The organism is Achromobacter sp. ACM05 (assembly GCF_019218915.1).
In the GTDB taxonomy this organism is placed as follows: domain Bacteria; phylum Pseudomonadota; class Gammaproteobacteria; order Burkholderiales; family Burkholderiaceae_B; genus Achromobacter; species Achromobacter animicus.
Genome location: NZ_JAHUWQ010000001.1, coordinates 1,598,805 through 1,827,143, shown reverse-complemented (window position 1 = coordinate 1,827,143; position 228,339 = coordinate 1,598,805). Strand labels below are relative to the sequence as shown.

General features: G+C 65.9%; 205 protein-coding genes, 1 tRNA gene, 2 pseudogenes and 2 riboswitches (2 of these 210 running past the window's edge). Of the genes and pseudogenes, 103 read left to right on the top strand and 105 right to left on the bottom strand.

Translation table 11 applies throughout. The features are described 5' to 3' along the window. Positions 1-1,309: the 5' portion of a PLP-dependent aminotransferase family protein gene (locus tag KW836_RS08310; protein WP_218342947.1), read on the bottom strand. It extends 188 nt beyond the left edge of the window; 1,309 of the gene's 1,497 nt are visible here — the first part of the coding sequence; the start codon lies at positions 1,307-1,309; the stop codon falls past the left edge of the window. Between the two features lie 152 nt (positions 1,310-1,461). On the opposite strand from KW836_RS08310, the gene KW836_RS08305 reads away from it, so the two are divergent. The 7 genes from KW836_RS08305 to KW836_RS08275 all read left to right on the top strand — a co-directional run bounded on the left by KW836_RS08305 (position 1,462) and on the right by KW836_RS08275 (position 9,669). Next, complete coding sequence (locus tag KW836_RS08305) at positions 1,462-3,750, top strand: molybdopterin-dependent oxidoreductase (protein WP_218342946.1); 2,289 nt, start codon at positions 1,462-1,464, stop codon at positions 3,748-3,750. Positions 3,751-3,867: 117 nt separating this feature from the next. Further along, positions 3,868-5,346, top strand: a complete 1,479-nt coding sequence (locus KW836_RS08300; RefSeq protein WP_218342945.1) for an ABC transporter substrate-binding protein — start codon at positions 3,868-3,870, stop codon at positions 5,344-5,346. Next, positions 5,333-6,280, top strand: coding sequence for an ABC transporter permease (locus KW836_RS08295; protein ID WP_254594196.1), 948 nt, complete (start codon positions 5,333-5,335; stop codon positions 6,278-6,280). The genes KW836_RS08300 and KW836_RS08295 overlap by 14 nt, the downstream gene beginning before the upstream one ends. Then, positions 6,277-7,206: an ABC transporter permease gene (locus tag KW836_RS08290; RefSeq protein ID WP_175122614.1), complete on the top strand. Its 930-nt coding sequence runs from the start codon at positions 6,277-6,279 to the stop codon at positions 7,204-7,206. The genes KW836_RS08295 and KW836_RS08290 overlap by 4 nt, the downstream gene beginning before the upstream one ends. Continuing rightward, positions 7,203-8,192: an ABC transporter ATP-binding protein gene (locus tag KW836_RS08285; protein ID WP_218342944.1), complete on the top strand. Its 990-nt coding sequence runs from the start codon at positions 7,203-7,205 to the stop codon at positions 8,190-8,192. Before KW836_RS08290 ends, KW836_RS08285 begins: the two co-directional genes overlap by 4 nt. Next, the gene (locus KW836_RS08280) at positions 8,189-9,184 is read left to right on the top strand and encodes an ABC transporter ATP-binding protein (protein ID WP_218342943.1); all 996 of its coding nucleotides are present in this window, start codon (positions 8,189-8,191) and stop codon (positions 9,182-9,184) included. Before KW836_RS08285 ends, KW836_RS08280 begins: the two co-directional genes overlap by 4 nt. Before the next feature lie 17 nt (positions 9,185-9,201). Next, positions 9,202-9,669 carry a ketosteroid isomerase gene (locus tag KW836_RS08275; protein ID WP_175122611.1) on the top strand — a complete coding sequence of 156 codons (468 nt, stop codon included), beginning with the start codon at positions 9,202-9,204 and terminating at the stop codon, positions 9,667-9,669. A 90-nt stretch (positions 9,670-9,759) separates the two neighbouring features. On the opposite strand, the gene KW836_RS08270 is transcribed toward KW836_RS08275, so the two are convergent. After that, positions 9,760-10,707 (bottom strand): alpha/beta hydrolase, encoded by a 948-nt coding sequence (locus KW836_RS08270; RefSeq protein ID WP_218342942.1) that lies wholly within the window; start codon positions 10,705-10,707, stop codon positions 9,760-9,762. Positions 10,708-10,954: 247 nt separating this feature from the next. Between KW836_RS08270 and KW836_RS08265 the strand changes: the two genes are divergently transcribed. Then, positions 10,955-12,505: a hypothetical protein gene (locus KW836_RS08265; RefSeq protein ID WP_218342941.1), complete on the top strand. Its 1,551-nt coding sequence runs from the start codon at positions 10,955-10,957 to the stop codon at positions 12,503-12,505. A gap of 26 nt (positions 12,506-12,531) precedes the next feature. Here the strand turns inward: KW836_RS08265 and KW836_RS08260 are convergent, their stop codons facing one another. Further along, a complete protein-coding gene (locus KW836_RS08260) occupies positions 12,532-13,515 on the bottom strand; it encodes a tripartite tricarboxylate transporter substrate binding protein (protein WP_218342940.1) in 984 nt (327 codons plus the stop codon). Positions 13,516-13,669: 154 nt separating this feature from the next. Beyond that, the gene (locus KW836_RS08255) at positions 13,670-14,542 is read right to left on the bottom strand and encodes a helix-turn-helix domain-containing protein (RefSeq protein WP_255595174.1); all 873 of its coding nucleotides are present in this window, start codon (positions 14,540-14,542) and stop codon (positions 13,670-13,672) included. 115 nt (positions 14,543-14,657) lie between these two features. Between KW836_RS08255 and KW836_RS08250 the strand changes: the two genes are divergently transcribed. After that, positions 14,658-15,887 carry an MFS transporter gene (locus tag KW836_RS08250; protein WP_218342938.1) on the top strand — a complete coding sequence of 410 codons (1,230 nt, stop codon included), beginning with the start codon at positions 14,658-14,660 and terminating at the stop codon, positions 15,885-15,887. Positions 15,888-15,962: 75 nt separating this feature from the next. Here KW836_RS08250 and KW836_RS08245 read toward each other — a convergent pair whose 3' ends face one another. Then, entirely contained in the window at positions 15,963-16,853 is an 891-nt protein-coding gene (locus tag KW836_RS08245) for a LysR family transcriptional regulator (protein WP_218342937.1), read from the bottom strand. Between the two features lie 150 nt (positions 16,854-17,003). On the opposite strand from KW836_RS08245, the gene KW836_RS08240 reads away from it, so the two are divergent. Next, positions 17,004-18,005, top strand: a complete 1,002-nt coding sequence (locus KW836_RS08240) for a tripartite tricarboxylate transporter substrate-binding protein (protein ID WP_218342936.1) — start codon at positions 17,004-17,006, stop codon at positions 18,003-18,005. A gap of 46 nt (positions 18,006-18,051) precedes the next feature. Beyond that, the gene (locus tag KW836_RS08235; RefSeq protein WP_218342935.1) at positions 18,052-18,999 is read left to right on the top strand and encodes an amidohydrolase; all 948 of its coding nucleotides are present in this window, start codon (positions 18,052-18,054) and stop codon (positions 18,997-18,999) included. A 92-nt stretch (positions 19,000-19,091) separates the two neighbouring features. Here the strand turns inward: KW836_RS08235 and KW836_RS08230 are convergent, their stop codons facing one another. Continuing rightward, the gene (locus KW836_RS08230) at positions 19,092-19,517 is read right to left on the bottom strand and encodes a helix-turn-helix domain-containing protein (protein WP_218342934.1); all 426 of its coding nucleotides are present in this window, start codon (positions 19,515-19,517) and stop codon (positions 19,092-19,094) included. 93 nt (positions 19,518-19,610) lie between these two features. Here KW836_RS08230 and KW836_RS08225 point away from each other — a divergent pair, with 93 nt between their 5' ends. Beyond that, positions 19,611-20,564 (top strand): aromatic alcohol reductase, encoded by a 954-nt coding sequence (locus tag KW836_RS08225; protein ID WP_218342933.1) that lies wholly within the window; start codon positions 19,611-19,613, stop codon positions 20,562-20,564. Positions 20,565-20,697: 133 nt separating this feature from the next. Here the strand turns inward: KW836_RS08225 and KW836_RS08220 are convergent, their stop codons facing one another. Together KW836_RS08220 and KW836_RS08215 are read right to left on the bottom strand one after the other, a co-directional pair. After that, positions 20,698-21,438 carry an SDR family NAD(P)-dependent oxidoreductase gene (locus KW836_RS08220; protein ID WP_370633011.1) on the bottom strand — a complete coding sequence of 247 codons (741 nt, stop codon included), beginning with the start codon at positions 21,436-21,438 and terminating at the stop codon, positions 20,698-20,700. A 79-nt stretch (positions 21,439-21,517) separates the two neighbouring features. Next, complete coding sequence (locus KW836_RS08215; protein ID WP_218342931.1) at positions 21,518-22,972, bottom strand: MFS transporter; 1,455 nt, start codon at positions 22,970-22,972, stop codon at positions 21,518-21,520. A 148-nt stretch (positions 22,973-23,120) separates the two neighbouring features. On the opposite strand from KW836_RS08215, the gene KW836_RS08210 reads away from it, so the two are divergent. Together KW836_RS08210 and KW836_RS28110 are read left to right on the top strand one after the other, a co-directional pair. Then, entirely contained in the window at positions 23,121-23,990 is an 870-nt protein-coding gene (locus KW836_RS08210; RefSeq protein WP_218342930.1) for a LysR family transcriptional regulator, read from the top strand. A gap of 72 nt (positions 23,991-24,062) precedes the next feature. Further along, positions 24,063-24,521 (top strand): hypothetical protein, encoded by a 459-nt coding sequence (locus tag KW836_RS28110; RefSeq protein WP_218342929.1) that lies wholly within the window; start codon positions 24,063-24,065, stop codon positions 24,519-24,521. Positions 24,522-24,738: 217 nt separating this feature from the next. Here KW836_RS28110 and KW836_RS08200 read toward each other — a convergent pair whose 3' ends face one another. The 3 genes from KW836_RS08200 to KW836_RS08190 are packed head-to-tail and all read right to left on the bottom strand — an operon-like array spanning position 24,739 to position 26,695. Continuing rightward, complete coding sequence (locus KW836_RS08200) at positions 24,739-25,341, bottom strand: VOC family protein (protein WP_218342928.1); 603 nt, start codon at positions 25,339-25,341, stop codon at positions 24,739-24,741. A gap of 54 nt (positions 25,342-25,395) precedes the next feature. Continuing rightward, a complete protein-coding gene (locus KW836_RS08195; RefSeq protein WP_218342927.1) occupies positions 25,396-26,256 on the bottom strand; it encodes a fumarylacetoacetate hydrolase family protein in 861 nt (286 codons plus the stop codon). A 16-nt stretch (positions 26,257-26,272) separates the two neighbouring features. Further along, positions 26,273-26,695 (bottom strand): nuclear transport factor 2 family protein, encoded by a 423-nt coding sequence (locus tag KW836_RS08190; RefSeq protein WP_218342926.1) that lies wholly within the window; start codon positions 26,693-26,695, stop codon positions 26,273-26,275. Between the two features lie 114 nt (positions 26,696-26,809). On the opposite strand from KW836_RS08190, the gene KW836_RS08185 reads away from it, so the two are divergent. Continuing rightward, positions 26,810-27,622: an IclR family transcriptional regulator gene (locus KW836_RS08185; protein WP_218342925.1), complete on the top strand. Its 813-nt coding sequence runs from the start codon at positions 26,810-26,812 to the stop codon at positions 27,620-27,622. A gap of 209 nt (positions 27,623-27,831) precedes the next feature. Further along, positions 27,832-28,815: a tripartite tricarboxylate transporter substrate binding protein gene (locus KW836_RS08180; RefSeq protein ID WP_218342924.1), complete on the top strand. Its 984-nt coding sequence runs from the start codon at positions 27,832-27,834 to the stop codon at positions 28,813-28,815. Positions 28,816-30,070: 1,255 nt separating this feature from the next. Here the strand turns inward: KW836_RS08180 and KW836_RS08175 are convergent. Together KW836_RS08175 and KW836_RS08170 are read right to left on the bottom strand one after the other, a co-directional pair. Further along, on the bottom strand, positions 30,071-30,934 hold the full coding sequence (locus KW836_RS08175; protein ID WP_218343294.1) for a class I SAM-dependent methyltransferase: 864 nt from the start codon (positions 30,932-30,934) through the stop codon (positions 30,071-30,073). A 95-nt stretch (positions 30,935-31,029) separates the two neighbouring features. Continuing rightward, positions 31,030-31,923 (bottom strand): NAD(P)/FAD-dependent oxidoreductase, encoded by an 894-nt coding sequence (locus tag KW836_RS08170; RefSeq protein WP_218342923.1) that lies wholly within the window; start codon positions 31,921-31,923, stop codon positions 31,030-31,032. Positions 31,924-32,103: 180 nt separating this feature from the next. Between KW836_RS08170 and KW836_RS08165 the strand changes: the two genes are divergently transcribed. Further along, positions 32,104-32,745, top strand: coding sequence for a TetR/AcrR family transcriptional regulator (locus KW836_RS08165; protein WP_367353132.1), 642 nt, complete (start codon positions 32,104-32,106; stop codon positions 32,743-32,745). 324 nt (positions 32,746-33,069) lie between these two features. Here KW836_RS08165 and KW836_RS08160 read toward each other — a convergent pair whose 3' ends face one another. Next, positions 33,070-33,213, bottom strand: a complete 144-nt coding sequence (locus KW836_RS08160) for a hypothetical protein (RefSeq protein WP_218342921.1) — start codon at positions 33,211-33,213, stop codon at positions 33,070-33,072. Positions 33,214-33,507: 294 nt separating this feature from the next. Here KW836_RS08160 and groES point away from each other — a divergent pair, with 294 nt between their 5' ends. The 3 genes and pseudogenes from groES to KW836_RS08145 form a co-directional block, all read left to right on the top strand. Next, positions 33,508-33,795 carry a co-chaperone GroES gene (gene groES, locus KW836_RS08155; RefSeq protein WP_006221616.1) on the top strand — a complete coding sequence of 96 codons (288 nt, stop codon included), beginning with the start codon at positions 33,508-33,510 and terminating at the stop codon, positions 33,793-33,795. A gap of 39 nt (positions 33,796-33,834) precedes the next feature. Continuing rightward, complete coding sequence (gene groL / locus KW836_RS08150; RefSeq protein ID WP_218342920.1) at positions 33,835-35,475, top strand: chaperonin GroEL; 1,641 nt, start codon at positions 33,835-33,837, stop codon at positions 35,473-35,475. Positions 35,476-35,717: 242 nt separating this feature from the next. Further along, positions 35,718-36,611: pseudogene (locus KW836_RS08145) on the top strand (YihY/virulence factor BrkB family protein); the annotation flags it as partial. A 291-nt stretch (positions 36,612-36,902) separates the two neighbouring features. Here KW836_RS08145 and KW836_RS08140 read toward each other — a convergent pair. After that, positions 36,903-37,388: a MarR family winged helix-turn-helix transcriptional regulator gene (locus KW836_RS08140; protein ID WP_218342919.1), complete on the bottom strand. Its 486-nt coding sequence runs from the start codon at positions 37,386-37,388 to the stop codon at positions 36,903-36,905. A 153-nt stretch (positions 37,389-37,541) separates the two neighbouring features. Here KW836_RS08140 and KW836_RS08135 point away from each other — a divergent pair, with 153 nt between their 5' ends. From KW836_RS08135 to KW836_RS08090, 10 genes are all read left to right on the top strand, one after another. Next, positions 37,542-38,999 (top strand): 2-hydroxymuconic semialdehyde dehydrogenase, encoded by a 1,458-nt coding sequence (locus KW836_RS08135; protein ID WP_218342918.1) that lies wholly within the window; start codon positions 37,542-37,544, stop codon positions 38,997-38,999. A gap of 23 nt (positions 39,000-39,022) precedes the next feature. Beyond that, positions 39,023-39,454: a RidA family protein gene (locus KW836_RS08130; RefSeq protein WP_175122587.1), complete on the top strand. Its 432-nt coding sequence runs from the start codon at positions 39,023-39,025 to the stop codon at positions 39,452-39,454. Positions 39,455-39,557: 103 nt separating this feature from the next. Then, positions 39,558-40,544 carry a LysR substrate-binding domain-containing protein gene (locus tag KW836_RS08125; protein ID WP_255595172.1) on the top strand — a complete coding sequence of 329 codons (987 nt, stop codon included), beginning with the start codon at positions 39,558-39,560 and terminating at the stop codon, positions 40,542-40,544. A 787-nt stretch (positions 40,545-41,331) separates the two neighbouring features. Next, the gene (locus KW836_RS08120; RefSeq protein ID WP_175122585.1) at positions 41,332-41,895 is read left to right on the top strand and encodes a 3-hydroxyanthranilate 3,4-dioxygenase; all 564 of its coding nucleotides are present in this window, start codon (positions 41,332-41,334) and stop codon (positions 41,893-41,895) included. Between the two features lies 1 nt (position 41,896). Beyond that, positions 41,897-42,904, top strand: a complete 1,008-nt coding sequence (locus KW836_RS08115) for an amidohydrolase family protein (protein WP_218342916.1) — start codon at positions 41,897-41,899, stop codon at positions 42,902-42,904. 127 nt (positions 42,905-43,031) lie between these two features. Further along, positions 43,032-44,207: an ABC transporter substrate-binding protein gene (locus KW836_RS08110; RefSeq protein ID WP_218342915.1), complete on the top strand. Its 1,176-nt coding sequence runs from the start codon at positions 43,032-43,034 to the stop codon at positions 44,205-44,207. 40 nt (positions 44,208-44,247) lie between these two features. Beyond that, a complete protein-coding gene (locus KW836_RS08105; RefSeq protein WP_175122582.1) occupies positions 44,248-45,168 on the top strand; it encodes a branched-chain amino acid ABC transporter permease in 921 nt (306 codons plus the stop codon). Between the two features lie 13 nt (positions 45,169-45,181). After that, a complete protein-coding gene (locus KW836_RS08100; protein ID WP_218342914.1) occupies positions 45,182-46,165 on the top strand; it encodes a branched-chain amino acid ABC transporter permease in 984 nt (327 codons plus the stop codon). Further along, on the top strand, positions 46,162-46,929 hold the full coding sequence (locus tag KW836_RS08095; protein ID WP_175184628.1) for an ABC transporter ATP-binding protein: 768 nt from the start codon (positions 46,162-46,164) through the stop codon (positions 46,927-46,929). Before KW836_RS08100 ends, KW836_RS08095 begins: the two co-directional genes overlap by 4 nt. Continuing rightward, positions 46,926-47,636, top strand: a complete 711-nt coding sequence (locus tag KW836_RS08090) for an ABC transporter ATP-binding protein (protein WP_218342913.1) — start codon at positions 46,926-46,928, stop codon at positions 47,634-47,636. Before KW836_RS08095 ends, KW836_RS08090 begins: the two co-directional genes overlap by 4 nt. Positions 47,637-47,659: 23 nt before the next feature. Here the strand turns inward: KW836_RS08090 and KW836_RS08085 are convergent, their stop codons facing one another. The 9 genes from KW836_RS08085 to KW836_RS08045 form a co-directional block, all read right to left on the bottom strand. After that, complete coding sequence (locus tag KW836_RS08085) at positions 47,660-48,715, bottom strand: Ldh family oxidoreductase (RefSeq protein WP_218342912.1); 1,056 nt, start codon at positions 48,713-48,715, stop codon at positions 47,660-47,662. Positions 48,716-48,724: 9 nt separating this feature from the next. Beyond that, entirely contained in the window at positions 48,725-50,245 is a 1,521-nt protein-coding gene (locus KW836_RS08080; RefSeq protein ID WP_218342911.1) for a mannitol dehydrogenase family protein, read from the bottom strand. A gap of 59 nt (positions 50,246-50,304) precedes the next feature. Continuing rightward, positions 50,305-51,840: a UxaA family hydrolase gene (locus KW836_RS08075; protein ID WP_175137541.1), complete on the bottom strand. Its 1,536-nt coding sequence runs from the start codon at positions 51,838-51,840 to the stop codon at positions 50,305-50,307. Positions 51,841-51,872: 32 nt separating this feature from the next. Continuing rightward, a complete protein-coding gene (locus KW836_RS08070) occupies positions 51,873-52,739 on the bottom strand; it encodes a fumarylacetoacetate hydrolase family protein (RefSeq protein ID WP_218342910.1) in 867 nt (288 codons plus the stop codon). A gap of 31 nt (positions 52,740-52,770) precedes the next feature. Then, positions 52,771-53,517 carry an SDR family oxidoreductase gene (locus tag KW836_RS08065; RefSeq protein WP_175122574.1) on the bottom strand — a complete coding sequence of 249 codons (747 nt, stop codon included), beginning with the start codon at positions 53,515-53,517 and terminating at the stop codon, positions 52,771-52,773. 12 nt (positions 53,518-53,529) lie between these two features. Continuing rightward, positions 53,530-54,939, bottom strand: a complete 1,410-nt coding sequence (locus KW836_RS08060; RefSeq protein WP_175122573.1) for a TRAP transporter large permease — start codon at positions 54,937-54,939, stop codon at positions 53,530-53,532. A 64-nt stretch (positions 54,940-55,003) separates the two neighbouring features. Beyond that, the gene (locus KW836_RS08055; RefSeq protein WP_175122572.1) at positions 55,004-55,630 is read right to left on the bottom strand and encodes a TRAP transporter small permease; all 627 of its coding nucleotides are present in this window, start codon (positions 55,628-55,630) and stop codon (positions 55,004-55,006) included. Between the two features lie 130 nt (positions 55,631-55,760). Then, positions 55,761-56,735 carry a sialic acid TRAP transporter substrate-binding protein SiaP gene (locus KW836_RS08050; protein WP_175122571.1) on the bottom strand — a complete coding sequence of 325 codons (975 nt, stop codon included), beginning with the start codon at positions 56,733-56,735 and terminating at the stop codon, positions 55,761-55,763. Between the two features lie 139 nt (positions 56,736-56,874). Continuing rightward, positions 56,875-57,588, bottom strand: a complete 714-nt coding sequence (locus KW836_RS08045; RefSeq protein ID WP_175122570.1) for a FadR/GntR family transcriptional regulator — start codon at positions 57,586-57,588, stop codon at positions 56,875-56,877. 173 nt (positions 57,589-57,761) lie between these two features. Between KW836_RS08045 and KW836_RS08040 the strand changes: the two genes are divergently transcribed. The 3 genes from KW836_RS08040 to pyrF are packed head-to-tail and all read left to right on the top strand — an operon-like array spanning position 57,762 to position 60,353. Further along, positions 57,762-58,160 (top strand): diacylglycerol kinase, encoded by a 399-nt coding sequence (locus KW836_RS08040; protein ID WP_056325453.1) that lies wholly within the window; start codon positions 57,762-57,764, stop codon positions 58,158-58,160. Positions 58,161-58,209: 49 nt separating this feature from the next. Continuing rightward, a complete protein-coding gene (locus KW836_RS08035) occupies positions 58,210-59,529 on the top strand; it encodes an NAD(P)/FAD-dependent oxidoreductase (protein WP_175137539.1) in 1,320 nt (439 codons plus the stop codon). 5 nt (positions 59,530-59,534) lie between these two features. After that, positions 59,535-60,353, top strand: a complete 819-nt coding sequence (pyrF, locus tag KW836_RS08030) for an orotidine-5'-phosphate decarboxylase (protein ID WP_175122568.1) — start codon at positions 59,535-59,537, stop codon at positions 60,351-60,353. 135 nt (positions 60,354-60,488) lie between these two features. Here the strand turns inward: pyrF and KW836_RS08025 are convergent, their stop codons facing one another. From KW836_RS08025 to ribBA, 6 genes are all read right to left on the bottom strand, one after another. Further along, positions 60,489-61,055, bottom strand: a complete 567-nt coding sequence (locus KW836_RS08025) for a CinA family protein (RefSeq protein ID WP_218342909.1) — start codon at positions 61,053-61,055, stop codon at positions 60,489-60,491. After that, on the bottom strand, positions 61,052-61,558 hold the full coding sequence (locus tag KW836_RS08020) for a phosphatidylglycerophosphatase A (RefSeq protein ID WP_056558833.1): 507 nt from the start codon (positions 61,556-61,558) through the stop codon (positions 61,052-61,054). Before KW836_RS08020 ends, KW836_RS08025 begins: the two co-directional genes overlap by 4 nt. Before the next feature lie 63 nt (positions 61,559-61,621). Then, entirely contained in the window at positions 61,622-62,587 is a 966-nt protein-coding gene (gene thiL, locus KW836_RS08015; protein WP_218342908.1) for a thiamine-phosphate kinase, read from the bottom strand. Between the two features lie 201 nt (positions 62,588-62,788). Continuing rightward, complete coding sequence (gene nusB, locus KW836_RS08010) at positions 62,789-63,298, bottom strand: transcription antitermination factor NusB (RefSeq protein WP_175122565.1); 510 nt, start codon at positions 63,296-63,298, stop codon at positions 62,789-62,791. After that, positions 63,267-63,797, bottom strand: a complete 531-nt coding sequence (gene ribH, locus KW836_RS08005) for a 6,7-dimethyl-8-ribityllumazine synthase (RefSeq protein WP_175122564.1) — start codon at positions 63,795-63,797, stop codon at positions 63,267-63,269. Before ribH ends, nusB begins: the two co-directional genes overlap by 32 nt. 10 nt (positions 63,798-63,807) lie before the next feature. Beyond that, positions 63,808-64,983, bottom strand: a complete 1,176-nt coding sequence (gene ribBA, locus KW836_RS08000) for a bifunctional 3,4-dihydroxy-2-butanone-4-phosphate synthase/GTP cyclohydrolase II (RefSeq protein ID WP_175137536.1) — start codon at positions 64,981-64,983, stop codon at positions 63,808-63,810. Between the two features lie 148 nt (positions 64,984-65,131). Here ribBA and KW836_RS07995 point away from each other — a divergent pair, with 148 nt between their 5' ends. The 9 genes from KW836_RS07995 to KW836_RS07955 all read left to right on the top strand — a co-directional run bounded on the left by KW836_RS07995 (position 65,132) and on the right by KW836_RS07955 (position 75,073). Beyond that, a complete protein-coding gene (locus KW836_RS07995; protein ID WP_175122562.1) occupies positions 65,132-65,950 on the top strand; it encodes an HAD-IIB family hydrolase in 819 nt (272 codons plus the stop codon). 20 nt (positions 65,951-65,970) lie between these two features. Next, the gene (locus KW836_RS07990) at positions 65,971-66,786 is read left to right on the top strand and encodes an IclR family transcriptional regulator (protein WP_105240545.1); all 816 of its coding nucleotides are present in this window, start codon (positions 65,971-65,973) and stop codon (positions 66,784-66,786) included. A gap of 147 nt (positions 66,787-66,933) precedes the next feature. After that, on the top strand, positions 66,934-67,932 hold the full coding sequence (phnD, locus tag KW836_RS07985; protein ID WP_056558855.1) for a phosphate/phosphite/phosphonate ABC transporter substrate-binding protein: 999 nt from the start codon (positions 66,934-66,936) through the stop codon (positions 67,930-67,932). 6 nt (positions 67,933-67,938) lie between these two features. Then, the gene (gene phnC / locus KW836_RS07980; RefSeq protein ID WP_175122561.1) at positions 67,939-68,709 is read left to right on the top strand and encodes a phosphonate ABC transporter ATP-binding protein; all 771 of its coding nucleotides are present in this window, start codon (positions 67,939-67,941) and stop codon (positions 68,707-68,709) included. After that, positions 68,706-69,593 (top strand): phosphonate ABC transporter, permease protein PhnE, encoded by an 888-nt coding sequence (gene phnE / locus KW836_RS07975; RefSeq protein WP_175122560.1) that lies wholly within the window; start codon positions 68,706-68,708, stop codon positions 69,591-69,593. Before phnC ends, phnE (KW836_RS07975) begins: the two co-directional genes overlap by 4 nt. After that, positions 69,590-70,414: a phosphonate ABC transporter, permease protein PhnE gene (phnE, locus tag KW836_RS07970; protein ID WP_175122559.1), complete on the top strand. Its 825-nt coding sequence runs from the start codon at positions 69,590-69,592 to the stop codon at positions 70,412-70,414. Before phnE (KW836_RS07975) ends, phnE (KW836_RS07970) begins: the two co-directional genes overlap by 4 nt. Before the next feature lie 285 nt (positions 70,415-70,699). Beyond that, positions 70,700-72,358, top strand: a complete 1,659-nt coding sequence (locus KW836_RS07965) for a CYTH and CHAD domain-containing protein (RefSeq protein WP_218342907.1) — start codon at positions 70,700-70,702, stop codon at positions 72,356-72,358. Between the two features lie 275 nt (positions 72,359-72,633). Beyond that, positions 72,634-72,831 carry a hypothetical protein gene (locus KW836_RS07960; protein WP_175137534.1) on the top strand — a complete coding sequence of 66 codons (198 nt, stop codon included), beginning with the start codon at positions 72,634-72,636 and terminating at the stop codon, positions 72,829-72,831. A 46-nt stretch (positions 72,832-72,877) separates the two neighbouring features. Continuing rightward, positions 72,878-75,073, top strand: a complete 2,196-nt coding sequence (locus KW836_RS07955) for a phosphocholine-specific phospholipase C (protein WP_218342906.1) — start codon at positions 72,878-72,880, stop codon at positions 75,071-75,073. Between the two features lie 231 nt (positions 75,074-75,304). Here the strand turns inward: KW836_RS07955 and ftsY are convergent, their stop codons facing one another. Next, entirely contained in the window at positions 75,305-76,336 is a 1,032-nt protein-coding gene (ftsY, locus tag KW836_RS07950) for a signal recognition particle-docking protein FtsY (RefSeq protein ID WP_218342905.1), read from the bottom strand. A 469-nt stretch (positions 76,337-76,805) separates the two neighbouring features. On the opposite strand from ftsY, the gene rsmD reads away from it, so the two are divergent. The 4 genes from rsmD (at position 76,806) to KW836_RS07930 (ending at position 79,517) form a co-directional block, all read left to right on the top strand. Beyond that, a complete protein-coding gene (rsmD, locus tag KW836_RS07945) occupies positions 76,806-77,411 on the top strand; it encodes a 16S rRNA (guanine(966)-N(2))-methyltransferase RsmD (RefSeq protein WP_175122810.1) in 606 nt (201 codons plus the stop codon). An 18-nt stretch (positions 77,412-77,429) separates the two neighbouring features. Beyond that, positions 77,430-77,933, top strand: coding sequence for a pantetheine-phosphate adenylyltransferase (gene coaD / locus KW836_RS07940; protein ID WP_056325406.1), 504 nt, complete (start codon positions 77,430-77,432; stop codon positions 77,931-77,933). A gap of 112 nt (positions 77,934-78,045) precedes the next feature. Beyond that, a complete protein-coding gene (locus tag KW836_RS07935) occupies positions 78,046-78,297 on the top strand; it encodes a YfhL family 4Fe-4S dicluster ferredoxin (protein WP_006391351.1) in 252 nt (83 codons plus the stop codon). After that, positions 78,294-79,517, top strand: a complete 1,224-nt coding sequence (locus tag KW836_RS07930; RefSeq protein WP_175122555.1) for a benzoate/H(+) symporter BenE family transporter — start codon at positions 78,294-78,296, stop codon at positions 79,515-79,517. Before KW836_RS07935 ends, KW836_RS07930 begins: the two co-directional genes overlap by 4 nt. 19 nt (positions 79,518-79,536) lie before the next feature. Here the strand turns inward: KW836_RS07930 and KW836_RS07925 are convergent, their stop codons facing one another. Together KW836_RS07925 and KW836_RS07920 are read right to left on the bottom strand one after the other, a co-directional pair. Continuing rightward, complete coding sequence (locus tag KW836_RS07925; protein WP_175122554.1) at positions 79,537-79,923, bottom strand: MOSC N-terminal beta barrel domain-containing protein; 387 nt, start codon at positions 79,921-79,923, stop codon at positions 79,537-79,539. Then, positions 79,920-82,418 (bottom strand): AsmA family protein, encoded by a 2,499-nt coding sequence (locus tag KW836_RS07920; protein ID WP_175122553.1) that lies wholly within the window; start codon positions 82,416-82,418, stop codon positions 79,920-79,922. The genes KW836_RS07925 and KW836_RS07920 overlap by 4 nt, the downstream gene beginning before the upstream one ends. A gap of 412 nt (positions 82,419-82,830) precedes the next feature. On the opposite strand from KW836_RS07920, the gene KW836_RS07915 reads away from it, so the two are divergent. From KW836_RS07915 to KW836_RS07900, 4 genes are all read left to right on the top strand, one after another. Further along, the gene (locus KW836_RS07915) at positions 82,831-84,429 is read left to right on the top strand and encodes an MDR family MFS transporter (protein WP_175122552.1); all 1,599 of its coding nucleotides are present in this window, start codon (positions 82,831-82,833) and stop codon (positions 84,427-84,429) included. 3 nt (positions 84,430-84,432) lie between these two features. After that, positions 84,433-84,876, top strand: coding sequence for a MarR family winged helix-turn-helix transcriptional regulator (locus KW836_RS07910; RefSeq protein ID WP_191577956.1), 444 nt, complete (start codon positions 84,433-84,435; stop codon positions 84,874-84,876). 456 nt (positions 84,877-85,332) lie between these two features. Continuing rightward, positions 85,333-86,388 carry a YhcG family protein gene (locus KW836_RS07905; protein ID WP_218343293.1) on the top strand — a complete coding sequence of 352 codons (1,056 nt, stop codon included), beginning with the start codon at positions 85,333-85,335 and terminating at the stop codon, positions 86,386-86,388. After that, a complete protein-coding gene (locus tag KW836_RS07900) occupies positions 86,372-86,542 on the top strand; it encodes a hypothetical protein (protein ID WP_218342904.1) in 171 nt (56 codons plus the stop codon). The genes KW836_RS07905 and KW836_RS07900 overlap by 17 nt, the downstream gene beginning before the upstream one ends. Before the next feature lie 103 nt (positions 86,543-86,645). Here the strand turns inward: KW836_RS07900 and ychF are convergent, their stop codons facing one another. The 8 genes from ychF to KW836_RS07860 all read right to left on the bottom strand — a co-directional run bounded on the left by ychF (position 86,646) and on the right by KW836_RS07860 (position 94,196). Next, complete coding sequence (gene ychF, locus KW836_RS07895; protein WP_175122546.1) at positions 86,646-87,737, bottom strand: redox-regulated ATPase YchF; 1,092 nt, start codon at positions 87,735-87,737, stop codon at positions 86,646-86,648. A gap of 261 nt (positions 87,738-87,998) precedes the next feature. Beyond that, the gene (locus KW836_RS07890; RefSeq protein WP_218342903.1) at positions 87,999-88,769 is read right to left on the bottom strand and encodes a type II CAAX prenyl endopeptidase Rce1 family protein; all 771 of its coding nucleotides are present in this window, start codon (positions 88,767-88,769) and stop codon (positions 87,999-88,001) included. Beyond that, positions 88,769-89,365: an aminoacyl-tRNA hydrolase gene (gene pth, locus KW836_RS07885; protein ID WP_175122544.1), complete on the bottom strand. Its 597-nt coding sequence runs from the start codon at positions 89,363-89,365 to the stop codon at positions 88,769-88,771. Before pth ends, KW836_RS07890 begins: the two co-directional genes overlap by 1 nt. A 99-nt stretch (positions 89,366-89,464) precedes the next feature. Further along, entirely contained in the window at positions 89,465-90,076 is a 612-nt protein-coding gene (locus tag KW836_RS07880) for a 50S ribosomal protein L25/general stress protein Ctc (protein ID WP_175122543.1), read from the bottom strand. Positions 90,077-90,225: 149 nt separating this feature from the next. Continuing rightward, complete coding sequence (locus KW836_RS07875) at positions 90,226-91,176, bottom strand: ribose-phosphate pyrophosphokinase (RefSeq protein ID WP_006227587.1); 951 nt, start codon at positions 91,174-91,176, stop codon at positions 90,226-90,228. A 180-nt stretch (positions 91,177-91,356) separates the two neighbouring features. Next, positions 91,357-91,433 (bottom strand) — tRNA-Gln (locus tag KW836_RS07870). Between the two features lies 1 nt (position 91,434). Beyond that, positions 91,435-92,406: a 4-(cytidine 5'-diphospho)-2-C-methyl-D-erythritol kinase gene (ispE, locus tag KW836_RS07865; RefSeq protein WP_218342902.1), complete on the bottom strand. Its 972-nt coding sequence runs from the start codon at positions 92,404-92,406 to the stop codon at positions 91,435-91,437. A gap of 191 nt (positions 92,407-92,597) precedes the next feature. After that, positions 92,598-94,196 carry a methyl-accepting chemotaxis protein gene (locus tag KW836_RS07860; protein ID WP_218342901.1) on the bottom strand — a complete coding sequence of 533 codons (1,599 nt, stop codon included), beginning with the start codon at positions 94,194-94,196 and terminating at the stop codon, positions 92,598-92,600. Between KW836_RS07860 and KW836_RS07855 the strand changes: the two genes are divergently transcribed. Beyond that, a complete protein-coding gene (locus KW836_RS07855; protein ID WP_218343320.1) occupies positions 94,114-94,347 on the top strand; it encodes a hypothetical protein in 234 nt (77 codons plus the stop codon). The two genes, KW836_RS07860 and KW836_RS07855, sit on opposite strands and share 83 nt — an antisense overlap. 68 nt (positions 94,348-94,415) lie before the next feature. On the opposite strand, the gene lolB is transcribed toward KW836_RS07855, so the two are convergent. Together lolB and KW836_RS07845 are read right to left on the bottom strand one after the other, a co-directional pair. Further along, positions 94,416-94,967, bottom strand: coding sequence for a lipoprotein insertase outer membrane protein LolB (gene lolB, locus KW836_RS07850; RefSeq protein ID WP_218343292.1), 552 nt, complete (start codon positions 94,965-94,967; stop codon positions 94,416-94,418). Positions 94,968-95,014: 47 nt separating this feature from the next. Then, positions 95,015-96,901, bottom strand: coding sequence for a lipopolysaccharide assembly protein LapB (locus tag KW836_RS07845; protein WP_175137523.1), 1,887 nt, complete (start codon positions 96,899-96,901; stop codon positions 95,015-95,017). On the opposite strand from KW836_RS07845, the gene mutM reads away from it, so the two are divergent. The 4 genes from mutM to KW836_RS07825 all read left to right on the top strand — a co-directional run bounded on the left by mutM (position 96,900) and on the right by KW836_RS07825 (position 100,817). After that, positions 96,900-97,727, top strand: coding sequence for a bifunctional DNA-formamidopyrimidine glycosylase/DNA-(apurinic or apyrimidinic site) lyase (mutM, locus tag KW836_RS07840; RefSeq protein ID WP_218342900.1), 828 nt, complete (start codon positions 96,900-96,902; stop codon positions 97,725-97,727). The two genes, KW836_RS07845 and mutM, sit on opposite strands and share 2 nt — an antisense overlap. A 140-nt stretch (positions 97,728-97,867) precedes the next feature. Further along, positions 97,868-98,821: an MBL fold metallo-hydrolase gene (locus tag KW836_RS07835; protein WP_218342899.1), complete on the top strand. Its 954-nt coding sequence runs from the start codon at positions 97,868-97,870 to the stop codon at positions 98,819-98,821. Between the two features lie 98 nt (positions 98,822-98,919). Further along, positions 98,920-100,599 (top strand): FAD-dependent oxidoreductase, encoded by a 1,680-nt coding sequence (locus KW836_RS07830; protein WP_218342898.1) that lies wholly within the window; start codon positions 98,920-98,922, stop codon positions 100,597-100,599. Between the two features lie 17 nt (positions 100,600-100,616). Then, a complete protein-coding gene (locus KW836_RS07825) occupies positions 100,617-100,817 on the top strand; it encodes a DUF2783 domain-containing protein (RefSeq protein ID WP_175122535.1) in 201 nt (66 codons plus the stop codon). 74 nt (positions 100,818-100,891) lie between these two features. Here the strand turns inward: KW836_RS07825 and KW836_RS07820 are convergent, their stop codons facing one another. After that, positions 100,892-101,800, bottom strand: coding sequence for a LysR family transcriptional regulator (locus KW836_RS07820; RefSeq protein ID WP_175122534.1), 909 nt, complete (start codon positions 101,798-101,800; stop codon positions 100,892-100,894). A 165-nt stretch (positions 101,801-101,965) separates the two neighbouring features. Between KW836_RS07820 and hmgA the strand changes: the two genes are divergently transcribed. Together hmgA and fahA are read left to right on the top strand one after the other, a co-directional pair. Beyond that, on the top strand, positions 101,966-103,264 hold the full coding sequence (gene hmgA / locus KW836_RS07815; RefSeq protein WP_175137519.1) for a homogentisate 1,2-dioxygenase: 1,299 nt from the start codon (positions 101,966-101,968) through the stop codon (positions 103,262-103,264). Positions 103,265-103,400: 136 nt separating this feature from the next. Next, the gene (gene fahA / locus KW836_RS07810; RefSeq protein WP_175184653.1) at positions 103,401-104,720 is read left to right on the top strand and encodes a fumarylacetoacetase; all 1,320 of its coding nucleotides are present in this window, start codon (positions 103,401-103,403) and stop codon (positions 104,718-104,720) included. Between the two features lie 58 nt (positions 104,721-104,778). Here the strand turns inward: fahA and KW836_RS07805 are convergent, their stop codons facing one another. The 3 genes from KW836_RS07805 to KW836_RS07795 all read right to left on the bottom strand — a co-directional run bounded on the left by KW836_RS07805 (position 104,779) and on the right by KW836_RS07795 (position 108,775). Then, complete coding sequence (locus KW836_RS07805; protein WP_370633010.1) at positions 104,779-105,753, bottom strand: acyltransferase; 975 nt, start codon at positions 105,751-105,753, stop codon at positions 104,779-104,781. Positions 105,754-105,946: 193 nt separating this feature from the next. Further along, positions 105,947-107,842, bottom strand: a complete 1,896-nt coding sequence (locus tag KW836_RS07800; RefSeq protein WP_218342896.1) for an LTA synthase family protein — start codon at positions 107,840-107,842, stop codon at positions 105,947-105,949. Between the two features lie 204 nt (positions 107,843-108,046). Then, positions 108,047-108,775 (bottom strand): FadR/GntR family transcriptional regulator, encoded by a 729-nt coding sequence (locus KW836_RS07795; RefSeq protein ID WP_175122529.1) that lies wholly within the window; start codon positions 108,773-108,775, stop codon positions 108,047-108,049. A gap of 129 nt (positions 108,776-108,904) precedes the next feature. Here KW836_RS07795 and KW836_RS07790 point away from each other — a divergent pair, with 129 nt between their 5' ends. From KW836_RS07790 to KW836_RS07770, 5 genes are all read left to right on the top strand, one after another. After that, on the top strand, positions 108,905-109,744 hold the full coding sequence (locus tag KW836_RS07790; protein WP_218342895.1) for an NAD(P)-dependent oxidoreductase: 840 nt from the start codon (positions 108,905-108,907) through the stop codon (positions 109,742-109,744). Between the two features lie 8 nt (positions 109,745-109,752). Then, positions 109,753-110,631 (top strand): SMP-30/gluconolactonase/LRE family protein, encoded by an 879-nt coding sequence (locus tag KW836_RS07785; RefSeq protein ID WP_218342894.1) that lies wholly within the window; start codon positions 109,753-109,755, stop codon positions 110,629-110,631. 111 nt (positions 110,632-110,742) lie between these two features. After that, positions 110,743-111,720 carry a TRAP transporter substrate-binding protein gene (locus KW836_RS07780; RefSeq protein ID WP_175122526.1) on the top strand — a complete coding sequence of 326 codons (978 nt, stop codon included), beginning with the start codon at positions 110,743-110,745 and terminating at the stop codon, positions 111,718-111,720. Positions 111,721-111,727: 7 nt separating this feature from the next. After that, the gene (locus KW836_RS07775) at positions 111,728-112,291 is read left to right on the top strand and encodes a TRAP transporter small permease (RefSeq protein WP_175122525.1); all 564 of its coding nucleotides are present in this window, start codon (positions 111,728-111,730) and stop codon (positions 112,289-112,291) included. Then, a complete protein-coding gene (locus tag KW836_RS07770; RefSeq protein ID WP_175122524.1) occupies positions 112,282-113,565 on the top strand; it encodes a TRAP transporter large permease in 1,284 nt (427 codons plus the stop codon). The genes KW836_RS07775 and KW836_RS07770 overlap by 10 nt, the downstream gene beginning before the upstream one ends. Here the strand turns inward: KW836_RS07770 and KW836_RS07765 are convergent. The 5 genes from KW836_RS07765 to KW836_RS07745 all read right to left on the bottom strand — a co-directional run bounded on the left by KW836_RS07765 (position 113,558) and on the right by KW836_RS07745 (position 118,625). Then, positions 113,558-114,319 (bottom strand): phosphatase PAP2 family protein, encoded by a 762-nt coding sequence (locus KW836_RS07765; protein WP_255595167.1) that lies wholly within the window; start codon positions 114,317-114,319, stop codon positions 113,558-113,560. The two genes, KW836_RS07770 and KW836_RS07765, sit on opposite strands and share 8 nt — an antisense overlap. Before the next feature lie 62 nt (positions 114,320-114,381). Continuing rightward, entirely contained in the window at positions 114,382-115,725 is a 1,344-nt protein-coding gene (locus KW836_RS07760) for a HAMP domain-containing sensor histidine kinase (RefSeq protein ID WP_218342893.1), read from the bottom strand. After that, a complete protein-coding gene (locus tag KW836_RS07755) occupies positions 115,722-116,435 on the bottom strand; it encodes a response regulator transcription factor (protein ID WP_175122522.1) in 714 nt (237 codons plus the stop codon). Before KW836_RS07755 ends, KW836_RS07760 begins: the two co-directional genes overlap by 4 nt. 20 nt (positions 116,436-116,455) lie before the next feature. Then, on the bottom strand, positions 116,456-117,871 hold the full coding sequence (locus KW836_RS07750) for an FAD-binding oxidoreductase (RefSeq protein ID WP_218342892.1): 1,416 nt from the start codon (positions 117,869-117,871) through the stop codon (positions 116,456-116,458). A 121-nt stretch (positions 117,872-117,992) separates the two neighbouring features. After that, complete coding sequence (locus KW836_RS07745; RefSeq protein WP_175122520.1) at positions 117,993-118,625, bottom strand: BPTD_3102 family carboxylase-like protein; 633 nt, start codon at positions 118,623-118,625, stop codon at positions 117,993-117,995. Positions 118,626-118,941: 316 nt separating this feature from the next. On the opposite strand from KW836_RS07745, the gene KW836_RS07740 reads away from it, so the two are divergent. Both KW836_RS07740 and pgi read left to right on the top strand, forming a co-directional pair. Next, positions 118,942-120,333, top strand: a complete 1,392-nt coding sequence (locus KW836_RS07740) for a phosphomannomutase/phosphoglucomutase (protein WP_175137792.1) — start codon at positions 118,942-118,944, stop codon at positions 120,331-120,333. A 7-nt stretch (positions 120,334-120,340) separates the two neighbouring features. Next, positions 120,341-121,888 (top strand): glucose-6-phosphate isomerase, encoded by a 1,548-nt coding sequence (gene pgi, locus KW836_RS07735; RefSeq protein WP_218342891.1) that lies wholly within the window; start codon positions 120,341-120,343, stop codon positions 121,886-121,888. Here the strand turns inward: pgi and KW836_RS07730 are convergent. The 10 genes from KW836_RS07730 to coq7 form a co-directional block, all read right to left on the bottom strand. After that, complete coding sequence (locus KW836_RS07730; protein ID WP_175122517.1) at positions 121,878-123,011, bottom strand: glycosyltransferase family 4 protein; 1,134 nt, start codon at positions 123,009-123,011, stop codon at positions 121,878-121,880. The two genes, pgi and KW836_RS07730, sit on opposite strands and share 11 nt — an antisense overlap. Further along, positions 123,008-124,165 (bottom strand): glycosyltransferase, encoded by a 1,158-nt coding sequence (locus KW836_RS07725; protein WP_218342890.1) that lies wholly within the window; start codon positions 124,163-124,165, stop codon positions 123,008-123,010. The genes KW836_RS07730 and KW836_RS07725 overlap by 4 nt, the downstream gene beginning before the upstream one ends. Further along, complete coding sequence (locus KW836_RS07720; protein ID WP_175122515.1) at positions 124,162-125,277, bottom strand: glycosyltransferase family 4 protein; 1,116 nt, start codon at positions 125,275-125,277, stop codon at positions 124,162-124,164. The genes KW836_RS07725 and KW836_RS07720 overlap by 4 nt, the downstream gene beginning before the upstream one ends. Before the next feature lie 3 nt (positions 125,278-125,280). Beyond that, positions 125,281-127,212: an asparagine synthase (glutamine-hydrolyzing) gene (gene asnB, locus KW836_RS07715; RefSeq protein ID WP_175137797.1), complete on the bottom strand. Its 1,932-nt coding sequence runs from the start codon at positions 127,210-127,212 to the stop codon at positions 125,281-125,283. A 44-nt stretch (positions 127,213-127,256) separates the two neighbouring features. Then, positions 127,257-128,399 (bottom strand): glycosyltransferase family 4 protein, encoded by a 1,143-nt coding sequence (locus tag KW836_RS07710; RefSeq protein ID WP_175122513.1) that lies wholly within the window; start codon positions 128,397-128,399, stop codon positions 127,257-127,259. Beyond that, the gene (gene murJ, locus KW836_RS07705) at positions 128,400-129,749 is read right to left on the bottom strand and encodes a murein biosynthesis integral membrane protein MurJ (protein ID WP_175122512.1); all 1,350 of its coding nucleotides are present in this window, start codon (positions 129,747-129,749) and stop codon (positions 128,400-128,402) included. After that, on the bottom strand, positions 129,746-130,771 hold the full coding sequence (locus KW836_RS07700) for an SDR family oxidoreductase (protein ID WP_175122511.1): 1,026 nt from the start codon (positions 130,769-130,771) through the stop codon (positions 129,746-129,748). The genes murJ and KW836_RS07700 overlap by 4 nt, the downstream gene beginning before the upstream one ends. A gap of 12 nt (positions 130,772-130,783) precedes the next feature. Further along, positions 130,784-132,061 (bottom strand): Vi polysaccharide biosynthesis UDP-N-acetylglucosamine C-6 dehydrogenase TviB, encoded by a 1,278-nt coding sequence (gene tviB, locus KW836_RS07695; protein WP_175122510.1) that lies wholly within the window; start codon positions 132,059-132,061, stop codon positions 130,784-130,786. 93 nt (positions 132,062-132,154) lie between these two features. Next, entirely contained in the window at positions 132,155-133,261 is a 1,107-nt protein-coding gene (locus KW836_RS07690; protein ID WP_175122509.1) for a glycosyltransferase, read from the bottom strand. Between the two features lie 780 nt (positions 133,262-134,041). Continuing rightward, the gene (coq7, locus tag KW836_RS07685) at positions 134,042-134,719 is read right to left on the bottom strand and encodes a 2-polyprenyl-3-methyl-6-methoxy-1,4-benzoquinone monooxygenase (protein ID WP_218342889.1); all 678 of its coding nucleotides are present in this window, start codon (positions 134,717-134,719) and stop codon (positions 134,042-134,044) included. Between the two features lie 123 nt (positions 134,720-134,842). On the opposite strand from coq7, the gene KW836_RS07680 reads away from it, so the two are divergent. From KW836_RS07680 to KW836_RS07665, 4 genes are all read left to right on the top strand, one after another. Beyond that, a complete protein-coding gene (locus KW836_RS07680; protein ID WP_218342888.1) occupies positions 134,843-135,286 on the top strand; it encodes an OsmC family protein in 444 nt (147 codons plus the stop codon). A gap of 114 nt (positions 135,287-135,400) precedes the next feature. Beyond that, positions 135,401-136,372, top strand: coding sequence for a thymidylate synthase (locus KW836_RS07675; protein WP_175122506.1), 972 nt, complete (start codon positions 135,401-135,403; stop codon positions 136,370-136,372). Between the two features lie 407 nt (positions 136,373-136,779). After that, the gene (locus KW836_RS07670; protein ID WP_218342887.1) at positions 136,780-138,843 is read left to right on the top strand and encodes a bifunctional diguanylate cyclase/phosphodiesterase; all 2,064 of its coding nucleotides are present in this window, start codon (positions 136,780-136,782) and stop codon (positions 138,841-138,843) included. A gap of 70 nt (positions 138,844-138,913) precedes the next feature. Then, positions 138,914-139,399 carry a dihydrofolate reductase gene (locus tag KW836_RS07665; RefSeq protein WP_175122504.1) on the top strand — a complete coding sequence of 162 codons (486 nt, stop codon included), beginning with the start codon at positions 138,914-138,916 and terminating at the stop codon, positions 139,397-139,399. A 70-nt stretch (positions 139,400-139,469) separates the two neighbouring features. On the opposite strand, the gene KW836_RS07660 is transcribed toward KW836_RS07665, so the two are convergent. Further along, on the bottom strand, positions 139,470-140,888 hold the full coding sequence (locus KW836_RS07660) for a PLP-dependent aminotransferase family protein (protein WP_175122503.1): 1,419 nt from the start codon (positions 140,886-140,888) through the stop codon (positions 139,470-139,472). 158 nt (positions 140,889-141,046) lie between these two features. On the opposite strand from KW836_RS07660, the gene KW836_RS07655 reads away from it, so the two are divergent. From KW836_RS07655 to KW836_RS07610, 10 genes are all read left to right on the top strand, one after another. Next, the gene (locus KW836_RS07655) at positions 141,047-142,372 is read left to right on the top strand and encodes an aspartate aminotransferase family protein (protein WP_218342886.1); all 1,326 of its coding nucleotides are present in this window, start codon (positions 141,047-141,049) and stop codon (positions 142,370-142,372) included. Positions 142,373-142,477: 105 nt separating this feature from the next. After that, positions 142,478-143,971: a CoA-acylating methylmalonate-semialdehyde dehydrogenase gene (locus KW836_RS07650; RefSeq protein WP_175137804.1), complete on the top strand. Its 1,494-nt coding sequence runs from the start codon at positions 142,478-142,480 to the stop codon at positions 143,969-143,971. A 230-nt stretch (positions 143,972-144,201) separates the two neighbouring features. Next, the gene (locus KW836_RS07645; RefSeq protein WP_218342885.1) at positions 144,202-145,713 is read left to right on the top strand and encodes a M81 family metallopeptidase; all 1,512 of its coding nucleotides are present in this window, start codon (positions 144,202-144,204) and stop codon (positions 145,711-145,713) included. A gap of 79 nt (positions 145,714-145,792) precedes the next feature. Then, on the top strand, positions 145,793-147,358 hold the full coding sequence (locus KW836_RS07640) for an ABC transporter substrate-binding protein (RefSeq protein ID WP_175122499.1): 1,566 nt from the start codon (positions 145,793-145,795) through the stop codon (positions 147,356-147,358). Positions 147,359-147,424: 66 nt separating this feature from the next. Then, positions 147,425-148,366, top strand: coding sequence for an ABC transporter permease (locus KW836_RS07635; protein ID WP_175122498.1), 942 nt, complete (start codon positions 147,425-147,427; stop codon positions 148,364-148,366). Between the two features lie 10 nt (positions 148,367-148,376). Continuing rightward, on the top strand, positions 148,377-149,282 hold the full coding sequence (locus tag KW836_RS07630) for an ABC transporter permease (RefSeq protein WP_218342884.1): 906 nt from the start codon (positions 148,377-148,379) through the stop codon (positions 149,280-149,282). A 5-nt stretch (positions 149,283-149,287) separates the two neighbouring features. Further along, complete coding sequence (locus KW836_RS07625; protein ID WP_175122496.1) at positions 149,288-150,985, top strand: ABC transporter ATP-binding protein; 1,698 nt, start codon at positions 149,288-149,290, stop codon at positions 150,983-150,985. 27 nt (positions 150,986-151,012) lie between these two features. After that, positions 151,013-152,422 carry an amidase gene (locus KW836_RS07620; RefSeq protein ID WP_175184663.1) on the top strand — a complete coding sequence of 470 codons (1,410 nt, stop codon included), beginning with the start codon at positions 151,013-151,015 and terminating at the stop codon, positions 152,420-152,422. A 29-nt stretch (positions 152,423-152,451) separates the two neighbouring features. Then, the gene (locus KW836_RS07615; RefSeq protein ID WP_218342883.1) at positions 152,452-153,927 is read left to right on the top strand and encodes a M81 family metallopeptidase; all 1,476 of its coding nucleotides are present in this window, start codon (positions 152,452-152,454) and stop codon (positions 153,925-153,927) included. Between the two features lie 229 nt (positions 153,928-154,156). After that, on the top strand, positions 154,157-156,112 hold the full coding sequence (locus tag KW836_RS07610; RefSeq protein ID WP_218342882.1) for a DUF945 family protein: 1,956 nt from the start codon (positions 154,157-154,159) through the stop codon (positions 156,110-156,112). A gap of 138 nt (positions 156,113-156,250) precedes the next feature. On the opposite strand, the gene gcvP is transcribed toward KW836_RS07610, so the two are convergent. From gcvP to KW836_RS07570, 8 genes are all read right to left on the bottom strand, one after another. Continuing rightward, complete coding sequence (gene gcvP / locus KW836_RS07605) at positions 156,251-159,124, bottom strand: aminomethyl-transferring glycine dehydrogenase (RefSeq protein WP_218342881.1); 2,874 nt, start codon at positions 159,122-159,124, stop codon at positions 156,251-156,253. 76 nt (positions 159,125-159,200) lie between these two features. Continuing rightward, on the bottom strand, positions 159,201-159,578 hold the full coding sequence (gcvH, locus tag KW836_RS07600) for a glycine cleavage system protein GcvH (protein WP_056559057.1): 378 nt from the start codon (positions 159,576-159,578) through the stop codon (positions 159,201-159,203). Positions 159,579-159,676: 98 nt separating this feature from the next. Next, the gene (gene gcvT, locus KW836_RS07595) at positions 159,677-160,777 is read right to left on the bottom strand and encodes a glycine cleavage system aminomethyltransferase GcvT (protein ID WP_218342880.1); all 1,101 of its coding nucleotides are present in this window, start codon (positions 160,775-160,777) and stop codon (positions 159,677-159,679) included. Positions 160,778-160,863: 86 nt separating this feature from the next. Then, positions 160,864-160,986, bottom strand: a riboswitch (glycine riboswitch). A gap of 45 nt (positions 160,987-161,031) precedes the next feature. Continuing rightward, a riboswitch (glycine riboswitch) is annotated at positions 161,032-161,133 on the bottom strand. A 65-nt stretch (positions 161,134-161,198) separates the two neighbouring features. Further along, positions 161,199-162,092 (bottom strand): ZIP family metal transporter, encoded by an 894-nt coding sequence (locus tag KW836_RS07590; RefSeq protein WP_056559064.1) that lies wholly within the window; start codon positions 162,090-162,092, stop codon positions 161,199-161,201. A 30-nt stretch (positions 162,093-162,122) separates the two neighbouring features. Beyond that, positions 162,123-162,737 (bottom strand): superoxide dismutase, encoded by a 615-nt coding sequence (locus KW836_RS07585; protein WP_175122490.1) that lies wholly within the window; start codon positions 162,735-162,737, stop codon positions 162,123-162,125. A gap of 201 nt (positions 162,738-162,938) precedes the next feature. Beyond that, a complete protein-coding gene (locus KW836_RS07580) occupies positions 162,939-164,141 on the bottom strand; it encodes an NAD(P)/FAD-dependent oxidoreductase (protein ID WP_218342879.1) in 1,203 nt (400 codons plus the stop codon). Positions 164,142-164,164: 23 nt separating this feature from the next. Next, the gene (locus KW836_RS07575) at positions 164,165-166,426 is read right to left on the bottom strand and encodes an arginine/lysine/ornithine decarboxylase (protein ID WP_062839975.1); all 2,262 of its coding nucleotides are present in this window, start codon (positions 166,424-166,426) and stop codon (positions 164,165-164,167) included. A 176-nt stretch (positions 166,427-166,602) separates the two neighbouring features. Further along, positions 166,603-167,055: a hypothetical protein gene (locus tag KW836_RS07570; protein ID WP_056566280.1), complete on the bottom strand. Its 453-nt coding sequence runs from the start codon at positions 167,053-167,055 to the stop codon at positions 166,603-166,605. Positions 167,056-167,162: 107 nt separating this feature from the next. Here KW836_RS07570 and KW836_RS07565 point away from each other — a divergent pair, with 107 nt between their 5' ends. Beyond that, complete coding sequence (locus KW836_RS07565; RefSeq protein WP_218342878.1) at positions 167,163-167,681, top strand: GNAT family N-acetyltransferase; 519 nt, start codon at positions 167,163-167,165, stop codon at positions 167,679-167,681. 9 nt (positions 167,682-167,690) lie between these two features. On the opposite strand, the gene KW836_RS07560 is transcribed toward KW836_RS07565, so the two are convergent. Further along, positions 167,691-168,932, bottom strand: a complete 1,242-nt coding sequence (locus KW836_RS07560) for a diguanylate cyclase (RefSeq protein ID WP_175184670.1) — start codon at positions 168,930-168,932, stop codon at positions 167,691-167,693. A 157-nt stretch (positions 168,933-169,089) separates the two neighbouring features. Here KW836_RS07560 and KW836_RS07555 point away from each other — a divergent pair, with 157 nt between their 5' ends. After that, positions 169,090-170,004: a GNAT family N-acetyltransferase gene (locus KW836_RS07555; protein WP_218342877.1), complete on the top strand. Its 915-nt coding sequence runs from the start codon at positions 169,090-169,092 to the stop codon at positions 170,002-170,004. Between the two features lie 4 nt (positions 170,005-170,008). Here KW836_RS07555 and dcd read toward each other — a convergent pair whose 3' ends face one another. The 4 genes from dcd to apbC all read right to left on the bottom strand — a co-directional run bounded on the left by dcd (position 170,009) and on the right by apbC (position 177,530). Continuing rightward, the gene (gene dcd / locus KW836_RS07550; protein ID WP_008166733.1) at positions 170,009-170,572 is read right to left on the bottom strand and encodes a dCTP deaminase; all 564 of its coding nucleotides are present in this window, start codon (positions 170,570-170,572) and stop codon (positions 170,009-170,011) included. 110 nt (positions 170,573-170,682) lie between these two features. Continuing rightward, positions 170,683-174,486 (bottom strand): translocation/assembly module TamB domain-containing protein, encoded by a 3,804-nt coding sequence (locus tag KW836_RS07545; protein ID WP_218343291.1) that lies wholly within the window; start codon positions 174,484-174,486, stop codon positions 170,683-170,685. Positions 174,487-174,542: 56 nt separating this feature from the next. Continuing rightward, positions 174,543-176,438: a BamA/TamA family outer membrane protein gene (locus tag KW836_RS07540; RefSeq protein ID WP_175122483.1), complete on the bottom strand. Its 1,896-nt coding sequence runs from the start codon at positions 176,436-176,438 to the stop codon at positions 174,543-174,545. 3 nt (positions 176,439-176,441) lie between these two features. Continuing rightward, positions 176,442-177,530: an iron-sulfur cluster carrier protein ApbC gene (apbC, locus tag KW836_RS07535; RefSeq protein ID WP_175122482.1), complete on the bottom strand. Its 1,089-nt coding sequence runs from the start codon at positions 177,528-177,530 to the stop codon at positions 176,442-176,444. Between the two features lie 102 nt (positions 177,531-177,632). Here apbC and KW836_RS07530 point away from each other — a divergent pair, with 102 nt between their 5' ends. Continuing rightward, the gene (locus tag KW836_RS07530; RefSeq protein WP_056325207.1) at positions 177,633-177,908 is read left to right on the top strand and encodes a hypothetical protein; all 276 of its coding nucleotides are present in this window, start codon (positions 177,633-177,635) and stop codon (positions 177,906-177,908) included. Between the two features lie 228 nt (positions 177,909-178,136). Then, positions 178,137-180,236, top strand: a pseudogene (metG, locus tag KW836_RS07525) (methionine--tRNA ligase); the annotation flags it as partial. 67 nt (positions 180,237-180,303) lie between these two features. On the opposite strand, the gene KW836_RS07520 reads toward metG, so the two are convergent. The 3 genes from KW836_RS07520 to KW836_RS07510 all read right to left on the bottom strand — a co-directional run bounded on the left by KW836_RS07520 (position 180,304) and on the right by KW836_RS07510 (position 182,529). Further along, on the bottom strand, positions 180,304-181,041 hold the full coding sequence (locus KW836_RS07520; protein ID WP_175184674.1) for a sulfurtransferase: 738 nt from the start codon (positions 181,039-181,041) through the stop codon (positions 180,304-180,306). Between the two features lie 126 nt (positions 181,042-181,167). After that, positions 181,168-181,965: an META and DUF4377 domain-containing protein gene (locus KW836_RS07515; protein WP_175184675.1), complete on the bottom strand. Its 798-nt coding sequence runs from the start codon at positions 181,963-181,965 to the stop codon at positions 181,168-181,170. Between the two features lie 33 nt (positions 181,966-181,998). Further along, the gene (locus tag KW836_RS07510) at positions 181,999-182,529 is read right to left on the bottom strand and encodes an META domain-containing protein (RefSeq protein ID WP_175122478.1); all 531 of its coding nucleotides are present in this window, start codon (positions 182,527-182,529) and stop codon (positions 181,999-182,001) included. A 306-nt stretch (positions 182,530-182,835) separates the two neighbouring features. On the opposite strand from KW836_RS07510, the gene KW836_RS07505 reads away from it, so the two are divergent. Next, the gene (locus KW836_RS07505; RefSeq protein ID WP_175122477.1) at positions 182,836-183,987 is read left to right on the top strand and encodes an acyltransferase; all 1,152 of its coding nucleotides are present in this window, start codon (positions 182,836-182,838) and stop codon (positions 183,985-183,987) included. On the opposite strand, the gene KW836_RS07500 is transcribed toward KW836_RS07505, so the two are convergent. Together KW836_RS07500 and KW836_RS07495 are read right to left on the bottom strand one after the other, a co-directional pair. Next, on the bottom strand, positions 183,968-184,366 hold the full coding sequence (locus KW836_RS07500; RefSeq protein ID WP_175137991.1) for a helix-turn-helix domain-containing protein: 399 nt from the start codon (positions 184,364-184,366) through the stop codon (positions 183,968-183,970). The two genes, KW836_RS07505 and KW836_RS07500, sit on opposite strands and share 20 nt — an antisense overlap. A gap of 175 nt (positions 184,367-184,541) precedes the next feature. Further along, positions 184,542-184,943 carry a hypothetical protein gene (locus KW836_RS07495; RefSeq protein WP_218342875.1) on the bottom strand — a complete coding sequence of 134 codons (402 nt, stop codon included), beginning with the start codon at positions 184,941-184,943 and terminating at the stop codon, positions 184,542-184,544. On the opposite strand from KW836_RS07495, the gene KW836_RS07490 reads away from it, so the two are divergent. Then, positions 184,933-185,748 (top strand): response regulator transcription factor, encoded by an 816-nt coding sequence (locus tag KW836_RS07490; protein ID WP_218342874.1) that lies wholly within the window; start codon positions 184,933-184,935, stop codon positions 185,746-185,748. The two genes, KW836_RS07495 and KW836_RS07490, sit on opposite strands and share 11 nt — an antisense overlap. Before the next feature lie 391 nt (positions 185,749-186,139). Then, complete coding sequence (gene kch / locus KW836_RS07485; RefSeq protein WP_218342873.1) at positions 186,140-187,351, top strand: voltage-gated potassium channel protein; 1,212 nt, start codon at positions 186,140-186,142, stop codon at positions 187,349-187,351. Here kch and KW836_RS07480 read toward each other — a convergent pair. Next, on the bottom strand, positions 187,328-188,932 hold the full coding sequence (locus KW836_RS07480) for an EAL domain-containing protein (protein WP_218342872.1): 1,605 nt from the start codon (positions 188,930-188,932) through the stop codon (positions 187,328-187,330). The genes kch and KW836_RS07480 overlap by 24 nt on opposite strands. Before the next feature lie 253 nt (positions 188,933-189,185). On the opposite strand from KW836_RS07480, the gene KW836_RS07475 reads away from it, so the two are divergent. From KW836_RS07475 to KW836_RS07465, 3 genes are read left to right on the top strand one after another with little or no spacing between them, the layout of a single operon-like run. Continuing rightward, positions 189,186-189,647 (top strand): hypothetical protein, encoded by a 462-nt coding sequence (locus tag KW836_RS07475; protein WP_370632988.1) that lies wholly within the window; start codon positions 189,186-189,188, stop codon positions 189,645-189,647. Further along, positions 189,637-190,383, top strand: a complete 747-nt coding sequence (phbB, locus tag KW836_RS07470) for an acetoacetyl-CoA reductase (protein WP_175122470.1) — start codon at positions 189,637-189,639, stop codon at positions 190,381-190,383. Before KW836_RS07475 ends, phbB begins: the two co-directional genes overlap by 11 nt. Positions 190,384-190,432: 49 nt before the next feature. After that, a complete protein-coding gene (locus tag KW836_RS07465) occupies positions 190,433-191,314 on the top strand; it encodes an EamA family transporter (protein WP_218342870.1) in 882 nt (293 codons plus the stop codon). Between the two features lie 43 nt (positions 191,315-191,357). Here the strand turns inward: KW836_RS07465 and KW836_RS07460 are convergent, their stop codons facing one another. The 7 genes from KW836_RS07460 to KW836_RS07430 form a co-directional block, all read right to left on the bottom strand. Then, positions 191,358-191,942: a WG repeat-containing protein gene (locus tag KW836_RS07460; RefSeq protein WP_218342869.1), complete on the bottom strand. Its 585-nt coding sequence runs from the start codon at positions 191,940-191,942 to the stop codon at positions 191,358-191,360. Between the two features lie 116 nt (positions 191,943-192,058). Further along, complete coding sequence (locus KW836_RS07455; RefSeq protein ID WP_175137827.1) at positions 192,059-193,036, bottom strand: tripartite tricarboxylate transporter substrate binding protein; 978 nt, start codon at positions 193,034-193,036, stop codon at positions 192,059-192,061. 74 nt (positions 193,037-193,110) lie between these two features. Then, a complete protein-coding gene (gene tcuB / locus KW836_RS07450) occupies positions 193,111-194,346 on the bottom strand; it encodes a tricarballylate utilization 4Fe-4S protein TcuB (RefSeq protein WP_370632987.1) in 1,236 nt (411 codons plus the stop codon). Continuing rightward, a complete protein-coding gene (gene tcuA / locus KW836_RS07445; RefSeq protein ID WP_218342868.1) occupies positions 194,333-195,748 on the bottom strand; it encodes an FAD-dependent tricarballylate dehydrogenase TcuA in 1,416 nt (471 codons plus the stop codon). The genes tcuB and tcuA overlap by 14 nt, the downstream gene beginning before the upstream one ends. 77 nt (positions 195,749-195,825) lie before the next feature. Then, positions 195,826-196,752: a LysR substrate-binding domain-containing protein gene (locus KW836_RS07440; RefSeq protein WP_175122465.1), complete on the bottom strand. Its 927-nt coding sequence runs from the start codon at positions 196,750-196,752 to the stop codon at positions 195,826-195,828. A gap of 3 nt (positions 196,753-196,755) precedes the next feature. Beyond that, positions 196,756-197,454, bottom strand: a complete 699-nt coding sequence (locus tag KW836_RS07435) for a glutathione binding-like protein (RefSeq protein ID WP_175122464.1) — start codon at positions 197,452-197,454, stop codon at positions 196,756-196,758. A gap of 42 nt (positions 197,455-197,496) precedes the next feature. Beyond that, positions 197,497-197,928, bottom strand: a complete 432-nt coding sequence (locus KW836_RS07430) for a hypothetical protein (RefSeq protein WP_218342867.1) — start codon at positions 197,926-197,928, stop codon at positions 197,497-197,499. 231 nt (positions 197,929-198,159) lie between these two features. On the opposite strand from KW836_RS07430, the gene KW836_RS07425 reads away from it, so the two are divergent. The 8 genes from KW836_RS07425 (at position 198,160) to KW836_RS07390 (ending at position 207,589) form a co-directional block, all read left to right on the top strand. Continuing rightward, a complete protein-coding gene (locus tag KW836_RS07425; protein WP_255595164.1) occupies positions 198,160-199,569 on the top strand; it encodes a hypothetical protein in 1,410 nt (469 codons plus the stop codon). A 56-nt stretch (positions 199,570-199,625) separates the two neighbouring features. Further along, the gene (locus tag KW836_RS07420; protein WP_175122021.1) at positions 199,626-199,790 is read left to right on the top strand and encodes a hypothetical protein; all 165 of its coding nucleotides are present in this window, start codon (positions 199,626-199,628) and stop codon (positions 199,788-199,790) included. A gap of 115 nt (positions 199,791-199,905) precedes the next feature. Beyond that, positions 199,906-201,126, top strand: coding sequence for a CaiB/BaiF CoA-transferase family protein (locus KW836_RS07415; protein ID WP_218342866.1), 1,221 nt, complete (start codon positions 199,906-199,908; stop codon positions 201,124-201,126). Between the two features lie 18 nt (positions 201,127-201,144). Continuing rightward, on the top strand, positions 201,145-201,942 hold the full coding sequence (locus KW836_RS07410) for an enoyl-CoA hydratase/isomerase family protein (RefSeq protein ID WP_218342865.1): 798 nt from the start codon (positions 201,145-201,147) through the stop codon (positions 201,940-201,942). 10 nt (positions 201,943-201,952) lie between these two features. Further along, entirely contained in the window at positions 201,953-203,176 is a 1,224-nt protein-coding gene (locus tag KW836_RS07405; protein ID WP_218342864.1) for a CaiB/BaiF CoA-transferase family protein, read from the top strand. Beyond that, the gene (locus KW836_RS07400; protein WP_218342863.1) at positions 203,173-205,536 is read left to right on the top strand and encodes an acyl-CoA dehydrogenase; all 2,364 of its coding nucleotides are present in this window, start codon (positions 203,173-203,175) and stop codon (positions 205,534-205,536) included. Before KW836_RS07405 ends, KW836_RS07400 begins: the two co-directional genes overlap by 4 nt. 46 nt (positions 205,537-205,582) lie before the next feature. Next, entirely contained in the window at positions 205,583-206,557 is a 975-nt protein-coding gene (locus KW836_RS07395) for a tripartite tricarboxylate transporter substrate binding protein (protein WP_218342862.1), read from the top strand. A 69-nt stretch (positions 206,558-206,626) separates the two neighbouring features. Further along, on the top strand, positions 206,627-207,589 hold the full coding sequence (locus tag KW836_RS07390; protein WP_175122457.1) for a LysR family transcriptional regulator: 963 nt from the start codon (positions 206,627-206,629) through the stop codon (positions 207,587-207,589). A gap of 22 nt (positions 207,590-207,611) precedes the next feature. Here the strand turns inward: KW836_RS07390 and KW836_RS07385 are convergent, their stop codons facing one another. The 8 genes from KW836_RS07385 to KW836_RS07350 all read right to left on the bottom strand — a co-directional run bounded on the left by KW836_RS07385 (position 207,612) and on the right by KW836_RS07350 (position 213,858). Beyond that, positions 207,612-208,535: an amidohydrolase gene (locus KW836_RS07385; RefSeq protein WP_218342861.1), complete on the bottom strand. Its 924-nt coding sequence runs from the start codon at positions 208,533-208,535 to the stop codon at positions 207,612-207,614. Further along, positions 208,532-209,143, bottom strand: a complete 612-nt coding sequence (locus tag KW836_RS07380; RefSeq protein WP_218343288.1) for a carboxymuconolactone decarboxylase family protein — start codon at positions 209,141-209,143, stop codon at positions 208,532-208,534. Before KW836_RS07380 ends, KW836_RS07385 begins: the two co-directional genes overlap by 4 nt. Before the next feature lie 13 nt (positions 209,144-209,156). Continuing rightward, positions 209,157-209,771, bottom strand: a complete 615-nt coding sequence (locus KW836_RS07375) for a glutathione S-transferase family protein (protein WP_218342860.1) — start codon at positions 209,769-209,771, stop codon at positions 209,157-209,159. 37 nt (positions 209,772-209,808) lie between these two features. Then, entirely contained in the window at positions 209,809-210,453 is a 645-nt protein-coding gene (locus KW836_RS07370) for a flavin reductase family protein (RefSeq protein ID WP_175122454.1), read from the bottom strand. A gap of 37 nt (positions 210,454-210,490) precedes the next feature. Continuing rightward, positions 210,491-211,450 carry a tripartite tricarboxylate transporter substrate binding protein gene (locus tag KW836_RS07365; RefSeq protein WP_175122803.1) on the bottom strand — a complete coding sequence of 320 codons (960 nt, stop codon included), beginning with the start codon at positions 211,448-211,450 and terminating at the stop codon, positions 210,491-210,493. Between the two features lie 54 nt (positions 211,451-211,504). Then, on the bottom strand, positions 211,505-212,485 hold the full coding sequence (locus KW836_RS07360) for a tripartite tricarboxylate transporter substrate binding protein (RefSeq protein WP_175184697.1): 981 nt from the start codon (positions 212,483-212,485) through the stop codon (positions 211,505-211,507). Positions 212,486-212,626: 141 nt separating this feature from the next. Further along, complete coding sequence (locus KW836_RS07355; protein ID WP_370633009.1) at positions 212,627-213,100, bottom strand: thioredoxin family protein; 474 nt, start codon at positions 213,098-213,100, stop codon at positions 212,627-212,629. Between the two features lie 71 nt (positions 213,101-213,171). Continuing rightward, complete coding sequence (locus KW836_RS07350) at positions 213,172-213,858, bottom strand: cytochrome c biogenesis CcdA family protein (RefSeq protein ID WP_175122451.1); 687 nt, start codon at positions 213,856-213,858, stop codon at positions 213,172-213,174. A 173-nt stretch (positions 213,859-214,031) separates the two neighbouring features. On the opposite strand from KW836_RS07350, the gene KW836_RS27830 reads away from it, so the two are divergent. From KW836_RS27830 to KW836_RS07340, 3 genes are all read left to right on the top strand, one after another. After that, a complete protein-coding gene (locus KW836_RS27830) occupies positions 214,032-214,163 on the top strand; it encodes a hypothetical protein (RefSeq protein ID WP_255595163.1) in 132 nt (43 codons plus the stop codon). A 68-nt stretch (positions 214,164-214,231) separates the two neighbouring features. Continuing rightward, positions 214,232-214,972: a response regulator gene (locus KW836_RS07345; protein ID WP_175122450.1), complete on the top strand. Its 741-nt coding sequence runs from the start codon at positions 214,232-214,234 to the stop codon at positions 214,970-214,972. Next, positions 214,969-216,294 (top strand): HAMP domain-containing sensor histidine kinase, encoded by a 1,326-nt coding sequence (locus tag KW836_RS07340; protein WP_218342858.1) that lies wholly within the window; start codon positions 214,969-214,971, stop codon positions 216,292-216,294. The genes KW836_RS07345 and KW836_RS07340 overlap by 4 nt, the downstream gene beginning before the upstream one ends. A gap of 9 nt (positions 216,295-216,303) precedes the next feature. Here the strand turns inward: KW836_RS07340 and KW836_RS07335 are convergent, their stop codons facing one another. Continuing rightward, positions 216,304-217,050 carry a 5'-methylthioadenosine/adenosylhomocysteine nucleosidase gene (locus KW836_RS07335; protein ID WP_175137841.1) on the bottom strand — a complete coding sequence of 249 codons (747 nt, stop codon included), beginning with the start codon at positions 217,048-217,050 and terminating at the stop codon, positions 216,304-216,306. 264 nt (positions 217,051-217,314) lie between these two features. Between KW836_RS07335 and KW836_RS07330 the strand changes: the two genes are divergently transcribed. Together KW836_RS07330 and KW836_RS07325 are read left to right on the top strand one after the other, a co-directional pair. Beyond that, on the top strand, positions 217,315-217,740 hold the full coding sequence (locus KW836_RS07330; RefSeq protein WP_175122447.1) for an organic hydroperoxide resistance protein: 426 nt from the start codon (positions 217,315-217,317) through the stop codon (positions 217,738-217,740). A gap of 317 nt (positions 217,741-218,057) precedes the next feature. Next, on the top strand, positions 218,058-219,095 hold the full coding sequence (locus KW836_RS07325; protein ID WP_175137842.1) for a DUF2235 domain-containing protein: 1,038 nt from the start codon (positions 218,058-218,060) through the stop codon (positions 219,093-219,095). A gap of 27 nt (positions 219,096-219,122) precedes the next feature. Here KW836_RS07325 and KW836_RS07320 read toward each other — a convergent pair whose 3' ends face one another. The 3 genes from KW836_RS07320 to KW836_RS07310 form a co-directional block, all read right to left on the bottom strand. Next, positions 219,123-219,404: a helix-turn-helix domain-containing protein gene (locus KW836_RS07320; protein WP_175137843.1), complete on the bottom strand. Its 282-nt coding sequence runs from the start codon at positions 219,402-219,404 to the stop codon at positions 219,123-219,125. Next, positions 219,401-219,739: a type II toxin-antitoxin system RelE/ParE family toxin gene (locus KW836_RS07315; RefSeq protein WP_255595162.1), complete on the bottom strand. Its 339-nt coding sequence runs from the start codon at positions 219,737-219,739 to the stop codon at positions 219,401-219,403. The genes KW836_RS07320 and KW836_RS07315 overlap by 4 nt, the downstream gene beginning before the upstream one ends. A 199-nt stretch (positions 219,740-219,938) precedes the next feature. Then, entirely contained in the window at positions 219,939-220,781 is an 843-nt protein-coding gene (locus KW836_RS07310) for an IclR family transcriptional regulator (protein ID WP_255595161.1), read from the bottom strand. Positions 220,782-220,941: 160 nt separating this feature from the next. Between KW836_RS07310 and KW836_RS07305 the strand changes: the two genes are divergently transcribed. Both KW836_RS07305 and KW836_RS07300 read left to right on the top strand, forming a co-directional pair. Beyond that, the gene (locus KW836_RS07305) at positions 220,942-221,931 is read left to right on the top strand and encodes a tripartite tricarboxylate transporter substrate binding protein (RefSeq protein WP_105240652.1); all 990 of its coding nucleotides are present in this window, start codon (positions 220,942-220,944) and stop codon (positions 221,929-221,931) included. A gap of 117 nt (positions 221,932-222,048) precedes the next feature. Continuing rightward, positions 222,049-224,400, top strand: coding sequence for a cytochrome P450/oxidoreductase (locus KW836_RS07300; protein ID WP_218342856.1), 2,352 nt, complete (start codon positions 222,049-222,051; stop codon positions 224,398-224,400). A 73-nt stretch (positions 224,401-224,473) separates the two neighbouring features. Here KW836_RS07300 and KW836_RS07295 read toward each other — a convergent pair whose 3' ends face one another. The 4 genes from KW836_RS07295 to KW836_RS07280 all read right to left on the bottom strand — a co-directional run. Then, positions 224,474-225,778 carry an ABC transporter substrate-binding protein gene (locus KW836_RS07295; protein WP_218342855.1) on the bottom strand — a complete coding sequence of 435 codons (1,305 nt, stop codon included), beginning with the start codon at positions 225,776-225,778 and terminating at the stop codon, positions 224,474-224,476. 37 nt (positions 225,779-225,815) lie between these two features. Then, complete coding sequence (locus KW836_RS07290; RefSeq protein WP_218342854.1) at positions 225,816-226,940, bottom strand: zinc-dependent alcohol dehydrogenase family protein; 1,125 nt, start codon at positions 226,938-226,940, stop codon at positions 225,816-225,818. An 86-nt stretch (positions 226,941-227,026) separates the two neighbouring features. After that, on the bottom strand, positions 227,027-227,779 hold the full coding sequence (locus KW836_RS07285; protein ID WP_175122441.1) for a glucose 1-dehydrogenase: 753 nt from the start codon (positions 227,777-227,779) through the stop codon (positions 227,027-227,029). Positions 227,780-227,806: 27 nt separating this feature from the next. Next, positions 227,807-228,339 carry the 3' end of an aldehyde dehydrogenase family protein gene (locus tag KW836_RS07280; RefSeq protein WP_218342853.1) on the bottom strand. It continues 904 nt past the right edge of the window, so 533 of the gene's 1,437 nt are visible here — the last part of the coding sequence; the start codon falls outside the window, past its right edge; its stop codon occupies positions 227,807-227,809.

The window sequence follows — 228,339 nt, the reverse complement described above, 5'->3', positions numbered from 1 at the left end:
CGAGCAGGCACGGGATCTGCAGGCCGCCGGGGGGACGCACTGCCTGCACGACGTGGCCCAGCCGCTTGACCAGCGACGCCAGCAGAACCTCGCGGCGCCCCGCGTACAGCTTGCGCATTGCCCGCACGTGCGAATGGTAATGACCGTCTTCCATGAAGCGGGCCAGTGTCAATTGCAGTATCTGCGGCGTGTGTCCGTCCATGATGCTGCGCGCCCGTGAAAAGGCGTCGACCAGTTCGGGCGGCAGCGCCATGTATCCCATCCTCAGGCCGGGAAACAGCGTCTTGCTGAACGTACCCAGGTACAAGGTGCGCTGATGCCGGTCCAGCCCCTGCACGCAAGCAGTCGGCAAACCGTCGTAATGGAATTCGCTGTCGTAGTCGTCCTCGATGATCCACTTGCCATGGTCGGCGGCCCAACCGATCAGATCCAGCCTGCGTTCCAGCGACAACGTCACGCCCGTCGGATACTGGTGCGACGGCGTCACATACACGCAACTGGCGCCGCTGCGGTCCGCGCGCAGTAGGTCCATGCGTATGCCCTGCGCGTCGACGTCTATCGGCACGATCCGCGTTTCGGCGGCCTCGAACGACTTGCGGGCGCCAAAGTAACCGGGGTTCTCCATCAGGATGGGCTTGTCGGCGTCGGCCAGCAGTTGCGCGCACAGGAAGAGCGCTTGCCGGGTGCTGCTGAGCACCAGGACCTGCTCGGGCACGACCTTGGCGCCACGCTCCAGATTCAGATAGGCAGCGATGGCGCGGCGCAGCGGTTCAGCGCCCTGCGGTTCGCCATGCAGCAGCACGTGGCTGCGGCTGTCCTTCATGACTTGGCGCTGCAGGCGTTCCCAGACGCCAGTGGGAAACGTGCGCGTCTCGGGCAGGCCGGTTGCGAACGCCTTGATGACCTGCTGGTCTGACACGCCGCCGCTATCCAGGATCGCCCGCCCGCGCCGGCTCAGCCCCGCACCCGGCTGCGCCGCGCCGGGCTTGCGCTCCAGCCTTGCCCGCTTGCGCGTCACGCCCCGCAGTTCGATTCCCACCGTCTCGGACACATAGCTGCCCGAGCCCTCGCGACGCACGATGTAGCCATCGCGATGCAGTTGCACGTAGGCGTTCTCGACGGTGTCGCGGGACACGCCCAGCGACTTGGCCAAGCTGCGCGTCGCGGGCAGCTTGACCCGCGGTCCCAGCGCGCCGTCCAGGATCAGCGCGCGCAGCGCCCGCTGGATGCGCTGATGCAGATCCAACCGCTGGAGCGCCGCCTCGTTCATTTGAATCTTGAGCGTATCCAGCTGGAATGTCGTTGCCATAAGGTTGTTGAACGGTCTGCTGATCGGCACGGAAATGGCCGGTCCTGACCGGCCATTCTAAGTCACTGCCGGGCGATGCCCGCGAAGGTGATGCATCGGGCCTGCACCCGCCGCAGTATGATTTCGACGATCAAGCACTCTGAGTTTTCCGCATGGCACGTACGCGTCACCCCTCGCTCGCGCATTGGGGCGCCTTCACGGCAATTACCGAAGCCGGCCGCCTGGTCGGCTGCGAGCCTTTTGAGCCGGATCCGGCGCCCTCGCCCATGCTGGATTCCATTCCCGAGATGGTGCATTCGCCACTGCGCGTGCGCCGTCCCGCGGTGCGGCGCGGCTGGCTTGAAGGCCGCCGCGACCGCGAGGGCGACGACTACATCGAAATTTCCTGGGACCGCGCGCTCGACCTCGTGTCGGGCGAGCTGGCGCGCGTGCGCGCCAAACATGGCGCTGCCGGAATATTTGGCGGCTCGTATGGCTGGTCCTCGGCCGGGCGGGTCCATCATGCGCGCAGCCTGATCCGGCGGTTCCTGTTCCTGGGCGGTGGCTGCGTCGATCAGATCGGCAACTACAGCTGGGGCGCCGCGCAGTTTCTACTGCCGTATGTCATCGGCACCACCTCTCCCGTCAGCGGCGATGTGACCGATTGGGACAGCGTGCTGGAACACACCCGGGTGCTGATCGCGTTTGGCGGCATTCCGGTCAAGAACAGCCAGGTGACGTCGGGCGGCGCAGGTCTGCACAACCTGCCGGGATGGTTGGGCGAGGCCCAGCGGCGCGGCATCAAGCTGGTGGTGGTCAGCCCCACCCGGGCCGACATTCCCGCCGAAATGGCGGCCGAGTGGCTGCCGATACGGCCCAATACCGACACCGCGTTGATGCTGGGCATGGCGCATACCCTGCTGACCCAGGACCATCACGACGAAGCATTTCTAGCCAGCCATTGCACCGGGTTCGAGCGCTGGGCCGCGTATTTGCGCGGCAATACCGATGGCCAGCCCAAGGACGCGGCGTGGGCCGCGGCGATTACCGGCATTCCGGCGACCCGCATTGCGGCGCTGGCACGCGAGGCCGCGCAGCAGCGCAGCCTGTTGACGGCTGCGTGGGCCTTGCAGCGTGCGCAGCATGGCGAGCAGCCGTATTGGGCATTGATCGGACTGGCGGCCATGCTCGGCCAGATCGGCCTGCCCGGCGGCGGCTTTGCCTTTGGCCATGCCTCGTTGAACGGCGTCGGCCAGCCGCGCCGTCAGGTGCCGGGGCCGGAGATTCCCGTGCCCAAGAACCCGTCGGGCTTGGCGATTCCGGTCGCGCGCATCGCGGACATGCTGCTGGCGCCGGGCACGGAATACGAATTCAATGGTGGGCGCCATGTGTACCCGGACGTGAAGCTGATCTACTGGGCCGGCGGCAATCCCTTCCATCACCATCAGGACCAGAATCGCTTGCGGCAGGCCTGGAACAAGCCCGAGACGGTGATCGTGCACGAGTCCCTCTGGACACCGTTGGCACGGCGCGCCGATATCGTGCTGCCCGCCACGACGGCGCTCGAGCGCGAAGATGTGGGCGGGTCGTCGCGCGATCCTTACGTGTTCGCCATGCATCGCGCCGTGGAGCCGCAAGGCGAGGCGCGCAATGATTTCGACATCTTTGCCGAGCTGGCGCGGCGCGCCGGCTTTGGCGAGGCGTTCACCGCGGGGCGCGATGTGCCCGGCTGGTGCCGGCATGTCTATGACGGCATGCGGGCGGGATGCCAGGCGCGGGGCGTGGAACTGCCTGACTTCGACACCTTCTGGGCGCGCGGGCATGCCGAAGTGCCGCCGCCCGAAACGCCCTACGTGCTGTTTGAGCGCTTCCGGCAGGACCCAGCCGGCAACCCGCTTTACACAAAGTCCGGGCGGATCGAGCTGTATTCCGAAGCGGTGGCCGGTTATGGCTATGACGATTGCCCCGGGTATCCGGCCTGGCTGCCGCCGACCGAATGGCTGGGCGCGCCGGCCGCCGAGCAATGGCCGCTGCATCTGCTGACCAATCAACCGCGCACGCGGCTGCACAGCCAACTGGATCCCGCCAGCCTGTCGCGCGCCGGCAAGGTGTCCGGCCATGAGCCCATTGCGATCAACCCGCTGGATGCGGCCGAGCGCGGCATCAGCGAAGGCGATGTGCTGCGGGTGTTCAACGACCGTGGCGCCTGTCTGGCGGGTGCGGTGCTGGACGACGGGCTGTCGCGCGGCGTGGTGATCATGGCGACGGGCGCCTGGTCGGATCCCGACGGCCCTCTGGACAGGCATGGCAATCCGAACGCACTGACCGCGGACATCGGAACCTCGCGGCTGACGCAGGGCCCCAGCGCCCAGACCGCCCTGGTGCAGGTGGAAAAGTATCTGGGCGAGCCGGTGCAGCATCGGGCCTGGGAACTGCCCGTGTTGCTGTCCGGGGCGGCGTAGTCCCGCAACCCGCCCCGCGACAGTCAAGTAATTCCGCGACATATCCTTAGAACGGCACGTTTGATTTTCTGACGGCAAACTTCGTTTTCCTTATTTACGATGGATCCGGAGTGCGCCATGCGCCTTAACCAGTTATTGGGTTTGCTGCTGTCTGCGTCGGTGCTGAGCGCCGCCCAGGCGGCTGATATCACGTTGGCGCTGGGCACCGAGCCCTCGACGCTGGATCCGCAGACGGCGCAGGACGGCTCCGAGCGCGCCGTGTCGCGCAACATCTTCGAAACCCTGCTGACCCGAACGCCCGCGGGCGAGCTGGTGCCGCAATTGGCGACAGCCCTGCCGCGTCAGATCGACGCGACGACCTGGGAGGTCACGCTGCGTCCGGACCTCAAGTTCAGCGACGGCAAGCCCCTGGATGCCGCTGCCGTGGCCGCCAGCATCAACCGCATCGTCGACCCCAAGACCGCCTCCCGCCAGCGTCCGTTCTTTCTTGGCATCAAGCAGGCCGAGGCCGTGGACGCCGTGACCGTCAAGGTGCACACCAACGGCGCCGATCCGGCGCTGCCCGCGCGTCTGTCCTGGCTGACCATCGTGTCGCCAGCCGCGGCCGCCGATGGCAGCCTGAGCCAGAAGCCGGTGGGCAGCGGCCCCTATGTGCTGACGGAATGGTCCAAGGGCAACCGCATCGTCCTCACCAAGAACCCGAATTACTGGAATCCCAAGGCCGTCGGCAATGTCGACCGCGCCACCTATCGCTTCGTCGCCGAACCCGGCACGCGCCTGTCCGGCCTGCGCGCCGGCGATTTCGACTTCATCACCAATCTGCTGCCGGAAGACACCAAGCGCGTGGCCAAGGCCGTGACGCTCAAGGGCACCGACCTGCCCTTTGTGTCGCTCAACGCCCTGAAAGGCCTGACGGCCGACGTGCGCGTGCGCCAGGCCTTGAACTACGCAGTGGACAAGGAAGCGCTGGCCAACGACCTCTATGGCGGCTACGCGTCTGTGTCGCACGGCCAATTGCTGGCGCCGGGCTGGTTTGGCTATGACGCCTCCATCAAGCCCTATCCGTACGATCCCAAGCGCGCAACCGAGCTGCTGAAAGCCGCCGGCGCCCATGGCAAAAGCATCGACCTCTACGCCCCCTCGGGCCGCTGGCTGAAAGACAAGGAACTGGCGGAAACCATTGCCGCCTACTGGGAGGCCGCGGGCCTGAAGGTCAACTTCCGTGTGCTGGCCTGGGCCGAATACCTGGACGCGCTGAACAAGAACCGCGTGCCGACCGAAGCGCAAATCAGCAGCAGCCATTCGAACCAGCTGCTGGACGCGGATCGCACGCTCAGCGCCTATTACGCCGAAGGCGGCGTCGCAGCCGCCAACGACAACGCCGAGCTGAAAAAGCTGATCGAAGACGCGCGCCAGGAAGCCGATCCCGCCAAGCGTCAGGCTTTGTATTCCAAGGCGCTGCAGATCGGCCGCGATCAGGCCTATCTCGTCTTCCTGCTCGATGGCGGCGAGATTTTCGGTTTGTCCAAGCGCGTGGATTTCTCGCCGCGCGTCGACGGCCTGATTCCGCTCAAGGACTTCCGTGTCACCGACTGATCAGGGCGGGCGCGGCTTGCCGCGCTTTTTGCTGGGCCGCTTTCTGCAAGGCTTGCTGGTCGTGTTGGGCGTGACGACGATCGTGTTCGTCGTCACGCGGCTTATCGGCGACCCGGTGCAGGCCATGCTGCCGGTCGATGCCTCGGCCGAAGACCGCGCCGTGCTGGCGCGCGCCTTGGGCATGGATGGGCCGATCTGGCTGCAGTACCTGCACTATCTGCGCGACATCGCCAGCTTTCAGTTCGGCGACTCGCTGTGGCAACACCGGCCGGCCGTGGACATCGTGCTGGAACGCCTGTCCGGCACCCTCACCTTGTGCCTGGGCGCGCTGACCGTCGCCGTGCTGCTGGGCGTGCCGCTGGCCATTGCCGCCGCCCTGAAGCCCGGGCAATGGGCGGATCGCATTTCGGTGTTCCTAAGCTTGAGCGGCCTGTCCCTGCCGCAGTTCTGGCTGGGCTTGCTGCTGATCCTGCTGTTTGCCGTGACCTTGAACTGGCTGCCCTCATCGGGTTCGGACACCGCGGCCAGCGCCGTGCTGCCCATCATGACGCTAGCGCTGCCGGCCTTGGGCCGCATCGCCATGATGTTGCGCTCGGCGCTGATCGATGAGCTCAATTCGCAATACGTGCGCACGGCGCGCGCCAAGGGATTGCGCTCGCGGCGCGTCGTGCTGGTGCATGCCTTGCGCAATGCCGCCGTGCCGACGGTTGCGCTGCTGGGCTGGGAATTCGCCGCCATGCTGGCCGGCCATACCGTCGTGGTCGAAACCGTGTTCGCCTGGCCGGGGCTGGGCCAGACGGCGGTGCAGGCCATCGAGCGCCAGGATCTGGTGCTGCTGCAGGCCGTGGTCTTCTTCATCGCCTTCCTGATCGTGATTCTGAATTTCTGCCTGGACATCGTGTACCGCGTGCTGGACCGGAGAATCGCGGTATGAGCGCACCTGTGTGGGAAGTGCCGGTGTCCGCACCGGCGGCACGTGGCTGGCGTGCCTTGTCGGATCGCCAGCGCGGCTGGATTCTGGCCGTGGTGCTGTTGCTGGCGCTGGCGGCCGTTGCCATCATCCTGCCGTGGCTGGCGCCTTATGACCCCGCCACGATCAAGCTGTCGGCACGCCTGCGTCCGCCGGCCTGGGAAGAACGCGGCAGCCTGGCGAATCTGCTGGGCACGGACAATCTGGGCCGCGATGTGCTGAGCCGGGTGCTGCACGGCGCGCGGCTGTCGATCTTCATCGGCGCCGCCGTGGTGGCGATCTCGGCCGGCGTGGGCGTGCTGGTGGGGCTGATTGCCGGTTTTGCCGGCGGGCGGGTGGACGCGGTGCTGATGCGCTGGGTCGATATCCACGTGGCCTTCCCCGGCTTGCTGCTGTCTTTGGTGATCCTCGTGATTCTGGGTCCCGGCCCGGGAACGGTGATTCTGGCCCTGGCCCTGAACGGCTGGATGGTCTACGCGCGGCAGATCCGCAGCGTGGTGCTGTCGGTGCGCCAGCTGCCCTATATCGAAAGCGCCGAAATGGCTGGCGCGCGGCCGGCGCGCATCCTGCTGCGCCATGTCCTGCCCAATCTGGCCGCGCCGCTGATCACCTTGATGGTGCTGGAGTTCGCGCGTGTCGTGCTGGCCGAGGCGGCCCTGTCGTTTCTGGGTGTTGGCGTGCAACCGCCGGGCGTATCGTGGGGCCTGGACGTGGCCAACGGCCGCAACTATCTGACCAGCGCGTGGTGGCTGGCGACCTTTCCGGGTCTATCCATCGCGCTGACCGTGTTGGGCGTCAACCTGGCGGCCAGCCGCCTGCGCCTGGCGCTGGACCCGCGGGAACGCGAAAAAGACTTTGCCCGCAAACTGCTGGCCAAGGAGGGGCGATGACAACGCAGCCTCTGTTGAGCGTGCGTGACCTGAGCGTTGAATTCCTGACCCGCCAGGGCAGTGTCAATGCGGTCGATCGCGTGTCCTTTGAACTGCATGCCGGCGAAACGCTGGCCTTGGTCGGCGAAAGCGGATCCGGCAAAAGCGCCTGCGCCTTGGCGTTGATGGGCCTGACCACCCTGCCCGGCCGGGTGGCCGGCGGCAGCGTGGTGTTTGACGGCCAGGATCTCCTGACCCTGCCGGAGCGCGCACTGGAAGACATCCGCGGCCGGCGCATCGCCATGGTGTTTCAAGATCCCATGAGCGCGCTGAATCCGCTCCTGACCATCGGCACACAGATCGACGAGGTGCTGGAGCGCCATACCGCGCTGGATGCCGCAGCGCGTCGTGCGCGCATCATCGGTCTGCTGGAGCAGGTCGGCATCCCCAAACCGGCCGAGCGCCTGGGGCGCCTGCCCCACGAGTTTTCCGGCGGCCAGCGGCAACGCATCCTGATCGCCATGGCGCTGGCCTGCGATCCGCAGATCCTGATTGCCGACGAGCCGACCACCGCGTCGGATGTCACGATCCAGGCGCAAATCCTGGAACTGTTGGCCGAATTGAAAGCCCGCCTGAAACTGGCGGTGCTGCTGGTGACGCACGATCTGGGCGTGGTGGCGCAAGTAGCCGACCGCGTGGCCGTGATGTATGCCGGCCGTCTGGTGGAGGTAGGCGATGCCGATGCCTTGTTCGAGCAGCCCGCCCATCCCTATACGGCGGGTCTGCTGCGCGCGACGCCGCGGCTGTCGGATAACCAGCCCCGCATGACGGCGATCGACGGCGTGCCGCCCGATCCGCGCGTGCGCCGAAGCTATTGCGACTTCGCGCCACGTTGCCCGGGCGCCGATGCGGCCTGCGCCGCGCGGCCGCCGTTGCAATCGCTGTCGCCCGGACGTCTGGCTGCCTGTGTGCGGCCGTTTGCACCGGTCTGGAAGGAGCTGGCATGACGGCGCCCCTGTTGCAGGTAGAGGATTTGCGTGTGCATTACCCGGTGCGCTCGGCGGGCTGGTTCAGCCGGCCCATGACCGCGCGCGCGGTCGATGGGGTGTCGCTGGAACTGGCGCGCGGTGAAACATTGGGCCTGGTAGGCGAATCCGGTTCGGGCAAGACCACCTTGGGCCGCGCGGTCCTGCGCCGCACGCCGTTGACGTCGGGGTCCATCCGGTTTCAGGGGAAAGACATCAGCACCGCTGGCACCGCGCAATTGCGCGAGCTGCGGCGGCACATGCAGCTCGTGTTCCAGGACCCGACCACCAGCTTGAATCCGCGTCACACCGTGTTTGATGCGATCGCCGAACCCTTGATCGTGCATGGCTGGTCAGCCGGACGGCGTGCGCTCGAAGCGCGCGTAGCCCAGTTGATCACGCAGGTCGGTCTGCCGGCCGATACGGCCAAGCGCTATCCGCATGCCTTCTCCGGCGGTCAGCGCCAGCGCGTCGGCATTGCCCGCGCGCTGGCGATCCAGCCCGAGCTGATCGTGGCCGATGAACCGGTGTCGGCGCTGGACGTGTCGGTGCGGGCGCAGATCATCAATCTGTTCCAGGACTTGCAGCAGGAGCTGGGACTATCCTTCCTGTTGATCGCGCACGATCTGGCGGTGGTGCGGCATATCTCGCATCGCATCGCCATCATGTATGCCGGCCAGATCGTCGAGACGGGACGTCGTGATGATGTCTATGACCGGCCGCTGCATCCCTATACACGCGGTTTGCTGGCTGCCGTACCCGAGCCGGAACGCCATCGCGATGGCCGTCGGACGTTTCCGGTGGCGCTGGGTGAACCGCCCAGCCCGATGTCCCCGCCATCAGGCTGTCGTTATCACCCGCGTTGCCCCCTGGCGGTTGAACGTTGCCGCCAGGAAGCGCCGCCGCTGATGGCCATGGCGGGCGAACACAAAGTGGCTTGCTGGTTTCCCGGCGCCGCCCCGATTTCCTCGTAATTTTTCATGGAGAAACCATGTCTGTTAAAGCTCTGACCCCTGTCGATCCGGCTGACGCCGACGCGGTGCGCGCCTGGTTCAAGGAACTGTCCGACCATGTCCAAGCCGTGGATTACGCAGCGGCGCGCCATTTGTTCGCGGAAGACTTTGTCGCGTTCGGCACGTACACCAACTTCGTGCATGGCCGCGATCATGCCGAGAAAAACCAGTGGCGCAACGTGTGGTTCAGCATCGACAAGTTCCTGTGGCGTCTGGACGACGTGCAGACCTTTGTGTCGCCGGACCGCCTGTTTGCCGTCGGTGCGGCGGTGTGGGACTCGATCGGCTATCACCCGGACGGCAAGACCTTCGACCGCCTGGGCCGCGCCACCGTGTCGTTCGCGCGTGAAAACGTTGGCGATCCGTGGGTGGCGACGCACACGCACATGTCGCTGTTCCGCGATACGCCCAGCGTGTCTCACGGAAACAAGCCCGTTCGGAGTTAAGCGGGACCGCCCCCCGATTCAGACGCCGCCCTCTCCGGCCTGATGCCGCGACGCCGTGGTCGTGGCATCAGGATCGGTCAACCAAGGCGCTCAGGCCAGCAGCAGACGCAACTGCCGCACCAGATCCGAGCGGGCCTCCTGCGCTTGCGGCAGGATGCGGGTCATGCTGATGAAGCTATGCGGCACGCCGGGGTAGATTTTCTGCCACGGCTGCGCGCCCGCCTCGCGCAACGCCTGCGCCAGGTCCTTGGTGTCGTCCAGCAAGGGATCAAGCTCTGCGGCTTGCAGGATGGCGGGCGGCAGACCCTGCACGCTGCCCAAGAGCGGCGCAACGCCAGGGTCCTGCAATTGCGCTTCATCGGCCACATACTGGCGCCAGAACCAATCCAGCTTGTCGGTCGACAACCCAAAGCGGCCATCGCCCAGTTCCTGCTGCGCAGGCGTATCACGGCGCGCCGACAGCATGCCGTAGATCAGCGCAATCGCGCGCAGCAGCGGCTCGCCCGCATCCCGCAGCCGTTGCGCCGCCGCCAGCGTCAGGTTGCCGCCAGCGGACTCTCCGCCCAGGCTCAAGCGTCCGGCATCCAGGCCCAGCGCTGCCGCATTGCCATGCAGCCAGCGCACCGCTCCCAAGACCTGATCGACCGCCACCGGGTATCGTGCTTCGGGCGCCAGCGCATACTCCAACCCGCCCGTCACGATGCCGGCCTCATTGGCAATCTCGCGTTTCCAGCGATCCAATGTTTCCAGATCGCCGTGCGCGAACCCGCCGCCGTGCAGATGCAGATACAGCGGCAGCGCCTTGCCCTCCGAGCCCGCGGGATAGTAAAGCCGCAACGTCGCCGGCACCGGCAGATGATCCAGCCGATGCTCCACCACCCGCCCGACCTCGGGCACGTCCCCAGCCAACCAGATCTGATAGCCGCGCGCCTGCCGGCGCACTTGATCCAGCGGGGTGGTCAGCACGTTGGGGGTGCCGACACCGGCTTCACGGCCCAAGGCCTGGGCGGCTTGTACTTCGGGTGACAGGGTGCTCATGATGCGTCCGATGCAATGAAGGAAGGCTGGCCAACGGCGGCGGCCAAAACCGCTCAGTATGGACACGCCGGGCTCAGGCGTCCAAATACGATTCAGACATATGCTTTTAACCTGCAGCGGAAGGCAGGTGTTCCCCCGAGCCTGCGATGGCGGCGCCTGCGCGACAGGGGCCAAGGTGCGCGATCCACGGGGACAGATCGCAACCGTATACTGCGCATTCTTTGAATGCCTATCGGAAGCCCCCCGCATGTCTTACACGCCCGGCGATATCTACGTCACGTTCAACCGCCGCCTGCAGGCCTACACCGCCTCGCAAATCACGCACGTGAAGGGTGACGGCGCGGACGCCGAGATCGCGGTGCTGAGCCTGGACTGGGTGGGCAGCGCGTTGCCCGGCGACGCCGACATCGCCGCGATGCGGCCGGCGCACTTCGACTTCTACTTCTGGCGCGACCGCGTGGACCATACGTGGATCAGCGGGCCGGTACCCACGCACGCCAAGCACGTGGGCTGGCGCGAGCCGCTCGTGACCGAGGAGTCACGCTCGTATTCCGGCGGCTGGTCCAGTGGCGACATGCTCTACAACCAGCGCCGCTGGAACGCGATCGACGCCGGCGTCCGTGCGCGATTCAAAGCGGCCGCCCACGCGGATACGCCCGATAACACCGTAGTGCTGGAGCAACCAGGCCGCACGATCACGCGCGCCATGCGCGGCCTGGACAGCGCGGCGCTGCTCGCCGCGCCGTCGCTCGCGACGTTCGACGACATGCCCTTGCTGATCAAGCTGCACGTGGATGCGCCCGTGCCCGGGCTGATCGAATGGGCCCGCACGAAGCCGATTCTCAGCGAACTGGAATACGCCAGTTTCGGCGAGCCGGTCGTCGACCTGCGCGGCACCTCGTTCGGGCGGGTCGCGATTGACGTGACCGGCGTGCGCAAACTCTATTTGAATGACGGGCTGAACACGCTGTCGCTGCGCGGTGAAGTGCATCCCGACCTGGTCGTGCACGCCGAAGACGACGGCATGTGGTTGCGGCTGGAACGCGAAAACGCCATCTGGTCCGGCGCCGGATTGACGCGCCTTGGAGCGATCTCGCTGCGCGGCATGAAGACGCTGGACTGCGCCGAGGTCGCGCGTATCTTTCCGCACCTGCACTCGCTGTATGTGTGGGGCGCCCCCGGCGTGACCACCGGCATCGAGCATCTGGCGGCCCTGCGCGAGCTGGCGATGATCCTGATCAACGACGTGTTCCCGCCTGCCGAGAGCCGCCTGCCCGGGCCGGACGCCTGGCCCAAGCTGCAATCGCTCTGGCTCACGAGCATGCCCGCTGAGATCCTGGCGCAGGCCAAGAAGGACTACAAGAATGCCGCAGCGGCGGGTCTGGATCTGGAAGTCAGCAAGCCCCGCAAGCCCGAATGGCTGGCCGCGAATCTGGACAATCCGTTTCGCGAATGGGACGGCAGCGAGCACATCACGGCCGCCCAGTCCAAGAAAGCCGCCGCGTTGTACCGCAAGACCCGCGCCGACGCTCTGAAGGCCGCCGCGACCCAGGCCGCGGATGCGCAAGCGCTGATGGCGACCCTGTCCGAGATCGTGCGGGCGTATACCGAAGGCTTCAACGCGCTCGACCGGCGCACCGGCTTCATCGAGACGGTGGAACGCGATCAGATCTACGTGGCGCTGATGGGCATCCTGGACGCCGTCCAGGCCAAGCTCATCGAGGACGCGGGTGAAGACGCGGCCGTGCTGGATCGCGATGCGCTGGATCGTGCGGTGGATGAGGTGCGGGACTTTTAAGTGCGGCACGCTCATCCTTGTGCTGTCTACTGTTCCTTCAACCCCAACGATTTCATCAGCGGCGCGAACAGCTTCTTCTCTTCCTGCACGCGCGCGGCATAATCGGCCGCGCTCAGCGGTATTGCTTCGGCGCCCGCATCCAGAAAGCGCTTCTGGATGTCCGGCCGCGCAAGCACCTTGTTGAGCTCAACGTTCATGCGCTCGACCACATCATCTCGGGTGCCAGAGGCGGCATATACGCCGAACAGGCTGTCCGCGAAAACCCCGTCGATGCCGACCTCGGAGAACGTTCGAATGTCGGGCGCCACGGCAGCGCGCTGCCGGCTTGCCACCGCCAGCACTTTCAACTTGCCCGCTTGCACCATGGGAAAGACCGTCGCCGGTCCAAACGCAAAGTCGATCTGGCCCGCTGCCAGGTCTTGTATCGCCGGCGCCACGCCGCGATACGGCGCATGGGTAGCTTGCATGCCCGTCGCCTGCTTGAGCAGTTCACCGGCCAGATGCGGCGTCGTGCCGTTGCCGGCAGAACCGTAATTGAGCGGATCGGGCCGCTTGCGCGCGTATTCCACGAACTCCTCGAGCGTGTTGACGCCGAGCGAGGACCGGACAAACAGGAACAATTGGCTGTTGGCCAGCAACCCAACCGGCCGCAAATCCTGCTGCGGATCGAACGGCATGTTGGCGAACATCAGCGGGTTGACCGACTCGGTCGTCGAGGGATTGAGCAGGAAGGTGTGGTTGTCCTTTCCATTGCGCGCCACCTCGGCGCCCGCCACGTTGCCGCCCGCACCGCCCCGATTCTCCACGATGACGGTCTGCTTGAAGGCCTCGGCCAAGTGCGGTTGCACGGTGCGCGCCAGCACATCGACCAGCCCGCCCGGCGCCAGTCCCACGACCAGGCGCACGGGTTTGGTGGGCCAGGCCTGAGACGGCGTCTGCGCATGGCTACCCGTCGTCCAGCCGGTCAGCGCCAGCATCATCACGGCCAGACAACGTCTACGCAGCAGCATGCGATTCTCCAGATGGGGCGTCACCCCGCAATGTCGCGCACGGTGCGTCACGTGCCGCACCACGGTGAGCCGCCTTCATGCCTTATCGGCGGCGGCCCTGCATCCGCCGCCCATTCTTCACAAAAGTTTAAGCATAAAGAATCCCGGAATAACCCTAATTCCCCGGGTACGAGCGAGGCGCCTCGTGGTCCTGCTGTTCACTGAATTCAACCTTCTGAGCGGATGTGGGCGCAATGTCACGGTATGGCGTGCGTGCTCGCATATACGCCATCGGGCTGCACTTCATCTCCGTGCGGAACGCAAAGATGAACGACGACGTGGAACCATAGCCGAGTTCCAAAGCAGTCCCCGTTACGTCGAGACCACTTTCCAATAGCTCGATGGCTCTGAACAACTTCAGCCGGCGCCGCCAGTCGCGCAGCGTCAACCCGGTTTCCGCAAGGAATTTTCTGGCCAGCGTCCGCCCGGACATCCCCAATTCCCTGCCCCAATCGTCCGGGCTCCTTTGATCGGCCGGCCGGTTGTACAAGGCTTCGCAAATGGTCAATAGCGGGCGGCTCGCCGGCCACGCCAGCACCAATGAAATCGGGGTGGCACGGCACAGTTGGTCGAGCACCAACCGATACACCCGGCCGAAGTATTCGTCTTCGTCCGAGCGCCCTTGAATTGCCGCCGCCTCAACGATCAACGCTTTCAACAACGCAGACACGCCAAAGACCGCCACCCCGTCCTCGGAAAGCGTTCCCCCGGGATGGTCGGCAAGCCACAAGCTGCGGTACTCGGCGCCGAGAAAGGAACCGACGCTATGGACAGTCCCGGACGGAATCCAGGCGGCCTGGTTTGGGGAGATGGCGAAAGAATGGTCGTCTGCCGTGACCATGAGGACGCCAGAGACGGCGTATACGACCTGGTGCCATTCATGCGTATGCGCGGCAAAGTAATCCCGCGCGCCAATGGACTGCACCCTCATGGTCATTGGCGCCGGCGGCCGGACGTCGGCGGGGGCCGTAATGGCTTTCCATTGCATGAGCGCGTTCATATGTCGCCGATTCTATATAACTTGGCAATCTGTCGATAGATCGCCTACGTAACTTTGCGTTGTAATGCCAGCTCACCTGGCCCGTCCCACGCCGTTCACCGCAATGACACAAAGTAGCGCCTCCCCTGGGCATGATCGCCCCGCCGTTCTGCCCGAGGGCGTTCAACAAGGCAATATCTGGCGACTGATCACCGCCCAAGCCCTGGCGGGCGCGAATTCGGTGGTGGTCTATGCAACCGGCTCCATCGTTGGCAACATGCTTGCCCCGACGCCCATGCTCGCGACCCTGCCGATTTCCATTTTTGTCGTCGGCATGGCGACATGCACGCTGCCGATGGGCGCCGTCGCCAGGCGTCACGGCCGGCGTGCGGCATTTCTGCTGGGCACCGGCGCTGGCGTGCTCACCGGCCTGCTGGCGATGCTGGCGGTCATGATCGGAAGTTTCTGGCTATTCAGCCTGGCCACGTTCTTCGGCGGTGTCTATGCGGCAGTGGTCCTGTCCTTCCGCTTCGCCGCCGCGGACGGCGTGGAGCCCAAGCGACGGGCGCGCGCGCTATCCCTGGTCATGGCGGGTGGCGTCGCCGCCGGGGTCGTCGGGCCACAACTCGTCACCTGGACGATGAACCTGTGGCCGCCGCACATGTTTGCCGCCACGTTTCTGGCGCAAGCGGCGGTTGCAGCGATTTCCGCGTTCATTCTTCTCGGCGTCAGATTGCCCGCGCCCACTGCCGCCGAGGTCGCGGGCGGACGCCCGCTTTCCGAGATTGCGCTGCAACCGCGGTTCATCGCCGCAGTGATCGCTGGCGCGGTCTCATACATGCTCATGAACTTCCTCATGACGGCCGCACCGCTGGCAATGCACATCTGCGGCCACTCCCAGGAGTCCGCCAACCTGGGACTGCAGTGGCATGTCATTGCCATGTACGCGCCCAGTTTCTTCACCGGCAGACTGATCTCCCGCTTTGGTGCGGGACGGATCGCAACCATGGGCCTCGTGTTGATTGGCGTGGCGGCTGCGGTAGGTCTCGGCGGTATCGACGTCATGCACTTCTGGTGGTCACTGATCCTGCTCGGCGTGGGATGGAACTTCGGGTTTCTGGGCGCATCCGCGCTGGTGCTGGAATGCCATCGGCCCGAGGAAAAGACACGCGTCCAGTCGCTGAACGACTTCATCGTCTTCGGCCTGATGGCCATCGGCTCCTTTTCATCGGGGGGCCTGCTGTCGGCTTTCGGCTGGAACACGGTGCTGTGGGTGTCATTCATTCCGCTGGCGCTGTCCGTCGCCGCCCTTGGCGTTGCCATGCGGAGAAAGGCCGTCGCACTGAGCCGGTGAAGCCACATGCCACAAGCGATTCGCGCCTGACTGGCGCGAGCTGACATTCGAACGCGGCCCCCGGTTGACGCCCGCCTACTCGGCGGCGAGCGACAGCTCATGCACTAATCCGGCCTCGAGCTGCCGCGCCACGCGCCCCAGCCCGCGGTTCAGCGGCCACACGATGTCCAGATCAAGCCCGCCTTCCACATCGACGGGCACGACACTCAGCCCGTGTCGCCGCGCATACAGGCCGCTCATGCTATCCAGGATGGCCACACCCAGGCCGCGTTCCGCGAAGGCGCAGGCGGCCGAGTACTGATTCACTTCGATCACCGGCAGAAACGGCAAGCGCTCCTGCTCGAACTGCCGCGCCGTCAGCGCCCCCACCTGCAAGTGCCGGCTGAGTGAGATGTAAGGGATGTCCGCCAGGTCGGCCAATGCGAGACGGTGGCGATCCGCCAGCGCGTGGCCTGCCGGCATCACGGCCTGCAGGCTCAGCCGCGCCAGCGTGCGCTGGCCCACGTTCGGCAGCGCCGCAGAACCGATCACGATGCCGATATCGATGCGCTGATCGGCCGCCAGCCCCGCCACGCCCAGCGTCATGTCCGTGCGCACGCTGACGCGCACACCGGGCTCGCGAGCCTGCAACCAGGCCATCGCGCCAGGCAGAATGCTCGCGCCCACCGCCGCCACCGCCCCGACGTCGAGCCGCGCATGCGCCCCGCCCCGCATGCTGGCCGCCACCCGTTCGGCGTTGTCCATCGCCGCCAAGGCATGGACGATCTCCGGCAGCAGCATGCGTGCCTCGGCGGTCAGTGCCAGCCGGCGCTTGTCGCGGCTGAACAGGGCAAAGCCCAGCTTGTCTTCCAACGACTTCAGCATCGCGCTCGCCGCCGGCTGCGACATACCGGTGGCGGCCGCCGCCAAGGTGACGGAGCCCGTGCGCCCCACCGCTTCGAAAAGCGCCATTTCGCGTTTGTTCATGTGAACCTCGGTGCTCATACACATTCATGTATGAAATGACTCAATTTATATATTTGACTATATCAACCGGCGCATCGGACACTGGCTCCAACATCACAACAGCCGGCGCGGCCTGGATGCGGCGCACGGCAATATAGCGAGGAGACACCGATGCAAACGAAACCTGGCGCACACCCACGCAGGCTGCTGGCTAGCCTGTTCGCGCCGCTGCTGGGAAGCGCTTTGCTGGCTTGCGCAGCGCCCGCGTTGTCCGAGACGGCGGGCGGCACGATCCGGATCGTCGTCGGTGCGCCGCCGGGTGGCGCGCCCGACACCGTGGCCCGCATCGTCGCGCAGCACATGCAGGTGGGCGGGCGCGCCGTGATGGTCGAAAACAAGAACGGCGCCGCCTCCATGATCGCGGCGGCCTACGTGGCCCGCGCGCGGCCCGATGGCAACACCCTGCTGCTCGCCAGCCAGACGACAGTCGCCGTCGCGCCCACGCTGCAGAACGTGACAACGTTCGACCCCATGAAGGACTTCACCGGCGTGGCGCTGGTGGGCAGTGCGCCGCAAGTGCTGCTGGCCGGGCCGAAGCTGCGCGCCAACTCCGTCCAGGAGCTCATCGCCCAGGCCAAAGCCGCGCCGGGCGAGATCGATTTCTGCTCGGGCGGCATCGGCACCTCGCCCTACATGGCGGCCGTGCTGTTCGCCCAGACCGCGGGCATCGAATTGCACAGCATCCCGTTTGCGGGCGAACAAGCCTGCATCACCGAAATGCTGGCGGGCCGGTTGCCGTTCATGTTCGCCAACGCCTCGACGGCCCTGCCCTACATGAAGGACCAGCGCCTGCGCGCCCTGGCCGTGACGAGCAAGGCGCGCGTCGACTTCGCGCCGCAATTGCCGACCACGGCCGAAGCGGGCCTCAAGGATTACGAGGTCGCGACGTGGCTTGGCCTGCTTGCGCCTGCCGCCACGCCGCCCGACGTCGTCAACGCGCTGAACGCGGAAGTGCGTCGTGTGCTGCGCCTGCCGGATGTGCGCGAAAAGCTGGAGGCGCAAGGGTACGCGCTGTCGGACGACAGCCCGGCGGCCTTCACGCGCTATTACCAGGCCGATCGCGACAAATGGGTGCGGCTGATCCAGACCGCCGGCATCAAGCAGAACCCCTGAGCGCGGCCGTGTGCACGCCCTTCCCCATCATCTTCCCGAGCATTCCATGAGCCGTACCCAGCTTGCCGCTTCTTCCGACGACCCGCGCACCGTGCTGGGCGTCCGTCACAGCCCGGTCACCGGCACAATTCCGCCGGGCGCTTGCGATTGCCATGTGCATATCTTCGGCCCGTTCGACCGCTATCCGCTGGCCGAAAACCGCGTGTTCATGCCGGGGCTTGCGTCGACCGACGATCTGCTTGCGCTGCACGCGGCGCTTGGGATCGACCGCGCTGTCGTCGTGCAGGCCAGCCCGCAAGGCACCGACAATCGGTGCATGACCGATGCCCTTGCCACCCTGAATGCGGCAGGCCATGCATCCCGCGGCGTCGCGGTCCTGGCGCCCGATATCTCGCGCGACGGCCTGCGCGCGCTGCATGCGGCGGGCGTGAGAGGCGCCCGCGTCAACCTGCAATCGTTCGGCCAGCAGGATCCGGCCATCGCGCGCGATGCGCTGGCGCGAACAGCCGAACAGGTAGCCGACCTGGGTTGGCACGTGCAGATCTACACCACGCTGCCGGTCGTGAGCGCGCTCGCGCCCGCGCTGCGCGACTGCCCCGTGCCTGTCGTGATCGATCATTTCGCACTGGCAAGCGCCGTGGCCGGTACGGGTCAGCCCGGCTTCGATGCGCTGCTGGAAATTGTGGCGTCAGGCAATGTGTACGTGAAGCTCTCTGCCCCGTACCGCCTCACGGTTTGGCAAGATGGCCGCCCGCCCATCGAGGCGCGAGAGATCGCACGAGCGCTGATCGATACGCGGCTTGATCGCATGCTGTGGGGCACCGACTGGCCGCATTCGGGGGCCTGGCCGGGCGTGGCCCGCACGCGTGATCGCAGTGAACCGCTGCATCCGATTGACGATGGCGAACAGCTGTCGGCGTTCTGCGCGTGGGTGAGCGAAGCGGAGAAGCAGGCGATCCTGGTCGATAACGCGGCGCGGCTTTATGACTTTTGAGCCGGGCACGCGCCCCCGAGTGCCGCACTTATCGCGCTGATTCGTGGACATCTCGACGACACCCTGGACGAGACGGAAATGGCGGAATCAACTCATGCAGAGCGGCTTTTGCCCTCCGCGCTCTGCAGCCTGTCGAAATTTTGCCGCGATTCCCGGAAGCGGTCCGCATTTTCCACAATCCAGGTCCACAACGGAACCATGCGGACGAGCAACTCCATGCCCGTATCGGAAAGTTCGTACTCGACTCTTGGGGGCACCTCTCCGAAGTCATGCCGAAGCACCAAGCCGTCCCGCTCGAGCTGCCGCAAGGTCAGCGTCAGCATACGTTGCGTGACGCCATGCATGCGCCTGCCGATCTCGGCATGCCGCAACCTTCCATACACGCCGAGCGTGTGGACAACACCCAGAGACCAGCGGCTTCCGGCATGTGCGAGTACCTCTCGCCGCAGCCCATCGTCATCATCCCGCAGGCCGTCACAAACGGTCTGTGAGTATCGGAGAATTTCGTCTCGATCCATCGCATCCAGCTCCCAGTATCACGCGTGTGCCTTCTTACATCCACGATGAAGCATTGCTAGACTGCCTCAACGCAATCGTAAGTGGGCTTCATCATGAACCAAACAGACCTTGACGCTACGTCTAAAAACATTCTGGTGCTCGGGGCCGGCGAACTCGGCCTTCCGGTGCTGCGCAATCTTGCGCGCAAAGCCAAAGACGTCGAGGGCGCAAGGATCAACGTGCTATTGCGCGCGAGCGCCATCGAATCGCGCGAGCCAAACAAGCGAAATGATATCGCGGAGATCCGAGACCTCGGGATTGAGATCGTGTCAGGCGATCTTGTTAAGAGCTCCATCGACGAGCTCTCGGCTGTATTCGCGCGGTACGACACTGTGATTGGTTGTGCCGGCTACGCAGCGGGAATCGACACTCCGATGAAGCTCGCCCGCGCCGCCTTGCAGGCACGCATTCCGCGGTACTTCCCTTGGCAATTCGGAGTCGATTTTGACGTGATCGGTCGTGGAGGTCCGCAAGACATTTTCGACGCTCAGTTGGACGTGCGCGAACTATTGCGCAGTCAGCGGCAGACCGAGTGGGTCATCATCTCGACCGGCATGTTCATGAGCTACCTTTTTGAGCCTGAGTTCGGAGTCGTTGATTTGCAGAACAATGCCGTCCATGCGCTTGGTACCCTCGACACCGCCGTAACGCTGACGACGCCCGAGGACATTGGCGCGCTGACCGCCGAAATCGTCTTCGCCACGCCTCGTATCCGTAACGAAATTGTGTATCTTGCCGGCGACACCGTGACGTACGGCGAAGTCGCCGACAAGCTGCAAGCGGGCCTCGGGCGTCCATTCAAGCGTTCGGCTTGGAGCGTCGAGTATTTGCTGGATGAACTGGCGCGCGACCCGCAGAACATGATGCGCAAATACCGCGCAGCCTTTGCGCAAGGCAGGGGTATGTCATGGGACAAGGGCGGGACGTTCAATCAGCGCAAAGGGATTCCGGTCACCGATGTCGCGTCGTGGATTGACGCACATCTCGGGTCACTCCGATCCAAGTAGACAATCGACAGGCATCTGGCAAGCTCAGAATGCGGCAGCCAACCGGAACAGGAAGCTGTTGCCCATGCGGGAAGCAGCTTCTGCGGCCGCCACCGCCACATCAATACCTCGTGCATCCCAGCAAAAGACCGCATCACGCGCTTATGCCGCCATCGACAAGAATTCCCGACCCGGTGACATATGCGGCGCCCGGCCCCGCCAGGAAGGCGACGGCTTCGGCGACCTCCCTGGTCTTTCCGTAGCGGGCAATTGACAAGCTTGGCAAGATGGATGCGGCGAGGGGGCCGTCGGCAGGATTCATGTCCGTGTCGATGGGACCAGGGCGGACAAGATTGACGGTGATGTCACGGTGCCCCAGCTCACGTGCAAGCCCGCGGGTAAAGCTCTCCATCGCGGATTTGGTCGCCGCATAGACTGCGATGCCGGCGAATGGCACCGACAAGCCGGCATTGCTGCCAATCGTGATGATGCGGCCGCCATCAGGAAGGTATCTCAGCGCGGCCTGGGTGGTCATGAACACGCCGCGCACATTGACGTCCAGCTGCAGGCTTATCTGCTCCAGCGACTGCTCGGAGAACGGACCTGAAATCAGAACGCCGGCGTTGTTGACGAGGATGTCCAGGCCCCCTAGTTCATCCACGGTCCTATCTACCGCGGCCTTTACCGCATCAGGGCTGGCAGCATCGGCCTGAATCGCAACGGCGTTGCGGCCGAGGGCGCGAATCTCGGCAGCCAGCGCCTCGGCCTTCCCCACTGATTTCTCGTACGTGATAGCGACGTCCGCGCCGTCTTCGGCCAGCTTGAGCGCAATGGCCGCGCCGATGCCACGCGCAGCGCCGGTGACAAGCGCCCGCTTATGGGCAAGACCAGGCAAGGAATTCTTCAAAGCAGTGTTCATAGCAGAGGGCTCTCTCGGAAGCATGCATCCACGATGCAAAAGGATTCTCGATCTTTCATATTTCTTGGCGTTTCCAACTTAATGCGGCGGCCAGCGCCAGTGATGCGGCTATCGCCAATGAGGCCACCGCAAATCCAAGCTGCACGTCCTGAGCGCTTGCCCCATCAGGCGCGATCGCGATGAACAGACCGCCGACCAAGGCGACGCTTACTGCAGCGCTGATCTGCAATGTGGCGTTTACCAAGCCCGAGGCCAACCCGGCCCAACGTGTTTCCACATGGTCCACGTTCAAGCGCACCAACGCAGGAAGGGCGATGCCTTGCCCGGCGCCAATCAAAAACAAGGGCAACGCCAGCCAGGACGGCGCATTGGCCAACGCCAACACTGCGACCATGACGAGACCGAGCACCTCCAGAACCATGCCGAACCCGGCGGTGCGTGAGCCTATTTGCCGAGCGATGTGCGGGCTGCACAGCGGACCAAGAAAAAACCCGACGCCAAGCGGCAGGATGGCCAGGCCGGCTGTCATCGCGTCGTGGCCCAGGCCGGCGTGTTCGTACACGGCGAACACCAGGAAGAACGCGGCTAGCGCATAGAAAAGGAACGTTGATGCCAAACTGCGTCGCAACCCGCGCACGGCCAGAAGCGATGGCAGGACCAGTGGGGTTCTGCCAGCGCGCTCCTCTGCCTGTTCGTACTTCCAGAAGAGACATAGCAACGGCATGCTCACCGCCAGCGGCACGATGCACCACCAGGGCCAATGATGTTGCTGCCCTTCGATAAGCGGAACCACGAGCGCCAGCAAGCCTATCGCCAGCAGCACCGCGCCGGGCACGTCCAGGCGTGGCGAATGTTCGTCACGAGTTTCTCGCAGCAACCTCATTGCAGCTGGAATGGCAACGATGATGATGGGAAGGTTGATCAAAAAGACGCTGCGCCACCCCAGTCCCCACGGACTCGTCGAAACCAGCACTCCGCCAAGCAATTGCCCCCCCACCGAGGCGAAGCCGAAGGTCGCACCGTATCGGCTCAGCGCGCGATTCTTTTCGCTTGCCGGAAAGATGGCATGTATCGATGCCAATGATTGCGGCGCCATGATCGCGGCAGATATCCCTTGCAGCAGCCGGCCGGCGACAAGCATGCCCGGGGACGGCGCCAGGCCGCACAACGCGGACGCCACGCCAAAGCCGAGCATGCCCGCGATAAACACGCGCTTGCGGCCATAAAGATCCCCCAGACGACCTCCCAGGATCAGCGTGACGGCATAGGCGGCGGCATACACCGAGATCACCAACTGCGAGACGTCGGAAGAAGCTTGCAGGTCGGTCCGTATGGCGGGCAGCGCCCCATTGACGATGAAGAAGTCCAAAGGCGGCAGGAGCGTGCCAGTCAACAGGACGGCCAAGGCGAGCCAGCGACGGGGATCAGCGGCGGCTGTCCCAGCCGCGCGTTCGGATGACGCCAGCGCTGCTTCGAGCGCGCCTGCAACGTGGCGGGGTTCAATATTCATAGCTTGAGGCTCCAAATCAGATGTGCCTGAGCGTGAGCGCAACGGTTCGCCAGGACATTTCATGGAACGCATGATCCTCTGAACAATGTTGTTCGGACACTGACATACATGTATATTTTCCGTACATTTTTGTACGCAATGGATTGGCATGGATTGGAATGACGTTCGCATCTTTCTAGCGGTTGCTCGCAACGGATCCTTCGGCGGCGCGGCCCGGACACTGAACGTCAGTCATCCGACAGTGGGTCGCCGCATCAAGGTGCTTGAGGAGAAAGCCAAGCAGGCACTCTTTCGAAGAACAAAGGATGGCCTGGTGCTCACGGATGCCGGTGACAACGTGCGGGCGCTGGCGGAGTCCATGGAAGATTCCGCGCTATCCATGGAAAGGCGTCTGACCGGCAACGACCAGCGCCTGGAAGGCATCCTGCGAATCTCTTCCGCGGAATGGTTCGCCGGCTATGTCCTGGCGCCCGTCCTGGTCGAGTTGACCCACCGCCATCCCGCTGTCGTGCCGGAAGTGATTGCCAGCCATCGCTTACTCGATCTCTCACGGCGGGAGGCCGACGTGGCCTTTCGCATCGTGCCTTTCAGCGAACCGGATATTGTCCAGCGCCGCCTGATGCGCATGTCATATGGCGTCTATGCGTCGGCGGCAACCGCCCAGGCCTTGCAGGAGGATCCCGCATCAGTGGGCGTCATTCTGATGAACACCGCCCAGTCGCATTTCCCCGATGTGGCTTGGGTGCTGGAGAGGTTTCCGCGCAGCCGGCGCGCGTTCACAAGCACGAATCGTTCGGTGCAGGCGCAGATGTGTTTGAGGGGTGTGGGCATCGCGGTGCTGCCCCGGCCGCTAGGCGATGCAGTTCCCGGATTGCAGCGCCTGCACACGCCGGATGAACCACCCACGCGGGATATATGGGTCGGCTACCACCAGGACCTGCGGCACATGGATCGCTTGCGGGTGATGCTGGATATCGCCGACATGATGCTGTCGAACACCAGCATTCCAGCGCCTTGAGCGCAGGCTCGCAGATCCAGCCGCGGGGGATGGCAATCCAGCGCCGACTCCGGAACGCGCAAAACTCTAACCATGACGCTTTCGCAGCATCTGGAGCGCGTCATGCAGATGCCGGACATCCATGAGAAGTTTGCAGGCGCCTTTCTGGACGCGATGCCTACCGGACCGGCCGCCTTCGCCAAACGCTACGAAGCGGTGAATCCCACGTCAGTCGCAGGTTGTCCAAACTTCGACACCGGCCGCGCCGCCAGGGCGCGAATCGCCCCCCCGAGGCGAATCCGACCGCCCCGCCCCCATGCCATTGACGGCGGAAGCGGCCCGCTCACCCGCAGCGCCAAGCTTGAAGACCGCCACGGTGCGCACCAACGCGGACGCCTGATCGGCCAGGCTGTTTGCAGCGGCGGCCATCTCTTCGACGAGCGCTGCGTTCTGTTGCGTCACTTCGTCCATCTGCATGACCGCTTGTCCCACCTGGCCGACGCCCGTGCTCTGCTCTGCTCTGCACAGCGAATGGGCTTCGCGAAAGCGTAGCCACGTGTACGAGAGTCCTGAGCCAACCTGCAGAGGTTGCCGTATTCGAGCTGCGGGTATCGAATTGCTCTGTAGGACTATCTTCGGATCAGCTCGTCACGTTCAGCATCCGCACTAAACGAAGGCAATGCCAAGGCCCCGGCGCCATAGCCAAGAGGTCGGCGAGATTCGACAGTCACCATCTCGCTGCGGCTTCCACACCACACACTTGTTGACGTCAGCGAATTCTGACCGTTTCGTCAAACTGGCGCGCACCGATTTCGGGTCGCTTCTTCAACTTGTCTTCAGGCTCGCCAGCACGTAGACGACGCAATAGCTCTGCCGGATCGAAGTCCACGCCGATTGGATTGTGAGCGAACTCGGGAGAGTGGAAAAACGCCGTCTCCTCTTCGACGGTATCGAAGTTGTCGACCTGCAATTCAGTCTGATTGCCGTCTGGATCGACGTAATACATGGAGGTGGTCGGCCCGTGGTTGGTGCACCAAACCGGATCAATGCCAATACCGTGAAGGCTTTCATACACCGACAAGAGCTCATTCAGACCGCGGTATGTGAACGCGATGTGATGCACGCCTGCCGCCGCCGGAATCTGCTGGGCCAGGTCCGGCACATTCAATACTGCGATGCGATGATGCTCCTCGTCGTAAGTAAGGAACGTCAAAACCTCATTGGCAAAGGTCACGTGAGCACCAAGGAGGAGGGTGTAAAAGCGAACCATTGCCTCATATCGTGATGTGCGAAATACGATGTGGGCGAGCTTCGTTGGCGCCGTCACTCGCAACTGGTCATTGCTTTCGGCCAATACGGTGGTTTTTCCCATGATGCCTCACTTGGACTCTAGCGACCCATTTCAAAAGAAGTTCAACTTCACGTTTCAGATCCGTGGTTCGGCGACCACGGTATTTTCGATAATTCCTATTTCATCGATCTCAACGCGGACCGCATCGCCAACCTTGAGCCATTTCGGAGGCTTGTACCCAAGCCCCACGCCCGCTGGGGTGCCCGTAAAGACCACGTCACCCGGCTCCAACGTCATGACTTGGGACAGCAGCGCAATCTGGTCATAGCAGTTGAAGATCATCTCACGGGTATTAGATGCTTGCCTTTGCTCCCCATTTACGAAGCACCGAATTCCCAGGTCGTGCGGATTTTCGATCTCGTCCTTGGTTACGATCCAAGGTCCAAACGGCGCGTGGCCATCAAACGACTTGCCTAGCAATACTTGGCTTGTGCGCAGCTGCCAATCGCGCACACTGAAGTCGTTTCCAGCGCAATAGCCGAAGATCACCTCAGGCGCCCGTTCGCGCGGCACATGACGGCATCGCTGCCCGATCACGAAAACCAACTCAGCTTCATAGTCGAGTTCGTTGGACACAATCGGCAATTGGACATCATCTTGCGGCCCATTGACGGCCGATGCAGGCATGGAGAACCAGATCTGGCTTTCGGGGAACGGCAGCCCACTCTCCACCACGTGATCAGCATAGTTCAGCCCCGTGCCCAGCAACTTTCCAGGCCGAGGAATGGGAGCTACCAGACGCACATCCTGGAGTCCGAAGTCGGGCTGTCGATGCTGGACGACCTGTTTGACGATCTCGGAAACGCCCGACGACCATCCGGCAATCAATGCATTCATGTCCTGAGGGATGTCAGCAACGCCGCTGAGGTCAATGATCGCATCACCCACAACGACGCCTATTCGGTGCCCCCCATGGTCAAACGTTACGAGCTTCATTGCTTTGATCTCCGGCTCATGGCTGAAAGACCATATGGACGTTACGCTCTGCGATCCGCCACCCGTCCACAACCTCTATGTATTTATCGTGGTACTCAGCCACGATCGGCGCCGGTGTCGCTGGAACATCCCTGCCCGCAGTCTCTCCTGCACCTTTGTAGCAAACAACATAACAGCGCCCGGATGCCTCTCCCTCGCCGCCTAATTCGACCTGAAAGTTGGTGCAGAAATGCCGAGTCTCAAGCTCGACGGGACGATTGCGTAGAAATTCCCCAATCTCGGCGGCCCCATGCAACGAGTGTGTGGGGGTATTGAAAGCCCCTTGTGGCGTGAACAATTGCACGACACGATCGTAATCTCTGGCGTCAACGGCGTTTGCGAAATCGACCGATAGCCTGATACAGGCCGCCTCCACTGCAGCGAAGTCTTTCGGAGACATGCGGAAACTCCTAAGGGGCCGCCTGACGCGCAAGCAGCTAAAATTGGCGTACTTTTGCCGAGCAAGTGAACAACTATAGCGGCGGCAAAGAACAACGGTTAAGCAGAGGTCCACATGGTGAAACTTCTCGAAGATTCGACCGAATCGTCACGCACCGGAGCCCAGAGCCTCAGCCGCGCCCTTGGTTTGTTGAAGCTCGTGTCCACGTTCAATTTGACGGGGGCACGGCTCTCCGACATCGTCAGCCTGAGCGGCTTGGCGAAACCGACCGTTCATCGACTCCTTTCCGAGTTGCTCGCATCCGGTTTGTTGATGCGAGATGACCAGAAGCTTTATCGCCTGGGAAATTTTGCGCACGAACTCGGCGTGATTGCCTCTTCGCAGTTCAAGATACGCGATGTCTGTCAATGCCTGCTGGCGGAGTTGGCTGGTGAAACAGGAGCGACAGCCTACCTCAAGGTTCGCAGCGGCCAGGACGTGTTTTGTCTCGACATTGCTTCAAGAAACGATAAAGCATGGTCGTCACGTGGTAGTCGCGTTGCGCTAGGGGTCGGCGCGTGCGGCATGGCCATCCTGAGCTTCTTGCCCGAACAAGAGCGGCTTATAGCAATGCAGGGGTCGACCTCGCAGCCAGGCATGTCCGCACCTCTGCATTTGGAAAAATTGTTATTCGATGTTGAACAAACGCGGCATAACGGCTACTCGTTTTCGGAGGGAGATGTTGTACCAGGCGTGACTGCGGCCGCGATACCAATCTTCGATCCGGTAGGCACCCCCGTTGTGGCGGTGAGCCTCGCAATGCCAAGCGTCAGTTGGACGGACGGAACACGAAAAAAAGCCATAGGCTCTCTGCTTAGCACTGCCGCAAAGATGCGTCGCGACTTGGTGAACGCCCAAGCTTTAGTGCAACCAAGGCTTCAACAATAGGCAGGATTTCTCGCAACAGGAGATTCTGCATACCGCTTCGCCGGTAGATTTTCGAATCGCCTAGAAGGAACGTTCACAGAATTCGACGAAAGGTCCACGATGTGGATCACTGCCATTGGCTCCGCAATCCTCGCTGCCGATCATGAAGGGCAAGGCCATTGTGCCGATAACAAAAACCCATGCTGCTATCGTCGGCTGGAGGAGACACCGTGAATCGAACACTACAGACCTGCGCTCGGCAGCTCGCTATCGCCGCTTCTCTAACTCTTGCTTTTGCGGTAACTCCCGCCACGGCTGCGTGGCCGGAAAAGCCCGTCAGAATCGTGCACGCATACCCCGGCGCGCCGCTGGACGCTGCGACCCGATATCTCGCTGAAAAACTCGCGGCCATCTGGAGGCAACCGGTCTTGGTGGAAACGCGACCCGGCGCCAGTGAGATCATCGCTGGCAGGACCGTCGCCACCGCATCGCCCGACGGTTACACCCTCTTCGTCGGCGCGGATTCGAACTTCAGCAGCAATCAGTATCTGTTCAAAGACCTCCCCTTTGACCCAGAGCGCGACTTGGCGCCGGTCACCGAACTGTTCGAGCTCCCTTTTTGCCTGATCGTTCCAGGCAACTTTCCGGCGAATACCGTCGCAGAGTACGCGACGCTTATGAAAGCGGAAGGAGAAAAACATCAATACGCCTCCACAGGGATTGGAGGCCCGAATCACCTCAGCATGGAAAGCCTTAACAAGACGTTGGGGATCTCCGTAATGATGGTGCCTTACAAGGTTGGGCCTGAAATTGTCCAGGATCTGATCAGTGGCCGGGTGAGCTCATTGGTGGCTGGCGTATTCACCGCCGCCCCATTCGTACCTAACGGGAAGTTGAAAGTTTTGGCAGTGAGTGGCGATCGGCGCCAGAAGGCCATACCCAATACGCCTACCTTTGCTGAAGCGGGATATCCGGACATGCGCATCGGAAGTTATGTAGGATTAGCAGCTCCGCGCGGCACGCCCGAATCGGTGCTGAATCGGATCGCAGCAGATGTAAAGACAGTCTTGAGCACTCCGGAGTATGTGGAGAAGGTCGGTGACCCGTTCGGCTACGCGCCAATCGGGTCGACGCCACAGCAATTCGCCGCATTTCTGCAGGAGCGGCGAGCTGAAGCACAGAAGCAGATCGAAATGTTGGGGCTACGGAAGTAAGGCACTACCGCAGCCCAGCGCCTGGACCCGATTGCTCGGGCGCTTGAGTCCAAAAGTGACTTTTTTATGCCACGATTGACGTCGGTGGTGAGCAAACGGAGCACCATTCCGAGGCCCCTGTCTCGGCTGCCCTATTTCAACTACTTAGGTGGAAGAACCCTCCACGGCTAGTGTTGAACATTGGCGAGGAAACGAGACCGTACATCGCGTGCCCTACTGCCGCTCTTCTACTTTGTCCTGGGGCACGGGTAGCGGATCAGTATGGCCGGGGCCTGCCGCGTCGGCGGCGACATCAATGAAGTCGCTCACGTGGTACGGATCCCAGTAGTGCGGTTCCATGTAGAACGGTAGGCAGAGCCCGCACCAAACAGTAGCGCAAGGCAAGATGATCAGGGTCTCGGCGGGCCATCCCCTTCATGAGTAGATCGACGCGGTTCGGCCTGCCAACCAGATACCAATCTGCCAGTGCCTTTGACTCCTCGAAACGGAAGCGAGGCCCGACTAGCATCGCTTCCTCAATCCGCCACATTGTCAGGCGTTGCGGGGCCGAAGGCCCTTCCTTTTCGGTCATGCCGCTGACTTGGCGCATCAAGCCTGAGAGCCGCTTGACACGGCACTCAGGCTCAGCGGCGTTCGCAAGGACGGGATGTCCCGCCAGATTGCGGACCGTGGATCTTCTTCGGGAGGCAGCGCGTAGCCAAGGCATTGTTCGGGAACTTTCGCCAGCAACTGTTTCCCCCGCTCCACGTACCCTACCCCAGCCAATGCGATGGACAGATTCGCCAACCCGTCGATTTGTTCACTCGGCGGGCCTTCTTTAAGCTCCGTCACGAGGGAGTTGAGCCGGTCGACGGCCCCGCAACTGTCTCCGTCAAGCCGTTTTGTGGTCAGGCCTCGTGCAGCTCGCATCCGACGAAGCTTCGATCCGAAGGTCTCATAGACATGACGCGAAAAGTGCAGGGTCGGGATGTTTGAGCTCTGACCCAACAAATCCGCATTTCGCAATACGTCTTATTTTTCAAAAGCCTCGCCAGCGTCGAGCCATCCCACGGTAGCTTCTGCTACCGCGAACCTCAGCCCTCGCGGTCATCGCTCGGGCAACCGTCAGAACTGGCCGCTTACGGCCATCAAGAGCCACTGTTCTTCTCGCCCTCTATGGCCGATCAGCGCCACATTCGGGCCGTTCGGAGCTCAAGGTGGTCCCTCCCCGAGACACGAGGAATTGCCAGTTCTGACACACCGGTTTACGTCACCCTCAACTTATCGGATTGCGTGCCGTCACGATCCACGCCGCCCCGTTAATAGTCACCGACCGCTCGCCGGCGAGCCCGGCAAAGGCGGCACGAACTGCCGCTGAGGCGCGCGCGCGGATTTCATCGGACTGGTCAGAGAGTGCGCGCGACAATGGACCGACCTCAAGTGTCATCTTCACCGCGTCGTCGATCGCTGCGTCCCGCGTCCCGCCTTCACCGAACGGGACGGCAGAGTCGAAGGGGGCAATCGCAATAGCCGAGAAGCCGGCTGCTATCAAAACTTGCGCCACGCGCGCCCGGTCGCCGAACGAAAATGGGCCCGGCGCATCAGAATTGGGCAGCGCGCTCATCGGGACGATACCCTTGAGCGCAGCCATCGGCAGGCGCACCCAATCGTTCTCCGCCGCGGCACGCCAGCAGACGAAAGCGACTCTTCCACCAGGCCGGAGCGCGCGTCGCATGTGGGTGAACGCCGCTATTGGATCGTCGAAGAACATTACTCCGAAACGCGAGAATAGAATGTCGAAGGCGCCCCTGGGCAGCTCTGCGCTGCTGGCGTCGGCCACCTGAAAGAGGGCCGGCGTATCTGGTTGCGCGAGCGCGCGCGCTCGCGCAACCAGCGGTTCGGATATATCCACGCCCAGCACTCGGCCCCCTGCGCCGACACGGGCTGCGAGAGCCAGGCTCGACGCGCCCGCGCCGCAGCCGATATCCAGCGCGCGCTCACCCTTCACGGGCGCGGCGGCTTCTATGGCGGCCTGGCCGAACACCGCCACCATAGCGTCGAGCCGGGCTTGGTTGGCGACCCAACGCTCCCCGCTTTCACCACTCCAATCACCGACCTGATCGGCCCTTTGCTCTGCCATGTCATCTCCTTGGATCGACGATATGTCCTTGATCGCGCCCATCTACGACAACCTTTTGGAGGCGGCGACGCAACGGAAGAAAGGGATCAGCGCTCTCATAGAACCATCGACTGCTGCGCGAAGATTCCCGCCATCGCGCCTTGCCAGGATGCCGTGGTGACTGAATGCATGGTGGGGTTGGCAAGGTCGCCCGCGGCGTAGATGCCGGGCGTGCTGGTCTGGCGGCGCTCGTCGACCTTCAGGGCGATGCCTTGGGGCGTCTCAACCGTGACTAGGCCCAGCGATTCATGCAAGCGTGCAGAGGGCTTGTTGCGCGGATGGGCAAACACGATGTCGACTGCAACAGCAGGGCCTGCATCCAGCTTGACGGTGACGTTATGGCTTTCGTGATGGTTCAGTTCGGTGATCAGGCCATCAACGACGTGGACGCGGCGGCGTGCTAGATCATCCCGGACGTCGGGCGAGATGTCGTGACCATGAGCGAAGACCGTCAGCGTTTCAGTCCAGTCGTGGTAGAGCCTGACGTAGTTGTGCGACGGCGGGCCGGACCAGATAAGGCCCCAATGCCGCCCTGCGACCTCGAAGCCGTCGCAATAGGGGCATGGAACGATGGACGTGCCCCAGCCCTCGGCGAAGCCCGGAACACCAAGCATCTGGTCAGCCACCCCATAGCTCAAAATCACGCGGCGCGCGCCAAGGCGCTCGCCATCGCCAGTCAGGACGGAGAAATCGTCCAAGGCGCCGGAAACGCTTTCAGCTTTTGCATTGATGATCCTGACTGAGGGGTACCGCGCGAGCTGCTCCCTCGCCTCCGTCAGGATGTCCTGCGGTGGCCTGTGGTCGTGACCGAGCAGTCCATGGGAATGGTCGGCAAAGCGATTACGCTGCAGGCCGGTGTCGAGAACGATGACCTTTCGGCGGGCACGTCCGAGTTGAAGCGCCGCGGCAAGGCCGGCAAAGCTGCCGCCGATGATGATGACGTCATTCATGGTATTGGGATCCGTGTTCTATATCGAAGGGATTGGGACTGCGCTTGGCGGTGAGCCGTGCATGCGCGAGGCGCCGGAAGGCGCCGCTACGGTTGAAGCCTATTCACCGGCGCGCACATTTCGGATACCATGAGGTATCCTAAATCTCTAATTACGATACTGTCAAGTACTGGAATACACGTGGCGGAGAAAAAAACGCAGGGGCGGCGTGGCCGCCCCGCCAACGAGGCGCTGGGCCAAGCAATAGTGGACGCGGCCAGCCAGCTATTCGTGGAACTGGGTTTTCAGGCGACGACCATGGACAAGGTCGCTCAGCGCGCGAAGATATCCAAGCTCAGCATCTATCGCCATTTCGAGAACAAGGAGGCGCTATTCAGCGCGGCCATCGCGGCGCACTGCCACCAGTTTGCGCCTCAGGCACTTATCGATGGCGTCGAGGGCTCAGCCGAAGATCAGCTCATCACGGTGGGATCATTCCTGCTTCGCACGCTGTTGAGCCCGGACGTTCGCAGTGTTGAAGCCATGATCATGGCTGACAAGACGAATCAAAAGTCGTTAAGCAAGCTCTATTTCGAAGCCGGCGCAGCCTATGTCATTGCCGAGATTGAGAATCTGTTGAGTCAGTTGCACGCCAGCGCGGCTCTGAACGTGCCGGATCCTCGCAGGTCCGCCCGCTTGTTTGCCGCGCTCATCAAAGGTTCTGACCTGCTGACAATCGCTCGCTTCGATGAAGCCAAGGCAGAAGACGACCACGAAATTGAATCCTATTGCCGATCGGCTGTGGCCATGTTCATCGCCGCACATGGCGGATTACCGACGTGACCGAGTTCAACGCCTGTAGTGAAAAGTTGTACTCGTCGCCGGCGATGAATTCGAACAACGGCGAGATCGTGCCTTTGGAGCTTCTAGCTGAATGGCGACTCGGGGTTGTGCATACAAACGGTCAGACGATAGCGCCGCCAGTGCCCGAGGGTAGGTGTACCAAGTGGAGGGCCGTCAATCTCCGACCATCGAATGGCTTAATTGGAAGGCGTATCCAGGCATACCTTCCCGGTCATCGTCACTGGCACGTGAGCCATCCGCCGTATTGCTCGATCTATCCTCTTCGGCCTCAAAGACACGTACTTGCGAAGACCGGGTGCCAGCTCAGGCAGTTCCGCCCATTCCGCTGGCACTCATCTTCGACATCTTCAATGAACTTTTTTGTTCAATTTCCAAGTTGATCGAATCGTTATCGGCATTTTCCCAGCTTCCATGAACCAAAAGTCCATTCGAAAGCTCGTCAGGCACGAAGTGCTCGGCGAGCCACTTTTGGCCTGAAATTGGCCCTCCTCGCTCGCAGCCTGCACGCCGCCTCAGTCTACACACGTGTTACACGGCAACTTCAGTGAACCAAATCTCAAGTCGAAGGAACTTCGACATGAAATTCGACAGCTGCACATTTCCGCCCCAAATATGTAACAGCGCCCCGCCCCCCCTTGAACCTCAGAACATCATCCCTATAATTAGCACTCGACTCCGGTGAGTGCTAACACCTCCCGGGCAAACCGACCACCCCTTTCATTTAGTTAACAGGAGTTCCTCATGGCCTTGCGTCCCCTGGGCGATCGCGTGATCGTCAAACGCCTCGAAAACGAGCGCAAGACTGCCTCGGGCATCGTCATCCCCGACAGCGCCGCTGAAAAGCCCGACCAGGGTGAAGTCGTGGCCGTCGGCCCCGGCAAGAAGACCGAAGACGGCAAGATCCTGCCGGTCGACCTGAAGGCTGGTGACAAGGTTCTGTTCGGCAAGTACGCCGGCCAGTCCGTGAAGGTGGATGGCGAAGAACTGCTCGTCATCCGCGAGGACGAAATCCTCGCCGTGGTTCAGTAAATCTCCCGCCTCAAACGAATTTTCGAAGGAAGCTAAGAAATGGCTGCCAAGCAAGTATTGTTCGGTGATGACGCTCGCGTGCGCATCGTCCGTGGCGTGAACGTTCTCGCCAACGCTGTCAAGACCACCCTGGGCCCCAAGGGTCGCAACGTCGTGCTGGAGCGCTCGTTCGGCGCCCCGACCGTGACCAAAGACGGCGTGTCCGTCGCCAAGGAAATCGAACTGAAGGACAAGTTCGAAAACATCGGCGCCCAACTCGTCAAGGACGTCGCGTCCAAGACCTCCGACAACGCCGGTGACGGCACCACGACCGCCACCGTGCTGGCCCAGGCCATCGTTCAGGAAGGCCTGAAGTACGTCGCCGCCGGTTTCAACCCGATCGACCTGAAGCGCGGCATCGACAAGGCTGTCGCCGCCGCCGTCGCCGAACTGCAAAAGCAATCCAAGCCGGTCACGACCAGCAAGGAAATCGCCCAAGTCGGTTCCATCTCGGCCAACAGCGACACCTCCATCGGCCAGATCATCGCTGACGCGATGGACAAGGTCGGCAAGGAAGGCGTCATCACCGTCGAAGACGGCAAGTCGCTGGAAAACGAGCTGGACGTCGTCGAAGGCATGCAATTCGACCGCGGCTACCTGTCGCCCTACTTCATCAACAACCCGGACAAGCAAGTTGCCGTCCTGGAAGACCCGTATGTCCTGATCTTCGACAAGAAGATCAGCAACATCCGCGACCTGCTGCCCGTGCTGGAACAAGTTGCCAAGTCGAGCCGTCCCCTGCTGATCATCGCGGAAGACGTCGAAGGCGAAGCGCTGGCCACCCTGGTTGTGAACAACATCCGTGGCATCTTGAAGACCACCGCCGTCAAGGCGCCTGGCTTTGGCGACCGCCGCAAGGCCATGCTGGAAGACATCGCCATCCTGACGGGCGGCACGGTGATCTCCGAAGAAACCGGCATGTCGCTGGAAAAGGCCACGCTGGCTGAACTGGGCCAAGCCAAGCGCATCGAAGTGGGCAAGGAAAACACCACGGTCATCGACGGCGCTGGCGACAGCAAGTCCATCGAAGCCCGCGTCAAGCAAGTGCGCGTGCAGATCGAAGAAGCCACGTCCGACTACGACCGTGAAAAGCTGCAAGAACGCGTGGCCAAGCTGGCCGGCGGTGTTGCCGTGATTCGCGTTGGCGCTGCCACCGAAGTCGAAATGAAGGAAAAGAAGGCTCGCGTCGAAGACGCCCTGCACGCCACCCGCGCTGCAGTGGAAGAAGGCGTTGTGGCTGGTGGCGGCGTTGCGCTGCTGCGTGCCAAGCAAGCCATCGCTGACCTGAAGGGCGACACGCCTGACCAGAACGCCGGCATCAAGCTGATCCTGCGTGCTGTGGAAGAACCCCTGCGCACCATCGTCACGAACGCCGGCGAAGAAGCCAGCGTCGTGGTCAGCAACGTGCTGAACGGCAAGGGCAACTACGGCTACAACGCCGCGACCGGCGAGTACACCGACCTGGTCGAGCAAGGCGTGCTGGATCCCACCAAGGTGACCCGCACCGCCCTGCAAAACGCTGCCTCCGTCGCCAGCCTGCTGCTGACGGCCGAAGCCGCCGTTGTTGAACTGGCTGAAGACAAGCCCGCTGCTCCGGCCATGCCCGGCGGCATGGGCGGCATGGGCGGCATGGACTTCTAAGTCCCGCTGTTCTTGCAAGGCCTCCCCGGCTTCGGCCGGGGAATGCAGTATCCGAAAAACCCCCGGTCCTTCGCCCCGGGGGTTTTTCTTTTTTGCGCACCGAAATGGCGCCCGATACTTTGCGTGTTGTTTCAGTAGCGGCAAATATCCCGGCGTTTGAAAACGTTTGCCAACAATCTGACCGTATCTGGGGCTTGTACGCGTCCCTACAATGAAGGCTCGCCCTACCGAGACATTGCGCCATGCGACTGCCCAGAACCGTTCTGCAAGTACTGCGACCCTCACAGATCGGCGGTTTGCTGATGGACTCAGCCAAGCAATGGTCCAGCCATCGCGCGTCCAGCAAGGGCGCCGCACTGGCGCTGTACATGGTGTTTTCGCTGGCCCCGATGCTGCTGCTGGTGATTGCGGTGGCGGGCGCTTTCTTTGGCGAAGAAGCCGTGCGTTCCGAACTGTTTGCGCAGTTGCGCGACCTGATCGGAGAGCGCGGCGCCGAGGTGATCCAGACGGTACTTGCCAGTGCGCACGAATCCGGCAGCGGCTGGATTGCGGCCATGGTGTCGATCGGCGTGCTGATCTTCAGCGCCACCACCGCCTTCGCGGAATTGCAGGCCAGCCTGGATGAGTTGTGGGAAGTGCAGGCCAACCAGAAGAGCGGCATTAAAGGCCTGGTGCGAAGCCGCCTGCTGTCGTTCGGTCTGGTGCTGGTGCTGGCGCTGTTCCTGCTGGTGTCGTTGACCGTGAACGCCGCGCTTGCTGCTGCGCGCGGCATCTATGGCTCGCTCTGGGCCAATTCGACCTTCTCGATCGTGGCGGAGTGGGCGTCCAACCTGTTTTCGTTTTCGGTCGTGGCGGCGCTGTTTGCCGTGATCTTCAAGCTGCTGCCCAGCGCCAGGATTTCGTGGCCGGACGTCATCCCGGGCGCCGTCGTGACGGCCGCCCTGTTCCTGCTGGGCAAGTGGGGTATCGGGCTGTATTTGAGCCGAGGCGCTGCGGTATCCGCATACGGCGCGGCGGGTTCGCTGATCGCGCTACTGCTGTGGATCTGGTATTCCGCGCAGATCTTCTTCTTTGGCGCCGTGTTCACGCGCCAGTTTGCGTTGCGATTTGGGAAGGTGGAACGGCCGCGGCAGGCGGCCGCGCAAATGCCGCCGCGCACGTCGTCGCCGACGCCTGCACCGGCAAGCGCACACCCGGTCCCTCCAGCGTCTTCGCACATGACTCCGCAGACGCATACTCAAACGCCCGCGTCGACATATCCACAGGCGCCTTCGCAAGCGCCTTCGCAAATGCCTCCGCAGGCGCATCCTCAAGCGCCTGCGCCGACCTATCCACAAGCGCCCTCGCAAGCGTCTTCTCAAACGCCCCCGCCTGCGCCAGTTCCCAAAAGCGAGAGCTGACTCGCCGCGATACCTGCGGCGTCCGCATCAAGGCGCGGGCGCGGTTTCCAAACCTGCCATCAGACGCAAACACTGCAGGAACACCGGCCGCAAATCCTCCGGGATTGGCGCCAGCACCTGCGCCTCCACCTCCGCGTCTCGGGGCAGGACACGCGCGAGCAGCGCCGCCCCTTCCGGCGTGATCTCCAGCGCATAAGCGCGTCCATCTTCCGCCGACCGCGTCCGGCGCACGTACCCCTTCTTCGTCATCCGCGCGATCATTTCCGCAAAGGAATTCCGATCCAGCGCGATCAGTTCGGCGATGCGGTTCTGCGTCGCGCCCGGATTCTGATAGACGGTGACCAGCAACGCCTTCTGGCGCGGGGTCAGGTCCTCGTCCGGAAACGCCTGCGTGAAAAGCGCCTCGGCCCGGAAATGCGCACGGCGCAGCAAGTGCGACGCCACATGCGTCAGGTCGAATTCCTTCAGGGTCCGGGCGGAAGCCGGTCGGGCGGATCGGGAAGCGGCGGTCATCTGGCGTCCATGGAATGTGCCTGGCGATTGTAGGCGCAGCCGTTCTCGCAAATGCGCATTGACTTGGATCCGCCCACTGCCTAATATCCGCCAATATAGTACGTATACGTATTTATATGAACCACCCCATCTGACTCCAACGGGAACACGCCGATGCCGACTCGCCAACTGCGCAACTACCTGGACGGCCGCTTCGAAAACGGCGCGTCCACCTTCGACAAACATAGTCCGGTGGACGGGCAACTGATCGCGCAGGTGCATGAAGCCAGCCGCGACCAGGTCGACCGCGCCGTCATCGCGGCGCGGCGCGCCCTGCCCGCGTGGGCGGCGCTACCCGTGGCGGCGCGCACCGACTACCTGCTGGCGCTTGCCGACGGCATCGAGCGCCGATTCGACGACTTCCTGCACGCCGAGATCGGCGACACCGGCAAGCCCATCGGCTGGGCCGGCAAGATCGACATCCCGCGCGGCGCGGCCAATTTCCGAACCTTCGCGGAACTGGCGCGCACGCTGGACATGGAAAGCTATATGACCGACACGCCCGACGGCCGCCAGGCGTTGAACTACGCCTACCGCAAGCCGCTCGGCGTGGTCGGCGTGATTTCGCCCTGGAACCTGCCGCTCTTATTGCTGACATGGAAAGTCGCGCCCGCGCTGGCGTTCGGCAACACCGTCATCATGAAGCCGTCCGAAGTCACGCCGTCCACCGCCACCCTGCTCGCCGAAGTCGCGCACGACGCCGGCCTGCCGCCCGGCGTCCTGAACCTGACGCATGGCTTTGGCCCGAACTCGGCCGGCGAATTCATGACCACGCATCCCGACATCGACGGCATCACCTTCACCGGCGAATCCTCCACCGGCGCCGCCATCATGCGCGCTGTAGCGCCCGGCGTGAAACCCGTGTCGTTCGAGCTCGGCGGCAAGAACGCCGCACTGGTCTTCGCCGACGCCGACTTCGACGCGGCCGTCGACGGCGTCACGCGCTCGGTCTTTGCCAACTGCGGCCAGGTCTGCCTGTGCACCGAGCGTGTCTACGTCGAGCGCCCGATCTACGACCGCTTCGTCGCCGCGCTCGCGGACCGCGCGCGCGCCATGCGCATCGGCTGGCCGCTGGACCCAGACACCGAAATGGGACCGCTCGTCTCGCGCGAGCATCGCGAAAAAGTGCTGTCCTACTTCGCCCTCGCCCGCGAGGAAGGCGCAACGGTCGTCGCTGGCGGCGGCGTGCCCGTCTTCGGCGACGCCCGCGATGAAGGCGCCTACGTGCAACCCACCATCTGGACCGGCCTGTCCGAAGACGCCCGCTGCATCAAGGAAGAAGTCTTCGGCCCCGTCTGCCACATCGCCCCCTTCGACACCGAGGACGAGGCCATCCGCCTGGCCAACGACACCCGCTACGGCCTGGCCGCCGCCGTCTGGACTCAGAACCTCACGCGCGGCCACCGCGTCGCGCAAGCCATGAACGTCGGCCTTGCATGGGTGAACTGCTGGTTCCTGCGTGACCTGCGCACACCGTTCGGCGGCAGCGGCCTGTCCGGCATCGGCCGTGAAGGCGGACGCCACTCGCTGCACTTCTACACCGAACCCACCAACGTCTGCATCAAGCTCTGACACCTCATTTAAAGGACCGCACGATGAACCAGCCCACCCCCACCGCCACCGTCGTCCCCGGCAAGGCCACGCCCCGCGGCAAGTATCCCCACATCAAACGCGCCGGCGACTTCCTGTACGTATCCGGCACCAGCTCGCGCCTGCCCGACAACCGCATCGCCGGCGCCGAGGTCGACGCCATGGGCACCACCACGCTAGACATCCGCGAACAGACCCGCGCCGTTATCGAGAATATCCGCGACATCCTCGCCACCGCCGGCGCCACGCTTGCCGACGTCGTCGAGATCAGCACTTTCCTGGTCAACATGAACGACTTCGGTGGATACAATCAGACCTACGGCGAGTTCTTCGACGCCGATGGTCCGGCGCGCACCACGGTTGCGGTGCACCAGCTGCCGCACCCGCATTTGCTGATCGAAATAAAAGCCGTCGCCTACAAGCCCGCCGCCCGCTAGCCGATCCCGGCGATCCGGACAACGCACCAAGGGCGGCGGCATGTCGGACTCACCCAGGGAACAGGACCATCGTCCGCGGCCACGCGCCGGGGCGGCCGCACGGATGTCGAACTTCCGCATAACGCCCAACGCGCTGAGCCACAAGCTCAAGCTGCATCAGCTCCAGATCTTCGAACGCGTCCTGGCGCGCCGCTCGCTGTCGCGCGCCGCCAGCGAACTGCACCTGACGCAACCCACCGTCACCAAGGCCATCCACGACCTCGAAGCGTTCTTCGGCTCGACGCTCTTCGAACGCTCCAACCGCGGCGTCACCCCCACCGAACTCGCCCTCGTGCTGGGCCGGCGCGTGCACGCCATGATGGCCGAAGTGCGCTACATGGCCGACGACATCGACGCCGTCCTGGGCGGCGCCAGCGGCCACGTCGTCGTCGGCACCTTGATTGCCGCCTCCGCCAAGCTCCTGCCCGAAGCCATCGCCCGCCTCATGACCGACCACCCCGGCATCCAGGTCACTGTCCGCGAAGGCCCCTCCGCGCAATTGCTGCCTGCGCTTGCCACCGGCGACGTGGACATCGTCGTCGGTCGCCTGCCTGGCGCGGATATGGCTTCGATCTCCGGCGTCGCTGTCGATCATCACAAGCTCTACCACGAAGATTTGTGCCTGGTCGTCGGCGCGCGTCATCCGCTGGCTGGCGCATCTGACGTCGACTTGGCCGACCTGATGGATCACATCTGGATTTTGCCCGCGCCGACGTCGCCGCTGCGAGCGTCGATAGAGCGCACGTTCTTCGACGCCGGATTGCGGCTGCCGGCCCGGCATGTCGAGTCGCTGTCGTTGCTGACCAACATCGGCGTGCTGATGCATAGCGACGCGCTGGCGCTTATTCCCTATGACGCTGCAGCGCAGTTTCTTTCGATGGGCATCTTGGCTCGCCTGCCTACCAATGTATTCGGCGCGTTCGGGGACGTTGGATATTCGATCAGAGCCGATCGGCCGTTGACACCGGCTTGTCAGCGGCTGGTGGATTACTTGAAGCAGATTACGGCGCAGCGGCTAGCACCCGCGGAAGATCCGTCGACCGGCGTCTAAGACCGGAGCCGCGCGATGGCTGATGAAGACCCAGCTTCGTAGGCCGGTGTCAGACACCGGGGAGGCGTCGGCCCGGCGCGGTAGGTCAATGCTGGGGTGTCAGACACCTACGTATGCGAGACACCTACGCATCCGTGACACCTACGGATGCAACACCGACGCACTCTTAATCGCAGCCACACGCGAAGCGTCATCACGACGACGCAAGACGCCGCGTAAGCCCCATTAGGCCGCCCGCGCGGCCGACGTGGGGCGGGCACCGCAAGCCGCTCCAAACACGCGCTGACCCGAGCAAGAACCTTAAGAACGCAAGTCGCCCCGCCGACCGCCAAGCTGATTTCACCGCAGCCGGGTGCGGCGTCGGCCTGGGGCGCGCGGGGCGTGTAGATGCGCCCGAGGGAATCGGAAGGCAGTCGCCGCAGGCGACAACGACGATGACGAAGGGGAAGTCCGGAGCGAAGGCTCCGGACCGCAATCGTAGCCCCGCGCGCCCCAGGCCGACGACGCGCCCGGCGTCTCAAGAACAATCCGCTGGCACCAAGACCGTCCCATTCCTCTCAAGTGCAATCCGCTCGCCTTGACAATGACCAACACCAGCAATGCCCGCTCCGCTCGCCAGTGAACCGCTTCGCGCTTCGAAAGCTGGGCTTCTGCGCTGCACGAAAGAGGCCACCAGGGAAACCCCGCGATAGATAACCCGCATATCCACCCCCACAATTTCTATTGTGCAGCCCCCCGCTCCCCCGCCTAGACTCTCCCTCATCAAGCGACACCCACGGAGTTCCTCATGCCTGCCTACGGCCCACCGTTGAATTTCCAGCGCTGGATCCAAGACCACGCGCATCTGCTCAAGCCCCCCGTCGGCAACCAGCAGATCTGGCAAGACAGCGACTTCATCGTCACCGTAGTCGGCGGACCCAACCATCGCACCGACTACCACGACGACCCGCTGGAAGAGTTCTTCTACCAGATACGCGGCAACGCCTGGCTTTCCTTGTGGATCGACGGCAAACCCGAACGCGTCGACTTGAAGGAAGGCGACATCTTCCTATTGCCCCCGCACGTCCGCCACTCCCCCCAACGCCCCGAAACCGACAGCGCCTGTCTCGTCATCGAACGCCAGCGCCCAGAAGGCCTGCTCGACGGATTCGAGTGGTACTGCCCGCATTGCCGCCACCTCGTGCATCGCGTCGAAGTCCAGCTCAAGAGCATCGTCACCGACCTGCCCCCGCTCTTCCAGGCCTTCTACCAAAGCCAGGAAAAACGCACCTGCCCCGGCTGCGGCGAAATCCATCCCGGCAAAGGCCAAGCCCCGTCCGCGCAGCCCACCCCCGCTCAGGCATCCACCTAAGATGATCCAGAAAATCGACATGCATGCGCACTTCTTCCCGCCGATAACCCGGCAGGAAGCCGCTGCGCTCGACCCCGTCAACGCGCCCTGGCTGCGTCCGGACGGCAACGGTACGACCGGCCAGATCATGGCCGGTGACCGTCCGTTCCGCCCCGTCGACGCCACCCTCTGGGACCCCGCGCTGCGCATCGAACAGATGGACCGTCACGGCGTCGATGTCCAGATCCTGTGCGCCACGCCCATCATGTTCGGCTACACCTACCCCGCGCAGGCTGCCGCCGATTGGGCCGCACGCATGAACGACCTGGCGCTCGAACACTGCGCCCACGCCCCCGCGCGCCTCAAATCCCTGGCCCAAGTTCCCCTGCAGGACCTCGACCTCGCCTGCCGCGAAGCCTCCCGATCACGCGCCGCCGGCCATCTAGGCGTCCAGATCGGCAACCACGTTGGCTCGCGCGACCTCGACGACGACACGCTTGTCCGGTTCCTAGTCCACTGCGCCAACGACGACATCCCCGTCCTCGTGCATCCGTGGGACATGATGACCGACGGCCGCATGAAGAAATGGATGCTGCCGTGGCTTGTCGCCATGCCCGCCGAAACCCAGCTCGGCATTCTGTCGCTGATCCTGTCCGGCGCCTTCGAACGCATTCCCCGCAGCCTCAAGCTGTGCTTCGCCCACGGCGGCGGCAGCTTTGCGTACTTGCTCGGAAGGGTCGACAACGCCTGGCGCCATCGCGACATCGTCCGCGAAGACTGCCCGCATCCGCCATCGTCTTACACCGACCGCTTCTACACCGACAGCGCCGTCTTCGACCCGCGATCGCTACGCCTGCTCATCGACGTCATGGGCGAAGACCGCGTCCTGCTCGGCTCCGACTACCCCTATCCGCTGGGCGAACAGGAAGTCGGCAAGCTCGTCACCCACGCCGACCTGGTGCCCGGCGTGCAGCAGAAGATTCTGTTCCGCAACACGATGACCTTCTTTGGCTTGCAGGCGCAGCAATGAAATAGGGCTGCAATGAGTTAGGGCAGCAATGCAGTAGCGCAGCAGTGAAACCACGCGCCAGCGAATCCACGCACCCGCGCGCCATCACATCCACGACCGTGACACACGGCATAGCAAGGGGAATCACATGAAACGCATCCATACGCTGGCCGCCGCCGCGGTGCTCGGGCTGTCGCTACACGCGGCCGCGCAGGCCGACGTCAAGATCGGCCTGCTGACCACGCTGACCGGTCCCGGCTCCGTGCTCGGCCAAGACCAGCTCGACGGCTTCATGCTTGCCGTCGAACAAGGCGGCGGCAAGCTCGGCGGCGTGGCCGTGCAGGTCATCAAGGAAGACGATCAGTTCAAGCCAGAGGTCGGTGTCCAGGCCGCCCGCAAGCTCGTGCAAAGCGACAAAGTGCCCATCATCACCGGCGTCGTCTACTCCAACGTCATGCTCGCCGTCGTGCGGCCTGTGACCAGCGCCGGCGTCTTCCTCGTGGGCTCCAACGCCGGCCCCACCAATCTTGCCGGCAAGGACTGTTCGCCGTTCTTCTTCTCCACATCCTGGAACAACACCCAGCGCCACGAAGGCAGCGGCGAAATGGCCAACCAGATGGGGTTCAAGAAGGTCTATCTGCTGGCCCCCAACTACCAGGCCGGCAAGGACGCCATGGCCGGCTTCAAGCGTTTCTACAAAGGCGACGTCGTCAACGAAGTGTTCACGCAGGTCAACCAGCCCGACTACTCCGTCGAACTGGCCGCGCTGGCCGACGCCAAGCCCGACGCCGCATACGTCTTCTTTCCTGGCGGCATGGGCGTGAACTTCATCAAGCAGTACCGCCAGGCCGGACTCTTCGGCAAGATCCCCCTGCTGTCGGTGGACACCATCGACGGCGCCACGCTGCCCGCGCTGCAAAAGGACGCGTTGGGCGCCGTCACCAACGTGCCGTATTCGCCCGACCTGGACAACGCCGCCAACAAGGCCTTTGCCGCAGCCTTCCGTCAGAAATATGGACGCGAGCCGTCCAGCTACGCCGCGCAATCCTATGACGCCGCCCAGTTGATCGGCTCGGCGCTCAAGAAGACCGGCGGCAAGACCGACGACAAGGACGCGTTGCGCAAGGCGCTGGAAGCCGCCGACTTCCAATCCGTGCGCGGCGAATTCCGCTATCAGCCCAACCACTTCCCCGTGGCCGGGTTCTTCCGTGCCGACGTGGCCGAGAACGGCGACGGCAAGGTCGCGTTCGTCAACAAGGGCCCCATCTTCCCCGACCTGTCCAAGGTCTCTGATCAGTACGCCGCCCAGTGCGTCATGAAGTGAAGCGGGCGGCCCCGAGGGCTGTCAGCAAGGGGGTGTAGCCATGTCCACGACACTGCTGCTGGTGCAGGCCTTGAACGGCCTGCAACTCGGCATCCTGCTGTTCCTGCTGGCCGCCGGCTTGACGCTGGTGTTCGGCATCATGAATTTCATCAACCTGGCGCACGGGTCCCTGTACATGATGGGCGCGTTCATCGCGGCCACCGTGTTCCGGCACACCGGCTCGTTCCTGCTGGCCGCCGCCGCGGTCGTCGCGGGCATGGCGCTGCTTGGGCTGCTGCTGGACCGGATCGCGCTGGCGCGGCTGTATCCGCGCGATCACCTGGACCAGGTGCTGGCCACGTTCGGTTTCATCCTGTTCTTCAATGAACTGACCCGCATCCTGTGGGGACCCGCGCCGATCAGCATGGGGCTGCCGTCCTGGCTGTCCGGCACCATCGACATCCTGGGGGTCACGTATCCGCTGTACCGGTTTCTCATCATCGTGGTCGGGCTGCTGGTTGCGGCGGGGTGTTACCTGCTGATCCATCGCACCCGGCTCGGCATGCTGATCCGCGCCGGGTCCACGGACCGCATGATGGTCGGCGCACTGGGCGTGAACATCGCGCGCCTGAACACGCTGCTGTTCGTGCTGGGCGCGGTGCTGGCGGGCCTGGCCGGACTGATGGCTGGTCCCATTCTGTCGGCGCAGACGGGCATGGGCGAACCCATTCTGATCCTGACACTGGTCGTCATCGTGATCGGCGGCATCGGCTCGGTGCGCGGCGCGTTCCTGGCCGCGCTGATGGTCGGGCTGATCGACACGCTGGGCCGCGCGCTGCTGCCGACCCTGCTGCGCGCCGCCCTGCCCCCGGCCGCGGCCAATGCCGCAGGCCCCGCCATCGCGTCGATGCTGATCTACATCGTCATGGCGCTGGTGCTTGCGATGCGGCCGCAAGGCCTGTTTCCCGTCAGGCACGGATAAGGACGGCGACGCCATGTTCACGTTATCTCCCCGCACGCTGGCCGCCGCCGCGCTGCTGCTGTTGTTCGCCCTGGTGCCGCTTTACGCGCAGTGGCAGGGCGAACCGTTTCTGCTGGCGCTGTTTGGCCGCGTGCTGGTCTATGGCATTGCGGCGCTGGCGCTCAATCTGCTGCTGGGCTACGGCGGCATGGTGAGCTTCGGCCATGCGCTGTATCTTGGCCTGGGCGCCTATTCCGTCGGCGTGCTGTCGCACTACGGCATCGAAAGCGGCTGGTGGCATCTTGCTGGCGCCATCGGCGCGTGTGCCGTCGTCGGGATCGTCAGCGGGTATGTGGTCATGCGCACCAACGGCATCGCGTTCATCATGATCACGCTCGCCTTCGCCCAGATGTTCTATTTTCTGGCGACAGGGCTGGAAGGCTTTGGCGGCGACGACGGCATGTCGCTCTTTGCCGGCAGCGACTTTGGCCTCTTCCGGCTGGACACGCCGCTCGCGCTGTATTGCACAGCCTTCGGCGTGCTGTTGCTGGTGCTGTGGCTGATGCACCGGTTGATCCACGCGCCCTTCGGCATGGCCCTGCGCGGCTGCCAGGCCAACGAGCGCCGCATGCGCGCGCTGGGCTTTCCCACGCTGCGTTACCGGCTTGCCGCCTATGTGATATCCGCCGTCATCTGCGGCGTCGCGGGCGTGTTGTTGGCGAACCTGACCATGTACGTTTCGCCGTCTTACCTGGCGTGGACGACCTCCGGCGAACTGATCGTGATGGTGGCGCTAGGCGGCATCGGCACGCTGTTCGGCCCGGTGGCGGGCGCGCTGGCGTTCCTGCTGCTGGAGGAAGGATTGAAGCTCATCACCGAGCACTGGATGCTGGTCATGGGCCTCTTGATCGTCGGCGTGGTGCTTGCCTCGCGGCGCGGTGTCTACGGCAGCCTGTCGGCCGCGCCGTGGCGTCTGCCCAGCAAGGCGGCTCGCCATCCCACCGGAGAGCCGCAATGAGCGCGCTGCGCATCGAGAACCTGGAAAAGCGCTACGGCGGGCTGACGGTCACCGACAAGCTGTCGCTGGACGTGGCCAGCGGCGAACTGCACGCCGTGATCGGCCCCAACGGCGCCGGCAAGACCACGCTGATCGGGCAACTGAGCGGCGAGCTTCGGCCCGACGCCGGACGCGTGCTGCTCGACGGCAAGGATGTCACGCGCATGCCGGTGGAAAAGCGCGTGCGACACGGCCTGGCGCGTTCGTATCAGATTACCTCGGTCTTCAAACCGTTCACCGCGCTGGAGAACGTGGCGATGGCGGTGCAGGCGCGGCGCGGCCATAGCTTCCGGTTCTGGCGGCCCGTGCTGTCAACACCGGCATTGACCGAACCCGCCCGCGAGGCGCTGGCCCTGGCCGGCCTGTCGGCGCGCGAAGGCACGCCCGCCAGCGAGCTGGCGCACGGCGAATTGCGCCAGCTTGAACTGGCCATGGTGCTGGCGTGCCAACCGTCGCTACTGCTGCTGGACGAGCCCATGGCGGGCATGAGCCAGCACGAATCCGAGGCCATGACGCGACTGCTGCTGTCGCTACGCGGCCGCTACACGATATTGCTGGTGGAACACGACATGCAGGCCGTCTTCGCCCTGTCCGACCGCATCACCGTGCTGGTGTACGGCCGCGCGCTCGCGTGCGGCACCGCCGACCAGATCCGCGACGATCCGCAGGTTCGCGAATGCTATCTGGGCAGCGAGCGCGGCCGCACCCGGGAGGCGCGCGCATGACCGCCCTGCTCTCGCTGCGCGGCGTCACCGCGCATTACGGCGCCAGCCAGGCGCTCTTCGGCATCGACCTGGACATCGCGCCGGGTGAATTCGTCACGCTGCTAGGACGCAACGGCATGGGCAAGTCCACCACCGTCAAGGCGGTGATGGGCCTGAATTCCGCCTCCCGCGGCGCCATCACTTTCGATGGCGTGGACATCGGGCGGCTGCCTTCCTACAAGGTGGCGCAGCGCGGCATCGGGCTGGTGCCCGAAGGCCGTCATGTCTTTCCCAATCTGTCGGTGCGAGAAAACCTGGTGGCCACCGCGCACAACCGGCAAGGCGCGGCGCAGCCCTGGACGCTGGAACGGGTGTACGCGCTGTTCCCGCGCCTGTCTGATCGCGCCAAACATTTGGGCAGTCACCTGTCGGGCGGTGAACAGCAGATGCTGGCCATCGGCCGCGCATTGCTGACCAATCCCCGGCTACTGATTCTGGATGAAGCGACCGAAGGGCTCGCGCCCGTCGTGCGCGAAGAAATCTGGGCCGCGCTGGAGACGCTGAAGCAGACCGGTCTGGCCGTGTTGTGCATCGACAAGAACCTGGAGCCGCTGCTGGCCACCGCCGACCGCCACGCCATCGTGGAAAAGGGGCGCGTTGCGTGGACGGGTACGTCGCAGGAATTCCTGGACGACGAAGCGCGGCTGCTGCAGTACCTGGGGGTGTAGGAACAGGGCCGCGCGTTACGCCACTACGCCTGGCGCGTCGCCGGCAGCGCGACGCCCAGCCGGCTGCTCCAGGCCTGCATCTCGTCCCACAGCGCGGGCGGCACGGGCAGACCTAGCTGTTGCCGTTGCCGCTCATGCTCGGCCTCCGGATCACCGGGCATGCGGGGCGCGCCGGGCGCCTTCGACAGCTCGACCGCCATCCCCGCCACCACCGCGGCCAGCGCCGCGCCCCCGGCAAAGCGCGCCGGATCAATGACGATGAAGAACGCGCCCAGTTCGCGCGGCTGGTCCAGCGCCTCGTACATCGACGAGATGTGCGGGCCGAACGGATTGCCGTTGAGCGGTCCGCACAGCAGCTCGACCATCATCGCAAGGCCATAGCCCTTGTAGCCGTACTCCTCGCCGCCCAGCGGTCGCAGCGCGCGTACGGCCTGCGCGTCGGTGCAGTCCGCGCCGTTCTCGTCCAGCGCCACACCCGCCGGCAACGCGACACCGTCGCGCCGGGCATTCATGACGCGATTCCAAGGAATGGCGGTCGTCGCCATGTCCAGGCATAGCGGCGCGCCGTCCGCACGCGGAAAGGCCAGCGAGATGGGATTGGTGCCGAAGAAGGCTGCACGCCCGCCATAGGGCGCGGCGATGGAATCCGAGTGCGTGAAGGCAATGCCGATCAAGCCCTGCCGGGCCGCCGCACGGCTGTACAGCCCGATCGCCCCGCAGTGCGAGGAATCGCTGACGCCGACCGCTGCCACGCCGGTCTCACGGGCCATCTCGATGGCCAACGCATTGGCCCGATGCGCCACCACGATGCCCTGCCCCCGGCCGCCATGCACCTGCGCCGTGCCCGGCCCGGTGCGCGCGATGCGGACGTCGGGCCGGGCCAGGATCGAGCCGTGCGCCACGCGATTCAGGTAATGCGGCAGCCGCGCGATGCCGTGCGAATCGATGCCCCACAGACTGGTCTGCGCCAGACTGTGCGCCAGGCACCGCGCGTCGTCGGCGGAAAAGTCCTGCGCCAGCAGGCACGCCTCGGCCCAGCGTTCCCAATCATCGGCGGTCACGCGGCTGTCGGCGTCCATGCGGGTCTCCTAGGTGGCTGCTTTCACGGCGTGGAGGACGCCGTGTTCGCGCAGCGCTTCAAGATGCTTGGTCAGGCATTCAACGAACACGGCCGAATCGCCCAGGTCGCCGAACACGGGTTTGAAGCGCGCCAGCACCGTCGCGCGCCGCTGCGCCGCCTGCGACGGCTTGGCGGCATGCGCGGCCACCTCGGCGCGCGACAGCAGGCGGTCCAGCCGTGCCGCGATCGGATCCTGAATGGCGTAAACGCCGCCCTGCTCGTCTTCGCCGCGCAGGTAGTTCAGCCACGCGGCCACCGCCAGGCACAGGCGATCGATGCCGTGGCCGGCGCGCAGGCGGTCGCGGATCGTGTCCAGCAGGCGTTGGGGCAGCTTTTGCGAACCGTCCATGACGATCTGCGCCAGCGGATGCGGCAGCGCCGGATTGGAAATCCGGTTCAGGAAGCGGAGACGGTATTCCACCAGCCCCGCCTCGGGAATGCCGCGCAGGGTGGGCGCGATCTCCTCGCGCATCATGGCCTCGATGAACGCGCGCAGCGCTGGGGTGTTAGCGGCGTCGGCCATGGTGTGCAGGCCCAGGGTCGCGCCCAGGTAGGCCAGCGCCGAATGCGGCCCGCTGACCATGCGCAGCTTCAGCCGTTCATAGGGCGCCGCGTTGCTCACGAAGGTCGCGCCCCCCTGCGCGTCCCATGCCGGGCGGCCGGCGGCGAACTTGTCTTCGATGACCCAGTTCAGGTAAGGCTCGCCCAGCACGGGCCAGGCGTCCTCGACGCCCAGGCGGCCGGCGATCCGCTGGCGGTCCTGCTCTTCGGTGGCCGGCACGATGCGGTCGACCATGGAATTCGGGAACGTGCAATTGCGGTCGATCCAGTCGGCCAGCGTCACGTCCACCCGCAGCGCAAACGCCAGCACCAGGCTGCGCAGCGTATCGCCGTTACCGCGCAGGTTGTCGCACGACATCAGCGTGATCGGCGGCAGACCGCGCTCGCGGCGCAAGGCCAAGCCGTGCACCAGGATGCCGATGGTGCTGCGGGGCCGGATGGGGTCTTCCAGGTCGTGCAGGATGTCGGGATCGTCCCAGCGCAGGTGGCCCGTGGCGGGTTCGTGGCTGTAGCCCTTTTCCGTCACGGTCAGGCTGACGATGCGGGTCTGCGGGTAGGCTATGCGTTCAAGGACCGCGTTGGGGTCTTCGTCGGCCACCATCACGCGCAGCACGGAACCGACGATGCGCAGGTGTTCCCGGTCCTGCCCGTCCGGGCCGGCGTCGCGCACGGCGAGGGTATACAGGCCGTCCTGCGGCGTCAGCGCATCGCGCGTGGCGGCATGGCGCAGGGACACGCCCAGGATGCCCCAGCTCAGGTCGCCGCTGGCCTGCATGGCCTGGTCCGTGACCACCGCCTGATGCGCCCGGTGAAAGGCGCCCAATCCCAGATGGACGATGCCCGGCGTCAGCCGGCTGCGGTCGTAGCTGGGCTTTTCCACGTCGGCGGGCAGACGCGGCAATGACTCGGAATTCAGACGTTCAAGCATGGGTGCGCAATGTCTAAAAGGGGCGACGCCAGGGTATAGCACGCCCCGAGCCGTCTTCGCTACATCACCGCGCCAAGTTGCCACGGAACGAATTCGTTTTGCCCGTAGCCATGCGTCTCGCTGCGGGTGCGACGGCCCGACGCCGTCTGCAGCATGAGCTGAAAAATTCGCTCGCCCATCTGCGCCACGCTTTGCGCGCCGTCGACCACTTCGCCGCAGTTGATGTCGATGTCGTCGGCCTGGCGCTGCCACAGCGCCGTGTTGGTGGACAGCTTGAGCGATGGTGCGGGCGCGCAGCCATAGGCGGACCCGCGGCCGGTCGTGAAGCAGATCAGGTTGGCGCCACCGGCCACCTGGCCGGTGGCCGAGACCGGGTCGTAGCCTGGGGTGTCCATGAAAACCAGTCCGCGGGTGTGCACGGGCTCGGCGTATTCATAGACGTCAGTGAGGTTGGTCGTGCCGCTCTTGGCGATGGCGCCCAGCGATTTTTCCAGGATGGTGGTCAGGCCGCCCGCCTTGTTGCCGGCCGAGGGGTTGTTGTCCATCTCGGCGTCGTTGCGGGCGCAGTAGTCTTCCCACCATCGCACGCGCGCCAGCAGCTTGTCCGCCACGGCGGGGGTCTGCGCCCGGCGCGTCAACAGGTGTTCGCCACCGTAGATCTCGGGCGTCTCGGACAGGATCGCCGTGCCGCCGTGGCGCACCAGCAGGTCCACCGCCGCACCCAGCGCCGGGTTGGCGCTGATGCCCGAATAGCCGTCCGACCCGCCGCATTGCAGGCCCACGGTCAAATGGCTGGCGGGCACGGCCTGGCGCTCGACACGGTTGGCCTGCTCCAGCATGCGTTCGACCAGTTCGATCCCGCGCGCCACCGTCTTGCGCGTGCCACCCGTATCCTGGATGTTGAACGTATGCAGCATGCCGCTTTCGCGCAGGTGCTCCTGCTCCATCAGCCCGCCGATCTGGTTGGTCTCGCAGCCCAGCCCCACGACCATCAGCCCGCCAAAATTGGCATGCCGCGCGTAGCCGCCCAGCGTGCGCCGCAGCACGCGCAGCGGTTCGCCGTCGCTGCCGGTGGCACAGCCCGCGCCGTGCGTCAGCGCCACGACGCCGTCCACGTTCGGACAGGCGGCCAACGCCTCGGGCCGGATGTCGCGGCGGAAGTGGTCGGCGATGGCGCGGGCCACCGTGGCCGAACAGTTCACGCTGGTCAGGATGCCGATGTAGTTGCGGGTGGCGATGCGGCCGTCCGCGCGCACGATGCCGTCAAACATGGCCGGCGCGTCCACAAAGTCCGTCGGATGCGCATCCTGCCCGACCGCGTAGTCACGCTCGAAATCCGAGAACTCCAGGTTCTGCGTGTGGACGTGCTGGCCGGGCGCGATGTCCTGCCGCGCCACGCCGATGATCTGGTTGTAGCGGCGCACCGGCTCGCCGGCCGCGATGGCGCGCACCGCCACCTTGTGGCCGGGCGGCACCAGCCCCACGACCGTCACGCCCTCGCCTTCCAGCCGCGTGCCGCTGACTAGCTGGCGCCGGGCGATCACCACGTTGTCCGCCGGGTGGATGCGTATGACTGCGGTATCGGTCTGCGACATGAGGACTCCGGAAGGCAAGAGGGCGAAGCGGATCAGCCGTCGATCAGGGCGGGATCCCAGGCGTGGACGCGCTGGCGCTGTTCACCCAGGCCGGCGATGCCCAGTTTCATCTCGTCGCCCGCCTTCAGGTAGACGGGCGCAGGCTTCTGGCCCATGCCCACGCCGGGCGGCGTGCCGGTGCTGATGAGGTCTCCGGGATACAGCGTCATGAAGCGGCTGACGTACGACACCAGCTGCGCGACGCCGAACACCATGGTGCGGGTACTGCCGTTCTGGTAGCGCTTGCCGTTGACCTCCAGCCACATCTCCAGGTCCTGCGGATTCGGGATTTCATCGGCCGTCGCCAACCACGGGCCGATGGGGCCGAACGTGTCGCAGCCCTTGCCCTTGTCCCAGGTGCCGCCGCGTTCGATCTGGTATTCGCGCTCGGACACGTCGTTGACCACGCAGTAGCCGGCCACGTGCTTCATGGCGTCGGCCTCGCTGACATAGCGGGCCTTCTCGCCGATCACCACACCCAGCTCGACCTCCCAGTCGGTCTTGACCGAATCCTGCGGCAGCACGACCGCATCGTTGCAGCCCACCACGGCCGACGTCGTCTTCATGAAGATGACGGGCTCAGCCGGCACCGGCAGTCCGGACTCGGCGGCGTGGTCCGCGTAGTTCAGGCCGATGCAGATGAACTTGCCCATGCCGCTCCACGGCGGCGCCACGCGGCCCGGTTGCGACACCAGCGGCAGCGATGCCGGATCCAGCGCGCGCAGTTCCGCCAGCTTGGCGGGCACGAGCGTCTGGGCGGTGATGTCGGCAATGACGGACGACAGGTCGCGGACCTGGCCCTGGGCGTCGATCAGCGCGGGCTTTTCTGCGCCCTTGGCGCCATATCGCATCAGTTTCATAGCGGTTTCCTTGTTGCTGGAAAAAGAGAAGTCAGTTGGACCAGCCGCCGTCGATCACTTGCGCGGTGCCGGTGGTGAAGGCGGATTCGTCGCTGGCAAGATACACCGCCAGCGCGGCGATCTCTTCGGCACGGCCGATGCGGCCCATCGGCTGGCGCGCGGTGAAGGCGGCCTCGACCGCCGCGACAGGCTGGCCGCTGGCCAGCGCCTGCGCGTCGATGCGCTGGCGCAGGGACGGCGACTCGACCGTGCCCGGGCAGATCGCGTTGCAGCGGATGCCTTGGCCCACGTAGTCGGCGGCGACCGCCTTGGTCAGGCCGATGACGGCTGCCTTGGTGGCGCCGTAGGCGCAGCGGTTGGGCGCGCCCTTGATGCTGCCGGCCACCGACGCCATGTTGACGATGGACCCCGAGCCACGCGCCAGCATCGCCGGCAGGCAGGCGCGGATCAGCAGATACATCGAGCGCACATTCAGGTTGAACGAAAAATCCCAGGCGTCTTCGTCGCAGTCCAGGATGGTGCCGGCGTGCACGAAGCCCGCGCCATTGAACAGCACATCGACCGCCCCCGCGTCCTGCGCCAGCGCGCGCACCGCGCGCGCATCGGTCACGTCCAGCACCTGCGTGCGGCAGCCGGACAGGGTTTCCAGCGCGGCCCCGTTCAGGTCCACGGCCAGCACGTCGGCGCCCTCATTCGCGTAGGCCATTGCCACGGCGCGCCCAATACCCTGCCCGGCGGCGGTGACGATGGCGGTCTTGCCTTGCAGTCTTCCTGACATGTTCGCGGTTCCTTATTTGCCGGCCATGCCCATCGCGGTGGGCAGCCACAGGGTGATCTGGGGGACGTAGGTGATGGCGATCAGGGCCACGAACAGCGGCACCAGCCACGGCAGGATGGCCATCGTGGTGCGCTCGACCGACAGCTTGGCCACCCGCGCCAGCACGAACAGCACCATGCCCATGGGCGGATGCAGCAGGCCGATCATCAGGTTCAGCGTCATGATGAGCCCGAAGTGGATCGGGTCGATGCCCAGCTTCAGCACGATGGGCAGCAGGATCGGCACAAGGATGGTGATGGCCGCAATGGTGTCGATGAAGCACCCGACGATCAGGATCAGGATGTTCGCCATCAGCAGGAACACCCACTTGTTCTGCGTCACGCTCAGGATCGCGTCCGTCAGCGCCTGCGCCGCCTGCGTGGTGGTCAGCAGCCATGCAAACACCGACGCGGCCGTCACGATGAACAGAACGGACGCGGTGGTCTCGATGGTGTCGAACGAGGCCTTGGCCAGCGTCTTGAACGTCATGGAGCGATAGCGCACCAGCCCCAGGAAGAGCGCCCAGATCACGGCGGCCACCGCGGCTTCCGTGGGCGTGAACCAGCCCAGCGTCATGCCGCCGATCAGGATCACCGGCGCCATCAGCGCCATGACCGCCGAGAAGTTGAACTTCCAGTCCAGCAGCAGCAGGGCTGCGAACGAGATGCCGGTGGCGATGTTGGGCGACACGCCCGCCAGCGTCATCAGCCAGATCGACAGCGGAAACGCCAGCACGATCAGCACTTCCAGCCCCGCGCCGCCCAGCCGCTTCCAGTTGAACGCCACGTCGCCGCCCCAGTTGTTGCGGCGCGCGTAGTAGGCGACGGTGAGCATCATCAGGATGGTGAGCACCAGGCCGGGGATCAGGCCTGCCAGAAACAGCGACCCGATCGACACGTTGGCCATCATGCCGTAGATGACGAACGGCAGCGACGGCGGAATGATGGGACCCAGCGTGGCCGACGCGGCCGTCACCCCGACCGCGAACTCGGTCTGGTAGCCGTGGTCCTTCATGGCCTTGATCTCGATGGTGCCCAGGCCCGCGGCGTCGGCGATGGCGGTGCCCGACATGCCCGCAAACACCACCGAGCCGATGATGTTCACCTGCCCCAGCCCGCCACGCATCCAGCCGACCAGCGCCACCGCGAAGTTGTAGATGCGGCCCGTGATGCCGGCGATGTTCATCAGGTTGCCGGCCAGGATGAAGAACGGCACGGCCAGCAGCGGAAACGACTCGACGCCCGCGATCATGCGTTGGGCAATGACGACGTCCGGCACGCTGCCGGAGATCAGGATGAACAGCAGGGATGCGCCCGCCATCGAGACCGCCACCGGCAGCCCCATGATCATCAACAGCAGAAAGCTTCCTATCAGGGTGCCCATGTGTCGCTCCTGGCAAGGCACTGCGGATTGGGGGAGGTTCTGTCCAGCGATTCAGTGCAGCGATTCAATCCAACGACTCATAGGCCGCGGGATTCTCCAGGATCGAATAGCCCTGCCGCCAGTTCTGCCAAGACACCTGCAACGATCGCAGGAACATCATGGCGAACCCGGCCAGCGCCACCCAGTACACGAAGGCCTTGTTCCAGAACAGCGTGGTCATGGGCTCGTCGCCCACCAGCACGATGTAGCGGTACGTCAGCCACACTGCATAGCCAAAAAAGGCCGTGCGCAGGATGTCGATCAGCGTGGACAGCACACGGCCGGCGGGCTTGGGCAGGTAGCGGTAAAGAAAGTCCACCTGGATGTGGCGGCACGCGCGCACGCACATCGCCGATCCCAGGAACACCACGCCGATCAGGCAGTACACCGCCAGCTCCTCGGTCCAGGCGTACGAATCGTTCAGCACGTAGCGCGAAAAGAACTGCAGGAAGACCAAGAGCGCCATCGCCCAGAACATCGCCAGACAGATCCAGTCTTCCGGCTGGTAGCCGGCCAGGCTGACTTCGTGATGATCGGCTTCCTCGAAACTCTGGACGATCTCGTCCACCGAGGAGACGTGATGCGGGCCGGGCGGCTGTTCCGGCGGATGGCTGACGGCCGCCATCGGCGCGGCCTTCGCGTTGGAGTGCATGGAATTCCCCTCGTGCGGGATCGGTCAAGCTGTCGCGTCAGGCGATTGCCGGAAGCGATGCGGTCAGGCGATGCATTCAGGCGCTGCATTCAGGCGCAGCGGGCCGTGGCAACGGCCCGCCCGCCGTGGTTCACTTCACCGCCTGGATTTTTTCCCAGTCCGACTTCTCGTAGCCGTACTGCTTGAACGGCACCTTCTCCAGCACGGTATTGCGGAAGTCGTCGATATTGACCTCGGCCACCGTCAGACCACGCTGCTTGAACACGTCGACCATCTTCTTCTCGGACGCCGCCACTTCGGCCGACGCCTTTTCCGCTGCCTGCTGCGCGACTTCCGCAAAGATCTTCTTGTCCTCGTCCGACAGGCTCTTCCAGAGCTTGCCGGAGATGACCGTGTTCAGGTGATCGACGATGTGGCCCGTGAGGATGATGTTCTTCTGCACCTCGTAGAACTTCTTGGCCTCGATCGTGGTCAGGGGATTTTCCTGCGCCTCGACCGTGCCGTTCTGCAGGGCCAGGTAAACCTCGGCAAACGCAATGGGCGCGGTGTTGGCGCCACAGGCACGCGGCATCGCCAGGTACGCGGCCACGTCCGGCACGCGGATCTTCAGGCCCTTCATCTCGCTGCACTTGGTGAACGGCTTGTTGGACGTCGTCTGGCGCGTGCCGTAATACGTGGTCGCGACGATGTGGTTGCCGCTCTTTTCGTCGTAGCCGCGCGTGAGCTCTTTGTAGATGTCGCTCTTGGTGTAGGCGATCAGGTGCTCGGGGCTGCGGAACGTGTAGGGATAGTAGGTGACGCCGATGCGCGGAAAACTCTTGGCCGCGAAGCTGGACCCGGAAATGATCATATCCACCGTGCCGAGCGTCAGGCCCTGGTTGATGTCGTTTTCCTTGCCCAGTTGCGAGGCCGGATAGACATCGATGTGATAGCGGCCGTTGGTGCGCTTCTCGATTTCCTGGGCGGCCCACACCGACGAGGTATGGAACGGTTCGGAAGTCTCGTACACGTGCGCCCACTTCAGTTTGGTCTGCGCCAGTGCAGAGCCGCTGACGGCTAGCGCGACGGCGGCAAACAGCACTTTGATAGCGTTGCTCGGCTTCATGTTGTCTCCTCTCTTTGAGGTGGCGGGCTCGACGGCCACGCGTCATGTTTTACATATGGAGTTCACCTACTGGAGCTGCACCTTCGTACTGCGACTGCGATCTGCCATCGGCGCCCATACAGGGCGCCGGCAGCCATTGCTATTCAGCGCGCAACGCTTCGGCCGCGCCGGGCCAGCTGGCCATCAGGCGGTCGTACGAGCAGGAAAGATGGTCACGCATGGCGGCCCGCGCGCCCTGTTCGTCACCGGCCGCAATGGCGTCGATGACGCGGCGGTGTTCGGTGATGGCGACGGCCCAGCTGTCGGAATTCTCGAAGTAATCGCCCAGCTTCACGGAAAGCGGGTTGTGGCGTTCGTCGAAGAGTTCGCCCACGACGCGCACCAGCACGGCGTTGTTGGCCATCTCGGCCACGCGCAGGTGAAACAGCCGGTCGCCGCGGATGGGCACGCTGCCGGCCCGTGCCTCGTCTTCCATGGCGTCGACGGCTTCGCGCAGGCCCTCCACCAGCGCGGGCACCGGATTCAGTGCGGCCTGCGCGGCCAGTTCGCTTTCGATGGTGCGCCGGGCGCGGATGGTTTCAAGGGGGCTTTCGGCGGTGAGGCTGGCGCGCGGTGCGACGCCCGGGCTTTGCACGTACACGCCCGAACCCATGCGCACTTCCACCCAGCCTTCGACCTCAAGCGCGATCAGCGCCTCGCGCACCGACGGCCGCGACACGCCCAGCTTCAACGCCAGGTCGCGCTCGGGCGGCAGCCGTGCACCGGCCGGAAACTCGCCGGCCTCGATCAGCAGGCGAAGCTGATCGGCGATCTGGCGATACAGGCGGCGAGGTTCGATGGTCTGAATCGGCATGAGGAAGACAGCTCGATGACAGGACGAAACGGTAAAGTGGCCTTACCAATTGACCAGAATCCTGCGCCTGCTGCCGTTGGGTCACAATTAGGGTTTGCCCATAGGCACGCGGTGTGCCACGCGGGCAACCCTTATCTGTTAAAAAGCCGCCACCACGGCTTTCTTCCGATTCCATGACCCACGATCCGCAACACTCGCCCTTCAAGAGCACCGGCGGCGCGCGCCGCATCCTCAATGCGCTGCGCTATTCCTGGCAGGGCCTGAAGGCGGCCGTCAAATACGAGGCGGCCTTCCGGCAGGAACTGGCCCTGGCCGTGCTGATGATTCCGGCGGCGTTCTTTCTGGGCCGCACCACGGTCGAAGTGTTCTTCCTGGTGGGCGTGGTGGTCATGGTGCTGGCGGCGGAACTGCTCAATTCCGCCATCGAAGCGCTTGCCGATGCGCTGTCCGTCGAACGCCATCCCCTTCTGGGGCGGGCCAAGGACCTGGGCAGCGCGGCGGTGATGCTGCTGCTTATATTCGCCGGAACGGTCTGGGTGGGGGTGGCCATCAGCCGTTTCGTCATGCATTGACACGGGTTCGCACCGCGACGGGGATGCGACTCTATTTATACTGGGAGCCATGATGCCTCAATCGACGTCAGCACCCTCCAAGCGCATCGTCATCGTCGGCGGTGGCGCAGGCGGCCTCGAACTGGCCGCCAAACTGGGCCGTACACACGGCCGCGAACACATCACCCTGGTCGACAGCCGCCCCTTCCATATCTGGAAGCCTTCGCTGCATGAAGCGGCGGCGGGCACGCTGGACATCCACCAGGAAGGCCTTTCGTACCTGATGCTGGCTCACCTGGACGGCTTCTCGTTCACCCAGGGCCGCCTTGAAAGCATCGACCGCGAACGCCGGTTGATCACGGTGGACGCCGTCAACGACGCGCAAGGCCAGGAAGTCCTGCCGCGCCGCGAACTGGCGTACGACACGCTGGTGCTGGCGCTGGGCAGCACGTCCAACTTCTTCAACACGCCCGGCGCGGCTGAACATGCGGTCACGCTGGACACCACCGAAAACGCCGAGCAATTCCGCCTGACCATGCTCAAGGCCATGGCGCTGGTGGACCAGGCCAAGGTGCGCAATCCGTCCGCGCGCCTGGACCTGGTGATCGTCGGCGGCGGCGCCACCGGCGTGGAACTGGCGGTGGAACTGACCGAAGCCAGCCACGTCGTCAGCGCCTATGGCCTGCCGAACTTCCGCGCGGATCGCGATCTGGCGATCACGCTGGTCGAAGGCGCGCCGCGCATCCTGTCCGCGCTGCCCGAAAAGATTTCGGTCGCGGCGACCAAACGCCTGACCGAACTGGGCATTCGCGTCGAGACCTCCTGCCGGGTGTCCGAGGTAACGGACAACACCGTGCGCACGGCCGACGGCCGCGAATTTCCGGCGCAATTGTGCATGTGGGCCGCGGGCATCAAGGGTCCGGCGCTCTTGGCCGACCTGGGACTGCCGCTGAACAAGCTGGGGCAGATCGAAGTCAACGAGCGGCTCGAAACGCCCGACCCGCACATCGTGGCGCTGGGCGATTGCTGCGCGGCGCCCTGGCGCGACGGCCGCACCGTGCCGGCCCGCGCGCAGGCCGCGCACCAGCAGGCCGACTACCTAGCCAAGAAACTGACGGCCCGGCTGCGCAACAACCCCGAGCCCACCGAGCCTTACGTCTACCAGGATCACGGGTCGCTGGTGTCGCTGGGCCAGGACGCCGGCGTGGGCAGCCTGATGGGCAAGCTGGCCGGACGGGGACTGTTCGTAAGCGGTACACTGGCGCGCCTGATGTACATGAGCCTGCACCTGATGCACCACCGCGCGGTGCTGGGCGCCTCGCGTACCGTCTCCCTCGCCCTGGCCCGCCTGCTGATGCGGCGTACGCGCCCGCGGGTCAAACTGCACTGAATCCCATGAATTTCCTGCAAAAACTCGAACACGCCTGGACCACCAGCAACTCGCTCCTGCAAGTCGGGCTGGATCCCGACCCGCAGCGCTTTCCGCGCGAATTGCAGGACAAGCCGGACGCCATCTTCCAGTTCTGCCGCGACATCGTCGACGCCACCGCGCCGTATGCCTGCAGCTTCAAGCCGCAGATCGCGTACTTTGCCGCGCACCGCGCCGAAGATCAGCTCGAAGCGCTGTGCCAGCACATCCGCGACAAGCACCCCGACCTGCCCATCGTGCTGGACGCCAAGCGCGGCGACATCGGCTCCACCGCGGAAAACTACGCCCGCGAAGCCTACGAGCGCTACCAGGCGCACGCGCTGACCGTCAGCCCGTACATGGGCCTGGACTCGGTGGAACCCTACCTGGCGTGGCGCGATCGCGGTGTGATCGTGCTGTGCCGCACGTCCAATCCCGGCGGCTCGGACCTGCAATTCCTGAAGATGGACAATGGCGAGCCGCTGTACCTGCACGTCGCGGGCCTGGTGGCCGACAAATGGAATGCCAACGGACAATGCGGCCTGGTGGTGGGCGCGACGTTCCCGAATGAACTGGCCGCCGTGCGTCAGCGCATCGGCGACGCCCTGCCCCTGCTGGTGCCGGGCATCGGCGCACAGGGCGGTGACATCACCGCCACGGTGAACGCCGGCGCCAACGCGGCGCGCAACGGCATGATGATCAACTCGTCGCGCGCCATCATCTACGCCAGCGGCGGCGACGATTGGCGCGAGGCCTCCGCTGAAGCCGCCAAGGGCCTGCGCGACGCGATCAACGCGGTCCGCTGATTCGCCAGAAGCGGCAAAAGCCGCTGCACGGTGCGTAAGCGCACGGTGCAGCGGCTTTTTTCATTTCAGCGCCGGGAATTTCTGCGCTGGCTTTTTAGCGCCAGGATTCTGCGCCGGTAAAACTGGCGCGGGATATCAGCGCCGGTTGATCGGCACGCCGGCAAATTCCAGCACCGCCCGCAGCGCGAACTCCACCGCCGCCTGGCGCACCTGCCCCCGGTCGCCCTGGAACACATGCGTCACCGCGCGGCTGCTGATGCCGTCGCCCACCCGCATGGCAAAGCCGAAGCACACCATGCCCACCGGTTTGCCCGGCGTGGCGCCGCCCGGTCCGGCGATGCCGGTGGTCGACATGGCAATGTGCGCATTGGGCACGGCCAGCAGCACGCCGTTGGCCATTTCCAGCGCGATGGGTTCGCTGACCGCGCCAAAGTGATGCAGCGTTTCAGGCGACACCTCCAGTTCGGTAACCTTGGCGTCGTTGCTGTAAGTGACGAAGCCGCGCTCGAACCATTCGCTGGAACCGGCCACCGCGGTAATAGCGCCGGCCAACAGGCCGCCGGTGCAGGATTCGGCGGTGCCCAGCATCCACCCCTGCTGCCGCAGCACGTCGCCCAATCGTTCGGACAGGCCGAGTATCGTCGCTTCCGACAACTGCGCGGCCGACAGATTGGTCCGCGCGCCTTCAAGCTGATCGTTCATCCCAAGACTCCTGTGCGGGCCACCAGCGCCATCACCAGCAAGGCGTAGCCGGCAGCCACGATATCGTCCCACATGACTCCGAAGCCGCCCTTGATATGGGCGTCGAAGAACTTGATGGGTGGCGGCTTGACGATGTCGAACGTGCGGAACAGCACGAACGCCAGCGCCTGCGACAACCAACCGGCCGGCGTCAGCCACAGCACCAGCCAGAACGCCACCATCTCATCCCAGACCATTCCGACATGATCCGGCTGCTGGAGTTCTCGGCCGACGCGATGGCAGGCCCAGCATCCGTACAGAAATGCCAGGGCCAGGAACACGCCGATTGCCAGGTCCGACGCCGCAGGCGCCGCCGCCACCCAGATGCCCCAAGCAAGCAGCGTGCCCCACGTCCCGGAGGCAGGCCGGATCAGTCCGCTGCCAAAGCCGAACGCGATCAGCCGGCCGGGATCACGGCAGACCCAGGACACGGCCGGGTACGCGGCCCGGCTGCGATCGCGCATGGAGGTGGAGTGCTTATCAGTGGAAGACATGGGAGTTGGGTCAGAACGACAGGAGGCCGCGGATCAGTCCGCGGGAAAGTGATCGAAACCGGCGGGCAGGTCCGCCAGCGGCTGGCCGTGCGCATCTACGACGGCCATGCCGGGCTGCGGCAAAATCTCGCCCACGCGGGTCACCCGGGAGCCGGCAGACGCGGCGGCCGCCAGCACGGCTTCGCGCCGAGACGCTGGCGCGGTGAAACACAGTTGATAGACGTCGCCACCTCCCAGCAGCGCGCGTTGCAGCGGTGCGGCATCCAGAACGGCCAGCGCGGGCGCCATCGGCACATCCGCGAATTGCAGGCGGGCGCCGACTCGGCTGGCGGTCAGAATGTGCCCCAAATCCTGCAACAGGCCGTCGGACAGGTCGATAGCTGCGTTCGCTAGACCGCGCAGCGCAAGGCCCAGCGCCACTTGCGGCTCGGGCCACTCCAGCGCGGCGCGCGTGGCGGCCAGCAGTGTGGCGTCGGCCGGGTACTGCCCGTCCAGCAGCCGGTAGGCCACGTCGGCCGCGCCCAGTTCCCCAGACACCCAGATGTCATCGCCCGCCTGCGCCCCGTCGCGGCGCAACGCCTGTCCGGCAGGAACCGAGCCGAACACCGTCACGCTGATTGCCAGATCGTGCGCGCTGCGCGTGGTGTCGCCGCCAATCAGCGGGCAGCCATGGGCCGCCGCCAACGCATGAAAGCCCTCGGCAAACGCCGCCAGCCACGGCTCACGCAAATGGGGCAACGCCAGACCCAGCACGCAGCCGATCGGACGAGCGCCCATGGCGGCGAGATCAGACAGATTCACCGCCAGAGCCTTATGGCCCAGCGCTTTGGGATCAACATCAGGAAAGAAATGCCGGCCTTCCAGCAGCAGATCCGTGCTGGTGGCCACCTGTTCACCGGGAGGGACAGGAAACAACGCGCAGTCGTCGCCAACGCCCAGCAAACCGACCGGCGCGGCACGCGTGAAGTAGCGCGCAATCAGATCAAATTCAGACGCCACCGCGCCTCCACTATGCGGCGCCCGATGGTCGCCATTGTCTGCATGGCCGCCGCGCGGCCCAGATCGGGGCCGCGCGGATCCGGGCTCCGCCGGTCCGCAGCGGCGCCCCCTTGAGGGGGGCCCGCCGAGGGGGAAGCGCGAAGCGCTGCGGGGGTGGGCCCTCCTTGGAAGCGCGAAGCGCTGCGGGGGGGACTCCGCCCCCTATCGGCGTTGTTGCGCCGCGGCCTGGACTTCGTGCGCGCGAACGTCGGCGGCAAGCTTATCCAGCACGCCGTTGACGAACTTGAAGCCGTCGGTGCCGCCAAACGACTTGGCCAGTTCCACGGCCTCGTTGATGGCGACCTTGTACGGGACTTCGACGTGATGGATCAGTTCGAAGCTGCCGATCAGCAGGATGCCATGCTCAACGGGCGACAACTCGGCCAGCGGGCGGTCGACGTAGGGCGTGAAGCGTTCGCGCAGGGTGGGCGCCTCGCGCAGCACGCCGTGCAGCAAGGTCTTGAACCACTGCGCGTCGGCCTCGGAGAAGTCCTCGGTGTCGCGCAGATGGGCGTCGATCTCGCCGGCGTCCTGCGTGCCTTCGCCGCCGCGCAGCAGCCACGCGTACACGCCCTGCAGCGCAAATTCGCGCGCACGGCGGCGCGCGCTGCGCGCGTTGGCGCGGGCCTGCGCCGCGCTATCAGCGCTGGTCGTCGTCTTCTTCGTCGTCAAAATCTTCGTCCTCGTCGTCTTCGTCTTCGTCTTCTTCCTCGGGTTCCAGCGCTGCCACCAGATTGGCCATTTCGACGGCCACCTGGGCGCAGTCGCGGCCCTTGCCGGCGGCGCGGGCCTGCGCCTGCTCGTCGGTGTCGACGGTCAGCACGCCGTTCGCGACGGGGACGCCGGTTTCGAGGGAGATACGGGTGATTGCCGTGGCCATTTCATTGCTGACCACTTCAAAGTGATAGGTTTCGCCGCGGATGACCGCGCCCAGCGCGATCAGGGCGTCGAACTCGAACGTTTCGGCCATGTGGGACAGGGCCACGCCCAGTTCCAGGGCGCCGGGCACGGTGGCGACCATGACGTCGCGCTCGTCCACGCCCAGTTCGGCCAGTTCCTTCAGGCACGCTTCGAGTTCGGCCTGGCCGATTTCTTCATTGAAGCGGGCGCGTACGATGCCGATGTGCAGCCCTTCGCCGTTCAGGTCGGGGGTAAGGATGTAAGGGTTCATGTGTCGGCCTTCAGTGTGTTGCGGGAGTGTTCTGCGGGTCGCAATCGTAACCCGTAATGGTGAGCGAGAAGCCCGCCATGCTGGGCATCTTGCGCGGCCGGGCCAGGAGCCTCATTTGCCCCACGTTCAGGTCGCGCAGAATCTGGGCGCCGATCCCGTAGGTGCGCAGACCGAAGCGGTCGGCGTTCGCAGGATTGGCCTGCGCCTTCGGGTCGTTCCAACCTGCAATCTGGCCAAACAGATGTTCCGTGGAAGACTGGCAGTTCATCAGCACCAGCACGCCGGCCGGGGCGGCGGCGATGGCCTCGAGCGCCTGGGCCACGCCCCAGCTATGCGGGCTGGCGCCGGTATCCAGCACATCCAGCACGGACGCGGGCTCGTGCACGCGCACCAGCGTCTCGGCGTCGGGAGTCACATTACCATGCACCAACGCCAAATGGGCGGAGCCGGTGGCCGCGTCTTCGTAGGCCACGGCCTCGAACGTGCCCCAGGCCGTCTGCATGGTGCGCTTGCCCACGCGCTTGACGATGGACTCGTGCTCGCTGCGGTACTGGATCAGGTCGGCGATGGTGCCGATCTTCAGGTCATGCTGGCGGGCGAATTCCACCAGGTCCGGCAGGCGGGCCATCGTGCCATCGGGTTTGAGGATTTCGCAGATGACGGCGGCGGGCGTCAGGCCCGCCATGGCGGTCAGGTCGCAGCCGGCCTCGGTGTGGCCGGCGCGCACCAGCACGCCGCCGGGCACGGCGCGCACCGGGAAGATGTGGCCGGGCTGGACCAGATCGGCCGGCTTGGCGTCGCGCGCCACGGCCACCTGGATGGTGCGGGCGCGGTCGGCGGCCGAAATGCCGGTCTCGACGCCTTCGGCGGCTTCGATGGACTGCGTGAAATTGGTGCCGTAACGGGTGCCGTTGCGAGCGGCCATCATCGGCAGCTCAAGCTGGCGGCAGCGTTCTTCGGTCAGCGTCAGGCACACCAGGCCGCGGCCGTGGGTAACCATGAAGTTGATGGCTTCGGGCGTGACGAATTCGGCGGCCATGACGAGGTCGCCCTCGTTTTCGCGGTCTTCTTCATCAACCAGAATGACGATGCGGCCGGCGCGCAGCTCGGCGATGATCTCGGCAACCGAAGCGATGCCGAAGGATTCCGGCTCGGAGCCGGACAAGGAGGACAACTGGACGGACATGGCGTGACACGTAAACCAGGCGGGAAAGCCCGGATTTTACCGCCCTCGCGGGCCGAACCCCTATTGGCGTCTTGCCGCCCCGTCCGGACAGGGGCATCCGGTTAAACTTTCGCCCGGAGATCCCCCAGAAAAACGAAGGAAAAACCTCATGCAAGCCCTTGCGGCCATGCCTTTGAACGTCGCGGCAGCCGTCCGCGTCGTCTTGACCGACATCGACGACACGCTGACCACCGAAGGCCGCCTGCCGGCCGACGCGTACGCCGCACTTGAACGCCTGGAACAGGCCGGCATCCAGGTCGTGCCGATCACCGGCCGCCCGGCCGGCTGGTGCGACCACATCGCCCGCATGTGGCCGGTGCGCGCCGTGGTCGGCGAGAACGGCGCGTTCTATTACGCCTACGACCGCCAGGCCCGCCGCATGACCACGCATTACTGGACCGACGCCGCCTCGCGCCAGGAAAGCCGCAAGCGGCTGGACGCCATCCGCGACCGCGTACTGGCCGAGGTGCCGGGCAGCGCCGTCGCCAGCGACCAGGACTACCGCGTGGCGGACCTGGCCATCGATTTCTGCGAAGACGTACCCGCCCTGCCCGACGCCGCCATCAGCCGCATCGTCCAGATCTTCCAGGACGCCGGCGCGCAGGCCAAGGTCAGCTCCATCCACGTCAACGGCTGGTTTGGCGACTACGACAAGCTCACCATGACGCGCACCATGTTCCAGCGCGAGTTCGGCATGGACGTGGCCGGCGCCCTGGACAGCACGCTGTTCATTGGCGATTCGCCCAACGACGAGCCGATGTTCGCCTACTTCCCGATCTCGGTCGGCGTGGCCAACATCCAGGCCCAGCTGCACCGCCTGACGCACCGCCCCGCCTTTGTCGCCGCCTTTCATGGCGGCGGCGGCTTCGTCGAAATGGCCGACCGGCTGCTTGCCGCCCGTCAGTCCTCCCAAGTCCAGCCGGCCTAACGGCTTAAGGTCAGCACACCGTGGCAACTTCCAAGACCGCGGCGCCCGCCGCCAACGACGGCCGCCGCAGCATCCAGTCCATCGAGGTCGGCGTGCCGCTCCTGGCCGCGCTGGTCGACGCGGGCAAGCCCCTGACGCTACGCGACCTGGCGGCCGGCGCGGGCATGACGTCCGCCAAGGCGCACCCGTACCTCGTGAGCTTCATCCGCGTCGGACTGGTGCAGCAGGACGCCGTCACCGGCCAGTACGAGCTGGGTCCCTTCGCCCTGCAGATGGGGTTGGTCAGCCTGCAGCGCCTGGACCCGGTGCGCGTCGCCATGCCGGAAATCGCCAAGCTGCAGTCCGACATCGGCCACACGCTGGGCATCGCGGTGCTGGGCTCGCACGGCCCCACCATGATCCACATGACCGAAGCCAGCTATCCGGTCCACGTGAACATGCGCAAGGGCACCGTGATGTCCATGCTGCACACCGCCACCGGCCTGGTGTTTGCGGCGTGGCTGCCGCCCAAGGTCAGCGAGCACTACATTGCGCGCGAAGAAGGCGACACCGCCGTCATCGCCAGCGTGCCGCCACCACGCAAGGCCTCCCGCGCCAACATCGAGGCGCAACTGGCCGACATCCGCGTGCACGGCATGGCGCGCGCGCTGGGCAATCCGCTGCCGGGCGTGGACGCGCTGTCGGTGCCGGTGTTCGACAACACGGGCAGCATCGTGCTGGCGCTGACCAGCCTGGGTCCCACCGGTCTGTTCGACGTGTCGTGGGACGGCGCGATCGCGCGTCCGCTTATCGCCTGCGCCCAGGAAATCTCCCGCAAGCTGGGCTTTCGCGGCTGAGCGCGTTTTCGCGCAATAACGAACACAAAGCGAACAAAACGAACAAAAGACGAAAAGAAAGGCAGGGACTTTCCCGAGTGTGCCGTCCCCCGTTGTGTGTTTGAATTCAGCAAAGATTCAATTCATACCTACACGAGGAGACACACGATGCAAGCCTTGCGTCTTATGCAGGCGGCCGCGCTGGCCGCATTCGCTTTTGGAGCTTCCGCCGCCCAGGCCGCCGACACCTGCTCGAACCGCGGCGATCTCGACCAGATGTATTGCGACTCGAACAAGGACCTGGTGGCCGACACCCCCACCGACGCGTCCAAGCTCAAGACGCCTTCCACGCTGGTGTTCACCTACACGCCGGTCGAAGATCCGGCCGTGTACGAAGACATCTTCAAGCCCTTCACCAAGCACCTGTCCGAATGCACGGGCAAGCGCGTCGTGTTCTATCAGGTGCAGAGCAACGCGGCTGAAATCGAAGCCATGCGCTCGGGCCGCCTGCACGTCGGCGGCTTCTCGACCGGTCCCACCGCCTTTGCCGTGAATATCGCCGGCGCCGTGCCGTTTGCCGTGAAGGGCTATGCCGACGGCTTCCAGGGCTACAACCTGATCGTCATCGTCAAGAAGGACAGCCCCTACCAGAAGCTGACCGACCTGAAGGGCAAGAAGCTCGCGCACACCGCGCCCTCGTCGAACTCCGGCCACATGGCGCCCGTCGCCCTGTTCCCGAAGGAAGGCCTGACGCCCGACAAGGACTACAAGGTCATCTTCTCCGGCAAGCACGACCAGTCCGTCATGGGCGTGAACTCCGGCGACTACGACGCCGCCGCCGTGGCATCGGACGTCTTCAAGCGCATGGTCGAACGCGGCCAGGTCAAGGAAGCCGATTTCCGCATCATCTACACCAGCGAAAAATTCCCGACCTCGTCGTTCGCCTACGCGCATGACCTGGAACCGAAGTTCCGCGACCAGATGCTCAAGTGCTTCTACGACTACCGCTTCCCGCCGGAAATGTCCAAGGCCTTCGACAACGCCGACCGCTTCTACCCGGTGACGTACGAGAAGGACTGGGCCATCGTCCGCCAGGTCGCTGAATCCGGTGGCGAAAGCTTCAACCGCGCGGCCTACGACCGCGAATCCGCAAAGAGCAAGAAGTAATCCAGCATGACGACGTCGCTACGCATTTCCGGCCTGGTCAAGGAATACCGGGCCGGCCGGCCGGTACTGAACGGCATTGACCTGCAGATCGCCGGTCAGGGGCTCACCGCCATCATCGGTCCTTCGGGCACCGGCAAAAGCACGCTCCTGCGCTGCATCAACCGGCTGATCGAACCCACCAAGGGCGAGATCATCCTGCAGTCCCAGGACGGCACCGTGGACTTGGCGCAAGTGCGCGGCGCGTCGCTGCGCCGCGCGCGCCGCCGCATCGGCATGGTGTTCCAGGAATACAACCTGGTCGAACGCCTGACCGTGATGGAAAACCTGCTGACCGGCCGGCTGGGGTACACCTCGGCCATGAAGGCCTGGATGCGCCGCTTCGAGCCCGAGGACATCGAGCACGCCTACAAGCTGCTCGACACCGTGGGCCTGGCCGGGTTTGCCGACCAGCGCGCCGATGCGCTGTCGGGCGGCCAGCGCCAGCGCGTGGGCATTGCCCGCGCGCTGATGCAGCGCCCGCAGGTGCTGCTGGCCGACGAGCCGACGTCGTCGCTGGATCCCAAGACCTCCGTCGAAATCATGGAACTGCTGTCCGCGCAGGGCAGCGCCTCGGGCATCCCCGTCATCGTCAACATCCACGACGTCGAACTGGCGCGCCGCTATGCCACGCGCATCGTGGGCATGTCAGGCGGCCACGTAGTCTACGACGGCGACGGCCAGGGCCTGGACGCGACCATGCTCAAGACCATCTACGGAGGCGAGTCTTGGCTGGAATGACGCAACCCCGGGGCGGCATCCGCCCCTTCGCCATGTCAGGGCGCGCCAAGGCAGGCGTGCTGCTGCTGGTGCTCTACACCGTCTATGCCGCCGCGCAGCTGGACTTCAGCTGGTCGCGCTTCGAAGCCGGCATGGGCCATGCGTCGACGTTCCTGGCGCGCATGTTCCCGCCCAATTTCGAAAAGCCCGCCACCTTGTGGAAGGGCATCGCCGAAAGTCTTGAAATCGCGGTCCTGGCGTCGATGCTGGGCATCTTCCTTGCCCTGCCCGTGGGCCTCCTGGGCGCGCGCAACCTGATGCCCGCCTGGATTTCGTGGCCCGCGCGTTCGATCGTCGCGCTGTGCCGCGCGCTGCACCCGGTCATCGTCGCCATCCTGTTCGTCAAGGCCGTGGGCTTTGGCGCGCTGGCCGGCATCCTGGCGCTGACCGTCGCGTCCATCGGCTTCATCGGCAAGCTCTTCACCGAAGCCATTGAGGAAATCTCGCTCAAGCAGGTCGAAGCGGTGCGCGCGACCGGCGCGTCGTTCTCCAACGTCATCGTCTTTGGCGTGCTGCCGCAGGTGTTCGCGCGTTTCATCGGCTTTGCCACCTATCAGTTCGACTCCAACCTGCGCAACTCCACCATGGTGGGGATCGTGGGCGCGGGCGGCGTGGGCGGCACGTTGTTCTCGGCCTTCCAGCGCTTCGATTACGACTTCGTCAGCGCCATCCTGCTGACCCTGATCGCGATCATCATGCTGGGTGAAATCCTGGCCGGCTTCGTGCGGGCGGTGTTCCTGGACAACCTGGGCTTTGACCGCATCCTGCAAAGCCGCTTCGCTGGCGCCCGCGGTCTGGGCAGCAGCAAGCCGACGGCCGCGCGCAAGGCGGAGGTGGAAGAATGAACGCCCACGTCTCCCCCTTGAACCCCGCCGGCCAGCCGCGTGTCTGGCAGCGCTACAGCATGGGCCAGCGCCTGCTGCGCTTTGCGCTGTACCTGCTGCTCGTGGCGGCGGTTGTGCAAGCGATCCGCGGCGTGGAGGTCATCCCCGAGTTCCTGTACGACGCACCGGAACAGATGGCCGACCTCTTCCGCCGGATGTGGCCGATCGACTGGGCCTACTACCCGGATGGCGTACACGCGGCCCTGATCGAAACGCTGCACATCGCCACCTTGGGCACCATTCTTTCGGTGTTCATGGCGGTGCCGGTGGGTCTGCTGGCGGCCAACAACCTCACGCCCAGCAAGACCATCAACATGCTGGCCCGCCTGATCCTGGTGTCCAGCCGTTCGGTCAATTCGCTGGTGTGGGCGCTGCTGTTCATCGCCATCTTCGGACCGGGCGCCCTGGCCGGCACGCTGGCCATCGCCTTCCGCTCGATCGGCTTTGTCGGCAAGCTGGTCGGCGAAGCCATCGAGGAAGCCCAGCGCGGCCCCATCGAAGCCGTCACGGCCACCGGCGCCAGCAAGGCCTCGGTGATCTGGTACGCCTACTGGCCGCAGATCCGCCCGGCGTTCTGGTCCATCGTGCTGCTGCGCTGGGACATCAACGTGCGCGAATCCGCGGTGCTGGGACTGGTCGGCGCCGGCGGCATCGGCATGGCGCTGGATACCGCGCTGAACCTGTTCCAGTGGGACCGCGTCGCGCTGGTGCTGGCCGCGATCTTCGTAGTCGTCGTGCTGGCCGAAGTCATCATCACCCAGGCGCGCAAACGCATCCTGTAGCGCCGCCGCACCGCTTTACGCCTGTCGGTTTCCCCTGACTCGCGCTCCCTTCGCCGCCCCACATGGGGCGGCGTTTTCTTTGAGCGAGCGCGTTCCGGTGACTGACATCCGCACTTTCCTTTCTGTTCGCAAGCAACGCAAAAGCGCCTCGTCGCCCTTGATGGGCCGCCTTGTTTTTGCGCCGCGATCACGTCTATGCTCAATGTGAACAAAATATGAACGGTCATCAAAACGCACCCCCGCCTTGATTAACATCTTGGCTTTTGCCGTTGGACACCCGCTGCCATGTCGGAACAGGAATTGAAACTGCACGTGCCCACGGCTTCACGCCAGGCCGTGCTGCGTGAAGTCAAGCAACGCGAGGCCACGCGCATTCGCTTGCATGCCATGTATTTCGACACGCCGGAACGCGAGCTTGCGCGGGCGCGCATCGCCGTCCGGCTGCGGCAGGAAGGCTCCGATTGGGTGCAGACGCTGAAGATGCCCGGCGCCGATGCGATCTCGCGCATCGAGATGAACCACCCCCGGCCCGGTCCCGTGCTCGACCTGTCCGTCTATGCCGGCACCGACGTCGAGGGCCCGCTGTCTGCCATCAAGGGCGAACTGGGCCTGCGCTATGAAACCGACGTGCAGCGCCTCTTGCGCAAGATCCGCACGCGCTTCGGCACGGTCGAGCTGGCCTACGACACCGGCATCCTGCGCGCTGGCGCGCTGGAACTGCCGATCTCAGAACTGGAATTCGAACTGGTGTCGGGCCGTCCCGCCGCCATCTTCGCGGCGGCGCGCGGCTGGCAACAGCGTCATGCGCTGATCCTGGATCCCCGCAGCAAGTCCGAACGCGGCGACGCGCTGGCCCAATTGGCGAATCGCCTGGCCGAGGTCGACGCCGCTGCCGGCGACGACCACGAAGCGCGCCGCGCGCAGGCCATCGCCCAGTTCTGGTCCCCGCGCGGCGCGTCGTCCGTGAAGCTGCGCGACGACATGACGCCGCCGCAGGCCATGGGCGCGATCGCGGCCGAATGCCTGGACCAGATCTGCCGCAATGCGGCGGTGCTGGCCGAGGTCGACACTGAAGGCGTCTACCGCGCCGGCAACTCCGAGCACGTGCATCAACTGCGCGTCGGCGTGCGCCGGCTGCGGTCGGCCTGGAAGCTCTTCGACGGCTGGATCGCCCCGGTGCCCGACGCGCTGCTGCAGGGTGTGCGCACGCACTTCGCGGCGTTCGGCGCCAACCGCGATCAGGACGTGCTGAACGAAACCGTCGCCCCCGCGCTGCTGCGCGCCGGCATGCCCGTGATCCCCATGGAAGCCGCGCCGCCCGACGAAGACGCCCAGACCATCGCGGGCGGCCAGGCCTTCCAGGCATGGTTGCTCACGCTGCTGGAATGGTCGCTCGACGTGCCGCCCGTGCAACCCGACACGGACAGCCAGACCATCGCCAACGGCACGCCCAGCGACGCCGCGCCCGAGCCCGCCATCCGGCTGGAAGGCGGTGTGGCCGGTCCCATCGTCAAGCCCACCATCATCCCGATGCTGACGCCGGAACCCGAGCCGCAGCACCTGCACAAGCTGCTCGCCCGCCGCCTGCACCGCTGGCACGACAAGGTGGCCGACCAGGGCACGCATTTCGCGGCACTGGACATCCCCGCCCGCCACGATCTGCGCAAGCGCGGCAAGCGCCTGCGCTATGGTCTGTCGTTCGCTGAATCGCTGCTGCCCGCCAGCAAGCTGCGCGGCTATCGCAAGCTGCTGTCCCGCGTGCAGGACGTGCTGGGCGAAATCAACGACCTGGCGATGGCAAAGGACTACTACCAGTCGTGTACGGCGACGCATCCGCAAGCCTGGTTCGCGCTGGGCTGGATCAGCGCACGCCTGGACGAACTGGTCGTCGAAGCGCAGCAGGCCTTTGACGACCTCGCGCGCAGCAAACCGTTCTGGAAGTAGCGCGCATCGCGCGCGTTTAACCCATGCGAAAGTCCCGCGTTGAATTCGATTTCACCTGGACACGCATCTAGCATGGCGTTTCAAAAAAGGGCCGCCTGACAGCTTCGCGTCAGGCCCCTGTCAATTCGTCGACATCCGGCGTGCCAATACTCATTGGCTGTCGTCCGGACACACTGCCGGGCGCATTCGTGGCCCGCAGCTTCCGCCCGACACTCGTCCTGTGTGACGGCGCAACGGCCAGCGCGGGCCGTCCGCCCATCCACGCACACGGACTCATGCAAACCACTTCCCCCTTGCTGGTCATTGCCAGACGCGGCCTCGCGGCCTGCTGCGCGCTTTCGCTGGTGTTCTCGCTTGCCGCCTGCGGCGGCGACGACGACACGGACGAAACGGCGCCGCCGCCCCCTACCACGACGCCCACCACGCCCACGACGCCCGCCCCGGCTACCTGCGCGGCGCATTGTGCGCCATGATGCCGGCAGTGCTGCCGTTTCCTGCAAACTCCAGACAGAACAGCCAATGACGATCGACGCCTCCAAGAGAAAGTTCTTCACGACCACGCTCGGCGCCACCGCGGCGATGAGCGCCTTGTCGATGTTTCCACCCAGCATCCGCCGCGCCCTCGCGATTGAAGCCGACAGTCCCACCGGCACCCTCCAGGACGTCAAGCACGTCGTGATGCTGATGCTGGAAAACCGCTCATTCGACGGCTACTTCGGCACCTTCCCGGGCGTGCGCGGCTTCGGCGACCGCTTCCCCATTCCGCTCGCCAACGGCAAGTCGGTATTCCATCAAACGCGCAGCGACGGCACGCTGGAACTGCCTTATCACCTGGACGCGCGGCTGGGCAACGCGCAGCGCGCGGGCAGCACGCCGCACTCGTGGCCCAACTGTCAGGCCGCCTGGGACCACGGCCGCATGAACCGCTGGCCCAGCGCCAAGCAGCCGTTGTCGATGGGCTACTACGAGACCGCCGAAGTGCCGTTCCACCGCGCGCTGGCCGACGCCTTCACGCTGTGCGACAGCTACCACTGTGCGATGCACGCGGGCACGATCCCCAACCGCCTCTTCTTCTGGACGGGCACCAACGGCCCCAGCGGCGACAACGTGTCGGTCGTGATGAACGAAATGAACGACGGCGCCGACGTGGGGCCTTCGACCGAGGGCTGGACCTGGACGACGTACGCCGACCGCCTGCAGCAGGCCGGCGTGAGTTGGAAGGTCTACCAGAACATCCCCGACAACTTCGGCTGCAACGAGATGATGAGCTTTCGCCACTGGCGCGCCGAGATCGAGAGAATGCCGGCGGACCGTCAGGTCACGAACCAGGGCGGTCCCGCGTACAACCCAGCCATCGATGACCAGTTCAGCCCATTTGCCAAGGGCTTTGGCAACACCATGCCGGACGGCGGCCTGCTGCAAAGCCTGCGCGACGACGTGATGAACGGCACGCTGCCCGAGGTGTCGTGGATCATCCCGCCGGCGGCGTATAGCGAGCACCCCGGCCCCTCGAGCCCCGCCAAGGGTGCGTGGTACATCCAGGCCGCGCTGGACGCGCTGACGCAGTCGCCCGAGGTCTGGAGCAAGACCGTGTTCCTGGTCACGTACGACGAGAACGACGGCTTCTTCGACCACATGCCCACACCCAGCGCGCCGTCCCGCAACGACGACGGCACGCTGGCCGGCAAGTCCACGCTGACGGACGCCGAGATGGCCTTCGAGTACAACACCTACACGCCCGCCACGCCCAAGCAGTTGACCGCCGATGGCAAACCCTACGGTCCCGGCATGCGCGTGCCGATGTGGGTGATCTCGCCGTGGAGCCGTGGCGGCTGGGTCAATTCGCAGGTGTTCGACCACACCTCGGCGTTGCGCTTTCTCGAACAGCGCTTCGGCGTCATGGAACCCAACATCAGCGCATTCCGCCGCGCCGTGTGCGGCGACCTCACGTCCACGCTGAACTTCGTGTCGCCCAACGGCGCGCCGCTGCCCACGCTGTCCGGCCGCAGCACCAAGACGGACGCCGACGGCCTGACCACTTGGCAGGAGGCACAACCGGCCATCGCCATCCCGGCGCAACAGACGCTGGCTCCGCAGGCGCAAGGCACACGGCCCTCGCGTGCGTTGCCGTATGAACTGCACGCCAGCGCCCGCGAGGACGTGCGTGAGAACCGGGTCCGGCTGCTGTTCGCCAACGCCAGCTCGGCCAAGACGGCGGCGGTGTTCCATGTGTACGACAAGCTGCATCTGGACCGCATCCCGCGCCGTTATGTGGTTGAAGCGGGCAAGTCGCTGGACGACGCGTGGGACGTGTCAGGCGACGCGGGCAAGTACGACCTGTGGGTGCTGGGGCCGAACGGTTTTCACCGCGCGTTCGCGGGCGATCTGATGCAGGCGGGCGGCGCTCAGCCGGAGATTCAGGTGTGCTACGTGCCGTGTGATGATCCGCAGGTGCTGGTCAAGCTGCACAACAACGGCGCGACGGCTTGCACGTTCACCGTCAAGGCGATGGCGTACCGCGGCGACGGTCCTTGGACCGCGACGGTCGAACCTGGACAGACCGGCGAGCTTGCGTGGCCGGTCAGCGACAGCGGCCAGTGGTATGACTTCGCGGTTGCTTGCGAGGGGTATGCGGCGTTCCAGCGGCGCTTTGCCGGTCGGATGGAGACGGGCAAGGATCTGATCAGCGATCCGGCGATGGGTCAGGTCGGGTAAAGCGGACGCCGGCGCTGCGGGTGGCGCTGGTGGCGCTGCGTGTGGCGCTGGTGGCGCTGCGCCTGGCGCCGTTGGTGGACGCCGCTGACGGCGCCGTTCACAGCGCGATTCGTGGCTGCGCCTGCCCAGGAAACGACAACGGGACGGCGCTTTCGCGTCGTCCCGTCAGATGGGTCTTCCTGGGCCTTTACGGCCTCTTGCAAGACAGCGATGAGTTCCGAATGAACGGACTCAGTCGGCCAGCAACGCCGCCGCGAACTCGTCCGCCACGAAGGGCTGCAGGTCTTCCAGGCTTTCGCCGACGCCGATCCAGTACACCGGCACCGGGCGCACGCCTTGGCTGCCGGCTGCGACGGCGGCCAGCGTGCCGCCCTTTGCGGTGCCGTCCAGCTTGGTCACCACCAGGCCGGTCAGGTTGATCGCGGCGTCAAACGCGCGGATCTGCGCCAGCGCATTCTGACCCGTGTTGCCGTCCACCACCAGCAGCACCTCGTGCGGCGCGCTGGCGTCCGCCTTGCCGATGACGCGGCGGATCTTCTTCAGTTCTTCCATCAGGTGCAGCTGCGTGGGCAGACGACCGGCCGTATCCACCATCACCACGCCCATGCCGCGCGCGCGACCGGCATTGACCGAATCGAACGCCACGGCGGCGGGATCGCCGCCATCCTGAGAAATCACGCTGACGTTGTTGCGGCTGCCCCATTCCACCAACTGCTCGCGTGCGGCGGCGCGGAACGTGTCGCCGGCGGCCAGCAGCACGCTGGCGCCCTGGCGCTGGAACGTATGCGCCAGCTTGCCGATGGACGTGGTCTTGCCCGCGCCGTTCACGCCGGCAATCATGACCACCAGCGGTTGCGTGCGCTTCAGATCAAAGGCGCGCTCCAGCGGACGAAGATGATCGGCCAGCAGTTGGCGCAACGCCGTCTTCACCTTGGCTGGGTCTTCGATGCGTTCCTTCTTGACGCGCGCGCGCAGCGCGGTCAGAAGCTTCTCGGTGGCCTCAAGGCCGGCATCGGCCATAATGAGGGCCGATTCGAGTTCCTCGAACAGGTTCTCGTCGACCTTCACGCCGACAAAAATGCCGCCGATGCTTTGGCCCGTGCGGGACAGTCCTTGCTTCAGGCGCGACAGCCAGGAGGCCTTCTTGGGCGCCTCGGCGGGTGCGGGTTCCGGGACAGCTGGGACAACCGGCGCAGGCGCCGCGACAGGCGCAAGCGTTGATACCGGCGCAGGTGCCGGGACTACAGGCGCAGGTGCCGGCACGGGCGCGACGACCGGTGCAGGCGCCGGGACGGGCGGCTGCGGTGCGCGGAACGGCTCAGTGGCGGGCGTGGCGGCAGCGGCTGTTGCAGGCGCCGCCACCGGTGCGGAAGCCGGCGCGGTACGCGTGAGGGACGGCGCGGCCGGAGTCGGAGTCGGAGTGGGAGTCGGAGTCGGCGCAGGCTGTGCAGACGTCGTCGCCGGCGCAGGCGTTACCGAGACGGCCGGCGCTGGCGTAGGCGCAGCCGGGACCGGCGGGGTCACTGGCGCCGGAACAGGCGCAGTGACCGGCGCTGCAACCGGCGCAACCGGTTCCTGACGAAGCTCGGGAGCTGCCGACGCAGGCGCCGGGCTGGACGGAGCCGAAGACGGCTCCGCGGGCGCGACTGGCGCGTCGACAACCTCCGGCGGCGACGCGGGCTGAGCCGGCGTGGCGGGCGGAGGGGATTTTTTCTTGAAGAAGCGGCTAAACATGGGTAACAAGTATATTCGTATCGTCGGGGGCCAATACAGGCGCACCCCCATCGCCGTGCCCGACGTGGAGACGCTGCGTCCCACGCCCGACCGGGTCCGCGAAACGCTTTTCAACTGGCTTACACACCTGTGGGGCGGCGAGTTCGCCGACAAGCAGGTGCTGGATCTTTTTGCCGGCAGCGGCGCCCTGGGCTTCGAGGCGGCCTCGCGCGGCGTGGCGCATGTGCAGATGGTCGAGCGGGACAGGACCGCCGCGTCCGCGCTGCGGACACTGCGCGACAAGCTCAAAGCCGACATGATACGCATCCATGTGGGCGATGCGATGCAGGTCGCCGAACGGATGGATGCGTCCCGGTTTGACCTCATCCTGCTGGATCCGCCCTTTGGACAGGGCTGGCTGCCGCGCCTGTGGCCGATCCTGCCGGGCATTCTGACCGATCATGGACTAGTCTATGTCGAGGCGGAATCCGCCATCGAAGCCCCCGAAGGATTCGAGATTCTGCGGCAGGACAAGGCCGGCGCCGTGCACTTCCATCTTCTGGAATTTGCTGCATTGCGCAAATCGATCAATAATCCGGCTTCGGAGGATGGTGTACACCACTAATAACGGTACGGAGCTCGCATGATCATCGCTGTTTATCCCGGCACTTTCGACCCGCTGACCAGGGGCCACGAGGACCTGGTTCGCCGTGCAGCCACGCTTTTCGACAAAGTCGTGGTGGGGATCGCCACTAGCCGCAACAAGAAGCCCTTCTTCAGCATCGACGAGCGCGTGGATATCGCGCGCGAAGTGCTGGGACACTATCCCAACGTGGAAGTGCAAAGCTTTGGCGGCCTGCTCAAGGACTTCGTGCGCGAACAGAATGGCCGCGTCATCGTGCGCGGGCTGCGCGCCGTGTCCGACTTCGAATACGAATTCCAGATGGCCGGCATGAACCGCCATCTGCTGCCGGATGTCGAGACGCTCTTCATGACGCCGTCCGACCAGTACCAGTTCATCTCGGGCACCATCGTCCGCGAAATCGCCCAGCTTGGCGGCGACGTCAGCAAGTTCGTGTTCCCGTCGGTCGAGCGCTGGCTGCAGGAAAAGGCCAAGGAACGCCGCGAACAATCCTGGCCGGGCTGAAGCCCCGTCTGCAACATCCCCGAAGGGGCGCGCAAGCGCCCTTTTCGCGCTTTCCGGGCCCCGGCCGCCCGGCGCTACAATGGCCGGGCCAATCGCCTTTCCGTTGCCCATCATGGCCCTGACCATCACCGAAGAATGCATCAATTGCGACGTTTGCGAGCCCCAGTGCCCGAACGACGCGATCTCCATGGGCGAGGACTACTACGTCATCGACCCCGACCGGTGCACGGAATGCGTCGGCCATCACGACGAGCCCCAGTGCAAGGTGGTCTGTCCCGTGGAGTGCATCGAGCTGCACCCGCAATGGAATGAAGGCCAGGAGCAGCTCATGGCCAAGTACCGCCGCCTCACCGGTGCCGCATGAGCGACGCGGCGCCGCCCAGTATCAACCTTTCCCCCTCCCCGCACCACGCCCGCCGCGACATCTCCGCGTCCGCGGTCGCTGCCGGGCTGGTCGCCGTCCTGGTCAGTTTTGGCGGCACCGCCGTGCTGATGGTGCAGGCGGGTCATGCCGCGGGCCTGGATGCCGCACGCATCGGCTCGTGGATCGGCTCGCTGAGCCTGGTGCTGGGCCTGGGCGGCGCGTTCTACAGCCTGCGCACGGGCCTGCCCGTGGTCATGGCGTGGTCCACGCCCGGCGCGGCGCTGCTCGTCACCGCGCTGGCAGGCGTCCCCTTCAATGAAGCCGTCGGCGCCTTTGTGCTGGCAGCCGGCCTGACGCTGGCCTGCGGGCTGTTCGGCTGGATCGATCCCATCCTGCGCCGCATTCCCGGCGAGGTCGCCGCCGCCATGCTGGCCGGCGTGCTGCTCAATTTCGGCATGGGCATCTTCAGCAACATCAACAAGCAGCCCGCGCTGGTGCTGGCCATGTGCGCCGCCTACCTGCTGTGCCGCCGCTGGGCGCCGCGTTACGCGGTGCTGGTGGTGATGGCCGTGGCGGTGGCCATGGCGGCCGGAATGGGCCTCATGCAGGTCGACCAGCTGGATTGGCGCCTGACCGAATTCGTGTGGACCACGCCCGCCTTCAGCGCACAGGCCGCGGTCAGCCTGGGCATTCCGCTCTTTGTCGTGGCCATGGCGTCGCAGAACCTGCCCGGTCTGGCCATCCTGCAGGCCGCAGGCTACCGTCCGCCCGCATCGCGCCTGGTCGCCGCCACTGGCCTGCTGGGCCTGGTGGCCGCCCCCTTTGGCGCGCATAGCGTCACCATGGGCGCGATCAGCGCGGCCATCTGCACCGGGCCCGAAGCGCATCCCGACCCGGGCAAGCGCTACATCGCCGCCGCCACCTACGGCGTCAGCTACGTCGCGCTCAGCATCGTCGCGGGCGCGGTTGCGGTCTTCTTCCAGGCACTGCCCGCCGCGCTGCTTGCGGCGCTGGCCGGACTGGCGCTGCTGGGCACCATCATGGGCGGCATGGCCGCCGCCATGGCCAATCCGCAACGGCGGGAAGCCGCGCTCATCACGTTGCTTTCGACCGCGTCGGGATTCAGTTTCTGGGGAATTGGGTCGGCCTTCTGGGGCCTCGCGGCGGGCCTCGTGGCTCACACCGCTTTCGAATACAAGCGCGCCCGAGCGGGCGCTTGAAAACCGGCGCTGGCCGCGTTCAGGCCGGCCAAGCGGACACGGGCGTGTCCGGGTGCACCTTCATGATGCGGCAAGGCACCTGCACGAAGTTCGAGATCCAGGCCGCGGCCAGCTCGCCTTCGTCAACGACGTCGATGGTCTGCTCGCCCACCATCATGCTGTAGCGCACGCTGTCGTCGTCTTCGATCACGTCCAGCGGAATGTCCATGCGCAGCATGCCCGGCGCCTTCAGCACCAGATAACCCAGACGCAGCTCCACCGACACCTCGGCCAGGCGAGGGCACAGCTCGCGGTTCAACCACTGCCCCGAATCATTGGCCACCAGCCACTGGCGGTGATAGCCGGCCGCTTGCGCCTGTGTCGTCACGCCGCATTCGGCGATCGGCTGGAACTGTTCTGCGCTCATTTGCCCAGCAATCCTTTCAAGGCCTTGTCCACCGCGGCGCCGCTCTTGCCCTTGCCGGAGACCGCTTCCTTGAGCTTGTTCTCCAGGCTGCGCTTCAGAATGCCGCCGATGGCGTCCTTCCAGAGCAGCGTGTACGAAGGGTTGTCGAACGGGCCCTTGAAATGGACGGGGATAGTCACGTCCTTCAGGTCGATCAGTTCCTTGCCATCGGGATTCGCCGCCGGGTTGATGACCCGAGCGCGCGCCACCAGATCCAGCTCGCTCTTGACGAAGTCGATGCTGGCCGGCTCGCCCTGCGTGACCCGCAGCAGCGGCGACACGAAGTTCAGGCGCTTGACGGTGGCAATGCCCTTGGCGATGGCGAAGTCCGCGTCCAGTTCCGAGAACTGCGTCTGCTTGCCCGTGTCCGCAGCCACCGTTTCGTTCTGCGCATCCGGCGAGAAGCGGGCTTTCAGGTCGCGCAACGTCTGCGTCAGATCGATGCCCTTCACGGCGCCATCCCGCAGCTTCAATTGCAGCGTGCCACCCAGGCCGCTCTTCATCGCGTAGACGTTGGCGCCGCCGGTCTTCAGGTCCAGCGTCAGGTTGCCCGTGCCGCTCAGCACGTTGCGCTTGGCCAGATCCACCAGCAGCGGTTCGATCGCGATGCCGGCCAGCGTCATCTTGGTGGCGATCTGATTGCCTTGCGCCGCGTCCACGGACAGCGCCCCCGCCAGCTTGCCGCCGTAGAGGCCCGCCGCGAGGTCGGAGATGTCGAGCTTGCCCTTGTCCAGCTTGACCGAGGCCGAGACTTCGTCGGCCTTCAGGCCACGCACGACCAGCTTGCCGACCTTCAGCGTGCCGTTGACGCTGGGGCCGACCAGCGCCGACAGGTTGATCGTGTCATCGACCGGTGCGGCGGGGGCCGGGGCCGGCGCGGGCTTGCTGTCGTCCTTCTTGCCGTCCGCGGGCGGCTTGGGCGGCGCGGCCACCACGGGCGGCACCAGCTTGTCCAGATCCAGCGTGTCCACGACCAGCGCGAACTTCATCTGCGGCGTGTCGGTCAGCTTCGTGATGTCGGCGCTGAGATCGAACTTGCCGCCTTCCAGCACCGCATTGATCTTGCTGGTGGCCTGATCCTTGAGCAGGTCCACCGTCAGGCTGCCGATCACCGGAATCTGCAGGCTGCCCTTGGGCAGGCCAGGATCGGTGATGTTCACGTCGCCACGCAACGCCGACATGGCGCCGCTGCGCATCAGCAGGTTCAGGCTGAGCGGTGACGCGAAATTCAGCTTCACCACACGATCGCCCTTCTTGGACGTGCTGTCCAGCTTGGCTTCCTTGATATCCAGTTCGCCGGCGTTTCCGCTGATGCCGTTCAGGCCGAAGCTGGCATCCAGGCCGCTGATCCGCACCCGGCCCGTCAGGGCTTCGCCGGTAGCCGACGCGGGGGAAATATTGAGCGCCGGCGCATCGACGGCCAGTTCGAAGGGGCCATCAACCACGCCGCCCTTGGCGCGCACGGCAAGCTTTTCGATCTGGAGTTGGCTCTTGTGCGGATCGATCGCCAGCTTGGGGATCGCCACGCTGGCTTCCACATTGGTCGCCTTGACCGAGGGTTCGGTCACGTCGCCCTGGAACAGCAGTTCCAGACCACCGACGTCCAACGCGGACTTCTGGCCATTGAACGCCAGGTTGCCGCGCATCACCAGGCTCTTGGCCTCGGCGCCCGGCAGCTTGCCGTCCATGCGCAGGTCCAGCCGCTGTGCGGCATAGCGCTTGGCGGAAGGGTCCAGCGTCAGCAGCGCCTGGCCGGTCAGGTTGGCATCCACGCGCGGATAGCCGCCTTCGACACGCGCCGTCATGCGCACATCGAACGGCTGGTTGAACGTGACGCGGCCGGTGTTGGCGTTGATGCGCGTGAACGCGACCGCCATGCCCGTTATCGCGTCCTGCAGCTGCACTTCGCCGTCCTTCAGGTCCAGGCCGGCAATGTCGATCTGCATGTTGTTGCGCGTCGGCGGCAGGTTGCCGCTGGTGATCGCCTGCGCCGCGGTCTGGGCCGCGCCAACCAACGCTTCGGCCGGGTTGCTGGGCGAATCGGTGACCGGCTGCGTGCCGCCCACCAGATTGCTGAAATTGAATTGGCCCTGCTTGTCCCGCACCACGCGCGCCTTCAGCCCGCTGATGGCAACGTGGTCCACGACAAAGCTGTTGGACAGCAGCGGCCACACGGCCACGGCAAGGCGCGTGCTCTCGATGGAGGCAAACGTGTCCGTGCTATTGGGTTCTGACAGGGAGACGCCCTGTACATACAGGCCGATCCGCGGGAAGAGCGATAGCTCGATCTCGCCGTCGATCGTCAACGTGCGTTGATAGCGTTCCTGGACAAGCTCTTCCAGCTTGTACTTGTACGCGTTGGGGTCGAATGTCAGCAAGAAGATGGCCAGGCCGACGACGGCCACGACAACCAACACTACCAGGCCTATCAAAATGCGCTTGAACCACGTTTTCATTGCTGCCCCGTCGGTACCTCGACTGGAAATCCTTGATACCGCCCACCGCGCCACGCGCGGGGAAGGTGCGTTGCCGGCGGAAGACCGCTGGCCTATTGAACTGTCTGCAATCCTGGGCTTGCCTGTCAGGTTTGCCTTGCCGGGCTGGCCTTGACGGACTTGCCTGGACCGACTTGCCATTCAGAGGCTTGCCTTTCAGGGCGTGTCCTCGCTCCTGCCGAGCCTGCGGCATGGGCGCCAAAGGAAGGTGCTACCGAGGAAGGCCTGCTGAAGACGCCGGTAACCCAGCGTGCAGATAACCGCTATCGTAACAAATCAGGCCGATCAGCGGGATCGGCCAAGCTGACGGCTTCCTGACCGGCGGATTGTAGGGCTAGAATGATTGATCGATCAATTATTGATGCATCCAACAATGACCGCCCCCGCCCCCACTTCTCCACACTCGCCCGGCCAGATGCTGCCCTTCCGGCAAACCCTGCTGGCCATGCTGGGCATGTGCTTCGTGATGATGCTGGTCGCCATCGACCAGACCGTGGTGGGCACCGCGCTGCCCACCATTGTGGCGGAACTTCGCGGCTTCGAACTGTATGCATGGGTAGCGACGTCTTACCTGCTGACGTCCGTCATCACCGTGCCGATCTTCGGGCGGCTGGGCGACTACTACGGCCGCAAACCCTTCGTCGTGGCCGCCATCGTGTTGTTCACCCTGGCCTCGGTCCTGTGCGGCGCCGCCGACACGATGCTCGAACTGGTGCTGGCGCGGGCGCTGCAAGGCATCGGCGGGGGCATGCTCGTCGGCACCGCCTTCGCCTGTATTCCCGATCTTTTCCCGGATCCCCACGTCCGGCTGCGCTGGCAGGTCATGCTCAGCGCCGCCTTCGGCATCGCCAACGCGGTCGGTCCCACGCTCGGCGGCGCCCTGACGGAACACTACGGCTGGCGCTCCGTCTTCTACGTCAACCTGCCCATCGGCATCCTGGGCCTGTGGTTCGTCGCCCGCTACCTGCCGCACCTGCGCAACCAGAGTCCGGGCAAGGTCCGGCTGGACTGGCAGGGTGCGATCTTGATCGCCGTGGCGCTGGGGACCATGCAGTTGCTCGTGGAACTCCTGCCCAAGGACGGCTTCACGCCCTCCCTCGTGATGCTGGGCGCCGGCAGCATCGCCGCCTTCGCTGCCCTGATCTGGTGGGAACGCCGCTGCCCGCATCCGCTCCTGCCCCTGGATATGTTCCGCAACCGCGGCCTGGCCATGCTCTTCACTCTGGCCCTGCTGGTCGGCGTGACGATGTATTCCCTGCTCTTTTACGCGCCCCTGCTCCTGCAAGGTGGCTTCGGGCTGTCGCCCCAGCAGGCGGGCCTGCTCATCACGCCCATGGTCGTCTTCATCACCGTCGGCAGCATCGTCAACGGCCGCATCATCACGCGCATCCGCAACCCCAACCGCATGCTGTACGCCGGCTTCATTCTCATGGCGTTCTCGTGCCTGGGCATCGTCACGACCCACAGCTACACGTCGCACCTGCTGATCGGCGCCTACATGACGATGGCCGGCCTGGGCATGGGCTTCATCATGCCCAACCTCACCGTCTTCGCCCAGCAGACCGCCGGCCGCAGCCACCTGGGCATCGCCACCGCGCTTCTGCAATCCCTGCGCATGATCGGCGGCATGCTGGGCACCGCCGTCGTCGGCACCATGGTCAGCCACAGCTACTTCAGCGGCGTCGAATCCACCCTGCGCGGCGCTTCAGCGCAGTGGCTGCCCAAGCTCAACGACCCGCAGATGCTGGTCAACCCGGCGGCCCAGACCGAGTTCCTGGCACAATTGGCCCATCAAGGCCAGGACGGAACGTCGCTCATCGAAATCGCGCGCATCGCGCTGGTGGGCGCCATCCATGAAGGGCAACTCATCGCCCTCGCCGTCGCCGTCTTCGCACTCTGGTGCGTGCGGCGCGTGCCCCTGGTGCAACTGGTCCGGCCATCCAAACCGGAGCCCGCCGGCGTCGGAGAGTAGCTTTTGCCCAAACAACAACAAGGCCTTCAAGTCATCCAGCACATGGGCCAGACGTATCGCGTGATGCAGAGCGCCTTCAGCAGCAAGGTCGGTCACGCACTGCCGCGGTGGCGGATATTGCTGGCGCTCCATGAAAACGGGCAGTGCTCGCAAAAGCATCTGGCCGAGCGCTGCCGGCTGGATCCGGCGTCACTGACGCGGCAGTTGCAGGCGATGCAGAAGCTGGGGTGGATTTCGCGGGCGGTGGATGCGGACGATAACCGGTTGACGAACGCGACGTTGACCGCTGCCGGGCAGGCGGTGGTGAATGAGGCGTTGCCGAAGCGGGCTCAGTTTTTTGAGGAGTCGCTTAAAGGGCTGTCAGCCGCGGATGTAGATACGTTGAATCGAGTGTTGAGCGTGTTGGAGGAGAATTTTGTCAGGGCGGCGGGGGAAAGGAACACCTGACGGACGCCGCCTCCTCGCGCGCAGCACTTTATTCATAAGTCCCCTCCATTGGTAATCAGGTCTTGACGTCAGCCTCGTGCAGATCGCTGGGGCGCGAGCACTTCAGCGCCAAGCGCTAGATTCCTTAGAAGCGACGCCACAGTGACCACCCCAGTGAACATTCCGACTGCGCGAAATCGTCGTGCCGCGCCGACCGTACCGTGTTCTTCTTCTCTGCGGAAAAAGGCTGCACAAGCAAAAATGCGGCGGCAGTCATCAACATCGGTAGCACCGGCGATGACACGCGGACGATGACTTCAAGTGTCTCGGCCCCGGTCCCGAGTGTGTTCATAATTGCCACTCCCCCGGCAATCCCTCCCGTAAAAGCGATGAAGTCGGAAGTAGAATTTTCTCGTTGAGGAGTTCTACCGCATGAAGAAGTCGAGACGTACGGATAACACGGTAGATGGAAAGCCGATGGCCGACAGACCAACCTCGCTCACCCCTGCTCCACAAGGCTACGCCGACTGGCTGGCCGACCTGAAGGGGCGCATCCACACCGCACAGCAACGTGCGGCGCTGGCGGTCAACCGGGAACTGGTAAGCCTGTACTGGCAAATCGGCCACGACATTCTGGCGCGACAGGCAGAACAGGGTTGGGGAGCCAAGGTGATCGATCGGTTGGCGCATGACTTACGCACCGCCTTCCCGGAGATGAAAGGCTTCTCGCCGCGCAATCTCAAGTACATGCGGGCGTTTGCCGAGGCCTGGCCGGACGCCGAAATTGTGCAGCAGGTTGCTGCACAATTGCCCTGGGGGCACAACCTGGTATTGCTGGACCGCCTGAAAGCGCCGACAGAGCGCCTAGCGTATGCCCGCGCCGCCATCGAATATGGCTGGTCGCGCAACGTGTTGAACATCCATATCGAAACCCGCCTGCTGGAGCGCACCGGCAAAGCCGTCACCAATTTCGATCAGCGCCTGCCTGCACCGCAGTCCGATTTGGCTATCGAGTCGCTGAAAGACCCGTACCGCTTCGATTTCCTTGGGCTGGGGGAGAAAGCACAGGAACGCGAGATCGAAAAAGCGCTGGTGCAGCACGTCACCGATTTCCTGCTGGAGTTGGGCGCGGGCTTTGCTTTCGTCGGGCGGCAGGTGTTGCTGAACGTGGGTGGCGAGGAGTTCTTCATCGACCTGTTGTTCTACCACCTCAAGCTGCGCTGCTATGTGGTCATCGAACTGAAGGCGGGCAAGTTCCAGCCCGAACACCTGGGGCAATTGGGCTTTTACCTGACGGCGGTGGATCGGCAGGTGAAGCACGCGCAGGACAATCCGAGCATTGGCCTGCTGCTGTGCAAAAGCAAGAACAAGGTGGTGGCCGAGTACGCCCTGGGTGACAAGTCGCAGCCAATGGGCATCGCCGAATACAAGCTGGTGGAGTCCCTGCCGCAAGAGCTGCAAACTGGCCTGCCGACGATCGAACAGATCGAGCGAGAACTGGGTAGGCCGATGGGTGATGGCGCTGAGGAATGATGTGCTGCCCCTCGCGGTGGATGTCACCGGCATCACTCCCTATCGGGCCAACATGCGCACCAACCAATTGCTGCGCCATGACGTGCCGGCGCAGATCGCGGCGGGCCAATCGCATGAGACAGTGCAGTTGATCGACGGGGCGCGGCCCGGTTGATGTGGGCAACGGCAACCCATTTCCAACTTCGGAGGCAGCCGCCCGGGCGCGGCCCGAGCGACTGCCATGCGCTTAACAGCGCATCCAAACGTACGAAGAAAGATCAAACGTTAAACAAGAAATTCATAACATCGCCGTCCTGCACGATGTATTCCTTGCCTTCCGCGCGCATCTTGCCGGCTTCCTTCGCGCCCTGCTCGCCCTTGTACGTGATGTAGTCCTCGTACGAGATGGTTTGCGCGCGGATGAAGCCGCGTTCGAAGTCGGTGTGGATGACACCGGCAGCTTGGGGCGCGGTGGCGCCGATGGCCACCGTCCAGGCGCGGACTTCCTTCACGCCGGCGGTGAAGTAGGTTTGCAGGCCCAGCAGCTTGAAGGCGGCGCGGATCAGGCGGTTCAGGCCTGGTTCTTCCATGCCCATGTCTTTCAGGAAGGCTTCGCGGTCGGCGTCGTCGAGGTCGACGATTTCGGATTCGATGGCGGCGCAGATGGCCACGACGGGCGCGTTGCGGGCGGCGGCGAATTCGGTCAGGCGGTCGAGCAGCGGGTTGTTGGTGAAGCCGTCGTCAGCGACGTTGCCCACGTACATCGCGCGCTTGGCGGTGATGAAGCAGAGCTGGGCGATGTCGGCCTTTTCTTCGGTGGTCAGGTCCAGCGCGCGGATGGGCTTGGCTTCGTTGAGCTGGGCGATGCACTTTTCCAGCACGGCGACGATGCGTTGCGATTCCTTGTCGCCCGAGCGTGCGGTCTTCTGGTGGCGTTGCAGGGCCTTTTCGGCGGTCTGCAGGTCGGCCAGGGCCAGCTCGGTTTCGATGACTTCGATGTCGGCGATCGGGTCGACCTTGCCGGCAACGTGGATCACGTTGGGATCTTCGAAGCAGCGCACGACGTTGACGATGGCGTCGGTTTCGCGGATGTGCGAGAGGAACTGGTTGCCCAGGCCTTCACCCTTGCTCGCGCCGGCGACCAGGCCCGCGATGTCGACGAATTCGACGGTGGCGGACAGGATGCGTTCGGGCTTGACGATTTCAGCCAGCTTCTGCAGGCGCGGATCCGGCACTTCGACGACGCCGACGTTGGGCTCGATGGTGCAGAACGGATAGTTCTCGGCGGCGATGCCGGCGCGGGTCAGAGCGTTGAAGAGTGTCGATTTGCCAACGTTGGGCAGGCCGACGATGCCGCATTGCAGAGCCATGGGAATCCTGTGTAAGTACGGTATTGAGCGTTAACGGCGTAGTTTACCCCGGCAGGGGGAAACGACGCCTTGTGGGCCGGGGGTGATGCGGCCCCGAAGTGACCTGGATGCGATCCCGCTGCGATCCGGAGATCGGAGCCCGCGGGTTGCCATCATCAGACCGCCCAGCCCGCGTCCCTTCGGACCGCGCGCCGCGCTCCGGGCGCCGCAGCCGCAGCCGCGAAACTTACCCCGCCGCCGTGGGCGCGTAGCGCATGACCATTACCCCGCCGCCGTCGGCGCGTAGCGCATGACCAGCCAGATCATCAAGATCGGCCCGGCATTGAACACCGAATGCAGCAGGATCGCCGCCCCGATGCCGCGCCGCACGCGCATCCACCCCAGCACCAGCCCGGTCAGCCATTGCGGCAGCACCAGCAGCGGCAGCAGCCAGTACGGCGTCTTGTTGTAGACAAAGTTGGTCAGGTGAACCGCCGCAAACGTCAGTGCGATCAGATGAAACACGACGCCATAGTGCTGCAGGTAATACCTGCGCCAGCTCGTGTCCCAGCCTTTCAGGGGCTCAGGGCGTGCGCGCAGCCCCCACACCGCCAGCAGAATGAACGCCGCCAACAGCAGCCCCGTCCAGAGCTTTGGCCCCCACAGCACGACGGGCACCAGCGCGGGAATCAGCCACAGCGCCTGACGTGGCCGGCGCAGGCCGTAGCGGAACAACATCTCTTCGACGAGCGGCGCCCACAACACCGCGGTCAGCCACGGAATGTTGTGGGGATCCAGGCGATGCGAGACGCCGCCGAGTCCGGCCGCGACGACGGCCACGGGCCCCAGCGCAAAAAGATTGATGACCCACAGCACGGCGGCCCAGGCCAGAAGGCGTCCCGGTCCGATACTCGGCCACCAGTCGGCGACCAGCCCGCTGCCGCCGGTCCGGTTCGGCAGGCGCGACAGCGGATGCGGATGGCGGATGAAGCGCCAGAAGTCGGCGATCTCGCTGCGAAAACGCATCTTCCCGTTGGGCTGGCGTTTTGTCATCAGGACTCGTTGCCGCTATGCAGCTGGCGGGTGGCGAGTGCGAAGTCACCGGCCAGCATGGACGGCACGACGGCGCGGCAGCGGTCGATGACGGCTTCGATTTCCTTTTGTTCCTCGCGGCGCGGCGGATGCAGGACGAAGTCGGCGACCTGCTGCGCCAGCCCCAGCGTGCGCGGGTGGCCGATGCCGATGCGCAGGCGCCAGAAGTTGGGGCTGCCGAGCGCAGCCTGGATGTCCTTCAGGCCGTTGTGGCCGGCGTGGCCGCCGCCCTGCTTGAGCTTGACCTGACCGGGCATGAGATCCAGTTCGTCGTGCAGCACCAGCACTTCTTCGGGCGTCAGCTTGTAGAAGCGCGCCAGCGCGCCGACCGCCTGGCCGGAACGGTTCATGTAGGTGTTGGGCTTGAGCAGCAGGACGTTGTCCGCGCCCAGGCGCGATTTGGCCACCATGCCGAAAAAGGATTTCTCGAGCGCAAAAGAAGTGCGCAGATCGTCCGCCAGATGGTCGGCCAGCCAGAAGCCGGCGTTGTGCCGGGTGGTTTCGTAGTCGGGACCTGGATTACCCAGTCCCACGATGAGGCGTATGGGAGTAGACATGATGGGGGTGTTTAAACCAAAAAACCCTGCGCATGCAAATGCACACGCAGGGTTTCGGGCGTAAGCCGCGGGAAAGCCGCAAGGGCTTTCCTGCAGGACTTAGGCAGCCGGAGCAGCTTCTTCGGCGTCGTCGGCGGCGGCAGCGCCACCCTTGGTGACCGCAGCGGCCAGCAGGGGGTTGTCTTCACCGCCGTGGGGGACGTACGTCACGCCCATGGGCAGCTTGATGTCGGCCAGGTGGATCGAACCGCCGGCCAGGACGTCAGCCAGGTTCACTTCGATGAACTGGGGCAGAGCCGACGGCAGGCAGGTGATTTCCAGTTCGGTCGTCACGTGGCTGATGATGGCGCCGCTCAGCTTCACAGCCGGCGAGATTTCAGCGTTCACGAAGTGCAGCGGCACCTTGGTACGCAGGGCCTGGTTGGCGTCAACGCGCTGGAAGTCCACGTGCAGGACTTGCGGCTTGTAGGCGTGCCATTGAACCGAACGCAGCAGAACTTGCTCATCCTTGGCGCCTTCGAGCTGCATTTGCAGGATCGATGCGTGGAATTCTTCCTTGCGCAGCGCGTGGTAGATCTCGTTGTGGTCGAGTTCGATGTTCAGGGGGGCAGCCGTACCACCATAAACAATGGCGGGAACGCGGCCCGCGCGGCGCAGGCGGCGGCTCGCACTCGAACCCTGGACGCTACGCGCAGTGGCAGTAAATTTCATGGATAACTCCGAAACGATAAAGGTGAAGAGACTTCACCGGTTGAATTCACGGCGCGCAAAGGGCGCGCCGTGCTTGTTTGCGCCTTGCCGCGACCAGCGAGGCGCAAAGAACTGCAAATGTGGGCTGTGGCCCGATCAACGCCTACGCGTCAATCGACGAACAGCGAGCTGACCGATTCGGCGTTGGAAATACGCAGGATGGTCTCGCCCAGCAGCGCGGCGCACGACAGCTGGCGGATCTTGCCGCTGGCCTGGCCTTGCTCGGACAGCGGGATAGTGTCGGTGACGACGAGTTCGTCGAGTTCCGACGCTTCGATGCGGTCGATGGCGCCGCCCGACAGCACGGGGTGCGTGCAATAGGCGTAAACGGCGCCGGCGCCGCGGTCCTTCAGGGCCTGGGCCGCCTTGCACAGCGTGCCGGCGGTGTCGACCATGTCGTCCATGATGATGCAGGTGCGGCCGTCGACTTCACCGATGATGTTCATCACTTCCGACACGTTGGCGCGCGGACGGCGCTTGTCGATGATGGCCAGGTCGGCTTCAAGCTGCTTGGCCAACGCGCGGGCACGAACCACGCCGCCGATGTCCGGGGACACCACGACCAGGTTCGAGAAATTGCGGCGCCAGATGTCGCCCAGCAAGATCGGACCGGCGTAGATGTTGTCCACGGGAATGTCGAAGAAACCCTGGATCTGGTCAGCGTGCAGGTCCATGGTCAGGACGCGGTCAACGCCAGCCACCTGCAGCATGTTGGCCACGACCTTGGCCGAGATGGCCACGCGCGCCGAACGCGGGCGGCGGTCCTGGCGGGCATAGCCGAAATAGGGAATCGCGGCGGTGATGCGGCCGGCCGACGCGCGGCGCAGGGCATCGACCATCACCATGATTTCCATCAGGTTGTCGTTCGTAGGCGCACAGGTGGGCTGCAGGACGAAGACGTCTTTACCCCGCACGTTCTCGTTGATCTCGACCATCACCTCGCCGTCCGAAAAACGACCGACGGTCATCTTTCCCAGGGACATGTCGAGGTGGTTGACTACGTCCACGGCCAGCCGAGTGTTGGCGGTGCCCGTGAAAATCATGAAGCTATCGTTTGCCATGATGGATGATGCGATGGTCGTTTGAGACACTAACGATTGATGCGAATGATGCGGGGTGATACCCGGGGTGACTTGGACAAGCACGTTCAACTTGCACCAGCGAATCCGGAAAATAAAAAAGCTGCTGAACCCGGGCCAGTGTCTTACAGGCGTGTTCAACAGCTTTTTTATGTATTCGGTTGGCTGGGGAGGAAGGATTCGAACCTTCGCATGCCGGAATCAAAATCCGGTGCCTTAACCAGCTTGGCGACTCCCCAACTATCTTGCAATCCAATTCCGCAACGGATGTTCAGCTAACCCAGTACATGCCTGCACTAACCGAAACCGTGGATGCGTTTGGCTGAATGTTTTATCAGCGCCGCGCATTATAGCGGTAATTTCTTGTTCTGCCAAAACGGCCTGCGATGTTTCGGAAAATTCGGCGAATAAACACGCGCCTGATCCCGACATGCGAACAGGGAGACCCCGCTCAGCAAGCCACCGCGATGCCCCAAGTACTTCAGGATAAAGACGGTAGACCACCGGCTCCAAATCATTTTTTCCGTAAAGCGCGCATCCGCTTGGGGTTTCACCACTTCGGTGTTCACCGCCGGGGTGTTTCCCTAGGGATCCGCTTGGCAAAAATGTTTGCGAAGCAAGAAAGTCCGCTATTGTGATGTAAGAAGAATCCCTTGTCAAATCGGGTGCGGAAAATATTCCAACAGTCGGCACGCTGGCATCGGGTTGCGCCACCAGATAGGCACGTTCGGGCAGCGTCACGGCGGTGAGATCTTCGCCGATTCCCTGCGCAAACGCCGACTGTCCAAAGACGAAGACGGGCACGTCCGCGCCCAGCGGCAACGCCAGCGCCATGAGATCCTGACGCGACAGTCCCGTGTTCCACAGCTTGTTCAAGGCGATCAGCACCGATGCCGCATCGCTGGAGCCGCCGCCCAGACCGCCGCCTTGCGGAATGCGCTTTTCAAGGCTGATCTGCGCGCCCTGGCGCGTGCCCGTGGCCTTCTGCAGGGCGCGCGCCGCGCGCACGGTGAGGTCCTGATCTTCAGGCACACCCGGCAGGTCCGTGGCGCGGCTGATGATGCCGTCAGCACGCACATCGAAGTGCAGCGTGTCGCACAGGTCGATGAAGCGGAACACGGTCTGCAGCAGGTGATAGCCGTCGGCGCGGCGGCCCACGACGTGCAGAAAGAGGTTCAACTTGGCGGGAGCGGGAACGTCGTAGAGAGTCACGAAAGACAACCGGTGCGGATGAATCCGTCATTCTAGCGAGACGGGCCGGCGCGCCGTGGAAATCGGCGGGCCGGCCCGTGAAAGGTCGCGTGTTCGTTCGCGCGCCTGCGAAGCGCAGAGGCGCTACGCGAACAGTAGCGTCATACGAAGCGAGGCGTCATGCGACACGTGGCTTCACACGTTCTGCGCCATTACGCCAACTGCGGCGTCACGCTCCCGCCAAGTCGTGCAGCAGGCGCGTCGATGACCTGTCCCTCCGGCAGCTTGAACACCGACACGGCGCCGGCCAGTTGGCGCGCCTGTTCTTCCAGGGCGCCAGCAGCAGCGGCGGCTTCTTCGACCAAGGCCGCGTTCTGCTGCGTCACGCTATCCATCTGCGACACCGCGCGGTTGACCTGGTCGATGCCGGTGGCCTGCTCTTCCGAAGCGGCCGAGATCTCGGCCATCAGGCTGGTCACGCGCTGCACGGATTCGACGATCTCGCGCATCGTGGCGCCGGCGTTTTCAACCTGCTCCGAACCCACGCCGACCTTCTGCGCGGAATCCTCGATGAGCTGCTTGATTTCCTTGGCGGCGGCGGCGCTGCGCTGTGCCAGCGTGCGCACTTCGCTGGCCACGACCGCAAAACCCTTGCCCTGCTCGCCCGCGCGCGCGGCTTCGACCGCGGCGTTGAGCGCCAGGATGTTGGTCTGGAAAGCAATGCCGTCGATCACGCCCACGATGTCGGCGATGCGCGACGAGCTGCCCGAAATCGCATGCATGGTTTCGACCACGCTGGACACGGCCTCGCCGCCGCGCTGTGCAACCGCCTGCGACGCGGCCACCATGCGATTGGCCTCGCGTGCGGTGTCGGCATTCTGCTTCACGGTGGTGGCCAGCTCTTCCATGCTGGCCGCGGTTTCTTCGAGCGACGCAGCCTGCTCTTCGGTGCGGCTGGACAGATCGGTGTTGCCCGAAGAAATCTCGCGCGCACCGACGTTGATCTCGTCAACGCCGCGGCGCACGGCCGACACAGTGCGCACCAGGCTGTCCTGCATGGCCTTGAGGGCGCCGATCAGCGCGCCGATTTCGTTCTTGCCCATATCCGCCACGCGGCGCGTCAGGTCGCCTTCGGCGATGCGGCGGAAGACTTCGCCCGCTTCCAGCAGCGGACGCACGATCATGCGGCGGATCAACACATGCGCGCCGACGGCCATCAACAAGCCCAGCGCCAGAATGCCGGCCAGCAGCGAACTGAACAGCGTGTGGAACATGGAGATTTCATCCATGACTGTCTGCCCGGTGTTCTCGGCACGCAGCACGAAGGCGTCGCGCTCGCTTACGAGACGCTCTTGCACGGCCTGCGTACCCTGCTTGAAGTAGGCGTCCATGTCGCCGGCTTCGAGGACGCGGCCCACGTTCTGCAGGTTGGTGCTGAGCTTGGTGTAGGCATCGATGATGCCGGCGGACTCGGCCTTTTCCTCGGCGGACAGGCTGCCGGAGAACCCTTGGAAGGCGCGATCGGCCGACACGATGCGCTGGCGCGCGGCCTGGAGCGAGCTCTTGTCGTCGGTATTGCCCTGCGCGACGCGCGTGGCGTAGCGGCTCAGGTCCGTGCGGGCCGCGACGAGCGACAGCGACGCGGAATTGACCGCATTGACCTGTTGCGCCGACAGGCGATAAAGCTGCTCGACATCGTGATTGGTCTGCCGCAGGGCAACGAAGCCCATGCCGCCAATCACCAACTGGAAAGTGAAAAATATCGCGATGATTCCCAATAGCACCGTCGCGATGCGTGTGTTCCTGAACATTGGCCATTCTCCAAAAGGGTGGCGGCAGACGAGCGTCGACCCCGAATTGCTGCGCCGCGCACGAACCGGGCGCGGGCAGGGAGAATTATTCAGTGAAGTCAATATATTTCAAGCGGTAACACGCCTGGATTTGCGGCGGTTGTTCGCTTGATTGGAATGAAGGCGATGTGATAAGGGTTTACCCGAATCACCTAGTGCGGCGCCTGACGCCGCGCGCGCTCACGACTGGTTGACGACCAGCCGAACGAGGATGCGGCGTCCGGGTTCCTGGCGCTCCAGCACCAGCAGTTGCGGGCCTTTCTCGTCGTAGCGGGAAAGCTTGGCGCGCCAGCCGCCCTGTTCGAATGCCACGGGGCGGCCCAGTTCGTCACGGGTGACGTCGGTGGCCTCGGGGTCTGCGGGCAGCTTGCCGCGCAGCCAGTCGCGCAATCCGGACACCGGCATGCTGCTGCCCAGTGCGTCTTCGGCAAGCGCATCCGGGCTGTCGGCGACCAACCGGGTGCCGTCTGCCTTGGTAAGGCTGGCGGCGCCGGGGGTGCCTTCCACGCGGGCTTCGGTCGAGCCGAGCGGGTTGGTCAGGTCCAACACATAACGGCGGCCATCGTCGGACCAGGAAAAGCCGCCCTGCACCGCGTTTTGCTTGCCGCTTTCTTCGTTGACGGTAATGGCAAAGCGCCCGATGCGGGAAAACGCATCGGCGCTGGCGCCTTCGATCGGCTTGGGCAAGGACGTGCATGCCGCCAGGGTGAAGGCCAACAGCGCCATTGCCATCCAGCGCACGCTGGCCGCGGCGCCGCGCAATCCTGCAAATACTGCCGTCACAGGCTGACCCCCAGACGCTTCACGACGTCCTGAACCGTCTTGTTCTTGGGATCTTTCTGCAGGGCCGCGCGCAGCAGGTCCATGGCCTGATCGCGCTTGCCTTGCGCCCAAAGCACCTCGGCCAGATGCGCGGCGATGTCGGCTTCGGGACGCACGCTGTAGGCGCGGCGCAGATAATCCGCGGCGGCGGTGGTGTCGCCCATGCGGAATTTGACCCAGCCCATGCTGTCGAGAATGAACGGATCGTTGGGCGACAACTCCAGCGCCTGCGTGATCAGGTCCAGGGCCTCGGGCAGGCGCTGATTGTGGTCCGCCAGCGTGTAGCCCAGCGCGTTGTACGCATGGGCGTGGTCCGGATCCAGCGCGATGACCTGACGCAGCATGCGCTCCAGGTCAGCCAGGCGGTTCTGGCGTTCGTACAGCATCGCCAGTTCGTACTTGATTTCGACCGTGTCCGGCAGCGCCTGGTCGGCGGCTTCCAGGGCGGTGACCGCCTGGCCGATGCGGTCGGCGTCGCGCAGGATCTGCGCCTTGGTCAGCGCGCCCAGGGCGCGTTCTTCTTCGTCCTGCGGGCCGGCCGAGTCGATCATGGCCAGCGCGTCATCCACGCGGCCGCTCTTTGCGCGCAGCGCAGCCTGGCGCATGCGCACGGAATAGCGCAGCGTGGGGTCGTCGATGCGGCCGAGTTCGGCGATGGCTTCGTCGTAATGGCCCTGGTCTTCGGCGATGCGCGCCAGCAGCACGTGGGCATCGGCGGCGGCGGCGCCGGCGTCGGTGGCGCCCGGGACCGTGGCCCGCTGGCGCTGGTTCTGGACGTCCAGATACTGCTGCAGCAAAGTCTTGGCCTGCGGAAGCTGCCCGGACTTGTAAGCCAGTTGCGCCTGCATGAAGAGCAGGTCGAAGTCTTCAGGCGACCGGCGCGACATGGCTTGCAGTTCGGCCAGCGCGGCGTCGTAGTCGCCGCTGTCGGCCAGTTGACCGGCCAGCATCAGGCGCACCTTGCGGGCGCCCGGATTGCGGTTGATGAAAGTGCGGGCTTCAGTCTGCGCGCGCTTGGGGTCGACCTTGGAGCCGTACTCCAGCACGCGCTGGGCGGCGCCTTCGGATTTGGGATCGGCGGCCAGCGCGGCGCGGGATTCCTGCGCGGCACGCTCGTAGTCGCCGGCGGCGGAGGCCACATCGGCCAGCGCCAGATGGGCGGCGGGCAGCTTGCGCACGCTGTCGCTCAGGGATTCGTCCAGGATGCGCAGCGCCAGGCGCCGGTCGTTCAGGCGGCTGAGCACGGCAAGCGCCTGGCCGATGGCGGCGGGCTTGTCGCGCGAGGAATCGATGCGTTTGCGCAGGGCCTGGGCCAAGCCCTTGGTCTGGCCATTGGCAGCCGCCAGCGCCAGCTCGGTAGAGCTGGCTTCGACGTCGTTGGGAGCCAGGCGGGCCCAAACGCGGGCCGCGTCCAGCGCGCCGGGCAGGTTGCCGCCGGCAAGCTGGAATTCAAGGCCGCGGCGGGCAAGACGGGGATCGCCGGTGTCACGGGCCAGACCGACCATGGTGGTGGCGGCGGTGCCGTACATGCCCCGCTGGGCGGCGATTTCGGAAGCCAGTACGCGGTAGAAGATATCGCCGGTCAGCGACACATAAGGCAGTTGACCTGGGCGCAGGCGGATGACTTCGGTTTCAGGCTGGCGGCTTTGGGGAGCCATCCGGGGGCCCGTCGCGTCACGCGTCCGGCCGTCGGCGGCCTGGGCCGGCGGGGCCATGATTGCTGCCAGCGCAAGCCCCAACGCGGCGATCCCGATATTCATTTGTTTAAAAGACGACTTCACGCGGCCCGTCCGGTTGATGGCACAATCTTCGTACACGCAATTGATGATCTTACACTGGCTCATGCCGGAACTGCCTGAAGTCGAAACCACGCGCCGAGGAATCGACGCCATCATCACCGGCCAGACGCTCTCGCGACTGGTCGTTCACGAACCCCGCATGCGTTGGCCCATCCCGCCGGAGCTGCCGTCCCTGATCGGCGGACGCACGGTGCTGGAATGCGCGCGGCGCGGCAAGTACCTGCTCCTGCGCTTCGAACATGGCACCCAGATCGTGCATCTGGGCATGTCGGGCTCGCTGCGCAGCGTGGCGCCGGGTGAATTCCTGCGCAAGCACGATCATGTCGAATGGATCTTCGACGGCGCGGTCCTGCGCCTGCACGATCCGCGGCGCTTCGGCGCGGTGCTGTGGCACGCCGCCGAAGCGGGGCCCATCGAGGCGCACCCGTTGCTGGCCAAGCTGGGCATCGAACCCTTCGATCCGCGGTTCGACGGGGCCTGGCTGCACCGACATTTCCAGAACCATTCCGCCGCCATCAAGCAGGTGCTGCTGGCCGGTATGGCGGTGGTCGGCGTGGGCAATATCTATGCGTCCGAAAGCCTGTTCCGCGCCCGGATCAATCCCAAGACGCCCGCAAACAAGCTGTCGCTGGCCCGCTGCGAGCGGCTGGCAGACATGGTGCGCGCCACGCTGGCCGACGCGCTGACCTCCGGCGGCAGCACGCTGCGCGACTACGTGGGCGCCAGCGGCGAGCCGGGGGCCTATTTCGAGATCCACGCGGCCGTGTACGAACGCGAAGGCCAGCCCTGCCGGGTCTGCGCCACGCCCATCCGCCGTTTCGTCCAGGGGCAGCGAGCCACTTACTACTGCCCGAAATGCCAGCGGAATTGACTCGGGCCGGTCCGCCGCGCCTGGGGAAATCACCGTTACAACTGGGGAATTCGTTTATAGCAAACGTATTGCACGAAAACTAACGCGGGGCTATATTTCCTTCCACACACCCTATTCCTATAAAAGTGGAAGGAGCCTCCATGAGCAAGCAATTCGCCTCGCACGCGGACATGGACGACAAGGTCGTCTCGTTCGAAAAACTGTCCGACAACGCCTATGCATACACCGCCGAAGGCGATCCCAACACGGGTGTGATCATCGGCGACGAGGCCGTCATGGTGATCGACACCCAGGCCACCCCCGTCATGGCCCAGGACGTGATCCGCCGCATTCGCGAAGTCACGGACAAGCCCATCAAGTACATCCTGCTGTCGCACTACCACGCCGTGCGCGTGTTCGGTGCGTCGGCCTACAACGCCCAGGAAATCCTGGCCAGCCGCGACACCTTCGACCTGATCGCCGAACGCGGCGAGCAGGACAAGGCCAGCGAAATCGGCCGATTCCCCCGCCTGTTCCGCAACGCCGAATCGATTCCGCCGGGTCTCGTCTGGCCGACCATGACGTTCAAGGGCGAAATGACGGTCAACCTGGGCAACCTGGAAGTCAAGCTGCTGCAGGTCGGCCGCGGCCACACCAAGGGCGACACCATCGCCTGGCTGCCCGAGCAGAAGATCCTGTTCGCGGGCGACCTGGTCGAGTACCAGTCCACGCCCTACTGCGGCGACGCCTACTTCCGCGACTGGCCCACCACGCTGGACGCACTGTCGGGCTTTGAAGCCGAGAAGATGGTGCCCGGCCGCGGCCCGGCGCTCAAGAACGCCACCGAAGTGCGCCAGGGCCTGGCCGGCACGCGCGCCTTCCTGACGGACCTGTACGGCGCCGTGAACCGCGGCGTGGCCGAGGGCAAGGACCTGAAGACGATCTACCGCGAGGTCTACGACTTCATGAAGCCGCGCTACAGCGACTGGGTCATCTTCGACCACTGCATGCCGTTTGACGTGTCGCGCGCCTATGACGAGGCCTCGGGCCACACGCATCCGCGCATCTGGACGGACAAGCGCGACCTGGAGATGTGGGCCCAGCTGGAAGGCTGACCCTACCCCTGACCTGACAAGCAAGAACCGGACACTCGCGACCCTTGCGGCGCAGCGTGTCCGCATAAATAAAAAAATGACCCACACAGGAGACAACCGTGGGAGACATCGACTTTCAGGCGATGGAGTTCGCCTATGAAAAGCACGCGGACCAGACGGCGGCCGACCCGGCGCGCCATCAGGTCGTGGTGGTGGGCGCCGGCCCCGTCGGCCTGACCACGGCGCTGGACCTGGCGCGCCAGGGCGTGCGCGTGGTGGTGCTGGACGACGACTACCGCTTGTCCACAGGGTCGCGCGCCATCTGCTTTTCCAAGCGCACGCTCGAAATCTGGGATCGCCTGGGCGTTGGCCAGCGCATGATCGACAAGGGCGTGTCGTGGAACGTCGGCAAGATTTTCTTCCGCGAACAGGAAGTCTGGCGCTTCGACCTGCTGCCCGAACCCGGCCACCGCCGGCCGGCATTCATCAATCTGCAGCAGTACTACGCCGAAGGCTATCTATACGAGCAGGCCCGCCAGCAGCCCAACATCGAGCTGCGCTGGAAGAACAAGGTCGCCGGCGTCATGCAGGGCAATGACGGCGTGACGCTTACCGTCGAAACGCCCGACGGCCCGTACACGCTGCATGCCGATTGGCTGATCGCCTGCGACGGCGCACGATCGCCGGTGCGCAAGCTGATCGGCCAGGAAAGCCACGGCCGCATCTTCCGCGACCGCTTCCTGATCGCCGACGTCAAGATGACCGCGGATTTTCCGTCCGAACGCTGGTTCTGGTTCGATCCGCCTTTTCACCCGAATCAATCCGTGCTGCTGCACCGGCAGCCCGACAACGTCTGGCGCATCGATTTCCAGCTCGGCTGGAACGCCGACCCCGTTGAAGCGGTCAAGCCCGAGAACGTGCTGCCGCGCATCCGGGCGCTGCTGGGTCCGGACGCGCAATTCGAACTGGAATGGGTCAGCGTCTACACGTTTGCGTGCGAACGCATGGACAAGTTCCGCCACGGCCGCATCGTGTTCGCGGGCGACTCCGCGCATCGCGTGTCGCCGTTCGGTGCGCGCGGCGCCAACAGCGGCGTGCAGGATGCCGAGAACCTGGCGTGGAAGCTCAAGCTTGTCGTGGCCGGCCTGGCGCCCGATACGCTGATCGACAGCTACAGCGCCGAGCGTGAATTCGCGGCCGACGAGAACATCCTGAACTCGTCGCGCGCCACCGACTTCATTACGCCCAAGAGCGACATCAGCCGCAGCTTCCGCAATGCGGTGCTGAATCTGGCGAAAGACCACCCATTTGCGCGATCGCTCGTGAACAGTGGGCGGCTTTCGCTGCCGGCCACGTACGCCGGATCGCCCCTGAACACGCCGGATGCCGACGCCTTCACCGGCCGCATGATGCCGGGCGCGGTGGCGCTGGATGCGCCGTTGCAGGTTCAGGGCGAAGCGGGCTGGTGGCTGTCGCAACTGGATGGCGAGTTCGTGCTGGCGGTGTTCTGCGCTGGCGCGCTGCCCGGCCACGACACGCTGATGGCGTTGCAGGCGCTGCGGATGGCGCCGGTGCCCGTCAAAGCCGTGCTGGTGGCCGATATGCAGTGCGACCTGTCCGCCGTGGCCGCGGACGTGCCCGTGGTGCGCGACAGCGAAGGCTGCCTGGCCAAGCGCTACGACGCGCAGGACGGCACCGCCTACCTGATCCGCCCCGACCAGCACATCGCCGCGCGCTGGCGCGTTTTCAATCCCGACGCCGTTGCCGCCGCCGTTCAGCGCGCGACGGGCCGCGCGTGATTCCCGAGGTTGTCACCATGCTTATCACCGAAACCAACCTGAGCGCGCCGGACGACTTCTATGAAGCGCTGATCGACGCCCATCGCGACCTGACGAACGAGCAGAGCCAGGAGCTGAATGCGGCGCTGATCCTGCTGCTGGCGAACCACCTGGGCGACCTGCCCCTGCTGAAGGAAGCGTTGCAACATGCGCGCGCGTCCGTGACGCAGGCGGTTTAAGGCGGCAATTCAAGACAAGGCGTCCGATTCAAGCGGCGCGGGTCCGCGTCGGCGTCAACGCGCCGCGCGGACCTTCATGAGCCCACCGCGAAGGTGTTGACGATCAACGCGCGCAGCCACTGATTGCCGCCGTCGCGATCCACCCTGCGCTGCCAGTACATGTTGGTCTGCAGCGCGGGCACTTTCAGCGGCGGGGTCATGAAGCGCAGGCCGAACGGTGCGGCGGCGCTGGCCGCCAGCTTCTCCGGCACGGTCGCCAGCAGATCCGTCGCGCTGACGATATAGGGCACCGCGGAAAAATGCGGCACGCTGAAATGCTCGGCCAGGTCCACCCCGGCCCGCTCCATCGACTGATTCACCTGGCCATAAGGCGCCGCGCGCGACACGATCAGATGACGCTCCGCGCGAAACGCCTTGATCCCCATGCCCGCATGCGCGGTGGGATGCGCCTGGCGGAAGAGCGTGGCGTAGCCCTGGCGAAACAGCATCCGCTGCAGCGTGCCGGCCCCCATTTCATCGAACGCGCCGATTGCCAGGTCCACCCTGCCCGACTCCATCTCGCGCGGCAGATCCGGCCCCAGCACCCGCACCGAGTCGATGCGCACGTGCGGCGCCTTCTGCACGCAGACTTCCATGAGGCGCGGCATGAAGTGGATTTCGCCGACGTCGGTCATGGCCACACGAAAGCGCCGGGTGCTGGTCGTCGCATCGAACTCGTCCTGGTCCTGCAAGGCCTGCGAAAGCAACCCCAGCGCTTCACTGACGGGTCCGGCCAGGCGCTGGGCGCGCGGCGTCGGCAGCATGCCCTGCGCGGTACGTACGAAGAGTTCATCGCCGAATGCCACGCGCAGGCGCCGCAGCGCATTGCTCACCGCGGGTTGCGACAGGTCCATGCGCCGCGCCACCGCTGACAGGTTGCGGTCTTCCAGCAGGTGTTGAAACAGCAGCAACAGGTTCAGATCGACATCGCGCAGTTCGGCCATCGGCGCCCCCCTACTATTCACGAAATTTATAGTCGCTATTTTTGCATTCCCGTAGCCGCAATAGGGATTTTTTCCGACAATGGCACATCGGCTCGGGCGGCGCCCGTCCCGCCACCACACCAAGCTGCGCGGCCAAGCACCGCGCCCGCCACCCAGGAGGATTCCATGGAACTGCAATATCAGTCCGGCTTCGGCAACGAATGCGCAACCGAGGCCTTGCCCGGCGCCCTGCCCGCCGGCCGCAATTCACCGCAGCAATGTCCTTACGGCCTGTACGCCGAGCAGCTGTCCGGCACCGCCTTCACGGCGCCGCGCGCGGAAAACCGCCGTTCGTGGCTGTACCGCATCCGTCCGGGCGCGCAGCACAAGCCCTTTGAAGCGTTCGGCGGCGCCGCCGGCTGGCTGAGCACCTTCGGCCACGGCCCGGTCACGCCGAACCAGCTGCGCTGGAGCCCGATGCCGATTCCCGATGCCCCCACGGATTTTCTGGAAGGCGTGAAGACATGGGGCGGCAATGGCGGCCCCGACGAACAGGGCGGCGTGGGCATCCATCTGTATGCCGCCAACCGCTCGATGCAAGGCCGCTTCTTCTACAACGCCGACGGCGAACTGCTGCTGGTGCCGCAAGAGGGGCGCCTGCGCCTGGCCACCGAACTGGGTCTTATCGACCTGGAACCGCTGGAAATCGCCGTCATCCCCCGCGGCGTGCGATTCCGCGTGGAACTGCTGGACGGCACGGCGCGCGGCTACATGCTCGAGAACTTCGGCGCGGCGCTGCGCCTGCCGGAACTGGGTCCCATCGGCTCGAACTGTCTGGCCAACGCGCGCGACTTCAAGACGCCCGTGGCCTGGTACGAAGACGTGGACGGCGACTTTGAACTGATCGCCAAGTTCACAGGCGGCTTCTGGCGTGCCGCGATCGACCATTCGCCGCTGAACGTGGTGGCCTGGCATGGCACGCACGCCCCCTACAAGTACGACCTGCGCCACTTCAACACCATCGGATCGATCAGCTTCGACCACCCCGATCCCTCGATCTTCACGGTGCTGACGGCGCCGTCGGACACCCCGGGCACGGCCAACATGGACTTCGCCATCTTCCCGCCTCGCGTCCTGGCCATGGAGAATACGTTCCGTCCGCCCTGGTTCCATCGCAACATCGCCAGCGAATTCATGGGCCTGATCCAGGGCGTGTACGACGCCAAGGCCGACGGGTTCGCGCCCGGCGGCGCCAGCCTGCACAACTGCATGAGCGGCCACGGCCCCGACGCCGAAACGTTTGAAAAGGCGTCGCACGCGGACACCAGCAAGGCGCATTACATCCGCGACACGATGGCGTTCATGTTCGAGACCCGCCGCGTGATCCGCCCGACGGAGCAGGCGCTGGCGTCGGTAGAATTGCAGGGCGATTACTACCGGTGCTGGCAGGGCATCGCAAAGCACTTCGATCCCAGGAAGGCGTGACGCGACCGCGTCAGCCTTTGTTGCCGGCGGCGATGCGCGAACAGCGCATCGCCGTTTGGCGTTTGATTCATCCGGCGCACGAACCGCTCGAGCGCCCGGCCAGCCCCCATAACCACACTGACCGAGACACGCAGCCATGACCACCACGATCAACGAAACCCACGACCCGTCCTTGAAGAGCTGGGTCGCCAGCGCCAATTCGGACACGTCGGATTTCCCCGTGCAGAACCTGCCCTACGGCGCATTCCGCCGCAAGGGCTCGCAGGAATCCTTCCGCCCCGGCGTGGCTATCGGCGACCAGATCCTGGACCTGGCCGCGCTGGCCGGCAAGCAGCCGTTCGAAGGCCTGGCCGCGGATGCCCTGGCCGCCTGCGCCACCGATAGCCTGAATGCGCTGATGGCCCTGGGCCAATCGCACTGGAGCGCGCTGCGCCTGGCCCTGTCGCGCGCGCTGCGCGAAGGCGCCGCCCTGCGCGCCACGGTGGAACCGCTGCTGGTCGCGCAGGCTGATGCCGAATACACCACGCCCGCCCGCATCGGCGACTACACCGACTTCTATATCTCGGTGCACCACGCCACCGCCGTGGGCAAGCAGTTCCGTCCCGACAACCCCCTGCTGCCCAATTACAAGTGGGTGCCGATCGGCTATCACGGCCGCGCCTCCAGCATTGGCGTGGACCAGAAATTCCCGCGCCCGGTCGGCCAGACGCGCCCCGCCAACGAAGGCGAAGCGCCGCAATTCGGCCCCTGCGCGCGTCTGGACTATGAACTGGAGCTGGGCATTTTCGTGGGCACCGGCAACGCGCAGGGCGAACGCATCACGCTGGCCGACGCGGATTCGCACGTGTTCGGCCTGTGCATCCTGAACGATTGGTCGGCGCGCGACATCCAGGCCTGGGAATACCAGCCGCTCGGCCCCTTCCTGTCCAAGAACTTCGCGTCCACGATCTCGCCGTGGATCGTCACGATGGAAGCGCTGGAGCCGTTCCGCACGCAATGGACCCGTGGCGCGGGCGAGCCGCAGCCGATGCCTTACCTGGCCTCCGACGCCAATCGGGCCAAAGGCGCGTATGACGTCCAAATGCAGGTGCTGATGACCACCGAACAATCGCGCGCCGACAGCAAGCCGCCGGTGAAGCTGTCCAGCAGCAATTTCCGCGACGCCTACTGGAACGTCGCGCAGCTCATCACGCATCACACGGTCAATGGCTGCAACCTGCAGCCGGGCGACATGCTGGGCACCGGCACGCTGTCCGGCCCGCAGCCTTCGGAAGCGGGGTCGCTGCTGGAACTGAGCAATGGCGGCAAGGCGCCAATCGAACTGCCGTGGGGCGAGAAGCGCACCTTCCTGCAGGATGGCGACCAGATCATCATCCGCGCCGAATGCGTGAAGGCGGGCTATCCGCGCATTGGCTTCGGCGAGTGCTCGGGCGTGGTGCTGCCCGCGCGCGTCTGACGCTCAGGCGGCATGGACAAAGCCACGCAGCGGCGCGACCGCTGCGTGGCTTTTTTATTTAGTTGACGGGCGGGTTTGTGACGGCCGGCGATCCGGCGGCGGGCGATCCGGCGGCGGGCGACCCCGCACCCGGCGCCCCCGGACGCGCAACGAGCGCCTCGATCTCGTCGTCCTTGGCCTGCCATTGCTGCCCAAGCCACTGGTGGAACGTGGTGCGAAACGCCTTGTCGCGCGAGTAATCGGCTTCGCAGAATGCCGGCGGCACCGGCAATTGCCGCATGCGCACCAGCACTTGTCCTGCGCGTCCGCAGGCGAAATCCCAGAAGCTCGGCGCGCCGTCCGGATAGGCGATGGTGACGTCGATCATCGACCGGAACTGCGCCCCCATCGCATTCAACGACACCGCCAGACCGCCCGCCTTGGGCTTGAGCAGATGGCGGTAAGGCGAGTTCTGCGCCGCGCGCTTGGCTTGGCTGAAACGCGTGCCTTCGGCAAACAGCATCACGCTGGTGGGCACCAGCGAAAACTTGGCGCAGGCGCGCCGCGCGGCCTCCTGATCCTGGCGCCCCAGGTCGGGGTTCTTGCGCAGGGCCGCCTTGCCGTGCCGTTTCATGAAGGGGAAGTCCAGCGCCCACCACGCCAGACCGATGACCGGCACGTAGATGAGCTGCTGTTTGAGGAAGAACTTGAGCAGCGGAATGCGCCGGTTCAGCGAGTACTGCAGCACGAAGATGTCGACCCACGACTGATGGTTGCAGTTGACCAGATACCAGTCGGCATAGCGCAGGTCCTTGTTGCCCTGGATGTCCCAGGCCTGCGGCTGGATGCGCACGAACCAGCCGGAATTGCACGCCACCCACGCCGTGGCGATGCCATTCAGGATGGGGTCGATGCGGCGCCTGACTGCGGCAAAAGGCAACGCCAGCTTCAGCAGCGAGACCGGAAACAGCAGCAGGCACCAGAACAGCGTGTTGGCGGCAAGCCAGACCGAGCTGATGACACCGGTGATCCAGGCAAAACGGCCACGCGGCACGGGGATCGCCATACGGAGACGCTGGCGCTGCGCGGCGTGTTGGACACTGGAAAGCGCCGGAGATGCGGGGCGGGAGGCTCCCGAGGACGTGTTGGGCGTTGTCATGGGCGCCAGTGTGCTATTGGCCCGCGGAATGCGGATTGAGCAGGATCAAGGCAGGCGGCCGGGGTGGCCGCCTTGGTCGTCATATGCGTCACGGCAGCCGGTACTTCTCTTCGCGATACGCCCAGCTTGCCCACAACGCGTGCGCCAACGCCTCCTGCGTCAGCGCGGGATCCGCCGGCTCGACCGGCGCATACGTCTCGTCCTGTCCCACCGGCGCGGCCTCGTAACGGAACTGGCGCGGCGCCTTGGAAGGCTCCAGCACCAGCAGTTGATCGCCTTTCAGATAACCGAAGTTGTCCGCGTATTGCATCATCGCGCGGTTCGGATCGCGCTGCGTCAGGTCGGCGCCCAGCATGGGGTTCACATTATCCAGGCCGATCAAGGACAGCAGCGTCGGCGCCATGTCGATCTGGCTGACCAGCCGATCGTCCTGCCGCGGCGCGATGCCCGCGCCCAGGATCAGCGCCGGAATCTGGAAATGCCGTACCGGCACGGGAATGGAGCCGTAAACGCGCGAGTCGTGGTCGGCGATGACCAGGAACACCGTGTTGTCCCAATACGGCGCCTTGCGCGCCTTGTCGAAGAACTGGCCCAGCGCCCAGTCCGCATAGCGCACCGTGTTATCCACTGTGGCCGGATCGCCCACGGGCTGGATGCGCCCGGGCGGATATTCCCACGGCGAATGGTTGGTCACCGAGAACGCCAGCGTAAACACCGGCTTGTCGCCATCCGCGCGCAGCAGGCGGTCGACCTGATTGAACATGTCTTCATCCGAGGCGCCCCACGATCCCTCGAACACGGGGTCGACGAACTTGGGCCGGTCCACGATCTCGTCAAAGCCGTTGCCCAGGAAGAAGGCGCGCATGTTGTCGAAGTGGGACTCGCCGCCATACACGAAGCGCGAGTGATAGCCGTGCTTGCCCAGCAACTGCGCCAGTGTGAAAAAGCCTGTCTGCGAACGCGGCAGCTTGACCACGGCATCGGCCACGCTGGGCAAAAAGCCCGCGGTGACGGCTTCGATGCCGCGCACCGAACGCGTGCCGGTGGCGTAGGCGCGGTGGAACATCCAGCCTTCCTTGCCCAGCCGGTCGATGTTCGGCGTGAGGTCGCGGCCCCCCAGGCTGCCGACGTATTGCGCGCCCAGGCTTTCCTGCAGGATGATCACCACGTTCAGCGGCTTGTCACGCCGCACGGTTGCCTTCTGCTCATGCAGGCTGGGCAGCGTCGGATCTATTGGCGCGCCGGTCATGCCGGCCTTCTCGCGCACGATGGCGTTCATCTCGTCCACGGCCATCTTGGGATACATCGCGGCCGACGAGCGTTCGTCGCGCATGCGATAGGCCGCGTCGAACACGCTGTACAGCGAATTGAGCGCCAGCGCGTTCACCATGGCGTCCGAGCTGAAGGCCACCTTGGCGGGATTGATGGGGCGATGCTCGAGCGTGCCGCGCGCGCCCAGGAACACCAGCGCCAGGATCACAAAGGATGCGACAGGCCGCTTCCACCATCCCATGAACGGATCGCGCGTGCGCGTCGGGAACAGCTTGACCGCAAGCCAGGCCGCCAGGACCAGCACCACGAAGGCGGCCAGCAGCACGCCCTTGTAGCCCTGCCACAGCATCGAGCCCACTTCCTTCGGATTGAGCAGGTAGATGAAGTAGAGGCGATTGGGACGGGTGTCGTATTCCGCGATGAATTGCGGGGTGGACACTTCCAGCAGCACGTACAGCATCCACCACACGCGGAACCACCACGCGGTAATGCGCGCGGCAAGCGGACGGTGGCCGAACCACGGCGAAAACACCGCCGGCAGCGCGATCACCATCGACAGCAGGCACACGTCGATGCGCAGTCCGCCAAAGAGGAGCGGCCCGAGGCCCCCGGCCGCTTCGACGCGGTCCCACATCCAGAAGGCCAATCCCAGCCGCGACAGTGTCAGCAGCACCAGGATGGCGATGATGAATCGAAGTGTCAGGCGACGCATGCCGCGACCCTCCGAGCAACGGGACATGCCTGTCCCAACGAAGAATGCGTATTGCCTGATGTGCCGCGCAGAACCATGCCGCTTCGAGAACCAAAAAAATAACCGCGCCAAGAGTAACGCGGTTTCGGGCTTATCAACGGCGACGAGAGGCGGTTCAAACGTTGTACGACATCACACGTGGACCAATCGCCTTCAATACGATGGCTATTGCGCGCGCCGCAGGCGTTCGCGGCTGTTGCTCAGGTGCGTGCGCATGGCGGCGCGGGCGGCCTCGGGGTCCTGGCGCGTGATCGCGCTGTAGATGTCTTCGTGTTCGAGATTCACGCGCGCTAGATAGGCGGCGCGGTCTTCGAGGGCGAACTTGGCGGAGTTGATGCGGGTGCGGGGAATGATGGCCGAGCCCAGGTGCGCCATGAGGTCCGCGAAGTAACGGTTGTCGGTGGATTGGGCCACCAGCAGATGGAATTGAAAGTCCGGCGTGATGGTGTCACCGCCCGCATCCAGCGCCTGTTTGAAGGCATCCAGCGCGCGACGCATCGCCTGCAACTGTTCGTCGCTGCGGCGGATGGCGGCCAGGCCCGCGGCCTCGCTTTCCAGGCAGATGCGCAGTTCCAGCAGCACCAGCACGTCGCGCACGGTGGCGATGTCGGCCGGGTCGACGCGGAAGTCGCCGCCGCCGCTAGGCTCAAGCGCATAGGTGCCCACGCCGTGATGCGTTTCGACCAGACCCGAGGCCTGCAGACGCGACAGCGCCTCGCGCACGACGGTGCGGCTTACGCCGAACTGACGCATGATGGCGGATTCGGTGGGGAGCTTGTCGCCCGGGCGGATTTCACCGCTGCGGATGCGTTCGGAAATGTTTTCAACCAGGCCTTGCGCCAGGTTGCGGGGACGACGCTGCGGCAAAACAGGGGTATCGGCGGGAGCGTTCATCAGGGATTATCCGGAAGCGGTTGCGCAGCGCTTGACGCTGAAAAATGGCGTTCATTATACTTTGCGACAGTTGTACGATAACGTACCAGACAAGTCCACTCCACCGCGCCATTCACAGAGCGTTGCGTCATGAGCCGAGCTGTCAACAACATACCTGAATCCCTTCGGTGTCATCGTTTGTTATTGACCGGCGCCGCCGGCAACCTGGGCCTGGTACTGCGTCCCCGATTGAAAGCTCATGCGGACATCCTGCGCGTCTCGGACGTGGCGGCGATGGCCCCCGCACAAGACGGCGAGGAGGTCGTGCAATGCAATCTGGCCGACGCGTCCGCCGTGTCGGAACTGGTGCGCGGCACGGACGCCATCGTGCATCTGGGCGGCGTGTCGGTCGAGCGCCCCTTCGAAGAAATCCTGCCGGCCAATATCCAGGGCGTCTACAACGTCTACGAGGCGGCCCGCCTGCACGGCGTGCGGCGCGTGGTGTTTGCCAGCTCCAACCACGTCATCGGCTTTTATGAACAGGGACAGACCCTGGACGCCGACGTGCCGCTGCGACCCGACGGCTATTACGGCCTGAGCAAGGCCTACGGCGAAAACCTGTCGCGCTTCTACTTCGACCGATATGGCATCCAGACCGTCTGCCTGCGCATCGGCTCGTCGTTTCCCGAACCCAGGGACCGGCGCATGCTGGTCACCTGGCTCAGCCACGACGACCTGACCGATCTGGTTGTCCGATCCCTTTTCACTCCCGACGTCGGCCACCTCATCGTGTATGGTGCGTCGGCCAATCGCGACAGCTGGTGGGACAACAGCGGCGCGGCCGTGCTTGGTTTTGCGCCCAAGGACTCTTCCGAGCGCTTCCGCGCGCAGGTCGAGGCGCAGCCCCCGCTGGCCGCGGACGATCCCGCGGCGCGCTACCAGGGCGGCGCCTTCGTCAAGGCCGGCCCCTTCCCCTTCCCGAACGCCTGAAGCCTTTCATGTCCATCACCGCCGAACGTCTTGGAACCTTGTTGTGCGGCGTCGGAGAAAGCCCTATCTGGCGGCGCGCGGACAAGGCGTTCTACTGGACCGACATCCCCGGCAAGACGCTGTGGCGCTGGACGCCCGAGACCGGCGCATTCGCGCACTGGGCGTTGCCGCAGATGGCGGGCTGCATGGCGATGCGCGGCGACGGGTGGCTGCTGGCCATGGAAGACGGCCTCTATGCCTGCGACGCCCTGCGCGAGGGCGAGGCTTGCCAGCCCCGGCAACTTGCCGCCGTTGCCCACACCGCGCCCGGCATGCGGTTCAACGACGGCCGCTGTGACCGGCAGGGCCGGTTTCTGGCGGGCACCATGGTGATGGACATGGGCCTCGCCTGGCCCGCCGGCGCACTGTACCGCCACGATGCGCGCGGCACGTCCGTGCTGCTCGACGACCTGATCGTGCCGAACGGCCTGGCTTTCAGTCCCGATGGCCGGACAATGTACCTGTCCGATTCGCACCCATCGCGCGCGACCGTCTGGGCCTTTGACTACGACACCGATGCCGGCGTGCCGTCCCACCGCCGCGTCTTCATCCCCGCCCTGCCCGCCGGCCGCCCGGACGGCGCCGCCGTGGACGCGGCGGGCTGCTACTGGGTCTGCGGCAACGACGCCGGCAAGGTGTACCGCTACACCCCCGACGGCCGCCTGGACCGCACCCTGGACGTGCCCGCCGCGAAGGTCGCCATGTGCGCCTTCGGCGGCGCCGGCATGGACACCCTTTTCGTCACGTCGATCCGTCCCGCGAATGCCGCTCCCGGCGCGCTGGATGGCGCGGTATTTGCCCTGCACCCCGGCGTGCAGGGCCTGGAGGAAACCGCCAGCGCCGGTTAGCACCCGACGGGCGGCTTCGCGCGCGCCCACCCCGAGCAGGCAGTGCATATCAAAGAGCTTCGGGGCCATCCCGGCCCTCAACGAAACGCCATACCCCATCCGGAGGTAGACATGCTGCACCCTCACCTGAGCCGCGCCGTTCTGGCCGCGGCCGCCTTGCTGACGCTGATTCCCGCCACCCACGCCGCCGAGCTGCGCTCCGCGGACATCCATCCCGACGATTACCCCACTGTGCAGGCCGTGCGCCACTTCGGCGAACTGGTCAAGCAACGGACCAACGGCCGCATCACCGTGAAGGTGTTTTCCGGCGGCGCGCTCGGCAACGAAGACGATTCGATCGAGCAGGTGAAGCTGGGCGCGCTGGCCATGTCCCGCGTCTCCAGCGCGGCGATGCACAACATCTGCCAGACGACGCGCGTGCCGTCGCTGCCGTTCCTGTTCCGCTCCAAAGAGCATCTGCACAAGGTGCTGGACAGCGAGATCGGCGACCAGATCCTGCGCTCGTGCGAGGCTGCGGGCTTCGTTGGTCTGGCGTGGTACGACAGCGGGTCGCGTTCCATGTATACGACCAAGAAGCCGATCAAGACGCTGGCCGACGCCAAGGGTCTGAAGATCCGCGTGCAGCAGTCGGACCTGTCCGTCGCTATGGTGGAAGCGATGGGCGGCAACGCCACGCCGATGCCGATGGGCGAGGTCTACACGTCGCTCAAGACAGGACTGGTGGATGCGGCCGAGAACAACTTTCCCAGCTACGAGAGCGCGCATCACTACGAGGTCGCAAAGTTCTATTCGCTGACCGAGCACACGATGACGCCCGAGATCCTGATCTTCTCCAAGCGCCAGTGGGACAAGCTGCCGCCGGACGACCAGAAGATCCTGCGCGAGGCCGCGCGCGAATCGGTGCCGTACATGCGCAAGCTGTGGGACGAACGCGAGCAGAAGTCGCGCGCCGTGGTCGAGAAGGCCGGTTCGCAGATCTCGCAGGTCGATAAACCCTCGTTCCAGGGTGCGATGAAGCCGGTGTACGAACGCTTTGTCACCACCCCTGAAATGAAGGATCTGGTCGCCAAGATCCAGGCCGTGCAGTGAGGACATCATGTTGGCCACACCCACGAATGAACCAGATGTCGCCGCGGGGGGCCGGGAAGAAGCCCTGGCTGCCCCGCTGGATGCCTACTCCCGCGCCTGCGCCCGGCTGGCGCGAATCTGCATGTGGACCAGCGTCTTCGGGCTGATCTGCCTGATCGTCGCTGTCTCGCTGCAGATCTTCGGCCGCCACGTCCTGAACAGCACGCCGACCTGGGCAGAAAGCCTGGCCCTTTTGCTGGTGCTGTACGTCACCATGCTGGGCGCCGCGGTCGGCGTGCGCGACGCCGGCCATATCGGCTTCGAGTCGCTGCTGGACGCCCTGCCCGCCGCCGGGCAGCGGCGGCTGCGCATCTTCATCCATCTGCTCGTGCTGCTGTTCGGCGTGCTGATGGCCTGGAATTGCGGCGTGCTGGCCGAGTCCGTCGCGGCCTACAAGATTCCGAACCTGGGCATCTCCAACGCCTGGAAGTACGTTCCTGCAACCCTGTCGGGCACCTTGATCGCGCTCTTTTCCATCGAGCACATCATCGCGATCCTGCGCAACCAGAAGGTGGTCCCGGCATGGCGCTGACACTGCTTTCCTTCACCTTCATGGGGTTCCTCGTGATCGGCGTGCCGGTGGCCTTTGCCATCGGGCTGTCGTCCATCACGGCCATCATGTACGAGGACCTGCCGCTCGCGGTGGCCTTCCAGCAGATGACCTCGGGCATGAACGCGTTTTCGTTCCTGGCCATCCCCTTCTTCATCTTCACCGGTGAACTGATGCTGTACGGCGGCATCGCCGACCGCATCGTGAACTTTGCCAAATCGCTGGTGGGCCATGTGCGGGGCGGCCTGGGCATGTCCAACGTGGTGGCCTGCACGCTGTTCGGCGGGGTGTCGGGATCGCCCGTGGCGGACGTGTCGGCGATGGGGTCCGTGATGATCCCGATGATGAAGCGCGAGGGCTATCACGCTGACTACGCGGTGAACGTCACAACCCACGCGGCGCTGGTGGGCGCGCTGATGCCGACCAGCCACAACATCATCATCTACACGCTGGCCGCGGGCGGCAAGGTGTCCATCGCGGCGCTGATCGCGGCAGGCGTGGTGCCCGCCCTGATCCTGACCGTGTGCAACCTGGCCGCTGCGTATTTCGTGGCGCGCAGCCGCGGCTATCCGGCAGGCACCTTTCCGGGCTGGCACATCGTGTTCCGCTCGCTGGTCGCCGCGGCGCCGGGGTTGTTCGTGGTGGTGCTGATCATTACCGGCATCCTGAGCGGCGTCTTCACCGCGACGGAATCCGCGGCGGTGGCGGTGCTGTATGCCCTGGCGCTGACGATCTTCGTCTACCGCTCGCTGACCTGGGACCAGTTCGTGCGCGCCGCCAGCAAGGCCGTGAAGACCACGGGCGTGGTGCTGCTGCTGATCGGCATTTCGGCAACGTTCGGCTACCTGATCAGCTTCTATGGCGTGGCCGAAAAGACCGGGCAGCTGATGGCGTCCATCTCGACGGAGCCGTGGGCCATCTTCCTGATGGTCAACATCATCCTGTTCGTGCTGGGAACGTTCCTGGACATGGCCGCCACCATCCTGATCTGCACGCCGATCTTCCTGCCGATCTGCATGCAGTACGGCATGGGGCCGGTGCAGTTCGGCATGGTGCTGCTGCTGAACTGCGCGCTGGGGCTGAACACGCCGCCGGTGGGCACCACGCAGTTTGTGGGGTGCGCCATCGGCGGGGTATCCGTGGGGACGGTCATGCGCACCATCTGGCCGTTCTACGGCGCGCTGCTGGCCGCGCTGGCGCTGGTGACCTATGTGCCGGCGTTCTCGCTATGGTTGCCGGGCGTGCTGCTCAACTGACGCGGTGCTGGCGGGGCGGGCATCCGGGCGCCCGCCCCGCGATCAGCGGATAGAAGAACACCGCCGCCAGCAGCCACATCAGGGCGGCGGACCAAAGCGTCTGGCTGAGAAAATGCGCGCCCTGCAGAATGCGCACCGCCGAAAACGCCACGCCGGCCGCCACGCCGATCGCCAGTCCGCTCCAGCGCCACGCCGGGCGGCCCAACGCCCACCCCGCGAAGTAAAGGGTCAGCAAGGCGTAGCCCGCGCCGGCATGGCCGCTGGGCAACGCGCCGCCGGCGCGCGCCTTTGCCCAGGTCCACCAGTGCACCGGATAAGGCGTATAGCCGCCCAACGTCTCCAGATCGTAGGGGCGCGGCAGCATGGTGTGATGCTTGAGTTGCGTAATGAGCAGTTGCCCCGTCAGGCACGTGATCGCGACGGCACAGGCCACCCCGCGCCAGCGCCGCCACGCCGCGATGCGGTAGCTGCCCGCTGCAACGCCCGCCGCGGCCAGACCCACGCTGATCGGCAGCGCCAGCACCATCCGGTGGCCCAGCAATTCAAGCCACCGGCTGCCATGCAGCGGAAAGTCGTCCAGCAGCGGATCGAACAGCGCGCGCGCGATGCGCATGTCCAGTCCCGACGCCTGTGACCACCAGGCCATACAGGCCAGCAACAGCGTCACGCCCGCGACGTGGGTCAGCAGATAGCGGGTTCTTGTCGGCGCATGCAGCGCCGGCACCAGGGGGGACTGCAGCAATGGGGACGGCATGGAGACGAAGTTCCGGACGTTTCGGGCCAGCGCACTTTACGGTCCCGCCAGTCGAAAATTCGTCAAATTTTCGCCGTCGGGCCGCCCCGCTCGTCGGGCTCGAAACGCAGCAGGAAGCGCGTGCCACGCGCCGGGCCTTCTGCTTGCGAGGATTCGACGCTGAGCGACCAGCCCTGCATGTCGCAGACGCGCTTGGCGATCGCCAGGCCCAGCCCGCGCGCCGTCTCGTCGCCGCCCGCCACGCCGGAATCGCGCAGGCGGCCGCTGAAATAGCGGCGGAACAGAAAAGGCAGATCGCTGGCAGCAATGCCCTTGCCGTTGTCGCGCAACGCCAATCCGCCCTCCGCGTCCAGCGCCACGGTCAGCGTGGCCGGTGCGGCGTGTTCGATGGCGTTGCGCACGAGGTTGCGCAGCACGGTCAGCAAGGCGTAGCGGTCCAGCGTCAGCACCTGGCCGGCGGGCAATTGATTGTCAAAGCGCAGGTCGGCCAGACTGGCCTGGGCGGCATGCCCCCGCCACGCGTCTTCCATGCACTCGGCGATGTCCACCGGTTCCGGCGCGCGCAACTCGTCGCGCGCCATTGCCCGCGCGCTTTCCAGACTGACGATGACGTCGTCCACGTTGTCCACCACGCGTGTCAGGCGCTGCTGCTGATCCGGCGTCAATGCCTGCGTCAGGAGCATGAGCTCGCTGTCCGAGCGGATCGCCGCCAGCGGCGTGCGCACCTCGTGGCTGAGGTTGCTGGCGAACTCGCGTTCGCGGGCGATGGACCGGTCCACCTGGTTCTGCACGCGGTTGAAGGCTTCAATGAGACGCCCGGCCTCGTCGTCGCGCGTGACGGCCATGTCAGGCGAGCCCGGCGCCCAGGTCGACAGCCGGTCCGTCAGATCCAGCAGCGGTCCGACCGCCACCCCCGCCACACGACGCGCCAACCCGTAGGCGAGCACGACGCAGATGGCGCCCACGCCCAGCACGATCAGCCCGAAATCGTGCACCCGCTCTTCGTTGTCGGTGGCGTCGTACAGCAGGTACACGGTGCCCCGGCCCGTCTCGGCCACCATCACGTGCCAGGTGTAGGCGCCAGGTTCGATCAGGTGCAGTCCGTTTTCCAGCGAAAGCAGTTCCGGCGGCATGCCGGCGGGCGGCTGGCCGTCCACGCTGAGCCACGCCCGCATGGATCCGCCGAGTTCGCGCGCGCCGTGGCGCGGCAGGAACTCGTCGCTGCTGCGCGCATGCTGGACCAGGCGGTCCATCTCGGTGTTCAGGATGTCGTTGACCAGATCGTCTTCCATCTGGTCGAACGTCAGGTAGGCCAGGAGGGCCAGCGCGGTGACGAACAGCGCGACCGTGCCCGTCAGTGCCCAGACCACGCGCTGGGTCAGCGTGCCGGCGGCGGCGCGGCTCATGATGCGGCGGCGGGCAGCGTCAGGCGCCAGCCGGTGCCGTGCACGGTCTCGATACCGTCAAAACCCGCGTCGGCCAGCGCGCGCCGCAGCAGGTGGACCTGGCTGCGCAGCGCATCGGACGAGGGCGGTTCGTTGCCCCACAGGACCGATTCCAGTTCTTCGCGCGTCACCACGCGGCCCGGGTCGCGCAGCAGCACCTCGATGATGAGGCCCGCCTTGCGGGTCAGGTGGACCGGCACGCCGCTGACCGACACGACGCGGCTGCGCGCGTCGAACTGAAGCGGGCCGAAGGTGCGCTCCGCATCGACCGTCGACCCTTTGGCGCGCTGGATCAGCGCCAGCAGCCGCGCTTCCACTTCGAGCAGCGCGAACGGCTTGGTGAGATAGTCGTCGGCGCCATGGGAAAAGCCCGCCAGCTTGTCTTCGAGGCTGTCGCGCGCGGTCAGCATCAGCACCGGCACGGCCAGCCGCCGTTCCGTGCGCATGTCATGCAGCACGGCGTTGCCGTCCATGCCGGGCAGGCCGATGTCCAGCAGCACGGCGTCAAAACGCTGTTCCTGCAACCGTTGAAGGGCCGCGGGTCCGCTGTACGCCACATCGGGCAGAAAGCCCCGCGCCTCCAGGAAGCTGTACAGATTGCCGGCGATGACATGGTCGTCTTCGACGATCAGCACCCGGTGGTTCGCGCCCGCTGCGGGAGGGGTTTTCATGGTCTGCGATCCTGGCCGCGTTATGCCTGCAGCACCTTGCCGGGGTTCATGAGACCCTGGGGATCCAGCGCCCGCTTGATCCGGCGCATCAGCGCCAGTTCGACGGGGTTCTTGTAGCGCGGCAGTTCGTCGCGTTTGAGCTGACCCACGCCGTGCTCAGCGCTGATGGATCCCTTGTGCGTGTGCACGCTGTCATGCACGACGCCATAGATCTCGCCTTGCAGCGCCAGCAGCTCGGCTTCGGTCTGTCCGGGTGCATGGGCCACGTTGTAGTGCAGGTTGCCGTCGCCCAGGTGGCCGAAGATCACGTGGCGCACGCCCGGAAAGCGCGCCTGCAGCAAGGCGTTGGTCTTGTGCACGAACCCGGCGATCGACGAGATGGGGATCGAGACATCGTGCTTGACCGACTTGCCCAGCTCGGCCTCGGCCAGCGGAATGCTTTCACGCAGATGCCACAGCGCCTTGCTTTGCGACACGTTGGCGGCGATGGCTGCGTCGTTCACCAGGCCGGCTTCGATGGCGTCGCCCAGCACGGCCTCGAAGCGCTCGCGGGCGTGCGTTTCGCTTTCGCTGTCGGACAGTTCCAGCAGCGCGAACCACGGCGAAGCCGCCGACTCGCCTTCAAAAGGCAGGCGCTGCTGCGGAAACAGCCGCACCACGCCTTGCAGGCAGGCGCCGCTCATGAGTTCGAACCCGGTCAGCGAGGCGCCAAATCCGGAACGGGCGCGCGACAGGACCTCGACGGCGTTGTCGATGCTGTCCAGCGTGAGCAGCGCCGTGCAGGACGCCACGGGACGCGGATACAGCTTGAGGGTGGCGGCCGTGATGATGCCCAGGGTGCCTTCGCTGCCGATGTACAGGTCGCGCAGGTCGTAGCCGGTGTTGTCCTTGCGCAGGCCGCGCAGGCCGTCCCAGATCTCGCCTTCGGCGGTCACGACCTCCAGGCCCAGCGTGAGGTCGCGCGTATTGCCATAGCGCAGCACCTGCGTGCCGCCGGCGTTGGTGGCCAGGTTGCCGCCGATGGTGCAGCTGCCTTCGGCCGCCAGGCTCAGCGGGAACAGCCGGTTGGCTGCCGCTGCGGCCTCCTGCACGGCCTGCAGGATGCAGCCGGCCTCGACCGTGATGGTGTCGTTGTCGGTATCCAGTGCGCGCACCGCGGTGAGCCGGGCCGTGGACAGGACGACCGCGGTGCCGGTGTCGTCCGGCGTGGCGCCGCCGCACAGGCCGGTATTGCCGCCTTGCGGCACGACGGGCACGCCGTGCTGCGCGCACAGCTTGATCGCGGCGGCCACGTCCGCCGTGGAACCGGGGCGGATCACCGCCAGGGCCGCGCCGCGATAGCGGCGGCGCCAATCCAGCACATAGGAATCCGCGTCCGCGCCGGTCAGCACGTGGGAATCGCCCAAGAGGGCCTGGAGATCGCTCAGCAGTGTCATGGGTGCCGCACAGAGAGTCGGCCCGGCCGCCGAGGGCCGGGCGCTGTTCATCGGATGTGCGGACTATTGTAGGGGCTGGGCGGCGCCCGCCGAAGCCCCCTGCGGGTGTCTGTTGGACCTGTCAGCCGACCGCCTGGTCCAGCCGGGTGCCCGTCATGCCCGAGCAGAAGGCGCGGGAGGCGATGCGCTCCATCAGGAAGGCGCGGTCCACGCCGGCGGGGCCGGGCAATTCGGACAAGGCGCGGTAGGCGCGGCGCAGGACTTCGCCACGGGTGGCGCCGCAGACCATGAGGTGAGTGCACGGCAGGCGGCGATCGCCGCAACCGTCGATGCGCACTTCCAGCACGTGCGGCGCGATGGGATCGTGTTCGGCAACCGGCATGTCCGGCGTGCGGGCCCGCGCCTGCGCGTCGATGACGCGGAAGACGCCGCTGCGGTCGTCGAGCGAGAAGGACACGGTGCCTGCGGCCTGCCAGCCGCGGTCGCGCGCCACGCTGGCGGCAACCGTGCGCAGCGCGCTTTCGATCGATGCCGCCAGATGCGGCGCCGGGCATTCGGCGATGAGGACGCGCGCATCGCGCCAGACGCTGCGCTCCCAGGCGCGGCCAGCGGCCAGATCGCCCGTTGCCGCGGCAAAGACGTGGATATCAAGCCTGCGTTCGCGGCCGGCCGCCGGACCGGCAAAGTCCGTGGGTGGTCCCCGCCTGCTTGTGGCGCCGCCCGATGACATGACTGTGGATACTTTGGCGCCCATGGCCCCTCCTGGTCTTTCTGCTTGCCCGGCAAGCGTATCACCTTCGGATGACGAGCAACTTTTGTGCCATGCGCGCCCGCCCGGCAAGCGGCTTTTTTGCCTGCGGACGTGCACCGGAAACAGGCGGCGCCGCCCCATGCGCCGCACCATGGCGGGGCAGGCCGGCACCGGGTAAATGCCCTACTCCGCCCGAAGGATGAAGCCCCCCGCGCCGATGGGGGATAATCCAGCTTTGGCCCTTGCCATAGCGGTTTGGATGTGCGGGTTTACCATTACCCGGCAGCCGCCGCGCTGTCCCCCTCAACAAGGAACCGTCGTGGGCAACAATACACAATTTCCGGCCTCTGTTTTCAAGGCATATGACATTCGCGGCACGGTGCCGGACCTGATCGACGCGGCCTTCGCCCGGTCTCTCGGCGTGGCGCTTGCCGCCCGCGCCCGCGAACAAGGCGTGCAGACGCTCGTGGTTGGCCGCGATGGCCGCCTCAGCAGCGAAATGCTGTCCCTCGCCTTGCAGGAAGGCATGCTCGAAGGCGGCGTGGATACGCTGGACGTCGGCATGGTTCCCACCCCGCTCGTGTACTTCGCGGCCAACATCATGCAGACCGGGTCCGGCGTTGCCATCACCGGCAGCCACAACCCGCCCAAGTACAACGGCTTCAAGATGATGATGGGCGGCCGCGCGCTGTACGGCGACGACGTCCAGCAACTGGCGCAGGCCATGAATGGCGATGCCCCGGCGCCCGCAGCCGAGGCCGGCACGCGCCGCCAGCTCGACCTGGCGCAGACCTACATTGCCCGCGTGGCCTCCGGCGTCAAGCTGGCGCGTCCCATGAAGATCGCCATCGATTGCGGCAACGGCGTGGCCGGCGCCGTCGCGCCGCAGCTGTTCCGCGCGCTGGGCTGCGAGGTCGACGAACTGTTCTGCGAGGTGGATGGCAACTTCCCCAACCATCATCCCGACCCGGCCGAACCCAAAAACCTGCAGGACCTCATCAAGCACGTGGCCGAGACCGATTGCGAACTTGGCCTGGCCTTTGACGGCGACGGCGACCGCCTGGGCGTGGTCACCAAGTCCGGCCAGATCATCTGGCCCGACCGCCAGCTCGTCCTCTTTGCGCGCGACGTGCTCGAGCGCAATCCCGGCGCCACCATCATCTATGACGTCAAGTGCAGCCGCCACGTCGGCCTGTCGGTCGAAGCGGCCGGCGGCAACGCGCTGATGTGGAAGACGGGCCACTCGCTGGTCAAGGCCAAGCTGGCCGAAACCGGCGCGCCGCTGGCCGGCGAAATGAGCGGGCACATCTTCTTCAAGGAACGCTGGTACGGCTTTGACGATGGCCTGTACACCGGCGCACGCCTGCTGGAGATCGTGTCGCGCTTTGCCGACGCCTGCGAGCCGCTGGAAGCCCTGCCGCAGGACGTTTCCACGCCGGAACTGAAGCTCGAAATGGAAGAAGGCCAGCCGTTCACGCTGGTCAAGGCGTTGCAGGACCAAGGCCAGTTCCCCGACGCCAAGCGCGTGATCACGATCGACGGCGTGCGCGCCGAATACGCCGATGGCTTTGGCCTGGCGCGGCCGTCGAACACCACGCCGGTCGTCGTGCTGCGTTTCGAGGCGCAAAGCGAAGCGGCGCTCGCGCGCATCCAGGCCGACTTCCGCCGCGAACTCGGCAAGCTGGCGCCGAACGCCACACTGCCCTTCTGATCCGCTCATGTCGTTAGCCAACAGCCCCGCGTGGCAGCAGTTCATCACCGCAACACGTACGGCATCCCGGGACGGCCAGAAGCTGCGCCTCATCAATGCGCCCGGGCTGCGCCTGGATCTGAGCGCCCAGGCGCAGTCGCCCGACCTGCTGGCGGCCTCGCAGGCGCTGCTGGTGCAGCAGGACTTCGAGGCCAGCCGCGCGCGGCTGTTTGACGGCGGCCAGGCCAACTGGACGGAAGGACGCGCCGCCTGGCACACCGCCCTGCGCGCGGCCGAACCGCCCGCCATGGTGGCCAAGGCGGTGCTGGCCGAGCGCGAACGCATGCGCGAATTCGTGCGGGCGGCCGACGCGGCGGGCCGCTACAGCGGCGTGCTGCATCTGGGGATTGGCGGCAGCGACTGGGGGCCGCGCCTGGTCACCCGTGCCCTGCGCCACGAGGGCGTGCGGCGCGAAGTGCGCTTCGCCTCCAACGTGGATTCGCACTCGGTCGCCGATGCGATGAGCCGCCTGGATCCGCACAACACGCTGGTCATCGTCGCGTCCAAATCGTTCACCACGACCGAGCCGCTGGCCAACGCCGAAGTGGCGATGAACTGGCTGCGCGACGCCGGCGTCGCCGACCCCATCAAGCAGGTCGTCGCGATCACCTGCAATGTCGAGGCGGCACTCAACCTGGGCATCCTGCCCGATCACATCTTCCAGATCTGGGACTGGGTGGGCGGGCGCTATTCGCTGTGGTCCGCCATCGGCCTGCCGGTCGCGCTGGCGCTCGGCAACGACACCTTCGACCAGCTGCTGGCGGGCGCCGCGGCCATGGACGACCATTTCCGCACCGCGCCGCTGGCCGAGAACGCCCCCGTGCAGATGGCGCTGGCCGGCGTGGCCAACCGCAGCGTGCTGGGCTACGACTCGCTGGTCATCACCCCATACGATTCGCGGCTGTATCACATCGTTCCGTGGGCCCAGCAGCTTGAAATGGAATCGCTGGGCAAGGTCGCGACCGCCGACGGCAGCCCCGCTGGCGTGCCGACCGGCCCCGCGGTGTGGGGCATGTCGGGCACCGATTGCCAGCACACGTTCTTCCAATGGCTGCATCAGGACACGACGGGCGCGCCCGTGGATTTCATCCTGTGCGAGCAGCCCGACCATGCCTATGCCCGGCACCACGAGCTGCTGGTCGCCAATTGCCTGGCGCAGCGCTCGGCGCTCCTGCGCGGCAAGACCTTTGAAGAAGCCCTGGCGGAAACCTCCGCCACAGAACGCGACCCGGCGCGTGCGCGCCTGCTGGCGCAGCACCGCGTGCATCCGGGCGGCCGGCCGTCGTCGCTGATCGTGTTGCCGCGCCTCGAAGCCTTCACGCTTGCCGCGCTGCTGGCGCTGTACGAGCACAAGGTGTTCACGCAGGGCGTGATCTGGGGCATCAACCCGTTCGATCAGTGGGGCGTGGAGTTCGGCAAGGTATTGGCCAAGAACATCATGCGCGAGCTGGACGCGCCCCAGCCCAGCCAGCAGGATCCGTCCACGCGGTTCTGGATCGACGCAATCAGGCGCTGAGCGCGTCGTACAGCGCGACGTGGATGCGAGCGACCTGGTTGATGTCAAACTCGCGCTCCGCCAGCGCCCTGCCCGCCGTGCCCATCGCCTGACGCAACGCCGCGTCTTGCGCAAGGCGCGCAATGGCCTCAGCCAGCGCCGCCGCGTCGCGCACCGGCACCAGGAGGCCGGTCACGTTGGGTTCGATGGCATCGCGGCAGCCCGGCACGTCGGTCGTCACGACCGCCCGGCCGCAGGCCGCGGCCTCGATCAAGGATTTCGGCAGGCCTTCGCGGTAGGACGGCAGCACCGCGATGTGCGCGGCCGCGTACAGCGCCGCCACATCCGAACGCTCGCCCAGCGCCTGCACGCAGCCGTCCTGCTGCCAGGCATCGACGTCGGCCTGCGTGGCGGACGTCGGATTGCCAGCGTCCAGGCCGCCCACCAGTTGCATCGTCACCGGCACGCCGCGTTCACGCAGCAGTTTGGCCGCCTGCACGAACTCCTGCACGCCCTTGTCGCGCAGCAGGCGCGCCACCATCGTGACGACAACGGGCGGCGCGGGCGGCTCCGGGGTGGGCCGATAGGCGTCGAGGTCCACGCCCGCGCCGCGGATGATGACCACCTGGTCCTCGCGCACGGCGCCCAGCGACTTGAGCAGGTCACGGTCGTTGGCGTTCTGGAAGATCACACGGCTGTTCGGATGGCCCAGCGCAACGCGGTACAGGCGCGCCACCACGGCGCGCACCAGCCGCATCTTCAGCGAGTTCGACAGGAACACGAATCCCAATCCGGAGATCGCCGCCACCATGCCGGGCACACGCGCAATGCGCGCGGCGATGCCGCCGTACAGCACGGGCTTGATGGTGACCAGATGCACCACATCGGGACGCAGCCGGCGGAACAGGCGCACCAGGGCCAGCAGCGTGCCCAATTCCTGCAGCGGATGCTTGCCGCTGCGCGTCATGGGAATCGCGTGATGGGTCATGCCCAGCGCCTGGATGTCAGCCACCGCCGGACCGTCCATCGTCGCGACGTGGACGTCGTAGCCTGCCTTCTGCGCGGCCAGGGCGACCGGCACGCGGTGCGACATGAAGAACGCCGGATTATTGACGACAAACAGCAGGCAGCGTCCGGCGCTCATGCTTGGACTCCAGAAATACGGCGCCAGACGGCGATGTAGCTTTGCACCATGCGTGCAAGATCAAAGTGTTCCAGGACGCGTGCGCGCCCAGCCTCGCCCGCGCGCTCGCGGCCGCGTGCGGCCACATCGCCCAACGCGGATTCGATGCCGCGGGCGAGGGCCTCGGCCTGCTCGGGCGGCACCACCACGCCGGTGTCGCCGACGATGTAGGCGGCGTCGCCCACGTCGGTCACCACGCAATACACGCCGCACGCCATGGCTTCGGCCACCACGTTCGGAAAGCCTTCGGCGCAGCTCGACAGCACGTGCACATCCAGGCCGTTCATGACGGCGGGCACGTCGTCGCTGGGACCGTTGAACACCACGCGGTCGCGCAGGTCCAGCTTGTCGAGCAAGGCGCCCAGTTGGGCGTTACCGTCGGTCATGTCGCGGCCGATCAGCACGCAGCGCAACCCCGCGTCGCGTCCATCGCGCACCAGCGCGGCCACGGCGCGCAGCAGGTTGGCGTGGTCCTTGAGCGGATCCCAGCGCGCCACGCAGCCGATCACGGGAGCGTCTTCGGACAGTCCCCATGCGGCGCGAACGCGCGAGCGCGCCTGCGGATCCGGCGCGTAGCGCGACAAGTCATAGCCGTTGGCGATCACGACCATGCGGTCGCGGCGGTAGCCTTTTTCGGCGTGGCGCTCGGCCGCGTTCTGCGCCGCGCAGACGATCGCGCGCGGCACGCTGCCCGATAGCATCGCGCACGCGCGCAGCACCAGCCGCGCCGACCGGCTGCTGCGCTCAAGGTGCTCGCCGGAATTGCGGATGCCCCACGCAATGGCGCGAACGCCTGCCAGGCGGGCGGCCAGGCCGCCAATCAGGTCGGCGTGATACATCCAGGTTTGAACGGCATCGGGACGGTTCGTGGCGATCAGGCGGCGCAGCGCCAGGAAGCCGCCCAGGCTGACGCGCCCACGCTTCATGCCCAGGGCATGCACCGCAACGCCCGCCGCGCGCAGGCGCTCGCCATACAAACCTTCATCGGTTAGCGACACGACCATGTGCTCGACGTCGGCGTCCGGCCAGGTCGCCAGGCGCGTCAGCACCGATTCGGCGCCGCCCTGGCCCAGCCCCGTGATGACATGCAGAATGCGCAGCGGCCGGGTGCTCATCGCCCCTCCCGCACCGCTTCGAACAGTTCATCCCATTCGGTCAGCACGCTGGACAGCGCATAACGCTGGCGCACGGCCGCGGCGCCGCGCGCACCCAACTGCTCGCGCAGCGACACGTCGCCCATCAAACGATGCAGGGCATCGGTCATCGCGACCCGGTCGCCCGCCGGCACCAGCAGCGCGTCCTGGCCGTCCCGCGTCATCTCGCGCGGACCACTGGGGCAATCGAACGCCACGCAGGGCAAGCCCAGCGACATCGCTTCCAGCAACACATTGGGAAAGCCCTCGACCAGCGAACTGAGCACGAAGGCCTGGCCGCGCGCCAGTTCTTCCCACGGCGCTTCGGTGCGCCCCGGCAAACTGACGCGCGACTGCAGGCGCAGACGCGCCACCTGCTGCTGCAGCGCCTCGCGCTCGGGGCCTTCGCCCCAGATGCGCAGGTTCCAGTCGGGAAATTCCGGCGCAAGCTGCGCAAAGATGTCGATCAGAAGGTCGAACTGCTTGTCCGGCACCAGCCGCCCCATCGCGATCAGCTCGCGCGGGCCGGCCTCGTGACGCTGCTGCACCAGCGGCGCATCCAGCAGCGGCGCGGGCAGTGGATTCGGGATGACGGCCAGGCGCCGGATGCCGGGCACCTGGCGCGCGAACGGACCGGCGGTGTCTTCGGCCTGCACCGTCACCATGTCGGCGCGCGGGTACAGCACGCGGCGCAGCTTGCGCCAGACGGTTCCCGTGGTGGTTTCAGCGACCGGATTGGTGCGCTCGCAGACGATGAGCGGCACGTTCAGGCCGCGCGTGGCCAGAATGGCGGCCACGTTGACGTTGGTCAGGAAGGACACCACCACGTCGGGCCGCGAATCGCGAATGTGCTTGCGCAGGGCCAGCAGCCGCTTGAAGGCCGCCATCCCGCCCGACACCCGGGTGCCGGCCAGATCGGCCAGCCACGACAGCTGGACCTTGTCCGACAGGGGATAAAAGCAGGTGCCCTTGGACGAGTAGGTGGGCGTCAGGATGACGGTGTCGCCGCGCTCTGACCATGCGTTGACCAGGGTCGCCGCGACGCGTTCCGCGCCGCCGGCGTGCATGGAGCTGACCAGCATCAGTATTTTCATTCGTCAACGGTCCTCAATCGGTCCCCCTTGGTCCATTCCCGCGCGGTAGCGGTCCAGCCAGGCCTGCATCATCAGCACGCCCCACAGATGGCTGTCCCAATTGCGATGCCCCGACGTGTGTTCACGCCATTTGCGCAGGATGGGTTCGGGTTCGAACCAGCCCTCCTGACGCAGGCGTGCCGGATCCAGCAACGCATCGGCCCATTCGCGCAACGGACCGCGCAGCCACGCGGCCAGCGGCACGGCGAAACCGCGCTTGGGGCGGTCGACCAGCGCCTGCGGCACGTGGCGATGCAGCACCTGCCGCAGCAGCCACTTGCCGGTGTTGCCGCGCACCTTGTACTGGTGCGGCAGGCTCCAGGCGAACTCATAGACACGGTGGTCGATCAGCGGCACGCGGGTTTCCAGGCTGACGGCCATTGCGGCGCGGTCCACCTTGACCAGGATGTCGTCGGGCAGGTAGGTCACCGTGTCGAGCTTCATCATCGACTCGAAGAACGATCCCTGCATGGCGCGTTCGAACACCGACTGGGGTTCCACGCCGCCCTTCACGACGCTGGCCGGGTCCGGCCAGTACGACACGAACCCGCGGTAGAACTCGCCGCGCGTATCAGCGCGCAGCAGTTCGCCCAGCTTGCCGACCTTGCCGCGCCATGCGCCGCGGCCGGGCAGATGGGTGGACGCGCTGAGCATCGCGCCGGCCGGCTTGCGCAGCAGCCCGGGCACGCGCTCGAACTGGCGCCACCAGTTGTCCACGCGGAAGTAGCGCGAATAGCCGCCGAACAGTTCGTCGCCGCCGTCGCCCGACAAGGCCACCGTCACGTGCTGGCGCGCCATGCGCGTGACCAGCGACGTGGGGATCTGCGACGAGTCGGCAAAGGGTTCGTCGTACATGTCGGCCAGCGTGGGCACGACCGCCAGCGCGTCGTCCGCGGTGACGTAGAGTTCCGTGTGATCGGTGCCCAGGTGCGTGGCCACGGCCTTGGCGTGCTGCGCCTCGTCGTAGCCCTTCTCGTGAAAACCGATGGCAAACGTGCGCACCGGCTGCGAGCTTTGCGCCTGCATCAGCGCCACGATGGTCGACGAATCGATGCCGCCGGACAGGAACGCGCCCAGGCTGACGTCGGACAGCATCTGGCCGCCCACGGCTTTGGACAGCACCTTTTCCAGCGCGTCGGTGGCTTGTGCATCAGAGTCGAACGAGAGCCGGGCGTTTGACGCCGCATCCGCGGCCTCGCGCGCGGACCAGTACACCCGCGGCTCCGGCATGCGGCGGTTGCGCGCGTCGTCGGCCGAGAATTCGATCCACGTGCCGGGCGGCAGCTTGGCGATGCCTTCGTAGATGGATTGCGGCGCGGGAATGTAGTTGTGCCGCATGAACGACGCCAGCGCGTTGCGGTTCAGGTTGCGCCCAAAGCCCGGAATCGGCATCAGGCCTTTGAGTTCCGACGCAAACACCAGCTCCGAATTGGAATAGCCGTAGTACAGCGGCTTCTCGCCCATGCGATCGCGCGCCAGCACGAGCTTGCGCGAGGCCTTGTCCCACAACGCGATGGCGAACATGCCGACCGAGGCTTGCAGCGTGGCCTCGATGCCCAGCGCGGTAAAGCCGGCAAGGAGCGTCTCGGTGTCCGAATGCCCGCGCCACGCCGGCGCCAGCGCCGATTCCTCGAGCTGCTTGCGGATGTCCAGGTGGTTGTAGACCTCGCCGTTGAACACCATGACGTAGCGGCCGCAGGCGGACGTCATCGGCTGATGGCCCGCTTCGGTCAGGTCCAGGATCGCCAGGCGCACGTGCGCCAGCGCGATTCCCGCGTCGGCGTCTTCCCAGAATCCATTGCTGTCCGGTCCGCGGTGGCGGATGCGGCGGCAGCTATCGGCCAGCACCTGCGCCTTGTTCCCCAGGGGACCCCAAATTCCGACTATTCCACACATGATGTTGTTCTCGTGTTCACCGTGGCAACGGCGCGCGCGGGGCCCTAGCGGCCCGACGCCCGCACGCCGTCAAAAAGTTCCTGCCATTTCTGCAGCACGCGCACGGCCGAGAATCGGTCGCGCACGTCGGTGGCCGCCCGCGCCATGCGCGCGCGGCCCTTGTCATCGGCCATGACCGCGTCCAGCGCCTTGCACAGCGCCGGCACGTCGCCATTGGGCCGCACCAGCACGCCGTCGATGCCTTCGCGCACGATCTCGCGCGGGCCGGTATCGCAATCGAACGACACGGCCGCCAGGCCGCTGGCCATGGATTCGAGCAGGGTATTGGACAATCCTTCGAAGCGCGAGGTCAGTACATAAAGATCGGCGCTGTCGTACCAGTCGCCCACATTGCCGGCGCGTCCCGGCATCGAGACGCGCGATGCCAGGCCGGCCTCGCGCACCTGCGCTTCGAGCGCCTGGCGTTCGCTGCCTTCGCCCAGAATAACCAAGTCCCAGCCGGGATGCGACGGCGCCAGGTGCGCAAAGGCCTGGATCAGCAGATCAAAACCCTTGTCGCCATGCAGCCGGCCGACCGCCAGCAGACGCTTGCGGCCGTCTTGCGGCGCCGGCGTCAGGATGGGCTCGGCGCGCGGCAACGGAAAGTGGACGGGATTGGGAATGACCGCGAGCCGCGAGCCCGGCACATGCTGTTCGAGCCAGTCGGCGGTGCCGCGGGTCAAGGCGACGACGCGCGCGGCACGCGGATAGGTCAACCGGCGCAGCCGCTGCCAGAAACCCGACAGGGTCTGCGACGGCGGATGGGTGTGTTCCGTGGCGATGACGCGGCAGTTCAGTCCCGCGCAGGCCAGCACGGACAGCACGGACGCCGTGGTCATCATGCCCAGCACGATGTCGGGCCGGAACGATTTGACGACGCGGCGCAGCGCGCGCACGCGCTGCAGGTTGCTGAGGATGCCGCGCAGCCCGCCGCCCTCGCCCGCCGTGTGCAGGACTTCGCGCCGGACCTTGGGATGCAGCGCATAGACGTCGCCGTCGGCGCTGGCCTGCGTGACCACCATGACCTCGCTGCCTTCGGCCGCCCAATGGGCGCTGAGGTCCGCGGCGACGCGCTCAGCGCCCCCGCCATGCAGGGAATGGATGAACAGCAACACGCGCGCCGGACGGGCGGAGTCGGCAACGGACATTCAATCGGTCCCCTTGGGTTCAGCCTTGCGCATCGCCACCACCAGGTAGCATGCGAAGGACAGCACATACATGAGGCTGGTGGCCAGCATGATGCCGGCCGCGCCCATGCGGGGCGCGAGCACGGTGTTCAGCACGGCCTTCAGCGCAAAATTGGCGACCGCAATGGCGGCCATGATGCGATATCGGTTCTGGCTGGCCAGCAGTTGCACCAGGATCAGCACGCCGAAGTAGAACGGCAGTTGCAGCAGCCCCCAGCGCAGCACGTGCGCGACGGCTTCGGTGTTTTCCGCGGTGAACGCGCCGCGCTGGAACAGCACCGACACGCCCCACGGCGCCAGCACCCAGCCCAGCGCCACGGCGGCGGCGCCCGCCACCACCATCAGCAGCGACCACTTGAGCGCCATGCTGCGCGCGCGCGCCGTATCACCGCGGGCCTGCACGTCGGCCAGCACGGGCAGCGCGGCACGGCCCACCGACACTGCCCCGATGCCCAGCAGCAAGGACAGCAGCCGGCTTGCGTAGCCCAGCGTGGCGTTGGCATTGGCGCCCAGGTTGGCGGCGGCATATTGGTCCAGCGGGCCCACGAAGCTCATGGCGACCTGGCCGATCAGCATCACGCCGGCCGCGCTCATCAGCTCGGGCCAGTGCGGCGACTTCAGCGACAGGCGCGGCGCGCCCCAGAAACCGCCGTCGGCGCGCGCGGCCAGCCAGGCCAGCCAGACAGTCTGAATCGCGTAGCCGACGAGCGTGCCCCACAGCAGGGGTCCGACGCCCTCGGCGCTGACGGCCAGCATGACCCAAGCCAGCGTCGCCACGGCAGGCACGCTGTCCAGCAGCGTGTTGACGTGACGTTCCTGTGCGCGCAGCCGCGCGGCGCTGATGCCCGCGATCAGCAGCAGGGCCGACACGGGCGCGAAGGCGATAAGCAGGTCGCCCGTCATGGCGCGAACTTGCGCCGACAGGCCCTGCCCCAGCCGATCCACCACATATGGCCAGGCAAACCACGTCAGCAAAGCGAGGGCGACGCCGGCGGCGGCGACCCAGCCCTGAAGCTCGCGGATGAAGAGTTCTTTCTCGGCCCCGCCCGTGCGCGCCAGGCGCACCAGCACCGGGATCAGCACCACCGACAGCACGCCCACGATCGTGACCGGCAGCCAGGTGCCCATCGTCATCGTGAACTGGTAGGCGTCGACGGCGTCGCTGACGCCGTAGCGGTACGCCACCGCCATCTCCTTGATGGCGCCGGCGGCCTTGCCCAGCAGCAGAAACACCGCCACCCGGAACGCGCCCTTGAAGATGCGCTGATGATCCGGGTGGATGTTGCCGAGTTTTCGGACGAGTGCTTTCAACGCAGGAATTGCGTGTACCAGGGCATGGCGACTTCCAGGCCTTGCAGCACCGTGTGCGTGGGCGCGTAGCCCAGCAGGCGGCTGGCCTTGCCGATGTCGGCCTGCGAATGGCGCACATCGCCCGCGCGGAAGTCACCGTAAACCGGCTGCTTGCCGTAGTCCACGCCCTGGTTGCCCAGGGCCTGCACCAGGAAGCTGAACAGCTGGTTCAGCGTGCTGCGGCCGCTGACGGCCACGTTGTAGACCTGGTTGCGGGCTTCGGGCGCGGCCAGCGCGCCCAGGATGTTGGCCTGCACCGCGTTTTCCACAAAGCAGAAGTCGCGGCTGGTCTCGCCGTCGCCATTGATGGTGACGTCCTTGCCCTGGATCATCGCGGCGGTCCACTTCGGAATCACGGCGGCGTAGGCGCCGTCCGGATCCTGCCGCTTGCCGAACACGTTGAAGTAGCGCAGGCCTACCGTCTCGAAGCCATACGAACGCGCAAAGACGTCGGCGTACAGTTCGTTGACGTACTTGGTCACGGCGTACGGCGACAGCGGCTTGCCGATGTTTTCCTCGACCTTGGGCAGCGCGGGATGATCGCCGTAGGTGGAGCTGGACGCCGCATAGACGAACGACTTCACCTTGGCGTCGCGCGCCGCCACCAGCATGTTCAGGAAACCGCCGATGTTGACGTCGTTGGTCGTGATGGGGTCGTTGAGCGAGCGCGGCACCGAACCCAGCGCGGCCTGGTGCAGCACATAGTCCACGCCTTCGGCCGCGCGGCGGCAGGCGTCCAGGTCACGGATGTCGCCTTCGATGAAGGTGAAGCGCGACCATTGCTCCGGCGACACGGACGCCTGGACTTCGTCCAGGTTGCGCTGGTGACCGGTGGCGAAGTTGTCCAGGCCGGTGACGGACTGGCCGAGCTTGAGCAGGGTTTCCAGCAGGTTCGAACCGATGAAGCCGGCGCAGCCGGTCACCAGCCACTTGCGCGGCGAGGCGGCCAGTTCCTGGGTGACAGTTTCGAATCGTGTGGTCATGGCGAAATCCTTTTACAGACGCAGGTCGGATTCAGCGGGCGACAGCACGTACTTCAGGTCGTACAGGATATGTTGCGGCTTGCCGAGCTTGCGGATGCCTTCGGCGCCCATGTCCTTGAACTGGTTGTGCGCCACGGCCAGGATCACGGCGTCATACTTGCCTTCCTCGGGCTTGGCCACCGGGGTCAGGCCGTACTCGTGCATGGCTTCTTCGGTGTCGACCCACGGATCGTAGATGTCCACGTCGACGTTGTAGTCGCCCAGTTCGCGAACGATGTCCACGATGCGCGTGTTGCGCAGGTCGGGGCAGTTTTCCTTGAACGCCAGGCCCATCACCAGCACGCGGGCGCCTTGCACGTGGATGCGGCGCTTGGTCATGCACTTGACCAGCTGCGACACCACGTAGCTGCCCATGGAGTCATTCAAGCGGCGACCCGCCAGGATGATCTCGGGGTGGTAGCCGATGGATTGCGCCTTGTGGGTCAGGTAGTAGGGGTCCACGCCAATGCAGTGGCCGCCGACCAGGCCCGGACGGAACGGCAGGAAGTTCCATTTGGTACCAGCGGCCTGCAGCACGGCTTCGGTGTCGATGCCCATCTTGTTGAAGATCAGGGCCAGTTCGTTGATCAGCGCGATGTTCACGTCGCGCTGCGTGTTTTCGATCACCTTGGCGGCTTCGGCCACACGGATGCTGGACGCCTTGTGCGTGCCGGCGGTGATGATTTCCTTGTACAGCTGGTCGACCAGGGTGGCGACTTCCGGGGTGGAGCCGGAGGTGACCTTCTTGATCGTGCTGACGCGGTGTTCCTTGTCGCCCGGGTTGATGCGCTCGGGGCTGTAGCCGGCGAAGAAGTCGACGTTGTACTTCAGGCCAGACACGCGCTCCAGGACGGGCACGCAGTCTTCTTCGGTGGCGCCGGGGTAGACGGTGGATTCATAGATGACGATGTCGCCGCGCTTGAGCACCGCGCCGATCGTTTCGCTGGCCTTGACCAGCGGGGTCAGGTCCGGCTGCTTGTACTCGTCGATGGGGGTGGGCACGGTCACGATGAACACGTTGGCCTCGCCCAGTTCGGCGCGTTCGGCGGTGTAGCTCAACTGGCTGGCCTCGGCCAGCTCGGCGTCGCTGACTTCCAGCGTATGGTCGTGGCCCGCCTTCAGCGCGTCGATACGGCGCGTGTTGATGTCAAAGCCAATGACCGGGCGCTTCTTGCCGAACTCAACGGCCAGGGGCAGACCGACGTAGCCAAGGCCGACGACAGCGAGTTTCACATCCTGGATTCGCAACATAACTCTCCCTTCACCGTAGAACGTTTACGGCATTTTAAAGATGGTCTGGTGATGGATACCGAGCCCCCGGCGGCGATCGCCGGGGCACTCGAACTATTCGGTGGTTCGCAGCACGGACGGCAACAACAGCCAGCCCGGGCGGCGCCAGGAGACCAGGCGTGCATACAGCCAGATATAGACGCTGGCAAAGACAACCAGACTGGCGCTCAGGGCCCAGGCGTTGTCCCACCAGATCGTGGCCGGCACCAGCCCGATCAGCGCCAGCACCCACATGTATGGGGACGCCAGCGCATTGCAAAGCGCGGGGACGGCATGGCGCCGGCCGCGGCTGAAGGTCACCCGGACCAGACGGCGGAACACGAGCTGGTGCAGGTGCAGCGCATCGGGCTGGTCAACCGGCACGCCGCGTTTGAAGCGGCGCCGCCAGATCGAGAAACCGGTTTCGAATACGGGGTAGAACAGGACCGCCAGGGCGTAGAACGGCGACACGGACGGGTTGCGCACGACCAGCAGCACGGCCAGTTCGGCCAGCATGAATCCCAGGAAGTACGCGCCGCCATCGCCCAGGAACACGCGTCCGAACGGGAAGTTCCACACCAGGAAGCCCAAGGTCGCCGACGCCAGCGCCGCGGCCACCAGGAAGATCGGCACGTCGCCGACCTGCAGGGCAACGAGGCTGATCGAGACCGCCATCAACGTGGCGACCATGCCGGCCAGGCCGTTCATGCCGTCAACGATATTCAGCGCATGGGTACAGCCACCCACCGCGAACATGGTGAACAGCAGCGACACGGGCCAGTACGACAGCACGTAATCCACAGGCGCCATGCCGACGCGGCTGACGCCGCCCAGCAGCCACCACGCGATGGCTGCAGATAGAAAAGCAGCCAGCAAACGCTTGCTGGCGCCGATGTCCTTGGTAATGTCTTCAAGCAGGCCGGCCACGAAAACGGGCAACGCCGCGACGAAGAGCGCGGGCCACAGCCAGGTCAGGGTCATGTTGCTGGGTCCGAGGACCAGCAGGCCAGCCAGCGTACCGGCAAGCACCGCCAGACCGCCGACGCGGGGCGTCGCGCGGGAGTGATTGGCTTGGGGCTTGTTGAGGTCGCTATCGCCGGTGAAAGCGCCATGCCAGCGCTCGGACGCCACGATGAGTCCCCCCACCATGAACGCGACCACGCATATATACAGCCAGGTCACTGGATCACCTCTGGTTGGTCTATCGAGACAGGCCCGCCATTATCGGAGGCAGGTGTAACGCCCATATATGGGAGGGATAAGGAAGTGCAATTCCGAGGCACAGAACGTAACGCGCGCAGGCGGGTTATCCGTCCGCCGCGCATGTGACTGGAACGCGCTGGCGCGCGAGCGCCTGGCAGTGCTGGTTTCATGTGGGGGATTGTAGAGCGTTCCGCCTCTGGGCACGCGAAATATGCAAGGGAAAACGCGAAGGCCCCGAGGCCCCGCGCGGCGTTGCGCTGCGCGGTTTTTTGCCGACATCGCTTACAAATAGGGACGCAACGATCCGGGACAAAAAAAAGCCCGAGATCGTGAGATCTCGGGCTAAATCCACCAAAGGAGGAGGGTGGAGGAGACAACCGTGGCATGTTGGGAGCGGGGACTTCAGCTCGCTGCGCTTCCGGGGTTTTCACCGCGCCGTCTGCGTTTCAACATCCAATGACTGAATAGTACCTACGTTTTTTGTGCGTTGCAAGATTTTTTTTGATCTATTTTCAGAGGCGTTTGCGACGTTGCTTTTTTGCTGCAAGATTCGCGGCGCCCCTCTGGAAACCCGCACCAGGCAATGCCCTGACCAAAAACGGGGTTTTTGCCGAAGGGGTTTTCCCCTTTCGGACTAACCCTGAACAATAGCGGGTATTCCCACCCTGGCCGCCGCACCAAAATGGTGCTTCACGCACCACGAGGCGGCCAAATTTGCGCATTGCAACATTTTTATCAGATGCGGTTTCAAGTGGCCGGTCAGATCCAATAGGCGGTGATCGTCATCACCTTGGACATGGCGCGCATGGCCACTTTTACGGGTGCAGGGAGCGGCACGCCCCCGGCCTGCTCTGCGCTGGCGCGGTGCTGGGCCTCGTCGTCCTTCATCTTTTGCACGATCTGGCGCGAGCGTTCGTCCTGCACCGGCAAGGTGCGCAGGTGCTCGTCGAGATGGGCTTCGACCTGCTTTTCGGTTTCGGCCATGAAGCCCAGATTGCGCGGCACGCCGGCCACGCTGGCCATGACGCCCAGGGCGAACGAGCCCGCGTACCAGACCGGATTGAGCAGGCTGGGCCGGCTGCCCAATTCGTTCAGGCGCTCGTTGCACCACACCAGATGGTCGACTTCTTCGGTGGCGGCATTCAGCAGCAGCGCGCGCGGGCCGGGTTCCTTGCAGACCGACGCCTGGCCGCGGTACAGCGCCTGGGCGCAGACCTCGCCGACGTGGTTGACGCGCATGAGGCCCGCCGCGTGGCGTTTTTCTTGCACGGACAGGGTTTGCGGCGATTCCTGGGCGGTTGCGGGATAGGCGCGGCCGGCGCTGGCGTTGCCCGAAAGCACCCGCAGCGCACGGTCGGTTTCGGCCAGCAGGGCATCCAGGGGACCGTGGCGGCGGCGCAGGGAAACGGGGCCGGATTTGGACAACGTGGTGGACATGGCAACTCCTAGGCAAAGCGGACGCCCTGCACCCCTGATGCGGGGTGGGGTTCTCCTGCCCGGGATTGTACGCAACGGGTATCATCAGCCATTGACTGCGCTCAAGCTCAAGGACTCACTGAAATGGAATGCACGATCGACTGGGGCGGCCCGAGCGGCATGCTCTTTACCGCCAGCACGGGCAGCGGCCACGTGGCCGTGATGGACGGCGCCGTGGATGGCGGCGGCCACAACCTGGCGCCCCGCCCCATGGAAATGCTGCTGGCCGGCACGGGCGGCTGCACAGCCTATGACGTGGTGCTGATCCTCAAGCGCGGCCGCCACGCGGTCTCGGGCTGCAGCGTCAAGCTGCAGGCCGAGCGCGCCGGCACCGACCCCAAGGTCTTCACGAAGATTCACTTCGCGTTCACCGTCACCGGCGCCAACCTGCCGCGCGCGGCCGTCGAACGCGCCGTGCAACTTTCCCACGAGAAATACTGCTCGGCGTCGGCCATGCTGGAAAAGACCGCCGAAATGACGTTCTCCGTCGACATCGTCGACACGCAGGAAGCTGCCGCTACCGCCTGAGCCGCTCGCGCGGCCGTGGTGTAATTCGGCATTCACCATATATAGGCGCCGCCGCGGCACGTCCGCGGCGGCGCGCTTGCTTCCCGACCCGGGACCGCAGGCACAAGGATCGTCATGAAACAATACCTGGACCTCGTTCAATCCATCCTCGACACCGGCTCGTGGCAGGAAAACCGGACCGGCATCCGCACCCTCAGCATGCCGGGCGCCTCGCTGCGCTTTGACCTGCAGCAGGGCTTTCCCGCCGTCACCACCAAAAAGCTGGCGTTCAAGTCGGCCATTGGCGAAATGGTGGGTTTCCTGCGCGCCTCGCGCAGCGCGGCAGAATTCCGGGAACTCGGCTGCAAGGTCTGGGACCAGAACGCCAACGAGAACGCGCAGTGGCTGGCCAACCCCTACCGCGAAGGTCCTGACGATCTGGGACCGGTCTACGGCGTGCAGTGGCGCCAATGGCCGGCCTACAAGATGCTGGACGCCAGCCGCCCCGCGCAGATCGAAGACGCGCTGTCGCGCGGGTACGCCAAGGTGGCCGACCTTGAAGAAGGCGGCGTGCCGAAGGTGCTGCTGTACAAGGCGGTCGACCAGCTGCGGCAATGTCTGGACACCATTCACGAACGCCCGGGCGACCGGCGCATCCTGTTCCACGGCTGGAACTGGGCGCAGATCGAGGAAATGGCGCTGCCGCCTTGCCACCTGCTTTATCAGTTCCTGCCCAACGCAACGACGCGCGAGATCTCGCTGTGCCTGTACATCCGGTCCAATGACGTGGGCCTGGGCACGCCGTTCAACCTGACGGAAGGCGCGGCGCTGCTGCACCTGGTCGGGCGCCTGACCGGCTACACCCCGCGCTGGTTCACCTACTTCATCGGCGATGCGCATATCTATGAGAATCACCTGCCGATGCTGCGCGAGCAACTGACGCGAACGCCGTATGAATCGCCACGCCTCGTGCTGTCGGACCGCATTCCCGATTTCGCCGTGACCGGCCGCTACGAACCCGAGTGGCTCGAGAAGGTCGAACCCGGCGACTTTTCGTTGTCGGGCTACACGCACCACGCGCCCCTGACGGCCGCGATGGCCGTCTGACCCTTGCGCCGGCAGCGCCGGCGACCGCCTTTCAGGTCATATCAGCAACACGCCGGACGCCCGTCCGGCGTCCGATTCCTTGCACGCCCCGCAGCAGGTGAAGATTGGTGAGCTTCTGGAAGCGCGATTTCGGTATAACCCATCCCTTAGCCACGGACGCGCGTCCAGCATGCCGCGCGCCCCGTTGCTTTCGACCGGCCCTTCGGGCGCGCCATGCCGAGCGCCCGAACCGCGCCGACCGCTGGCGTTGCCGCGCCCAATTCCCCATCCCTATAAATAGAGTGTGAGAAAAGCCAGCGACGCGAGCAGGATTCTCCTTGCGACCGGACTGCAACTGTTGACTACCAATTGAATTGAAAATCGTGCCCCGCGCCGCGGCTGTATGCGCTTAGGACAGGACCCCACAAATGCTCGTTGGAACTTATAACCCTTCGCTCGTCCTCGTATCCTTAGGGGTCGCCATCCTGGCGTCGTATACGGCGTTGGGCATGGCCAACCGCGTGAAGGCGTCGAGCGGGCTGCCCGCCGCGAAATTCTGGCTGGCGGGCGGCGCGTTCGCGATGGGCATCGGCATCTGGTCGATGCACTTCGTGGGCATGCTGGCATTCAGCCTGCCCATCCCCATGGGCTACGACCTGCCCCTGACCGTGCTGTCCCTGGCCATCGCAATCGGATGCTCGGCCTTCGCGCTGTGGATGGTCTGCAAGGACGAACTGCCGTGGGGCCGGCTGGCCGCGGGCGCGCTGCTGATGGGTTCCGGCATCGCGGCGATGCACTACATCGGCATGGCCGCCATGCGCATGTCGCCGGGCATCGACTACGACCCGACGTGGTTCGCGCTGTCCGTGGCGATCGCGATCGCCGCGTCCGGTGCAGCCCTGTGGATCACTTACCGGCTGCGTCAGGACGCGCCGCGCGTCGCGCTGTCGCGCCCCTTGGCCGCCGGAGTCATGGGCCTGGCGATCGTGGGCATGCACTACACGGGCATGGAAGCCGCGAGCTTTCCGGCGGGCAGCATCTGCATGGCGGCCGATGAAGGCATTTCTGCCGGCTGGCTGGCCATCGCCGTGACCGCGGTCACGCTGAGCGTGCTGGCGATCGCGCTGGTGGTGGCCGTGCTGGACAACCGGCTTGAGGCGCGCACGTCGGCGCTGGCCTCGTCGCTGGCCGAAGCCAACGAAGAGCTGGTGCAACTGGCGCTGCACGACACGCTGACCAAATTGCCCAACCGCATCCTGCTGGAAGACCGGATGGAGCAGGCCATCGAAAGCGCCAGCCGCCGCCGAGGCCATTTCGCGGTGCTGTTCTTTGACCTGGACGGTTTCAAGGCGGTCAACGACGCGTACGGACACCACACCGGCGACGCGCTGCTGATCGATCTGGCGCAGCGCATCCGCCTGGCCTTGCGCACGCAGGACACGGTCGCGCGCCTGGGCGGCGACGAGTTCATCGTGCTGAGCGAGGTGATCGAACCCACTGACGCCGCGAACGTCGCGGATCGGCTGATCGACGCCATCGCACGCCCCGTCACGGTCTACGGCCACGAAGTGCTGGTGACGTCCAGCGTGGGCATTGCGGTCTATCCGAACGACGGCCAGGACACCCACGCCCTGCTGACCAATGCGGACGCGGCGATGTACCACGCCAAGCGGCTGGGCGGCACGGGCTACAGCTTCTTCGAACCGTCCATGAACGCCGATGCCCACGAGCAGATCGAGCTGCTGCACGACCTGCGGCTGGCGCAGGAGCGCGGCCAGTTCGTCCTGCATTACCAGCCCAAGTACGAAGCGCCGGCCGGCCCCATCATGGGCGCCGAGGCGCTACTGCGCTGGAACCACCCGACGCGCGGCCTGGTCGGCCCGGACCAGTTCATTCCCACGGCAGAAAAAACGGGCCTGATCCTGTCGATCGGCGAATGGGTCATCAACGAAGCCTGCCGCCAGATGCGCGAATGGATCGACGTCGGCCAGGGCCACTGGACCATCGCCGTCAACATCTCGGCGCTGCAGTTCTCACATGCCAACCTGGTCGAGACGGTGCGCTCGGCATTGGCGAAGCATGGCGTCCCGCCCGCCTGCCTGACGATCGAAGTGACCGAATCGATCGCCATGCGCGACGCGGAAGCCAGCCTGACGGTGCTCAAGCGCCTGTCCGATCTGGGCGTCACGATCTCCATCGACGATTTCGGCACCGGCTATTCCAGCCTGCTTTATCTCAAGCGGCTGCCCGCGACCGAACTCAAGATCGACCGCGGCTTCGTGAACCAGCTGGACAACGACAACGAAGATGCGGCCATCGTCTCGGCCATCGTGGCGCTGGCGCAGCAGCTCAACCTGCGCATCGTGGCCGAAGGCGTCGAGACCGCGGCGCAGCAGAAGTTCCTGACCGGACTGGGCTGCGACTCGCTGCAGGGCTTTCTGCTGGGCAAGCCCATGCCGGCCACCGAGTTCCTGGAACACGCGGCGACCTGACGGGCGGGCCCCCGCAATTTGCTACGCTTACGGGGTCGTTCCGGCTCAACCCTTACCGTTGCAAGCACGCATGCCCGCCAGTCTTACCCTGATCGTCGCCTATTCCACCAACCGCGCCATCGGCCGCGACAACGCCCTGCCCTGGAAACTGCCGGGCGATCTGGCCCATTTCAAGCGCAGCACGCTGGGCCACCCCATCATCATGGGCCGCAAGACGTGGGACTCGCTGGGCCGTCCCCTGCCCGGCCGCAGCAACATCGTCATCAGCCGCAATCCCGATTTCAGCGCCGCCGGCGCCATCCTGGCGCCCACGCTGGAAGCCGCGGTGGCCGCCTGCGGCGACATCGACGAAGCCTTCGTGATCGGCGGCGCGCAGATCTACGCGCAGGCCCTGCCGCTGGCCCGGCGCGTGCTGGCCACCGAGGTCCATGCCGACGTCGACGGCGACGCGTTCTTTCCGCTGCTGCCGTCTTTCCAGTGGAAGGAAACAGCGCGCGAGAAGCAGCCTGCCGAAAACGGCTACGACTACGATTTCGTCACGTACGAACGCGCGTGAGGATTCAGGCGTGACGCATCGAAGTTGATGCATCGGCACTGACGCATCGCCCCGAACGCATCGAGCCGAACTACGCCGCCCCCGCGTTGCGCATGAACCGCCACAGCGCGGGCGCCGCCGAGTACGCCACGTTGAAGCGCACCCACGCCGTGTCGGCCTCGTCCGCTTCGAAGTACGAACCGGGCGCCAGCCAGATGCCGTCCTTGAGCGCCAGCTCCGCCAGGCCATTGGCGCCCCGTTCGCGCCACTGCCCGGCCACCTTCGCCCACAGGAACAGGCCGCCCTGCGGCTTTCCATACACTTCGAATCCGTGCTGGCGCATCTGCTCGGCGACCTCGGTATGCGCCTCGGCCAGCCGCTCGCGGGTGCGCGCGATGTGGGCGCGGTAGCGGCCCTCGCGGATGACCTGGTGCACGATGCGCTCCATGATCTCGGGCGTCGTCAGGCCCACCGCCATCTTGGTGCGCGCGATGTCGCGCACCAGATCGCGATGCGCCACCACGTAGCCCACCCGTACCGACGGGCTGATGACCTTGGAATAGCCGCCCAGGTAGACGACGCGGCGCGCGCCGTCCAGCGCGGCCAGCATCGGCGTCACGCCCGGCGCCAGTTCGCGCGAGATGTCGTCTTCCACCACCCACAACCCATGCCGCTCCGCCGCCTGCAGGATGCGGAAGGCGTTGGCCATGGTGATGCTGGCGCCCGAGGGATTCTGCAGCGCCGTATTGATGAAAAGCGCGCGCGGCCGGTGCTGGGCGGCCACGCGCTCCAGCGCGTCGCAGTCCAGGCCGTCGACCGTGCGCGGCACCGCGATCACGCGCAGACCGGCCAGGCGCAGCATCTGCAGGAGATTCGCGTAGGCCGGCTGCTCGACGACCACCGTGTCGCCCGGCCGCAGCAGCGTGCGGATCACCGTGTCCAGCCCGTGGGTCACCCCCTGCGTCAGCAGCACCTGCGACGCCTCGACTTCCATGCCCTGCGCGCTCAGACTTGCCGCGATGGTCTCGCGCAGCGGCGCGTAGCCGTAGGGATGGCCGTAGTTGGCGATCCGCATCGCGGGCACGCGCCCCATATGGCGCAGCGCCAGGTGCAGCCCTTCTTCGTTCAGCCATTCGCCGGGCAGCCAGCCGCAGCCCGATTTGATGGGGATGGAGTGGTCGGCAAAGATGTCCGACAGCAGCCAGCCCGCGTTCAGCCGCGGCGGTTCCCAGGACAGGGGTTCGACCCGGCGGGCGGGCGCGTCGGGCGACGCCACCCGGTAGCCCGCGCCGGGACGCGCCGCCAGCCAGCCCTGCGACACCAGCCGGCTGTAGGCGCTGGCCACGGTGAAAGTGCTGACGCCGTACTGGCGCGCAAACTCGCGGACCGAGGGTAGGGACATACCCGGACGCAGGGTCTGCGCCTCGACGGCGCGCAGAATGGCCGCGACGAGCTGTTCGACGAGGGTGGGCGCGGCCCCGCGGCCGCGGACGGGTTGAAAGTCGATCACGGGCTAACTGTACAGTTGCAACGCTCTCGACTATACAGTTAGCGGCAAATGCGCGGATTGTATATTTTCATTCCCTGCGGGACGTTCCAGAATCGTCCGAATCCCGCTGCCCGCGCGCGTTTCGCGGCGGCCGCGGTTATCCCCCTTCTGGAGTCACCATGAGCGCCCCCGCCCAGTTGCCCGACCTGTCCCATCTCTGGATGCCCTTTACGGCCAACAAGCAGTTCAAGGCCCAACCGCGCATGCTGGCCAAGGCCAAGGGCATGTACTACACGTCCACGGACGGCCGCCAGATCCTGGACGGCACGGCGGGCCTGTGGTGCGTCAATGCCGGCCACGGCCGCGAAGAGATCGTCGAAGCCATCGCCCGCCAGGCCGGCGTCATGGACTACGCCCCGGGCTTCCAGCTGGGCCACCCGCTCGCCTTCGAGGCCGCCACCGCCGTCGCGGGCCTGATGCCGCAGGGGCTGGACCGTGTGTTCTTCACGAACTCGGGCTCTGAATCAGTCGACACCACGCTGAAGATCGCCCTGGCCTACCACCGCGCGCGCGGCGAAGGCCAGCGCACGCGCCTCATCGGCCGCGAGCGCGGCTATCACGGCGTGGGCTTTGGCGGCATCTCGGTGGGCGGCATCTCGGCCAACCGCAAGACGTTTTCGGGCGCCCTGCTGCCCGCCGTGGACCACCTGCCCCACACCCACAACATCGAGCAGAACGCCTACTCGAAGGGCCAGCCCGCGCGGGGCGCGCACCTGGCCGAAGAACTTGAGCGCATCATCGCCCTGCACGATGCGTCGACCATCGCCGCGGTGATCGTCGAGCCCATGGCCGGCTCCACGGGCGTGCTGATTCCGCCCAAGGGCTACCTGGAAAAGCTGCGCGAGATCACCGCCAAGCACGGCATCCTGCTGATTTTCGATGAGGTCATCACCGCGTACGGCCGTCTGGGCGCCGCCACGGCCTCCGAGTTCTTTGGCGTGACGCCGGACATCATCGCCATGGCCAAGGGCGTGAGCAACGCCGCCGTTCCCGCCGGCGCCGTCGCGGTCAAGCGCGAAGTGCACGACGCCATCGTCAACGGCCCCGCGGGCGGCATCGAGTTCTTCCACGGCTACACCTATTCGGCGCACCCGCTGGCCGCCGCCGCCATCCTGGCCACGCTGGACATCTATCGCCGCGAGGACCTCTTCGGCCGCGCCCGCAAGCTGTCGGGCGCGTTCCAGGAAGCCGCGCACAGCCTGAAGGGCGCGCCCCATGTCATCGACGTGCGCAACCTGGGCCTGGTGTCCGGCATTGAACTGGCGCCGCGCGCGGGCGCCCCCGGCGCGCGCGCCGCCGAAGTCTTCCAGCGCTGCTTCGACAGCGGCTTGATGGTGCGCTACACGGGCGACATCATCGCCGTCTCGCCGCCGCTCATCATCGACGAGGCGCAGATCGGCCAGATCTTCGAGCAGATCGGCAAGATCCTGAAAGAGGTAGCCTGATCCTCCCCCGCCGCACGCCCGCATGGCGCGCGGCGCAACAGACCCGCACATGGGCGGCCCAGGCCGCCCAACCGCATTTTTGACGAATCACCGAGCCTTGCATCCATGAAGAAGATTCCCCATTTCATCAACGGCCAACCCTACGACGGCGGCAACAGCCGCTACGCCGACGGCTTCAACCCGGCCACCGGCGAGATCTCCTCGTCGATCCCGCTGGCGTCCAACGACGACGTGGCGCTGGCCGTGGCCGCCGCCAAGGCGGCGTTTCCGGCCTGGTCCGAGACCCCGGCGCTCAAGCGCGCCCGCATCCTCTTCAACTTCAAGGCGCTGCTGGACCAGCACCAGGATGAACTGGCCGAACTGATCACGCGCGAGCACGGCAAGGTGTTCTCGGACGCCAAGGGCGAAGTGATGCGCGGCATCGAGATCGTCGAGTTCGCCTGCGGCATTCCGCAACTGCTCAAGGGTCAGTACTCCGACCAGATCGGCGGCGGCATCGACAACTGGAGCATGCGTCAGGCGCTGGGCGTCGTGGCCGGCATCACGCCGTTCAATTTCCCGATGATGGTGCCGTGCTGGATGTTCCCGGTCGCCATCGCCTGCGGCAACACCTTCGTGCTCAAGCCGTCGGAACGCGATCCGTCCGCGTCCGTGCGCCTGGCCGAACTGCTCACCGAAGCCGGCCTGCCCCCGGGCGTCTTCAACGTGGTCCACGGCGACAAGCTGGCCGTTGACGCGCTGATCTCGCACCCCGATGTCGAGGCCCTGTCCTTCGTCGGCTCCACGCCGATTGCCGAATACATCTACGCCGAAGGCACCAAGCGCGGCAAGCGCGTGCAGGCGCTGGGCGGCGCCAAGAACCACCTGGTGGTCATGCCCGATGCGGATCTGGATCAGGTGACCGATGCGCTGATGGGCGCGGCCTACGGTTCCGCGGGCGAGCGCTGCATGGCGATCTCGGTGGCCGTGGCGGTGGGCGACGTGGCCGACAAGGTCGTCGAACGCCTCACGCCGCGCGTCAAGGCGCTGATCGTCAAGGACGGCATGCAGTCGGACGCCGAGATGGGCCCGCTGGTGACCGCGCAGCACCGCAAGAAGGTGATGGGCTACATCGAGGACGGCATCGCCAGCGGCGCCGATCTGGTGGTGGACGGCCGCGACCTGAAGGTGGCAGGCAACGAGAAGGGATTCTTCCTGGGCGGCACGCTGTTCGACAACGTCAAGCCCGCCATGAACATCTACCGCGAAGAGATTTTCGGACCGGTGCTGTGCATCGTGCGCGTGCCCGACTTTGCCAGCGCGGTGGAGCTGATCAATGCGCATGAGTTCGGCAATGGCGTGGCGTGCTTCACTTCCGACGGCGGCGTGGCGCGCGCGTTTGCCCGGCAGATCAAGGTGGGGATGGTGGGCATCAACGTGCCGATCCCCGTGCCGATGGCGTGGCATTCGTTCGGCGGCTGGAAGCGCTCGCTGTTCGGCGATCATCATGCGTACGGCGAGGAAGGAATCCGTTTCTACTCGCGCTACAAGAGCGTGATGCAACGCTGGCCCGACAGCATCGCCAAGGGCGCCGAATTCACCATGCCCGTCGCTAAGTGAGCCCCCCCCCCGAGGCGCGCAGCGCCTCCCCCCCAGGGGGGCGTCGCAGCGGACCGGCGGAGCCCGGATCCGCGCGACCCCGCTCGGGGCGGTATTGCCAGGTCGTGGCGCTGTGCCTCGTACGCGGTGTCTCGAATTGAGTTGCGGGCGGTGGAGTAGCGCCTTGAAGCACTGAACTGCGCGGCGCTTCGCCGCGCCTTCCGAATATCTGTACGACAAGGGGAAACCTGATGCGCATCGGGATCGGCGGCTTTCAGCATGAGACCAATACGTTCGCGCCATCGCGCGCGGCGTGGGAGGATTTTGCGGACAAGGGTGGGGGGTGGCCGAAGCTGGTCAGCGGGCCCGCGATGTTTGAGGCAGTGGCGGGAGCCAATATCCCGGTGGCGGGATTTATCGAGGCCATGGGGCAGCATGCGTTGATTCCCACGACGTGGGCGGCGGCGAGTCCTTCGGGGCATGTGACCCGTGATGCGTTCGAGCGCATCAGCGCAATGATTCTGCAAGGGCTGTCGCAGGCGATGCCGCTGGATGGCGTGTATCTGGATCTGCACGGCGCCATGGTCACCGAGCATCTTGATGACGGTGAAGGCGAGCTGCTCAAGCGTGTGCGTGAACTGGTGGGCCCCAACGTGCCGGTCGTGGCCAGTCTGGACCTGCACGCCAACGTGACGCGCGCGATGGTGCGCCATGCCGATGCGCTGGTCTGCTACCGCACCTATCCCCACATCGACATGGCCGAAACCGGGCAGCGCGCCGCCGGCCTGCTGGCGCAGCGGCTGGGCGGCATGCCGCGGCATTACGTGGCGTTGCGCAGCCTGCCCTTTTTGATTCCCCTGTGCTGGCAGTCCACCGACATCGAGCCGGCGCGCAGCCTGTATCAGCTGGTGGGCGATCTTGAAGCGCGGGGCGCGGCCAGCGTTTCCTTTGCGACCGGGTTTCCGGCCGCGGACTTTCCCGAATGCGCGCCCACGGTCTGGGCCTACGGCATGACGCAAGCCGAGGCCGATGCCGCCGCCGACGAGATGACGCGCGCGGTGATGAATGCCGAACAGGACTTCGGCGGCAAGCTCTACACGCCGGACGAAGCCGTGCAGGAAGCGTTGCGGCTGGCGCGCGATGCCTCCAAACCCGTCGTCATCGCCGACGCGCAGGACAACCCCGGCGCGGGCGGCAGTTCCGATACCACCGGCGTACTGCGCGCGCTGATCCGCCACGATGCGCGCGATACGGCCATTGGTCTGATTGTGGACCCCGCCGCCGCGCTGGCCGCCCACCGCGCTGGTGCAGGCAACACGGTGCGCATTGCACTGGGTGGACATTCGGGTATTCCCCACGACGAACCGCTGGACACCGAGTTCATCGTCGAGAAAACTTCGGAAGGACGCTTCGATACGCATGGTGCGTTCTATCGCGGCTTTCACATGGATCTGGGGCCCAGCGCGTGCCTGCGCATCGGCGGCGTGCGCATCATCCTGGCCTCGAACAAGGTGCAGATGGCTGACCAGGAGATGTTCCGATTTGCGGGCGTGGAGCCCACGCGCGCCGCCATCCTGGTGGTCAAGAGTTCGGCGCATTTTCGCGCCGATTTCACGCCCATCGCGCACACGATTCTGGTCTGCGCGGCGCCCGGCTCCATGCTGATGGATGCGGCAAAACAACCATGGACACGGTTGCGTCCCGGCATCAGAATGGCGCCTTGCGGGCCGGTGTTTGACGGCCGGTCCGCTGCGACAGCCTGACCCTCGCGCGCCGCTTGAACGCGGCGCGTCAACGACGTAGCGGCCCACGCGCCGCTCACTACGCTTCAAGGGGAAATACATGCTCAAGTTTGTCCGAGCGGCCGCGCTCGCCGGCGTCACTCTCGCCATGGCACATGGGGCCTATGCCGAGACCGTCATCAAGACGGTGATGCACTCACCGCTGCGCCTGACCGATCCGCACGCCACCACCGCCTACATCACGACGTGGCACGGCTACATGATCTACGACACCTTGCTGGCCACCGATGCCGACAACAAGGTACAGCCGCAGATGCTTGAGAAGTGGGAAGTCTCGCCCGACGGCAAGACCTACACCATGACGCTGCGCCCCGGCCAGAAATGGCATGACGGCCAGCCGGTGACCGCCGAGGACTGCGTGGCGTCGATCAAGCGCTGGGCCGCCGGCGACGGCATGGGCCGCACGCTGCTCAAGTTCACCGACAAGATCGAAGTCATCGACGACAAGAGCTTTCGCATCGTCATGAAGGAACCCACGGACCTGGCGCTGCGCGCCCTGTCCAAGCCCACCGGCACCGCGCCGTTCATGATGCCCAAGCGCATCGCTGAACAGGCCATCGGCAAGCCCATCACCGACATGACGGGCTCCGGCCCGTTCAAGGTCGCGGAATTCAAGCCGGGCGTGAAGACCGTCTACGTCAAGAACGCCGATTACGTGCCGCGCAAGGAGCCCGTCAGCGGCCTGGCTGGCGGCAAGGTCGTGCACGTCGACAAGGTCGAATGGGACGTGATGCCCGATGCACTGACGACCGCCAACGCGCTGCTCGGCGGCGAGATCGATTTCGTCGAACAGTTCCCGTACGACCTGCTGCCGATGATCGAAGGCAACCCGGACCTGAAGGAAGAATCGCTCAGCCCGGTCGGCTACTTCACGATGTACCGCTTCAACTTCAAGTACCCGCCCTTCAACAACAAGAAGATCCGCCAGGCCGCCATGTACGCGATCGGCCAGGAAGACGTGATGAAGGCGCTGGTCGGCAATCCCAAGTACTGGAAGACCTGCGCCTCGCTGTGGGGCTGCGGCACGCCGCTGGAAAGTGATATCGGCAAGGACATGGTCGTCCCGTCGAACATCGAAAAGGCCAAGGCGCTGCTCAAGGAAGCGGGTTACGACAACACGCCCATCCTCGTCATGCACGCCACCGACGTGGGCACGCTGTCCGCGCAACCGGTCGTGATGGCCGCGGCGCTGCGCAAGGCGGGCTTCAACGTCAACCTGGCGGCGATGGACTGGCAAAGCGTGGCCACGCGCCGCGCCTCCAAGGCCGCGCCGGCCGAAGGCGGCTGGAACGTCCACAACACCAACTGGTACGCCACCGACGTGATGGACCCGGTGCGCTCCGCCCCCGCGGCTGCAAACGGCGACAACGCGTGGTTCGGCTGGCCCGAGTTCCCCCAGATCGAAGAACTGCGCACCAAGATGGCGCTGACTTCGGATCCGGCCGAGCAGAAGAAGATCTCCGAGGAAGTGCAGCGCATCGGCATCGACGAAGGCCTGTACGTGCCGCTGGGCCAGATGTCCGTGCCCACCGTCTACTCGACCAAGCTGTCGGGCTTGGTGCACGCGCCGGTCTTCGCGTTCTGGAACGTCAAAAAGGCCCCTTGATGGGCTCGGGGCCTGCGCGCCGCAGCAAGCAGTCCGCGCAGGCCTAATTGGTACAGGGGGAAATACATGCTGGCATTTGTCTCACGCCGGCTCCTCGCGACCATCCCGGTTCTGGTGATGGTCGCGGTGGTGGTCTTTGCGATATTGCGTTTCAGCCCCGGGGATCCGGCCATCATCATGGCGGGCGACGGCGCCACGCCCGAACGTATCGTCCAGATACGGCAGACGATGGGCCTGGACCAGCCGGTGGTCAAACAGTTCTTCATCTGGGGCGGCAAGCTCCTGCAGGGCGACCTGGGCACCTCGCTCATGTCCGGCGTGCCGGTCACCAAGCTGATCGCGCAGCGCCTTGAACCGTCGATGAGCCTGGCGGTGCTGACGCTGGTCTTCACGCTGCTCGTCGCCATTCCGCTGGGCGTACTGGCCGCCTGGCGGCAAGGCAAGCTGCTGGACCGCGCCGTCATGGGTTTCTCGGTGCTGGGGTTCTCGGTGCCGGTGTTCGTCACCGGCTACCTGCTGATCTGGGCCTTCGCCATCAAGCTGGGCTGGTTCAACGTGCAGGGCTACGTGCCGCTTGAGAAGGGATTCTGGCCGTTCCTGCACCGGCTCATCCTGCCCTCGCTCGCTTTGTCCACCGTGTATGTGGCGCTGATCGCGCGCATCACGCGCACCAGCGTCATCGAGGTCATGGGCGAGGACTTCATCCGCACCGCGCGCTCCAAGGGCCTGGGCGAAACCGGCGTGCTGCTCGGCCATGCGCTGCGCAATGCCGCCGTGCCCATCGCCACCGTCGTGGGCGTGGGCATCGCGCTCTTGATCAGCGGCGTCGTCGTCACCGAATCGGTCTTCAACATCCCCGGCCTCGGCCGGCTGGTGGTGGAAGCCGTGCTGGCGCGCGACTACCCGGTCATCCAGGGCCTGACGCTTTTCTTCGCGTTCGTCTACGTGTTCATCAATCTGGTTGTCGATTGCGCCTACACGGTGTTCGACCCGCGTATCCGGTACTGACGCCATGAGCATGCAAACGCCAACCGACGCCGCCGCGCAGGCGGCCGCCGACCTCCCCGGAGGCGGCACGCCCCACATCACCGCCTGGCGGCAGATCCGCCAGGGACTCAAGAGCTGGCCCGTCATGCTGGCGCTGGTGGTGCTGGCGGCGATTGTCTTCATCGCCATTTTTGCGCCGCTGCTGGGCACGGTCGATCCCACCCAACTCAACCCGGGCGGGCGCCTGAAGCAGCCCTTCACCGACTATTTCCTGGGCACCGACGCGTTCGGGCGCGACGTCTGGTCGCGCGTGGCCTACGGCGCGCGCATCTCGTTGATCGCGGGCCTGGGCGCTGCCTTGGTCAGCGTGGCCCTCGGGCTCGTCATCGGCGTCATCGCCGGCTGGTTCCGGTCGCTGGACGGCCCCATCATGCGCACGATGGACGCCATCATGGCAATCCCCGGCATTCTGCTGGCGATCGCGCTGGTGTCGGTCACCGGCGCCAGCATCACGACCGTGCTCGTGGCCATCACCATTCCGGAAATCCCGCGGGTGGTGCGGCTGGTGCGCGGCCAGATCCTGAGCGTGCGCGGAGAGCCCTACGTGGAGGCCGCCCTGGCGCTGGGCACCCCGCTGCCGCTGCTGCTGTGGCGGCACATGGTGCCCAGCACCATCGCGCCGCTGACGGTGCAAGGCACGTACGTCTTCGCGTCCGCCATGCTGACCGAAGCCATCCTGAGCTTCCTGGGCGCGGGCATCCCGCCCGAGATCGCGTCCTGGGGCAACATCATGTCCGAAGGCCGCATGTACTTCCGCATGCTGCCCGGCCTGATCCTGTTCCCCGGACTGTTCCTGTCGCTGGCCGTGCTCAGCGTGAACATCCTGGGCGACGCCTTGCGCGACGCGCTGGACCCGAAAATGGTGCGCAGGATCTGATGCCGATGAACTATTCCCCCAATCCCCCCGCGGGCGACACTTCGTCCGCCATCCTGGCCATCCGCAACCTGTCGGTCGAAGTCGCCGGCGCGGGCAACCGCGTCGTGCGCAACCTCAGTCTGGACGTGCACGCCGGCGAAACAGTGTGCGTGGTCGGCGAGTCCGGTTCGGGCAAGTCCGTCACGTCGCTGGCCGTCATGGGCCTGCTGCCGCAGGGCATCCTGAACATCAGCGCGGGTTCGATCCGCGTCGAGGGCGAAGACGTCGCCACGGCCACGCAGCGCCGCCTGCGCGAGCTGCGCGCCACGCGCATGGCAATGGTCTTTCAAGAGCCCATGACCGCGCTGAATCCCGTGCACACGGTGGGCAAGCAGGTCGACGAGGTGCTGCGCCTGCACCGCAAGAACATGTCGGCGGCCGAGCGCCGCGCCAAGGTGCTGGACATGTTCCAGTCGGTGCACCTGCCGGACATAGAACGCATCTACGACGCCTATCCGCACCAGCTCTCGGGCGGCCAGCGCCAGCGCATCGTCATCGCGATGGCGCTGATCCTGGAACCCAAGCTGCTGATCGCCGACGAGCCCACCACGGCGCTGGACGTCACCACGCAGAAGCAGATCCTGGCGCTCATCAAGGAGCTGCAGGTCAAGCACCAGACGGCCGTGCTGTTCATCACGCACGACTTCGGCGTGGTGGCCGAGATCGCGGACCGCATCGTCGTCATGAACCGCGGCGACCTGATCGAAAGCGGCACGCGCCACGAGATCCTGGCCGAACCCAAGCAGTCCTACACGCGCCGGCTGGTCTCGTCGGTGCCCAGCCTGGTGCCGTCGCGTCGCGAACCGCCGACGGGCACACCGGTGCTGCACGTCAAGGGCCTGGGCCGCACCTACGGCGGCAAAGGCTCGCTGTTTTCGCGCAAGGCGGCGCAGCATGTCATCGCCGCCACGGACGTCAACCTGACGCTGCGCAAGGGCGAGATCCTGGGCATCGTCGGCGAATCCGGGTCGGGCAAATCGACTGTGGCGCGCTGCATCGTGCGGCTCATCGAGCCCACGGCCGGCCACATGATGATGGGCGGCGAAGACCTGAGCACGCTGTCCGGCTCGGCGCTGCGTCCCGTGCGCCGCCGCATCCAGATCGTGTTCCAGGATCCGTACCGGTCGCTGAATCCGCGCCGCACCGTCGGCGAATCCATCATCGAGGGCCTGCTGAACTTTGGCGTGGCCCGCGAACAGGCGCTCAAGCGCGCCAGCGAAACCCTCAGCGTCGTGGGTCTGAGCCCCGACGCCATGCGGCGTTATCCGCACCAGTTCTCCGGCGGCCAGCGCCAGCGCATCTGCATCGCGCGCGCGCTGGTCATGGACCCGGAGATCCTGGTGGCCGACGAAGCCGTCTCGGCGCTGGACGTGTCCGTGCAGGCGCAGGTGCTGGAGCTGCTGGAACAGGTGCGCGAACGTACGGGCGTGGGCGTGCTGTTCATCACCCACGACCTGCGCGTGGCCGCGCAGATCTGCGACACCATCATGGTGATGCAGCGCGGCCAAGTGGTGGAAACCGGGTCTGCCGAAACCGTATTGACCGAACCGCGCCACCAATACACGCGGGCCCTGATCGACGCCGCCCCCGGCAGGGATTGGGACTTCCGCAACTTCCGGCCCATTGCGCCCGGCTTGTTGCCGTCCGCCTCCCCGGCCGTCTGACGCCTTTTCCGACCCACTGGAACCGAGATGCCGCAACCGCATGAAATGTCCGCCCAGGAACTCCTTGAGGCGTATCGCAGCAAGACCCTGTCGCCCGTCGAGGCGACGCGGTCGGTGCTGGACCATATCGAGCGCTGGGAGCCCCGGCTGAAAGCCACCTACGCGCTGGATCCGGAAGGCGCGCTGGCGATGGCGCGCGCGTCCGAGGCCCGCTGGATGAAGGGTGAGCCGCAGGCCTGCGGCGGGTACTCGCTGGACGGCGTGCCCGCCACCATCAAGGAAAACATCGCCACGCGCGGCGTGCCCGTGCCGCTGGGCACCGCCGCCACCGACCTGACCCCGGCCGCCGCCGACGCCCCGCCCGCGGCGCGCATGCGCGAGTCCGGCGCCGTGCTGCTGGGCAAGACCACCATGCCCGACTACGGCATGCTGTCGTCCGGGTTGTCGAGCTTTCATGAACTGACGCGCAATCCCTGGGACCTGACCAAAAACCCCGGCGGCTCCAGCGCGGGCGCCGGCGCCGCCGCAGCAGCCGGTTATGGCCCGCTGCACATCGGCACCGACATCGGCGGCTCGGTCCGCCTGCCGGCCGCCTGGTGCGGCATCGCCACGCTCAAGCCCAGCCTGGGCCGCATCCCCATCGATCCGCCCTTCATGGGCCGCTGCGCCGGTCCCATGACGCGCACCATCACCGATACGGCGCTCATGATGGGCGTGCTGTCCCAGCCCGACGCGCGCGATCACATGAGCCTGCCCTTCCAGGAGATCGACTGGCTGAATCTGGAACACGACGTGCGCGGCCTGCGCATCGGCCTGTTGCTGGACGCCGGCTGCGGGCTGCCGCTGGATCCCGAGACGCGCGATGCCGTCGAAGCCGCGGCGCGCGCCTTCGAGGCCGCGGGCGCCATCGTCACGCCGATGCAGCCGTGGATGACGCCCGGCATGCTGGAAGGCGTGGACAAGTTCTGGCGCACCCGCTCGGCCATCGACCTGGGCGCGCTGTCCGAGGAGCGCCGCGCCAAGATCCTGCCCTTCATCCGCGCTTGGGCCGAAAGCGGCGGCGGGCATAGCGGCGAAGACGTCTTCCGCAGCTACTACGAAACGCTGAACGTGCGGGCGCGCACCGTCGCAGCCTGCGCGCCGTACGACTACGTGCTGTCGCCGGTGGCGCCCGTCGTGGCCTACAACGCCGAATGGCCCTCGCCCACGAACGAGGTCGCCACGACCATGCACCACATCGGGTTCACGCTGCCCTTCAACATGAGCGAGCAGCCCGCGGCCTCAGTCAATTGCGGCTACACCAAGGCTGGCCTGCCCATCGGCCTGCAGATCGCGGGCGCGCGCTTTGACGACCTGGGCGTGCTGCGCGTGGCGCGCGCCTGGGAACGGATGCGTCCCGCCCAGCGCCCCTGGCCCCAGCCGCCCTCAGCACACTGACCCTCCCCGGCAACCCACAGGAACTTCCCATGCGTTGGCTTTTGGCAATGATCAAGCACGAGACGAACACGTTTTCGCCCGTGCCCACCCCGCTTGAACGTTTCTTTCGCGGCAGTCCCGAGATCCTGGCTGGCGATCGCGCCATCAAGGCCTACGAGAACACCGACAGCGGCCTGGGCGGCTACATCGAGGTCGCCCGCCGCGAGGGCGCCGAGATCGTGCTGCCGGTCGCGGCCGAGTCCTGGCCCAGCGGCCCCACCAGCGCGCAGACGCACGAACGCCTGTGCACGCTGATCCTGGACGAGGTCAAGCGCGGCGGGTTTGACGCCATTCTGCTGGATCTGCACGGCGCGATGGTCGCCGAAGGCGTGGAAGACGCCGAGGGCGACCTGCTGCGCCGCCTGCGCGAGATCGATCCCAACACGCCCGTTGCCGTGACGCTGGACATGCACGCCAACATCTACGACGACATCGTGCGCAACGCCACGGTCATCAGCGGCTTTCACACCTATCCGCACGTGGATATCCGCGATGCGGGCGTGCGCGCCGCGAACGTCATCGTTCGCACGCTCAAGGGCGAGATCAAGCCGGTGATGACCTGGGCCAACAAGCCCATGCTGCCGCACATCATGTGCCAGGGCACGCACGCCGCGCCCAACAAGCCGCTGCAGGAACGGTGCAAGGAACTTGAAGCCAGCGGCGTGCTGGCGGCGTCCGTCTTCGTGGGCTTTCCCCATGCAGACATTCGCGAAGCGGGCCTGAGCGCCGTGGTCTGTACGGACGGCAACCTGGCCGCCGCCGAACAGCATCGCGACGAATTGCTGGACCGCGCGTGGCAGGGCCGCGCCGACTGGGTGTTCCATTCGGAACCGCTGGCGCCGACCATCACGCGCGCCAAGGGCATCGAACAAGGCCCGGTCGTGCTGCTGGACCACTACGACAACACGGGCTCGGGCGGCACGATGGATACGACGGCCGTGCTGGCCGAAGTGCTGCGCCAGGAACTGGACAACGTGGTCTTCTACGCCATCTGCGATCCGCAGGCCGCAACGGAAGCCGCCGCCGCGGGCGTGGGCAACACCATCACGATCAAGCTGGGCGGCAAGCTGCCCATGCCGGCCATCAAGCAGCCCAGCGAACCGCTTGAAGTCACCGGCCGCGTCAAGCTGGTGTTCGACGGCGTCTACCTGAACCGTGGCCCGATGTACCGCGGCGTGCGCAACGACACCGGCCTGACGGTGGTCATCGACACCGGCCGCGTGGAAATCGTGGTCGTCTCGCGCCACCAGGAACCCTTCGACATAAACTGCCTGCTGTCGGCCGGCATCGACCCGCTGCAAAAGCGGTATGTCGTCCTGAAAAGCCGCATCCACTGGCGCGCAGGCTTCTCGGACATGGCGACCGAGATCATCGAATGCACCGGCGTGGGCGTCACGACGTCCGACTACAGCCAGGTCGAGTTCAAGCACGTGCGCCGTCCGATCTATCCGCTTGATCCGCTCTGAGACCAAGCGTTTTGTCGACAAAAGCCGGCGCCTCGGGCGCCGGCTTTCATTTTGAAATCTTCGGTAACTGCGCGCGCGTTCAGCGTGACACGCGTCTCGGTATACTCCGCCGCGGGCCTGACAGGCCGATGAACACGCGTATCCAGGACGCTTGCGCTTCGCGCGGACGAGCGTGGCGCCGTAGGCCGCTGCCGGATATGACTCGACAATCAACGATATAAGCAGAACGATGAAAAAGAGCGTAGCGATCACCCTGGGCGTGGTCATAGTGGGAGCGGGAAGCTGGGTCGGGGCCACGTGGTACACCGGCAAGCGCATCGAAGAAGACGCGCAGCGTCATCTGGCACAGGCCAACGAAAAGCTCGCCAAGATCACGCCGCTGTTCGGCCTGCGCATTGATCAGCTCAAGTACGAGCGCGGCCTGTTCTCGACGCAGGCACGTTATGGCGTGTCGCTCGTCAAGAACGACAAGGGCCTGGACGACCTGCCCGCGGGCATGATCGAGTTCGACGCGAACATCGAGCACGGCCCCTTCCCCAAGAGCGCCCTGTCGCGCGGCGCCATTGCGCCCAAGCTCGCGTTCATCCACACCGAGATCGCCAAGACGGACAACATCAAGCCCGTCTTCGAACTGACCAAGGACATCTCCCCGCTGATGGGCGACGCCATCGTCAGCTACAGCGGCAACGCCACGTCCACCGCCGCGATCGCGCCGATCGTCGTCACGCATGACGGCAACGCGCTCGACTTCAGCGGCATGCGGATGGAAGGCACCTTCGACCGCGCCACGCAGGCCGTCACCGCGCACGGCGTGATGGACAAGCTGTCGGTGGACGGCAGCAAGAGCCACGACCCCGTCAAGATGACCATCGCCGGCCTGACCATGGACGTCGACAGCCGCATGGGCAAGTTCGGCATCTCGATGGGCAATTCGGACCTGAAGATCAAGCGCGTGGACGTGCTGCGTCCCACCGACGACATGAAGGTCGGGCTGGACAACTTCAGCTACGGCGTGAAGCTGTCCGAAGACGACAAGTCCATCAACGTGCAGGCCGCCTACCAGACGGGCGACCTCACCGTGAACGACGTGGTGCTGGGCAATGGCCAGGCCGTGATCAAGCTGGCCCGGCTGGACGGCCAGGCCGTCAAGCAACTCTCGGACACCTACAACCAGCTCATGCGCCAATACATGCTGGGCGCCAGCGACGAAGGCCTGAAGGACGAACAGTTCGACGTTCTGCTGGACAACGCCGGCAAGCTGCTGGCGGGCAATCCGTCGTTCAGCATCGATCCGCTGAGCTGGAAGACGGCCAAGGGCGAGAGCAAGCTGACCTTCACGCTGGACCTGGCCAATCCGGCCAACGCCAAGGACCTGACCCCGCAGGAAATCGCAGTGCAGGCGATCAAGAAGATCGACGCCTCGCTGGTGATCTCCAAGCCCATGGTGAAGGACCTGATGGTGCAGTACGCCGTCAAGACCGAAGGCGTGCCCGCCGAGAAGGCCGCGGCCGACGCTGACGAGAACATCCGCCAGATGTCCGGCATGGCCGAAATGATGAACGTGGGCAAGAACGACGGCGACAACATCGTCGGCAAGTTCACCTTTGCCGACGGCATGGGCGACCTGAACGGCCAGAAGATTCCTGCCGAGGAACTGTTCAGCGGCCTCTTGGGCGCGACCGGCATGAATGACCTGGACGACGACGACGAGCTGTCCGGCATCGGCATGGATCCGGACGCCGAACCCGTCGCTCCGGCCCCGGTTGCCGGCGTCATGCAGGACTTCAACCTGGAAGACGTTGCCGACATGCTGGACGACATGGGCTACACCGTGACCCGCAGCGACGGCACCGACGGCCCCGTGCTGGTCCTGAACCCGGGCACCACCGGCGCCACCGACCTGCGCCTGGAGTTCCTGTGCAACGACTTCACGGAAAAGTGCCTGGACCTGGTCGCGACCGCCACGTATGCCACCAAGAAGCCGATGACGCTCAAGGCCATCAACGCCTGGAACCAGGAATACCGCTGGAGCCGCGCCTACCTCGATGAAAAGAACCAGGCCGTGCTGCAGATGGACATGAACGCCGAAGGCGGTCTGGGCAAGGACAACCTGCAGATCCTGCTCAACACGTTCATCAGCATCGCCGAAGACTTCGGCGCCGCGGCGAAAGCGCCTGCGAAGTAAGCTGAACGGCAGGCCTTGATCCAAGGCCTGGCCCCAAGCAAAAGCCCCCGCCTGTAAAGGTCGGGGGCTTTTTTTCGTCCTGATCGCGGGGATCGGGCAGAGAGCGTCCGGCGCGAAGGCCGGACGCATTCACGTGCCTTACGCGTACGCTTCGATCGGCAGGCAGGCGCAGACCAGGTTGCGGTCGCCATACGCGTTGTCCACGCGGGCGACCGGCGGCCAGTACTTGCCGTCGCGCAGCGTTGCCACCGGGTAGGCGGCCTGCTGGCGCGGGTAGTCGTGCAGCCATTCCTCGGCCAGCAGCATCTGCGCGGTGTGCGGCGCGTTCTTCAGGACGTTGTCGTCACGATCGCGTTCGCCGCGCTCGACCTGGGCGATTTCTTCGCGGATGGCGATCATCGCATCGATGAAACGGTCCAGTTCGGCCACGCCTTCGGATTCCGTCGGCTCGACCATCAGCGTGCCCGCGACCGGGAAGCTCATGGTGGGCGCATGGAAGCCGTAATCCATCAGGCGCTTGGCGATGTCTTCGGCGCTGATGCCGCTGGTTTCCTTGAGCGGACGCACGTCCAGGATGCACTCGTGCGCCACGCGGCCGTTGCGGCCCGCGTACAGGACCTCGTAGTGGCCGCGCAGGCGGGTCGCGATGTAGTTGGCGTTCAGGATGGCGACTTCGGTGGCGCGGCGCAGGCCGTCCGCGCCCATCAGCGCGATGTACACGAACGGGATCGGCAGGATGCCGGCCGAGCCGAACGGCGCGGCCGAGACCGGGCCGACCTTGGCGTCGCCGGGCAGCTTGCCCTGTTCGTTCACCACGCCCGGCAGGTAGGGCGCCAGGTGCGAGCGCACCGCCACGGGACCCACGCCGGGTCCGCCGCCGCCGTGCGGGATGCAGAAGGTCTTGTGCAGGTTCAGGTGGGACACGTCCGAGCCGAACTTGCCCGGCTTGGCCACGCCGACCATCGCGTTCATGTTGGCGCCGTCCAGGTACACCTGGCCGCCGGCCTGGTGGACCAGATCGCAGATTTCGGTGACGGCTTCTTCGAACACGCCGTGCGTCGACGGGTACGTGATCATCAGCGCGGCCAGCTTGTCGCCGACCTGTTCGATCTTGGCGCGCAGGTCCGCGAGGTCCACGTTGCCGTTGGCGTCGGACGCCACCACCACCACGTCCATGCCAGCGAGCTGCGCCGAGGCGGGGTTGGTGCCGTGCGCCGACGACGGGATCAGGCAGATGTTGCGCTGGTGCTGGCCGTTGGCCTGGTGGTAGCCGCGAATGGCGAGCAGGCCCGCGTATTCGCCCTGCGCGCCCGAGTTGGGCTGCAGGCTGATGTTGTCGTAGCCGGTGATTTCGCACAGCGCGGCGGACAGACGGTCGATCAGTTCCACGTAGCCCTGGCTTTGCGAGGCCGGCGCGAACGGGTGGATCAGCGCGAACTCGGGCCAGGTGATGGGGATCATCTCGGCCGTGGCGTTGAGCTTCATGGTGCACGAACCCAGCGGGATCATCGTGCGGTCCAGCGCCAGATCCTTGTCGGCCAGCTTGCGCAGGTAGCGCAGCATGTCGGTTTCGGACTGGATGCTGGAGAAGATGGGGTGCTTCAGGATCGCGCTTTCGCGGGCGACCGAGGCGGGAATGCCGCCGGGGGCCGCGGCGTCCAGCGCGTCGATGTCCAGTTCGACGTCATCGCGCTCAAGACCGGCGGCGAAGACGTTGACCAGGGCTTCCAGGTCGGCCACGGTGACGGTCTCGTCCAGCGAGATGGCCAGGCGGGCGCCATCGACGCGGCGCAGGTTGATGTGCGCGCAGTCGGCAGCCGTCAGGATGGCGGGCGTCGCGGCGCCGGTTTCCAGCAGCAGCGTGTCGAAGAACGTGTCGTTGGCGACCTTGACGTCCAGCTTGATCAGCTCGGCGCGCAGGATGGCGGTGGCGCGCTGCACGCGCTCGGCGATGCGGCGGATGCCGGCCGGGCCGTGCCACACCGCGTACATGCCGGCCATCACGGCCAGCAGCACCTGCGCCGTGCAGATGTTGGAGGTGGCCTTCTCGCGGCGGATGTGCTGTTCACGCGTCTGCAGCGCCAGGCGCAGCGCGGGATTGCCTTGCGCGTCCTTGGACACGCCGACCAGGCGGCCCGCCATGTTGCGCTTGAATGCGTCCTTGCAGGCCATGAAGCCGGCGTGCGGGCCGCCAAAGCCGAACGGCACGCCAAAGCGCTGGGCCGAACCGACGGCGATGTCGGCGCCCCACTCGCCCGGCGCGGCCAGCACGGCCAGCGCCAGCAGATCGGTCGCGCACGCGACCACGGCGCCTTGCGCGTGGGCGGCTTCAGCCAGCTTGCGGTAGTCGGACACCGAACCCGTGCTGTGCGGGTACTGCAGCAGCACGCCAAAGCACTCGGGCAGGCCTTCGGCTTCGTCGCCGATGCGGATCTCGATGTCCAGGCCTTCGGCGCGCGTGCGCACGACTTCGATGGTCTGCGGATGCACGTGGCCCGAGATGAAGAACACCGGGCTCTTGGACTTGGCGCTGCGGCGCGCAAGCGTCATCGCTTCGGCGGCGGCGGTGCTTTCGTCCAGCAGCGAGGCGTTGGAGATGTCCAGGCCGGTCAGGTCGGCGACCATCGTCTGGTAGTTCAGCAGGGCTTCCAGGCGGCCCTGCGAAATCTCGGGCTGGTAGGGCGTGTAGGCCGTGTACCAGGCGGGATTTTCAAGAATGTTGCGCAACACCACGTTGGGCGTCTGCGTGCCGTAGTACCCCTGCCCGATGTAGCTGCGGTAGACCTTGTTGCGGCCCGCGACCTGCTTCAGTTCAGCCAGCACGTCGGCTTCGCTGCGCGACGCGGGCAGCGCCAGCGGCTCCTTGCTGCGGATCTTGGGGGGCACGACTTCTTCGATCAGGGCGTCCAGGCTGTCGCTGCCGATCACGGCAAGCATGGCGGCCTGGTCGGCGTCGGAGGGGCCGATGTGGCGGGGGATGAAGTCGGTATGGGTGTCTAGGGCGCGCGACATGGGGAGATCTCGGGATAGGTATTGCGTCTGGCAAGGGACAGGGCGCGACAGCGCCCCGCGTCCCCCGCGTACAGCATCAGCCGTTGGCGACGGCTTCGTAGCCGGCGGCGTCCAGCAGCTTGTCGGCGTCGGCGGCGTTGTCCGGCTTGATCTTGAAGATCCAGGCGGTGAAGGCCGATTCGTTGATCAGGTTGGGGTTGCTTTCCAGCTCTTCGTTGAAGGCAACGATTTCGCCGGACACGGGCGCGTAGATGTCCGAGGCGGCCTTGACCGACTCGACCACGCCGGCGGTTTCGCCCGCGCTCAGCTTCGCGCCGACGTTCACGTCGCCAACGAAGACCAGATCGCCCAGTTGCTCCTGGGCGGTGTCGGTGATGCCGACGACGAACACGTCGCCCTCGGCTTTGACCCATTCATGGGACTCGGTGTACTTGCGATCGGTGGGCAGACTCATGGGAACTCCTGAGGGAATGCGGGTAGATGAATGGTGTTGCGCGCCTCGCGCGGGCGGCCGTTGCCCTGACCGGGCCGGTGCACGCGCGAGGTTCGAGTTTACGAGTGTTCGACGGCTTTGCCGTTACGCACGAAAGGCAGCTTGCACGCCACGGCGGGCACCCACTTGCCGCGGATGTCGACCTCGACCTTGTCGCCCGGCGCCACGCCTTGCGGCAGGCGGGCAAAGCCGATCGATACGCCCAGCGTGGGCGACATGGTGCCGCTGGTCAGCTCGCCCACGCCCTGCGCGGTGCGCACGGCCATGTGCGCGCGCATGACGCCGCGTTCCTGCAGCTTCAGGCCGATGAAGGTGGCGGGCTTGGCGAATTGTTCGATCGCGTCGCGGCCGATGAAGCGGCGCTCGGCGTTCTTGCCGGACACGGTCCAGGTCAGGCCGGCTTCGCCGGGGTGGGTCAGTTCGTCCATGTCCTGGCCGTACAGGTTCATGCCGGCTTCCAGGCGCAGCGTGTCGCGCGCGCCCAGGCCTGCCGGACGCACGCCCTGGGCGATCAGGTCGCGCCACAGTTGCACGACTTCCGCAGCGGGCAGGACGATTTCGAAACCGTCTTCGCCGGTGTAGCCCGTGCGGGCGACCAGCGTGTCGTCGCCCACGCGGGCGGCGACGAAGGGAGTCAGCGGTTCGCTGGCGGCTTGCCAGGCCGGGCGGGCGGCCCAGACCTTGGCGCGGGCGTTGGGGCCCTGCACAGCCACCATGGCCAGATCGCGGCGCGGGGCGATGGTCACGTCGAACGCGCCGGCCTGCTTGACGCGCTGCATCCAGGCCACGTCCTTGTCGGCCGTGCCGGCGTTGACCACCACGCGCCATTCGTCGGCAGAGAAGAAATAGATGATGAGGTCGTCGATGACGCCGCCCTGCGGGTTCAGCATGCAGCTGTAGAGCGCCTTGCCCGGGACCGTCAGCTTGGCGACGTCGTTGGCGACCAGGCGCTGCAGGAAGGCGAAGGCATCCGGGCCCGTCACGTCGACGTTGAGCATGTGCGAGACGTCGAACATGCCGGCGTCCTGGCGCACGGCATGGTGCTCTTCGAGCTGCGAACCGTAGGCCAGCGGCATGTCCCAGCCGCCGAAATCGACCATGCGGGCGCCGGCGGCGATGTGTTCTTCGGCGAGCGCGGTGCGTTTGAGGGATGCGGACATGCGGGGGGACTCCGGGACGGCAGCGATGCCAGGGTTACGGAATGCCGCTGGTTGCGGGCGGACGGCGCCCGCGCAACGGCTGAATCTTCCGCCCCTCTGTCCTTTTGCCTGAGAGTTGCCCCGCGTGGCGGGTTTGCACCTTCGGCGCCTGGGCTGCTCGCAGTGTCCCTGTTCAGGGCGCGGCGCCAGGTCTCTCCAGAGTGCTGTTTTGCCACGTCTGCGTAGCCGGCAATGGCGGCAAATGCGGGACGGGGCAAGCCTGCGCGGTATCGGTTACCTGAGCGATTCTGGGCGAATTGCGCCTTCGGCGGCGGCCGGGCTTGACGCCTTCGGCCGCTCTCTCCCGCAGCATGCGTGGCAGCGCCGAAAGCATACAACGAAAGCCCGGGGTAAGCCTAGGCCTGTTGCACGCCCGCCGGCGCTATCCCAGCGCGGTATCCAGCAGCATCATCAGCACGAAACCGATCATGAGGCCGCAGGTGGCGTAGACCTCGTGCCCCTTGCGGTGCGATTCCGGGATGATCTCGTGGCTGATGACGAACAGCATGGCGCCCGCGGCAAAACCCAGGCCCCACGGCAGGAGCGGCGCAGACCAGCCGACCACGGCGGCGCCCAGCACAGCGCCGACGGGCTCGATCAGCCCCGACAGCATGCCCAAGGCCACGGCAAACGTGCGCTTGTAGCCGGCGGCAAGCAGGGCCACCGCCACGACCAGCCCCTCGGGAATGTCCTGGATCGCGATGCCGGTGGCCAGCGCCGTGCCGCGCACGGGGTCGCCCGCCGCGTAGCCCACGCCGATCGCCAGGCCCTCGGGCAGGTTGTGCAGCATGATCGCGAACACGAACAGCCAGGTGCGGCGCAGGCGGTGCGCCTCCATCCCTTCCCTGCCCTTGATGAAATGCTCGTGCGGCAGAACCCGGTCCATCAGCAGCAGCACGGCCGCCCCCAACAGCAGGGCGGCGCCGACCGTCAGGCCGGCGCCCCAGGGACCGTACCCCAATTCCTCACCCGCCGCGATGCCCGGCGCGACCAGCGAAAACGCGCTGGCGGCCAGCATGACGCCGGCCCCAAAGCCGAACATGCTGTCCTGCGCCTTCTGCGGAATGGTGCGGGCAAAGAGAATGGGAAGGGTGCCAAGGGCGGTGGCGGCGGCCGCGACAAGACCGCCCAGCAGCGCGTCGGCCACGTGCGGCGCCCGCACGTCCAGGTAAACCCAGAGCTGGTACAGGGCCAGGCAGGACACCATCACGGCCAGCGTCCAGACGCTGATGCTGGTGGCCGCCGGCCGCACGCGATGACGGCTGAAGGTATTCATATGCGGCTGCGCTCCTTTGGGGAGATGCGCTTAGCCCTTTGCCGCAGCGTAGCGGCGCGAGACCTCGGGCCAGTTCACCACGTTGTAGAAAGCGCCGATGTATTCCGGCCGGCGGTTCTGGTACTTCAGATAATAAGCGTGTTCCCAGACGTCCAGGCCCAGGATCGGCGTATTGCCGTCCATCAGCGGGCTGTCCTGGTTGGCGCTGCTCTCGACCACCAGCTTACCGGCCGGCGTCACGCTCAGCCAGGCCCAACCGCTGCCGAAGCGCGTCAGCGCCGCCTTGGTGAAGGCTTCCTTGAAGGCGGGCAGACCGCCCAGCTCGGCGTCGATGGCCGCAGCCAGCGCCCCATCCGGCTCGCCGCCGCCCTGCGGCGACATGACGGACCAGAACAGGCTGTGATTGGCGTGGCCGCCGCCGTGGTTTCGCACCGCGCCGCGCACGGCTTCCGGCAATTCCTTGATGCGCGCGACCAGCGCTTCCACGGGTTCGTCCGTGGCGATGCCGGCGCCTTCGAGCGCGGTGTTCAGGCCGGTGACATAGGTTTGGTGATGCTTGGTGTAGTGGATCTCCATCGTCATTGCGTCGATGTGGGGTTCCAGCGCGTCATAGGCGTACGGCAGGGGCGGAAGGGTGTAGGCCATGCGAGTCTCCGGCTGATCCGTCCCTCGCGGGACGGCTTTGATAAAGATCCAAACATAAATGATATGTATTTTTATTTGATATCACAATGCCGGAATGCCGGAATGCCGGAAAGCCGCAATGGCGGCCACGCAGGTTGCTTCGGGAGTTTTCAGGATTTGGGGTGAAAGCGGCCGGTGCCTAACCAGCGCGCCTGGCCGCAGCTACAGCGCCTGGCCGCAGGCGACGCCCGAGGCCCACGCCCACTGGAAGTTGTAGCCGCCGAGCCAGCCGGTCACGTCGACGGCCTCGCCGATGAAATACAGGCCCGGCGCGGCCTTGGCCTGCATGGACTTCTGGTCCAGTCCGCGCGTGTCCACGCCGCCGCGCATGACTTCGGCCTTTTTGTAGCCTGCCGTGCCACTGGGCACGAGCGTCCACTGATGGATGTCCTGCGCCAGCCCGCGCAGCGTCTTGTCCGGCGCGTCGGCCAGGCGCAGCGCGGCCAGGCCCGGCTTGCCGCCCTGCTCGGCCAATTGCAGCCAGCGGTCGGCCAGCCGCTTGGGCCATAGTCCGCCCAGCACCGTATGAAGCTGCTGGCGGTTGCCGGACTTGGATGTCAGCAGTTCCTGCGCCAGATCGCGCCCCGGCGCCAGGTCGATCACGATGGGCTCGCCCGGCTTCCAGTAGCTGGAGATCTGCAGGATCGCGGGCCCCGACAGACCGCGGTGTGTGAACAGCAGGTCTTCCAGAAATTCACCGCGCGTCTTGCCCTGCCCCGTCTGCAGGTTCACTTCCAGCGCCACGCCGGACAGCTCGGACAGCGGCTGCCACTGTGCGGGGTCGAAGGTCAGCGGAACCAGCGCGGGGCGCGGCTCGACGACCTTCAGGCCGAATTGACGGGCAATCTTCAGCCCGAAGTCCGTTGCGCCCAGTTGCGGAATCGCCATGCCACCGGTCGCGACGACCAGCTTGGCGGCCCGGATGATGCCCTGGCTGGTGCGCAGCTCGAAACCTTCGGCCCCATGCGCGACCTCGGCCACCGAACAGCCCATGCGCCATTGCACATTGCCCGCGTCGCACTCGGCGCGCAGCATGTCGATGATGTTTTCGCTGGAGTCGTCGCAGAACAGCTGGCCGCGATGCTTCTCGTGCCAGGCGATGCGGTGGCGCTTCATGAGCGCCAGAAAGTCCTGCGGCGTGTAGGCCGACAGCGCCGACCGGCAGAAATGGGGATTTTCAGACAGGAAATTGGCGGGCCCGGCCCCGATGTTCGTGAAGTTGCAGCGCCCGCCGCCCGAAATGCGGATCTTCTCGGCCAGGCGCTGCGCGTGGTCGACCAGCACCACGCGCAGGCCGCGCTGACCCGCGACCGCCGCGCACATCATGCCCGCGGCGCCCGCGCCAAGCACTGCAACATCGAACATCAAGATTTCCGGCCCGCCCGTGCTTACTCTTCGATCAGGCAGTCAACGTAGTAACGCTTTTCGCCGTCCGGACCCACTTCGTCGGCCAGGCCGTGGATGTAGGTTTCGAAGCCGGGGAAGCGTTCGTTGAACTCGCGCGCGAATTGCAGGTACTGCACGATGGTGCGGTTGAAGCGTTCGCCCGGGATCAGCAGCGGAATGCCCGGCGGGTACGGCGTCAGCAGCACGCCCGTGACGCGGCCTTCCAGCTTGTCGATGTCGACGCGCTCGACTTCGCGGTGCGCCATGCGGGCAAAGGCGTCCGACGGTTTCAGCGCCGGCACCATGTCGCTCAGGTACATCTCGGTCGTCAGGCGGGCGACGTCGCGCTCGCGGTAGGCCTCGTGGATCTGCTGGCAGAGGTCACGCAGTCCCATGCGCTCGTAGCGGCGATGGTCGCGGCAGAACTCCGGCAGGATGCGCCACAGCGGCTGGTTGCGGTCGTAGTCGTCCTTGAATTGCTGCAAGGCGGTCAACAGCGTGTTCCAGCGGCCCTTGGTGATGCCGATGGTGAACAGGATGAAGAACGAATACAGGCCGGTCTTTTCAACCACCACGCCGTGCTCGGTCAGGTACTTGGAGACCAGCGCGGCGGGAATGCCGGTTTCGCCGAAGCTGCCCGACATGTCCAGCCCCGGCGTGATGACCGTGGCCTTGATGGGGTCCAGCATGTTGAAGCCTTCGGCCATTTCACCGAAGCCGTGCCAGTGATCGTTGGCTTCCAGGATCCATTCGTCGCGGTTGCCGATGCCTTCGGCCACCAGGCGGTTCGGGCCCCAGACCTTGAACCACCAGTCGTTCTTGCCGAACTCGGATTCCACCTTGCGCATGGCGCGGCGGAAGTCCAGGGCTTCGCGGATGCTTTCCTCGACCAGCGCGGTGCCGCCCGGGGGTTCCATCATGGCCGCGGCCACGTCGCAGGACGCGATGATCGCGTATTGCGGCGACGTGGACGTGTGCATCAGGTACGCCTCGTTGAAGACGTTGCGGTCCAGTTTGCGGGTCTCGGATTCCTGCACGATGATCTGCGAGGCCTGCGAAATGCCGGCCAGCAGCTTGTGCGTGGAGTGCGTGGCAAACACCATGGCGTCCTGGCTGCGCGGGCGATCCTGGCCGATGGCGTGCATGTCCTGGTAGAACTCGTGGAACGACGCGTGCGGCAGCCAGGCTTCGTCAAAGTGCAGCGTGTCGACATAGCTGCCGAGCTGCTGCTTGATCATTTCGACGTTGTAGATGACGCCGTCGTACGTGCTCTGCGTCAGCGTCAGGATGCGCGGGTTCTTGTTCACCGCTTCGCGCGCGAAGGGGTTCGCTTCGATCTTCTTGCGGATGTTGTCCGGGTGGAATTCTTCGAGCGGGATCGGGCCGATGATGCCCAGGTGGTTGCGTGTGGGGCGCAGGAACACCGGAATCGCGCCCGTCATCGTGATGGCGTGCAGGATCGACTTGTGACAGTTGCGGTCCACCACCACGACGTCGCCCGCGGCCACATTGGCGTGCCACACGACCTTGTTCGAGGTCGACGTGCCGTTGGTCACGAAGAAGCAATGGTCCGCGTGGAAGATGCGTGCGGCGTTCAGTTCGGATTCGGCGACCGGGCCGGTGTGGTCCAGCAGCTGGCCCAGTTCGTCCACGGCGTTGCAGACGTCGGCGCGCAGCATGTTTTCACCGAAGAACTGGTGGAACATCTGGCCGACCGGGCTCTTCAGGAACGCCACGCCGCCCGAGTGCCCCGGGCAGTGCCACGAATACGAACCGTCCTGGGCGTACTTCACCAGCTCGCGGAAGAACGGCGGCGGCAGGCTGTCGACGTAGCTGCGGGCTTCGCGGATGATGTGGCGCGCCACGAACTCCGGCGTGTCCTCGAACATGTGGATGAAGCCGTGCAGCTCGCGCAGGATGTCGTTCGGAATGTGTTCCGACGTGCGCGTTTCGCCGTACAGATAGATGGGAATGTCCGCGTTGCGAAAGCGCAGCTCGCCAATGAAGGCGCGCAGGTTCTTGATTGCGCTGGCCACGTCCTCGGGCGAGTCCACGTCGAACTCTTCATCGTCGATCGACAGGATGAAGGCGCTGGCGCGGCTCTGCTGCTGCGCGAACGAACTCAGGTCGCCGTAACTGGTCACCCCGATCACCTCGACGCCCTCGGCCTCGATTGCTGCGGACAAGGCACGGATACCCAAACCGGACGCGTTCTCGGAACGGTAGTCCTCGTCGATGATGAAGATGGGGAAGCGGAATTTCATGCAGGCGCTCCTGGGGGCATGGCGGATCGGACGCGTATCGCGGCGCGAATGTACTGCGAGTAAAAAACCGTCTGATGACAGACGGCACGAGCACCCGCCGGCCGGCGGGAATTGCGGAATTGTAGGGCTGTTTTTCTTACAGCCCTAAGGGAAATCCCCAGAAGCGCCAGATCAGCCTACCGGATGGTCTGCGCTTCGCCCGTCTGGAGGGCTGTCATGAAGAGGTCAAAGTAGGCGGGGATGGCCTCGGCGGCCCCGTAACGGATGCGCCGCTCGACCTTGGCGATGGCGCCAAAGCACACTTCGGAGCCGGGTTCTCCGCAGACGAGGACCACGGGATCTTCGTCGTCGCAGACCTCGTACAACCCGCCATGCGCGCGGCGGCCGACCTCGTAGAGATAGGCGGCAGCACCGACGGTTTGCATGGGGGTCAGAGGCAGCGTGCCCAGATGGGCGGCCTCCAGTGCGTCATCCAGCGCATGGACGCTGGACGGGGAGTAGTCCAGCACGGCGCCGGTTGAACCGGCCGCCTCCACGAAGTCCTGCGCTGCACCCGCGACACGGGCCACGAATTCTTCCTGGACTTCGTGGCGCGTCGCATCCTGGTTTGTCTTGAGGAAACCGAACATCAATGGCTCCTTGTTGAAAACCGCAAGCGGCGTTGGGGCCATTATAGGCAAGCCCATCCCCCTATACTCCTCAAACGTTACCTAATCCCAACACTCTCAAAGCCGCCATGAACGAGCCTGTCGTCCGACGACTGATCGCTGCCGACGCCGCGCCCCTGCGGCAATTGCGTTTGAATGCGCTGGTCGAAACGCCCGAGTCCTTTGGATCGAGTTACGAAGAGGAACACACGCTGACATTGGCGGACATCCGCGAATGGATTTCGCCGGCCAACGATGGCGCGATGTTTGGCGCGTTTCTCGGCGAGGTGTTGGCCGGCATCGTCGGCGTGGGACGCCAGCGCAAGCTGAAGGTGCGGCACAAGGCGCACATCTGGAGCATGTACGTCGCACCCGCCGAGCGCGGCCGGGGATTGGGCCGGCTGCTGATGCACGCGGCGATCGACCATGCGCGCACCATGCGCGGCATCCGGCAGGTGCAGCTGAGCGTCACCGCCAACAACGTCGCGGCGTCCGCGCTTTACGCCAGTCTGGGCTTCACCGTGTATGGCCACGAGCGCGAAGCGCTGTGCGTCAACGGCAAGCTGTACGACGAAGCGTTGATGGCGATGCCGCTGGCCGACCGGTAGGCGCTGGCGTCAGGCAGCGCCCGCGCGGCGGCGCGCGCCGAAGGCACACACCTGATTGCGACCGCCGTCCTTGGCCTTGTAGAGCGCCTGGTCGGCGGCCTTGATGACGGCGTCCGGGGCGCGCAAGGCATCGCTGCGTTCCGCCACCCCGATGCTGACCGTCACGCGCAAGGGCCGGGCGCCGCGCCCTCCCCGTCCGCCGCGGCGGCGCTGGCCGATCTGGTCCGCCTTGGGACGCGCCGGCTTGTCGCGCAGGCGCATCTGATAGGCCTCGATGGCGCGCCGCACCGTTTCCAGGTGCGGCATGGCCTCGGCCGCGGTCTTGCCGGGAAACACCAGCGTGAATTCCTCGCCGCCGTAGCGGTAGGCCTGGCCGCCACCCGGCACGCGCCGCAACTGCGAGGCGACCATGCGCAGCACCTGATCGCCCACATCGTGGCCGTGCGTATCGTTGAAGGCCTTGAAATGGTCCACGTCAGCCATGGCCAGCGTGTAGAGGCGGCCCATGCGTTGCAGCCGCTCGTTCAGCGCGCGGCGGCCGGGCAACCCGGTGAGCTCGTCGCGGAACGCCATGTGAAAGCCTTCGTGCGCCAACGAGATGCACAGGGCCGTCAACGCCGCGGCGGACATCAGCGCCAGTTCGAGCGGATGCGCCGCGCCACGCGGCAGCGCCCAGGCCATGCACACGAAGCCCAGCCACTGCCCTGCCTGCTGCGGGCGCCCGTAGCGCAACAGCAGCAGCGTCAACGTCAGGCCGGTGCCCAGCAGCGCGATCAGCGCCTCGGCCGGTACGCCCAGGCGCGCCAGCATGCCCTGCAGCGCGACGGTGCTGAAGATTTCGCCCACGCCGTCCTTGCCCACCAGCGCAATCACAGCCACGCCGGCGGCGATCAAGCCGATGCGCAGCGCCACGTCGATCAGCATGCTGGATCGTTCGGACCACAGGGCATTGATGGTGTAGACGAGCGACCACCAGGCCAGCACCGGCCCCATGGCCCACGGGGCTTCCCGGGCAAGCGTGGGCCAGGCCGCCGTGACGGCCAGCACGCACAGCATCAGCGCCATGGTCTGCGAGCGTTGATACATCAGGCAGATCGCCGATCCGATCAGCGCCATGACCCATGGCACGAACGGCACGATCAGGCTGAGCGCGGGCGGCCAATCCCGCCAGAACAGCAGCCCGACCGCTGCGGCCACCGGCAACGCGGGATAGAACAACAGGGGCAGCCAGGGAATATGGGGGTAACGCACGGATTGGGCCTTGCTAACGCTTGCAGAAATGACGTCGCCAAATCGGCAAACACATGTAATCTTTTTACGGACGCGGCATAAGGTTCTTTAGCGCAGGCCGCACAACACCGGGGTTTGCACCTCTACCGTGCTGGCGCTTCACCATCAGAATGTCCCCATGAGAATCCTGGTCAATATCGATGTTCCCGATCTCGAACACGCGATCGGTTTCTACCAGTCGGCCTTCGGCTTGACGCTGAACCGGCGGCTGGGTTCCACGGGGGCCGAACTGCTGGGCGCCGATGCCCCCATCTATCTGCTCGAAAAGGCGGCGGGCACGCCGACCGGCGGTCCGGCGGCCGGCGGTCCGGCGGCCGGCGATCCGGCGGCCGGCGGCGCAGTCCGTCAGCGCCGCGACTACGCGCGGCATTGGACGCCCGTGCATCTGGACGTCGTGGTGGAGGACGTGGACCAGGCCGTGGCCCGGGCGGTCGCCGCGGGCGCGCGCCTGGAGGATCCGCCCATCACGCATGACTGGGGCCGCATTGCGCATCTGGCCGATCCTTATGGCCACGGCATCTGCATCCTGCAGTTTCTGGGCCGGGGCTATGACGAGCTGGCGCCTGCGTCGCTGCGCTTCACGCCTGCAGCCGAGGCCGACTTCGAAGCGCTGCTGGCGCTGCGGATCGAGGCCATGCGCGACAGCCTGGAACGGCTGGGCCGCTTTGACCCGGACCGGGCGCGCGAGCGGCTGCGCGGCACCTTCCGCCCCGAGTGCACCTGGCACATCGAAGAAGACGGCACACGCATCGGGTTCTATTGCCTGCGGCCGGAGGGAAAGGGATTGCGGCTGGATCATCTGTACGTGCATCCCTCTGCGCAGGGGCGAGGCGTGGGCGGCCAGGTGCTGCGCCGGATCTTGCAGGACGCCGACCGCCGCGGCGTCGGGGTGACATTGAGCGCGTTGCGCGGCAGCAATTCGAACCGCTTCTATCGCCGGCACGGCTTCGTGCAGACCGGCGAAGGCGAGTGGGATATCGACTACCTGCGTGACTGCCCGAGCGATAACCCGCGCCCGGCGCAGCCAGGCTGAACGATCAGGTGCGCGGCAGCGTGACGCCGCGCTGGCCTTGATATTTGCCGCCGCGATCGCGATACGAGGTTTCGCAGACCTCGTCGCTTTCCAGGAACAGCATCTGCGCGCAGCCTTCGCCAGCGTAGATCTTGGCGGGCAGCGGCGTGGTGTTGGAAAATTCCAGCGTGACGTGGCCTTCCCATTCGGGTTCAAGCGGAGTCACGTTGACGATGATGCCGCAGCGCGCGTACGTGCTCTTGCCCAGGCAGACCGTCAGGACGCTGCGCGGGATGCGGAAGTATTCCACCGTGCGCGCCAGGGCGAAGGAATTCGGCGGGATGATGCAGACGTCGCCCTTGAAATCCACGAACGAGCCTTCGTCGAAGTTCTTGGGATCGACGATGGTCGAATTGATGTTGGTGAAGATCTTGAATTCGTCGGCGCAGCGCACGTCGTAGCCGTAGCTGCTGGTGCCGTAGCTGACGATGCGCCCGCCATTGGCCGTACGAACCTGCCCCGGTTCGAAGGGTTCGATCATGCCGGCTTCGGCCTGGCGGCGGATCCAGCGGTCGCTTTTGATGCTCATGGTGGGTGTGGTGCTAGGGATTTGGAATGGGCATCATTTTATCCCGAGCGCGCCGGACCTGATTCCGGCCGGGCGGGACAGACTTGTCCCGCCTCAAGCCGGGCGCCGGCTCAATTGCCGAAAAGGGTGCGGTACACCAGCGAAATCCCGTTGACCGAGCCGCCCTTCAAATCCAGGGACAGACCACGCGCCAGCCGGTAGCTGGCGCGCCCAACAGTATCGCTGCCGGACAGCGCCTGCTCGACGCTCAGCGTGATGCCGTTGGCGAAGTTCTTGCTGGCCACCAGGAATTGCGTGGACAGGTCGCTGCCGATATCGCGGTTCACATTGCCGGCCACCGTACGGTCCGGCAGGATGCTGCCCGAACTGCCCATGTTGCCGGTGCGCACCGCCACGTCGTCCAGGCCGAACTGCTTGTAGAACGGCTGACCGCCCCCCAGCAGCGCGGTGCCGATCGACACCAGCAAGGCCGCGTCGCCGCCGCTTTCGTCCGGCCCCCGGCCCAGCAGCAGCCACGACAGCTTTTCGACGTCGCTGACTTCCGGGTAGGACACCAGGTCGATGCGCGGACGCTGGGCCGTGCCCACCACGCGCACGCCGGCCTCGACCAGTTCACCCGTGCGCAGCGCCTCGATGTCCAGGATGGGGTTGTCCAGACGGCCCTGGAACGTCAGGGTTCCGCGGCTCAGGCGCAGCCGCTGGCCATAGGCCTCGATGCCGCCGCCGCGCGTGCGCAACTGGCCCCAGCCTGTCAGCCGGCCCTCGTTCAGCCGGATCTGGATGGAACCGAGCAGGCCGGCGTCCAGCCCCATGCCCGTGATGTAGAAGCGCGGCCCCATGTCGAACTTCAGGTCCATGCTGGTCTGCAGCGGCGTCGAGACCTTGTTGGGATCGTCGCCCGCGCGGATCACGCGCACGTCGTCATCCAGCGTCGGCACGCCCTGCAGGATCTCCAGGCTGAACCAGCCCGCGTCGGCGCTAAGGTTGCCCACGATCTCCAGGCGCGGCATGGCCGCCCGCACCTCGACCGTGCCGGACACCATGGCGTAGCGGTCCGATCGCTGCAGGGCCGGGAATCGGAACAGCGTCAGCTTGATCGCGCCGCCGCCGTCCATGATGTTCCAGTCGCCCTTCGCTTCGGCGTAACCGCCCTTGGCGCCCGCGTTGGTCGTGATCCATTCCTTGGTGCGCCATTCGGCAGGCATCACGCGCAGCGACGCCGGAAAGCGCAGGCTGTCCAGAATGAGCCGCTGGCCGTCCAGGCGGGCGGACAGCGTGCCATCGATCAGCCGCACGCCATCGTCGATGCGCACCAGCCTCAGCTTGTCGCCCCGGATCGAACCGGTGGCGCCCCATTGGCCGGCAAGCGTGCCCTGCACGTCGATGTTGGCCTTGAGCGTACCGCCCACTTCCATGGCGTCGCCCACGAACAGGCCAACCCACGCCAGGTCGGCGATGTCCGCATTCAGGCGCGCCCGCAGCGGCTGGCGCGAATCCAGCGCCATCCCGCCCTGCGCGTCCACCAGCAGGACCGCCGTGCCGGTGCCGTTGATCGACCCCATCTTTTCCGTCGACAGGTCCAGGCGGGCGTCCAGCCGGCTGGCGTTGGCCGAGGTGGGCGTGGCGGTCACGTCGACGACCAGCGCCTTCACGCCCAGCGGCACCGGGGGATCGCCCGGAATCAGCAGGTCGCCCGCCCGGCGCGCGATGCGGGCCCGGCCGGCCAGGCGTCCGTCAAATTTCAAGTCCCACAGCAGGTCGAGCGCGATGCGGCGCTGGCCATCGGGAACCATCGCGTTCACGCGGCCGGCGTTGCGGCCCAGCTTGGCCGCGGCTTCCGGATCGAAGGCGCCGACCACCTGGCGCGCCACGCCGGCCGTGATGACCAGGTTGTCCGACTGCCCGGCGGTTTCCCAGCGCTTGCCGCCGCCGCGCGATCCCTGGTGCGCCACGGACAGGCGCTCCTTGCCCGGGAGGGTCAGGCTCACGCCGGTCTGGCCGACCTGCCACTGCCATTGCGGCGCCACGGCAGCGGGCAGGAAGGACAGCGTGACCGGGCGATCCAGGGAAACGGCGAATCCGGCGGTATCCGCGCTCAGCCGTGAAAACGTGCCGCGCCAGCCCACCAGCGCCGCGTCGGGCTGGCCTGCGGGGCCCCTGCCCCAGCCGCCGTTGAAGGTCAGATTGGCCTGCGCGCGGGATTGCCCGATGATGCCGGGCCGGGGCCGCGGCGGCGTATAGCTGGCGGTGAGCTCGCCGCGGTGCGCGGCCACCGTGCCGTCGACGCGGGCCTTCACGTCGGCGCCGCCGGGTATGTCGGGCCAGAAGGCGTCCAGTTGCGGCGCCTGGGCATCCAGCGTGATGGCGCCGCTGGATGCGCCCAGTTCGCCCGTCGCGCGCACGCGATTGCGGCCCAGCCGCAGGTCCACGTCCAGGCCATGGATGCGCAGGCCGGCCAACGGGTCCACCGCCGGATCACGCGCGGCCGTCCCGGCAGGAGCCACTGCGGCGCCAGCCGCAGCACCGGCTGCCGCAGCATCGGCTGCCGCACCGCCCCCCGTCCCAGTCACATCCACCTGCGCCTTCAGATCCCCGCTCAGCGGCTGGCGGTTCCAGCGGCTGCCCTCTTCAAAACGCAGGTTGACGGCGGCATGGCGCAGCGCGCTCAGGTTTTCAATGTCGGCCTGCACATCGGCACGAACGGTCAGCAGCGCGGGTGGAATGGCATTGCCCGTCCAGGGCGCCAGGTCCAGACGCTGCGCATCCAGCGATCCGACGATGCGGTCGCGGCCGGGCGCGTCGCCCGCCTGCAGGTCGAATTGCGCGGCCAGCGTGGACTTGTCCGGCAACTGCGCTCGCGCCCTGGCACTGCGCAGCACCAGCGCCGTGCGCGGCGCCAGATCGGCCACCACATCGAGCACGAAATTGGATCCCGTGCCGTCGATCTTGGCCTGGATGCCGTCCAGCGATCCCGCGGCGTCGGCGTGCAGCACGACAAGGCACGCAGGCACGGGCGGCCCCATCGGCGCGGCCGCGGTGGCGGCAGGCTCTGCCTTGCCCTTGGAAGCTGCTGCGGCGTCGATGCGGCCCTTGGCCGTTTCCGCCGGCTTGGCGGCATTTGTGCCCTTGGCGGCGGCCTCGGCCTTGCGAGCGCCTGCGCGGTTGGCCGGAGCCTGGGCCTTGGACGCAGCCGATTTCTTGGCCGCAGCGGGCTCCTTGGCCGATTCTTCGGCCTTGTCCTTGGCCGGCGCCTGCCCCGCCACCGGACCAAACACGCCGCTCAGCCGATCGGCCTGGCACAGGGGAGAGTCGGGACCCGCGCCGCGCGCCGTCACGTCCAGGCGCGCCGCAAAGGGCCAGGGGTCGGCCAGAGCCTGCAGATCGGCCTGGCCGGTCACATCGGCCTCGCCCACCTCGTGGCCAACGCGCAGGCTGGCGATGCGCAATTGCGCGCCCTGTTGGCTGGCGGCAAAGGTCGCGTTCAGGTCATTCAAGGTGACGGGCAGCGGCTCGCCGTCCTGGGTGAACTGGAAGTCGCCCAGCGCCAGCCGGTCCACGGCCATAGTCACAGGCAGCTTGGGCAACGTGAAGGGTTCGCTGCTTTCCTCGGCGGGCGGCGTCTCGGGCGAGGACTCCATGTCCACGCGGACCGAGCCGGCGGACAGATTGCGCACATGCAAGAGCCGGTCGCCCAGCGCGCTCCAGCGCACGGACAGATCCAGGTCGTGGATGTCGACGTGCGTGCCGCCGGCCGTCAGCTCCAGACGCCCCACGGTCACTCCGTGCAGCAGCGAGCCGTTCACGTCCAGCGCCTGGCCTTCGAGTTGCTGCGCGGCGGTCGTCAGCAACAGGCGCGTGCCGTTCTGCGAGGCCACCAGCCAGAAGATGAAGCCAGCCGCCAGCGCAACCAGCATGGCAAGGCCGGGCAGCCACCACACCAGCACATGGCGCAGGAATTTACGCACGAACTTCAAAACGCGATCCCCAGCGAGAAATGCAGACGCAGGTCCCGTTCGCGCTGGCCGTAGGCCACGTCCAGGAACAGCGGCCCGGCGGGCGTGCGCACGCGCGCGCCGACGCCGTAGCCTACGGACATCTTCATGTCGCCGAACGATTCGGCGGCATCGCCCGCGTCCACGAACACGCCCATGCCCCAGCGCTCGTCAAAATAATGGTCGTACTCGATGCTGCCCACGAGCAGCGTGGGCGCGCCGACGACAGCGTTGTCGCGGTGCACGCCGATGCTTTGATAGCGATAGCCGCGGATCGACCGCGCACCGCCCGTCCGGAAACCGAAGTCGTCCGGCACCTGCACGTCGCCGTTGGACCACACGCGGCCAACCTCGCCACGGATCGTCAGCACGTCCCATTTACCGAAAGGCCACCATTTCTGGCCGCGCAGCCGCAGGCGCGTGTAGGGCTCGCCGGTATCCAGCGTCACGCCGACACCGCCGCCCACGGAAATCAGGTTGCCCTCGCGCGGATCGTATTTGTTGTCGACATCGCGACGCAGCCATTCGGCCGTGGTGGTGATGGTGGGCAGCGTGTAGCTGTCGCCGCCGTCGATCTTGACGTGGTCTTGCGCCAGCAGCACGCCGTAGCGTGTTTCATATTCGACGCGGCTGTCGCCCGCGCCCTTGCGCTCTTGCGTGCGCGTGGCGCCCAGCGCGTAGCGGGTCACTTCCAGCCCCTGGATGTCGGACCGGTCCGCCAGGATCCCGACGGAATCGCGGTAGCCGCGCTCGGAAGGGGGCAAGAGGATGTCCATGAAAGCGCGCTGGCGCAACCGGTCCACGCCAAAGCCCGTTTCCATGGTGACCGGTTGGCCGAACACGACGTTCTGGCGATACACCGATTCCACCCGTACGCCGGCCTCGTCGTCCACGCCGATCGACGCGGAAAACCGCTTGGGGGGCGCCTCGACCACGCGCACCTGCACCGGCAGCGTGATCTCGCCGTCGGAATCGAATTGCGCCGGCGGCGGGGGCATGCCGCCCGACACCGTGGGATCGCCCGCCGGCGCGGCGGCAGCGGCGTCTTCGGATCCGGGCCCGCGGGCGCGGTCGGAAATGGGATCGGTGGGCTGATCGTTCTGGCTGGGCGGCTCCTGCAGCGAGACGAACGCGCCGCGGAAAAACGCGGTCGATTGCAGGTCCTGCTGCCACTGGTCCAGCCGGTTCTGGTCGAATGCGGCGCCCACGTTGTAGCGCACGTAGCGGTCGATCAGCGTCTCCGGCACGCGCTTCAGACCCTGGGTGTTGAGCTCGCCCATGCGCACCTGCGGCCCGCTGTCGATGGTGACGTGCAGATGCGCCGCCGCGTTGTCCGCGTCGATGTCGGCGCGCGAGGACGTCATGCGCGCCAGCAGGAAGTCGCGCGTGGACACGTCGTCCAGCAGCGTGGCCTTGGCACGGTTCCAGTCGCCGTTGATGAACGGCTGGCCCTTCCTCAAGCTCCAGTCATCGCGCAGCTTCTGCACGCGCTGCGCGTACTCGGGGCGCGTGATGCGGCCGGAGAATTCCAGGTTCACGGATTCGACGGTCGTGCGCTTGCCCGGCACGATCGCGATGTCCCAGGTTTCGCCGCCGATATCCGTACCGGCTTCGAGCGTCACCTTGGGCGAGAAATAGCCCTGCGTGGCCAGCGCCGCCAGCGTCGCGTCGCGCGCGCGTCGGCGCAGGCGGTTGATTTCACCGCCGTCCTGGTCTTCGGCCAGACGCGCGATCGCATCGACCGCCTGGGTGATCGCCTGCAGCGCGGCCGGGGGCACGCCCCCGGGGTCGACAATAACCTCCGGGCGCTTGGCCAACGCCTCGCCCGCCATCATGCAAAGTCCTGCCAATAAGGCGCGGGCAGCCCACCGCATGCGTCAGGTCGGTTGTTGAACGACGATGGAGGGAAACTTTCCGGCCATGTCGCGCGGAAGCGCCGCAACGCCCGCGGCCAGCTTTCGAGCGATCGCACGGTACAGCGACGCGGCTTCGCTGCCCGCGTCCGACACGACGGTCGGCGTGCCGGCGTCGGTCTGTTCGCGAATGGCAAGCGTCAGCGGCAGGCTGCCCAGCCAGGGCGTCTGGTATTGCTCGGCCATGCGCTGGCCACCGCCTTCACCAAAGATGTGCTCGGCGTGACCGCACTGCGAGCAGATGTGGATGGCCATGTTCTCGACTACGCCAAGAATAGGCACCTCCACCTTCTGGAACATCTTCAGGCCCTTGCGCGCGTCCAGCAGCGCCACGTCCTGCGGCGTGGTGACAATGACCGCGCCAACGACCGGCACCTTCTGCGCCAGCGTCAGGGCCACGTCGCCCGTGCCGGGCGGCATGTCGACGATCAGGTAATCCAGGTCGCGCCAATTGGTCTGGCGCAGCAGTTGTTCCAGCGCCTGCGTCACCATCGGGCCGCGCCAGATGGCGGGCGAGTCCGCGTCGATCAGAAAACCGATGGAGTTGGCTTGCAGGCCATGGCCGGTCAGTGGCTCCATGCTCTTGTTGTCCCGGCTTTCGGGACGGCCGGAGATGCCCAGCATCGTCGGCACGCTGGGGCCGTAGATGTCGGCGTCCAGCACGCCGACCGTTGCGCCCTCGGCGGCCAGCGCCAGGGCCAGGTTCACGGCGGTGGTGCTCTTGCCCACGCCGCCCTTGCCGGAGGCGACCGCAATAATGTTGCGCACGTTGGGCAGCGGCTTCAGGCCCTTCTGCACGGCGTGCGCGGCGACCTTCCAGGTGACGGTGACTTGCGCATCGGGCGCGCCGGCTTGCGCCAACGCACGCACGGCGATGTCGCGGATCTGGTCGCGGACGGCGTCGGCGGGGTAGCCCAGCTCCAGCGTCAACGCGACGCGGCCGCCGGCCAGTTGAATGTCACGATCTTTTACAGAAACGCCCAAATCCAAACCGGTATTCGGGTCTTGCGCGGCGCGCAGTGCGGCGCGGATGTTTTCTATCGTTATACTCATGTCACTATGGTTCCGTAGGCAGCGCGGCGTCTGCGGGCCGCCATCCCCTAAAGGATAGCGGATACACGGGAACCTTTCGCTGCGTTTTGCATCCGACCATTCATGACCAACACACTTATCCGCTTCTTTCGTGCCGTCTTATTCGCCGCCCTGGCCTTGATCGGCATGGCGATGGCGCTGGTGTTCATGCTTTCCACGGCATTCGCCGTGGCGATCCTTTATGTGGTCGCCAAGGTGCGCGGCAAGCCCTTCGGCGTTCGCGCCTATTGGAGCCAGCGCCAAGGCGCCCGCCCTGGACCCTTCCAGTCCGCCACTGCCCCGTTCGCCACGCAACCGCGTGGCGATGTGATTGACGTCGAGGCCCGCGAAATCCGCTGACGGCGGTTTTCAACCTGGCTTGCGCGTGATTGCGCGCAAGCCGGCCAATGCGTGCTGCGCTGAAATCGCGCTCATCGCCTGGCCACGCTTCCCTCAACCCGCCTGATTCGCGTCACTGCGATGGGCGGGTTGTGTACTTTCCGGGACCATCTCCGGAACCCTGTCCGGGACCTCATCCGGGGCCGCATCAGCGGCAGGCGCGCGCGCTTGCCCTAAAATGGCCGGCCAAATCCCTTTTCCCCTCAACCTCAGTCGACAACCATGTCTCGCACCCTCTTTGTCACCACTGCGCTGCCCTACGCCAACGGATCTTTCCACATCGGCCACATCATGGAGTACATCCAGGCCGATATCTGGGTTCGTTCGATGCGAATGGCGGGCCACACGGTGCACTTTGTGGGCGCCGACGACGCGCACGGCGCGCCGATCATGCTGAAGGCCGAAAAGGAAGGCATCACGCCGCAGGCGCTGGTTGCGCGCTACGCGGCCGAGCGTCCGCAATACCTGAACGGTTTCCACATCCGTTTCGACCACTGGCATTCCACCGATTCGGCGGAAAACGTCGCGCTGTCGCAGGACATCTACCGCGCGCTCAAGGCCCAGGACCTGATCGAAACGCGCTCCATCGAGCAGTTCTACGATCCGGTCAAGGGCATGTTCCTGGCCGACCGCTACATCAAGGGCGAGTGCCCCAAGTGCCACGCCAAGGACCAGTACGGCGATTCCTGCGAGGTCTGCGGCGCGGTGTATGCGCCCACCGAACTGATCAATCCGTACTCCGCGCTGACGGGCGCCACGCCCGTCCTGAAGTCGTCCGACCACTTCTTCTTCAAGCTGTCCGATCCGCGCTGCGTGGAATTCCTGCAGCAGTGGACCACGGGTTCCAACAAGGCAGGCGCCAAGCATCTGCAACCTGAAATGCTGGCCAAGACGCGCGAATGGCTGGGCGGCGAAGACGGCGAGGCCAAGCTGGGCGACTGGGACATCTCCCGCGATGCGCCCTATTTCGGAATCGAGATCCCGGACGCGCCGGGCAAGTATTTCTACGTCTGGCTGGACGCGCCGGTCGGGTATCTGGCGTCGCTCAAGTCCTATTGCGCGGTCAAGGGCATGGATTTTGACGCCTTGCTCGACCCCAACGGCGACACCGAACAGGTCCACTTCATCGGCAAGGACATCGTGTACTTCCACGCCCTGTTCTGGCCCGCCATGCTGAAGTTCGCCGGCCGCAAGACGCCGGACGCGGTCAACGTGCACGGCTTCATCACCGTCAGCGGCGAAAAGATGTCCAAGAGCCGCGGCACCGGCATTTCGCCGTTGCGCTACCTGGAACTCGGCATGAACGCCGAATGGATGCGCTACTACATCGCCGCCAAGCTGAACGCGCGCGTCGAAGACGTGGACTTCAATCCCGAGGACTTCATTGCCCGGGTGAACAGCGATCTGGTCGGCAAGTACGTCAACATCGCCAGCCGCGCCGCCAGCTTCATCACCAAGCATTTCGACGGCGTCCTGGGTTATTCCGGCGACACCAGCGCGTTGTCCGCTGAATACGCCGAACAGGCCGAGTCCATCCGCGCCGCATTCGAGGCCCGCGAGTACAACCGCGCCATCCGCGAGATCATGGCTTACGCCGACCGCATCAACCAGGCGTTCGACACCGCGCAGCCGTGGGTGCTGGCCAAGGGCATCGCCACCGCCGACGACGCGCAGAAGGCCGCGCTGCAGGACATCTGCTCGCGCTCGCTGGCCGGCTTCAAGGCGCTGTCGGTGATGCTGGCGCCGGTGCTGCCCCAGCTGGCCGAACGCGTTGCCCTGGAACTGTTCGGCGCGCAGGCGCCCTTCACCTGGGCCGATGCCTCGGTCCTGCCGCAACGCGTGGCGCCGTTCAAGCACCTGATGCAGCGCGTCGAACCGCAGATGCTGGAAGACCTGTTCGAGCCGCCCGCCGCGCCCGTCGTGGTGCCCGGCGGCGAGCCGCTGGCCGAGACCATCTCCATCGACGACTTCGCGCGCGTCGACCTGCGTATCGCGCAGATCGTCAATTGCGAGCACGTCGAAGGCTCGACCAAGCTGCTGCGCCTGACGCTGGACGTGGGCGAAGGCCGCCACCGCAACGTGTTTTCGGGCATCAAGTCGGCCTACAAGCCGGAAGACCTGGTCGGCAAGCTGACCGTCATGGTCGCCAACCTGGCGCCGCGCAAAATGAAGTTTGGCGTGTCCGAAGGCATGGTGCTGGCCGCCAGCCATGCGGATGAAGCCGTCGACGCCGGCATCTACGTGGTGGAGCCGTTCCCCGGCGCCAAGCCCGGCATGCGCGTGCGCTGAACCGCGTCACTGCCAATGCAAAGCGCCCGCAAATGCGGGCGCTTTTTTGTTTCTGCGGGAAATCCGATCAGGCGTTGCTGGGCGCCAGCGCCGGGTCGAGCGAGACGCGCTCGTCGAACACGAAGCACTTGCCTTCATAGCCGGGGCCGCCCGTTTCCTCGAAGTATTTCAGAATGCCGCCGTCGAGCTGGTAGACGTTTTCGATGCCGGCCTCGTTCATGAAGATGGCGGCCTTTTCGCAGCGGATGCCGCCCGTGCAGAAGCTGACGACGGTCTTGCCCTCGAGTTGCGCCCGGTTTGCCTCGACCGCGGCGGGAAACTGCGTGAAGCGGTCGATGCGCCAGTCGATGGCGTTCTTGAACGTGCCTTCGTCCACCTCGAAGGCGTTGCGCGTGTCCAGCATGACCACGGGCCGGCCATTGTCGTCCACGCCCGCCGCCAGCCACCGCGCCAGCGTGTGCGCATCGACGCCGGGCGCGCGGCCCGCTGCCGGCCGGATGGCAGGGTGGTTCATGCGGATGATCTCGCGCTTGATCTTGACCAGCAGCTTGCGGAACGGCACGTCGTTGCTGTGGCTGAATTTGACCTCCAGGTCCGCGAACCGCGCATCGGCGCGCAGGCCCAGCAAAAAGGTGTCGATGCCGCCGGCCGCCCCCGCGAGGAACAGGTTGATGCCTTCCCCGGCCAGCAGGATCGTGCCCTTGAGCCCGGCGGCGCCGGCCTCGGCGAGCAGGCGCTCGCGCAACGCAGGCAGGTCATCCAGCGGAACGAATTTGTAAGCGGCGATATTGACGACGGAAGTCATGGCAAAGCGATAGAAAACAGGCGGCGAAGCCCGTAATCATAATCGCTGGGCGGTTTGCGCCGCAGAAGGGAGTGCCGCTGGGCGGCCGGTGCCCAGACCGCGCACCGCCCAGACCGCCTGCCGTCCCTAGCGGGTGACGACCTGCTGCTCGACCACCGCGTCCAGCACCCAGCGCAGCGGGGCAGCTCCCAAGGTGGCATTCGGGTCATTGATCTCGACCACGCGCAGGCGGTAGTGCACGCCGGGCTGGAAATTGAACCCCGTGATCTCGCCCGGCCAGGCCTGCCAGGGCTGCGAGGCGCTGTCCCGCACCTGATAGCACATGCCGCGGCCACCGGCCGTGTCGCAGGGCACCCGCTCGGCGTTGACGTAGACCAGCTTGGTGGGGCCGCGCTGGCCGCCCGCCACGGGATCCGCGCGGCGCCCGAAGTCCAGCGTGTCGCCGGTGCTGAGCTTCCACGTCATGCGTTGCGGATTGTTGGCGTTATCGAAGGAACTGGCCGTGATCCGGGTGAGCGACGCCAGGAAATCGTGCTCGAGCGCCATCGTCTGCGGCGCACAGGCCATGCGGGTCGACACCGGGTCGGCGCGCACAATCAACTGGCCATTGGCGATGGTGTACGGCGCGTTGTAGGTATTGCATCCGCTGAATCCCATCATCCGGGGCGAGCCCTGGTCGTGGATGAACGCGGCCGTGATCGGGCGCGTGGAGGGCGACGGATGCGGCACGGGGCGCAGCGCGCCGCCGGGCAGCGTCCAGCGCGCCAGGTCCCAGTTCGTCTGCACCAGGATGTCGGAAGCCGAGGCCGGCTGGAAACGCGGATCCTGGCCATCGGCCGCGCGCATCGGCGGCGACGAGCAGGCAACGAGACCCGCGCACAGCAGGCCGGACGCCAGGCGGCGCTGGAAAAGGAATGAGCGCATGCAGGTCTCTCGGATCGTTCAGCGAAGCGGGAATCAGGGGGTCGGCGGATCCTGGCGGCGCTCGAACTCCAGCACGTCGCCACCCCGCAGATTGAACGTCAGGTGACGCGGCGCGCCGCCGCTGTCCAGCGTGAACGTGTCGATGGCGCGCAGCGCGCGCAGGTAGTCGGCTTCCAGCTTTGCGCGCTCGGGCGGCACGCAGGCCATGCGCGTGGTGGCGGGCGCGTCGATGACGAGCTTGTTGCGCTCGAGCTTGTACGTGCCCGTGTAACGGTTGCAGCCGGAGAATCCGTTGACCTGGTATTGCTTGCCCTGCGCAAGAAAGGTCAGGCGGATGGGCTCGCCGTTGTCCCCGTGCGGGATGTCGCGCAGCTGGCCACCGGGTTGTGCCCAGCGGACCAGTTCCCAGCTCGTCTGCGCCAGCGAATCCTTGCTGGTGGCCGCGCTGGCCGCAGCGGCGCCTTCGGGACGCGCGCCGCCGGTCATGCCGGCGCATCCGGCCAGGGCCGCGGTCAACAGTCCCAGGCAGAGCATTCTGCTGGGCGTGGACATGAAATTGGGCATGAGCAAGCCTCCAATTGATGCGTATCGTCGTAATGTAACCGGCCCGTGCGTCATCACGCGATTTTCTCCGTCCGTCAGCCGTATCCAAAAGATGCACGATTGAGCCGGAGGTTCTAGCTCCGATGAACGCGGGTTCTGCATCGAATGCCGCATGGCGGGGGTAGGTGGCCGCGAGCAGAATCAATGACAGTTGATGACTCCGGCCTAAAAAGTAATACAGGGAAAGAGGAGCGGAGCCCGCGACAACCGCATGCGCAGTGTCCGGCCCATCGGGGCTGAGAACAATATCGACCGGGGAGATGCGCGATGGGCTTCTTGAGAACCTTACTGGCATTGTCAGTGGTGCTGGACCACCTGGGCGGCGGCTACGCCGATCAGCTTGTCGGCGGCAGGCTTGCCGTGCAGCTCTTCTATGTGATTTCCGGCTTCCTCATTTCCTACGTGCTGACGGCGACGGACCATTATCAGGGCGCCACGGGCAAGTTCTACGCCAATCGTTTCCTGCGGCTTTTCCCGATCTATCTGGCGGTGGCGGCCCTGACCCTGACGGCCCACATCGTCAGCGGCGGCTCGTTCTTCCGCATCTACGAAGCCCTGCCCTTCAGCGCCGAAGTCTTCCTGTTCCTCTCCAACCTCTTCATCTTCGGCCAGGACTGGCTGATGTTCTTCGGCATCCGCGATTCGGCGCTGGCCTTCACGGGCAGCTTCGCGAACAGCGACGTGCCGCTCTACAAGGGTCTGCTGGTGCCGCAAGCGTGGACGCTTGGTGTGGAAATGAGCTTCTACCTGGTTGCGCCCTTCATCCTGCGCTCGCCGCGCCGGTTGCTGGCGCTGCTGGCCGCCTCGCTGGCCCTGCGCGCGATCCTGATCTGGACGGGGGTCGGCCGCTCGGATCCTTGGACCTATCGCTTTTTCCCCACGGAGCTGGCGCTGTTCCTGATCGGTTCGCTGTCGCATCAGGTGTTGCTGCCGCGCATGAAGGCCTGGACGCAGCGCGTGAAGCGACTGCCCGAACTGGGCACCGGCATCCTGTTCCTGTATACGGTTGCGCACTTCTCGATCGGCATCAACCCCACCGTGCGCGATGGCCTGGCGGTCCTGCTGTTTGCCGCACTGCTGCCGCTGGCATTCCTGTTCCAATCGCGCCACAAGCTGGACAAGGCCATTGGTGAACTCAGCTATCCCCTGTACATCTGCCACATGCTGGTCATCATGGCGTTCAGCTGGCTGATGCACGATGTGCAGGAGCATCAACCCATGCTGTTCGCCGCCATGGCCATCACGGGATGCATCGGGGTCTCGGCGGTGCTGAACTACCTGATTGCGGATCCCGTGGAACGCCTGCGCAGCCGCCTGCGCACCGATCCCCGCGGCACCGGCGCCATCGCGCCCGCCGATGTCCGCCCGCGCCCGCAGGTTCCTGCGCAACCGATGGGGACTATTCGCCGCGTGCCTTGATGTAAGCGCCCAGCACCAGCTCGATCTGCCGTTTTTCCTGGTGCGAAAGCCGGGCGTAGGCCGCGTAGGAGATGGTTTCGAAGGGCCAAGCGGGCGGGTCGGGGATTTCGCCCAGTCTGCCCGCAGCAACATGGCCGGACGGCGTGTCGAGCATGGGCCCTTCGCCGGTACTCAGCCACAGGGGGTTGACGCGCAGGGCGCGCGTCAGCTTGATGAGCGCCTCGCTGGACGGCTGCTGGCGCTGTCCGCTTTCGTAGTTGCCAATAGCGCTTTGCGACAGGTTGCTTGCGACCGCCAAGTCTTTTTGAGTCCACCCCTGAAGCATTCTTGCGTTGCGCAGACGATGGCTAAACGTGTCCAATCGATCAACCTGAGACATTAATTTGTATGGTTTTTTTGGATTAAAGCATTTCAAATCCGCGGCCAAATAAAGGGATTAGACCCCAATTTCCGGGCTAATTCATAAATCGCCGCTTGGCCCCCCTGGCCTTGCGCGCATGCTGCCGCGCGCCATCGCTTCACGCCGCAGTCCGCCCCGTTAAAAGTCATATCTTTCATCGGCTTGCAGCGCCTTGCCCGCCCATCCCACCGCTGCCGTCGCGCGACGTTGCAGCAAAATCGGAGCAAAAAAAGCCGCATGAGTTTATGGGCAGAAATCGGCCGAAAGGGAAAATAATGTATCGGTAATACATAATATTTTTCTGACGCAAATCGGGGATCAAACGCTGTTTCAATGGATGCCGGGCTATTTCCCCCTGGACGACTGTTACCGTCCGAAACCATAGAAACGTATCTTCACAAAAAAACACGCCCGTGTTTAAATGCAACACAGGCGTGACTCTGGAACGACAAGCGCCGCAACGGCCGGAAACGGCATGGCTCTGCCAGACGTCCGGCTTTTTCAAGGCGCCAGCGCCCCGTCGCGGCGCCTCATTGGAAGCATCAATGAACAACACGCTGGATGTCATTTTTCTTGGCAATGACGACGCCAGGCATGCCAGACTCGTCGAGTCCCTTTCCCACCTGGGATTCAACGTCCGCCGCTGCCACGATCTCGTGGATGTCTACGACCGATTTTCCCGCCGGCCCAGCCCGCTGGTCGTCCTGGAAGCCCCGCTTACCGATGTGCACAACGCCGCCGTGCGGCTGCGCGCCATCGATCGCAGCCTGGGCATCGTAGCCATCGCCCCATTCACCGATTCCGAAAGCCGTATCCGCACCTTGCTCTGCGGCGCGGACGCCTGCCTGCCGCCGGACGTGACCGGCCTGGAGCTCGCGGCGGTGCTGCAGGCGCTGGTGCGACGCGCGGTCGGACTGGACGGCATGGAGCCGGGTGCCGGCACGGAAGCCATTGAAGAACCGGCCCAGGAAGGCTGGCGGCTGGCAAACAAGGGATGGACGCTCATCAGCCCCAAGGGCCGGACGCTGGGCCTGACGACCGGTGAACGCGATTTTCTGTCGCGGCTGGTGAAGTCGCCCGACCGCAAGATCAGCCGCGACGCCTTTCTGGCCGATGGCGCGGACGAAGCCGACAGCGGCATCACGCGCCGCCGCTTCGTGGATGTGATGATCAGCCGCCTGCGCCGCAAGGCCGCGGCCAATCAGATGACGCTGCCGATCCGCGCGGTCCACGGATGGGGCTACATGTTTGCAGCCGACATCACGCTGGATCTGGACTATCGGGTGTCAACGCCAACCGCGCGCACGGACGGGCAACAAGCCTGGCGCAGCGAAGAAGCGGAGGCGAACGCGTCTGCCTGAAATCGCCCGGCGCAAGACCGCCAGGCGAAAAAAACGCGGCGCTGCCCCCGAAGGGTAAGACGCCGCGCTAAAACAACACGTGAACCCGGAGTCATCGGCCGGCACCGATGCCTTCTACCTGGATCACGCGATTCCAACATTCGTGCCTCATACTACTCACGCACGGTCCGACCGTGGCCTGCGCCGGGTCTCTAGTCCCTGCACGGGCTGCAACGTGATCAACGCCTGGCAATGCGTCCACCCGTGCTGCTGGGGGGCGTTACTGCCATATCGGCGGTGTTCCTTCCGGATAGCCGCCTGATGAGGAAAGTTTAGGACCTCGGACGCGTTTCCAGTAATTCTTTGTTGATAGTCTTCCATACCAGATTGATATAGCAAGCCCCTCCCCTCCATGCCCCTGCCCCAGCCATCCCTGCGCCATCGCCTCCGCAAGATACTGGCGTTTTTCCCGCCAAACTGGTGCCTTGCCATCCTGGTGGCGCTGGACGGATACGCGTTCATGCACCCGGTGCTGCGCGAAGTCCGTGCCCGCGAGTATTCGTTCTGGCTCGCGCTGGACAACTGGCACGAGATCATGCGCGTGGTCGGTCTGCTGGAGATTCCACGCCTGGTGCTCGGCGTCGGTTTGCAGGTGATTGCGCTGGGCTTGATCCTGAAGGCGCGCATCGCGTGGGCGTTCTCGCTGGTGCTGCTGATCGGTATCGGCACGTTCGCCATCCTGGGCGACGGGGGCCGCGCGGGGCTGGGCATCTACACGCTGGTCCTGGTGATTGCGCTGGTGGCGTACTGGCGGCGCTTTGACCGCGCCAGCGTGACGGCCGGGTCGCTGTTTGCGCTGGTCAGCGTGCTGTCGCTGATGATCTACGCGGTGTTCGGCACGCTATACCTGGGCAACGAATTCAACCCGCCGATTCTGGACGCCGGCACCGCGCTGTACTTCTCGATCGTCTCGATGTCCACGGTGGGCTACGGCGACATCGTGCCGCATAGCGGCACGGCGCGCCTGTTCACGGCGTCGATTATCATCCTCGGCATTACCGTGTTCGCCACCTCCGTCAGCGCGATCGCCGGACCGGTGATCGGCGGCAATCTGAAACGGCTCGTCAAAGGCAGGTTTTCTTCGGCCATGAGAAAAAACCACATCATCATCGCCGGCGCGACGCCCCTCGCGCTGAGCGTCTACCAGGGCCTGCGCAGCCGCAACGAAGAAGTCACCGTCGTCGTCCCAACGGGCATGGCGCACGACTATCCCGCCGCCGCCGACCTGATCGAAGGTGATCCCTCCAGCGTGGACGTGCTGCACGTGGCGGGCGTCGCGCGAGCGCGTTATGTGCTGGCGCTGCGCGACGACGACGCGGAAAACGCATTCATCGTGCTGGCCGCAAAGGAAGCGACCGGCGCGGACGGCGCCAAGACGGTCGCGCTGGTCAACACCAGCAAGCATCTGGAGAAGATCCGCCGGGTGCAGCCCGATCTGGTGTTTTCGGTGCAACTGCTGGGCGCGGAAATGCTGACGCGCGCGATCAACGGCGAACCCATGGACAGCCAGGCCATCACGGACCTGTTCTTTGCCAAGCCGTCATCCAACGCCAAGACCACTTGAACGCGATTGCGGCTCGCCGACCGGTGCGTTCGGTGGCACGTGCCCGGCGTACCACGTCACAAACTGATCCGACGGCATGGGCCGTGCAAACAGGTAGCCCTGGATGAACGCGACGCCGCGCCCGGTGAGATAGCGGAACTGCAGATCCGTCTCAACGCCTTCGGCCAACACCGCCAGGCCCAAACGATGCGCAAGCGTGATGATCACGTCCAGCACCGGCGCGTCTTCGCCGGTGGGTTCGATGGCATGCACGAAGCCCTTGTCGATTTTCAGGTAATCCACCGGAAAGCGCTGCAGATACGACAGCGAGCAGTGGCCGGTGCCGAAGTCGTCGATGGCAACACGCACCCCCTGCTCACGCAGCGCGTCGATGTTGCGCCGCGCCTGGCCGTCATCAGTGATCAGGCTGCGTTCGGTGATCTCCAATACCAGGGTCGGGTCACGATGGGCGATATTGGCGGCGAAGCGCTCAACGTCGGTGGTGAACTCGGCGCATGACAAATGCTCGGCGGCGATGTTGACTCCGACGTGAAACCCCGGCGGCGTGGTCCAGCCGCGCATGTCGCGTTCGATCAGCGTAAACAGATGGCGCGTCAGCGGGGCGATCATGCCATCGGCCTCGGCCGCGGCAATGAAGACGTCCGGCCGCACGGATCCGACCCCGGGCCGCTCCCAGCGCAGCAGCGCCTCGACGCCGCTGCATTGGCCCGTTGCGTGACCGTACACGGGTTGGTAATGCACCCTGAATTCATCTGCCCGGATCGCGCGGCGCAACTGCTCTTTGAAGGAACGGCGGTTCGCCTGCTGGCGGTAAGCGACCACGGCCAGGCCGAATCCAAGCAGTGCGGCGGCAGGCAGGTAGGTCATCATCAATTGCTGCCACGCCTGCACGACGGCTTCAGCCGGCGCATTGACGCGAATGGTCAGCGGTGTGGGCCCATCGTGGCCCGTGGTCTCGTGGTAGACCAGCTCGCGCGACGCCCCCGCCGCACCCTTGAAATCATTGTGGATGAACGCCCCGCCCTCGCCTACCTGCAGTTCGATGCGGTAATCGCGCAGGCTTGCCACAGCGTCCAGCAGATCCTGTACGTACCGTCCGTCGACCACCACAACGCCGCTGCGTCCCTCGGCGCCGGGCCGGCCCAGCAGGATCGCCGGCCGTTCGGGCGCCAGCGGCGAGCCGGTCACGGTAAAGCGCCAGCGGTCGGGCGGCAGATCGGATACCCACTTGCGAAACTCAGAGACCGGGTAGTCGATCTTGCCGACGGCCGACGAACAATAGATGCGATCGCCGCGTACCAGGAACAGGGACCGCAGATACGGGTTCAGTGCGCCCCAGCGTTGCAGGTCGGGCAGCGCTTCGTCGCACGACAGCGCCGTCAGCGCCGCCACCCGGTCCGCCAGCGTCCACGTCTGCGTCAGGACGTGCTGCGTCTGCACCCGCACGATGCGCGCGGCCGACTCGGCTTCAAGGCGCTGTTCCTTCTGCGCGTGCCACCACGTCCAGGCGACGCAGGCGATCACCGGCAGCACCAGCGCCAAGGCCACGGGCAGATAACGCCACGAGGGAACACGATCCATCAGGCCTGATGTCGGCAAGGGGTCTCCGCGGCAGTGGGGGCCATTAGTACAGCTGCATCGTTGCGATGGGACACCATGTGCGGCGCTGCGTCAAGAACTGCGTGTGCGCTTGCGCCTTGCGCAAGGTTTGCGTCCGCAACGCTGGCCGTACCGCCGCTCGCTGGGCTATCGTTGACGGGCAAGCCCCTCTGCCGACGGCATGAGGCTCGTGTGTATTCGTTTCCCCTTAGCACGCCATTTACAAGGACGGATGATGAAGAAAGCAAATGCCTCCCTGCCCGCCGGCCTGACCGGCGCCAACGTCGCCTTCTGCCAGCGTCTGGCCCAGCTTGCGCAGGAAAGCCAGCAGCGCTGGCTCGAAATGGGCCAGCGTCTGGCCGGCGACAGCTCCGGCCAGGTCCTCTCCGCCCTCTCCCCCTTGAACCCCACCGCCAACTGGCAGGATGTCATGCCCGCCATGGGCGAACTCGCGCGCAAGCGCTGGCAGGCGCAACTGGAAGCCAGCCAGGCCCTCACGCACGCCGCGCTGCAGGAACAGGCCACCATGGCCGCCGGCGTGGGCGAAGCGATGTGCGAATGGTTCAAGCAGGCCAACAGCGCGGCCGCCGACAACTCGCCCTTTGCGCAGATGTGGTCCACGATGACCAACCAGATGGCGGCCGCCTGCGCGGCCATGCAGGACGCCCACCAGCAGGGAGGCCGTCATGACCGCTAAACGAACCGCCCTCATCACGGGCGGGACGGGCTGCCTGGGCCGTGCCATCGCCGTCGCGCTGCACGATGCGGGCCACGACGTCATCGTCACCTACCATTCCAGCGAGACCGCCACGCGCGAATGGATCAAGGAAGAGGCCGCCAAAGGCCGCACCTTCGCCATGTACAAGGTCAACGTGGCGGACTTCGACGCCTGCCAGGCGCTGGCGCGCAAGCTGGAAGAAGACGGGCGCCAGATCGACATCCTGATCAACAACGCCGGCATCACGCGCGACGCCAGCCTGCGCAAGATGAGCGCGCAGAATTGGGCCGAGGTCATGCACAGCAACCTGGACTCCATGTTCAACATGACGCAGCCGCTTTGCGGGCCGATGGCGGATCGGGGCTGGGGCCGCATCGTGAACATTTCTTCGGTGAACGGCAGCAAGGGTGCATTCGGGCAGACCAACTACGCGGCCTCCAAGGCGGGCATCCACGGCTTCACCAAATCGCTGGCGCTGGAAGTCGCCCGCAAGGGCGTGACGGTGAACACCGTGTCGCCCGGTTATCTGGCCACGCGCATGGTGCAGGCCGTGCCGCCGGAGGTCATGCAGGAAAAGATCCTGCCGCAGATCCCCGTGGGACGGCTGGGCGAGCCCGATGAGATCGGCGCGCTGATCGCGTTCATCTGCAGCGACGCGGCCGGGTTCATGACAGGCAGCAACGTGGCCATGAACGGCGGGCAGCATATGTATTGAAGGCGGCGGCCAGCGCTGCGCGCGCTGGTCGGCCGCTTCCCTTTGATTAATGTCCCGCAACACCGACCTCCTCCTGACCGCGCTCGCCCCCACGATCTGGGGCAGCACCTACGTCGTCACCACGCTGATGCTGCCGCCGGGCTATCCGCTGACGGTCGCCATGCTGCGCGCCCTGCCCGCGGGCATCCTGCTGATGTTGTGGGTCCGTGCGCTGCCGCACGGCATCTGGTGGCTGCGCGTGTTCGTGCTTGGGGCGCTGAATTTCTCGGTGTTCTGGGCGTTGCTGTTTGTCGCCGCGTACCGCCTGCCGGGCGGGGTGGCGGCCACGCTCGGTGCGATCCAGCCGCTGGTTGTGATCGCGCTGGCCCGGTTGCTGCTGGGCGCTCCGGTGCGCGGGCTGTCCGTGGTGGCGGCGTTGACGGGCCTGGCTGGCGTGGCGCTGCTGGTGCTGACGCCCAAGGCTGCGCTGGACCCCGTCGGCGTTGCAGCCGGGTTGGGCAGCGCGGCATCCATGGCGCTGGGCACCGTGCTGAGCCGCCGGTGGCAACCGCCTGTGTCCGCGCTGACCTTCACGTCGTGGCAATTGACGTCGGGCGGCATCCTGCTCGTGCCCGCAGCGCTGCTGGCCGAGGCGCCGCTGCCGACGTTCACGCTGGTCAACGTCATGGGCCTGGCTTGGCTGGGACTGATCGGCGCGGCGCTGACCTATGTGCTGTGGTTCCGCGGGGTGGCGCGGCTGGAACCCGCTGCGGTGTCGTCGCTGGGCTTTCTGAGTCCGCTGTCCGCCACGGTGCTGGGGCGGGCGATCCTGGGCCAAAGCCTGTCGCCGCTGCAATTGGCAGGCATGGGGGTGGTGGTGGGCAGCGTCTGGCTAAGCCAGCGCGCGCAACGTCAAACCGTGCCAGCGGTAGCGCCGCGGGCCGCGCGCTGAGCCTCATATTTGTAACGCGCGGCCCCCACCCTGTACGGCAGATTTATTGCGGGTGAGGCGCCCCGCGCGCCGCCTCCATCTCTGCCCGCAACGACATCGCATCCGGCCGCATGGGCAGCGCCAGCCGCCCTTCGCGGTCGATGGCGCCCCATTCTCCGCCCGTGGCGTAACTGTGTTCGCCGTCGCGCGTGCGTTCGATGCGGCAACCCTTGCACACCGCGGCGAGACCGCCCTCGAAGCGGTCGACCCAGTCGTAAGGCGTGGCCAGCACGCGGTTGAGTTGCCTGTCGTAGTAGGCCATGCCGCCCGCCCACGGTCCGCGCGTCAGGCCTTCCTCGAAATCGTCGGCGCCGTTATCGAACGTGACCACGGGGACGGCGCGTCCGTCGGGCCGCACCCAGTGCCACGAGCCATTGGCCGTTGCGGGTGACAGGCCATCCTTGCTGAAATCCATGCGCGCCATGACGGCGGGACGGAACTCGACGCCACCGTTTGTGGCGCGGGCGCAGTGCTGGACGTGTTCGAGGGAGCCTTCCGCTTCCTTGTCCGCAAAGAAGCACGGAAGGTCGTATTCAATGGCAGGGCCCGAGGTCAGGGCCAGCGAGGTAAGCAAGGCGGCAATCAGCATGCGGGGCATCCTAGCATGGCGGATTCGCGCTCATCCGCCCGTCTGATGCCCGGCAAATCCCGTCGGTCTTCAGAAATCCTCAAAGGCTGAGAGAAGCCGCGCGACCGCCTGCCGCCTCAATTCGCCGTGGCGCCAGAGTCCTTGACCGCCTTCGCCCACGCCGCGATCTCGGTCTGGATGAACTTGCCGAATTCGGCGGTGTTCACGCTGGAGGCGCGCGCGCCCTCTTCCAGCAGGCGCTGCTTGACCTCGGGCGAGGCCAGCGCGCCGGTCAACGCCTGATTCAGCTTGGCCACCACCGCGTCCGGCGTACCGGCCGGCGCAACGATGCCGTGCCAGGACACCGCCTGGAAGCCAGGCAAGCCGGATTCGGCCATCGTCGGCACGTCGGGCATCGCGGACGAACGCTCGGGCGACGTCACGGCCAATGCGCGCAGCGTGCCCGCCTTAACGTGTGGCAGGACGCCCGGAATGGTGGTGAACATGAAGTCGATCTGGCCGCCGATCAAGTCCGTGATCGCGGGGCTGCCGCCCTTGTACGGCACGTGCGTGAACTCCAGCTTGGCTTCGCTCTTGAACATCTCGCCCGCCAGGTGTCCCGGCGTGCCGGCGCCCGCCGAGCCCATGTTGGTCTTGTCGCCCTGCGAACGGATGAACGCGATCAGCTCCTGCACGTTCTTGGCCTTGACGTTGGGACCGACGACCAGCACGTTCGGCACGGTGGCCAGCAGCGTGACGGGCGTGAAGTCCTTGACCGCGTCGTACGAAATGCGCGAGTACAGCGACGGGTTGATGCCGTGCGTGCTGGCGGTGGCCAGCAGCAACGTGTAGCCGTCCGGCGCGGCCGAAGCCACCTGCTTGGCGGCGATGGTGCCGTTGGCGCCGCCCTTGTTGTCGATCACGATCGTCTGGCCGAGCGTCTTGGCGGCTTCGGCCGCCACGGTGCGGGCCAGGATGTCGGACGTCCCACCCGCCGAATGCGGGACGGCCAGCGTGATCGGCTTGGCGGGAAAGGTCTGGGCGTGCGCCGCCGGCAGGGCCGGGGTCAGACAGGCGGCCAGCGCGCAGCGCGCCAGCAAACGAGTGCGGAACATGGGAGTCTCCAGGGTTGTGGCCGGCTGCGGCGCCTCGAGCGGGCGCCGTCAGGCCGGCGATAAGGCCGGTCCGGTCAGTCCGAACCGAGCTGCAGCTTGTTGGGCTGGCGTTTTTCGATGGACCACTTCAAGAGCGCGGCCGAGCGGTAGATGCCATGGGCGAACTTGCCGTAGGGCAAGGTCAGGAACAACGCCATCACGACGCCAAGATGGATCGCCAGCAGCAGCGCCATCGCGCTGCCGTCGCGGCCGGCCAAGAGCGCCAGGCCCGTCGCGCTGGTCAGGAACAACAGCACGATGAACCCCCGGTCCATCGGTTTCTGCACCGCGTCGCCCTGCAGGGGATGGCGCTTGACATTCAGCCACAGCAAGCCGGCTGGCCCGATCAAGAGGCCAATGCCGCCCGCGGTGCCCAGCAGCACCGGCGCGCTCAGAATCGGATACGGCGCCTGCTGGTCCAGCAGATAGTGGTAAAGCGTGGCGACACACGTGGCTGCGAAACACAGCATGAAGCCGTAGAACGTGAAGTGGTGAAACCGCCGGCGCCACAGCGTGAAGGCGTCGTCGGCGTTGTTGCAACCCTTGCCGTGGCCGCCGTCCAGATAGCGCAGGCGCAGCGCGTCGTGCGCCGCCTCGGCCACCGCTGCGCCGGATGCCGCCCCCGGGCTGACGTTGCGCCAGAACCGCGTCACGCCCACCGCCAGCGCCAGCATCGAAAAGCCGAACACCACGCCAAACATCAGCGCCAGCGTGTTGTGCGGGAACACGGCGTAGAAATTGCCTGCCATCGGCTCGTGGAACAGGCCCCCCGCCATCACCACCGCCAGCACCAGGAACAGCGCCAGTCCGGCGGCCGTGGCCAGCGACAGCGCGAGGCCATTGCGCTTGTACAGCGTGCCCAGCGCCGCGGGCCACGCATAGTCGGTGTAGGTCTGCATCCGCACCTTGGCCATGGCCTGCGGCACGTTGACGGCGAACTCGTGCGGCGGCGCGTACTGGCACGCGTGCAGACAGGCGCCGCAGTTATGGCACAGGTTGGCCAGGTAGTTCAGGTCGGCCTTGCCGAATTCCAGGCGGCGCGTCATGGCGGGAAACACCGCGCAGAAACCCTCGCAGTAGCGGCAGGCGTTGCAGATCTGCATGACGCGCGCCACTTCGGTCTCGTCATCGGTCAGCGATTCCGTCAGCGGCTTGGCGCCCCTTGCATGAAAATGCACGGGCTGCTCGGCGGGCGCCGGAGTCGGGATATGTCCGGACTGGCTGGTGGAAAAGGACTGCGCCTCGCGGGCCAGGGCTTCAAGCTGCTTCACGGTGTGCTCCCGCAGGGTTCTGGCCCAGCGCCGCGGCAGCGGCGCGGGTGCCGGCAATGCGGCCGAAGGCCGTGCCGATGGACATGCCCACGCCTGCCGTGTATCCCTTGCCCAGCACGTTGCCGGCCATCATTTCGCCCGCGACAAAAAGGTTGTCGCTGGGCTGGTCGTTGAAACGGACCGCGGCGGTGTCGTCCACCTTCAGGCCCAGATAGGTAAAGGTGATGCCGGGACGCAGCGCATAGCCGTAGAACGGCGCGGTGTCGATGGGCCGCGCCCAGTGCGTCTTGGCGGGCGTCAGGCCTTCGGTATGGCAGTCGTCCAGCGCGGTGTGGTCGAACTTGCCCACACGGCAGGCCGCGTTGTAGTCCCCGACCGTCTTCTCGAAGGTGGCCGCATTCAGCCCCAGCTTCTCCGCCAGTTCGGGCAACGTATCGGCCTTCACGCCCGGAAACACCGGCGGCATGAAGCGGCCGATCGCCTTGGCGTCGATGATGGAATACGCGATCTGGCCGGGCTGCATGGCGGTCAGACGCCCCCAGATGGCGTAGCGCTTGGGCCAGAAGTCCTCGCCCTCGTCGTAGAAGCGCTCAGCGTCGCGGTTGACGACGACGCCCAGCGATACGCAATCGATGCGGGTGCAAATGCCGCCGTCGTACAGCGGCGCGCGAGCGTCGATGGCCACGCAATGCGATTGGGACGGGTCGCCGATGCCGTCGGCGCCGGCATCCAGCATGAATTTCAGCAGCACGCCCATGTTGAAGCGCGTGCCGCGGATCAAAAAGTTGTCGGCCGGCCATTCGCCGCGCTCGTTCTGACCCCAGGCTTCGCGCAGCCATTCGCGGTTGGACTCAAAGCCGCCTGCGGCCAGCACACAGGCGCGGGCCTCGATGCGCTCGTCGCCAATGCGCGCGGCCACGAAGCGGCCGTTGTCCAGGTCCAGCGAATCGACCGGCGCGTTGTAGCGGATCTGCACACCCAGCGCTTCGGCGCTGCGGTAATAGGCATTGACCAGCGCCTTGCCGCCGCCCATGAAGAACGCGTTGGTGCGCGCCACGTGCAGCGCGCCCGACAGCGGCGGCTGGAAGTTCACGCCGTGGCGGCGCATCCAGTCGCGACAGGTGGAGGACTCGCGGATGACCAGCCGCGCCAGGTGTTCGTTGGTCAGCCCGCCCGTCACCTTGAGCAGGTCCTGCCAGTATTCTTCCTCGGGATACGCGTCGATCAGCACGTCCTGCGGCGCATCGTGCATGCAGCGCAGATTGCGCGTGTGCTGGGAATTCCCGCCCCGCCATTCCTTTGGCGCCGCTTCCAGCAGCAGCACGCTGGCGCCGGCTTCGCGCGCCATCAGGGCCGCGCACAGCGCCGCATTGCCCCCACCAATCACCAAGACGTCAACCATGCCATCTTCCCCAATTCAAGGGGCAGACTCTACGCAGCGGCGCGCCGCTGCGATATCAGGCAGGCGTCAACGGGTGTTCACGATTCGTGAAGAGCAACCACCGCCCATTTGCCTTCGCGGGCCAGGGTGCGGGACACGTCGGCCATGACCAGTCGGGCCGCCAGCGCCGCGGGTGACAGTTCTTCGTCCGACAGGCTGGCCAGCAGGTTGGAGCGGAACAGGTGGGCATCGTCGATGCGCGCCATCTGCAACTGGCCGGGCGCGATGCGCGCGGTGGCCGAACTGGGCTGGATCGTCGCCGCGCCGCCCTGCTGCACCACGTCCATCAGCAGGGACAGGCCATCGACCTCGGCCACCACCCGGGGCGTGCGTCCCAGTTGCTGGAAGGCGTTGTTGACCAGCGCCCGCAGGCCGTGGCGGCCGCTGGGCAGCACCAGCGGCAGGTCGGCAATGGCCTCCAGCCGCGTCGTGTCACCAGCCGGCACGCCGGGCATGCCGGGCCGGGCAAAGAGAAACAGGGGCTCGTCCAGCAGCGGCATCACGCTCCAGCGGCGCGCCGATTCGGCATGGAACACGATGGCCAGATCCAGCAGGCGGCCGTTGAGCATGTCGGTCAGGTGCCCGGACAGCGCTTCGACCAGATGCAGCCGGATGTCGGGGTAACGCGCATTCATGGCCTGCAGGAAGGGCGCGCCCAGCACCGCCGCCGTCGTGGACGGCAGGCCGACGCTGACGTGCCCGGCCAGCCGGGCCTGTTGCGCAGCCTGGACGGCGTCGTCGGCGTGGCGCAGGGCCAGCTGCGCCTGCCGGAAAAACGCCAGCCCCGCGTCCGTAGGCACCACGCCGCTGGCGCTGCGCTGCAACAGCCGCGTGGACAGTTCGCCTTCGAGACGGCTGATCTGCTGGCTGAGCGCCGACGTGACCATGCCGATCGACATGGCCGCCCGGCCGATGCTGCCGGCCTCGACCACGCGCACGAAGTAACGGAGCTGGCGCAGTTCCATCGGTCAGCCCGGAATGGTCAGACCCTTGGCGACCGCGGGCCGCGCCACGAACGCGTCCAGCACGCGCGCGACGTTCTTGAACGAAGAAAAGCCGACGAGGTCGCCGGCGTCATAGAAGCCCACCAGGTTGCGCACCCACGGGAAGATGGCGATGTCGGCGATGGTGTACTGGTCGCCCATCACCCAGTCGCGCCCTTCCAGGCGCTGGTCCAGCACGGCGAGCAGGCGCTTGGACTCGTCCACATAACGGTCGCGCGGGCGCTTGTCTTCATAGTCCTTGCCCGCGAACCGATGGAAAAAGCCCAGTTGCCCAAACATCGGTCCGATGCCGCCCATCTGGAACATCACCCATTGCAGCGTCTCGAAGCGACCCGCCGTGTCCGCCGGGATGAACTGGCCGGCCTTGCTGGCCAGGTAGACCAGGATCGCGCCGGACTCGAACAGGCCCAGCGGCTTGCCGTCCGGCCCGTTCGGGTCGAGGATGGCCGGGATCTTGTTGTTCGGGCTGAGCGACAGGAACTCGGGCGTGAACTGGTCCTTGGTATCGAAGGCGACCCGGTGGACTTCATAGGGCAGACCGGTTTCCTCGAGCATGATCGACGCCTTCACGCCGTTGGGCGTCGGCAGCGAATAGAGCTGGATGCGGTCGGGATGCTGGGCGGGCCACTTCTTGGTGATGGCAAAGGCGTCTAGGGAGGACATGCAGGGTATCTCCGGGGGAGGCGGGGTTGGGTGACGACAATCCTAGCGCAAAAGCCGGCGCAAACCCCACCGCAGCGCGGTCGCCGCGACGGCAATGGGCAGGACCAGGCGCCATTGCGCCAGAAACAGCTCGCGTGTGGCCTCGCCGGGGGCCCAGGTGTTGCCGAACACTTGCGGGGAAGGCGGCGCGAGGTACAGGACGAGCAGCGCGGCCGCAAACGTCGCCACGAGGCCCCAGGAGGATGACTGGCGCAGCTCGGCCGGGCGCTCGGCCACGACCAGCATCAGCACACCAGCCAGGCCGGCCAGGACCGCCTGGGCGTAGAAATCGCGCGCCGAGAACATGTACGGCGCGTCGGGGACCACCCAGCCGAGGTCACCGGTCTGCAGCACGGACGTCAGGCACGCGCCGAAAAGCGCGGCGGCAAAGGACAGGATGGACAGGTCCAGGGCACGCAGAATGAGTTTGGACATGGGGCACGGCAGGAAAGGCTAAGGCGAAGGCGCGAGGATGCCACACGTTGACGCGGGCGCGGGGCTGTCAGCGGCGCGAAGCCGCCACGCGCATCGGATCCCGCGGCCCGCTACGCATTCGGTTTGTGATGCACAATCCGGCTCGCGCTTGCGTCGCAGCGCCCTGCTTAGGCAGGCCTTCTCCCCTACCGCCGTGGCAGCTCGCCGCGCCCGGCGCCACTGGCAGTCCCCATGAAGCACCCGCAGCAACGTTCCGGACAATCCGCCTCACCCGCACTTCCCGACGCCGCATCGCGCCCCGCCTGGTTCGCATCGGCCTCGGCGTCATGCCTGGCGGCCGTGCTGGGACTGGCCGCGGCGGCCGCGCATGCGGCGGCTCCGGCAGGCACGGCGGCCGCGCAGGTGTCAGACACCCCAAGCCGCACGCGCAGCCTGACGTTGACGCTGATGGATGGCAATGGCCCCGCCCCCGCGCCGCATACGCCGTACCGCGTCTTCGTAACCGGCTCGAACGACGAGATTCTCGATACCCCTTCCGGCGATGGCATCCTGCATGGCGTCACTGACGCCGAAGGCCGCACGGCGCTGATCCGGACCTCGCTGCCGCATACGGAAGACGACTTCACCCTGATCCGCCGCATCGGCGACGGGCCTTGGGGGCACTTCTTCCAGTTGCAGCGCGGCGGCAGCACCGAGCCCTTGCCGGCCTGGCCGTACATCATGACCATGCCCCAGCGCTGGGGCGAACAATGGGTGGACCTGGGCTACACCACCCGGCAGGGCGCGACGGCCTACTTCAGCCACGACGTGCCGGCGGGTTCGGTGTCGCTGCATATCGATGCGGACGTCACGCGCGACAGCAAGTGCTTTGCGGAGCTGGACGCCGTCAACCGCAAGTTCGCGCAGCACGACGCAGACGGCGCCCGCGCGCTGATCGGCGCCATGCGCTGCACCCGCAGCGCCGAGCAGAAGCTGGACCTGGCGCGGCTGCTGCTGGCCGCTGGCCAAACCGATCTGGCGCGCCATTGGCTGCTGCAGACCCGGCAACGGCCGTTTCCGGACATGTTCAAGCCGGTTGACGACGCCGACCGGCGCAAGCGGCTTGAAGTGGAGCGCCTGCTCGGCATGCCCGATCTGGTGCTGGAGGATTCGAACGTCTTGCAGGCCCGGCAATCGAAAAGGCACGCCGCCGACGCAACGGACCTGGCGAACAACACGGCCTACTTCCTGGCGGACTTTCCCGACTACCTGCCGCAAGCGGAGGAACAGGCCCGACGCTCGCTGGCGCGCGTCGGCCCGCGTCCGTACAACCAGGGCACGCTGGGCTGGATTCTGGCCCTGCGCGGCCAGACCGACGAAGGCCTGCGCCTGATGCGCCTTGCCTACCGCGACCTACCGCGCGACGAAGAAATCGCGGCCGATTACGGCCTGGCGCTGTGGCGCAGCGGACAAAAAGACCTGGCGGCGCGGCTGTGGGACGAAGCGCAGCGCGAATGCGTGTGGGGCGTTCGCCTGCACGCGGCGCTGCGCGAAGCAGGCTACCCGCACCCGTACTTTCATCCCGCGGATTCCGACCCGGTGAACGCGTATCGCGCGCGTTGCGCAAAACCCCGGATCAAGGCGAAGACTGCGGGCCTATAATCCGCGCATACGCTGCAAGCCACGCGCCTGCTGAGGGGCAGACGCAGGAGACCTCCATGACATCCTCCCTGAAGCGCCTGCTTTCTCTTCTTGCCGCCACCCTGCTCCTGGCCGGTTGCGGCGCCGGCCCCGGCGGACCGCCGCACCCCGGCGCGGCAAATCCGTACAGCTCTGGCGGGTTCAACGACGCCGGGCCTGACTATCCCAACACGGGACGCTGACGCCGACGCACGACGACGGCCTCAATCCGCATAACAGCTTTGCGCTCGCGGGCCCCTCCCGCAGCGCCCGCCAACTCCTAGACTGCCTGCACATACCGCAGTCAAGGAGAAGGCTTTGCAGCCGCTGTTATCGAATCTCAAAGTGCTGGACCTGAGCCGCATCCTGGCCGGTCCCTGGGCCAGCCAGATCCTGGCCGACCTGGGCGCTGACGTCATCAAGGTCGAGCGGCCGGGCCAGGGCGACGACACGCGCTCCTGGGGCCCCCCGTTCCTGAAGGACGAAGAAGGCCAGGACACCAAGGACGGCGCCTACTTCATTGCCACCAACCGCGGCAAGCGCTCCATCACGCTGGACCTGCAGACGCCGGAAGGCCAGGCGCTCGTCAAGGAACTGTGCCGCGATGCGGACGTGGTGCTGGAGAACTACAAGGTCGGCACGCTGGCGCGCATGGGGCTGGATTACGACACGCTCTCCAAGATCAATCCGCGGCTGGTGTACTGCTCTGTCACCGGATTCGGGCAGACCGGGCCACGCGCCGCCGAACCCGCCTACGACTTCCTGATCCAGGCCATGGGCGGCCTGATGAGCGTCACCGGCGAACGGGACGACAAGCCCGGCGGCGGTCCCCAGAAGGTCGGAGTGCCGATCGTGGACCTGACCACCGGCGTGTATGCCGCGCTGGGCATCGTGGCCGCGCTGCTGCGCCGCGCACAGACCGGCCAGGGCGAATACATCGACGTCGCGATGCTGGACGTGCAGGTGGGCCTGCTGGCCAACCAGGCAATGAACTTCCTGTTGGGCAACAAGGTGCCGCGCCGCACCGGCACCGCGCATCCCAACATCCAGCCGCAGCGCACCTTCGCGTGCGCCGATGGCGACATCGTGATCGTGGTGGGCAACGACGGGCAGTTCGCCACGCTGTGCGACATGCTGGGCCGGCCCGAGCTGGCGCAGGACCCGCGTTACATCACCAACAGCCAGCGCGTGCGCAATCAGGACACCCTGGACCCGATCCTGGACGCCATTTTCGTCACCCAGCCGCGCGCCCACTGGCTGGCGGCGCTGAAAAAGGCCGGCGTACCGGCGGGCTCCATCAATACGGTTCCCGAAGTCTTCGAAGACCCGCAGGTCGTGCATCGCGCCATGCTGCGTCGGCTGCCGCATCCGGCCGCGGGGTCGGTGCCGCAGGTGATGAACCCGCTGCGCTTTGGCAGCGCCGCGCTGCGCGCCGACGCCGCGCCGCCGCTGCTGGGCCAGCACACCGCCGACGTGTTGGCGGAGCTGGGCCTGTCCGCCGAACAGATCCAGGATTACCGCGACCGCAAGATCATCTGAACAAAAAAGGAGAGAGACATGAGCATGCCGGAGAACCTGGCTGGACCCTACCGCGCGCTGGACGTCACGATCGCCGACGGGGTCGCCACCATCCTGCTGGCCAATCCGCCCGTGAACGCGCTCAGCACCGACATGATGAACGAGCTGTCGTGGGTGTTGGACCGCATTTCGGAGACGCCCGAGGTGCGGGCGGTGGTGCTGTCGGGCCAGGGCAAGATCTTCTGCGCCGGCGCCGACCTGAAGAGCCGCGGCGAGACGATCAAGGGGCCGGGCGACCTGCCGCAGCATTCACGCCGCACGCGGGAGTGCTTTCATGCCATCCGTGAATGCGCCAAGCCCGTGGTGGGCGCGATCAACGGCGCGGCGCTGGGTGCGGGGCTGGCCATCGTGGCCTCTTGCGACATCCTGATCGCCGCGTCCACCGCCGTCGTGGGACTGCCGGAGATCAATGTCGGGCTGCTGGGCGGGGGCCGCCATGGCATGAGGCTCTTCGGCCACTCCCGCCTGCGCCGGATGATGCTGACCGGCCTGCGCGTCGACGGCGACGAGCTTTATCGCCTGGGCATCGTCGAAGCCGCCGTGCCCGCCGATGCGTTGATGGACAGCGCCATTGAACTGGCGCGCGAGCTGGCCTCCAAGAGTCCGCTGGCGACCGTGCTGGCCAAGCAGACCCTCAACGCCATCGAAGACATGAGCCTGCGCGACGGCTACCGCTACGAACAGGACATGACGGCGGCCATCGCCAAGACCGAGGACGCGCAGGAAGCGCGCCGCGCGTTCCTGGAAAAGCGCGCGCCGGTGTTCCAGGGCAAATAAGGGAGCCGACATGACCAGTGCATTGGAAGGCGTGAAGGTCCTGGACCTGAGCCGGGTTTTTTCCGGACCGTGGGCCGCGCAGATGCTGGCCGACTTCGGCGCCGAGGTCATCAAGGTGGAGCGCCCCGGCCGCGGCGACGACGTGCGGCACCAGGGCTATCCCATGCCGGACCGCGACGGCAAGCCCAGCCGGGAAACCTCGTCGTTCGTCGCGATGAACCGCGGCAAGAAATCCGTGACGCTCGATATCTCGCGGCCCGAAGGCCAGGCGCTGGTGCGCCAGCTTGCGCAGAAGGCCGACATCGTCATCGAAAACTTCAAGGCGGGCGACCTGAAGCGCTACGGACTGGACTACGCCTCGCTGTCGGCCCTGAACCCGCGGCTGGTGTATTGCTCCATCACCGGCTTCGGCCAGACCGGCCCCTACAGCCACCTGCCGGGCTACGATCCGATCTTCCAGTCCATGAGCGGGCTGATGAGCGTGACGGGTGTGCCGGACGGCGAGCCGGGCGCCGGGCCGGTCAAGGCGGGTTATTCCGTTTCCGACCTGACCGCGGGCTTCTACGCGGTGTCGGCCATTCTTGCCGCGCTGCGGCATCGCGACCAGATCTCCGGCGTGGGTCAGCACATCGACCTGGCGCTGCTGGACGCGCAGATCGCGGCCATCTCGCACATCGGCATGAACTATCTGGCCAGCGGTCAGCTGCCCGCCCGCATGGGTTCGGCCTCGCAGATCACCGCGCCGTTCCGCGCCTTCGAATGCCGGGACGGACACCTGATGGTCGCCGTGGGCAACGACTCGCAATTCCGCAGCTTCTGCCTGGTCATCGGTCTGCCCGCGCTCGCCGACGACCCACGCTTTGACACGAATCCCAAGCGCGCGGCGGCGCAGGCCGATCTGTCGCGGCTGATCGAGCCCGCGATGCTGGCGCGAACCGTCGCGGACTGGAACCAGGCCCTGGCGGCCGCCAACGTGCCCTGCGGCCCGATCTACACCATGGATCAAGTGTTCGAGGATCCGCAGGTGCGCCATCGGCAGGTGCTGGGCAGCGTGGAGCATCCCGCGCTCGGCAGCATGCCGATCGTCCGCAACCCGATTCACTTTTCCGCCACGCCGATCGCCGCCGGTCTGCCCCCGCCCATGCTGGGCGAGCACACGGCCGACATCCTGCGCGCCGAACTTGGCCTGTCCGCCGAAGCGATCGAGCGCCTGCATGCCGAGGGCATCGTATGAGCGCCGCCGACCACGAACTGATCGAGGAAATCCGCGACAGCGCGCGCGACTTCCTGCAACGCCGCGACCAGCGGCAGCGCAAGCGCCGCACCCCGGGCGGCGAGCGCGCGTACTGGCAGGAGATTGCCGCCGTCGGCTGGCTGGGCATGAGCGTGCCCGAAGCACTGGGCGGTTTGGGACTGGGCTGGCACGCGATGGCCGCCGTGCTTGAAGAAGCGGGCCGCGCCCAGTTGCCCGAACCGCTTGTCGGGGCGGGTGTGCTGAGCACGGCGCTGCTGGCGCGCATCAATCCGGCGGGCGATGGCACCGTCCGAGACGCGCTGCTGCAAGCCTTGTGCGCCGGTGAAAAAAGGGTTGGCCTCGCCTGGCAGGAAACCGAAGGACAGCTCGAAGCCGGCGAATCCGCCGGGGCGTTTGGCGTCACGGTCACCGCGCGCGAAGGCGCCTATGTGCTGAACGGCGAAAAGCGCCACGTCGTCCCCGGCGCGGACGTGGACGGCTGGCTCGTCACGGCCGACGGCGAATCGGGGTCTGCGCTGTTCTATCTGCAGGCCGGCACGCCCGGCGTCGCGGTGCAGACGCACGAACGCGCGGACGGCTCGCCGGCCTGCCATTTGACGATCGAGTCCGCGGTGGTTGGCAGCGAAGCGTTGCTGGCGCGCGAGGGCGTGCTGGACGCCGTTGACGAGGCGCTGGACTACGGCCGCCTGATGCAATCCGCAGAACTCGTGGGCGTCGCGCGGCAGGTGCTGGCCGATTCGGTCGCCTACTTGAATACGCGCAAGCAGTTCGGCCAGACGCTCTCGTCATTCCAGGCGCTGCAGCACCGCCTGGTCGACGCGACCCTGCAGGTCGAACTGGCGTCCAACAGTCTGCTGGACGCACTGAACGCCATTGCCGCGGCGCCGGACGACGTCAAGGCCCGCAAGGCGGCGGCCAGCCGGGTCAAGGCCCGAGCAGCGCGCGCCGGCATCGATGCGGCGCGGCTGGCCATCCAGCTGCACGGCGCCATCGGCTACACCGACGAATGCGACGTCAGCCTGTACTTCCGCAGCGCCCTGCACCTGGCCGCCTGGCTGGGCAACGCCACGGCGCATCGTCAGCGTTATGGCGTGCTGGCAGCCGACCCGGCGCCGGAGGCGGACGATACGGCAGAGGACGCACCGGAGGGCTCAACGCCAGGCCTGGACGCCATGGAGTTCCCGCGCGAGGCAGACTGGAACGCCATGCCGGAAGCGGCGTTCCGCAAGCTGCTGCGCCGCTTCTTCCGCACGCATTACCCAGATCACCTGCGGCACGTGCCGTGGCGGCTGCATTGGGATGAGATCAAGGCGTGGTACTTCACCTTGTCGCGCCAGGGCTGGATCGCACCGTCGTGGCCGCGCGAGCATGGCGGCATGGCCCTGTCTCCCGCCCGGCAGATCGCGTTCATCGAAGAAGCCGAACGCTACGGCGTGGCGCGCGCGCCGGACCAGGGCCTGGTCATGCTGGGCCCCATCCTCATCCGCCACGGCACGGACGCGCAGCGCGCGCGGTTTCTGCCGGGCATCCTGTCCGGCGAGGCGGTGTGGGCGCAGGGCTACTCGGAACCCGACGCGGGATCGGATCTGGCCTCGCTGCGCTGCGAGGCGGTGATCGACGGCGACGAACTGGTCGTCACCGGCCAGAAGACCTGGTCCACGCTGGCGCAGGACGCGACGCACATGTTCATGCTGGTGCGCACCGACAAGACCGTCAAGAAGCAGGCAGGCATCAGTTTCCTGCTGGTCGATCTGAACAGCCCGGGCGTCAGCCGCCGGCCGATCCGCACGCTGTCGGGTCACGAGGAGTTCTGCGAGGTCTTCTTCGACCAGGTCCGCGTGCCGCGCGGCAACGTGGTCGGCGAACTCAACGCGGGCTGGGGAATTGCCAAGGCCTTGCTCGGCTTCGAGCGTCTGTTCAGCGGCAGCCCCAAGCACGCAAGCCACGCCCTGCAACAGATCTTCAGTCTGGCGCGCCAGCGCGGCCTGCTGGCCGATCCGGCGTTCGCCGACCGGCTGGCCGAGTTGCGGCTGGACAGCGCCGACCTGACCGCGATGTACCGCGTGTTTGCGGACATGGCCAAAGCCGGACTTCCGCTTCCGCCGGAACTGTCGCTCCTGAAGATCTGGGCCACCGAAACCCACGAGCGGCTGGGCGCCCTGCTGATCCAGATTGCCGAAGAATATGGCGGCGCGGCAATGCGCCTGAGCTATGGCGGCGGCGGCGTGCAGGCGCTGGCGCCCTATACCAACGCCCTGGCGGCCACCATCTTCAGCGGCACCAACGAGATCCAGCGCAACATCTACGCCAAGCAGGTCCTGGGCCTGCAAGGCGCCTGACAACGACAACGCGCCGGCCCGAGCCGGCGCATCCGGAGAGAGACACATGAAGAAAGCAACCGCACTGACGGTGGCGGCAATGATCCTGGGCGGCGTCGCCGCCGCGCCCGCCGCGCTCGCAGCCCAGCCCTGGCCAAGCCAGCCGATCCGGCTGATCGTGCCCTACCCGCCCGGCGGCTCGGTGGACAACCTGGCGCGCCTGCTTGCGCCGTCTCTGGGCGAGCGCCTCGGGCAAACCATCGTCATCGAGAACAAGGCCGGCGCCAGCGGCACCATCGGTGTCGACGCCACCGTGCGCGCCACGCCCGACGGCAATACCTTCGGCTTCGGCGTGCCGGGCGCGATCACCGGTTTGCCTCACGTCATGAAGGTGCCGTACGACGTGTCCAAAATCCAATACGTGTCGCTGGTGGCGCGCATTCCGCAGGTCATCATGGTCAATCCGTCGCTGCCGGACACCACCCTGGCCGCTTTTGTCGACAGCGCCAAGAAGCAGCCCGGCAAGTACAACTACGGCTCGGCCGGCAACGTGACGACGCCGCACCTGGGCGGCGAACTGCTCAAGCAGCAGACCGGCATCGACATCATGCACGTGCCCTACAAGGGCGCAGCGCCCGCAGTCACGGCGCTGCTGTCCAACGAGGTGCAGATGTTCCCCGGGGACGCGTCCGCCGCGCTGGGCTTCATCAAGGCGGGCAAACTGCGCGCGCTGGCCGTGGCCAGCCCGGAACGCTTCGAGGGCCTGCCCGACGTACCCACCACCAAGGAGGCTGGCTTTCCCGGCATCATCGTGGAATCCAACTACGGCGTCATCGCGCCCACCGGCACGCCCAAGGACATCGTCGACAAGATGTCCGACGCGATCGCAAAATCCCTGGCCGACCCGGTCCTGCGGCAGAAGATGATCGACCAGGGCGCCATCCCCGTCGCGACCACGCCCGACGCTTACCGCACGCTGATGGAGACGGAATCGAAGAAGTGGGGCGAGGTCATCAAGCGCGGCAAGCTGGGCCTGCAATAACGCCATGCCCGTGCGCTTTTGCCGTACGCTTATGCCGATTCCCACGACTGCCGACCTGCGCCATCGACCATGCCATCAGCAAAAGCCACGGGCCTGAGCCTGGACCTGACCGCCGACCTTCATAAATGGCGGGCCTTCCTGGCCATCGCGGAACTGGGCAGCATCACGCGCGCGGCGCTGTACCTGGACCAGGACCAGTCGGTGCTGAGCCGCCGCATCAATGCGCTCGAGCGCGAGTGCAATGCGCGGCTCTTCAACCGCACCGGGCGCGGCGTGAACCTGTCCGAAGTGGGCGAGCGCCTGTTCCCGCTGGTGCAGACGCTGCTGGGCGACGCCGAACGCCTGGAAATGGAACTGAACGGCGAGGCGCGCGAGCCTGCCGGCGAGGTCACACTGGGACTGTTGCCTTCAACCGCGCACCCGCTCATCCGCAGGCTGTTTTCCCGGCTGCGCGAGCAATTCCCGAAGGTGCATCTCAAGATCCTGGAAGGCTCCAGCGGCCAGATCGAGGAATGGCTGACCGACAGCCGCGTGGACATCGCCATTCTTTACCGCTACGGCGACAAATGCCCGCCCGGCGAACAGGCGCTGGCCTCCGTGGACTCGTACCTGGTCGGCGCCGCGGGCGACGCGCGCACGCAGGCGGGCGAGATCACCTTCGACAAGCTCGATGGCCTGCCCTTCATCCTGCCGGGCGCGCCCAACGGCTTGCGCAACGCGCTGGACGGTCTGGCGCGGGCGCGCAAGATCGCCATCTCTCCGCTGATCGAGGCCGACTCCCTGCCGTTGATGAAGTCCATCGTCGAACACGAAAAGATGTACACCGTGCTGCCGCTGCACGCGGTATGGCAGGAGGTGCAGGAAGGCCGCCTCAGCATTGCCGCGCTGCGCGATCCGACGATGAGCCGCATCGTCTCCATGGCGTTCTCGCGCTCGAAGGGGCCGGGCCGCACGGTCATGGAGGTGGCCTCCCAGATCCAGACGCTGGTGCGCGAGATCGGCGGCGAAGGCGTCTGGCACGCCAGTCCGTAAACCCGGACCGGCGTGCGGGCGCTTACCTGAACCCGTACAGGCGCGCGGGGTTATCCACCCAAACCTTCCTGCGCAACGCGTCGTTGCCCAGCCAATCGTGCGCCAGATCCACCAGCGCATCGGCCGACGGCGCCGCCGCGCCCATCCGCACAAAGGGCCAGTCCGACCCCCACAGCACCTGGTCCGGATTGGCGCGGGTGAAGGCGTCGTGGATGCCGCGCGCGTTTTCGTAGTCAGGCGCGGCGCCCACCCGGCATACGGTCAGCTTCATCCAGATCCGCCCATCGGCCAGCAGGCCGTGCAGCATCTGGAACACCGGGTCCTCGGCGCCGCGCGCGGGCACGAGGCTGCCCAGGTGGTCGATGACCAGCGGCAGATCCAGCTTGGCCAGTGCAGGCAGATGGCGCAGGTAGGTATCGCACGGCGCCCAAAGCTGCGCGTGCAGGCCGAACCGCTTCATGCGCGGCGCAAGCGCCGCCACCTGATCGAATCCCACGCTGCCGGCAAACAGGTTGCCCGCCGGATCGCGCGCCTCGACAAAGCGCAGGCCGCGCACGCCGCCGTCGTAAAGGGCCTGCAATTGCGCATCGGTGGCCGTGGGATCCGCCACGGCAATTCCGCGCAGGCGCTCTCCGCCCTGCGCCACGGCGGCCAGCAACGCGTCCGGATTCGTCCCGTAGGGCGCCGGTTGCACCAGCACGCCCCGCGCGGCGCCCAGCGTGTCCAGCATGCGCAGATAGCGTTCGGCCGGCGCGTCCGGCGCGGCGTAGGACGACGGATGCTGCAAGGGAAAGCGTTCGTAGGGCCCGAAGACGTGGCAATGCGTATCGCACGCCCCCGCCGGCAGCGTATGGCGGGGTGTCACGGGCATGCGCGGCGCCTCCACGCTGTCCGGCACGTAGGCGCGCGCCTGCGCGCCGGGGTTGGGATTGCCGGCGGCGCTCATGATGCGCTCCCGGCCAGCGGCGCCAGGCGGCTGAGCGCCGGCGCGCCATCCTGCGCCGGTGTATCCAGCGGCGGCGGCGCGTCGTCGGGCATCGGGATCTCGTGCGCGTTCAGCGTCATGGACACCATCGTGTAGTAGCCGATCACAGCGGTCAGTTCCACCACGCCAACGGCGGCCCAACGCTCGACCGCCTGCGCATACAGGGCCGGTTCGACCTGCCCGGTCTCCTGGAGCTGCCGCGCGAACTCATAGACGATTTCGTCGTCGCGGTTGTCGAATACGGGAGTCGCGCGGGCCCGGATCGCGTCCAGCACGGCATCCGAAAGGCCCGCGGCCCGGGCGGCTTGCGCATGGATATGCCACTCGATCTGGCTGTTCCAGCGGCGCGCCGTCACCACGATGGCAAGCTCGCTGACGCGGGGCGGCAGGCTGGTGCCAAAGCGCAGCAGCGCCCCCAGCGCCTGCCAGCGATCGGCCAGATCAGGATTGTGCAGCGCGGCGCGCAGGGGACCGACGAGGCGGCCGCGCGGACCGGAGACGATCTTCTCGTACACGCCCTTCTGCGCGTCGGTCATGGTGGCGGGATCGGGTAGCGGGATACGGCTCATCATCGTCCTCTGTTCACGGGGTTTCGTCGGGTTGCGTGCGCATTACCGAGGGCCGGGCGGCGAACCGCGCGTGCCACGCCGCCAGCGCCGGGTGGCCGTCGCGCCAGGCGATGTCCGGGAAACGATAGTCCATGTACGACAGCGCGCAACCGATGGCGATCAGGCCCAGGTCGAAGCCGCTGGCCTGCAGCGCCGGCGCCTCGGCTTCCAGCGCGGCAAGCACCGCTCGGGTTTTCAGCGCAAAGGCGTCGAGCCACGCGGGCGTCTGGCGCGCGGCGGGCTTGTTGCGCTCCTGCCGGAACAACAGCAACGCGTCCAGGAAGCCGTCTCCCAGCGCCTGCCGGCGTTCGGCGAGCAGGCGCGCGCGGGGGTCGGCGGGCAACAGGCCCGCGCCGGTGAGCGCATCCAGGTAGCCGCAGATGACGCGCGAGTCGTACAACGCCGTGCCGTCTTCCAGCACCAGCGTCGGCAGCTTGATGAGCGGGTTGTCGGGCACGAGGTCCAGATTGGGCTTGTCCATCGCGACCGGCGTGCGCACCAGCGCCACGCGGTCCTCGATGCCGGCCTCGTGAATGACGATCATCACCTTGCGCACGAAGGGCGATCGTGGCGACCAATGCAGTTTCATCGACAGGCTCCAAAAGGGTTCAAGGTCTGCGGGGCATTCAATGCCCCTGCGCGGGCCGCACGGCGGGATCGTTGGCCGCGTCGGGCGTGCGCATCTGAAAAAGATCGCTGGTATGCGCGTACCAGCCCGCGCCGTGCATGCGGCCCAGCAGGCGCAGCGCGGGCGTGTCCACATAGAACTTGCCGGCATCGAGCAAGGCGTCATCCCGCAGGTACAGCGCCACCACCCGCGCCAGCACGATCACGCGCTGCGGCGCCGCGTCCAGCACCTGCCAGACCTCGCATTCCAGCGCGGCCGGACTCTGCGCGATGCGCGGCGGCGCCACGATCAGGGACGGTTCGGTCGCCAGCCCGGCGCGCGCCAGTTCGTCGATGCCGGCGTCGTAGTCCAGGCTGGTGTGATTCATCTGTTCGGCCAGCTCCGCGGACACCAGGTTGATCACGAACTGCCGCGTCTGCAGGATGTTGCGCGAGGTGTCCTTCAATTGCCCGCCGCGCGGTCCGATGCCCAGCGCGACGATGGGCGGGTCGCTGCTGACCACGTTGAAGAACGAGAACGGCGCGGCATTGCGCACGCCCGCTTCCGACTGGCTGACCACCCAGGCGATGGGCCGGGGCACGACCACGCTGGAGAGCAGCTTGAAGGCGTCGGCCGAGGCCAGCTTGCTGAAGTCGAAGTTCATGGTGCGGGCGCCTTTCGCGGCGCAGGAAAGTGGGGAATCATTTGGCCAGCAGCCCCAGTGTGCCCAGCAGCCGCTGCATGTCGGCGCGGTCCTTCCGGACGTAGGCGCCGGCATCCTGGGGAGACAGCGCCATCAACTCTATCGCCTGGTCCTGCATGATGCGGCGGTAGTCGGGATCGTCGTTCACGCTTCGGACGGTGTCGCTCAGCTTCTGCACGATGTCGGGCGGCGTGCCGGCAGGCGCGGCCAGGCTGTACCAGGTGGCGGCCTGCGCCCCTTTCACGCCGGCCTCGTCCAGCGTGGGCACGTCGGGCAACAGCGGCGAGCGCTTGTCGGCCGCATACGCCAACGGCACCAGCCGGCCCTGGCGGATGAACGGCAGGCTGGCGGACAGGTTCAACATGGCCAGGTCGATCTGCCCGCCCACCGCGTCGTTGATCGCGGGCGACGCGCCGGCATAGGGAATGTGATTGAGCTGCACGTGCGCGGCCTGCTGGAACAGTTCCGCGCCCAGGTGCGTGGCCCCTCCGACGCCCGCCGACCCGTAGCTGAGCTTGCCGGGTTCCGCCTTGGCGCGGGCGATCAGGTCAGGCACCGTCCTGATGCCGCGCGACGGGTTGACGACCAGCATGATGGGCTGCACCGCCACCACCGAGCAGAACTCGAAGCCCTGGATGCCGTCGTATATCGTCTTCTGCATCAGCGGCGTCACGACGTGGCCGGCCGACGTGCCGAGCAGCAGCGTGTAGCCGTCCGGCTTGGCGCGCGCCACGAAGCCCGTTCCGATGGATGCGCCGCCGCCCGGCTTGTTCTCGACCACGACCGGCTGGCCCAGGCGCTTTTCCAGCGCGCGCGCCAGGCTGCGCGCCACCACGTCGGCCGGACCGCCGGCGGCGTACGGATTGATCAACGTGATGGGATGGTCTGGGTACGCGGCGGCGGCCGGGGCGGACGCGAAGGACAGTGCGGCAGCCGCCGCCAGCAAAGCTCGGATCATCGAAGGCATGGTCGTTCCGTTGGTTGGAGATGCGATGGCCAGGCGGGCCGGCGCTCAGTCCGCGCGCGCGCCGGACGCGTCGATGATGCGCGCCCACTTCTGCGTGTCGGCGCGGATGCGTTCGGAGAATTCCTCGGGGGTGCTGTACGTGGTCTGAATGCCGTAGCCCGCCATGCGCTCGACCATCTGCGGCGCGGTCATCACGGTTTTGATGTCCGCGTTGAGCCGATCGATGATGGCGCGCGGCGTGCCCGCGGGCGCCAGCACGCCAGACCACAGGCTGACTTCGTAGTCCTCGAAACCCGGCGTCTCCGAGATCGACGGCACGTCGGGCAACGCCGCCAGGCGCTTGCGGCTCGTCACGCCCAAGGCCTTGACCTTGCCATCCTTGACCTGCTCCACGAAATTGGACGAGGTGTCGATCATCATCGAGATGCGGCCGGCCATGAAGTCGTTGATCGCGCCGGACGTGCCCTTGTACGGAATGTGGCGGATATCCACGCCTGCGGTGGACTTGAACATCTCGCCGGCCAGATGGCTGGTCGTGCCGTTGCCCGAAGAACTGAAGGTCAGCTCGCCGGGCTGGCGGCGGGCAAGCTCGGCAAGCTCCGTCACGGAGTTCACCTTCAGTGCCGGGTTCACCACCAGCAGGTTGGCGGTCAGGTTGGTCAGCGATACCGGCGCAAAGCTCTTTTGCGGGTCATAGCGCAGCTTGGCGTACAGCGACGGGTTGATCGTCAGCACGCCCATCGTCGAATACAGCAGGGTGTAGCCGTCCGGCGCGGCGGTCGCCACCGCCTCGGCCCCGATCGAGCCCCCCGCCCCGCCCCGGTTTTCCACCACCACGGACTGGCCCAGCTTCTCGCCCAGCCCTTGCGCCAGCGCCCGAGCCATCAGGTCGGTGGCGCCGCCGGCCGGAAAGGGAACGACCAGCCGCAGGGGCCGGTCGGGATAGGAACCCGCGGCCCCAGCCGCGGAAAACAGACCCGCGCCGAGCAAAAGCCCGGCCGCGGTCAGCGCGCTAACGATCTTCATGCTGTCTCCAAACTTCGTTCTTGTGTTTGCAGCATGGTAGGCGCGGGGCGGGGCCGGGGCTATGCGCGGGATCGCATATCTGGTTTGCGCGGGGTTTGGCGGGGGGATTGGCCCGGGTTTCCTGCGGGCCTTGGTCCGGGCTCAGCCGGGTTGGGCCAGCAGCCGCTGGATTTCCGCCTCGGTCTCCTTGTACCGGCCTTCGCCGAAGTGGCTATAGACCACCTTGCCCTGCTTGTCGATCAGGTACGCCGCGGGCCAATACTGGTTGCGGTAGGCGGTCCAGGTGGCGTAGCGGTTGTCCTGCGCGACCGGATACGTGATGCCGAAGCGTTGCAGCGCCTTTTCCACATTCGGGGTCGACCGTTCAAACGGAAACTCCGGCGTGTGCACACCCACGACGACCAGGCCCTGATCCTTGTACTTCTGATACCAGCTCGTGACGTACGGCAGCGTGCGGATGCAGTTGATGCAGGTGTAGGTCCAGAAATCCACCAGCACGACCTTGCCACGCAGCGATTCCATCGTCAGCGGCTCGCTGTTGAGCCATTTTTCGATGCCGGTGAATTCCGGGGCCGGGGGTGCGGCGGCCGGGGCGGCCTGCGCGGCGCCCTGCATCAGGCAGGCGCCGATCAGCGCGCCCAGGGCAATCTTCTTGAACGTGGCAAACATGGTTATCTCCTTGAGGGTCAGGCGAAGAGGTTGGTGATCCAGGCATAGGCCAGGACGTCGTACTGGAAGTAAATGGCGATGGCGGTCAGGACGAGCAGCACCCCAAAGCCCTGCTGCAAGCGCTGCGTGTAGCGCGACAGGCCGCGCACCCGGGTGGCGATGGCCTGCCCGCCGTAGGCGATCACCAGCATCGGGACGCCGGCGCCGATGGCGAACACCAGCAGCAGCGTGCTGGACTGCACGAGGTCCTGCGCCTTGGCCGCCAGCACCAGGATCGAAGCCAGCACCGGCCCCGCGCACGGCGTCCACACGGCGCCCAGCGACAGACCCAGCACAAAGCCGCCCGCATTGCCACTGCCCGTGCCGCCCGCCGCCGCCAGGCGCTGCAACGGGCCGCCGACGCGGGCGATCAGCCGGTCGTAAGGGTCGGGCCAGATCCGCACCAGGCCGAACAGCGCCAGCAGGACGATCGAGGTCGAGCGCACGGCTTCATGCACGTGTTCATTCAGATTGGAAATGAGGCTGAGGGCAATGCCCAGGCCGGCGAACGCCAGCACGAAGCCGGACACGACAAACAAGGGGCGCAGGCGGCCGGACCGTTCCAGCGAGGTGCCCAGCAGCACGGGCAACAGGGGCAGCACGCAGGGAGACGCAATGGTCAGCATGCCGGCAAGCAACGCGATGGGGGTGTTGATGAGGTCCATGGGGGTCGTCCTTTGGAAAGTGACCCCATTGCACCCGTGGCACGTATCCGGCATGTGCCGGATCGGCGGATTTTTTCAAGCGCGTGTATCCGCCGCCAGGGCGTATACAGTACGACACACTCCGCGGGCGGCCCGGCGCTATAAACCGATCACACCCCGCAACGGAGTCCCTCATGAAACGCTTTCTTGCCGTCCTGCTGCTGCTCTTTGGCGGCTTCACCGCCGAGGCCGCCAAGCCCTTCCAATGCCAGCTCATCTCCAACACCCGCCCGCGCCGCGATCCCCTGCCCCCGGGCGAGCGCTAGCCCTATAGAATTCCGGAACCCCGCCGGCGCGCCGGGCGCGCCATCACCCACCAGGAAGGCACCCGCAGATGGACCACATAGACCACGTCATGATCGTGGACGACGATCGCGAGATCCGCGAACTGGCCGGCGGCTTTCTGCGCAAGAACGGCCTGACCGTCACGCTGGCCGCCGACGGACGGCAGATGCGGCAACTGCTTGAGAACCTGACGGTCGATCTGATCGTGCTGGACATCATGATGCCCGGCGACGATGGCCTGGTGCTGTGCCGCGAACTGCGCAGCGGCAAGCACCGCCGCATCCCGATCCTGATGCTGACGGCGCGCAGCGACGACATGGACCGCGTACTGGGCCTGGAGATGGGCGCGGACGATTACCTGGTCAAGCCGTTCGTGGCGCGCGAGCTGCTGGCGCGTATCAAGGCCATCCTGCGCCGCACGCGCATGCTGCCGCCCAACTTTCAGGTGACCGAGCCGGGCCGCGAGATCAGCTTTGGAAACTGGCGGCTGGACACCACGGCGCGGCACCTGCTGGACGCCGAAGGCACCATCGTGGCGCTCAGCGGCGCGGAGTACCGGCTGCTGCGCGTCTTTCTGGACCACCCGCAGCGCGTGCTGAACCGCGACCAGCTGCTGAACCTGACGCAGGGCCGCGACGCCGACTTCTTCGGACGTTCGATCGACCTCCTGGTCAGCCGCCTGCGCCAGCGCCTGCGCGAAGATGCGCGCGAACCCCTGTACATCAAGACCGTGCGCAGCGAAGGCTACGTGTTTTCCGCGGCGGTGGAAGTCTCGGAAGGCGAACCGTGAGTGCAGCCGCGCCGCGCCGTCACGCCTGGCCCCGCACGCTGGTCGCGCGGCTGTTCCTGATCTTCGTGGCGGGGCTGATCCTGGCGTACGGCTTGTCGTTCGCCTCGCTGTTCTACGAACGCTACAGCGCCACCCGCAACATGATGCTGGGCGACCTGGAACGCGACGTCGCCATCGCCATGGACATCCTGGACCGCCTGCCCGCCGCCGAGCGCGCCGCCTGGCTGCCGCGCCTGTCCAGCAACAACCGCCAGTATCTGCTGGGCGACGGCAAGGCCGACCAGCCGCTTTCCCTGGACGCCGCGCGCACCGCCGCGCAGTCGATCGAGGCCGCGCTGGGGCCGGAGCGTCCCGTCACGGTCCGAGCCATGGCCGACGATCCGCGCCACATCCAGGCGCGTGTCGTGCTGTCCGATGGTCAGCCCGCGATTCTGGACATCGAACTGCTGCGGATGCGGCCGGCGCCGTGGCTGTTTGGCGTGCTGGGCGTGCAGTTGCTGCTGCTGGCCGGCTGTGCCTGGCTGGCCGTGCGACTGGCCGTGCGTCCGCTGACCCGCCTGGCCCGCGCCGCCGAGGAACTGGATCCCGACCACAAAAGCCCGCTGCTCGACGAGGCCGGCCCGGCCGAAGTCGCGCACGCCGCCGTCGCCTTCAATGCCATGCAGGACCGCATCGCCGCGCATCTGGCCGAGCGCATGCAGATGCTGGGCGCCATCTCGCACGACCTGCAGACGCCCATCACCCGCATGAAACTGCGCACGGAGTTCATGGATGCGTCCGCTGACCGGGACAAGCTGGCGCAGGACCTGAACGAAGTCGAGCGGCTGGTGCGCGAAGGCATCGACTATGCGCGCAGCGCCCACGGCAAGACCGAGCAGCCTGCGCGGATCGACCTGAATGCCTTTCTGGACAGTCTGGTTTGCGACTATCAGGACACGGGCAAGGACGTGTCCCTGTCGGGCGACGCCGTCCCGCCGCTGTTGACGCGTCCCCATGCCTTGCGGCGCATCCTGGGCAATCTCATCGACAACGCGCTGAAGTTCGCGGGCGCCGCCGAAGTGCGTGTGGCGGCACGGGACGACGCGACGCTATCCATCCATGTGCTGGATCGCGGCCCGGGCATCCCGGCAGACGAACTGGACGCGGTGCTGCAACCGTTTTACCGGCTGGAAAGCTCTCGTAATCGGGACACGGGCGGGACGGGACTTGGACTGGCCATTGCGCATCAGCTTGCACAGGCGCTGGGCGGCAGGCTGATCCTTGCCAACCGCGAAGGCGGCGGCTTGTCTGCGGAAGTCAGGATCGCGCCGCTGGTTGCGTAGCGTTGATCGTCAGGCGTCGCGCAGCGCGCCCGACTGCAGCAGCGGCTTCAGGATGCCGGCGGTGTACAGCCGTGCCAGGTTCACCAGGAAGTCCGTGAAGTCCGTCTTGGCCGCGTGATCGGCGCTGTCGGAGATCACGCGCATCACGGCAAACGGCACGCCGAACTCGTGACACACCTGCGCCATCGCTGCACCTTCCATTTCCAGGCAAAGCGCGTCGGGCAGGCGTTGGCGCAGCTCGTGCGCCAGATCGTTGTCGTTGACGAAAATGTCGCCGGTCGCGATCAGGCCGTGGTGAACGCGCGGCTGGGCGGCCGCGCCCGGTAAACCGCCCTTGGCCGCGAAGTCGCGTGCGCTATCCAGCAGCAATGCACTCAGCGCGGCATCGGCATCGAAGCGCTCGCGCCCCAGCAGCGGGATTTCGTGGCGGCCGAACAAGGGCCGCGCGTCCATGTCGTGCTGCATCAAGGCATCCGCCACGACGATATCGCCGACGCGCACCTGCGGATGCAGCCCGCCCGCCAGGCCCGTGAACAGCACGCGCGACACGCCGAACTCCTGGATGACGATGGACGCCGTCGCCGCCGCGGCCACCTTGCCGATACGGCTGAGCGCGATCACGCAGGGCGTGCCCCACAGCGTGCCCACCTGAAAATCGCGCATGGCGATGCGGCGCGTTTCGGCGCCGGGATCCATGGCCGCCAGCAGGTCGGCGATTTCTTCGTGCAGCGCGCCCAGGATGGCGAGACGTCCCATGATGTGTGCTTTTTCCGTGATCGTTGCTTGATCGTTGCTTGATCGTTGCGTAATGCGGCCCGTGCCGCCAGCGCGCAACATACTCCAATGCCGCCGCGCCCGCCAATGACGGCGGTTTGTATCGCAGCGTATCCGGACCGGTCCTGGATACGCGGTGATGCCATCCCGCGCCGGCGCCGACACATGACCGATACAGCCGCTTGATGCAATGCAGGCTCTCAACCACAGGCACGGCCACGCCGCGCCGATCTTCCTGGAGTCATCATGGCCAAGCAACTCGAGCAGGTTCTCTACACCGCCCACACCCACACCACCGCCGGCCGCGAAGGCGCGGGACGCAGCAGCGACGGCGCGCTGGACGTCACGCTGAGCACACCCGGATCCGGCAAGCCCGGCACGAATCCCGAACAGCTTTTTGGCGTGGGCTACTCGGCCTGCTTCATGGGCGCGATCAAGCGCGCCGGCGCCACTCACAACATCACCGTGCCGCGCGATATCGCCATCGACGCCAGCGTGTCGCTGGGCAAGGTCGATAACGGCGCCAACTTCGCGCTCGGCGTCACGCTGGCCGTTTCGCTGCCGGGATTGACCGGCGAGCAGAAGCAGTTGCTGGTCGAATCGGCGCACCAGTTGTGCCCTTATTCGCGCGCGATTCGCGACAACATCGATGTGCAATTCCAGATCGTCTGAAGCGGGGATTGTCCCTGTTTGCTACGGCGGCCTCCGGGCCGCTTTTTTTCTTGTCCTGGATACCATCCGCAACCGCTTCGGATGGCTCCTGATGTGGTAGTAAAGGCGTACTCTTGAAAACGGTACGCCGCGCAGAATGCCGCCAGCACGCAATGTCGCGCCCGCGGGGCTAGGCAGAAAGGTGGTGTACGAACATGCAGCAGGGAAACCCCGCGCCCTGCCTTCGACACGCCGCGTGCTAGCTTGCCTCACGCAGGCGTTGTCCCAGCCGGCAGCATAGGTATCGCAAGCCTTTATCTGTGTGTGGGGAGACGATCATGGTGAAGAACCTCGCCGTATTCTTCGACGGTACGTGGAACGAACCCAACGACCGCACCAACGTCTACGAGCTCTACAAAGCCGCGCCCGAGACCAGCACGCAGGAAACGCTCTACATCGAGGGCGTGGGGACACAAGGCCAGGGCCTGTGGTCCGCCATCGACAAATTCATGGGCGGCGCGTTCGGCGCAGGCCTGTCGGCCAACATCCGCGAAGGCTACCGCTGGCTCTGCCAGCGCCACGAGCCCGGCGACCGCATCTTCCTCTTCGGCTTCAGCCGCGGCGCCTACTCCGCCCGCAGCCTGGCGGGCATGGTGCGTAAGTGCGGCTTGCTCAACGAACCCACCGAAAACAATGTCTCGGAAGCCTACGCGCTGTACCGCGACGACTGCACCCCATCGTCCCTGGAAGCCGCCGCCTTCCGCGACCGCTTCTCCCGCGACACCGACCTGCACTTTGTCGGCGTCTGGGACACCGTCGGCAGCCTCGGCATTCCCGTCGGCGGCGTGTCATTTCCCGGCTTCTCCAGTTTCTACAACTTCCACGACACGGAACTGAGCAACCACGTCCTGAACGCCTACCACGCCATCGCCACCAACGAATACCGCGAGCCGTACTTTCCCACGCTATGGACTCGTCGCGCGGGTTCACCGCCACGGCCGGCGCACCTGCCCGTGGAACAGCGCTGGTTCATCGGCGCGCATTCCGATGTGGGCGGCGGATATCAGGATGGGAGCTTGCAGACGCTGCCGGCGGCATGGCTGCAGGAAAAGGCGCGGCAGGCGGGACTGGAGACAGGGACGGTGCAGCGGATCTCGACCGATTATGAACAGTGCGAACCACATGATTCGTACAAGGAGTTCACGGAGAAGGTGCCGATTCCGGTGAAGCGTCGGCCCAGGGTGTGGGATCGGGAGACGGTGTTGAATTTGACGATCGATGATCGGCTGCTCGGGAGGTTCGAGCGGAATCAGGCGTTTCTGAAGGAGTATCCGGATTTCAGGGATGCGTTGGGGAAGTTGGAGGTGGGGCGGTAACGCCGGCTCCGCAAAACGAGAGGGTGTTCACGCAGCCTCGTGCAGGCGCATTTCCACACGCAAGCCGGCGGCCGCCGCCATGTTGACCAACGCATCCAGCCCAAACAGATTGATCTTGCCGCGCATCAGATCCGACACGCGAGGCTGCGTTACGCCGAACAGGCGGGCAGCCTGAGCCTGACTCATCCCCGACTGCGCAAGGTGACTCGTCAAAGCCATCATGAGGACGGAACGCAACTTCATGTTTTCCGCTTCCGACGGCGTGCTCTCGATTGCGTCCCACACGCTTTCGTATCGTTGCTTGCTCACGGTTTCAGCTCCTTCAACAAGTGCCGGTAACGCTTTGCGGCCAGATCCAGGACAACCTTGCTGGTTTTTTCCGATTTTTTCTGGAAGCAATGGAGCACATAGACCACCTCGGCAAATTTCGCGATGTAGAGAACGCGAAATGCGCCCGTCACGTCACGAATCCGTATCTCCCTGACTCCGGGTCCGACCGTACTCATCGGCTTCCAATCGTCAGGCTCCAACCCGCGCTGCACGCGATCGATTTGGTAACCGGCCTCACGCCGAGCCGAGAGCGGCAACGCGCGTAGATCGTCCAGCGCGCCGCCAACGAATTCAACCTCACGCGGCGCGTTCAAAGCGCAATTATACAAATTTTTGTATCAGGCGCGACCCTAGCGAATGGTTCGCCCTGCCCATCCAACTGGCGCCTCGCACCAACAACACTTGATTCGTCGAACATGTGTTCACCCATCCGCTAACCAGCGAACAATGTCGCAAGGAGCGACTTGGGTGTCGATGAGGATTGGTCTGAATCTGCAGGGCTTCTGCGCAGAATCACCCCGCCACATACCCCAACGCCACGCTGGCCGCCAGCGCCTCGCGCTTAACCGCGGCCACCACCGCCCCGCCCTCGGACACGTCGAACCCGCCCGTCGCGCCCAGCGCGGTCAATACCGCGCAGACCCGGCCGGTATGGTCATACAGGGGCGCCGACACGGCGCTGATGCCGCGCAGATTGGTGTCTTTCACGGTGGCGCACCCCGCCGCCCGAACATCGCGGCGCAAGACGCCGATGGGATCGTCGCGATCCAGCAGCGCGCGCTGCTCGGCCGGCGCGCCGGCCAGTTCGGCTTCCGCCAGCGCCCGCACCGGCGCCTCGTCCAGCAGGCCCAGAAATGCCCGGCCCGTCGCCGACCACAGCATCGACAGCACCGACCCCACGCGCACGTTCACGGTGACCGGCAGGCCGGGCTCCTCGAATCGCACGATGGTCGGACCCTTGTTGCCCATGACGGCGATGAAGCACGTGACGGCCAGGCTTTCGCGCAGGCGCACGAGCGCGGGTTCGCCGATGCGTAGGGGGTCGGCCTGGCGCATGGCGGCTACCCCGACATAAAGCGCTTCAAGGCCCAGGTGATATTGCTGCGTCGCCACTTCCTGGTCGACCAGGCCTTCGGCGATGAGGCTCATCAGGTAGCGGTGGACCTTGGCGGGGCTTTCGCCGACGTGGGCCGCCAAGGCCGTGAGGCTGGCGCGGCCACCCAGGCGAGCGAGCCCTTTCAGCACAGACATGCCGGTCTCGGCGGCCTGGACCCGCTGACGTCGCTCGCGCGGCCGGGCGGCCGGATCCTGTTCAGATTCGAGGTCGGATTCAGGCGGCAAGGCGGCTTTGCTCATAGGGAAATACAGCTCCGGGGCAGACGCTCGCCGGCAAACGAGGGATCGAAAGCCTGGAGCGGCACTAAGGTTAACCCTTCTTCAAAAATTACGCATTGCGTATATGCTTTACGCAAATAAGGAATGCACTTTTGACATTCCACAACGAGGAGACTTGTCCATGCGCAGTGTTAAACACCACATCCTGGCCGGCCTGATGGCCCTGCCCCTGCTGGCTTGTGCCAGCGCGTCCGCGCAGCAGGCGGCGGCCGACTACCCGTCCAAGCCCGTGCGCTGGATCGTGCCGTACGCCGCGGGCGGCGGGTCGGATTTCCTGGCCCGCAGCATCGGGCAGGGATTGACGGGGCGCCTGCACCAGCCGGTGGTGATCGAGAACAAGCCGGGCGGCAACACGGCGATTGCGGCGTCGGAAACGGCGCGCGCCCCGGCCGACGGCTACACGATGCTGTCCGCCGACAACGGCACGCTGGTGTTCAACCCGGCCCTCTACAAGAAGCTGTCGTACGACCCGGCGAAGGATCTGGCGCCCGTCACGCTGATGGGACGGTTTCCGATGATCCTGGTGGTGGGTCCGGCCATGAAGGTCAACTCGGCCAAGGAATTCCTGGCGGAAGCCAAGGCGCGCAAGGAAGGCCTGGATTACGCGTCGGCCGGCGCGGGCAGCCCGCACCACCTGGCGATGGAATTGCTGAAGGTTGAAGCGGGTCTGACCCTGACGCACGTGCCCTACCGCGGCGCGTCACCCGCCCTGGCGGACGTGGCCGGCGGGCAGGTGCCCGCGATGATGGTGGATCTGGCCGCTGGCGCCGGCTTCATCAACGGCGGCAAGGTGAAGGCGCTGGCGGTCGCCAATCCGACCCGCCTGCCGCAACTGCCCGACGTGCCGACCTTTGCCGAAATCGGCCTGAAGAACGTGGAAGCCGCGGCGCAGGTTGGCGTGGTGGTGCCGGCCGCGACGCCCAAGCCCGTGATCGATGCGCTGAACAAGCAAGTGGTTGCGACCATCAATGACCCGGCCACCCGCCAGCGTCTGGTGGAGTTCGGCATCGAGCCGATCGGCAACACGCCTGCGCAGTACGCCGAGATGCTGACCGCCGAGCGCGCCCGCTGGCAGAAGCTGATCAAGGATCTGGGCATCACGCTGGACTGAGGATCACGCTCACGGCATCACGCTGAACCCGCATCACCGGCCCGCCGCACATCGTATGCCGCGCACCAAACGCCGAACCCGCGGCGGGCCCGCAAGACGAACACACGGAACGACCTCATGAACCAAGCATCCGCTACCCCGCGCCCCTCGGGCTGTCCCATCGATCACGCTGCGCTGGCTGCGGCGCAGAGCCCGACTGGCTGCCCGGTCAGCGCGCGCGCCGCCGCGTTCGATCCCTTTGGCGACGGCTACCAGCAAGACCCGCCGGAATACGTGCGTTGGGCGCGCGAGCAAGAGCCGGTGTTCTACAGCCCGCAACTGGGTTACTGGGTCGTGACGCGCTACGACGACATCAAGGCGATCTTCCGCGACAACATCACCTTCAGCCCCTCCATCGCGCTGGAGAAGATCACGCCGACGGGGCCGGAGGCCAACGCGGTGCTGGCGTCGTACGGCTATGCCATGAATCGCACGCTGGTGAACGAGGACGAGCCCGCGCACATGCCGCGCCGCCGCGTGTTGATGGACCCGTTCACGCCTGAAGAATTGAAGCACCACGAACCGATGGTGCGACGCCTGACGCGCGACTACGTGGACCGCTTCATCGACGACGGCCGCGCCGATCTCGTGGACCAGATGCTGTGGGAAGTGCCGCTGACGGTGGCGCTGCACTTCCTGGGCGTGCCCGAAGAAGACATGGATCTGCTGCGCCAGTATTCCATCGCGCACACGGTGAACACCTGGGGCCGGCCCAAGCCGGAAGAACAGGTTGCCGTCGCCCACGCGGTCGGCAATTTCTGGCAGTTGGCCGGCAAGATCCTGGACAAGATGCGGCAGGATCCGTCCGGTCCCGGCTGGATGCAATACGGCCTGCGCAAGCAGCAGACCCATCCGGAGGTGGTCACCGACTCGTACCTGCATTCGATGATGATGGCCGGCATCGTGGCGGCGCACGAGACCACCGCCAACGCGTCGGCCAACGCGATCAAGCTGCTGCTGCAGCATCCCCAGGCCTGGCGCGAGATCTGCGAGGACCCGAACCTGATCCCGAACGCGGTCGAGGAATGCCTGCGGCACAACGGCTCAGTGGCTGCCTGGCGGCGGCTGGCGACGCGCGACGTGGAGATCGCGGGCGTGGCGATTCCGGCCGGCTCCAAGCTGCTGATCGTGACCTCGTCGGCCAACCATGACGAGGGCCAGTTTGAAGACGCCGACCTCTTCGACATCCGCCGCGAAAACGCCAGCGACCAGCTCACCTTCGGGTATGGCTCGCACCAGTGCATGGGCAAGAATCTGGCGCGCATGGAGATGCAGATCTTCCTGGAAGAGCTGACGCGCCGCCTGCCCCATCTGAAGCTGGCGGAACAGGCGTTTACGTATGTGCCGAACACTTCGTTCCGCGGCCCGGAACATCTCTGGGTTGAATGGGATCCGGCGCAGAATCCGGAACGTGCGAATCCTTCGTTGCTGGAGAACAGGCACCCCGTGCGCATTGGCGAGCCGTCCTCACACGCCATCACCCGGCCGGTCGTGGTGCACAGCGCAGAAGCGGCGGCCGACGGCATCGTGCGGCTGCGCCTGGTGTCGCCGGACGGCAAGCCCCTGCCCCGCTGGTCGCCCGGATCTCACATCGATGTGGAATGCGGCGATACCGGCCTGTCACGTCAGTATTCGCTGTGCGGCGATCCGGCCGAGACCGGCGTCTTTGAAATTGCCGTGCTGCGCGAAGAAGATGGCCGCGGCGGTTCCGCCTGGATGCACGCGAACGCCACGCCCGGCGCGCGCCTGCGCATTCGTGGACCACGCAATCACTTCCGTCTGGACGAATCGGCTTCAAAACTCATCCTGATCGCGGGCGGCATCGGCATCACGCCCATCAGCGCCATGGCGCGGCGTGCGCGAGAGCTGGGGCTGGACTACGAACTGCATTACAGCGGTCGCTCGCGCGCTTGCATGGCGCTGGCGGACGAACTGGCCTCGCTGCACGGAGATCGCCTGCATCTGCACGTCAAGGACGAGGGCACTCGCGCGGACTATGCCGCCCTGCTCGCCGAGCCGCGCGCCGGCACGCAGGTCTATGCATGCGGTCCGCAGGCTCTGCTGGATGCGCTGGCCGGCTGCTGCGCGGCATGGCCGGAGGATACGCTGCGGGTGGAGCACTTCCATTCCACGCTGGGCACGCTCGATCCGTCGAAGGAACAGGCCTTTGAGGTAGTGCTGAAGGATTCGGGGATTGTCCTCAACGTGCCCGCGGACCAGACGCTGCTGACCGCATTGCGCGGCGCCAATATCGATGTGCAGAGCGATTGCGAGGAAGGGTTGTGCGGATCGTGCGAGGTGCGCGTGCTGGAAGGCGACATCGACCATCGCGACGTGGTGCTGACGCGCGCGGAACGCGAGGCGAACAACAAGATGATGGCCTGCTGCTCGCGATCGTGCGGGGGCAAGAAGGTGGTGCTGGAGCTGTAGCAAAAAAACGCCCCGGCGCGCACGCCGGGGCTATCCCTGCACCACACAATGCTGCTTGCGCTGTCCGTCCCGATCAGTTCGGGAACACCTTGATCTGGTCGCTCTTCAATACATCAGGCGTCAGGCTCTTTTCGATCCACGCCATCGACGTATCCGTCACCCCGGGCGTGACCAGTTCAGCCGGCACGATGGTGATGTCGGCCAGCACCTTGAACGGGTACTTGTCGCTCTTCTTGGTCACGCCGAACAGCTGCGCTTCCAACGCCTGGCCATCGGCGCGGTGCATCTGGATCTCGCGGCCATAGCCCTTGAAGCTGACGTCGTGCATCGCCGCCGCCACCTGTTCAGGCGTGGGCCAGTTGCCGCCGTTGTCCTTGATGGCCTTTTCGTAGCCGGCCTTCAGGCCGTTGATGCCTTGCACCATGTGATAGACCGAGTAGATCGGATAGGCGCCGGTCTTGTCGTGGAATTTCTTCACGAAGGCCTGGTGCTTGGGATCGTCCTTGGTTTCCGGATGCAGGAAGTAATGGTCGCCACGTGCGCCGACCAGGACGCCTTCCGGTAGGGCGTTGCCCAGACGTTCCAGCGAGCTTTCGGCCAGCGACAGCACGAAGGTGGAGTTCTTGAACAGGTTGCGCTGCGAGGCCTGGCGCACGAAGTTGTCCAGGTCGCCACCCCATGACGTGGAGACGATCACATCCGGGCGCAGCGCCTGCAAACGGCTGATTTCGGTGGAGAAGTCGGCGGCGCCGAACTTGGGGAACATCTCGGCGACGACCTTGACGTCCGGCTTGAACTTCTTGAGCGCGGCCAGGAAGATGTCGCGCGAATCGCGGCCCCAGGCGTAGTCCTGGTTGACGATGGCGATGGTCTTGAAGTCGGGCTTCACCTTCATCAGGTAGAGCACCTGCGCGACCATCTCGGTGGTGGCGTTGGCCTGCGTGCGCACGACGTACTTGTATTTCTTGCCTTCCAGCGCCTTTTCCGTGCCGCAGTCCCACAGCACGTTCAGCACTTTCAGGTCCTCGGCCACGGGCGCGACGATGTTGCAGTGGCCGCTGGAAATGGCCGACAGCATCACGCGCGTGCCGCCTTCGGCCAGGCGCCGGTATTCGGACAGCAGCTTTTCGCCGCCGCCGCCTTCGTCGATGTAGCTGGGCACGATCTTCACGCCGTCGATGCCGCCGTTGGCGTTGATCTCTTCGATCAGGATGTCGGCCGCGTCGCGGGCCGGCACGCCGAACACGGACGCCGAGCCCGACAGGAAGGTCGAGATGCCGACGTTCAATTCCTTGGGCTTGTCGGCGGCGATGGCCAGCGTGGCCAGGCCCGACAGCAGGGTAGCGCCCAAGAGGGACGCCAGTCTTGAGGTCTTCATGGTGTTGTCTCCAGTGTTGTTGATCGGGTCTGTGCCCTTAGAAAACGATGGCGTCGCGCAGGCTGCCGCCGGTGGCGAGGTGATCGAACCCCTCGTTGATCTGGTCCAGCGAAAACGATTGGCCCATCATCCGGTCCACCGGCAGGCGGCCGGCCTTGTACAGGTCGATGTAGCGGCTGATGTCGATGGCGGGCACGCCCGAGCCCAGGTAGCTGCCCCGGATCTCGCGCTCTTCACCCACCATCTGCGACAGCGACAGCGGGAAGCTGAACTTGGGGTTGGGCAGGCCGGACGTCACCGTGGCGCCGCCGCGGCGCGTGAGCTTGTAGGCGGTCTCGAAGGCCGGCACCGCGCCCGCCATGTCGAAGCCGAAGTCCACGCGGCCGCCCGCCAGATCCATGAGGTCGTCGTCGGTCTTGACCTGCTTCGGGTTGACGAGGTGCGTGGCGCCCAGCTCTTTCGCCAGCGCCAGCTTCTCGTCGCTGAGGTCGATGGCGACCACGCGGCGCGCGCCCGCGGCAACGGCGGCCAGCAGCGCGCTCAGGCCCACGCCGCCCAGCCCCACGATCGCGGCCGTGTCGCCCACCTTGATGCGCGCACGGTTGATGACGGCGCCGGCGCCGGTCAGCACGGCGCAGCCGAAGAGCGCCGCCTCGCGGTGGCTGAGTTCGACGTTCACCTTGACGCACGAGCGCCGCGACACCACGGCGTATTCCGCGAAGCAGGACACGCCCGTGTGATGGTTGATGTATTCGTCGCCGATATGCAGGCGGCGCTCGCCGCCCAGCAGCGTGCCCTTCGTATTGGCGACGGCGCCGGGCTCGCACAGCGCGGGCCGGCCTTCCATGCAGGGGTTGCAGCAGCCGCAACTGGGCACGAACACCATGGCAACGTGATCGCCGGCCTTCAGGTCCGAGACGCCCGGTCCGGTTTCCACGACTTCGCCGGACGATTCATGCCCCAGCACGATCGGCACGCCGCGCGGCCGGTCGCCGTTGATGACCGACAGGTCCGAATGGCACAGCCCGGCCGCACGGATTCTGACCAGCACCTCGCCGAACCCGGGCGGGTCCAGCTCGATATCTGCGATGGTCAGGGGCCGGGTCAGCGCGTACGGTCCTTCGACCCCCACTTGCCGCAATAACGCCGCTTTGATTTTCATGCGTCTTCATCCACAGAAGTGATCCGGACCGCGGGCGGTCGCGGCATCCGGCATGCCGCGATCCCGCGGCAAGCCGGCGTCCAAACCTACACCGTGCGTCCGCCGTCGACGGGGAACTCCACGCCGGTGATGAACTCGGCCGCATCGCTGGCCAGGAACAGCGCGGCCGCGGCCACGTCGGACGGCTGGCAGAAGCGGCCCAGCGGAATGGTCGACACGAATTTCGCGCGGTTCTCCGGCGTGTCGGGCAGGCCCATGAAGAGTTCGAACATGCCGGTCACGCCCATGACCGGGCAGATGGCGTTGACGCGGATGCCTTCGCCGCCCAGCTCCACGGCCATCGACTTGGACAGCACGTTGACCGCGCCCTTGGACGCGTTGTACCAACTGAGGCCGGGGCGCGGCCGGATGCCGGCCGTCGATCCGATGTTCAGGATCACGCCGCGCTTTTGCTTGCGCATGACGGGCACGACGGCCTGGGCCATGTGATAGATCGACTTCACGTTGATGTCGAACATGCGGTCGAACGTGGCCTCGTCCACGTCCAGCATCGGCTGGTTCTTGTGGGTGATGGCGGCGTTGTTGACCACGATGTCCACGGCGCCGAATTTGTCGAGCGCGGCGCGCACCACGTTGTCGATGTCGGCGCGGCTGGACACATCGGCCTTCACCGCCAGCGCGGCATCGCCGACTTCAGCAGCCACGCGGTCGGCGGCCTCTTTATTGATGTCCGCGATCACGACCTTGGCGCCTTCCTTGGCGTACAGCTTGACGATGCCCTCGCCGAAACCGTTGCCCCCGCCCGTGACGATCGCAACCTTGCCTTGCAACTGGCTCATTTTCTGTCTCCGTATGATGCGCGGCGATCACTCGCCATAGAACTGAATCAGGGTCTTGGTCGTGCTCATCTCTTCCAGCGCGATGAAGCCTTTTTCCCGGCCGTGGCCGCTTTTCTTGACACCGCCGAAGGGCAGCTCGACGCCGCCGCCCGCGCCGAAGCCGTTGATGTAGACCTGGCCGCACTTGATGCCGCGCGCCACGCGCTGCTGACGTCCGCCGTTCTCGGTCCACACCGCGCCCAGCAGGCCGTAGTCGGTGGCGTTGGCAAGACGGATGGCCTCGGCCTCATCCGCGAAGGGCAGCGCGACCAGCACGGGGCCGAAGATTTCTTGCGTCAGCAGGTCGCTGTCGTGGCTGGTGGCGGCAAAGAGCGTGGGTTTGACGAAGAAACCGCCCTGGGGCACGCCGTCGGCGATGCCGCCTTCGGCCGCGACCTGCAGGCCTTCAGAGAGACCCTTGGCGATGTAGCGGTTGACGCGGTCGTACTGCGCCTTGTTGACGACGGGGCCGCAGGTCAGGTCCATGTCCGGCGTGCCCGCGCGCACCTTGGAAAATTCCT

What these genes read in the sequence shown, in the direction of transcription:
- KW836_RS07620 (WP_175184663.1), top strand. Translation starts at nt 151,013, where the DNA reads ATGCCGCAACCGCATGAAATGTCCGCCCAGGAACTCCTTGAGGCGTAT.
- KW836_RS08060 (WP_175122573.1), bottom strand. Translation starts at nt 54,939, where the DNA reads ATGGGCACCCTGATAGGAAGCTTTCTGCTGTTGATGATCATGGGGCTG.
- KW836_RS07760 (WP_218342893.1), bottom strand. Translation starts at nt 115,725, where the DNA reads ATGAGCCGCGCCGCCGCCGGCACGCTGACCCAGCGCGTGGTCTGGGCA.
- ychF (WP_175122546.1), bottom strand. Translation starts at nt 87,737, where the DNA reads ATGGCTCTGCAATGCGGCATCGTCGGCCTGCCCAACGTTGGCAAATCG.
- KW836_RS07795 (WP_175122529.1), bottom strand. Translation starts at nt 108,775, where the DNA reads ATGAACGCTCCCGCCGATACCCCTGTTTTGCCGCAGCGTCGTCCCCGC.
- KW836_RS07935 (WP_006391351.1), top strand. Translation starts at nt 78,046, where the DNA reads ATGGCCCTGACCATCACCGAAGAATGCATCAATTGCGACGTTTGCGAG.
- KW836_RS07855 (WP_218343320.1), top strand. Translation starts at nt 94,114, where the DNA reads ATGCCGCCAATCACCAACTGGAAAGTGAAAAATATCGCGATGATTCCC.
- KW836_RS08280 (WP_218342943.1), top strand. Translation starts at nt 8,189, where the DNA reads ATGACGGCGCCCCTGTTGCAGGTAGAGGATTTGCGTGTGCATTACCCG.
- KW836_RS07345 (WP_175122450.1), top strand. Translation starts at nt 214,232, where the DNA reads ATGGACCACATAGACCACGTCATGATCGTGGACGACGATCGCGAGATC.
- coaD (WP_056325406.1), top strand. Translation starts at nt 77,430, where the DNA reads ATGATCATCGCTGTTTATCCCGGCACTTTCGACCCGCTGACCAGGGGC.
- phbB (WP_175122470.1), top strand. Translation starts at nt 189,637, where the DNA reads ATGACCGCTAAACGAACCGCCCTCATCACGGGCGGGACGGGCTGCCTG.
- KW836_RS08250 (WP_218342938.1), top strand. Translation starts at nt 14,658, where the DNA reads ATGACACAAAGTAGCGCCTCCCCTGGGCATGATCGCCCCGCCGTTCTG.
- phnE (WP_175122560.1), top strand. Translation starts at nt 68,706, where the DNA reads ATGACGCAACCCCGGGGCGGCATCCGCCCCTTCGCCATGTCAGGGCGC.
- KW836_RS07540 (WP_175122483.1), bottom strand. Translation starts at nt 176,438, where the DNA reads ATGCGGTGGGCTGCCCGCGCCTTATTGGCAGGACTTTGCATGATGGCG.
- tviB (WP_175122510.1), bottom strand. Translation starts at nt 132,061, where the DNA reads ATGTTGCGAATCCAGGATGTGAAACTCGCTGTCGTCGGCCTTGGCTAC.
- KW836_RS07610 (WP_218342882.1), top strand. Translation starts at nt 154,157, where the DNA reads ATGAAAAAGAGCGTAGCGATCACCCTGGGCGTGGTCATAGTGGGAGCG.
- KW836_RS07350 (WP_175122451.1), bottom strand. Translation starts at nt 213,858, where the DNA reads ATGGACCTCATCAACACCCCCATCGCGTTGCTTGCCGGCATGCTGACC.
- KW836_RS28110 (WP_218342929.1), top strand. Translation starts at nt 24,063, where the DNA reads ATGACGCTTTCGCAGCATCTGGAGCGCGTCATGCAGATGCCGGACATC.
- KW836_RS07825 (WP_175122535.1), top strand. Translation starts at nt 100,617, where the DNA reads ATGCTTATCACCGAAACCAACCTGAGCGCGCCGGACGACTTCTATGAA.
- KW836_RS07305 (WP_105240652.1), top strand. Translation starts at nt 220,942, where the DNA reads ATGCGCAGTGTTAAACACCACATCCTGGCCGGCCTGATGGCCCTGCCC.
- KW836_RS08115 (WP_218342916.1), top strand. Translation starts at nt 41,897, where the DNA reads ATGATCCAGAAAATCGACATGCATGCGCACTTCTTCCCGCCGATAACC.
- KW836_RS07430 (WP_218342867.1), bottom strand. Translation starts at nt 197,928, where the DNA reads ATGTCCAAACTCATTCTGCGTGCCCTGGACCTGTCCATCCTGTCCTTT.
- KW836_RS07405 (WP_218342864.1), top strand. Translation starts at nt 201,953, where the DNA reads ATGACCAGTGCATTGGAAGGCGTGAAGGTCCTGGACCTGAGCCGGGTT.
- KW836_RS08055 (WP_175122572.1), bottom strand. Translation starts at nt 55,630, where the DNA reads ATGCACTCCAACGCGAAGGCCGCGCCGATGGCGGCCGTCAGCCATCCG.
- KW836_RS07410 (WP_218342865.1), top strand. Translation starts at nt 201,145, where the DNA reads ATGAGCATGCCGGAGAACCTGGCTGGACCCTACCGCGCGCTGGACGTC.
- KW836_RS08135 (WP_218342918.1), top strand. Translation starts at nt 37,542, where the DNA reads ATGCCGACTCGCCAACTGCGCAACTACCTGGACGGCCGCTTCGAAAAC.
- KW836_RS08125 (WP_255595172.1), top strand. Translation starts at nt 39,558, where the DNA reads ATGTCGAACTTCCGCATAACGCCCAACGCGCTGAGCCACAAGCTCAAG.
- KW836_RS07555 (WP_218342877.1), top strand. Translation starts at nt 169,090, where the DNA reads ATGAGAATCCTGGTCAATATCGATGTTCCCGATCTCGAACACGCGATC.
- pgi (WP_218342891.1), top strand. Translation starts at nt 120,341, where the DNA reads ATGTCGTTAGCCAACAGCCCCGCGTGGCAGCAGTTCATCACCGCAACA.
- KW836_RS07570 (WP_056566280.1), bottom strand. Translation starts at nt 167,055, where the DNA reads ATGTTCGGTTTCCTCAAGACAAACCAGGATGCGACGCGCCACGAAGTC.
- KW836_RS07730 (WP_175122517.1), bottom strand. Translation starts at nt 123,011, where the DNA reads ATGAGCGCCGGACGCTGCCTGCTGTTTGTCGTCAATAATCCGGCGTTC.
- KW836_RS07655 (WP_218342886.1), top strand. Translation starts at nt 141,047, where the DNA reads ATGAGCGCCCCCGCCCAGTTGCCCGACCTGTCCCATCTCTGGATGCCC.
- KW836_RS08230 (WP_218342934.1), bottom strand. Translation starts at nt 19,517, where the DNA reads ATGGATCGAGACGAAATTCTCCGATACTCACAGACCGTTTGTGACGGC.
- KW836_RS07585 (WP_175122490.1), bottom strand. Translation starts at nt 162,737, where the DNA reads ATGGCCTACACCCTTCCGCCCCTGCCGTACGCCTATGACGCGCTGGAA.
- KW836_RS07780 (WP_175122526.1), top strand. Translation starts at nt 110,743, where the DNA reads ATGCTGCACCCTCACCTGAGCCGCGCCGTTCTGGCCGCGGCCGCCTTG.
- KW836_RS07645 (WP_218342885.1), top strand. Translation starts at nt 144,202, where the DNA reads ATGCGCATCGGGATCGGCGGCTTTCAGCATGAGACCAATACGTTCGCG.
- KW836_RS07880 (WP_175122543.1), bottom strand. Translation starts at nt 90,076, where the DNA reads ATGAAATTTACTGCCACTGCGCGTAGCGTCCAGGGTTCGAGTGCGAGC.
- KW836_RS07710 (WP_175122513.1), bottom strand. Translation starts at nt 128,399, where the DNA reads ATGTCCGTTGCCGACTCCGCCCGTCCGGCGCGCGTGTTGCTGTTCATC.
- KW836_RS07765 (WP_255595167.1), bottom strand. Translation starts at nt 114,319, where the DNA reads ATGCCGTCCCCATTGCTGCAGTCCCCCCTGGTGCCGGCGCTGCATGCG.
- KW836_RS07460 (WP_218342869.1), bottom strand. Translation starts at nt 191,942, where the DNA reads ATGCTGATTGCCGCCTTGCTTACCTCGCTGGCCCTGACCTCGGGCCCT.
- dcd (WP_008166733.1), bottom strand. Translation starts at nt 170,572, where the DNA reads ATGAGCATCAAAAGCGACCGCTGGATCCGCCGCCAGGCCGAAGCCGGC.
- KW836_RS07915 (WP_175122552.1), top strand. Translation starts at nt 82,831, where the DNA reads ATGACCGCCCCCGCCCCCACTTCTCCACACTCGCCCGGCCAGATGCTG.
- KW836_RS07860 (WP_218342901.1), bottom strand. Translation starts at nt 94,196, where the DNA reads ATGTTCAGGAACACACGCATCGCGACGGTGCTATTGGGAATCATCGCG.
- KW836_RS08235 (WP_218342935.1), top strand. Translation starts at nt 18,052, where the DNA reads ATGAGCCGTACCCAGCTTGCCGCTTCTTCCGACGACCCGCGCACCGTG.
- KW836_RS07750 (WP_218342892.1), bottom strand. Translation starts at nt 117,871, where the DNA reads ATGACACTGCTGAGCGATCTCCAGGCCCTCTTGGGCGATTCCCACGTG.
- KW836_RS08025 (WP_218342909.1), bottom strand. Translation starts at nt 61,055, where the DNA reads ATGAACGATCAGCTTGAAGGCGCGCGGACCAATCTGTCGGCCGCGCAG.
- KW836_RS07995 (WP_175122562.1), top strand. Translation starts at nt 65,132, where the DNA reads ATGCAAGCCCTTGCGGCCATGCCTTTGAACGTCGCGGCAGCCGTCCGC.
- KW836_RS07380 (WP_218343288.1), bottom strand. Translation starts at nt 209,143, where the DNA reads ATGAGCCGTATCCCGCTACCCGATCCCGCCACCATGACCGACGCGCAG.
- KW836_RS07355 (WP_370633009.1), bottom strand. Translation starts at nt 213,100, where the DNA reads ATGCAGGGCGCCGCGCAGGCCGCCCCGGCCGCCGCACCCCCGGCCCCG.
- KW836_RS08265 (WP_218342941.1), top strand. Translation starts at nt 10,955, where the DNA reads ATGTCTTACACGCCCGGCGATATCTACGTCACGTTCAACCGCCGCCTG.
- KW836_RS07330 (WP_175122447.1), top strand. Translation starts at nt 217,315, where the DNA reads ATGGCCAAGCAACTCGAGCAGGTTCTCTACACCGCCCACACCCACACC.
- KW836_RS07480 (WP_218342872.1), bottom strand. Translation starts at nt 188,932, where the DNA reads ATGGATCGTGTTCCCTCGTGGCGTTATCTGCCCGTGGCCTTGGCGCTG.
- KW836_RS07635 (WP_175122498.1), top strand. Translation starts at nt 147,425, where the DNA reads ATGCTGGCATTTGTCTCACGCCGGCTCCTCGCGACCATCCCGGTTCTG.
- KW836_RS07930 (WP_175122555.1), top strand. Translation starts at nt 78,294, where the DNA reads ATGAGCGACGCGGCGCCGCCCAGTATCAACCTTTCCCCCTCCCCGCAC.
- KW836_RS08095 (WP_175184628.1), top strand. Translation starts at nt 46,162, where the DNA reads ATGAGCGCGCTGCGCATCGAGAACCTGGAAAAGCGCTACGGCGGGCTG.
- KW836_RS08130 (WP_175122587.1), top strand. Translation starts at nt 39,023, where the DNA reads ATGAACCAGCCCACCCCCACCGCCACCGTCGTCCCCGGCAAGGCCACG.
- KW836_RS07960 (WP_175137534.1), top strand. Translation starts at nt 72,634, where the DNA reads ATGCAAACCACTTCCCCCTTGCTGGTCATTGCCAGACGCGGCCTCGCG.
- KW836_RS07665 (WP_175122504.1), top strand. Translation starts at nt 138,914, where the DNA reads ATGCCCGCCAGTCTTACCCTGATCGTCGCCTATTCCACCAACCGCGCC.
- KW836_RS07455 (WP_175137827.1), bottom strand. Translation starts at nt 193,036, where the DNA reads ATGTTCCGCACTCGTTTGCTGGCGCGCTGCGCGCTGGCCGCCTGTCTG.
- KW836_RS07725 (WP_218342890.1), bottom strand. Translation starts at nt 124,165, where the DNA reads ATGAGCACCCGGCCGCTGCGCATTCTGCATGTCATCACGGGGCTGGGC.
- KW836_RS07520 (WP_175184674.1), bottom strand. Translation starts at nt 181,041, where the DNA reads ATGACTTCCGTCGTCAATATCGCCGCTTACAAATTCGTTCCGCTGGAT.
- KW836_RS07290 (WP_218342854.1), bottom strand. Translation starts at nt 226,940, where the DNA reads ATGAAAATCAAAGCGGCGTTATTGCGGCAAGTGGGGGTCGAAGGACCG.
- KW836_RS07890 (WP_218342903.1), bottom strand. Translation starts at nt 88,769, where the DNA reads ATGACAAAACGCCAGCCCAACGGGAAGATGCGTTTTCGCAGCGAGATC.
- ribH (WP_175122564.1), bottom strand. Translation starts at nt 63,797, where the DNA reads ATGAACCCTTACATCCTTACCCCCGACCTGAACGGCGAAGGGCTGCAC.
- KW836_RS08110 (WP_218342915.1), top strand. Translation starts at nt 43,032, where the DNA reads ATGAAACGCATCCATACGCTGGCCGCCGCCGCGGTGCTCGGGCTGTCG.
- KW836_RS07335 (WP_175137841.1), bottom strand. Translation starts at nt 217,050, where the DNA reads ATGGGACGTCTCGCCATCCTGGGCGCGCTGCACGAAGAAATCGCCGAC.
- ribBA (WP_175137536.1), bottom strand. Translation starts at nt 64,983, where the DNA reads ATGTCCGTCCAGTTGTCCTCCTTGTCCGGCTCCGAGCCGGAATCCTTC.
- KW836_RS08300 (WP_218342945.1), top strand. Translation starts at nt 3,868, where the DNA reads ATGCGCCTTAACCAGTTATTGGGTTTGCTGCTGTCTGCGTCGGTGCTG.
- KW836_RS07580 (WP_218342879.1), bottom strand. Translation starts at nt 164,141, where the DNA reads ATGTTCGATGTTGCAGTGCTTGGCGCGGGCGCCGCGGGCATGATGTGC.
- KW836_RS07650 (WP_175137804.1), top strand. Translation starts at nt 142,478, where the DNA reads ATGAAGAAGATTCCCCATTTCATCAACGGCCAACCCTACGACGGCGGC.
- KW836_RS07325 (WP_175137842.1), top strand. Translation starts at nt 218,058, where the DNA reads ATGGTGAAGAACCTCGCCGTATTCTTCGACGGTACGTGGAACGAACCC.
- pyrF (WP_175122568.1), top strand. Translation starts at nt 59,535, where the DNA reads ATGAATTTCCTGCAAAAACTCGAACACGCCTGGACCACCAGCAACTCG.
- KW836_RS08305 (WP_218342946.1), top strand. Translation starts at nt 1,462, where the DNA reads ATGGCACGTACGCGTCACCCCTCGCTCGCGCATTGGGGCGCCTTCACG.
- KW836_RS07625 (WP_175122496.1), top strand. Translation starts at nt 149,288, where the DNA reads ATGAACTATTCCCCCAATCCCCCCGCGGGCGACACTTCGTCCGCCATC.
- KW836_RS07905 (WP_218343293.1), top strand. Translation starts at nt 85,333, where the DNA reads ATGGCCGACAGACCAACCTCGCTCACCCCTGCTCCACAAGGCTACGCC.
- KW836_RS07920 (WP_175122553.1), bottom strand. Translation starts at nt 82,418, where the DNA reads ATGAAAACGTGGTTCAAGCGCATTTTGATAGGCCTGGTAGTGTTGGTT.
- KW836_RS08040 (WP_056325453.1), top strand. Translation starts at nt 57,762, where the DNA reads ATGACCCACGATCCGCAACACTCGCCCTTCAAGAGCACCGGCGGCGCG.
- apbC (WP_175122482.1), bottom strand. Translation starts at nt 177,530, where the DNA reads ATGAGTATAACGATAGAAAACATCCGCGCCGCACTGCGCGCCGCGCAA.
- KW836_RS08090 (WP_218342913.1), top strand. Translation starts at nt 46,926, where the DNA reads ATGACCGCCCTGCTCTCGCTGCGCGGCGTCACCGCGCATTACGGCGCC.
- KW836_RS07845 (WP_175137523.1), bottom strand. Translation starts at nt 96,901, where the DNA reads ATGAGCCAGTGTAAGATCATCAATTGCGTGTACGAAGATTGTGCCATC.
- KW836_RS08045 (WP_175122570.1), bottom strand. Translation starts at nt 57,588, where the DNA reads ATGCCGATTCAGACCATCGAACCTCGCCGCCTGTATCGCCAGATCGCC.
- KW836_RS07640 (WP_175122499.1), top strand. Translation starts at nt 145,793, where the DNA reads ATGCTCAAGTTTGTCCGAGCGGCCGCGCTCGCCGGCGTCACTCTCGCC.
- KW836_RS08085 (WP_218342912.1), bottom strand. Translation starts at nt 48,715, where the DNA reads ATGGACGCCGACAGCCGCGTGACCGCCGATGATTGGGAACGCTGGGCC.
- KW836_RS07285 (WP_175122441.1), bottom strand. Translation starts at nt 227,779, where the DNA reads ATGAGCCAGTTGCAAGGCAAGGTTGCGATCGTCACGGGCGGGGGCAAC.
- hmgA (WP_175137519.1), top strand. Translation starts at nt 101,966, where the DNA reads ATGGAACTGCAATATCAGTCCGGCTTCGGCAACGAATGCGCAACCGAG.
- KW836_RS08210 (WP_218342930.1), top strand. Translation starts at nt 23,121, where the DNA reads ATGGATTGGAATGACGTTCGCATCTTTCTAGCGGTTGCTCGCAACGGA.
- phnD (WP_056558855.1), top strand. Translation starts at nt 66,934, where the DNA reads ATGCAAGCCTTGCGTCTTATGCAGGCGGCCGCGCTGGCCGCATTCGCT.
- gcvH (WP_056559057.1), bottom strand. Translation starts at nt 159,578, where the DNA reads ATGAGTCTGCCCACCGATCGCAAGTACACCGAGTCCCATGAATGGGTC.
- KW836_RS08105 (WP_175122582.1), top strand. Translation starts at nt 44,248, where the DNA reads ATGTCCACGACACTGCTGCTGGTGCAGGCCTTGAACGGCCTGCAACTC.
- KW836_RS07680 (WP_218342888.1), top strand. Translation starts at nt 134,843, where the DNA reads ATGGAATGCACGATCGACTGGGGCGGCCCGAGCGGCATGCTCTTTACC.
- tcuA (WP_218342868.1), bottom strand. Translation starts at nt 195,748, where the DNA reads ATGGTTGACGTCTTGGTGATTGGTGGGGGCAATGCGGCGCTGTGCGCG.
- KW836_RS07575 (WP_062839975.1), bottom strand. Translation starts at nt 166,426, where the DNA reads ATGAAATTCCGCTTCCCCATCTTCATCATCGACGAGGACTACCGTTCC.
- groL (WP_218342920.1), top strand. Translation starts at nt 33,835, where the DNA reads ATGGCTGCCAAGCAAGTATTGTTCGGTGATGACGCTCGCGTGCGCATC.
- KW836_RS07875 (WP_006227587.1), bottom strand. Translation starts at nt 91,176, where the DNA reads ATGGCAAACGATAGCTTCATGATTTTCACGGGCACCGCCAACACTCGG.
- KW836_RS08240 (WP_218342936.1), top strand. Translation starts at nt 17,004, where the DNA reads ATGCAAACGAAACCTGGCGCACACCCACGCAGGCTGCTGGCTAGCCTG.
- KW836_RS08065 (WP_175122574.1), bottom strand. Translation starts at nt 53,517, where the DNA reads ATGTCAGGAAGACTGCAAGGCAAGACCGCCATCGTCACCGCCGCCGGG.
- KW836_RS07770 (WP_175122524.1), top strand. Translation starts at nt 112,282, where the DNA reads ATGGCGCTGACACTGCTTTCCTTCACCTTCATGGGGTTCCTCGTGATC.
- lolB (WP_218343292.1), bottom strand. Translation starts at nt 94,967, where the DNA reads ATGGCAATGGCGCTGTTGGCCTTCACCCTGGCGGCATGCACGTCCTTG.
- KW836_RS07490 (WP_218342874.1), top strand. Translation starts at nt 184,933, where the DNA reads ATGAACAACACGCTGGATGTCATTTTTCTTGGCAATGACGACGCCAGG.
- KW836_RS07390 (WP_175122457.1), top strand. Translation starts at nt 206,627, where the DNA reads ATGCCATCAGCAAAAGCCACGGGCCTGAGCCTGGACCTGACCGCCGAC.
- KW836_RS07530 (WP_056325207.1), top strand. Translation starts at nt 177,633, where the DNA reads ATGACCAACACACTTATCCGCTTCTTTCGTGCCGTCTTATTCGCCGCC.
- KW836_RS08200 (WP_218342928.1), bottom strand. Translation starts at nt 25,341, where the DNA reads ATGGGAAAAACCACCGTATTGGCCGAAAGCAATGACCAGTTGCGAGTG.
- KW836_RS07510 (WP_175122478.1), bottom strand. Translation starts at nt 182,529, where the DNA reads ATGCCCAATTTCATGTCCACGCCCAGCAGAATGCTCTGCCTGGGACTG.
- phnC (WP_175122561.1), top strand. Translation starts at nt 67,939, where the DNA reads ATGACGACGTCGCTACGCATTTCCGGCCTGGTCAAGGAATACCGGGCC.
- KW836_RS07775 (WP_175122525.1), top strand. Translation starts at nt 111,728, where the DNA reads ATGTTGGCCACACCCACGAATGAACCAGATGTCGCCGCGGGGGGCCGG.
- KW836_RS07925 (WP_175122554.1), bottom strand. Translation starts at nt 79,923, where the DNA reads ATGAGCGCAGAACAGTTCCAGCCGATCGCCGAATGCGGCGTGACGACA.
- KW836_RS07755 (WP_175122522.1), bottom strand. Translation starts at nt 116,435, where the DNA reads ATGAAAACCCCTCCCGCAGCGGGCGCGAACCACCGGGTGCTGATCGTC.
- KW836_RS07565 (WP_218342878.1), top strand. Translation starts at nt 167,163, where the DNA reads ATGAACGAGCCTGTCGTCCGACGACTGATCGCTGCCGACGCCGCGCCC.
- KW836_RS08050 (WP_175122571.1), bottom strand. Translation starts at nt 56,735, where the DNA reads ATGAAGCCGAGCAACGCTATCAAAGTGCTGTTTGCCGCCGTCGCGCTA.
- KW836_RS07670 (WP_218342887.1), top strand. Translation starts at nt 136,780, where the DNA reads ATGCTCGTTGGAACTTATAACCCTTCGCTCGTCCTCGTATCCTTAGGG.
- KW836_RS08245 (WP_218342937.1), bottom strand. Translation starts at nt 16,853, where the DNA reads ATGAACAAACGCGAAATGGCGCTTTTCGAAGCGGTGGGGCGCACGGGC.
- KW836_RS08140 (WP_218342919.1), bottom strand. Translation starts at nt 37,388, where the DNA reads ATGACCGCCGCTTCCCGATCCGCCCGACCGGCTTCCGCCCGGACCCTG.
- KW836_RS07300 (WP_218342856.1), top strand. Translation starts at nt 222,049, where the DNA reads ATGAACCAAGCATCCGCTACCCCGCGCCCCTCGGGCTGTCCCATCGAT.
- KW836_RS07440 (WP_175122465.1), bottom strand. Translation starts at nt 196,752, where the DNA reads ATGGAACTGCGCCAGCTCCGTTACTTCGTGCGCGTGGTCGAGGCCGGC.
- KW836_RS07675 (WP_175122506.1), top strand. Translation starts at nt 135,401, where the DNA reads ATGAAACAATACCTGGACCTCGTTCAATCCATCCTCGACACCGGCTCG.
- fahA (WP_175184653.1), top strand. Translation starts at nt 103,401, where the DNA reads ATGACCACCACGATCAACGAAACCCACGACCCGTCCTTGAAGAGCTGG.
- asnB (WP_175137797.1), bottom strand. Translation starts at nt 127,212, where the DNA reads ATGTGTGGAATAGTCGGAATTTGGGGTCCCCTGGGGAACAAGGCGCAG.
- KW836_RS08195 (WP_218342927.1), bottom strand. Translation starts at nt 26,256, where the DNA reads ATGAAGCTCGTAACGTTTGACCATGGGGGGCACCGAATAGGCGTCGTT.
- KW836_RS08270 (WP_218342942.1), bottom strand. Translation starts at nt 10,707, where the DNA reads ATGAGCACCCTGTCACCCGAAGTACAAGCCGCCCAGGCCTTGGGCCGT.
- KW836_RS08185 (WP_218342925.1), top strand. Translation starts at nt 26,810, where the DNA reads ATGGTGAAACTTCTCGAAGATTCGACCGAATCGTCACGCACCGGAGCC.
- KW836_RS08175 (WP_218343294.1), bottom strand. Translation starts at nt 30,934, where the DNA reads ATGGCAGAGCAAAGGGCCGATCAGGTCGGTGATTGGAGTGGTGAAAGC.
- KW836_RS07790 (WP_218342895.1), top strand. Translation starts at nt 108,905, where the DNA reads ATGAGCCGAGCTGTCAACAACATACCTGAATCCCTTCGGTGTCATCGT.
- KW836_RS07835 (WP_218342899.1), top strand. Translation starts at nt 97,868, where the DNA reads ATGAGCAAGCAATTCGCCTCGCACGCGGACATGGACGACAAGGTCGTC.
- rsmD (WP_175122810.1), top strand. Translation starts at nt 76,806, where the DNA reads ATGGGTAACAAGTATATTCGTATCGTCGGGGGCCAATACAGGCGCACC.
- KW836_RS07545 (WP_218343291.1), bottom strand. Translation starts at nt 174,486, where the DNA reads ATGCTGGTTGCGCTGGCGGCTGGCTTCATCTTCTGGCTGGTGGCCTCG.
- KW836_RS07900 (WP_218342904.1), top strand. Translation starts at nt 86,372, where the DNA reads ATGGCGCTGAGGAATGATGTGCTGCCCCTCGCGGTGGATGTCACCGGC.
- phnE (WP_175122559.1), top strand. Translation starts at nt 69,590, where the DNA reads ATGAACGCCCACGTCTCCCCCTTGAACCCCGCCGGCCAGCCGCGTGTC.
- KW836_RS07425 (WP_255595164.1), top strand. Translation starts at nt 198,160, where the DNA reads ATGAAGCACCCGCAGCAACGTTCCGGACAATCCGCCTCACCCGCACTT.
- KW836_RS08190 (WP_218342926.1), bottom strand. Translation starts at nt 26,695, where the DNA reads ATGTCTCCGAAAGACTTCGCTGCAGTGGAGGCGGCCTGTATCAGGCTA.
- KW836_RS07475 (WP_370632988.1), top strand. Translation starts at nt 189,186, where the DNA reads ATGAAGAAAGCAAATGCCTCCCTGCCCGCCGGCCTGACCGGCGCCAAC.
- KW836_RS07360 (WP_175184697.1), bottom strand. Translation starts at nt 212,485, where the DNA reads ATGAAGATCGTTAGCGCGCTGACCGCGGCCGGGCTTTTGCTCGGCGCG.
- KW836_RS07465 (WP_218342870.1), top strand. Translation starts at nt 190,433, where the DNA reads ATGTCCCGCAACACCGACCTCCTCCTGACCGCGCTCGCCCCCACGATC.
- KW836_RS07310 (WP_255595161.1), bottom strand. Translation starts at nt 220,781, where the DNA reads ATGAGCAAAGCCGCCTTGCCGCCTGAATCCGACCTCGAATCTGAACAG.
- KW836_RS07365 (WP_175122803.1), bottom strand. Translation starts at nt 211,450, where the DNA reads ATGATCCGAGCTTTGCTGGCGGCGGCTGCCGCACTGTCCTTCGCGTCC.
- groES (WP_006221616.1), top strand. Translation starts at nt 33,508, where the DNA reads ATGGCCTTGCGTCCCCTGGGCGATCGCGTGATCGTCAAACGCCTCGAA.
- KW836_RS07745 (WP_175122520.1), bottom strand. Translation starts at nt 118,625, where the DNA reads ATGGGCGCCAAAGTATCCACAGTCATGTCATCGGGCGGCGCCACAAGC.
- KW836_RS07700 (WP_175122511.1), bottom strand. Translation starts at nt 130,771, where the DNA reads ATGACCACACGATTCGAAACTGTCACCCAGGAACTGGCCGCCTCGCCG.
- KW836_RS07395 (WP_218342862.1), top strand. Translation starts at nt 205,583, where the DNA reads ATGAAGAAAGCAACCGCACTGACGGTGGCGGCAATGATCCTGGGCGGC.
- KW836_RS07615 (WP_218342883.1), top strand. Translation starts at nt 152,452, where the DNA reads ATGCGTTGGCTTTTGGCAATGATCAAGCACGAGACGAACACGTTTTCG.
- mutM (WP_218342900.1), top strand. Translation starts at nt 96,900, where the DNA reads ATGCCGGAACTGCCTGAAGTCGAAACCACGCGCCGAGGAATCGACGCC.
- KW836_RS08285 (WP_218342944.1), top strand. Translation starts at nt 7,203, where the DNA reads ATGACAACGCAGCCTCTGTTGAGCGTGCGTGACCTGAGCGTTGAATTC.
- KW836_RS27830 (WP_255595163.1), top strand. Translation starts at nt 214,032, where the DNA reads ATGAAACGCTTTCTTGCCGTCCTGCTGCTGCTCTTTGGCGGCTTCACC.
- KW836_RS07800 (WP_218342896.1), bottom strand. Translation starts at nt 107,842, where the DNA reads ATGCGTCGCCTGACACTTCGATTCATCATCGCCATCCTGGTGCTGCTG.
- gcvP (WP_218342881.1), bottom strand. Translation starts at nt 159,124, where the DNA reads ATGTCGCGCGCCCTAGACACCCATACCGACTTCATCCCCCGCCACATC.
- KW836_RS07820 (WP_175122534.1), bottom strand. Translation starts at nt 101,800, where the DNA reads ATGGCCGAACTGCGCGATGTCGATCTGAACCTGTTGCTGCTGTTTCAA.
- KW836_RS08070 (WP_218342910.1), bottom strand. Translation starts at nt 52,739, where the DNA reads ATGAAACTGATGCGATATGGCGCCAAGGGCGCAGAAAAGCCCGCGCTG.
- KW836_RS08225 (WP_218342933.1), top strand. Translation starts at nt 19,611, where the DNA reads ATGAACCAAACAGACCTTGACGCTACGTCTAAAAACATTCTGGTGCTC.
- KW836_RS08080 (WP_218342911.1), bottom strand. Translation starts at nt 50,245, where the DNA reads ATGCTTGAACGTCTGAATTCCGAGTCATTGCCGCGTCTGCCCGCCGAC.
- pth (WP_175122544.1), bottom strand. Translation starts at nt 89,365, where the DNA reads ATGTCTACTCCCATACGCCTCATCGTGGGACTGGGTAATCCAGGTCCC.
- KW836_RS08290 (WP_175122614.1), top strand. Translation starts at nt 6,277, where the DNA reads ATGAGCGCACCTGTGTGGGAAGTGCCGGTGTCCGCACCGGCGGCACGT.
- KW836_RS07955 (WP_218342906.1), top strand. Translation starts at nt 72,878, where the DNA reads ATGACGATCGACGCCTCCAAGAGAAAGTTCTTCACGACCACGCTCGGC.
- KW836_RS07420 (WP_175122021.1), top strand. Translation starts at nt 199,626, where the DNA reads ATGACATCCTCCCTGAAGCGCCTGCTTTCTCTTCTTGCCGCCACCCTG.
- kch (WP_218342873.1), top strand. Translation starts at nt 186,140, where the DNA reads ATGCCCCTGCCCCAGCCATCCCTGCGCCATCGCCTCCGCAAGATACTG.
- KW836_RS08075 (WP_175137541.1), bottom strand. Translation starts at nt 51,840, where the DNA reads ATGTCGCAGACCGATACCGCAGTCATACGCATCCACCCGGCGGACAAC.
- KW836_RS07385 (WP_218342861.1), bottom strand. Translation starts at nt 208,535, where the DNA reads ATGAGCGCCGCCGGCAATCCCAACCCCGGCGCGCAGGCGCGCGCCTAC.
- KW836_RS08255 (WP_255595174.1), bottom strand. Translation starts at nt 14,542, where the DNA reads ATGCAATGGAAAGCCATTACGGCCCCCGCCGACGTCCGGCCGCCGGCG.
- gcvT (WP_218342880.1), bottom strand. Translation starts at nt 160,777, where the DNA reads ATGTCCGCATCCCTCAAACGCACCGCGCTCGCCGAAGAACACATCGCC.
- KW836_RS07435 (WP_175122464.1), bottom strand. Translation starts at nt 197,454, where the DNA reads ATGTCCTCCCTAGACGCCTTTGCCATCACCAAGAAGTGGCCCGCCCAG.
- KW836_RS07500 (WP_175137991.1), bottom strand. Translation starts at nt 184,366, where the DNA reads ATGTCTCAGGTTGATCGATTGGACACGTTTAGCCATCGTCTGCGCAAC.
- KW836_RS07720 (WP_175122515.1), bottom strand. Translation starts at nt 125,277, where the DNA reads ATGAAAATACTGATGCTGGTCAGCTCCATGCACGCCGGCGGCGCGGAA.
- KW836_RS08215 (WP_218342931.1), bottom strand. Translation starts at nt 22,972, where the DNA reads ATGAATATTGAACCCCGCCACGTTGCAGGCGCGCTCGAAGCAGCGCTG.
- KW836_RS08100 (WP_218342914.1), top strand. Translation starts at nt 45,182, where the DNA reads ATGTTCACGTTATCTCCCCGCACGCTGGCCGCCGCCGCGCTGCTGCTG.
- KW836_RS08260 (WP_218342940.1), bottom strand. Translation starts at nt 13,515, where the DNA reads ATGCTGCTGCGTAGACGTTGTCTGGCCGTGATGATGCTGGCGCTGACC.
- KW836_RS07785 (WP_218342894.1), top strand. Translation starts at nt 109,753, where the DNA reads ATGTCCATCACCGCCGAACGTCTTGGAACCTTGTTGTGCGGCGTCGGA.
- KW836_RS07375 (WP_218342860.1), bottom strand. Translation starts at nt 209,771, where the DNA reads ATGAAACTGCATTGGTCGCCACGATCGCCCTTCGTGCGCAAGGTGATG.
- KW836_RS07505 (WP_175122477.1), top strand. Translation starts at nt 182,836, where the DNA reads ATGGGCTTCTTGAGAACCTTACTGGCATTGTCAGTGGTGCTGGACCAC.
- KW836_RS07515 (WP_175184675.1), bottom strand. Translation starts at nt 181,965, where the DNA reads ATGCGCTCATTCCTTTTCCAGCGCCGCCTGGCGTCCGGCCTGCTGTGC.
- KW836_RS07295 (WP_218342855.1), bottom strand. Translation starts at nt 225,778, where the DNA reads ATGAAGACCTCAAGACTGGCGTCCCTCTTGGGCGCTACCCTGCTGTCG.
- KW836_RS08120 (WP_175122585.1), top strand. Translation starts at nt 41,332, where the DNA reads ATGCCTGCCTACGGCCCACCGTTGAATTTCCAGCGCTGGATCCAAGAC.
- KW836_RS07965 (WP_218342907.1), top strand. Translation starts at nt 70,700, where the DNA reads ATGTCGGAACAGGAATTGAAACTGCACGTGCCCACGGCTTCACGCCAG.
- KW836_RS08170 (WP_218342923.1), bottom strand. Translation starts at nt 31,923, where the DNA reads ATGAATGACGTCATCATCATCGGCGGCAGCTTTGCCGGCCTTGCCGCG.
- KW836_RS08020 (WP_056558833.1), bottom strand. Translation starts at nt 61,558, where the DNA reads ATGCGCGATCGCAGCCGGGCCGCGTACCCGGCCGTGTCCTGGGTCTGC.
- KW836_RS07590 (WP_056559064.1), bottom strand. Translation starts at nt 162,092, where the DNA reads ATGAATACCTTCAGCCGTCATCGCGTGCGGCCGGCGGCCACCAGCATC.
- KW836_RS08035 (WP_175137539.1), top strand. Translation starts at nt 58,210, where the DNA reads ATGATGCCTCAATCGACGTCAGCACCCTCCAAGCGCATCGTCATCGTC.
- KW836_RS07400 (WP_218342863.1), top strand. Translation starts at nt 203,173, where the DNA reads ATGAGCGCCGCCGACCACGAACTGATCGAGGAAATCCGCGACAGCGCG.
- KW836_RS07630 (WP_218342884.1), top strand. Translation starts at nt 148,377, where the DNA reads ATGCAAACGCCAACCGACGCCGCCGCGCAGGCGGCCGCCGACCTCCCC.
- KW836_RS07370 (WP_175122454.1), bottom strand. Translation starts at nt 210,453, where the DNA reads ATGAACTTCGACTTCAGCAAGCTGGCCTCGGCCGACGCCTTCAAGCTG.
- KW836_RS08275 (WP_175122611.1), top strand. Translation starts at nt 9,202, where the DNA reads ATGTCTGTTAAAGCTCTGACCCCTGTCGATCCGGCTGACGCCGACGCG.
- coq7 (WP_218342889.1), bottom strand. Translation starts at nt 134,719, where the DNA reads ATGTCCACCACGTTGTCCAAATCCGGCCCCGTTTCCCTGCGCCGCCGC.